This window comes from Kistimonas ophiarachnellae (assembly GCF_057552235.1).
Window position 1 is genome coordinate 1 of the sequence record NZ_BAAJPA010000002.1, and the last position, 230,686, is coordinate 230,686.

Annotated in this window: 193 protein-coding genes and 9 tRNA genes (1 of these 202 cut by a window edge); 122 read left to right on the plus strand and 80 right to left on the minus strand. The window is 52.3% G+C overall.

Annotated features, from left to right (window positions below; genetic code table 11):
- The first annotated feature begins 313 nt into the window (after positions 1-313).
- The 10 genes from AC27K1_RS02240 to serS all read left to right on the plus strand — a co-directional run bounded on the left by AC27K1_RS02240 (position 314) and on the right by serS (position 11,935).
- A complete protein-coding gene (locus tag AC27K1_RS02240) occupies positions 314-1,693 on the plus strand; it encodes an LSm family protein (RefSeq protein WP_487147997.1) in 1,380 nt (459 codons plus the stop codon).
- A gap of 3 nt (positions 1,694-1,696) precedes the next feature.
- Positions 1,697-2,665, plus strand: a complete 969-nt coding sequence (locus tag AC27K1_RS02245) for an SET domain-containing protein-lysine N-methyltransferase (protein WP_487147998.1) — start codon at positions 1,697-1,699, stop codon at positions 2,663-2,665.
- A gap of 132 nt (positions 2,666-2,797) precedes the next feature.
- Complete coding sequence (gene trpR / locus AC27K1_RS02250) at positions 2,798-3,070, plus strand: trp operon repressor (protein ID WP_487148000.1); 273 nt, start codon at positions 2,798-2,800, stop codon at positions 3,068-3,070.
- Positions 3,063-4,343, plus strand: coding sequence for an aromatic amino acid transport family protein (locus AC27K1_RS02255; RefSeq protein ID WP_487148002.1), 1,281 nt, complete (start codon positions 3,063-3,065; stop codon positions 4,341-4,343). The genes trpR and AC27K1_RS02255 overlap by 8 nt, the downstream gene beginning before the upstream one ends.
- A 158-nt stretch (positions 4,344-4,501) precedes the next feature.
- Positions 4,502-5,563, plus strand: a complete 1,062-nt coding sequence (locus AC27K1_RS02260; protein WP_487148003.1) for an ADP-ribosylglycohydrolase family protein — start codon at positions 4,502-4,504, stop codon at positions 5,561-5,563.
- 106 nt (positions 5,564-5,669) lie between these two features.
- Positions 5,670-7,988: a DNA translocase FtsK gene (locus AC27K1_RS02265; RefSeq protein ID WP_487148005.1), complete on the plus strand. Its 2,319-nt coding sequence runs from the start codon at positions 5,670-5,672 to the stop codon at positions 7,986-7,988.
- Between the two features lie 111 nt (positions 7,989-8,099).
- Positions 8,100-8,804 carry an outer membrane lipoprotein periplasmic chaperone LolA gene (lolA, locus tag AC27K1_RS02270; protein WP_487148006.1) on the plus strand — a complete coding sequence of 235 codons (705 nt, stop codon included), beginning with the start codon at positions 8,100-8,102 and terminating at the stop codon, positions 8,802-8,804.
- 20 nt (positions 8,805-8,824) lie between these two features.
- Complete coding sequence (locus AC27K1_RS02275) at positions 8,825-10,162, plus strand: replication-associated recombination protein A (RefSeq protein ID WP_487148008.1); 1,338 nt, start codon at positions 8,825-8,827, stop codon at positions 10,160-10,162.
- A 78-nt stretch (positions 10,163-10,240) separates the two neighbouring features.
- Positions 10,241-10,633 carry a fluoride efflux transporter CrcB gene (crcB, locus tag AC27K1_RS02280; protein ID WP_487148009.1) on the plus strand — a complete coding sequence of 131 codons (393 nt, stop codon included), beginning with the start codon at positions 10,241-10,243 and terminating at the stop codon, positions 10,631-10,633.
- Positions 10,634-10,657: 24 nt separating this feature from the next.
- Entirely contained in the window at positions 10,658-11,935 is a 1,278-nt protein-coding gene (serS, locus tag AC27K1_RS02285; RefSeq protein ID WP_487148011.1) for a serine--tRNA ligase, read from the plus strand.
- Positions 11,936-12,222: 287 nt separating this feature from the next.
- On the opposite strand, the gene AC27K1_RS02290 is transcribed toward serS, so the two are convergent.
- Positions 12,223-14,196: a hypothetical protein gene (locus tag AC27K1_RS02290; protein WP_487148013.1), complete on the minus strand. Its 1,974-nt coding sequence runs from the start codon at positions 14,194-14,196 to the stop codon at positions 12,223-12,225.
- Positions 14,197-14,529: 333 nt separating this feature from the next.
- Positions 14,530-16,041, minus strand: a complete 1,512-nt coding sequence (gene glpK, locus AC27K1_RS02295) for a glycerol kinase GlpK (RefSeq protein ID WP_487148016.1) — start codon at positions 16,039-16,041, stop codon at positions 14,530-14,532.
- Between the two features lie 267 nt (positions 16,042-16,308).
- Between glpK and cysG the strand changes: the two genes are divergently transcribed.
- On the plus strand, positions 16,309-17,703 hold the full coding sequence (gene cysG / locus AC27K1_RS02300) for a siroheme synthase CysG (protein ID WP_487148018.1): 1,395 nt from the start codon (positions 16,309-16,311) through the stop codon (positions 17,701-17,703).
- A 40-nt stretch (positions 17,704-17,743) separates the two neighbouring features.
- Here cysG and AC27K1_RS02305 read toward each other — a convergent pair whose 3' ends face one another.
- Both AC27K1_RS02305 and AC27K1_RS02310 read right to left on the minus strand, forming a co-directional pair.
- Positions 17,744-18,391 carry a deoxynucleoside kinase gene (locus AC27K1_RS02305; RefSeq protein ID WP_487148019.1) on the minus strand — a complete coding sequence of 216 codons (648 nt, stop codon included), beginning with the start codon at positions 18,389-18,391 and terminating at the stop codon, positions 17,744-17,746.
- 2 nt (positions 18,392-18,393) lie between these two features.
- Entirely contained in the window at positions 18,394-18,936 is a 543-nt protein-coding gene (locus AC27K1_RS02310; RefSeq protein ID WP_487148021.1) for a thymidine kinase, read from the minus strand.
- A gap of 360 nt (positions 18,937-19,296) precedes the next feature.
- On the opposite strand from AC27K1_RS02310, the gene htpG reads away from it, so the two are divergent.
- Positions 19,297-21,204 (plus strand): molecular chaperone HtpG, encoded by a 1,908-nt coding sequence (htpG, locus tag AC27K1_RS02315; protein WP_487148023.1) that lies wholly within the window; start codon positions 19,297-19,299, stop codon positions 21,202-21,204.
- Between the two features lie 337 nt (positions 21,205-21,541).
- Positions 21,542-23,164: a M4 family metallopeptidase gene (locus tag AC27K1_RS02320; RefSeq protein WP_487148025.1), complete on the plus strand. Its 1,623-nt coding sequence runs from the start codon at positions 21,542-21,544 to the stop codon at positions 23,162-23,164.
- Positions 23,165-23,210: 46 nt separating this feature from the next.
- On the opposite strand, the gene fabB is transcribed toward AC27K1_RS02320, so the two are convergent.
- Together fabB and fabA are read right to left on the minus strand one after the other, a co-directional pair.
- Positions 23,211-24,428 (minus strand): beta-ketoacyl-ACP synthase I, encoded by a 1,218-nt coding sequence (gene fabB / locus AC27K1_RS02325; RefSeq protein ID WP_487148027.1) that lies wholly within the window; start codon positions 24,426-24,428, stop codon positions 23,211-23,213.
- 18 nt (positions 24,429-24,446) lie between these two features.
- Entirely contained in the window at positions 24,447-24,962 is a 516-nt protein-coding gene (gene fabA, locus AC27K1_RS02330) for a 3-hydroxyacyl-[acyl-carrier-protein] dehydratase FabA (protein ID WP_487148029.1), read from the minus strand.
- Between the two features lie 904 nt (positions 24,963-25,866).
- Between fabA and AC27K1_RS02335 the strand changes: the two genes are divergently transcribed.
- From AC27K1_RS02335 to AC27K1_RS02390, 12 genes are all read left to right on the plus strand, one after another.
- Entirely contained in the window at positions 25,867-26,904 is a 1,038-nt protein-coding gene (locus AC27K1_RS02335; RefSeq protein WP_487148031.1) for an NAD(P)H-dependent glycerol-3-phosphate dehydrogenase, read from the plus strand.
- A 56-nt stretch (positions 26,905-26,960) separates the two neighbouring features.
- Positions 26,961-27,272 carry a DUF4389 domain-containing protein gene (locus tag AC27K1_RS02340; protein ID WP_487148033.1) on the plus strand — a complete coding sequence of 104 codons (312 nt, stop codon included), beginning with the start codon at positions 26,961-26,963 and terminating at the stop codon, positions 27,270-27,272.
- Positions 27,238-27,726, plus strand: coding sequence for a SixA phosphatase family protein (locus tag AC27K1_RS02345; RefSeq protein ID WP_487148035.1), 489 nt, complete (start codon positions 27,238-27,240; stop codon positions 27,724-27,726). Before AC27K1_RS02340 ends, AC27K1_RS02345 begins: the two co-directional genes overlap by 35 nt.
- Before the next feature lie 275 nt (positions 27,727-28,001).
- Positions 28,002-29,243, plus strand: coding sequence for an MFS transporter (locus AC27K1_RS02350; protein ID WP_487148037.1), 1,242 nt, complete (start codon positions 28,002-28,004; stop codon positions 29,241-29,243).
- Positions 29,240-30,463: an MFS transporter gene (locus tag AC27K1_RS02355; protein WP_487148038.1), complete on the plus strand. Its 1,224-nt coding sequence runs from the start codon at positions 29,240-29,242 to the stop codon at positions 30,461-30,463. The genes AC27K1_RS02350 and AC27K1_RS02355 overlap by 4 nt, the downstream gene beginning before the upstream one ends.
- 457 nt (positions 30,464-30,920) lie before the next feature.
- Positions 30,921-31,346 carry a hotdog fold thioesterase gene (locus tag AC27K1_RS02360; RefSeq protein ID WP_487148039.1) on the plus strand — a complete coding sequence of 142 codons (426 nt, stop codon included), beginning with the start codon at positions 30,921-30,923 and terminating at the stop codon, positions 31,344-31,346.
- A 32-nt stretch (positions 31,347-31,378) separates the two neighbouring features.
- On the plus strand, positions 31,379-32,050 hold the full coding sequence (locus tag AC27K1_RS02365; RefSeq protein WP_487148041.1) for an N-acetylmuramoyl-L-alanine amidase: 672 nt from the start codon (positions 31,379-31,381) through the stop codon (positions 32,048-32,050).
- 128 nt (positions 32,051-32,178) lie between these two features.
- Positions 32,179-33,216, plus strand: coding sequence for a hypothetical protein (locus AC27K1_RS02370; RefSeq protein WP_487148042.1), 1,038 nt, complete (start codon positions 32,179-32,181; stop codon positions 33,214-33,216).
- A gap of 58 nt (positions 33,217-33,274) precedes the next feature.
- The gene (locus tag AC27K1_RS02375; protein ID WP_487148044.1) at positions 33,275-34,291 is read left to right on the plus strand and encodes a putative solute-binding protein; all 1,017 of its coding nucleotides are present in this window, start codon (positions 33,275-33,277) and stop codon (positions 34,289-34,291) included.
- Between the two features lie 55 nt (positions 34,292-34,346).
- Positions 34,347-36,404 carry a TRAP transporter large permease subunit gene (locus tag AC27K1_RS02380; protein WP_487148045.1) on the plus strand — a complete coding sequence of 686 codons (2,058 nt, stop codon included), beginning with the start codon at positions 34,347-34,349 and terminating at the stop codon, positions 36,402-36,404.
- Between the two features lie 115 nt (positions 36,405-36,519).
- Entirely contained in the window at positions 36,520-37,302 is a 783-nt protein-coding gene (locus AC27K1_RS02385) for an alpha/beta fold hydrolase (RefSeq protein ID WP_487148046.1), read from the plus strand.
- Positions 37,303-37,316: 14 nt separating this feature from the next.
- Entirely contained in the window at positions 37,317-38,159 is an 843-nt protein-coding gene (locus tag AC27K1_RS02390; RefSeq protein WP_487148047.1) for an alpha/beta fold hydrolase, read from the plus strand.
- 54 nt (positions 38,160-38,213) lie between these two features.
- Here the strand turns inward: AC27K1_RS02390 and AC27K1_RS02395 are convergent, their stop codons facing one another.
- Positions 38,214-38,717: a glutathione peroxidase gene (locus AC27K1_RS02395; protein WP_487148048.1), complete on the minus strand. Its 504-nt coding sequence runs from the start codon at positions 38,715-38,717 to the stop codon at positions 38,214-38,216.
- A gap of 98 nt (positions 38,718-38,815) precedes the next feature.
- A complete protein-coding gene (locus AC27K1_RS02400) occupies positions 38,816-39,106 on the minus strand; it encodes a DUF6482 family protein (RefSeq protein WP_487148049.1) in 291 nt (96 codons plus the stop codon).
- A 257-nt stretch (positions 39,107-39,363) separates the two neighbouring features.
- Between AC27K1_RS02400 and AC27K1_RS02405 the strand changes: the two genes are divergently transcribed.
- The 3 genes from AC27K1_RS02405 (at position 39,364) to AC27K1_RS02415 (ending at position 41,988) form a co-directional block, all read left to right on the plus strand.
- Positions 39,364-39,939, plus strand: coding sequence for a protein disulfide oxidoreductase (locus AC27K1_RS02405; protein ID WP_487148050.1), 576 nt, complete (start codon positions 39,364-39,366; stop codon positions 39,937-39,939).
- A gap of 87 nt (positions 39,940-40,026) precedes the next feature.
- The gene (locus AC27K1_RS02410) at positions 40,027-40,935 is read left to right on the plus strand and encodes a DUF4892 domain-containing protein (protein ID WP_487148051.1); all 909 of its coding nucleotides are present in this window, start codon (positions 40,027-40,029) and stop codon (positions 40,933-40,935) included.
- An 81-nt stretch (positions 40,936-41,016) separates the two neighbouring features.
- Positions 41,017-41,988, plus strand: a complete 972-nt coding sequence (locus AC27K1_RS02415; RefSeq protein ID WP_487148052.1) for a patatin-like phospholipase family protein — start codon at positions 41,017-41,019, stop codon at positions 41,986-41,988.
- 27 nt (positions 41,989-42,015) lie between these two features.
- On the opposite strand, the gene AC27K1_RS02420 is transcribed toward AC27K1_RS02415, so the two are convergent.
- Entirely contained in the window at positions 42,016-42,585 is a 570-nt protein-coding gene (locus AC27K1_RS02420; RefSeq protein ID WP_487148053.1) for a Smr/MutS family protein, read from the minus strand.
- A 146-nt stretch (positions 42,586-42,731) separates the two neighbouring features.
- On the opposite strand from AC27K1_RS02420, the gene prmB reads away from it, so the two are divergent.
- Positions 42,732-43,676: a 50S ribosomal protein L3 N(5)-glutamine methyltransferase gene (gene prmB / locus AC27K1_RS02425; RefSeq protein WP_487148054.1), complete on the plus strand. Its 945-nt coding sequence runs from the start codon at positions 42,732-42,734 to the stop codon at positions 43,674-43,676.
- A gap of 83 nt (positions 43,677-43,759) precedes the next feature.
- Positions 43,760-44,857 carry a chorismate synthase gene (gene aroC / locus AC27K1_RS02430; RefSeq protein ID WP_487148055.1) on the plus strand — a complete coding sequence of 366 codons (1,098 nt, stop codon included), beginning with the start codon at positions 43,760-43,762 and terminating at the stop codon, positions 44,855-44,857.
- A gap of 11 nt (positions 44,858-44,868) precedes the next feature.
- On the opposite strand, the gene AC27K1_RS02435 is transcribed toward aroC, so the two are convergent.
- Both AC27K1_RS02435 and AC27K1_RS02440 read right to left on the minus strand, forming a co-directional pair.
- On the minus strand, positions 44,869-47,094 hold the full coding sequence (locus AC27K1_RS02435; RefSeq protein WP_487148057.1) for a tRNA(Met) cytidine acetyltransferase TmcA: 2,226 nt from the start codon (positions 47,092-47,094) through the stop codon (positions 44,869-44,871).
- 54 nt (positions 47,095-47,148) lie between these two features.
- Positions 47,149-48,591 (minus strand): TrkH family potassium uptake protein, encoded by a 1,443-nt coding sequence (locus tag AC27K1_RS02440; RefSeq protein WP_487148059.1) that lies wholly within the window; start codon positions 48,589-48,591, stop codon positions 47,149-47,151.
- A gap of 224 nt (positions 48,592-48,815) precedes the next feature.
- Between AC27K1_RS02440 and trhA the strand changes: the two genes are divergently transcribed.
- Entirely contained in the window at positions 48,816-49,481 is a 666-nt protein-coding gene (trhA, locus tag AC27K1_RS02445) for a PAQR family membrane homeostasis protein TrhA (protein WP_487148060.1), read from the plus strand.
- Between the two features lie 99 nt (positions 49,482-49,580).
- Positions 49,581-50,165: a lysophospholipid acyltransferase family protein gene (locus AC27K1_RS02450; RefSeq protein WP_487148061.1), complete on the plus strand. Its 585-nt coding sequence runs from the start codon at positions 49,581-49,583 to the stop codon at positions 50,163-50,165.
- 34 nt (positions 50,166-50,199) lie between these two features.
- Here the strand turns inward: AC27K1_RS02450 and AC27K1_RS02455 are convergent, their stop codons facing one another.
- A complete protein-coding gene (locus tag AC27K1_RS02455; RefSeq protein WP_487148063.1) occupies positions 50,200-51,075 on the minus strand; it encodes a LysR family transcriptional regulator in 876 nt (291 codons plus the stop codon).
- Positions 51,076-51,306: 231 nt separating this feature from the next.
- Here AC27K1_RS02455 and leuC point away from each other — a divergent pair, with 231 nt between their 5' ends.
- The 18 genes from leuC to AC27K1_RS02545 all read left to right on the plus strand — a co-directional run bounded on the left by leuC (position 51,307) and on the right by AC27K1_RS02545 (position 72,304).
- Positions 51,307-52,740 carry a 3-isopropylmalate dehydratase large subunit gene (gene leuC, locus AC27K1_RS02460; RefSeq protein ID WP_487148064.1) on the plus strand — a complete coding sequence of 478 codons (1,434 nt, stop codon included), beginning with the start codon at positions 51,307-51,309 and terminating at the stop codon, positions 52,738-52,740.
- Entirely contained in the window at positions 52,737-53,387 is a 651-nt protein-coding gene (leuD, locus tag AC27K1_RS02465; protein WP_487148065.1) for a 3-isopropylmalate dehydratase small subunit, read from the plus strand. Before leuC ends, leuD begins: the two co-directional genes overlap by 4 nt.
- Positions 53,388-53,429: 42 nt before the next feature.
- The gene (gene leuB, locus AC27K1_RS02470) at positions 53,430-54,500 is read left to right on the plus strand and encodes a 3-isopropylmalate dehydrogenase (RefSeq protein ID WP_487148066.1); all 1,071 of its coding nucleotides are present in this window, start codon (positions 53,430-53,432) and stop codon (positions 54,498-54,500) included.
- A 27-nt stretch (positions 54,501-54,527) separates the two neighbouring features.
- Complete coding sequence (gene asd, locus AC27K1_RS02475) at positions 54,528-55,637, plus strand: aspartate-semialdehyde dehydrogenase (protein ID WP_487148067.1); 1,110 nt, start codon at positions 54,528-54,530, stop codon at positions 55,635-55,637.
- A gap of 128 nt (positions 55,638-55,765) precedes the next feature.
- Entirely contained in the window at positions 55,766-56,791 is a 1,026-nt protein-coding gene (locus AC27K1_RS02480; RefSeq protein ID WP_487148069.1) for an aspartate-semialdehyde dehydrogenase, read from the plus strand.
- 143 nt (positions 56,792-56,934) lie between these two features.
- Complete coding sequence (locus tag AC27K1_RS02485) at positions 56,935-60,108, plus strand: motility hub landmark protein FimV (protein WP_487148071.1); 3,174 nt, start codon at positions 56,935-56,937, stop codon at positions 60,106-60,108.
- Between the two features lie 134 nt (positions 60,109-60,242).
- A complete protein-coding gene (gene truA / locus AC27K1_RS02490; RefSeq protein ID WP_487148486.1) occupies positions 60,243-61,055 on the plus strand; it encodes a tRNA pseudouridine(38-40) synthase TruA in 813 nt (270 codons plus the stop codon).
- Positions 61,056-61,077: 22 nt separating this feature from the next.
- The gene (locus tag AC27K1_RS02495) at positions 61,078-61,749 is read left to right on the plus strand and encodes a phosphoribosylanthranilate isomerase (RefSeq protein WP_487148072.1); all 672 of its coding nucleotides are present in this window, start codon (positions 61,078-61,080) and stop codon (positions 61,747-61,749) included.
- Entirely contained in the window at positions 61,733-62,950 is a 1,218-nt protein-coding gene (gene trpB, locus AC27K1_RS02500; RefSeq protein WP_487148074.1) for a tryptophan synthase subunit beta, read from the plus strand. Before AC27K1_RS02495 ends, trpB begins: the two co-directional genes overlap by 17 nt.
- A 15-nt stretch (positions 62,951-62,965) precedes the next feature.
- A complete protein-coding gene (trpA, locus tag AC27K1_RS02505) occupies positions 62,966-63,769 on the plus strand; it encodes a tryptophan synthase subunit alpha (RefSeq protein WP_487148075.1) in 804 nt (267 codons plus the stop codon).
- An 81-nt stretch (positions 63,770-63,850) separates the two neighbouring features.
- Complete coding sequence (accD, locus tag AC27K1_RS02510) at positions 63,851-64,777, plus strand: acetyl-CoA carboxylase, carboxyltransferase subunit beta (RefSeq protein WP_487148077.1); 927 nt, start codon at positions 63,851-63,853, stop codon at positions 64,775-64,777.
- Positions 64,778-64,875: 98 nt separating this feature from the next.
- Positions 64,876-66,159: a bifunctional tetrahydrofolate synthase/dihydrofolate synthase gene (folC, locus tag AC27K1_RS02515; RefSeq protein ID WP_487148079.1), complete on the plus strand. Its 1,284-nt coding sequence runs from the start codon at positions 64,876-64,878 to the stop codon at positions 66,157-66,159.
- 71 nt (positions 66,160-66,230) lie between these two features.
- Entirely contained in the window at positions 66,231-66,755 is a 525-nt protein-coding gene (locus AC27K1_RS02520) for an SPOR domain-containing protein (protein ID WP_487148080.1), read from the plus strand.
- Between the two features lie 183 nt (positions 66,756-66,938).
- Complete coding sequence (locus AC27K1_RS02525) at positions 66,939-67,436, plus strand: CvpA family protein (protein WP_487148082.1); 498 nt, start codon at positions 66,939-66,941, stop codon at positions 67,434-67,436.
- A 59-nt stretch (positions 67,437-67,495) separates the two neighbouring features.
- On the plus strand, positions 67,496-69,010 hold the full coding sequence (gene purF, locus AC27K1_RS02530) for an amidophosphoribosyltransferase (RefSeq protein WP_487148084.1): 1,515 nt from the start codon (positions 67,496-67,498) through the stop codon (positions 69,008-69,010).
- 95 nt (positions 69,011-69,105) lie between these two features.
- Entirely contained in the window at positions 69,106-70,323 is a 1,218-nt protein-coding gene (locus AC27K1_RS02535; RefSeq protein ID WP_487148086.1) for an O-succinylhomoserine sulfhydrylase, read from the plus strand.
- A gap of 113 nt (positions 70,324-70,436) precedes the next feature.
- Complete coding sequence (locus tag AC27K1_RS02540) at positions 70,437-71,342, plus strand: AAA family ATPase (RefSeq protein WP_487148088.1); 906 nt, start codon at positions 70,437-70,439, stop codon at positions 71,340-71,342.
- Positions 71,342-72,304 (plus strand): DUF58 domain-containing protein, encoded by a 963-nt coding sequence (locus AC27K1_RS02545; protein ID WP_487148090.1) that lies wholly within the window; start codon positions 71,342-71,344, stop codon positions 72,302-72,304. The genes AC27K1_RS02540 and AC27K1_RS02545 overlap by 1 nt, the downstream gene beginning before the upstream one ends.
- On the opposite strand, the gene AC27K1_RS02550 is transcribed toward AC27K1_RS02545, so the two are convergent.
- Complete coding sequence (locus tag AC27K1_RS02550; protein ID WP_487148092.1) at positions 72,294-72,680, minus strand: hypothetical protein; 387 nt, start codon at positions 72,678-72,680, stop codon at positions 72,294-72,296. The two genes, AC27K1_RS02545 and AC27K1_RS02550, sit on opposite strands and share 11 nt — an antisense overlap.
- Before the next feature lie 160 nt (positions 72,681-72,840).
- Between AC27K1_RS02550 and AC27K1_RS02555 the strand changes: the two genes are divergently transcribed.
- The 15 genes from AC27K1_RS02555 to AC27K1_RS02625 all read left to right on the plus strand — a co-directional run bounded on the left by AC27K1_RS02555 (position 72,841) and on the right by AC27K1_RS02625 (position 86,684).
- Positions 72,841-74,883, plus strand: coding sequence for a transglutaminase TgpA family protein (locus tag AC27K1_RS02555; RefSeq protein ID WP_487148094.1), 2,043 nt, complete (start codon positions 72,841-72,843; stop codon positions 74,881-74,883).
- Between the two features lie 229 nt (positions 74,884-75,112).
- Complete coding sequence (locus AC27K1_RS02560) at positions 75,113-75,313, plus strand: Flp family type IVb pilin (protein ID WP_487148095.1); 201 nt, start codon at positions 75,113-75,115, stop codon at positions 75,311-75,313.
- A 3-nt stretch (positions 75,314-75,316) separates the two neighbouring features.
- Positions 75,317-75,739: a prepilin peptidase gene (locus AC27K1_RS02565; RefSeq protein WP_487148097.1), complete on the plus strand. Its 423-nt coding sequence runs from the start codon at positions 75,317-75,319 to the stop codon at positions 75,737-75,739.
- A gap of 73 nt (positions 75,740-75,812) precedes the next feature.
- On the plus strand, positions 75,813-76,580 hold the full coding sequence (gene cpaB / locus AC27K1_RS02570; protein ID WP_487148099.1) for a Flp pilus assembly protein CpaB: 768 nt from the start codon (positions 75,813-75,815) through the stop codon (positions 76,578-76,580).
- Positions 76,581-76,686: 106 nt separating this feature from the next.
- The gene (locus AC27K1_RS02575) at positions 76,687-78,045 is read left to right on the plus strand and encodes a type II and III secretion system protein family protein (protein WP_487148101.1); all 1,359 of its coding nucleotides are present in this window, start codon (positions 76,687-76,689) and stop codon (positions 78,043-78,045) included.
- Between the two features lie 5 nt (positions 78,046-78,050).
- A complete protein-coding gene (locus tag AC27K1_RS02580; protein WP_487148102.1) occupies positions 78,051-78,572 on the plus strand; it encodes a hypothetical protein in 522 nt (173 codons plus the stop codon).
- A 13-nt stretch (positions 78,573-78,585) separates the two neighbouring features.
- Positions 78,586-79,824 carry a CpaE/TadZ family protein gene (locus AC27K1_RS02585; RefSeq protein ID WP_487148103.1) on the plus strand — a complete coding sequence of 413 codons (1,239 nt, stop codon included), beginning with the start codon at positions 78,586-78,588 and terminating at the stop codon, positions 79,822-79,824.
- A gap of 4 nt (positions 79,825-79,828) precedes the next feature.
- Positions 79,829-81,112, plus strand: a complete 1,284-nt coding sequence (locus AC27K1_RS02590; protein ID WP_487148105.1) for a TadA family conjugal transfer-associated ATPase — start codon at positions 79,829-79,831, stop codon at positions 81,110-81,112.
- Positions 81,109-82,023, plus strand: a complete 915-nt coding sequence (locus AC27K1_RS02595; protein WP_487148106.1) for a type II secretion system F family protein — start codon at positions 81,109-81,111, stop codon at positions 82,021-82,023. The genes AC27K1_RS02590 and AC27K1_RS02595 overlap by 4 nt, the downstream gene beginning before the upstream one ends.
- Positions 82,023-82,880, plus strand: a complete 858-nt coding sequence (locus AC27K1_RS02600) for a type II secretion system F family protein (protein WP_487148108.1) — start codon at positions 82,023-82,025, stop codon at positions 82,878-82,880. The genes AC27K1_RS02595 and AC27K1_RS02600 overlap by 1 nt, the downstream gene beginning before the upstream one ends.
- Entirely contained in the window at positions 82,873-83,637 is a 765-nt protein-coding gene (locus AC27K1_RS02605) for a hypothetical protein (RefSeq protein ID WP_487148109.1), read from the plus strand. The genes AC27K1_RS02600 and AC27K1_RS02605 overlap by 8 nt, the downstream gene beginning before the upstream one ends.
- Complete coding sequence (locus tag AC27K1_RS02610; RefSeq protein ID WP_487148110.1) at positions 83,627-84,112, plus strand: TadE/TadG family type IV pilus assembly protein; 486 nt, start codon at positions 83,627-83,629, stop codon at positions 84,110-84,112. Before AC27K1_RS02605 ends, AC27K1_RS02610 begins: the two co-directional genes overlap by 11 nt.
- Positions 84,087-84,668: a tight adherence pilus pseudopilin TadF gene (gene tadF / locus AC27K1_RS02615; protein WP_487148111.1), complete on the plus strand. Its 582-nt coding sequence runs from the start codon at positions 84,087-84,089 to the stop codon at positions 84,666-84,668. The genes AC27K1_RS02610 and tadF overlap by 26 nt, the downstream gene beginning before the upstream one ends.
- Before the next feature lies 1 nt (position 84,669).
- Positions 84,670-85,995 (plus strand): TadE/TadG family type IV pilus assembly protein, encoded by a 1,326-nt coding sequence (locus AC27K1_RS02620; RefSeq protein WP_487148112.1) that lies wholly within the window; start codon positions 84,670-84,672, stop codon positions 85,993-85,995.
- A 23-nt stretch (positions 85,996-86,018) separates the two neighbouring features.
- Positions 86,019-86,684: an OmpA family protein gene (locus tag AC27K1_RS02625; RefSeq protein ID WP_487148114.1), complete on the plus strand. Its 666-nt coding sequence runs from the start codon at positions 86,019-86,021 to the stop codon at positions 86,682-86,684.
- 51 nt (positions 86,685-86,735) lie between these two features.
- On the opposite strand, the gene AC27K1_RS02630 is transcribed toward AC27K1_RS02625, so the two are convergent.
- The 4 genes from AC27K1_RS02630 to AC27K1_RS02645 form a co-directional block, all read right to left on the minus strand.
- On the minus strand, positions 86,736-87,224 hold the full coding sequence (locus AC27K1_RS02630) for a DUF4442 domain-containing protein (protein WP_487148116.1): 489 nt from the start codon (positions 87,222-87,224) through the stop codon (positions 86,736-86,738).
- Positions 87,225-87,300: 76 nt separating this feature from the next.
- Entirely contained in the window at positions 87,301-89,892 is a 2,592-nt protein-coding gene (gene acnB / locus AC27K1_RS02635) for a bifunctional aconitate hydratase 2/2-methylisocitrate dehydratase (RefSeq protein WP_487148117.1), read from the minus strand.
- Positions 89,893-90,221: 329 nt separating this feature from the next.
- Entirely contained in the window at positions 90,222-91,091 is an 870-nt protein-coding gene (locus AC27K1_RS02640) for a universal stress protein (RefSeq protein WP_487148118.1), read from the minus strand.
- A gap of 145 nt (positions 91,092-91,236) precedes the next feature.
- On the minus strand, positions 91,237-91,677 hold the full coding sequence (locus AC27K1_RS02645; RefSeq protein WP_487148119.1) for a hypothetical protein: 441 nt from the start codon (positions 91,675-91,677) through the stop codon (positions 91,237-91,239).
- Positions 91,678-91,957: 280 nt separating this feature from the next.
- Here AC27K1_RS02645 and AC27K1_RS02650 point away from each other — a divergent pair, with 280 nt between their 5' ends.
- Positions 91,958-92,602, plus strand: a complete 645-nt coding sequence (locus tag AC27K1_RS02650) for a MiaE family protein (protein ID WP_487148120.1) — start codon at positions 91,958-91,960, stop codon at positions 92,600-92,602.
- Positions 92,603-92,628: 26 nt separating this feature from the next.
- Here AC27K1_RS02650 and AC27K1_RS02655 read toward each other — a convergent pair whose 3' ends face one another.
- Positions 92,629-93,402 (minus strand): UDP-2,3-diacylglucosamine diphosphatase, encoded by a 774-nt coding sequence (locus tag AC27K1_RS02655; RefSeq protein ID WP_487148121.1) that lies wholly within the window; start codon positions 93,400-93,402, stop codon positions 92,629-92,631.
- A complete protein-coding gene (locus tag AC27K1_RS02660; RefSeq protein WP_487148123.1) occupies positions 93,353-93,862 on the minus strand; it encodes a peptidylprolyl isomerase in 510 nt (169 codons plus the stop codon). Before AC27K1_RS02660 ends, AC27K1_RS02655 begins: the two co-directional genes overlap by 50 nt.
- A gap of 326 nt (positions 93,863-94,188) precedes the next feature.
- On the opposite strand from AC27K1_RS02660, the gene AC27K1_RS02665 reads away from it, so the two are divergent.
- The 3 genes from AC27K1_RS02665 to cysS all read left to right on the plus strand — a co-directional run bounded on the left by AC27K1_RS02665 (position 94,189) and on the right by cysS (position 97,541).
- The gene (locus AC27K1_RS02665; RefSeq protein ID WP_345194610.1) at positions 94,189-94,332 is read left to right on the plus strand and encodes an entericidin A/B family lipoprotein; all 144 of its coding nucleotides are present in this window, start codon (positions 94,189-94,191) and stop codon (positions 94,330-94,332) included.
- A gap of 78 nt (positions 94,333-94,410) precedes the next feature.
- Positions 94,411-96,078, plus strand: a complete 1,668-nt coding sequence (locus AC27K1_RS02670) for a glutamine--tRNA ligase/YqeY domain fusion protein (protein ID WP_487148125.1) — start codon at positions 94,411-94,413, stop codon at positions 96,076-96,078.
- Between the two features lie 80 nt (positions 96,079-96,158).
- Complete coding sequence (gene cysS, locus AC27K1_RS02675) at positions 96,159-97,541, plus strand: cysteine--tRNA ligase (RefSeq protein ID WP_487148126.1); 1,383 nt, start codon at positions 96,159-96,161, stop codon at positions 97,539-97,541.
- A 105-nt stretch (positions 97,542-97,646) separates the two neighbouring features.
- On the opposite strand, the gene AC27K1_RS02680 is transcribed toward cysS, so the two are convergent.
- Positions 97,647-98,759 (minus strand): hypothetical protein, encoded by a 1,113-nt coding sequence (locus AC27K1_RS02680; RefSeq protein ID WP_487148127.1) that lies wholly within the window; start codon positions 98,757-98,759, stop codon positions 97,647-97,649.
- A gap of 707 nt (positions 98,760-99,466) precedes the next feature.
- Here AC27K1_RS02680 and yiaY point away from each other — a divergent pair.
- Entirely contained in the window at positions 99,467-100,618 is a 1,152-nt protein-coding gene (gene yiaY, locus AC27K1_RS02685) for an L-threonine dehydrogenase (RefSeq protein WP_487148128.1), read from the plus strand.
- Positions 100,619-100,672: 54 nt separating this feature from the next.
- Here the strand turns inward: yiaY and folD are convergent, their stop codons facing one another.
- Positions 100,673-101,533: a bifunctional methylenetetrahydrofolate dehydrogenase/methenyltetrahydrofolate cyclohydrolase FolD gene (gene folD, locus AC27K1_RS02690; protein WP_487148129.1), complete on the minus strand. Its 861-nt coding sequence runs from the start codon at positions 101,531-101,533 to the stop codon at positions 100,673-100,675.
- Between the two features lie 373 nt (positions 101,534-101,906).
- Between folD and AC27K1_RS02695 the strand changes: the two genes are divergently transcribed.
- The 11 genes from AC27K1_RS02695 to AC27K1_RS02745 all read left to right on the plus strand — a co-directional run bounded on the left by AC27K1_RS02695 (position 101,907) and on the right by AC27K1_RS02745 (position 111,843).
- Positions 101,907-101,983, plus strand: a tRNA-Pro gene (locus AC27K1_RS02695).
- Positions 101,984-102,011: 28 nt separating this feature from the next.
- Positions 102,012-102,088: transfer RNA gene (locus AC27K1_RS02700), tRNA-Arg, on the plus strand.
- A 165-nt stretch (positions 102,089-102,253) separates the two neighbouring features.
- Positions 102,254-102,329, plus strand: a tRNA-His gene (locus tag AC27K1_RS02705).
- Positions 102,330-102,365: 36 nt separating this feature from the next.
- A tRNA-His gene (locus AC27K1_RS02710) sits at positions 102,366-102,441 on the plus strand.
- Positions 102,442-102,479: 38 nt separating this feature from the next.
- Positions 102,480-102,564, plus strand: a tRNA-Leu gene (locus tag AC27K1_RS02715).
- Positions 102,565-102,817: 253 nt separating this feature from the next.
- Entirely contained in the window at positions 102,818-104,149 is a 1,332-nt protein-coding gene (gene tig / locus AC27K1_RS02720; protein WP_487148130.1) for a trigger factor, read from the plus strand.
- Positions 104,150-104,237: 88 nt separating this feature from the next.
- Positions 104,238-104,876: an ATP-dependent Clp endopeptidase proteolytic subunit ClpP gene (gene clpP, locus AC27K1_RS02725; protein ID WP_211828315.1), complete on the plus strand. Its 639-nt coding sequence runs from the start codon at positions 104,238-104,240 to the stop codon at positions 104,874-104,876.
- A 141-nt stretch (positions 104,877-105,017) separates the two neighbouring features.
- A complete protein-coding gene (gene clpX, locus AC27K1_RS02730) occupies positions 105,018-106,307 on the plus strand; it encodes an ATP-dependent Clp protease ATP-binding subunit ClpX (RefSeq protein ID WP_487148131.1) in 1,290 nt (429 codons plus the stop codon).
- A 304-nt stretch (positions 106,308-106,611) separates the two neighbouring features.
- Entirely contained in the window at positions 106,612-109,038 is a 2,427-nt protein-coding gene (gene lon / locus AC27K1_RS02735; protein ID WP_487148133.1) for an endopeptidase La, read from the plus strand.
- A 321-nt stretch (positions 109,039-109,359) separates the two neighbouring features.
- Positions 109,360-109,665: an HU family DNA-binding protein gene (locus AC27K1_RS02740; protein ID WP_487148488.1), complete on the plus strand. Its 306-nt coding sequence runs from the start codon at positions 109,360-109,362 to the stop codon at positions 109,663-109,665.
- Positions 109,666-109,935: 270 nt separating this feature from the next.
- Entirely contained in the window at positions 109,936-111,843 is a 1,908-nt protein-coding gene (locus tag AC27K1_RS02745; RefSeq protein ID WP_487148134.1) for a SurA N-terminal domain-containing protein, read from the plus strand.
- Positions 111,844-111,906: 63 nt separating this feature from the next.
- Here AC27K1_RS02745 and fabI read toward each other — a convergent pair whose 3' ends face one another.
- From fabI to gloB, 8 genes are all read right to left on the minus strand, one after another.
- Positions 111,907-112,701, minus strand: coding sequence for an enoyl-ACP reductase FabI (gene fabI / locus AC27K1_RS02750; protein WP_487148136.1), 795 nt, complete (start codon positions 112,699-112,701; stop codon positions 111,907-111,909).
- Between the two features lie 71 nt (positions 112,702-112,772).
- Positions 112,773-114,362, minus strand: coding sequence for an ABC transporter ATP-binding protein (locus AC27K1_RS02755; protein WP_487148138.1), 1,590 nt, complete (start codon positions 114,360-114,362; stop codon positions 112,773-112,775).
- A complete protein-coding gene (locus tag AC27K1_RS02760; RefSeq protein ID WP_487148140.1) occupies positions 114,359-115,375 on the minus strand; it encodes an ABC transporter permease in 1,017 nt (338 codons plus the stop codon). The genes AC27K1_RS02755 and AC27K1_RS02760 overlap by 4 nt, the downstream gene beginning before the upstream one ends.
- Positions 115,375-116,466 carry a microcin C ABC transporter permease YejB gene (locus AC27K1_RS02765; protein WP_487148489.1) on the minus strand — a complete coding sequence of 364 codons (1,092 nt, stop codon included), beginning with the start codon at positions 116,464-116,466 and terminating at the stop codon, positions 115,375-115,377. Before AC27K1_RS02765 ends, AC27K1_RS02760 begins: the two co-directional genes overlap by 1 nt.
- A gap of 88 nt (positions 116,467-116,554) precedes the next feature.
- Complete coding sequence (locus AC27K1_RS02770) at positions 116,555-118,312, minus strand: extracellular solute-binding protein (protein ID WP_487148142.1); 1,758 nt, start codon at positions 118,310-118,312, stop codon at positions 116,555-116,557.
- A 55-nt stretch (positions 118,313-118,367) separates the two neighbouring features.
- The gene (locus AC27K1_RS02775; protein ID WP_487148143.1) at positions 118,368-120,233 is read right to left on the minus strand and encodes an extracellular solute-binding protein; all 1,866 of its coding nucleotides are present in this window, start codon (positions 120,231-120,233) and stop codon (positions 118,368-118,370) included.
- 73 nt (positions 120,234-120,306) lie between these two features.
- Positions 120,307-121,914, minus strand: coding sequence for a lytic transglycosylase (locus tag AC27K1_RS02780; RefSeq protein ID WP_487148144.1), 1,608 nt, complete (start codon positions 121,912-121,914; stop codon positions 120,307-120,309).
- Between the two features lie 101 nt (positions 121,915-122,015).
- Entirely contained in the window at positions 122,016-122,795 is a 780-nt protein-coding gene (gene gloB / locus AC27K1_RS02785; protein ID WP_487148146.1) for a hydroxyacylglutathione hydrolase, read from the minus strand.
- Between the two features lie 81 nt (positions 122,796-122,876).
- Here gloB and AC27K1_RS02790 point away from each other — a divergent pair, with 81 nt between their 5' ends.
- From AC27K1_RS02790 to dnaQ, 3 genes are read left to right on the plus strand one after another with little or no spacing between them, the layout of a single operon-like run.
- A complete protein-coding gene (locus tag AC27K1_RS02790) occupies positions 122,877-123,656 on the plus strand; it encodes a class I SAM-dependent methyltransferase (RefSeq protein WP_487148148.1) in 780 nt (259 codons plus the stop codon).
- A gap of 20 nt (positions 123,657-123,676) precedes the next feature.
- On the plus strand, positions 123,677-124,144 hold the full coding sequence (rnhA, locus tag AC27K1_RS02795) for a ribonuclease HI (protein WP_487148149.1): 468 nt from the start codon (positions 123,677-123,679) through the stop codon (positions 124,142-124,144).
- Positions 124,144-124,860, plus strand: coding sequence for a DNA polymerase III subunit epsilon (gene dnaQ, locus AC27K1_RS02800; protein ID WP_487148491.1), 717 nt, complete (start codon positions 124,144-124,146; stop codon positions 124,858-124,860). The genes rnhA and dnaQ overlap by 1 nt, the downstream gene beginning before the upstream one ends.
- Before the next feature lie 235 nt (positions 124,861-125,095).
- Here the strand turns inward: dnaQ and nhaB are convergent, their stop codons facing one another.
- Positions 125,096-126,559 carry a sodium/proton antiporter NhaB gene (gene nhaB, locus AC27K1_RS02805; protein WP_487148150.1) on the minus strand — a complete coding sequence of 488 codons (1,464 nt, stop codon included), beginning with the start codon at positions 126,557-126,559 and terminating at the stop codon, positions 125,096-125,098.
- Positions 126,560-126,772: 213 nt separating this feature from the next.
- On the opposite strand from nhaB, the gene AC27K1_RS02810 reads away from it, so the two are divergent.
- From AC27K1_RS02810 to nudC, 3 genes are read left to right on the plus strand one after another with little or no spacing between them, the layout of a single operon-like run.
- Positions 126,773-127,585 carry a crotonase/enoyl-CoA hydratase family protein gene (locus AC27K1_RS02810; protein WP_487148151.1) on the plus strand — a complete coding sequence of 271 codons (813 nt, stop codon included), beginning with the start codon at positions 126,773-126,775 and terminating at the stop codon, positions 127,583-127,585.
- 26 nt (positions 127,586-127,611) lie between these two features.
- The gene (locus AC27K1_RS02815; protein WP_487148152.1) at positions 127,612-129,300 is read left to right on the plus strand and encodes a FimL-related protein; all 1,689 of its coding nucleotides are present in this window, start codon (positions 127,612-127,614) and stop codon (positions 129,298-129,300) included.
- Positions 129,272-130,141, plus strand: coding sequence for an NAD(+) diphosphatase (gene nudC / locus AC27K1_RS02820; RefSeq protein WP_487148154.1), 870 nt, complete (start codon positions 129,272-129,274; stop codon positions 130,139-130,141). The genes AC27K1_RS02815 and nudC overlap by 29 nt, the downstream gene beginning before the upstream one ends.
- Positions 130,142-130,214: 73 nt before the next feature.
- Here the strand turns inward: nudC and AC27K1_RS02825 are convergent, their stop codons facing one another.
- The gene (locus tag AC27K1_RS02825; RefSeq protein ID WP_487148155.1) at positions 130,215-130,991 is read right to left on the minus strand and encodes a TSUP family transporter; all 777 of its coding nucleotides are present in this window, start codon (positions 130,989-130,991) and stop codon (positions 130,215-130,217) included.
- 150 nt (positions 130,992-131,141) lie between these two features.
- On the opposite strand from AC27K1_RS02825, the gene AC27K1_RS02830 reads away from it, so the two are divergent.
- Entirely contained in the window at positions 131,142-131,798 is a 657-nt protein-coding gene (locus AC27K1_RS02830; RefSeq protein ID WP_487148157.1) for a hypothetical protein, read from the plus strand.
- A gap of 84 nt (positions 131,799-131,882) precedes the next feature.
- On the opposite strand, the gene AC27K1_RS02835 is transcribed toward AC27K1_RS02830, so the two are convergent.
- Positions 131,883-132,197 (minus strand): SCP2 sterol-binding domain-containing protein, encoded by a 315-nt coding sequence (locus AC27K1_RS02835; protein ID WP_395178456.1) that lies wholly within the window; start codon positions 132,195-132,197, stop codon positions 131,883-131,885.
- Positions 132,198-132,458: 261 nt separating this feature from the next.
- Here AC27K1_RS02835 and sohB point away from each other — a divergent pair, with 261 nt between their 5' ends.
- Positions 132,459-133,493, plus strand: coding sequence for a protease SohB (gene sohB, locus AC27K1_RS02840; RefSeq protein WP_487148159.1), 1,035 nt, complete (start codon positions 132,459-132,461; stop codon positions 133,491-133,493).
- Between the two features lie 27 nt (positions 133,494-133,520).
- Complete coding sequence (locus tag AC27K1_RS02845; RefSeq protein WP_487148160.1) at positions 133,521-134,522, plus strand: YhdH/YhfP family quinone oxidoreductase; 1,002 nt, start codon at positions 133,521-133,523, stop codon at positions 134,520-134,522.
- 58 nt (positions 134,523-134,580) lie between these two features.
- Here AC27K1_RS02845 and AC27K1_RS02850 read toward each other — a convergent pair whose 3' ends face one another.
- From AC27K1_RS02850 to AC27K1_RS02875, 6 genes are all read right to left on the minus strand, one after another.
- The gene (locus tag AC27K1_RS02850) at positions 134,581-135,750 is read right to left on the minus strand and encodes a cation:proton antiporter domain-containing protein (RefSeq protein WP_487148161.1); all 1,170 of its coding nucleotides are present in this window, start codon (positions 135,748-135,750) and stop codon (positions 134,581-134,583) included.
- 207 nt (positions 135,751-135,957) lie between these two features.
- The gene (locus AC27K1_RS02855) at positions 135,958-136,446 is read right to left on the minus strand and encodes a DUF934 domain-containing protein (RefSeq protein WP_487148163.1); all 489 of its coding nucleotides are present in this window, start codon (positions 136,444-136,446) and stop codon (positions 135,958-135,960) included.
- Entirely contained in the window at positions 136,427-138,088 is a 1,662-nt protein-coding gene (locus AC27K1_RS02860) for a nitrite/sulfite reductase (protein ID WP_487148164.1), read from the minus strand. Before AC27K1_RS02860 ends, AC27K1_RS02855 begins: the two co-directional genes overlap by 20 nt.
- A gap of 332 nt (positions 138,089-138,420) precedes the next feature.
- Positions 138,421-138,618 (minus strand): DUF2970 domain-containing protein, encoded by a 198-nt coding sequence (locus tag AC27K1_RS02865; protein ID WP_487148165.1) that lies wholly within the window; start codon positions 138,616-138,618, stop codon positions 138,421-138,423.
- 65 nt (positions 138,619-138,683) lie between these two features.
- The gene (locus AC27K1_RS02870; protein WP_487148167.1) at positions 138,684-139,862 is read right to left on the minus strand and encodes a hypothetical protein; all 1,179 of its coding nucleotides are present in this window, start codon (positions 139,860-139,862) and stop codon (positions 138,684-138,686) included.
- A gap of 188 nt (positions 139,863-140,050) precedes the next feature.
- On the minus strand, positions 140,051-142,033 hold the full coding sequence (locus AC27K1_RS02875; RefSeq protein ID WP_487148168.1) for a cation:proton antiporter domain-containing protein: 1,983 nt from the start codon (positions 142,031-142,033) through the stop codon (positions 140,051-140,053).
- 222 nt (positions 142,034-142,255) lie between these two features.
- On the opposite strand from AC27K1_RS02875, the gene AC27K1_RS02880 reads away from it, so the two are divergent.
- On the plus strand, positions 142,256-142,510 hold the full coding sequence (locus tag AC27K1_RS02880) for a glutaredoxin family protein (protein ID WP_487148169.1): 255 nt from the start codon (positions 142,256-142,258) through the stop codon (positions 142,508-142,510).
- 52 nt (positions 142,511-142,562) lie between these two features.
- Here AC27K1_RS02880 and AC27K1_RS02885 read toward each other — a convergent pair whose 3' ends face one another.
- From AC27K1_RS02885 to nagB, 3 genes are read right to left on the minus strand one after another with little or no spacing between them, the layout of a single operon-like run.
- Positions 142,563-143,774, minus strand: coding sequence for an ROK family protein (locus AC27K1_RS02885; protein WP_487148171.1), 1,212 nt, complete (start codon positions 143,772-143,774; stop codon positions 142,563-142,565).
- Positions 143,771-144,955 carry an N-acetylglucosamine-6-phosphate deacetylase gene (nagA, locus tag AC27K1_RS02890; protein ID WP_487148172.1) on the minus strand — a complete coding sequence of 395 codons (1,185 nt, stop codon included), beginning with the start codon at positions 144,953-144,955 and terminating at the stop codon, positions 143,771-143,773. The genes AC27K1_RS02885 and nagA overlap by 4 nt, the downstream gene beginning before the upstream one ends.
- Position 144,956: 1 nt before the next feature.
- Complete coding sequence (gene nagB / locus AC27K1_RS02895) at positions 144,957-145,757, minus strand: glucosamine-6-phosphate deaminase (RefSeq protein WP_487148173.1); 801 nt, start codon at positions 145,755-145,757, stop codon at positions 144,957-144,959.
- Positions 145,758-146,134: 377 nt separating this feature from the next.
- Here nagB and AC27K1_RS02900 point away from each other — a divergent pair, with 377 nt between their 5' ends.
- Both AC27K1_RS02900 and AC27K1_RS02905 read left to right on the plus strand, forming a co-directional pair.
- Positions 146,135-146,290: a hypothetical protein gene (locus tag AC27K1_RS02900; protein WP_487148174.1), complete on the plus strand. Its 156-nt coding sequence runs from the start codon at positions 146,135-146,137 to the stop codon at positions 146,288-146,290.
- A gap of 237 nt (positions 146,291-146,527) precedes the next feature.
- Positions 146,528-147,403 carry a cation diffusion facilitator family transporter gene (locus AC27K1_RS02905; RefSeq protein WP_487148175.1) on the plus strand — a complete coding sequence of 292 codons (876 nt, stop codon included), beginning with the start codon at positions 146,528-146,530 and terminating at the stop codon, positions 147,401-147,403.
- Between the two features lie 66 nt (positions 147,404-147,469).
- On the opposite strand, the gene AC27K1_RS02910 is transcribed toward AC27K1_RS02905, so the two are convergent.
- The gene (locus tag AC27K1_RS02910) at positions 147,470-150,577 is read right to left on the minus strand and encodes a MexW/MexI family multidrug efflux RND transporter permease subunit (protein ID WP_487148176.1); all 3,108 of its coding nucleotides are present in this window, start codon (positions 150,575-150,577) and stop codon (positions 147,470-147,472) included.
- Between the two features lie 11 nt (positions 150,578-150,588).
- The gene (locus AC27K1_RS02915) at positions 150,589-151,683 is read right to left on the minus strand and encodes an efflux RND transporter periplasmic adaptor subunit (protein WP_487148178.1); all 1,095 of its coding nucleotides are present in this window, start codon (positions 151,681-151,683) and stop codon (positions 150,589-150,591) included.
- Between the two features lie 191 nt (positions 151,684-151,874).
- Between AC27K1_RS02915 and AC27K1_RS02920 the strand changes: the two genes are divergently transcribed.
- From AC27K1_RS02920 to AC27K1_RS02935, 4 genes are all read left to right on the plus strand, one after another.
- Positions 151,875-152,678 carry an MOSC domain-containing protein gene (locus AC27K1_RS02920; RefSeq protein ID WP_487148179.1) on the plus strand — a complete coding sequence of 268 codons (804 nt, stop codon included), beginning with the start codon at positions 151,875-151,877 and terminating at the stop codon, positions 152,676-152,678.
- Positions 152,679-152,842: 164 nt separating this feature from the next.
- Positions 152,843-154,300: an aminoacyl-histidine dipeptidase gene (locus tag AC27K1_RS02925; RefSeq protein ID WP_487148180.1), complete on the plus strand. Its 1,458-nt coding sequence runs from the start codon at positions 152,843-152,845 to the stop codon at positions 154,298-154,300.
- A 72-nt stretch (positions 154,301-154,372) separates the two neighbouring features.
- Entirely contained in the window at positions 154,373-155,743 is a 1,371-nt protein-coding gene (locus tag AC27K1_RS02930; RefSeq protein WP_487148181.1) for an L-serine ammonia-lyase, read from the plus strand.
- Between the two features lie 189 nt (positions 155,744-155,932).
- On the plus strand, positions 155,933-156,328 hold the full coding sequence (locus AC27K1_RS02935) for a hypothetical protein (RefSeq protein ID WP_487148183.1): 396 nt from the start codon (positions 155,933-155,935) through the stop codon (positions 156,326-156,328).
- A gap of 228 nt (positions 156,329-156,556) precedes the next feature.
- Here the strand turns inward: AC27K1_RS02935 and AC27K1_RS02940 are convergent, their stop codons facing one another.
- Positions 156,557-156,877 (minus strand): DUF2288 domain-containing protein, encoded by a 321-nt coding sequence (locus tag AC27K1_RS02940; RefSeq protein WP_487148184.1) that lies wholly within the window; start codon positions 156,875-156,877, stop codon positions 156,557-156,559.
- Between the two features lie 238 nt (positions 156,878-157,115).
- Positions 157,116-158,825: a ricin-type beta-trefoil lectin domain protein gene (locus AC27K1_RS02945; RefSeq protein ID WP_487148185.1), complete on the minus strand. Its 1,710-nt coding sequence runs from the start codon at positions 158,823-158,825 to the stop codon at positions 157,116-157,118.
- A gap of 172 nt (positions 158,826-158,997) precedes the next feature.
- Between AC27K1_RS02945 and AC27K1_RS02950 the strand changes: the two genes are divergently transcribed.
- Together AC27K1_RS02950 and AC27K1_RS02955 are read left to right on the plus strand one after the other, a co-directional pair.
- Positions 158,998-159,573 carry a YfbR-like 5'-deoxynucleotidase gene (locus tag AC27K1_RS02950; protein WP_487148187.1) on the plus strand — a complete coding sequence of 192 codons (576 nt, stop codon included), beginning with the start codon at positions 158,998-159,000 and terminating at the stop codon, positions 159,571-159,573.
- Between the two features lie 72 nt (positions 159,574-159,645).
- A complete protein-coding gene (locus AC27K1_RS02955) occupies positions 159,646-161,388 on the plus strand; it encodes an SLC13 family permease (RefSeq protein ID WP_487148188.1) in 1,743 nt (580 codons plus the stop codon).
- A gap of 654 nt (positions 161,389-162,042) precedes the next feature.
- Here the strand turns inward: AC27K1_RS02955 and AC27K1_RS02960 are convergent.
- On the minus strand, positions 162,043-162,975 hold the full coding sequence (locus tag AC27K1_RS02960) for a YiiX/YebB-like N1pC/P60 family cysteine hydrolase (RefSeq protein WP_487148190.1): 933 nt from the start codon (positions 162,973-162,975) through the stop codon (positions 162,043-162,045).
- Between the two features lie 150 nt (positions 162,976-163,125).
- On the opposite strand from AC27K1_RS02960, the gene AC27K1_RS02965 reads away from it, so the two are divergent.
- Positions 163,126-163,707, plus strand: coding sequence for a DUF1285 domain-containing protein (locus AC27K1_RS02965; RefSeq protein ID WP_487148191.1), 582 nt, complete (start codon positions 163,126-163,128; stop codon positions 163,705-163,707).
- A gap of 50 nt (positions 163,708-163,757) precedes the next feature.
- Here the strand turns inward: AC27K1_RS02965 and AC27K1_RS02970 are convergent, their stop codons facing one another.
- Positions 163,758-165,413 carry an electron transfer flavoprotein-ubiquinone oxidoreductase gene (locus AC27K1_RS02970; protein WP_487148193.1) on the minus strand — a complete coding sequence of 552 codons (1,656 nt, stop codon included), beginning with the start codon at positions 165,411-165,413 and terminating at the stop codon, positions 163,758-163,760.
- Between the two features lie 453 nt (positions 165,414-165,866).
- Here AC27K1_RS02970 and AC27K1_RS02975 point away from each other — a divergent pair, with 453 nt between their 5' ends.
- The 9 genes from AC27K1_RS02975 to AC27K1_RS03015 all read left to right on the plus strand — a co-directional run bounded on the left by AC27K1_RS02975 (position 165,867) and on the right by AC27K1_RS03015 (position 171,473).
- Positions 165,867-166,616, plus strand: coding sequence for an electron transfer flavoprotein subunit beta/FixA family protein (locus tag AC27K1_RS02975; protein WP_487148195.1), 750 nt, complete (start codon positions 165,867-165,869; stop codon positions 166,614-166,616).
- Positions 166,616-167,542, plus strand: coding sequence for an electron transfer flavoprotein subunit alpha/FixB family protein (locus AC27K1_RS02980; protein WP_487148196.1), 927 nt, complete (start codon positions 166,616-166,618; stop codon positions 167,540-167,542). Before AC27K1_RS02975 ends, AC27K1_RS02980 begins: the two co-directional genes overlap by 1 nt.
- 185 nt (positions 167,543-167,727) lie before the next feature.
- Positions 167,728-168,378 (plus strand): UvrY/SirA/GacA family response regulator transcription factor, encoded by a 651-nt coding sequence (uvrY, locus tag AC27K1_RS02985; RefSeq protein ID WP_487148198.1) that lies wholly within the window; start codon positions 167,728-167,730, stop codon positions 168,376-168,378.
- A 68-nt stretch (positions 168,379-168,446) separates the two neighbouring features.
- Positions 168,447-170,282, plus strand: coding sequence for an excinuclease ABC subunit UvrC (gene uvrC, locus AC27K1_RS02990; protein ID WP_487148200.1), 1,836 nt, complete (start codon positions 168,447-168,449; stop codon positions 170,280-170,282).
- A 117-nt stretch (positions 170,283-170,399) separates the two neighbouring features.
- A complete protein-coding gene (gene pgsA, locus AC27K1_RS02995) occupies positions 170,400-170,960 on the plus strand; it encodes a CDP-diacylglycerol--glycerol-3-phosphate 3-phosphatidyltransferase (RefSeq protein WP_487148202.1) in 561 nt (186 codons plus the stop codon).
- A gap of 71 nt (positions 170,961-171,031) precedes the next feature.
- Positions 171,032-171,107 (plus strand) — tRNA-Gly (locus AC27K1_RS03000).
- A 23-nt stretch (positions 171,108-171,130) separates the two neighbouring features.
- Positions 171,131-171,204, plus strand: a tRNA-Cys gene (locus AC27K1_RS03005).
- Between the two features lie 83 nt (positions 171,205-171,287).
- Positions 171,288-171,374, plus strand: a tRNA-Leu gene (locus tag AC27K1_RS03010).
- 25 nt (positions 171,375-171,399) lie between these two features.
- Positions 171,400-171,473, plus strand: a tRNA-Cys gene (locus AC27K1_RS03015).
- 120 nt (positions 171,474-171,593) lie between these two features.
- Here AC27K1_RS03015 and aceA (AC27K1_RS03020) read toward each other — a convergent pair.
- Positions 171,594-172,910: an isocitrate lyase gene (gene aceA, locus AC27K1_RS03020; RefSeq protein WP_395178492.1), complete on the minus strand. Its 1,317-nt coding sequence runs from the start codon at positions 172,908-172,910 to the stop codon at positions 171,594-171,596.
- 153 nt (positions 172,911-173,063) lie between these two features.
- Between aceA (AC27K1_RS03020) and AC27K1_RS03025 the strand changes: the two genes are divergently transcribed.
- A complete protein-coding gene (locus AC27K1_RS03025) occupies positions 173,064-173,999 on the plus strand; it encodes a LysR family transcriptional regulator (RefSeq protein WP_487148204.1) in 936 nt (311 codons plus the stop codon).
- Positions 174,000-174,056: 57 nt separating this feature from the next.
- Here the strand turns inward: AC27K1_RS03025 and aceA (AC27K1_RS03030) are convergent, their stop codons facing one another.
- The gene (gene aceA / locus AC27K1_RS03030; protein WP_487148205.1) at positions 174,057-175,373 is read right to left on the minus strand and encodes an isocitrate lyase; all 1,317 of its coding nucleotides are present in this window, start codon (positions 175,371-175,373) and stop codon (positions 174,057-174,059) included.
- Between the two features lie 407 nt (positions 175,374-175,780).
- Here aceA (AC27K1_RS03030) and AC27K1_RS03035 point away from each other — a divergent pair, with 407 nt between their 5' ends.
- Together AC27K1_RS03035 and AC27K1_RS03040 are read left to right on the plus strand one after the other, a co-directional pair.
- Positions 175,781-177,961, plus strand: coding sequence for a malate synthase G (locus AC27K1_RS03035; RefSeq protein ID WP_487148207.1), 2,181 nt, complete (start codon positions 175,781-175,783; stop codon positions 177,959-177,961).
- A gap of 19 nt (positions 177,962-177,980) precedes the next feature.
- Positions 177,981-179,294, plus strand: a complete 1,314-nt coding sequence (locus AC27K1_RS03040) for a type IV pilus assembly protein FimV (RefSeq protein ID WP_487148208.1) — start codon at positions 177,981-177,983, stop codon at positions 179,292-179,294.
- 78 nt (positions 179,295-179,372) lie between these two features.
- Here the strand turns inward: AC27K1_RS03040 and AC27K1_RS03045 are convergent, their stop codons facing one another.
- From AC27K1_RS03045 to mnmA, 4 genes are all read right to left on the minus strand, one after another.
- Positions 179,373-180,530, minus strand: a complete 1,158-nt coding sequence (locus tag AC27K1_RS03045) for a JmjC domain-containing protein (RefSeq protein WP_487148210.1) — start codon at positions 180,528-180,530, stop codon at positions 179,373-179,375.
- A 61-nt stretch (positions 180,531-180,591) separates the two neighbouring features.
- Positions 180,592-181,956, minus strand: coding sequence for an adenylosuccinate lyase (gene purB, locus AC27K1_RS03050; RefSeq protein WP_487148212.1), 1,365 nt, complete (start codon positions 181,954-181,956; stop codon positions 180,592-180,594).
- A 147-nt stretch (positions 181,957-182,103) separates the two neighbouring features.
- A complete protein-coding gene (gene hflD, locus AC27K1_RS03055) occupies positions 182,104-182,730 on the minus strand; it encodes a high frequency lysogenization protein HflD (RefSeq protein ID WP_487148213.1) in 627 nt (208 codons plus the stop codon).
- 21 nt (positions 182,731-182,751) lie between these two features.
- Positions 182,752-183,870: a tRNA 2-thiouridine(34) synthase MnmA gene (mnmA, locus tag AC27K1_RS03060; protein WP_487148215.1), complete on the minus strand. Its 1,119-nt coding sequence runs from the start codon at positions 183,868-183,870 to the stop codon at positions 182,752-182,754.
- Between the two features lie 337 nt (positions 183,871-184,207).
- Here mnmA and icd point away from each other — a divergent pair, with 337 nt between their 5' ends.
- The gene (gene icd / locus AC27K1_RS03065; RefSeq protein ID WP_487148216.1) at positions 184,208-185,464 is read left to right on the plus strand and encodes an NADP-dependent isocitrate dehydrogenase; all 1,257 of its coding nucleotides are present in this window, start codon (positions 184,208-184,210) and stop codon (positions 185,462-185,464) included.
- Between the two features lie 69 nt (positions 185,465-185,533).
- Here icd and AC27K1_RS03070 read toward each other — a convergent pair whose 3' ends face one another.
- Positions 185,534-185,818 (minus strand): cold-shock protein, encoded by a 285-nt coding sequence (locus AC27K1_RS03070; protein WP_395178502.1) that lies wholly within the window; start codon positions 185,816-185,818, stop codon positions 185,534-185,536.
- 197 nt (positions 185,819-186,015) lie between these two features.
- Here AC27K1_RS03070 and clpS point away from each other — a divergent pair, with 197 nt between their 5' ends.
- Both clpS and clpA read left to right on the plus strand, forming a co-directional pair.
- Positions 186,016-186,372, plus strand: a complete 357-nt coding sequence (gene clpS, locus AC27K1_RS03075; protein WP_395183527.1) for an ATP-dependent Clp protease adapter ClpS — start codon at positions 186,016-186,018, stop codon at positions 186,370-186,372.
- Between the two features lie 23 nt (positions 186,373-186,395).
- Positions 186,396-188,654, plus strand: coding sequence for an ATP-dependent Clp protease ATP-binding subunit ClpA (clpA, locus tag AC27K1_RS03080; protein ID WP_487148217.1), 2,259 nt, complete (start codon positions 186,396-186,398; stop codon positions 188,652-188,654).
- A gap of 52 nt (positions 188,655-188,706) precedes the next feature.
- On the opposite strand, the gene infA is transcribed toward clpA, so the two are convergent.
- The 11 genes from infA to xthA all read right to left on the minus strand — a co-directional run bounded on the left by infA (position 188,707) and on the right by xthA (position 200,608).
- Positions 188,707-188,925, minus strand: a complete 219-nt coding sequence (infA, locus tag AC27K1_RS03085; RefSeq protein WP_211828490.1) for a translation initiation factor IF-1 — start codon at positions 188,923-188,925, stop codon at positions 188,707-188,709.
- Positions 188,926-189,020: 95 nt separating this feature from the next.
- Positions 189,021-189,761 (minus strand): arginyltransferase, encoded by a 741-nt coding sequence (locus AC27K1_RS03090; protein ID WP_487148219.1) that lies wholly within the window; start codon positions 189,759-189,761, stop codon positions 189,021-189,023.
- Entirely contained in the window at positions 189,722-190,414 is a 693-nt protein-coding gene (aat, locus tag AC27K1_RS03095) for a leucyl/phenylalanyl-tRNA--protein transferase (protein ID WP_487148220.1), read from the minus strand. The genes AC27K1_RS03090 and aat overlap by 40 nt, the downstream gene beginning before the upstream one ends.
- Positions 190,415-190,740: 326 nt before the next feature.
- Positions 190,741-192,684: an acetoacetate--CoA ligase gene (locus AC27K1_RS03100; RefSeq protein ID WP_487148222.1), complete on the minus strand. Its 1,944-nt coding sequence runs from the start codon at positions 192,682-192,684 to the stop codon at positions 190,741-190,743.
- A 35-nt stretch (positions 192,685-192,719) separates the two neighbouring features.
- Positions 192,720-193,625, minus strand: a complete 906-nt coding sequence (locus AC27K1_RS03105) for a hydroxymethylglutaryl-CoA lyase (protein WP_487148223.1) — start codon at positions 193,623-193,625, stop codon at positions 192,720-192,722.
- Positions 193,622-195,610 (minus strand): acetyl/propionyl/methylcrotonyl-CoA carboxylase subunit alpha, encoded by a 1,989-nt coding sequence (locus AC27K1_RS03110; RefSeq protein WP_487148225.1) that lies wholly within the window; start codon positions 195,608-195,610, stop codon positions 193,622-193,624. Before AC27K1_RS03110 ends, AC27K1_RS03105 begins: the two co-directional genes overlap by 4 nt.
- Entirely contained in the window at positions 195,607-196,404 is a 798-nt protein-coding gene (locus tag AC27K1_RS03115) for an enoyl-CoA hydratase-related protein (RefSeq protein WP_487148226.1), read from the minus strand. The genes AC27K1_RS03110 and AC27K1_RS03115 overlap by 4 nt, the downstream gene beginning before the upstream one ends.
- Before the next feature lie 12 nt (positions 196,405-196,416).
- A complete protein-coding gene (locus tag AC27K1_RS03120; RefSeq protein ID WP_487148227.1) occupies positions 196,417-198,024 on the minus strand; it encodes a carboxyl transferase domain-containing protein in 1,608 nt (535 codons plus the stop codon).
- A gap of 12 nt (positions 198,025-198,036) precedes the next feature.
- The gene (locus AC27K1_RS03125; RefSeq protein WP_487148228.1) at positions 198,037-199,206 is read right to left on the minus strand and encodes an isovaleryl-CoA dehydrogenase; all 1,170 of its coding nucleotides are present in this window, start codon (positions 199,204-199,206) and stop codon (positions 198,037-198,039) included.
- A 43-nt stretch (positions 199,207-199,249) separates the two neighbouring features.
- Positions 199,250-199,651: a MerR family transcriptional regulator gene (locus tag AC27K1_RS03130; RefSeq protein WP_487148230.1), complete on the minus strand. Its 402-nt coding sequence runs from the start codon at positions 199,649-199,651 to the stop codon at positions 199,250-199,252.
- A gap of 141 nt (positions 199,652-199,792) precedes the next feature.
- The gene (xthA, locus tag AC27K1_RS03135; protein ID WP_487148232.1) at positions 199,793-200,608 is read right to left on the minus strand and encodes an exodeoxyribonuclease III; all 816 of its coding nucleotides are present in this window, start codon (positions 200,606-200,608) and stop codon (positions 199,793-199,795) included.
- 173 nt (positions 200,609-200,781) lie between these two features.
- On the opposite strand from xthA, the gene AC27K1_RS03140 reads away from it, so the two are divergent.
- Together AC27K1_RS03140 and AC27K1_RS03145 are read left to right on the plus strand one after the other, a co-directional pair.
- Complete coding sequence (locus AC27K1_RS03140) at positions 200,782-201,426, plus strand: GNAT family N-acetyltransferase (protein ID WP_487148234.1); 645 nt, start codon at positions 200,782-200,784, stop codon at positions 201,424-201,426.
- A 336-nt stretch (positions 201,427-201,762) separates the two neighbouring features.
- Positions 201,763-202,092 carry a MarR family winged helix-turn-helix transcriptional regulator gene (locus AC27K1_RS03145; RefSeq protein ID WP_395178520.1) on the plus strand — a complete coding sequence of 110 codons (330 nt, stop codon included), beginning with the start codon at positions 201,763-201,765 and terminating at the stop codon, positions 202,090-202,092.
- A 37-nt stretch (positions 202,093-202,129) separates the two neighbouring features.
- Here the strand turns inward: AC27K1_RS03145 and AC27K1_RS03150 are convergent, their stop codons facing one another.
- Positions 202,130-203,206: a DNA-binding protein gene (locus AC27K1_RS03150; RefSeq protein WP_487148235.1), complete on the minus strand. Its 1,077-nt coding sequence runs from the start codon at positions 203,204-203,206 to the stop codon at positions 202,130-202,132.
- A 321-nt stretch (positions 203,207-203,527) separates the two neighbouring features.
- On the opposite strand from AC27K1_RS03150, the gene AC27K1_RS03155 reads away from it, so the two are divergent.
- Complete coding sequence (locus AC27K1_RS03155; RefSeq protein ID WP_487148236.1) at positions 203,528-204,469, plus strand: LysR family transcriptional regulator; 942 nt, start codon at positions 203,528-203,530, stop codon at positions 204,467-204,469.
- 58 nt (positions 204,470-204,527) lie between these two features.
- Here AC27K1_RS03155 and acuI read toward each other — a convergent pair whose 3' ends face one another.
- The 3 genes from acuI to ppsA all read right to left on the minus strand — a co-directional run bounded on the left by acuI (position 204,528) and on the right by ppsA (position 209,129).
- Entirely contained in the window at positions 204,528-205,508 is a 981-nt protein-coding gene (gene acuI, locus AC27K1_RS03160; protein ID WP_487148237.1) for an acrylyl-CoA reductase (NADPH), read from the minus strand.
- A 536-nt stretch (positions 205,509-206,044) separates the two neighbouring features.
- On the minus strand, positions 206,045-206,533 hold the full coding sequence (gene rraA / locus AC27K1_RS03165; RefSeq protein ID WP_487148238.1) for a ribonuclease E activity regulator RraA: 489 nt from the start codon (positions 206,531-206,533) through the stop codon (positions 206,045-206,047).
- A gap of 223 nt (positions 206,534-206,756) precedes the next feature.
- Complete coding sequence (gene ppsA, locus AC27K1_RS03170) at positions 206,757-209,129, minus strand: phosphoenolpyruvate synthase (RefSeq protein ID WP_487148240.1); 2,373 nt, start codon at positions 209,127-209,129, stop codon at positions 206,757-206,759.
- A 304-nt stretch (positions 209,130-209,433) separates the two neighbouring features.
- On the opposite strand from ppsA, the gene ppsR reads away from it, so the two are divergent.
- On the plus strand, positions 209,434-210,252 hold the full coding sequence (ppsR, locus tag AC27K1_RS03175; protein ID WP_487148241.1) for a posphoenolpyruvate synthetase regulatory kinase/phosphorylase PpsR: 819 nt from the start codon (positions 209,434-209,436) through the stop codon (positions 210,250-210,252).
- A gap of 61 nt (positions 210,253-210,313) precedes the next feature.
- Here the strand turns inward: ppsR and prpD are convergent, their stop codons facing one another.
- The 10 genes from prpD to AC27K1_RS03225 all read right to left on the minus strand — a co-directional run bounded on the left by prpD (position 210,314) and on the right by AC27K1_RS03225 (position 222,725).
- On the minus strand, positions 210,314-211,762 hold the full coding sequence (gene prpD / locus AC27K1_RS03180; protein ID WP_487148242.1) for a 2-methylcitrate dehydratase: 1,449 nt from the start codon (positions 211,760-211,762) through the stop codon (positions 210,314-210,316).
- Between the two features lie 52 nt (positions 211,763-211,814).
- The gene (prpC, locus tag AC27K1_RS03185) at positions 211,815-212,939 is read right to left on the minus strand and encodes a bifunctional 2-methylcitrate synthase/citrate synthase (RefSeq protein WP_487148243.1); all 1,125 of its coding nucleotides are present in this window, start codon (positions 212,937-212,939) and stop codon (positions 211,815-211,817) included.
- A 71-nt stretch (positions 212,940-213,010) separates the two neighbouring features.
- The gene (gene prpB, locus AC27K1_RS03190) at positions 213,011-213,898 is read right to left on the minus strand and encodes a methylisocitrate lyase (protein WP_487148245.1); all 888 of its coding nucleotides are present in this window, start codon (positions 213,896-213,898) and stop codon (positions 213,011-213,013) included.
- Between the two features lie 66 nt (positions 213,899-213,964).
- On the minus strand, positions 213,965-214,645 hold the full coding sequence (locus AC27K1_RS03195; protein ID WP_487148246.1) for a GntR family transcriptional regulator: 681 nt from the start codon (positions 214,643-214,645) through the stop codon (positions 213,965-213,967).
- A 1,132-nt stretch (positions 214,646-215,777) separates the two neighbouring features.
- Positions 215,778-217,004 carry a MalM family protein gene (locus AC27K1_RS03200; RefSeq protein WP_487148247.1) on the minus strand — a complete coding sequence of 409 codons (1,227 nt, stop codon included), beginning with the start codon at positions 217,002-217,004 and terminating at the stop codon, positions 215,778-215,780.
- 61 nt (positions 217,005-217,065) lie between these two features.
- Positions 217,066-218,685, minus strand: coding sequence for an outer membrane protein transport protein (locus tag AC27K1_RS03205; RefSeq protein ID WP_487148248.1), 1,620 nt, complete (start codon positions 218,683-218,685; stop codon positions 217,066-217,068).
- 91 nt (positions 218,686-218,776) lie between these two features.
- Positions 218,777-219,865, minus strand: coding sequence for a transporter (locus AC27K1_RS03210; RefSeq protein WP_487148250.1), 1,089 nt, complete (start codon positions 219,863-219,865; stop codon positions 218,777-218,779).
- Positions 219,866-219,981: 116 nt separating this feature from the next.
- On the minus strand, positions 219,982-220,785 hold the full coding sequence (locus AC27K1_RS03215; RefSeq protein WP_487148252.1) for a C39 family peptidase: 804 nt from the start codon (positions 220,783-220,785) through the stop codon (positions 219,982-219,984).
- A 107-nt stretch (positions 220,786-220,892) separates the two neighbouring features.
- Positions 220,893-222,428: a DUF6160 family protein gene (locus tag AC27K1_RS03220; protein ID WP_487148253.1), complete on the minus strand. Its 1,536-nt coding sequence runs from the start codon at positions 222,426-222,428 to the stop codon at positions 220,893-220,895.
- 171 nt (positions 222,429-222,599) lie between these two features.
- Complete coding sequence (locus AC27K1_RS03225) at positions 222,600-222,725, minus strand: hypothetical protein (protein WP_487148254.1); 126 nt, start codon at positions 222,723-222,725, stop codon at positions 222,600-222,602.
- A 444-nt stretch (positions 222,726-223,169) separates the two neighbouring features.
- On the opposite strand from AC27K1_RS03225, the gene AC27K1_RS03230 reads away from it, so the two are divergent.
- The 3 genes from AC27K1_RS03230 to pabB all read left to right on the plus strand — a co-directional run bounded on the left by AC27K1_RS03230 (position 223,170) and on the right by pabB (position 230,545).
- Positions 223,170-225,497, plus strand: coding sequence for a ricin-type beta-trefoil lectin domain protein (locus AC27K1_RS03230; RefSeq protein WP_487148255.1), 2,328 nt, complete (start codon positions 223,170-223,172; stop codon positions 225,495-225,497).
- Between the two features lie 266 nt (positions 225,498-225,763).
- Positions 225,764-228,460, plus strand: coding sequence for an ankyrin repeat domain-containing protein (locus AC27K1_RS03235; RefSeq protein WP_487148256.1), 2,697 nt, complete (start codon positions 225,764-225,766; stop codon positions 228,458-228,460).
- Positions 228,461-229,156: 696 nt separating this feature from the next.
- Positions 229,157-230,545: an aminodeoxychorismate synthase component I gene (gene pabB / locus AC27K1_RS03240; RefSeq protein WP_487148257.1), complete on the plus strand. Its 1,389-nt coding sequence runs from the start codon at positions 229,157-229,159 to the stop codon at positions 230,543-230,545.
- 21 nt (positions 230,546-230,566) lie between these two features.
- Here pabB and thrH read toward each other — a convergent pair whose 3' ends face one another.
- Positions 230,567-230,686, minus strand: the 3' end of a protein-coding gene (gene thrH / locus AC27K1_RS03245; RefSeq protein WP_487148259.1) for a bifunctional phosphoserine phosphatase/homoserine phosphotransferase ThrH. It continues 501 nt past the right edge of the window; only the last 120 of its 621 coding nucleotides appear in the window; the start codon falls outside the window, past its right edge — the gene reads right to left on this strand; it ends in the stop codon at positions 230,567-230,569.

Below are 230,686 nucleotides of genomic sequence, written 5' to 3' on the forward strand. Positions count from 1 at the left end.
ACTTCTATTTACCTTGATTCGCTCAAGGCTGCGAAAACCCTGATCAGGCAACTGGTCAGGGTTTTTCGTTTGTGTGGCGGAAATTTTTTATTGAATATTCCGGAACCGGGGGGGGTTAGAATAAAGGTCAAAAAACTGACGATGCTGTTTATATGCCTATAGTCGTTGTATTTTAAGCTTTCTAGATTGGTAAAAAAGGCAGTTATTATAAGTTTATCTCTAACGGGTGGGGCATAATGAACAATAATCTACTTATTAGTCATATTTGTCACTTGTGAATTATGACATTTATACAGGATGTTAAGGTGTCTGCATGATAGTTTCACTTCTCAAGAAGCTTGTTTCCCTCTCTCTGGTGCTCTTAGTGGGCTGGTTGGGATTTAAATATTATTCAGAGAAAAAGATTAAGGAGAAACTTGAGGAAGCGGCTTATATGGCCTCTTCGGAAGCTCGGATTCGATTTGATGAAGTGACCGTTGATGTCAGGGGCGCAATAGTCATTTCTGAGCTTGAGATTGCCCCCAGAAGCTATATGGAAGATAAGTTTTATGCAAAAAAAGCATCACTTGTTTTTCCAAATACCTTTGAAATGATGAAACTCATGTATGACATTAAGATGGAGAATGAATGGGAAATGCCTGGCTCATTGACACTTCGGTTTGATGGTATCAATGATCCGTTAATTAGTGAGTACGGCCTTTATGCTCAGTCTGTAAAACAGATGAATGCTATCATCAGGCAGCGCTTGGAAGGCGTAGCTGAACCGATATGCGGCGAACACTATGTGATTGGTCCAGCGGCAATCAAGGAGATGGGATATGATGCGCTCTTTTCAAGTATGTTCGTTGCATATGATTATAATCGTCTTGATCAAAAACTCAGTTTGAAAATCGGTGGTGGTGTTCCTGATTCGTATACCGCAACTGCCACTGTCAATTTTGAAAATCTGCGATCTTTGGGGGTACAGGATCTGATGTCCATGCCAACCATTGGCAGTGTTGAACTGGTCTATCGTGATGAGGGTTTAACGGAAAAAACCAATCGATACTGTGCGAACAAAGAAGGGATAACGGTCGATCAATACCATAAGCGCTTTGCTGCACTACCTGATGATTACTATGCAGTAACGTTAGGTCTGATCCCCAATAGGGCAATGAAGGCAGCTTATTTCGACTTTATGAAAAATCCTGACAATATCACCCTGACATCGTACCCGTCGCCAACGTTCAACCCAATGGCTTTGGGTATGTACGAAATGCAGTACTGGGGAGAGTTGTTGGGTTTGTCTCTCAGTATTAATGATAAAAGTGTTACACCATTTGAATTGAATCTCCCTAAAGATAATTATTTACTTTCTCATCAGGTCAAAACCGAAGAACCTGAGACCGTTAAAAATAGCTTTGAACAGAAAGTTGTCGCAGAGCCTGAACTTCAAGCTCCCTCCACAAAAGCTGCTAAACCAGAGCCTCAGACAAAAAAGAAGATTGGTAACAGCCGTGTGATACCACTTGATCAGCTCTCTGACTATATCGGGCACTATGTGAAGGTTTCTGTCGAAAAATCCAGACACTTCCGTGGCCTTTTGGAGTCTGTTGAGTCAGGTGCATTGACGTTGCAGCTACGGCACGGCAGCGGTACTTTTTCCATGCCAATTGAAATGCGCCGTGTTGAATCAGTGGAGCGATTACGTTAGTGCTTGAGCATTATCATTGACCATTTTTTCAGGGTGTTAATTTTGTCGGCAAAAATTCCATCTGGGCATTCTGCAGGTTATCACCAGCCAAGCGGCAATCGTAACCAGCAGATGCACAGTGATGAAACTGACAGACCCTATCTGCTTTCAGACACTCCAGAGGACTGGGTAAGAAAGCGTACCTTGCAGAGTATTATGATCTCGCCATTGCCCATGCCGGTAGAGAACTTATCATTACAGCAGCCCGCTGAGTCTGATCCAGATACCCAAAAAAGAAACGCTAAGAATAGAAAAGCACTTGTATTATCCGAATATTGGGATAACAGGGCACCGTTGTGTTTACTCGGTACAGATGCAAGTCACCTACAAGCGGAATTTAGTGAAAGAAATGCAGACGTGCAGGTTATTTGGCCACCGGCTGTTGAGCAGAAACTGCGAGTTGACTCTGATACTCATGGTTTACTGGATCGAGAGGTCTGGAAAGAACGTATTACGTATTGGTTATCTCTCGACGCAGAACAGCGTAAAAATGTTATAGAGGCACGACTGCAACATACCACGATAGAGAGCCATGACCCGCGAGCAAGGCTGCATGGTCAGTCTGGCGTGATCGCGGCATCAGATATCCCTGCTTATAGCATCATAGCGCCCTATGTAGGCCTGTATTGTGCGGGTAATGATGTCGCTGAAGAAAAAGCGCGGTATGGCGCTAATGTAGGTCGATACGCTGTAGATTGTTCACTCGGGGGTGTGCAAATTGATCTGTGTGGATATGGCCATGGTAATGTCACTGTTTGTATTAATGCCAACACCACTTACTCAGAAAATGATCCTGTCTTCAAAGATAATGCCTGCTTTGTGCTGGTAACTTATCAGGGGTGGCCCTATGTGTTTGTCGTCACTCTTGAGGCTGTTCAGCTAGGTCAGGAACTGTTGATTGATTATGGCCGCTACTACTGGAAGGGTTATTGACCCGATTACCTGCCGATTTCATATAAATAAATAACCTATAAATTAATACGTATATATATCTATGTTATCAATAGCGTGTACTGCTGTACTGTTACAGCGTTACATAGTGAATGATGGGTAGTTGGTACTTCCGTGTTTATTGATCTGATTCAAAACGCGACAAACCGGGAAGCGATTGAGCGCTTGTTCAAGCTGATGCTGACCAGGGATGAGCATCATGCCATCAATGGCCGGGTCGCCATTGCAAAGGCACTGATTGATGGTGACGAGAGTCAGCGGGAAATCGCGACGCGTTTGGGGGTGAGTATCGCCACCGTCACGCGGGGTTCCAACAATCTCAAATCCATGAGTGACGACGAACGTGACTTTCTAATACAGGCTATACAGGCAGTACATAATGAATGATGTTGCAGTTTCTGCGGGAGATATCGGGAGTACGTCCCGATCCAGCCTGAGTAAAGTCCTTGGGGGAGCCTTGCTTGTTGCCGGCACAGGCATTGGCGCCGGTATGTTTTCATTGCCTGTTGTCAGCAGTGGCATGTGGTTTAGCGTGTCGATTGCTGTCCTCGTGCTGGCCTGGTTCTGTTGTTACAGCTCTGCACTGTACCTTCTTGAAGTGAATCTTCATTATAAGGACGGTGCCAGCTTTGATACGCTGGCCGGAAAAACCATTGGTAATACTGGTCGACTGATCAATGGTGCCTCTGTTGCCTTCGTCTGCTATATCCTGACCTACGCCTACATATCCGGTGGCAGCTCCATTATTTCGCATTCCATGGAGTCACTGGCGGGCATTGCGGTGGAGTCGCACCTGGCCAGCCTGATATTTGCGGTGGGTCTGTCGATTTTTGTCATTATTGGTCCCAAGGCTGTTGATCGTATTACGACCGTGATGGTTGCCGGTATGGTGATCACATTCCTCAGCTTCACAGGTGGCCTTGTTGGCAGCGCGCAGCAGGAAACCCTCTTTCCGGCGTTACCAGTGAGTGAGAGTCTGCCTTTCGTTTTGATGGCGCTTCCGTTCATGATGGTCAGCTTTGGATTCCATAATTGTGTCCCCAGCCTCGTGAAGTATATGGGTGGCAAGGAATCCCGTCCTTTGCGCAATGCGCTTCTTGTGGGTTCCCTGCTGGCGCTGGTGATCTATATTCTGTGGCAGGTGAGTATCATGGGTAACCTGTCCCGTGATGCATTCGGTGGCGTGCTGGCCAGTGGCGGTAATATCGGCGCATTGATCCGCGCGCTGGAAGATTCTGGCATCAGTGTCCATCTGTCTGGTGCTTTGCAGGTGTTCTCCCAGCTGGCTGTTGCGACCTCTTTTGTCGGTGTGTCGCTGGGGCTGTTCGATTACCTGGCAGACCTGTTCGGGTTTTCTGATGATATGTCCGGTCGTCTGAAAACTGCAGCCCTGACGTTCATTCCTCCCACCTTGCTCGGTGTGTTTATTCCTGACGGCTTCATTACCGCGATCGGTTTTGCCGGCCTGGGTGCGACGTTCTTCTGTGTGATTGGTCCGGTGCTGATGGTTCGCCAGACCCGTCGCCAGGGATTGTCCGGTTCTTCTTTCCGTGTTTCGGGAGGGAATGCCCGTCTTTGGCTGGTGCTGACTTTCGGTATTGCAGTGATGCTGCTGGAAGTATTGAATATGTTGAAACTCCTGCCTGTTTTCAACGGTTAATCAAACCTTTCTTGCGGCGGCAGTTAACTAAAAGGTTAACTGCCGATTGACAATCTTTCCCATACCCTCCTGCTAGACTGACCAGAATCCAATGTGTTCTCACCCGGCATCTGGTTGTGTGATATATCCTTATTTCCCATGTCTACAGGAAAAAACTCATGGCTGGCAATGTACAGGCCGGCACAGTCCTGACTCGAGAAGAGCGTATTGAAGGCGCGCTGCTGGGGCTGTTTGTCGGTGATGCCCTTGGACTCGGTTATCACTGGTACTATGACGTTAACCTACTGGAACACGATGTTGGCGCATGGGTGACGGACTACCTGGATCCGGTGGTAAAGAGCGAGCATGGTTGTCGCCATATCAGTCGGTACCGTTTGGATCAGGGGCTGAGAGCGGGTAATTACTCTCAAACAGGGCAGATAATATTCCTGTTGCTTGAATCGGTTGTTGAGCAGAGATGTCTTCATATATCGGCGTTTGGTCGTCGTTTGGGCGAACTCATGAGCGAACTCAATGGTGAGTCGTTGTCTGGTCGATACAGTGAGGACATCGTCAGAGACATATGGCAAAAACGTCAGCAGGGGGTTGCCTGGAATGCCGCTGATCTGCCAACCGGTGCGGATACCTCACTTGGTGCGCAGCTTTGTGTTATTTTGGCTGTGCTATGTGATGATCCATGCTCATTGGCTGAAGTTGCTGATCAATTGCTGCAGATATTTTATCGGGATCGCTATCTTCGTGCCTGTCAGCTGGTGTATGCGCTTACCGTTCAGGCTTTGATTCAAGGGACCACGCTGACGGCACTGGATAAAACGATGACCGGCATGTCGGGTAATCAAGATGTTATGAACCGGGTTGGATCATACGGCTCGCTACAACAGCCGGGTTTGGGACAGATCGCTGAACGACCGGAAATGGTCAGTGTAGAACCCGCGAAATATATTAGTCTCGTATTTGGGCTGGATTGTCAGGTGACCCATCTTTTACCCGCAGCTTACTACCTTCTTTACCGTTATCCGGACAGTTTCGAAATGGCCATACTGTCCGCCAGTAACGGTGGGGGAGAGAATGTTGCCAGGGCCGCTCTGACGGGGGCGTTGGCGGGTGCTCTCCATGGTGTGAGTGCTATCCCCGAGCGTTTTTTGCATAAACTGGAAAATGGTGCTGCTATTCGTTCGTATGCGCAGGCGCTTGCCCGGTTGCCAGCGACGAAGGTGTGAGGTAATCGTTAGTGCTTCGGGAATCAGGTAATGACCACCGTAGATTCCTCACGGAAAAGACTTACAATAGAGAATGTTACGTTAGCGTCAGATTTTCAGGTCAAGAGTGAAACAGCAGAAAAAACAGGACACTGAGAGCAGGCAGCCCGGGCCGTTTGCTCTGAGACTCAGGGAAGGGGTCATGCTGACCCTGTTGGTTGCCGCCGCGTATCTTTGCATGGCGCTGGTGACGTATGATGCCGGCGATCCCGGCTGGACGCATATTGGCCATTCGCAGATGGTGGTGAACAGTGCGGGCAGGGCGGGTGCCTGGTTTGCGGATGTGCTGTTTTCCCTGTTTGGTCATATGGCGTTTCTCTTTCCGCTGCTGTTGGCCTGGAAAGCCTGGACCGTGTTTCGTGATCGTTACGAAACCCGCGCCTGGAACTGGCCGCTCTTTACCCTTCGTTTTGCCGGGCTGCTGTTGGTCCTGACCAGCGCCTGTGCGCTGGCGGCTTTGCACTATCTGCAGGCTGGCGCCGGATTGCCTGCATCGAGTGGCGGCATTCTGGGCAAGCTGGTGCTGGATGTTGCACTGCCTGCACTGAACCGTTTTGGCACATCTCTTATTTTTCTCTCGCTGTTCCTTTTTGGTTTGACGCTGTTAACGGACTTGTCCTGGTTCCGGCTCATGGACCTGGTGGGTAAGTGGACGCTGGATGGCTTTTCCTTGCTACGGAATGGTCTAAAAGCCTTGGCGGGTAGCATGGAAGCTCGCCGGGAAAAGCGGACCGTTGAAAAAATACGCCAGGAACGTGAGTCCGTTATTCAGAAAGAAAAAGCCAGGCAGGCTGAGCGGACACCTCCAGCGATTGCGCCACCGCCGAAGAAGCCTGAACCCAGTACACGGGCAGTGAAGGAAAAACAGCAGGTCTTGTTTGACGATACGGTTGTTGAAGGTAGCCTGCCTGCCGTCAGTCTTCTGGATGCGCCGGATCATTCCCGTAAAAAAGGATATTCCGAAGAATCCCTGCAGGGGATGTCTCGTCTACTTGAGCTTAAGTTAAAAGACTTCGGCGTTGATGCGGAAGTGGTCGCTGTACATCCGGGCCCGGTCATTACCCGTTTTGAGATTCAGCCGGCTGCTGGTGTTAAGGTCAGCAAGATCACCAATATTGCGAAAGATATTGCCCGCTCTCTGGCCGTGATCAGCGTGCGGGTGGTTGAAGTCATTCCAGGCAAATCGGTCGTAGGGATTGAGATTCCTAATGAAGACCGCGAAATCGTTTATTTCAGTGAACTGATTGCGTCAAAAGTCTTTGATGAATCAGAGTCGCCGCTCACCCTGGCGCTGGGGCACGATATTGGCGGTCATCCGATGGTGGCGAACCTTGCCAAGATGCCGCACCTGCTGGTTGCCGGTACAACGGGGTCCGGTAAGTCAGTGGGCGTGAATGCGATGATCCTGAGTATGCTCTACAAGGCATCGCCGGAAGAAGTTCGCCTCATCATGGTTGACCCGAAAATGCTTGAACTGTCGGTCTATGACGGCATTCCGCATCTTCTGGCGCCTGTTGTCACTGATATGAAAGAAGCGGCCAATGCCCTGCGCTGGTGTGTCGCTGAGATGGAGCGGCGTTACAAACTGATGGCCGCTATGGGTGTGAGAAACCTGGCAGGTTTCAATCGCAAGCTGGAAGAGGCTGAAAAGGCCGGTGAACCGTTGCGAGATCCTTTCTATCAATCCGTTTCCGCTGATGACCTTGCGCCAGAACTGGAAAAATTGCCTTTCATTGTCGTCGTGATTGATGAATTTGCTGACATGATGATGATTGTTGGCAAGAAAGTTGAAGAATTGATTGCCCGAATCGCCCAGAAAGCGCGGGCGGCAGGCATTCATTTGATCCTGGCGACACAGCGTCCTTCGGTGGATGTCATTACGGGTCTGATCAAAGCGAATGTTCCGACCCGGATCAGTTTCCAGGTATCGTCCAAGATCGATTCACGGACCATTCTGGATCAGGGGGGCGGTGAACAGTTGCTGGGGCATGGTGATATGTTATATCTGCCGCCTGGTACCAGCCTTCCTGTAAGGGTCCATGGTGCTTTCGTCAGTGATGATGAGGTGCACCGGGTCGTGGCTGACTGGAAGAAACGTCAGGAACCCAATTACATTGAGGATGTTCTTGGTGGTGCCGGGGATGCTGATGGCGAAGCGGGAGCTTTTGGTGTCAGCAGTGATGAAGAGCAGGATCCCCTGTACGATGAGGCAGTCGCCTTTGTGACTGAGACGCGACGTGCATCTATCTCGTCGGTTCAGCGCAAGCTTAAAATTGGTTATAACCGCGCAGCCCGGATGATCGAAAGCATGGAAGCCGCCGGTGTGGTCTCTGCCATGGGCAGTAACGGTAACCGGGAAGTGATCGCTCCGCCACCACCACGGTAGTAACATAATGCTGTTGGCCTGAAGGTGAAAGGGTGGTTGATCAAAACTGCCATCCTTCAGGGAAAGCTTGTGTTACCCTTAAGCGCAGTTTTCAGAGCAGAATCCTATTGCATGTTTCAGAGCGATAAATTCTCCATCCGTCGCCTGGGTGGATTGGTCTTGTCTATTACGCTGCTGACATCACCAGCTTATGGTGAGAGTGTGCCAGGCAACAAAACGAATGCTGTCGAGGTGTCAGCCCGGGAGCAGCAGGCGGCGAGTCAGCTGGCAAAGTTGCTCAATCCGCTTCATTACATCCAGGCCGGTTTTGCCCAGCATACGCTGGAAGCCAGCGGTAAGCGCATTCAGGAATCGGAAGGTGTGATGACTGTACAGCGGCCGAATCTTTTCCGCTGGGAGGTCAAGAAACCCTTTCCCCAGGTTGTAGTGTCCAATGGCCATAAGGTTTGGCTGTATGATATGGATCTTGAGCAAGTCACGATTCAGACGCTCGATGCCCGGACCAACACCACGCCGGCATTGATCCTGAGTGGTGAAACGTCGGATCTGACGCGCAATTTCCGTGTCACTGAATCGGTTTCTGATGGTGTGGCTTTGTTTACGTTGACACCGAAAGGGCAGGATGCGCTGTTTGAAAACCTGCAGTTATCGTTCCAGGGCAAGACGCTCCGGGAAATGATGCTGACCGATGCGCTGGGCGCCAGAACCCGTATTGAGTTCAGCAATCTGTCCAGCAGCAGCAAGCGAAAGCTGGCAGAGAAAGATTTTGAATTGTATATCCCGCCCGGCGTGGATGTGATTGACGATGAGAGCTGATAAGGACACCGCAACAACCCATGAGCCGCTCTCTGTTTGATACCCTGGAAAAACCCTATGAACCGCTGGCTGCCCGGATGCGGCCACGGACCCTGGATGATTACCTCGGGCAATCCCATATACTTGCAAAAGGGAAACCATTGCGGGAAGCGCTGGAGCAGGGGCGTCCCCATTCCATGGTACTTTGGGGGCCTCCGGGCGTTGGTAAGACCACACTGGCCAGGCTTGTGGCCAATGTCTGCGATGCGCATTTTGAAACCCTGTCTGCGGTGTTGTCAGGGGTTAAGGATATTCGGGCCGCGGTAGAACGGGCGCGGATGGCCCGCGAGCAGAATGGACGCCGCAGTATTCTTTTCGTCGATGAGGTTCACCGTTTCAACAAAAGTCAGCAGGATGCGTTTCTGCCGCATATTGAAGATGGCACGATTATTTTCATTGGTGCGACGACGGAAAATCCCAGCTTTGAGCTGAATAACGCCTTGTTGTCCCGGGCCCGTGTTTATGTACTCAAGCCTTTGGAACAAGAGGCGTTGGCCAGTGTGCTGGAACATGCCCTCAGCGATAAGGAACATGGCTTGGGTGAAAACCCGCCGATACTTACCGATGAGGCAAAAACCATGTTGTTTCGTGCCGCCGATGGCGATGCACGACGATTGCTGAATCTACTGGAGATTGCGGTTGACCTGGCGTCGGATCAGGCGATCACGCCAGAGATTTTACAGGGCGTGCTGGCAGACAGCAGCCGTCGCTTTGATAAGGGCGGTGATGCCTTTTACGACCAGATATCCGCCTTTCACAAGTCGGTCAGGGGGTCCAGTCCGGATGCGGCGCTCTACTGGTTTGCCCGAATGGTGGATGGTGGCGCCGATCCCCTGTATGTCGTGCGACGGCTGGTGGCGATTGCCAGTGAGGATATCGGCAACGCGGACCCCCGGGCCCTGGAGATGGCGCTCAATGCCTGGCAGGCTTTTGAACGGCTGGGAAGTCCGGAAGGGTTGCTTGCGGTTGCCCATGCGACGGTATATTGTGCCTGCGCGCCGAAGAGCAATGCCGTCTATCGGGCGATGAAGGCTGCGTTTGATGATGTCAGGAATAACCCTTCCCATGAGGTGCCGCTGCATATTCGTAATGCGCCGACCCAACTGATGAAATCCCTGGGACATCATGAAGGCTATCGCTATGCCCATGATGAGCCCAATGCCTACGCCGCCGGTGAGTGTTATTTCCCGGATGCTATGGAGCCTCGGCGCTATTACGACCCTTCGGATCGCGGGCTGGAAATCAAAATTCGTCAGAAACTGGAATGGCTGCATTCCCTGGATGCGGCGTCTGCGAATCCCCGGCGACCTTCATCCTGACGGTTAATGTCAGACGGTTGCCTGGAACACCTTGAACAGGTGCTTTCCTGTTTTAAATGAAAATCGGAATATTGTCTTATGTTTCTCTGGTTTGAATGGATTGCCATTGCCCTGGGCGGCGCGCTTGGCGCGGTCTCCAGGGCATTGATCTACCTGGGTTTTGCTGAGCTGGGTCAAGCAAAGCTGTTCCCGGTGCCCACGCTGGTTGCCAATATTATTGGATCTTTTATCATTGGCGTGACTTACTACGCACTGGTTGAACTGGCATCATTACCGCCGCTCTGGCGGCAGTTCATCATGGTCGGTTTCCTGGGTGCATTAACCACTTTTTCGACGTTTTCGCTGGATGCGTTTCGCCTGATACAGGACGGCGACCCGGTAGGTGCCATCGCCTACATGCTGACCAGTGTGGCAGGTTGCCTGCTGGCAACCTGGGCCGGTTACGCGCTGGCCGGTAAGGTCTTTGCTTAATACAGACAAGGTAACAGAGCTCTCATGCTAGATCCCAAATACGTTCGCGCCAATCCTGAGGAAGTCGCGGCCCTGCTGCGCAAGAAGCACTACGAACTGGATGTGGAACGGATCATGTCCCTGGATGCCGAGCGGAAGTCCATCCAGCTGCGTACCGAACAACTGCAGAGCGAGCGCAAGTCCGGTTCCAAACAGTTCGGCATGTTGAAGGCAAAAGGCGAGGATGTCACTGAGCTCAAGTCCCGTCTGGATAGCATTAACGAGGAACTGAAAACCTCCGAGCAGACGCTGAAGGACCTTCAGGCAGAGCTGGACGGCATTTTCCTGACCGTGCCCAACCTGCCGCACGAGTCAGTACCGGAAGGCAAGGACGAAGAAGACAACCTCGAAGTCCGCAAATGGGGTGAGCCCAAGCAGTTAGATTTTGAGCCGAAGGATCACGTTGAGCTGGGCCAGGCTTATGGTCTGGATTTCGAAACCGGCGCTAAGCTTTCCGGAGCCCGTTTCACCCTGATGCGTGGCCAGATCGCACGCCTGCACCGCGCACTGGCGCAGTTCATGCTGGATGTGCAGACCAGTGAACACGGCTATGAGGAGTGCTACACCCCTTACCTGGTACACGATCATGTACTGCGTGGTACCGGACAGCTGCCCAAGTTTGAGGAAGACCTGTTCAAGACCTCCTGCGAGGGGGAAGAAAAGCCATACTATCTGATTCCGACATCAGAAGTACCGCTGACCAACATCGTGCGGGATTCCATTCTTGAATCCGCTGAACTGCCGTTGCGCCTGACGGCCCACACGCCCTGTTTCCGCAGTGAAGCGGGCAGTTATGGCAAAGACACCAAGGGTATGATCCGTCAGCACCAGTTCGACAAAGTCGAGATGGTACAGATTGTTCATCCGGAGAAGTCTTTTGACGCGCTGGAAGAAATGACCGGTCATGCGGAAGCGATTTTGCAGAAGCTCGGCCTGGCTTACCGTGTCGTTGCGTTGTGTGGGGGCGACCTGGGCTTTGGCGCGACCAAGACCTATGACCTGGAAGTCTGGTTGCCCGGCCAGCAGAAGTACCGTGAGATTTCTTCTGTTTCCAACTGTCTGGATTTCCAGGCGCGCCGGATGCAGGCCCGCTTCCGTAATGCCGAAGGCAAGCCTGAGCTGGTGCATACCCTGAATGGTTCCGGTGTAGCTGTTGGCCGTGCCATGGTGGCTGTCATTGAGAACTACCAGGATGCAGAAGGTCGAATCCACGTGCCGGAAGCGCTGAAACCCTATATGGGCGGCATTGAGATTATTCAGTGATCGCTTTGCTGTTTTAAAAAACCCGGCGAAAGCCGGGTTTTTTCATGGAGCCGGATGGGTAATACCCATCGTACTTTCTAACGACGTCAAATATCCCGGCTCCCCAGTAATACTGAGCAAATCCCAGGATTTTGAAAGAACGATTGGTATTATGTATCCGTCGGTTACCCATCAGTGCTCTGTGATTACTGCTGTCCCTTAGCTGTCTTGTCCTGTGTTCCCGGCACTGACAGGCACTCAGGCCCTCAATGGCTGATCGCTGCGGCTGTGGGAATGCGATGAGCGGTCTACCCGTCAATCTCATTGACAGATACGTCAGCAGATGCGTCGATCGCAGGCAGGGGAGCTGCCGCCAATGGCTCTTCTCGTCGGTCAGTTGCGCAAATCAGACCCATGGCGCCGGTTTTTGATTCGCCGCTATCAACCTCGTCATCGGTCATTGATTCAGGGTTGATTTCATAGAACAAACAGGATCGATTATCCCAACTTGTCAGGATGTGGGTGCGGTCAGGAGTGCATATGACAGTACAAAGATTTGCCATTGGAACAGGATCCATGTTGACCTTTTTTTCTTTAAAATTATGCAGGTTCAATATGCGTATATTGTTGTGACTGAAGAAGATCAACAGACTGCTATCGGCAGTGAATACAGGGTTGCCTTGATGGCTAAGGCCGGGTCTCACTAACCGGGTGTTGGCAAATACCCGGATTTCTTCAGGCACTTTCTCCAGCAGAGAGTTCCATTGCATTGAATCGCATTCTCCAAAGAGTTGTATCTTTCTTTTGACAGAACAATAAAAAAAACGACAGTCAGGGCTGAATTCCGGATCTTTGAATGCCGCTCTTTCTGCAAGATTTTCGATATTATGTTTGATGGACGTTTTCCAGGCTTTATTTTCATATTTCCAGATTAATAAATCATTACCGTCGGATGTTACGATGAGTCGCCCGTTATAATTAGAGTACCGATATTTTGAGTCGATTTTGTGGGTTTTGAATGAAGTGTCAACGCTATCACAGGCTGTCATCTGAGTGAGTTTTTGTTGTTGTAGAGTGAGTCTCTGTTGCACTGTGTGGCCAGAGTCTAGCTTAAAAAGCAGGGTATAGCTTGGATGCGTTAAAGTTGTATTTATTAAATAGCCTGATGTAGATGTTGTGTTCCATAAGGGGCGTGAAGGTAAGGTTATGGGTTTGTTTATGTTTTCGAGTATTTTTTTATGTATTGTTTTTAGATCATATAAAGAAAAATTGTAGTCGCAGTAAGCAAAGCCTTCTATGGATGCTCGGATAGCCCTGATAACAAGTATGTGTTGGTTGTTGTTAATGAATTTGAAGTTCATAATTTTGTTGGTTTTTATTTTCTCGACATTATCCAGATTTAGAGTGGCTATTATTTCCCATTTGTTTTCTTTTTCATGCCTGTAGCTGGAAAAGAAATGGATGTTGTGGTAGCTGGTTGAAACTGCAAGAAGATCGCATCCTTTGCTGGTAGATAGATTCTCAACATCAGTTTCAATAAAATTCGTGCTAACTATAATCCAATCGTTGTTTTTTTCTTGTTCAAGGATGGTTACCTGGTTATTTCCGATAATTGCGAAAAAAAGACTGCTGTCATCGCTGAAATGGGCATGATGTATAGGTTTATGTGAATCGATTTTACTGTATACGTCTTGCCTTTTATATGTGGTGATATTGAATATCGACGCATAGTTTTTAAATGTATTTATGAATACATGATTGCCATCAGGACTAAATAGATAGGAATTGTTTCTGGTAATTAAATCATCGGTGTTCGCTCTATGTTTTTCTTTCAGGATAATTTTTTCAGGTAGAGTTAATGCGTCAAGGGCGGCGAAATGCAAAATTTCATGGAAGTAGGGTTTGCTTCTTAAAGTGTCGAGTTCATTTGTCTGACTCTTTCCATAAAGCTTATGTTGCGGCTTTAAATATTGATCGTATCGTTTGGTGGAAAATAAATGTTCTCCTGCTAACCTGAAGCCTCTATAAAATGCCGTGGCTATAGATTGATTGTTATCTATGATTTTCATTGTTCTTTTGCATATTCTGCGATAGCACACCAGTTCTTTCCAGGGTATATATTTCAGCAAACAAGTCCAATCGTAATCGGTAAGGCTCATGATGTGCGTGTTGTTATATGCTACCTTCATTTCTTCTGATCGCTTGTCGCTCTCTCCGGAATGGTCAGTTGTCGCTGTTGAAATGTATTTTAATGAATTTAAAAATGCTGGATTTTCATGCATATCGTTCCCCCGTCATGTTGGTTAGGTTTAATAATTCTGGTAAATTTTCTGGTATCACTCTTAATTGGTATATTGTAATTATGCGTGATTATGGATTTCGGAATTGATACCACAAAAATATCGCGAGATAATTCTTGGCAGAAGAACAGAGCAGGGTATGTTTAATAACTATGCCTGCATTGATAATGACTTGTTTGCCCTTATACCCATGACAACGCAACACACAAAATGTTCTCAATGGCGGCATTGAACAGGCATAATTTGTTAGTATGCCTGAATCAAGGGTATAGGATGCCTGGGTGGAGGAACACAGGCCTCCACCCAGGCCTCAATTTACGGATTTTGTTCGTTGCAGAACCAGGCTAGCGAGCGCTGCAGGGCTTTCTGCCAGCCTCTGTAGCGTTGTTCAACCTGGTCGGAAGGCATGCTGGCGGAAAAGGTCGAGGTATCACTGGCTTTTTGTTTGAATGCGTCGACGCTGTCCCAGAAACCAACAGCAAGACCCGCCAGACAGGCGGCGCCGGCTGCGGTTGTTTCGGTGATACCGGAGCGTACCACGTCCACACCCAGCATATCGGCCTGGAACTGCATCAGGAACTCATTGGCAGAGGCGCCGCCATCAACACGCAATTGGTGTAGTTCAATGCCGGCGTCCTGTTGCATGGCATCCAGTACATCGCGTGACTGGTAGGCAATGGCTTCCAGGGTGGCCCGGATAATGTGGTTTCGGTTGGCGCCGCGGGTCAGGCCGACAATGGTTCCACGGGCATGGGCATCCCAGAAGGGCGCACCAAGTCCGGTAAATGCCGGTACCATGTAGACGCCGTTGGTATCCTCAACCTTGCTGGCGAAATACTCGGAGTCAGCAGAATCCCGCACCAGGCCCATCTCATCCCGTAGCCACTGGATAGAGGCGCCGCCCATGAAGACGCTGCCTTCCAGGGCATAATTCACCTTGCCGTTCAGGCCGTAGGCGATGGTCGTCAGCAGTCCGTGGCTGGAAGGGACCGGTGTTTCACCGGTATTCATCAGCATGAAACATCCCGTGCCGTAGGTGTTCTTGGCCATGCCTTTCTCATGGCATTGCTGGCCAAACAGTGCTGCCTGCTGGTCTCCGGCAATACCGGCGATCGGAACGCTGATATTGTTGCGAAGCGTGGTTTTGCCATAGATCTCGCTGCAGCTTTTGACCTCTGGAAGCATGCTGCGTGGAATTTGCAGTGCTTCCAGCAGCGTATCATCCCACTCCAGTGTCTTGATATTGAACAGCATGGTTCGGGAGGCGTTGGTGTAATCGGTGACATGGGTGCGGCCGTTGGTCAGTTTCCAGACCAGCCAGGTGTCCACGGTGCCAAACAGCAGGTCACCTTTTTCGGCCTTTTCCCGTGCGCCATCCACATTGTCCAGAATCCAGCGAATTTTGGTGCCGGAAAAGTAAGGGTCGAGCACCAGTCCGGTATTATCACGGACATAGTCTTCCATACCCTGTTTTTTCAGGGACTCACAGATCTCGGCGGTTCGCCGGCATTGCCAGACAATAGCATTGTAAACCGGCTTGCCTGTGTGACGATCCCAAACAACCGTTGTTTCACGCTGGTTGGTGATGCCGATGGCAGCGACCTCTTCAACACCAATACCGACCTTGTCGAGGACTTCTGTCAGTGTGGCATTCTGGGTCGCCCAGATTTCCATGGGATCATGCTCGACCCAGCCGGCCCGGGGATAAATCTGCGTGAATTCCCGTTGTGAAATGCCGACAATCTGTGCGTCATGATCAAAGATGATACTGCGGGAGCTGGTGGTGCCTTGATCCAGCGCGACAATATAGCGACTCTCTTGGGTCATTACTGGTCCTTGTCGATACCTGCGTGCCGTGGGGAACGGCAGTTCTCTTTGTGGCGTTTGCCGCTCTTTTTTTAAACCTTTTCAGGCGCACCGAGGTTACCATATTTGATGATTTCAGGGGTATGGTTTCGGTAAAAAGCCTTTTCCGTATAAGGATATTTCAGGGTTTTATAAGCGTTTTGTCGTTTAGTCGGTGTAAAATGCCATCGCAAAGGACAGGAACAGACAGGGAACCGGTCGTTTCGAGAATAACATGGGGGTGCGACAGTGGATTATCTGCCGCTGTATCTGGATGTCAGGGATACCTTATGCCTGGTGGTTGGTGGTGATGCTGTAGCGCTTCGCAAGATTCGGTTACTGCTTTCAGCGGGGGCGCGTATTCGTCTGGTGGCGCCGGATATTCTTGAAGAGCTGGCCGGTATGCTGGATCACCAGCGACATGAAATCATTCAACGTCCTTTTCTGGATGAAGACCTGAGTGGTGTTCGGCTGATCATTGCAGCAACAGACAGCGATGAGGTGAATGGAACCGTTGCTGAGGCAGCCAAGGCCCGCGGTTTGACCGTGAATGTGGTGGATGGGGCAGAGCAGGGCAATGCCATTATGCCGGCCATCATAGACCGTTCTCCCCTGATTGTATCCGTATCCAGTGCTGGTAAGGCGCCAGTGCTGGCAAGGTTGTTACGTACCCGCCTGGAGAGTTTGCTGCCTGATGGTTACGGGCGATTAGCGGAGTTGGCCGGCAGTTTCCGGGCGCAGGTCAAAGCCCGATTTTCCAGCCTGAATGATCGCCGCTATTTCTGGGAGAAAGTGCTGGCAGGTCCTGCTGCAGAGCAGGCGTTGGCTGGCAATATGGAACAGGCCCGGAAAATGATCGGTCAGGCGCTGGACGCGCAGGAAGAGCATCAGGTCGGCGAAGTGTATCTTGTCGGTGGCGGACCGGGCGATCCTGATTTGCTGACATTCCGTTCCCTCCGGCTGATGCAACAGGCGGATGTCGTGCTGCATGACCGTCTGGTCTCAGAAGATGTACTGGCCCTGTGTCGTCGTGATGCTGATTATATTTACGTGGGTAAACGGCGGGACCAGCACTCGTTACCCCAGGGCGATATCAATGCGTTGCTCGTGAAGCTTGCCAAAGAGGGCAAGCGTGTTTTGCGTCTCAAAGGCGGTGACCCGTTTATCTTTGGCCGTGGCGGGGAAGAAATCGACACCCTTGCCGAAGAAGGTATTCCTTTCCAGGTGGTTCCGGGTATCACGGCGGCCTCCGGATGTGCCAGTTATGCCGGTATTCCCCTGACACACCGTGACTATGCGCAGTCTGTGCGCTTTGTAACCGGCCACCTTAAAGACGGTGGTTATGACCTGAACTGGTCTGAGATGGTGCGCAAGGACCAGACGTTGGTCTTTTATATGGGATTGATGGGGCTTCCCAGAATCTGTCAGGAATTGGTTGACCATGGGCGTAGTCCGGAAACGCCGGTTGCGTTGATACAGCAGGGTACGACACGGGATCAACGTGTCTACACCGGTACTCTGGACTCAATCGTCAGTGATATTGCTGAGATAAAAATCAAGCCGCCCACACTGATTATTGTGGGTGAAGTGGTTCAGTTGCATGAACGATTGAAATGGTTTGGTTTGGAGGAAGAGAACGCTTAACAAGAAAAAGGGCCTCTAAGAGGCCCTTTTGAGTATGCGTTCAGGCAGCCAATGACTGGTTGTCTTCGATGGTCGAAAATATCATTTTAGCCAGCTCATGTTCGCAACCGAACGCATTCCAGTTGACGGTCAGCATGGGGGTCTGCATTTCCCGGCAGATCTGGGGCAGGCAGGCTTCGTGGAAACGATGCAGGTCTTCCAGGTAAGCCAGCGGTGTGCCTGATTCTGCTGAACGGGCACGTTCCAGCAGACGGTCGTGGGCAACAGCCGGATCTGTCTGGAGGTATACAACAGCGCTGATTCGTGGATAGTGCTCCAGTCGGCGCTTGATATCGTAGTAATAATCCATGTACATGGCGTCAGGCTGTTCCATGGACAGGAAATTGGCCTGGGAAAAAATCAGGTCTGAGTAGAGCGAGCGCTCGATCAGGTAATTCTTGTCGCGATCCAATCCTTCAACCAGTGTCGCACGACGTTCGGTGATGTACTTCTGGAAACGAATACGACGGTTGGCATCGTGGGGATGCTTGGTGAAATCTTCCAGCAGTTCGGTGAAGCGTGGGTCGTCAACCGGTTCCTTCAGCGCTTCCCAGCCCATGGCCTCGGCGAGACGCGGCAACAGCGTCGATTTACCGGCGGCGATGTTAGCTTCTACAGCAACAAAATGGTTGGTCTGGCAATCGGTCATGGTTAACAGGCTTCCAGGAAACAGTGGGTGCAAACGGGAAAGTATTCTTCATCGTGGCCGACGATGATGGTTCGGCCATTACTTTCACCGGTAAACTGGGTGAACTGGGCGGGTTTGCCGCAGTGACAGTTGGCAAACAGGGGCTCCAGCTTCTGCGAAAACTTCGTGATGGTTTCCGACGCTTCAAAAATATTGCCCAGGTAATCCGTCATCAGGCCGTAGAAGCGCACCTGCAGTGCAGTGTTCAGGCTGAGACGGATTAACTGCCTGACGGTTTCGGCAGGCAGGAATTGGGCTTCATCGACCAGCAGAACCTCGGTGCCCGACGCATTCATTATTGACAGCAATTGATCCGTAGACGCAAACACCTTGCACTGCAGTTCGCTGCCATTGCGGCTTTTCACATAGCCATCCGGTGACCGGGTATCAATGGACGGTCGGACGACAGTAACTTTGTAGTGCTCAGACAGCGCGTAAAAGTCACCGATCAGTCGTGCAGTCTTGCCGGACTTCATGGGGCCGTAAATAAAGGAAATGGGTGTCATCGTGTCTCTGCTTGTCCTCCGGCGGTACGCGATTGCACCAGTTGCTGGGCATGTAATGCTGTCATCCTGACAGGGGTCGATTGAAGACCGTGTCACCGCAACGGGGCGGTTTCTATGCCAAAGCGGCGCATCTTAGGGGCCATGGCCGTCAGCGACAATAAGTATTTTGAACGGTTGAAATGGTCAATGACGATGGTGTTATTCCCCGAAGCCGATGTGCAGCGGTTCGACAATACTAGGGATCATCGATGACGCTGAAATTAATTTGCTGGAAATCTGCCCTTGAAATTGGTCGGGATGCCCTTATCTAGGGTTTCAGTATTCGTTTGTCATGCTGAATTCAAGAGGATAAAGCACCCTATGACCGTTGAAGCCAGTAAGGAGACCCTGGGGTTCCAGACCGAAGTCAAGCAGCTGCTGCACTTGATGATTCACTCCCTGTACTCCCACCCGGAAGTCTTTCTGCGTGAACTGATTTCCAATGCCAGCGATGCGGCTGACAAATTGCGCTTTGCCGCGCTGCATGACAGCAGCCTGCTGGAGTCTGATCCCAACCTGGATATTCGGGTCAGCTTTGACCAGGAGACCAAAACCGTCACCATCACTGATAATGGTGTTGGCATGAATCGCCAGGAAGTGATTGATAACCTGGGGACCATTGCCAAGTCCGGTACCGGTGATTTCCTGAAGCAGATGACAGGCGACCAGAAAAAAGACGCCCAGCTGATTGGTCAGTTTGGTGTCGGTTTCTACTCGGCCTTCATTGTGGCGGACAAAGTCACGGTTGAAACCCGTAAGGCGGGTGAGAAGGAGGGGGTTCGCTGGATTTCTGAAGGTACCGGTGAATTCTCGGTTGAGTCGATTGAGCGCCAGCAGCGTGGCACCACCATTACCCTGCATCTCAAGCCTGAGCAGCAGGAATTTGCCGATGGCTGGCGTCTGCGTTCCATCATTCGCAAGTATTCTGACCATATTTCCCTGCCGGTCTTGATGCTCAAGGATCAGCCTGAACCCGAAGAAGGTGAAGAGAAGGCGGCGGTTGAGCCCGAATGGGAAACGGTTAATACCGCAAAAGCGCTTTGGTGCCGGAGTCGCAGTGATATCAGCGATGAAGAGTACAAGGAGTTCTACAAGCACATCAGCCACGATTTTGGCGATCCGCTGAAGTGGAGCCATAACAGGGTTGAGGGCAAGCTGGAGTACACCAGTCTTCTGTATGTACCATCCAAAGCGCCTTTTGACCTGTATAACCGTGACATGCAGCAGGGCCTGAAGCTCTATGTGCAGCGCGTGTTCATCATGGATGAAGCCGAGCAGTTCCTGCCCATGTACCTGCGCTTCATCAAGGGTGTGGTGGATTCCAATGACCTGTCCCTGAACGTTTCCCGTGAAATCCTGCAGAAAGACCCGCAGGTGGAGAGCATGAAGACCGCCCTGACCAAGCGGGTTCTGGATATGCTGTCCAAGCTGGCGAAAAGTGACGCAGACACCTACCAGGCATTCTGGAATGAATTTGGCCAGGTGCTGAAGGAAGGTCCGGCGGAAGACTTTGCCAACCGTGAGAAGGTCGCGTCCCTGCTGCGCTTTGCGTCAACTCAGACAGGTACATCTGCGCAGACGGTTTCTCTGGCCGATTACATGGGCCGCATGAAAGAAGGCCAGGAAAAGATCTACTTCATTACAGCGGAAAGCCACAATGCGGCGGCCAACAGCCCCCACCTGGAAGTTTTCCGCAAGAAGGGGATTGAAGTCCTGCTCCTGACTGATCGTGTGGATGAGTGGCTGATGTCCCATATGCACGAATTTGAAGGCAAGCCGTTCGTCGATGTTGGCCGCGGTGACCTGGATCTGGGCAGCCTGGATGACGAAGAGGACAAGAAGGCCAAGGAAGACGCGGCCAAAACCCATGAAGATCTGATTGGACGTATCAAAACTGCACTGGGTGACAGTGTCGAAGAGGTGAGAGTCACTAACCGTCTGACGGATTCACCTGCCTGCCTGGTGGTTGGCCAGTTTGATATGGGGGCCCAGATGAAGAGCATTCTCCAGGCGGCAGGCCAGGATGTGCCCGAAAGTAAGCCAATCATGGAGATCAATACGGATCATGCGCTGATCACCAGGCTGGATAAGGAGCCTGATGAAGACCGGTTTGGCGATCTGGTCCATATTATCTTTGACCAGGCCAGCCTGGCTGCAGGCGGTAAGCTGGATGCCCCGGCAGCCTATGTCAAACGCCTGAACAAGCTGCTGGTGGATATGGCGGGCTGATCGTATTCTCCTCGGTTTATAAAATGATGCCGGACAGCGAATGCTCTCCGGCATTTTTTATGTGCATTTCAGGCATTGCTGCCTGGTAAACGTTTGGTGCCAGGCCGCTGCCGGTCGTGTTGGTTTTCCGCTCGCTCGGACAGGACAATCCTTGTCCTGCCTCACTACCGCGGCATCCATGCCGCTGCTGCAAACCAACACGACCGGCAGCTAAACAGAATCCGGGCGCCTTAAGTTATTTTGGGTTCAGGTCTATAGTGAAATTGGAATGCCTGTAAAAGTAAAAGAGTGAATCTGCCCAGCATGCAAGGATGATGGGGACTTCAGGGACGATACTATGGCTAATAAGCCTCTTCTGAACCGCTTTATGTTGCTATTCGCTATGTGTATGGCTGTGCATGCCAATGCTGCGATAGACGATTTGCGACTTGAACTGTTTGATCACCGTGTATTGAAAGGTTTTACGGTGATTGATGACCGTAATGACAGCGATGAAAACATTGAGTCGCTGGATCACTCTCTGGTCAGGATCCACCAGTTTACCGATAAACAACACCGCTATGCCCGTTACCAGCAATACTACAAGGGGTTTCTGGTATTGGGGCGTAACGTGATTGCTCATTTTGGGATGGATGAAAGCGAGGATCTGAGCAAGGCCAATTTTTCCGGCAAACTGGCCAGAGGTTTACGTCTTCAGATAGACGATCTGTTGCACACAGATGACCTCCGTAAGGAGATCCTGGACTTTGCGAAAGAGGATTTTACAGAAAGAACAGGCATTGCAGGTAATGTATATCAGAGCGATAGTCAGCCGGTAATATGGATCGATCGTAATCGAACACCTCATTTTGTTTACCAGGTCAGTTTTCGTGTCCGGCCAGAGAACGGCCCAGAACAGTGGCCTCATTATTTAATTGATGCGGTGGATTCGAGCGTTTATCAGTATTGGGACAATGTTCGGTCCCTCTATAGGGATAAAGGGCCGGGAGGGAATGGTAAAACCGGTCAGTATATGTTTGGTGAGGGGGGGCTGCCTTTCTTGTCTGTGACGCAAAGTAATGACATCTGTCTGTTGGCGAATACCCGTCTTGTGGTTGTATCGCTGAATAATCGCTCCTATTGGGTAAATGATGATTTTTCCATGCCCTTAAATTATGAGTGTGACAATAACCGGGGCGATCAATCGAACGGCGCTTTTTCACCAGCCAATGATGCCTATGTCTTTGGCAACATGGTTATTGCCATGTATGAACGTTGGTACGGGCAGCCTGTGCTGGCGGGTGGTGAATCAATATTGGTGGCTGTCCATGTGGGTGTTGATTATGAAAATGCCGCCTGGAATGGGGTGAGTGTTCTTCTTGGTGATGGCGGGAAGCGATTTTATCCATTTGCATCACTGGGTATTTTGGCGCATGAGATCAGTCATGCCTTCACACAGCAGCACTCGGGATTGATAGGGGCAGGTGAAGCAGGCGCTTTAAATGAAGCGTTCTCGGATATGGCTGCCGTCACGGCTGAATATTATTTAAGATCTCACGATGCCAAGGCTCATGAGCGTCTTTATGGACAGAAGCAATTGTCTTGGCAGTTTGGCGATCGAATCAGTAAAAGTAAACGCCCCATAAGATCAGTTAGTCAGCCTGAACTTTATGGGGCGGCCGGGTGTTATCTACGCGTCGATGGATGTTATCTGAGTTTTGACGATGTGGATGAACGTGATGTTGACCACTTGGGTAGCGGCGTCTTTAGCAAGGCTTTTTATGAATTGGCCCGTCGCCTTGATGGCGATGTGCGGAAGGTGTTTGGTTTGATGCTGAGAGCTAATATGCTCCACTGGACACCAGATTCCGGCTTTGCCGATGCTGCCTGTGGCGTGAAGCTGGTGGCCAGTCAGGAGGGGGTTCCAGAAGAGACCGTTAGCGCTGCTTTTGAAACGGTCGGAGTAACGCCTGCCTGTTAATCGCCTGATAAAAAAGGGCAACCCACTGGTTGCCCTTGTCCAATGATTAGCCTGAGTATTTTTCAAATGCCAGACAGGCATTTGTACCACCAAAACCAAAGCTGTTTGACAGAACCCGGTTCAGATCCCGTTTGACAGACTCACCTTTGATAATAGGAACGCCCGCGGCGCCTTCGTCCAGCGCTGTGATGTTGGCAGAAGCACAGACAAAGCCTTCCTGCATCATCAGCAGACTGTAGATGGCTTCCTGTACGCCTGCAGCACCAAGAGAATGACCTGAAAGTGATTTGGTGGAGCTGATTTCAGGGATGGCATCACCAAATACTGCCTTGATGGCGTTGATTTCGGTAATGTCACCGGCTTGTGTGCTGGTGCCATGCGTATTGATATAGTCGATGGGGCCCTTAACGGTAGACAGGGTCTGCTTCATGCAGCGTATGGCGCCGTCACCGGAAGGGGCTACCATGTCATAACCATCGGAAGTTGCGCCGTAGCCGACAATTTCTGCATAGATTTTCGCTCCACGGGCTTTGGCATGCTCCAGTTCTTCAAGCACGACCATGCCGCCGCCGCCGGCGATAACGAAACCGTCACGGGTGGCATCGTACGGACGTGATGCTGTCTCGGGGTTATCGTTATATTTGCTGGAAAGGGCGCCCATGGCGTCAAACATCGCGCTTTGCGACCAGTGTTCTTCTTCTCCACCGCCGGCAAAGATGATGTTTTGTTTGCCCAGCTGGATCTGCTCAAGGGCGTTGCCGATGCAGTGAGCGCTGGTGGCACAGGCGGACGTAATGGAGTAATTGATACCCTTGATTTTGAAGGGCGTTGCCAGGCAGGCCGAAACAGTACTGCCCATGGTTCGCGGAACACGATAGGGTCCCACACGCTTGATACCCCGGCTACGCAGGGTATCAGTACTCTCAATGATATTGTTGGAGGATGCACCACCGGAGCCGGCAATCAGCCCCGTCATTTCATTGGATACATCACTTTCTTCCAGGCCAGAGTCTTCAATAGCCTGTTGCATCGCAATATAGGCATACGCCGCGGCGTTACCCATAAATCGGAGGAATTTTCGGTCAATCAGGGATTCCAGGTCGATCTCGACGGAGCCGGAGACATGGCTGCGGAAGCCCATTTCTTGGTAGCTTTCATTCAGGCGAATGCCGGAGCGACCGTTCCTGAGGGATTCGGTCACGGCATCAGCAGAGTTGCCGAGGCAGGAGGTGATGCCAAGGCCAGTAATTACGACTCGTCTCATGAATTAACCCGGGTTATGTCAAAAATTATCGGTTGAGGTAAACAGGCCGACACGCAGGTCTTTGGCAACATAGATTTCCTTGCCATCGACGCTAACGGTACCGTCAGCGATACCCATGATCAGTTTACGGGTGATAACCCGTTTCAGATGTATGTTATAGGTTACAGTCTTATGCCGTGGCAGTATCTGGCCGGAAAATTTGACTTCACCGCAACCCAGTGCGCGTCCCCGGCCAGGGTTGCCCAGCCAGCCCAGATAGAAACCCACAAGCTGCCACATGGCGTCAAGCCCAAGGCAGCCGGGCATGACCGGATCACCCGGGAAGTGGCATTCGAAAAACCAGAGGTCCGGGGTAATATCAAGCTCGGCAATGATCTCGCCTTTGCCGAACTCGCCACCTTCTTCACTGATGCGAACAATACGGTCCATCATAAGCATATTGGGCGCTGGAAGCTGGGCGTTGCCGGGGCCAAACAGGTCGCCTCTGGAACAGGCCAACAATTCATCACGGCTGAAACAGTCTTTTTTCATCATGGAGGTCCGGTCAGGCCAAATCATTTCCCTATCCGGCATCAAGCGCCGGACTCAGCTGTAGGCAGTCACTGCAGAGAATTACTGTAGGTGTGCGCCTTGCACAGGGAGTCTAAACTTGCAGGTGACGGTGCTTCCCTGGCGTGCTGAATAGTGTGTCACTGTGGCACTATAACACTGGAGTATCGCTGCATTAATCACAATCGCCGATTTGTAACAAAAAACAAAACGACTGTACACAGATCGTAACGCATCATCAGAGATTAATTTGCTACGCAACTGCGTATAAAAGGTACTGTGATCGCTTTGCCATGAAGCTTTGCTGGGCGCTGATATTATACTTGTAAAGAATAAAAATGGTTTGTTTGTTGAGAACTGTTCTGGCGGGAGGTGGGCATTTGCAGGTCTGGCTCTTGGCTTTCACTGATCTCTTCTGTGACAGCTATATATGTATTGCTCCGTGCTTTAAATTTTGATCTTGGGAGGCGTATTTGGCATCTGCGCAATTATCATTGGTGTGTGTTTTTGTGTTGGCTCAGCCGCTTTACTTTTACAATTCCTGAAATGCTGCAGACTTTGTCGTTTATGCGACTTGAAAGGAATATTCCGTAAAAGTCATACAATAATCAGCATGTAAGCGTGTTCTAAGGTGCCATCCTCTCTATGAACATTCTGAATGCTCTGCTGGGCACAAATAGATAACTGATTTTGCCTGGGCTATGTGATGTAATTTGCGTGTGACATTGATTCAAGGCTGACTTGGCTGCGCCGTAGCTTGATACAATATTCTTTCAATCATTTTTAGCGTCCTTACAGATGTATTTATGAAAAGATAGGGTAATTGCTCGCGCTTTACCTTTACCATCAAGTATCATCTGTGAATTGGATATAACAGCTGTAACAGTGCATGACAGAACAGAATAGATCGATCAAAAAACATCGGATTGCCGTGATTGGTGGTGGTAGCTTCGGTACCGCTCTTGCCGATATAAGCGCGACCAAAGGTAACCATGTCCGACTTTGGATGCGTTCTGCTGAACAGGCGGAAGCGATGAATACGCATCACGTCAATGAACGCTATCTCCCCGGTTTTCCCATTAACGAGCATGTCCATGCGACATCTGACCTGGCCTTTGCCCTGGAAGACAGCGAACTGGTCTTTGTGGCGGTACCCAGCAAGGCGTTTCGTGAAGTTGTCCGGAACATGAAGGGGCTTGTGGATGGCAAGTTGCTGGTTTCCACCACTAAAGGGGTTGAAGCTGATACCTTTGACCTGATGAGCGATATCTTGCATGAGGAGTTGCCGGAGGCCAATATTGGTGTGCTGAGTGGCCCCAACCTTGCCAGGGAAATCATGGCCAAGTGCATCACAGCGACAGTCATCGCTTGTGAGGATGAGTCGCTGTGTCAGATGGTTCAGGATGTCCTTCACTGCGATTATTTCAGGGTCTACTCAAACCATGATCGATACGGCGTGGAACTTGGTGGAGCTCTGAAAAATATCTATGCGATTGTGGCGGGCCTTGCCGAAGCGCTGGGTATGGGAGAAAACACCAAGAGCCTGCTGATTACTCGAGCCCTGGCCGAGATGGGCCGTTTTGCTGTCACCATGGGGGCGAATCCGCTCACGTTTCTGGGGTTGGCCGGTGTGGGTGACCTGATTGTGACCTGTACCTCCAATCTCAGTCGAAACTTCAGGGTTGGGTATGCCCTGGGTCAAGGGAAATCGCTGGAGATCGCTGAAAAAGAGCTGGGTCAGGTCGCTGAAGGTATCAATACCTTGCGTCTTGTGAAAGAAAAGGCCGATGAAATGGGGGTTTACATGCCCATTGCTACCGGGCTTTATGAAATTATCTTTAATCAACATGATATTGCCGAAATCGCGCGAACCATGATGTTGCGTGAGCAGAAAACCGATGTTGAGTTTATTCTGAAAGAGTCCTGATCGACTCTCTCAGGTATTGCTTCATTAGGGTCGACAGAAGAGGAAGAGGTGGAACTATGGATGAAAAACTGAAAAAAAACCTGATGTCCGAATCGCTCTGGCTGAGGATCCTCTATATGGTGATCTTTTACCTGGTCAGCCAGATAGCCATTATGCTGGTGGCAGTACTGGCGGTTGCCCAGGCACTGTTTGGGCTGGTGACCGGTAAGCCGAACCTGAATCTGCAGGAGTTCAGTATGGGATTGAATCGTTATCTCTATCAGATTCTCTGTTTCCTGACCTTTAACAGTGATAAGAAACCCTACCCGTTCAGTGATTGGCCCAAGGTTGATCATGCTGAAGCTGTCGAGCAGTATCGGAACGAGTGATGTTATGAGGCTCTATATCATGCGTCATGGTGAGGCGGTTCCTTTTGCAGAAGCAGACAGGAACCGTTCTCTCTCTGAACATGGCCAGTGGCAGGTGTCAGAAGTTGCCCGACAGATGTCAGGCCTGCCATTAACCGGCATTCTTGCAAGCCCTTATTTACGCGCCCGGCAGACGGCAGAACTTATGCAGGCCGGTCTGCTCGCCGAGCTGCCTGTATCCGGTTGTGAAGAGCTGGCGCCAGATACTCCTGTTCGATCGGTGTTAAGTGCGCTGCCGGACAGTGGGCAGTGGCTGCTGGTATCTCATATGCCCCTGGTCAGCCGCCTTACCGGATTATTGATGGATGATGCCCCGGAACGGGGTATCATTTTCTCAACGGCCATGGTTGTTGGTCTGGATATTCCCGTTGCGGCTCCGGGACTGGCCACGGAAGCCATACGCTACCTTCCTTGACTCACTGATTTTCAGGCTTCCAGTGGGGGCCTGCGTCTTTCTCTATGAGAGTCTCTGTTTTTTGATGCTGGGGACGGAACCATAGCTTCTCTTTGATGTCTGATAGGAAAGCAAGGGCAGGGATTGCTCACTATACTCTCGCGTCTGACCCCTTGACGAAAACTGTTGCGAAATCGTTGATGCCGGAATGTCTTTGATGATTCACCCGGCCAATGTTCGCGGCAGTTTTTTTTACCGTTGATAAATGTCCGGGGGATTTCTGGAGGGGCGTTGGCATGTCAGAGCGGATTGTGGCATCCAGTTCTATGAGGGGGCACCTGGTAAGTCTGGTGGCGGCTTTGTTTTGTTGTTACCAGGTTTATATGCAGGCGTCGCCGGGAAGCATGGTTGGGGAATTAATGTCTGGTCTGGGTATAGATCTGACCGGGGTTGGACTCCTCGCGAGTTCTTTGGGGTATGCCTATCTGTTGATGCAGTTTCCTGCGGGTAAACTGCTCGACTGCTATGGATGCAGGAAATTATTGCCATTGGCTATAGCCATAATTGCCTGTGGATCCCTTTTGATAGCCTGGGCCGATACCTTCTGGATGGTTGCTTTAGGCAGGGTTTTTATGGGGTGTGGCAGCGCCTTTGCCATTGTAGGTTCTTTTTTGCTGGCATCGGAATGGTATGCACCGTGCTGGTTTCCGCTATTCGTCGGATTCTTTGAAATGGCGGGAGTGACCGGCGGCATCAGTGCAGCGACAATAATGCCAATGTTGATCGATCACCTGGGGTGGCGTATGGGAATGGTGATTAATGCGCTGACCGGATTGGTGCTTGCCATTACTGCGTTCCTGATCATTCGTGATGGGCAGTCTGCTCAGCAGGTTGGTATGGATGATTCTGGTCGTCATGATTCGGATACTTCATTGTTTAGAACTGTGCTGTTAAATGCACTCTATGGTTTATGCATGTTCAGCATGATCAATGTATTCGCCATGTTATGGGGCTTACCATTCCTTGAAACACTGTACCCAAATAATCATTATGAGGCAGGTCTGGGGCTTGCCAGTATGTATTTATTTGTTGCGTTTGGAACGCTTTTTTCCGGATGGCTGGCAGGTGCGCTAAATCAATGCCGTGTCTTAATGGTAGCCGGCGCTATTGTGGCATTGATTAATTTTGTCATCATACTGTATGTGCCATTATCGTTGTTTTTAATGATGGTCTTGCTGTCCCTGTTTGGATTTGGTACTGGTTTCTATGGTTTGGCTTTTCTTCAGTCTAAGCGTATAGCGCCGGGTAAAAAGCTCGGACAGATTATGGCTGTCATCAATGGCAGTATGCTGATCGGCGGTATTGTACTCCAGCCATGTGTTGGCTGGTTACTGGATCGTCAATTGATGCCTGGTCAAACGCTGGCTGCTGAATATTTTAAGCTGGCTTTCAGTCCCTTGGTTGCACTGTTGATTGTTGCATTGTTTGTCGCCTGTTTGTCAGGCGATCCATGGTTTGTAAGGGGGCGCGGTATATGATGAATTTGGCAGGGACGCCATATGGGAACGTAAAGATACAGTCATTTTTTGCTTACTGCGTATGCGGTCTGTTTGTTGCATTGCAGTTTATGGTGCAGGGTTCTGTCAGTCTGATGGTACCGGAGTTGATACAGGCTTTTAATATTGATATTGCCGGTATCGGTTTATTGTCATCCTGTTTTTTTTATCCTTATGTTTTCATGCAAATTCCGATGGGACGTTTTATCAGCCGTTATGGCGTTAAACGGGTTTTATTTTATTCGGCTTGCCTGCTATCAATAGGGTGTGTCGTCTTTTTAACGGCAACCGGATTTTATCAGGCAATGTTCGCACGGATGTTAATGGGTTTGGCCAGTGCTGCGGGGGTTGTTTCTACGCTTGAGGTGATCTCCTTGCTATTTGCTGTCCGATGGTTTGGGTTGTTGGCAGGTATCATGGATGTTGTCAGCATGATGGGAGCCGTTGCCGGAGAGTGGTTTATCCCTCGAGCGATGGAAGATATTGGTTGGGATGGTTTTATATTAATAATCGCTATAGTGTCATTCTTGTTGGCATTGTTTGCACGTGTTCTTTTGCCTTGTCGAGCACAACTGAAAGAGCAAGATAACGCTCAAGAACAATCTGTTATCTTTGAGGTTTTAAAAAATAAGCATATTTGGAAGGTATCCATCTATGGTGGGCTGGTATTTGCGCTTGTTAATTGCTTCGCGGCGATGTGGGCTGTGCCTTATTTTTCGTTAGTATTTGATAGTTCAGTTGCTGTTGCGGATATCGTTAGTTTTGTGTTTATAGGAACAGCGATTGGAGCACCTTTTATTGGTCTTCTCGGAGGTTGTCGTCATCAGGCAAGACGAATAATGCTATTGTGTGGCGTTGTTTGTATTGTCCTGTTATGGGTTGTTATTTATTGTCCTGTCTCTGAGCAAATGTTAAGTGTCAGCTTGTTGTTGGTGGGGATTGCGTGTGGCGTTTATGTTATTCCTTATGTGCAAGTCAAAAAGTGGTGTGATGTGCGTCATGTTTCTGTTGCGTTAGGTATGGTTAATATGGTTGAAGTTTTGATTGGTACGGTTTTATTTCAACCGCTAATCGGTTTCCTTTTAAATGTTTCTGGCGGAAAGGTGTCAGTTTTTTCGTATCATTTTGCCTTTAGTGTGTTGTTGATTGGTCTTGTGTTTTCAGTCGTTATTGTTTTTTTTGATGGAAAAGACAGGTTTTAAAAATGATTATGGTCGTGATTGTGATGAATTGTTATTGATTTTTTGATGGTTTTTGTGTGATTTAAAGGGGCGCTGTTTGGTTGTATGGAAATATAATAACTTTAAATAATGTGAAGTTGTTTTTGTGGGTTTTGCCTGATGAATATGGAAAGCATTGATAAATACCTGTTGGCAGGTTCGGAGGGTATGGCTCGGTGTATTATCGTCAAATTGCTCCACCATTTTGTCCGATTAGCTAGATAGCTTCTATTGCTCTTTATCAGGTATTTCTTTGTTGGGTGCCAAAACTCCGATATCTGAATGCTCTATCAAAAATCGAAAATCCAATGCATAAAGTCATGCTAATTCTGGCTAGCTTCCCACTGATATCGATAGCTGTTGTCAAAGGGGATCGATACATGCGATTCTCGTTGAAATCTAATTGTTGTCGTATAGTTTCAGTGCTGAGAGTATCAAGATGCCTATTTGGAAAAAGCAGTTTACCCTGGAAGGTCTGAACAGAGGGATAGAAAATACACTGTGTCAGCATCTTGGAATGGTCGTGACAGAGGTGGGTGACAACTATGTCTTAGGTACCATGCCTGTCGATTCCCGTACCAAACAGCCAATGGGGTTGTTGCATGGGGGAGCCTCCGTGGCATTAGCTGAAACATTAGGGAGTTTGGCTGCAAACCTGGCCGTTGATCATGAGAGCTATTGTGTTGGCCTGGATATCAATGCGAACCATATACGTAGTGTTAAGTCAGGATTGGTATTTGCGAAAGCTGCAGCAACGCATATCGGAAGGTCTACACAGGTGTGGGAAATCACTCTTGAAGATGAAGAGGGGCGTCTGGTCTGTATATCTCGTTTGACGATGGCCGTTAAAAGCCTTGCGGCTTAGGTTGATCTATTTTGTTTGAGGCTGGATCTTTAATGACATTACCTTTATGCCAGGTTGATTGTCCAAACCAGGATCAGAAGACCATACCGGTAGAGTTCCTGGTGCTTCATTACACGGCAACAGATTTGTCGAATACCTTGCGCATCTTTCAGGATGCACGACAAGGTGTGTCTGCCCATCTGGTTATAGATGTTGATGGTATGGTCTACTCCCTGGTTGATTGCCTGAAGGGGAAAGCTTGTCGAGCCTGGCATGCCGGGCAGAGCCGTTATGATGATGGCGTAAAGAAATGGACCGGCTTTAATGATTTTTCTATTGGTATTGAGCTGGTGAACTTTAACGGGAATCTTTTTCCCTTTACCGACGCCCAGTATCAATCGCTTGCAGCTGTCGTTTTGGTGCTGAAGCAGCATTATCCTGCATTGTTAAATCCTGACCGGGTTCTGGGGCATGAGCAGATAGCCGGTTATCGAGGCAAAGTTGATCCTGGTTCCTGCTTTGACTGGGCTCGATTTTGGCAGATGTGTTATCCCGATGTGCAAGCGCCGGATCATCAACCCGTTTGTCCCGGTGATCTGCAAAAAGCCGCAAGTGACATGATACCATTCAGCCCCGATGATTTGGATGAGAAGGCGCAGTACTGGATGCGTATCAGTGCCCTGATAGAAACCGCTGTCAAGTTGGTCAATAGCAACAAGGGCTGACTGACAAAAACACGCCTGCAACTTGGCTGGCTTGACGGTCAGCCTGGTGTCAAAAGTCATTTACAGGTACTGACGTACTTGTCATAGTCTGCGGTCAATAACAAGAATAATGGTCCATGGAGTCCTGGATGCCGCGTACTTCTTCAAGGCTTAAAGATTCTCGCTTCTTTTTGACAAAACTCTCGTTGCTGTTCTCCCTGGTTTTTATGGGTGGTTGCAGCAGCATGGTGTTTAATGTCGCCACTGAATATACCCAGACCTACGCAGAAGACATTGCAATGCCGTATGTCATGACCACCAGCGATCCTGCCATGGGGTGTGCCATGGGGGATGCGATGACACCGGCATTGATGTCTATGAGCACTTTTCGTCGAGGCGCCAGCAAGCTGGGGGTGATGTCGTATATGTCATCCGCGTTATGCGCGGAGAGCCAGGCGCGGGAGCAGGAGCTTCGCTATCAACGGGCTTTGCTGCGGGGGGATACCATCGAAGCCCAGGATGCCAGGATCATGGTCAAGCGTGGCTGGGCGGTAGCCGCTGATCGACAGTACCAGGCGTGGCACCATCTGAGTCAATATTATGGTGAACCGGGTACGGGTTGTCCTGATCTGGAGTCTACCCAGGATGAACTGGTCTGGCTGCTCGGGTTGATTGGTGGATTACAGGCGGTTAACAGTGATATTCGGTCAACAGAAGGGCGTATTCCTCGCAGTATTGCCGCCCGCGTTGAGCGCAGCGCCCAGTGCCTGGATAGCCAGAAATGGTGGGGTGTACCCAAGGCCATTCGTGCGACCTTATGGGTAATGATTCCCGGTGTTGTTCCGGAAGGGGAAGATCCATGGCGTCGTCTGCAGGAAGCCAGCGCTACCGGTGTTAACAATGGCGTCAGGCTGGCAAATATATTCCATGCCATGGCTGCTGTCAGTGCGGGTGATGAAGGTTTGGTTCGCCAGCTGATCCGTGACCATGCGCAGGCTGAGAAAGGTCGTTTGCCTGATCCGGATTACCAGTTGATTGATGCCATGGCTCATGAGCAGATGCTGGGCATTTCCGATGCCTTATGGACTGCCGCAACCGGTAAGAGAACACCGACCGGTGCGTTTGGTCGCTTCTGGGATGATAAGCAGGATGCAATCGAAACCATTGATATCAATGATTTGCTCTAAGTCTGTTTGATCTGTCGTACAGCTGATAAAAAGAAGAACAATATAAAGGATGGTTTTCATGTCCCATCGTATTCGTCGGCCACTGTTATCACTGTTTGCCGCCTGCCTGTTGACGGGTTCCGTTTCCGTTCAGGCCGCTTTGAGCAAGAATACCTTCTGTATTTTTGACCCTGTCGGAAATAATGGCGATGTGTTGGCCCTTATGAAGGACTACAAGACAGAAGCCTTGTCCTGGGGGGTTGATCTTGACTTGAAGACCTTCATGGATGAAAGCGTCATTGTCGATGAGTTGAAGGCGGGTCAATGTGATGCCGCTGCCTTTACCGGTCTCAAGACGCGAGCCTTCAATCGCTTTACATCAACGGTGGAGGCAGTGGGTGCCTTGCCGGATTACACAACCCTGAGAACCACCCTTCAGACGCTAATGAGTCCGAAGGCAGCCAAACTTATGCGCAATGGCCCCTATGAAGTGGCAGGAATTATGCCTGCCGGTGCCATCTATGCGTTTGTCAAAGACCGGGAGTGGGACAGTCTCAACAAAATCCAGGGCAAGAAGATTATTGTCATGGAAGGTGACGATGTCTCCCAACAGCTGGTGCGACAGGTGGGTGGAACGCCGGTCAGTGGTAATACAACGAATTTTGCCGGTAAGTTCAATAACGGCAGCGTGGATGTCACCTTTGCGCCAGCTGTCGCCTACGAACCGCTGGAAATGTACAAGGGGCTGGAGCCGGGTGGTGGTGTCGTTGATCACATTTTTATCCAGCTGACCTTCCAGATGGTGATTCGTCATGATCGCTTTCCAGAAGAGTTTGGCCAGAAATCCCGGCAGATGGCACTGGCCAATTTTGACCGTGCGTTCGCGTTTATTGGGAAAGCGACAGATAAAATTGATGATAAATACTGGGTAGAACCCAATCCCGCAGAAGTGGACGACTATCGGCAAATTATGCGTGAGGCAAGAATCGCACTCCGTGATCAATCGATTTACGACGCCAGGATGCTGAAGCTGATGCGCAAGGTTCGTTGTAAATATGACCCGGTACAGGCTGAGTGTGCAGAAAAGCTTGAATGATCAGCGGGTGCCTGATCAAACGACATTACCATAATAATAACAAGACGAGACCTCGATGTACGAAAGCGTTAGCCGTAACCGCACGTTGTCAGACTGGCTCTCCTCGCTGCCCATCGCGCTGGTTCTTCTGTTGGTCATTGTGCTGGAAAGCAGCAGTATGCTGCATTCCCGTCTCCTTTCCATTGGCAGCACCCTCTGGCCTGATTATCACGAACTGAGAATCCCTGCACCGGCACCGGTTTGTCAGAAGGATCTCGATATAGAGCGTGAGCTGGCCATATTGATGGCGAACCAGCAGGCGGATGTGGATGATGAGCTGGCGCTGTTTGATGAGGAGGCGCCAGATCCTGCTGTGCTCAGGGCTTCGCTGGAACGATCCCGGGAGGAATGCCGGCGTCGCCATGCAGACTATGACGTCCGCCAGGGGCAGGTAACCGATGAGCTCCAGTATTATGCGGCCTTTGAAGAGGGTATTGCGGCGATCGGTGATATTGCTCTGAATGCCTCCCGCTACATTCTGATGACGTTGTTGCTGGTGTCTGCTGCTTCGGCAACCCTGCTGCGTGATCATATTGCCCTGCGGGGCATTCGTACCCTGAGGGATCTGCAGATCTCCAGCCTGGCGCAGCTGGCCGGGAATGCCTTGTTGCTGGTTTCAGCGATTGCTTATCGATCGATGCAGGAAGCCTCAGGCATTGTCCCTGACCTGCAGCAGCACTGGATACAGTGGGGTTGGATTGCCGGCTTCAGTGTCTTGACCCTGGTCAGCCTGCTGCAATATTTACGGCGCCCTGAAGGTCTGGAGCCGGGCGGTACGATTGGTCATGCCCTGTTATGTATTCCCCTGTATAGCTGGATGGCGCTGATTTCCGGTATTTTCTTTATCCTGGTCGGACACTTGCCCGCGATGACGATCTACCTGGGCAAGATGCTGGATTTATCCGGCTTGTTTATCAATGTCGGGCTCTACGTCTGGATTGGTATGCTGCTCAAGCAGACGCGGATGGCCAGCCTTGTGTTTGACCTGTTTCGCCCCTGGCGTTTGCCGCCTGAAATGCTGGCGTTCCTGGCAATAATGGTGTCTGCCTTGCCAACCGCTTACACCGGGGCAAGCGGCATCTATGTGATTGCGGTAGGCGCCGTGATTTACCAGGAATTACGGCGGGCAGGCGCGCAGCGTCAACTCGCGCTGGCGACAACGGCCATGTCCGGCAGTATGGGGGTTATTCTCAACCCCTGTCTGCTGATTGTAATTATTGCCGCACTTAACAATGAAGTGACAACACAGGAATTATACGGCTGGGGTTTGTGGTTGTTCCTGTTGTCCGCATCGTTATTTTTAGTGGTTTCGATGGTATCCCGTCGTGCAACACTGACGGTTTCTCCCGTCGCAGACGCCTGGCCGGAGACGCTCAAGACATTAAAAAAACTGGTGCCGTATGTGCTGGTGATTACGGCCATGGTCCTCTGGTACCGCTGGGGACTGAATACGGCACTGGATGAGTTCAGTGCCCCGGTGATCTTGCCGGCAGTGATGTTGGCTGTAGTGATTCTTGATCAATGGTTGCGTCGTCGGGAAACCGCTGAGAAGTCTGGCAATATCGTCAAGGATACGGAGCTTGCCGTTCGTCACGCGACCGGTGAAGCGTCGGCACATATCGGGGCACTGTTGATGCTGATGGCATTATCCATCTGCCTGGGCGGCGTCTTTGACCGGGGAGATGCCATTTCCATGTTGCCAGAGGATCTTTCTTCCGTCTGGCTGACCATGGCGTTGCTGGTGGTGATATTGGTATTGATCGGCATGATCATGGACCCCTATGGTGCTGTGATCCTGGTAACCATTACGTTGACCGATTTTGCCTTTAGTAATGGCATTCAGCCGCTGCACTTCTGGATGGTGACACTGATTGCCTTTGAACTGGGCTATCTCAGTCCGCCCGTTGCACTGAATCATTTGCTGACCCGGCAGGTGGTTGGCGATGACGAAGTGGATCGCGGTGCCGTGTCTGGATCGTTCTGGCGGCGCTATGAACGGTTTGCTTTACCACTGTTGGTGATGGCGATCACATTGTTGCTGACCGCCTTTGTTCCGCTGATGTTTTACGCCTGACAAGGTGGCATGGTTCTGATTGTCAGCCATCAGAACCATTCCGCTCTTTACGGCAGCGTCATGCTCTCTTATTCTTAATCAAACGCTTGTTTGAAATAAATAATAGAGCGCCACGATGTTGCCAATTCACTTTGCCCATGCCAATGGCTTTCCTGCGCCAGTTTACAGAAAATTTTTTTCTGCCCTTGAACGGCAGGGGTTTTCTGTCAGTTGGCTGGAGAAGCATGGTCATGATCCTTCGTTTCCTGTCACTGACTGCTGGCCTCACCTGGTCGATGAGTTGGTGGCTGAAGTTCGTCGTCAGCATACCAGGCCAGTGCTTGCGGTCGGGCACTCGTTGGGTGGCGTGCTGAGTCTGTTTGCTTCATGGCAGGCACCGGAACTCTTCCGGGGAGTCATTATGTTGGATGCGCCGTTGTTAACGCCCCTGGAAGGTAGCCTGGTGCGCCTGATCAAGCGTTTGGGGGCCATCGACAGGATTACGCCGGCAGGACGAACCCTCGGGCGCCGAAGTGCCTGGCGAAGCCGACAGGAAGCCATGGATTATTTCCGGAAAAAACCCTTGTTTCAGCATTTTGATCCAGAGTGCCTGGCGGATTATGTGGATCATGGGATGGTTCATGGGCCGGATGGCGTGCGCCTGGGTTTTGATCCTGATATTGAGATCAGCATTTATCGCAATATCCCTGACCGTTGGCCGCGTGCAGTCAAGCCCTTTCCGGTGCCTACGGTAGTGGTTTACGGTGATCGCAGCGATGTGGTGATGCCGCATATGATTATGGCGATGCGCCTTCGCCGTCAGGTGCGTGTTCAGAAAGTGCCCGGTGGCCATATGTTCCCCCTCGAACAACCTGAGCAGACGGCACACAAGATAGCTCGTTTAGCAGAAACCATGTAAATGGATCCATCATCGTGAAAGAATTCAAAATAACAACGCCGGATATGACCTTTGCAGCCTGCCAGTGGGGGCCTGATGATGCGCCAGCCGTTTTGGCCCTGCATGGATGGCTCGATAACGCGGCAACGTTCAACCGTATGGCCCCACAGCTAGAGGGGTTCAGGATTATTGCGATTGATCAGGCGGGGCACGGCTTTACCGATCATCGCAGTCCTGATGCCAGTTATGCGATATGGGATTATGTCACTGACCTGGTTGACGTCGCGGATGCACTTTCGCTTGATCGCTTTTCCTTGCTGGGGCATTCGATGGGAGCGATTGTCAGTGTGCTGACTGCCGGCGCGTTCCCTGAGCGTGTCGAGCGACTGATGCTGATAGACGGTATCTGGCCCATGCCGACAGAGGTTGACCAGGCGCCGGTTCAGCTGGCCAGGGCAATCAAAAACCGTATCCGGCTACGTAGTCGCAATAAATCGGTGTTTGCGTCGAAAGATGAGGCAGTGGCTGCACGCCTGAGAGGTTTTGGCGCGATCAGCGAAACGGCAGCACGCATTCTGGTCGAACGTGGTGTCGAGCCCTGTGATGGCGGCTGGACCTGGCGTACAGATGCCCGTTTGACCTTGCCTTCCGCCATGCGGCTGACACATGCCCATGCACGTGCTTTCACGAACCGTCTGACAATGCCAGCGTTATTGATAGCCGCCGAAGGCGGTATAGTCCTTGAAGGCGTGAAGTCGCATCAGAGTGAACTGGATCACATCATAATCAAGACATTGCCTGGTGGGCACCATCTTCATCTGGAAGATCAGGCGGAGGAGGTGGCTCAGTTGCTTGGTGGATTTATGTCAGAATCATGAGCCTTCAGAGGAGCCGCCATTGAGGACGGCTCCGGTACCGATGATCTGGGTGACTCAGACCGTTGATGTATCCTTGATCTTCTTGAGGGCAAGACGGATGTCCAGGTCCAGCTCATCAGGCGCTGTGGTCGGGCTGTAGCGAATGACTTTGGACTGGTCCGGATAAATCAGGAATTTGGTGAAATTCCATTTGATAGCTTCAGAGCCTAATACGCCCGGTGCTGCACTCTTGAGCTCTTTGAACAATGGATGAGCATTGTCTCCATTGACATCGACCTTTGAGAACATGGGAAAGCTGACGCCATAGTTCTTTTCGCAGAAACTGGCAATTTCATCGCTGTTACCTGGTTCCTGATGACCAAACTGGTTGCAGGGGAAGCCGAGAATAACCAGACCCTGGTCATGGTACTTCTGATAGAGGGCTTCCAGCCCTTGATACTGTGGCGTGAAGCCGCATTTGCTGGCAGTGTTGACGACCAGTACAACATGGTTGTTAAACGCTGACAGGGCTTGAGGTTTCCCATTCAGCAAGGGCATTTCGTGACGTAATAGATCCATGAGGACACCCGTTTTTTGTGTTTCTGGTGGGGTATTGTACGCATATTTACGCATCCATGAGGATGTGTATGAGTGTTTTTTCAGAACGCTGACATAGCTCAGCGAACCTGTAATGATGAATAGGTTTCTTCTGCGGTCTGGTTTCCGACCATTTCATCATAGGCACTGTGCTGTATGAGGTTGACCGGTTGATTAATATTGCCCAGGTAGTCTGAAGCTTCACTGATACTATGGAAAATTATGGGCAGTGACGGGTCTTTGTCTGTCAGAAAATACCGGTTTTCCCCTTTGGTAACCTGGCAGAGATAAATATCCCCCTCGCTGGCAACCAGGTTGATTTCGGTGCTTGGCTCTTCGCGTATGAGCTTCTTTAACGCTTTGAGTTTCATACCAATTTTCTCCCTTGCCAAGGTGCAGTTTGCTTTTATCTGAATGTTTACATTTTTATATTAAAATATTAGACAAAAAATATAATATGTACAAATAAATGGTAATTTTAATTGTACTGCTGTTTTTCTGGCAGGTTGCCATTTGTCGAAGAGCGTGAAAATAGCATCACGCGATATTCAAGCTAATAATTAAGCTAATGGCGGTATCTTGAAACAGGGTGGTTTTCTCAATTCCACGTAAACGACAGGGAGTGTCGATGTTTGCCTTTATCGATGGCCGCAAGATTCTGGAGCCAATTGTGTTTGGTGTGCTCATGGTCGTATTGGTGCTGACGGTTCAGGGTTATTTTGCCCAGCGCAGCATGCCCAGGGATCAGGCACCGGCTGTTTCGGGGCGCTTGATTGATGGTGAGTTTGTTAATTTGGAGTCACTCAGTCAGGGAAAGCCTGTGTTGCTTTATTTCTGGGCAAGCTGGTGCATGGAGTGTCGTGCCATTAACAGTGCTGTTGAGAAGGTGGCGAAGGATTACCCTGTGCTTTCCGTTACCATGAGCTCGGGGAGCAGGGAATGGCTTAAGCAGTATATGAAAGCAAGAGAACTCAGTTTTCCCGTGCTGAATGATGTCACGGGTGCTGTCAGCCGGGATTGGGGCGTTACAACAGCGCCTTCGTTTGTGGTGGTGATGGATGGCAACGTACGATTCATTACCACCGGTTATACGAGCAGCGCCGGCTTACGGGCCAGGCTTTGGCTGGCAGGGACTTTCCTTCCATTTGCAGAGCAGGTCATGGCATGGTTTGAAGGTCTGAACGACAGTGAATCGTTAAATTGATGTAGGACGACGGTTCTGGCAGGCTGATTGTTCAGGCAAGTGGTAAACTGCAATTTTCATCCATCCTGTACCGGGTAGTTGACGACAATGCAAAGGATCTTGTTTTTTCTCTGTCTGCTTCCTTTCTGGAGCAGCGTTTCTTCTGCCAATCTTTCAGCTTCTGACAATTTGCCGGGTATTGACCGTTACCCCAATGCGGCGGTCGTTCGCCATGGCGAAGGGGATAGAGTCAATTACCCGCTGGTTGCGAGTAGCATCAAAAAAGTGAATGGGGTGGTACGTGCTGATGAGGAGCAGCGGCTCGATGGCAGTTGGCGTCGGGTGATTTACCAGATGCCGGATGGTCATAGCAGCGAAGCGGGGTTTCGTTTTTTCTCTGACCGTCTTGGGCAACTGGGCGTTCAAACGCTTTACAGCTGTGATGGGCGGCATTGTGGCCCCAGCAATCTTTGGGCGAATAAAGTGTTTGAGGAAGCCAATCTGTATGGACTGGACAAAGATCAATTTTACTTGCTGGGTGTGCGCAAGGTTGATGGTCATGCCGAGTACTATGTGTTGTACACGGTTCGGCGTGGCAACCGGCGGGTCTATGCCATGCTGGATCAATTGGTTGTCGAAGGAAGCCAGGGCCAGTTACTCGCTTCCGCTGAAAAGTCGCCGTTGCAATCAAAAGATTTTACCGGGGACTCTTTTTGGGATGTGGGCGTCGATCCTGTTTCTGGCATGATTTCACAGCAGGATATCGACAGGATTCTGGCGCAAATACAACAAAAGGGTTTAACACAACTCCTGCTCGCCGGTTCGGTTCCAGCGCTCAGTGATCTTACGCTTGAGCAGCAACTCGAACGATCCAGACAGTATGCCCAGTCGGTAAAAATGCGTTTGATTGATGCAAATGTGGACGAAGAGCGGCTGTTTGTTATTGGCACCGGGCCGCTGCTGCAGGAAAAATCAGGTAATGCGTTGTCCTTTGTCCGGGTAATGGTTGTGAAATAGCTTCTCCAGTCTTATATGGCCTGCCATTGATGTCCTTTATGTGTCTGACTTCACCTAGGCTTATAAAGGGCAAGGAGAAGAATGATGGCCAAAACGGTATCACTGGTGCTTGGAAGTGGCGGCGCAAGAGGCTATGCCCATATCGGGGTCATTGATGAGCTGCTGGCCAGGGGATATGAGATTGCCGCGATTGCAGGATGCTCGATGGGGGCGCTGGTCGGTGGCCTGTATGCTGCCGGAAGACTGGAGGCCTATCGGGAATGGGTCATGGAGCTGAAATACCTGGATGTCATCCGGCTGCTTGATCTTTCTTTCCGTTCCCCCGGTGTCTTCAGGGGCGGTCGTGTGCTTGATGCCATGAGCAGCATGGTGGGTGATTGCCGGATTGAAGACCTGTCTATTCCCTATACCGCAGTTGCCACGGATTTGAATGCCCGTAAGGAAATCTGGTTTCAGGATGGCGACCTCCTGCAGGCCATCAGGGCCTCCATTGCCATTCCCAGCCTGTTTACACCCGTTGAATATAATGGTCGCCTGCTGGTCGATGGTGGTGTGTTGAATCCTATCCCCATTGCACCGACTGTGTCAGCGCATACGGATTTGATCATTGCCGTGGATCTGAATGCTGATGTTGCACCGCTGCAGGTAGCCTGCGATCCTGCGCCGGCAACCAAGGAACAAAGGGTTCTGGATCGGTGGTTCAGGAAATTGAAAAAAAGCGATTCAGTCGATGATCAGGACGAATCAATGCAGCAGACGGTTGAATTGGCAACCGGCAAAACCGGGATGCTGGATATCGTCAACCAGTCCCTGGAAATCATGCAGGAAGTTTTAACCCGTCATCAGATGGCAGCCTATTCTGCAGACATCCTGATTCCGGTGTCGGCCCGGCAATGTCGTTTCTATGAGTTTCACCGGGCTGAAGATCTGATCCAGGTGGGGCGTTTGCAGGCAGCGGCATTGCTTGACCAGCATCCACAATTTGCTGTTTCTCCTGATGAGGAAAGCAATGAAACGACTGATCTGGATGAGAATGCCGATTTGCCGGAATAAAGCCTGCAGTGCGGTTCTATCCATCGATTACCGTCGGGTTTTCAGCAACACATACACGGCGCCACGGCCACCATCCCTCGGCAGGCAGGAACAAAATGCCTGAACTGCACTGATTTGTTTTAGCCACTGGTTCACATAACTCTTCATCGTGTCCTGTTGTCCAAAGCTGCGATGTGATTTTCCGTGTATCACGCGGACGCAGCAATAGTGCTTGTCCTGACAGAAGCTTAAAAAGCGTGTCAGCAGGTTTCGGGCTTCTTCTATGGTGCAGCCATGCAGGTCAAGGTTGTAGTCAACGGGCAGGTGCCCCTGCTTTAACTGTTTGAAGCGACTATGCTGTAGGCCAGCTTTCAGGTATTCAATGGGTTGTTCCGGCTCAATGGGCTCAATGTGGGTGTCGGAAAGCCCATCCGTTGGCGGTGTATTATCCGTTACGGCAGAGCGTCGGCGCAGCGCCTTGGTGGACGCCGGCAGGGTGTCCGTCTTGTGGGTAATCTTGGCCTGATGTTGGATCATGGGTTTAACCCCGCCCATTTCCTTTTGAAACAGTCGGGTTTCGTCATCATTGCAGGCAGTGTGATTGGCGTCGTCGCCCATTGCTGGTTCCATTGGCTTTTGGGAGTGACACAGTTCAGGCTATCACGTCGTTTGATACGACTCAGGCTAAATAGTTCAGAAACCGCCTCTTTCCCGCGTAGAGTGGGATATAATCGCGCATTCTAAACTGAACCGTTGTAGGAGTCATGGTGTCAGATTTACTCAATGATACGTCCGGCCTGCTAACCATTCGCGATTGGTTGCGGTGGACGTACAGCCGTTTCAATGAAGATCCGTCGCTGTTTTACGGTCATGGCGCGGATAACAGCTGGGATGAATCACGGCACCTGGTGTTGCAGGCGTTGAATCTGCCCTGGGATTATGATCCCGCGTATTTTGACAGCCGCCTGACGGATGGTGAACGTCAGCAGCTCACGACACTGGTTCAGCGTCGTATCAGGGAACGTATTCCGACTGCCTACCTGCTCAACCAGGCCTGGTTCTTCGGTATGCCGTTTTACGTGGATGAACGGGTGCTGGTACCCCGTTCGCCGATCGCAGAGTTGATAGAAAAGGGTTTTGAGCCCTGGCTTGGCGAGCAGCCGGTCAACCGGGTGCTGGATCTCTGTTGTGGATCCGGCTGTATTGGTATTGCCTGTTCCCAGGCGTTTCCGGATGCCCAGGTGGATCTTGTCGATATCTCCGGGGATGCACTGGAGGTCGCCCATATCAATATTGACCGTTTCGAGTTGTGGGATCGTGTCAGAACCATTCAGTCCGATATGTTCCTCTCCCTGAAAACCATGGAAGATCGCCCCCGCTACCAGTTGATTGTCAGTAACCCACCCTATGTGGATGCTGAGGATATGGCGGATCTGCCTGATGAATATCTGCATGAACCGGCGCTGGGTTTGGAGGCAGGTAACGATGGTCTGGACTTTGCCCGGACCATTCTGGCGAATGCCGCCGATTTCCTGGATGACAATGGCCTGCTGGTGGTGGAAGTGGGTAATAGTGAGTGGGCCCTGCAGGATGCCTACCCGGACGTACCTTTTACCTGGGTTGAGTTTGAGCACGGTGGGCACGGTGTCTTCCTGCTCACTGCAGAGGAATGCCGTCGTTATCGCGATCGATTCGGCGACAGTGACTGAAAACCCGGTATAATGCCGGTATCAACAAGAACCGGGGGTGATGGCGTATATCATCACCCTGCAATAAACGGCAGTGGAGTATCATGGCAGGTAATACCATCGGAAAACTGTTTACCGTGACCACGTTTGGTGAAAGCCATGGTCCCGGTCTCGGGTGTATTGTTGACGGTTGCCCTCCGGGTATTCCGCTGGATGAAGAGGTGCTGCAGCAGGATCTTGATCGCAGGAAACCCGGTACTTCCCGTTATACCACTCAGCGACGTGAACCTGATGCTGTTCGCATTCTGTCTGGCGTCTTTGATGGCGTAACCACAGGAGCCCCCATCGGGTTGCTGATTGAAAATACCGATCAACGCTCCAAAGACTATTCCGAAATTAAGGATCGTTTTCGTCCTGCCCATGCGGATTATGGTTACTGGCACAAGTATGGCATTCGCGATTATCGCGGAGGCGGGCGCTCGTCAGCACGGGAAACCGCGATGCGTGTGGCGGCTGGTGCCATTGCCCGGCAATGTCTGGCGGCGCAGGGGATTACCGTTCGTGGGTATCTCTCCCAGATGGGGCCAATCAAGGCTGAAGCCTTTGACTGGGATGAAGTGGACCGCAACCCTTTTTTCTGTCCGGATGCCGCCAAGGCTGCCGAGATGGCAGACTACATCAATGCCCTGAGAAAAGAAGGGAATTCCATCGGCGCCCGTATAACGGTCACAGCGACTGGGCTTATGCCGGGGCTGGGTGAACCGGTTTTTGATCGTCTTGATGCCGATCTTGCCCATGCATTGATGAGTATCAATGCCGTCAAGGGCGTTGAAATTGGCGCAGGTTTTCACTGCGTAGAACAAAAGGGCACGGATCATCGTGACGAGATGACACCAGAGGGTTTTCTGTCAAACAATGCCGGGGGCATTCTGGGTGGTATTTCTACAGGGCAGGATGTTGTCGCGCATATTGCACTGAAGCCGACATCCAGCCTGTTGGTGCCGGGGCGGAGTATTGATGTGGATGGCAATCCCGTTGAGGTGGTGACCAAAGGTCGGCACGACCCTTGTGTCGGGGTTCGTGCAACTCCGATAGCTGAGGCCATGATGGCCATTGTGCTGACGGATCACCTGCTCAGGCATCGTGCCCAGAATGCTGATGTGACCGTATCAACCCCCGTGATTGCCGGGAGCGTGTCCTAAGTTTTATCTTCTCAGGAACGATCCAGCAGCGGTTGCAGCGCCTGTCGAATGGTGGCGGGACATTTTGACAGGTGCAGCTGAAGCAGTTCGGCAATGGCTAGTCGAAGTTGGGCAACCGCCATTTTTTCTCCCGACAGCTGGCATTTCCTGGCCGCATCCTGCCAGCTGTATTTCTGAAGCACCTTGTAAATCAGGATATTGATTGTGTCGGGAGTGATAGTTGCCTGCTGTTCCCGCAGCGTGGTCAGTAGCAGGGTTTGAATGGCCTGGATACAGGTGTCATAGGTGCGATTGCCGTAGGCAAAAGAAGCGCAGTCCAGCCAGTCCTGGTCCGATAAGGGCTGTTTTTCTTCATGTGGCAGTGTTGTGGTCGTCCTGAATAGTTCAGCAACCAGTGAGGGCTCAATATTACGGAGTGATTCACTCAGTAATAGCGGCAGCTGTTGAAAAAAACGTTGTCTGCCAAGTGCATAAACATCGGAGGCGGCCTCGGATAAGGGCAGCATAACGAGTGCAGAGTGTTCACCACTGGCCGTATCCCTTGTTGAACCCAGTCGAAGCGGCTCAAGTCCGGACTGTCTCCAGAAGCTCAATAGGTCGGGGGTTGCGCCAAAACTGCTGGCAATGAAATCACATTGGTTCTGTTGGCAGTCGGCTATGACGGCATTGATTAGCTGTTTTCCCAAGCCTTTTCGACGTAGGGCAGGATGAACAGCGATTCGCATGATTCTTTCACCCGTCAATCCGGTGGCTTCAGCAATACCAACGTGGTTAGCAAGGGATTGGGGAATCATGTGGCCGCGCAGGCGGCGCTGTCCCAGCCAGATAGCTTGAGAGAGTGTCTTATTGAGCCCGCCTTCTCTGACGCTCAGTACTGTTCCGGCGATATGCGGCCCGTGGTAGAGGACGTAGATGGATAAATCGGGATTATCCATCAGCATCAGTAAATCCCGGGGAGACGTCTGGTAATGTGCCGTAACAAGCAGGCCAAATAGCTCCCTCAACAGGGATTCATCACTGGCGATTTGGGCTTGCGTCAGTTGTCTGATGCGATAGTTGTTACTGTTGCCTTCCAGTATCTGGACGTCTTTCGCGGGTGATGCATCCAGAAGTAATAGTTGGAAGGTAAGGGCTTCAGCCGGGTCGTTCTGTGCCCACCGAATGGGTGTATCGAGCGACAGATGACGCCATTTGGGTGTTACCTGGTCCAGGGTTTCCCTGAACCGAATGGCAAATCCCCGTCCACTGCCTTCATAACCGTGAATGGTTGATGAAAAAACAATACGGGCATGTTGTTTCAATAATCTGCCCAGCAAAGGGGCAGGGATAGCGGCAGCTTCATCCACCATCACCAGTGCAGCGTCCTGAGGATTCAGGGCAAGATCATCCGGCGCCATGAACTGAAGGTGAGTACCGTTGTATCGAATGCAATGCTGTTTGATTTCAGCATCAGGGAGTAGTCTGGCGGTTTGTTCGAACAGGGCTTTCACCGCATCGGGCTGGGGTGCGGTTACCAGTAATGGCCCTGTACCCTGTTTCAGCAATTCTGCAGCGGCAATACCCAGGGAGGCTGACTTACCTCTGCCACGGTCAGCGGTGAGCACCAGAGGGCGACGTCGATGCCCCGTGGCAACCCGGACGATCGCTTCGACAGCTTTTCTCTGGTCATCTGTCCGGCAGGTTGTTTCCTCAGAGAGTGGCGTTTCATGTATCGGGGCTGCCTTGAAATCAGGCAGTGGTGGGAGTGGCTGGCCTTCTTCAATCGTGATCGCATGACTGGACATTCGGATGAATCGAGCCATCCGGGCAATAAAATGCCCTTTTATCGCTGCAGGTGAATAGCCGTGGCTAAGAATCGCCTTGTACTCAGGATCGTTATGGGTATGCCACTCCTTCAGAGGGGGGCAGAGCAAAATCAGCAATCCGCCAGCTCGAATAATACCGGACGCAGCACCCAAGGCATTGGGATTAAAACCCGTATGCGCGTCAATAATGGCAGCGTCCGCCTCTGTGCCCAGTAGCTGCCGGGTCTGGCCAGGCTTTAAGGATGGGATTGGGTCGGGGGGAGTGATATTACTGATCCAGATCGGTTGATCGAAACTGGCGATTGCCATCATGGCATGCTCAATACACCAGGCGTGGCTGCCGGATAACACCAGCGCCCGCCGTTGTCTGCACTGGCGAGCCTGGTGTGTCCGATCCCTGATCAGAGTGTTAAAGCTGTCCGCTGCCGCCACAAAAAATGTCCTGAATCGCTTGGAAGTAAACGAAAAATTGTATCGCCAAGGCCATCAGTTGCGCCAGAACGATGGCAGGAACATAACCAGAACGGTTATGACTTCCAGGCGTCCCATCAGCATGCCAATGCACAGTAGCCACTTTGCCATGGCTGGCAAGGTGGCGAAATTGCCAGCAGGGCCAATAATGTCACCAAAACCGGGGCCTACGTTGGCAATGGCAGTCACGGCACCACTCAGGCTGGTGACAAAATCCAGTCCCAGCAGGCTGAGGCCCATGGTCAGCAGTGCAACCAGCAATCCAAAGAAGGAGCTGAATGCTACCAGGGAGCGAAGGATATCGTTGGTAATCTCAATCCCGTTGTAGGACTGGACCAGGAAAGCCCGCGGGTGATTGAGTTGTTTCAGCTGGATATGGAGCAGTTTAAACCCGATCTGGAAACGGAATATCTTGATGCCGCCCGCCGTTGAGCCAGAACACCCACCTACGAAGGTCAGGAAAAAGAACAGGCTGATAGCAAAACCGCCCCAGAGGCTGTAATCAGTCAGCGCATACCCTGTCGTCGTAATAACAGAGGTGGTGTTGAAGGCGACAAGGGTCAGCGATTCAAACCAGTCGTAGCTGGAATTGAGCCAGAGCCAGACACTGAACAGCAGCCAGATCATGACCAGGAAACCGATAAACGCCTGTACCTGGCTGTCATGAATGAGTGATGCCCGGTCGCCACGCAGGAATTTCACGAACAATACAAAGGGCAGACTTCCCAAAATCATGAAGAGTGTCGCATTCCAGTGGATCCAGGGGTTGCTGAAATGTCCCATGGAGGCGTCGCTGGTGGAGTAGCCGCCGGTGGATACGGTGGTCATGGCATGATTGGCGGCATCGAAAAGGTTCATGCCGGCCAGCATATAGCCAATCATGCACAGGATGGTGATCATGCTGTACACCATCACAATCCGCTTGGCGATTGAACCGGAGCGAGGCAGGGCTTTCTCCGACCAGTCCGAGGATTCACTCTGGAACAGGCGCATGCCACCGACTTTCAGAAACGGCAGAATGGCAACCGCCATTACAATAAAGCCGATTCCGCCGAGCCACTGCAGAATCGAGCGCCATAACAGTATGCCGCCATTGACCGTGGCCAGGTGGGTCATGACCGTGGAACCTGTGGTGGTTATGCCGGACATGGTTTCAAAGAACGCATCCGTGTAGGACATGTCTTCAACCAGGACAAACGGCAGGGCGGCAAACGCGCTGACCAGAATCCAGCTCACGTTGGTCAGCAGGAAGATCTGTCGGGAAACCAGGCTGAAATGCCGGGATCGCATCAGGAGGGCCAGCAGGCCGCCGCTCAGGAAGGTATAGATGGCAGACTCGAAGAACGCGCCAGCGCCGATGTCACCCATTGACAGGGAGATAAGGGCCGGGATCAGCATCAGAATGCCCAGTACCATCAGAAAAAGCCCTGCGACGTACAGGACTGGTTTGATGTTCATGGTGCTTATGGCCAGGTCCGTGGAATTTGATTCGCGGATTGTAGCCAGTGGTGTCGCCATGTAATTAAGGGTTTATACCGAGTTTTCTTCAGGTTGCAGGTCGCAGTTTCGAAAGAAAAGGATAGGCTATTGGCAGGAATCAGCCGTTTAATTCAGTAAATAATACTGAGTTCGATACACAGTCGTGTTATAAAGCGCTGTCCCGAAACTCAGCGGAGGAAAGCATGTCGGGTTGTCAGTCCGTCCGAAACCCCTACTCAGTGGCGGAGGAGGTTGCCAATAGCCTGTCCCACGGGCTGGGCATGGTGTTTGGTATTGTTGCCCTGGTGCTGCTGGTGAATGAAGCCGTTGCCCTGGATGATGCGGTCCGGGTCACCAGCTTCAGCATTTATGGTGGCAGCATGATTCTGCTGTTTCTGGCCTCGACGCTCTACCATGCGATTCCGGCGCCGGGCGCAAAACGATGGCTTAAGTTGTTTGACCATTGCGCTATCTACCTGCTGATTGCCGGCACCTATACACCCTTTATGTTGGTGACGCTGGAGGGAACCTTCGGCATGGTGTTGATGATCGTTGTCTGGAGTCTTGCCGCGTTCGGATTGGCGTTCAAGCTGATCTTTGGTCACCGTTACCGGAAGTTGTCGCTGCTGACCTACCTGGGAATGGGATGGCTGTCCCTGATTGCGATTGGGGAGCTGGTGGAACGTCTGCCCGCTGGAGGCGTCTGGCTCCTGGCCAGCGGCGGGCTGGTGTATAGCCTGGGGGTGATATTCTACGTCTGGAAACGGGTGCCGTTTAATCATGCCATCTGGCACCTGTTTGTACTGGGCGGTTGCGTGTGCCATTTTCTGGCCATTTATGGCTATGTCTTGCCGGTATCGTCGGTTTAATTAGGCAAGGCTTGAAAATCCCGCCCCCTGTTTGCAGGAACGCAAGGGGGCAAACCATTGACCAAGGCGTGCTTCAGAAGCCGCCGTTTACAGGGAATCATGATGCGTCATACTGTTTTTGACACGCCGGTCGTCAACTGGGTGTTTCGCCAGGTGTCGAAAATCGGCCTGAAACTGACGGGCTGGAAAATGGAAGGGCAGTTGCCAGATGCGCCCAAATACGTGGTGATTGCAGCGCCGCATACCAGTAACTGGGATTTTCCCCTGACCATTGCCATGGCGTTTGTCTTCCGGATCAAGGTGTTCTGGATGGGGAAAGACTCCCTGTTTCGCGGACCGATGGGGCCCATCATGAAATGGCTCGGCGGTATCCCCGTTGACCGCAGCCGTTCCACCAACCTGGTGCAGGCGACCATCGATGCGTTCAACCGTAACAAGGAACTGATTATCGCGATTCCCCCGGAAGGAACCCGGGCCAAGGTGCGGAAGTGGAAGACCGGTTTCTACCATATCGCCCATGGTGCAAAGGTGCCGATTGCGTCCGGTTTTCTCGACTTCAAACGTAAGGTGGGCGGCTTTGGACCGACGTTCATGCCGACCGGCGACGTCGAAGCGGATATGGCGACCATTAAAGCGTTCTATGCCAACATTACCGGCAAGCATCCCTGTGCATTTGAGCAGTAAGTATTGATCGATTTATCAGCCCTGTGATTTCCCATCAGGGCTGTTCCAACTCTTCCAGCAGCGCCAGCATGGCGCGCCCTGCGTTCGACAGGGTTCTCTCACTGTGATGAATAACGCCCAGGGTTCGGGACAGATCGGCCCCTTCTACCGGCAGGCGGACAATGGTGTCATCCAGCATGGTTTCAGGCAGCACACTCCACGCTAATCCGATAGATACCATCATTTTTATGGTTTCCAGGTAATTGGTTGACATGGAAATGTCCAGCGTCAAGCCTGCCTGATCGAACAGATCTTTCACAATATGATGGGTAAAAGTGCGGTTGTCAGGAAAAATGGACTGAAAGTGACTGAGGTCTTTCAGGTTAATCGTAGGCTTTTCGGTTAACGGGTGTTCTGGTGCAACAACAAAGGCCAGCGAATCCGGCCAGAGCGGGCGTGCTATGACGGGAGGCTGGTTGTCCGGTGACAGCGTAATGATGCCCAGTTCTATCTCACCCTGGCCCAGGGCGGTATAAGCCTGTTCTGAATCAATAAAACGAATATCAAGCCGGACATCCGGATAACGTTTGCTGTAAGTTTTCAATACCGCTGGGAGCCGGTGCAGGCCAATATGGTGACTGGTGGCCATGGTCAGGCTGCCTGATACCTTGTCGGAGAGGTTGCCCAGGGCCTTGCGGGTATCATCAATGGCATTCAGGATGGCGCGGGCACGTGACAGCAGCGTTTGGCCGGCTTCGGTTAGGGTAATCTGTCGACTGATCCGGTCAAACAGTTTACAGTCGAGCTGCGCTTCCAGGGTGGCAATTCGCTTACTAACAGCGGGTTGTGTGAGGTGTAGCGCCTGGGCAGCAGCGGAAAAGGAACCGCTTTCGGCAACCGCAAGAAACGCTCTGAGGTTCTGGCTGTCCACGGAGATAATCCTATTCCTGATGGTTATCCAAAATATTAAAAATATGAATTTGTTTTATGTGAGACGATACCATACATTGCCAGCATAAGGCATTCAGATGTGTGGCGGGATGGCAAAGGCAATACCAATCACCTGCGTTGATCTTGGCTATTTCGCATCTTGAAGGGCAGTAGAACAACAATACACCTGCTTGTTGGTTTGGCAGGGTAGGCATGTGAAGGAGACTGAAACGTGTCCGGAAAAACGCTCTATGACAAGCTTTGGGACAGTCACCTGGTTCGAACCCGGGATGATGGCTCCGCGCTGATTTATATCGATCGTCAATTATTGCATGAAGTGACTTCGCCGCAGGCCTTCGAAGGGCTACGGCTGGCTGGTCGTAAACCCTGGCGGGTGGATGCCAATGTGGCGACCCCTGATCACAATGTGCCGACGACCCGTTCAGAGCGGGAGGCTGGTATTGATGGCATTGTGGACCCGGTTTCCCGTATCCAGGTCGCCACGCTGGATGATAACTGCGATGAATTCGGCATCCTGGAATTCCAGATGCAGGATCGCCGGCAGGGGATTGTGCATGTGGTCGGGCCTGAACAGGGCCTGACGTTGCCCGGCATGACCCTTGTGTGTGGTGATTCCCACACCGCAACCCATGGTGCTTTTGCCGCGTTGGCACATGGTATTGGTACTTCTGAAGTTGAACATGTACTCGCGACCCAGTGTCTGGTCACCAAGAAAATGAAAAACATGCTGGTTCGCGTGGATGGCGAACTGGGGCCGGGCGTGACCGCCAAAGATGTGATTCTGGCCATTATCGGTGAGATTGGCACGGCGGGCGGTACGGGCTACGCGATCGAATTTGCCGGTTCTGCCATTGAAAGCCTGTCGATGGAAGGGCGGATGACTATCTGCAATATGGCCATTGAAGCCGGCGCCCGTGTTGGCCTGGTTGCCGTTGATGACACTACCCTCGAATACGTTCAAAAGCGCCCCTATGCGCCAGAGGGTGAGCAATGGGAAGCAGCTGTTGCATGGTGGCAGACACTCGTATCTGATCCTGATGCGGAATTTGATCATGTGGTCGTCCTGCACGGCGAAGCGATTGAGCCGCAGGTTTCCTGGGGGACTTCGCCTGAAATGGTGGCGCCTGTCAGTGGCCTCGTGCCGGATCCTGATAAAGAGAAAGATGACTCGCGGGCAGAGAGTATTCGCCGTGCACTGGCTTACATGGGGCTTCAGGCTGGTATGAATATCTCGGATATTCGTCCTGATCGCGTCTTCATTGGTTCCTGTACCAATTCCCGGATTGAAGATCTGCGTGAAGCGGCTCGTGTTGTTGAAGGGCGCAAGGTGGCGTCATCAGTGAAGCAGGCGTTGGTTGTTCCTGGTTCTGGTCTGGTGAAAGAGCAGGCAGAGCAGGAAGGGCTGGACAAAATTTTCATTGAAGCCGGTATGGAATGGCGAGAACCGGGATGCTCCATGTGTTTGGCTATGAATGCTGACAAATTAGGTTCAGGTGAACACTGTGCGTCTACGTCCAACCGTAACTTTGAAGGGCGTCAGGGCTTTGGGGGGCGAACCCATCTGGTGAGCCCGGCCATGGCGGCTGCGGCAGCAGTTACAGGGCATTTTGTTGATGTCAGGGAATTGATGGAGCGTACATCATGAAAGCATTCACTGTGCATACCGGTATCGTGGCGCCGCTGGATCGTGCCAATGTTGATACGGACATGATCATTCCCAAGCAGTTCCTGAAATCCATCCGACGCTCTGGGTTCGGAAAAAACCTGTTTGATGAGCTGCGTTATCTTGATGAAGGTCAGCCGGATCAGGATTGCAGTGGTCGTCCACTGAATCCGGACTTTGTACTCAATCAACCCCGTTATCAAGATGCTTCGATTCTGTTAAGTCGCCATAACTTCGGCTGTGGTTCATCCCGTGAACATGCGCCCTGGGCATTGGATGATTATGGTTTTCGTTGTGTGATCGCGCCGAGTTTTGCGGATATTTTCTATAACAACTGCTTCAAGAATGGCTTGTTACCTATTGTTTTACTTGAAGATGTTGTTGATGAGTTGTTTCGGGAAACCGCTGGTCAAGATGGCTATTCGCTGACAATCGATCTTGAGCGCGAGGTAATCGTGCGCCCAGGTGGTCGTGAGATTGAGTTCGGCATTGATGCCTTTCGAAAGGATTGCCTGTTGAAAGGGCTGGATGAGATTGGTTTGACTTTGGAGCAGTCCGATCAAATCCGACAGTTTGAGCAGCGTCATCAGGCACGTTTCCCCTGGCTGTTTAACACCGTTGCCCGTTAATCGTTGTACGACAGTGATTACGTTTCAGGAGTTGATAGAAAAATGAAAAAGTTGCTGGTGTTGCCTGGCGATGGCATTGGTCCGGAAATCGTTACCGAAGCGCTGAAGGTCTTGGACAAGGTCAAAGATAAATTCGGTCTTGCCGTTTCCGTTGACGAGGCGTTGCTGGGTGGCGCGGCCATTGATGCCACCGGAAACCCGCTCCCGGCGGAAACCCTCGACAAGGCGATGTCCGCCGATGCATTGCTGATGGGGGCTGTGGGTGGCCCGAAGTGGGATCACCTGGAAACGTCGAAGCGTCCTGAAAAAGGGTTGCTGGGCTTGCGCTCAAGTCTGAATTTGTTTGCTAACTTGCGTCCTGCCATTCTCTATCCGCAGTTGGCGTCAGCTTCTACATTGAAACCGGAAGTGGTCAGTGGTCTGGATATCCTGATTGTCCGCGAGTTGACCGGTGGTATCTATTTTGGGGAACCCCGGGGCATTCGTACGCTCGAAAATGGTGAGCGCCAGGGCTACAACACCTACGTTTACAGTGAATCTGAAATCCGCCGGATTGGCCGGGTCGCCTTTGATGCGGCACGCAAGCGCGGTGGCCGGGTGTGTTCCGTCGATAAGTCTAACGTGCTGGAGGTCACCGTACTCTGGCGCGAAATCATGGAAGAGATCGGAAAGGAATACCCGGATGTTGAACTGGAACACATGTATGTCGACAACGCCGCCATGCAGCTGGTGCGTGCGCCAAGGCAATTTGATGTCATGGTAACCGGCAATATGTTTGGCGATATTTTGTCCGACTGCGCTGCCATGCTGACCGGCTCTATCGGCATGCTGCCTTCGGCGTCACTCGATGCTGATAATAAGGGGTTGTATGAGCCCGTACACGGTTCCGCGCCGGATATCGCAGGGCAGGGCGTTGCCAATCCGCTGGCCACCATTCTGTCGCTGGCGATGCTGTTGCGTTACTCCTTTGCTGAGGCAGCGGCTGCCGATGCCATTGAGCAGGCAGTCAGCAAGGTACTGGATAATGGCTTGCGTACAGCAGATATCTGGTCGGATGGATTGCAAAAGGTTTCTACCCAGGCGATGGGTGATGCAGTAGCGGCAGCCATATAAACAACAGAGGTGCGGGGAGTTTATTGCATGATCAAGCTTGGTCTGGTGGGTTGGCGGGGTATGGTAGGGTCCGTACTCATGCAGCGGATGCTCGAAGAAAACGACTTTGATCGGGTAGAGCCCACCTTCTTTACCACGTCCCAGAAAGGGCAGCCGGGGCCGGATATCGGTCGCGAGGTGCCCGCGCTGGCGGATGCCCGGGATCTGCAGGCGCTGGCGCAGATGGATGTCATCATCTCCTGTCAGGGCGGTGATTATACCGGTGATGTGTATCCGGGGCTCAGGGCATCCGGATGGACGGGATACTGGATAGACGCTGCGTCCAAGCTACGAATGGATGATGACAGCATTATTGTGCTGGATCCGGTGAATGATAGCGTGATCAAACAGGGGCTCGCTCAGGGCGTCAAAACCTTTGTGGGCGGCAATTGCACGGTCAGTCTGATGCTGATGGCGCTGGGCGGTCTTTTCCGCGAAGGACTGGTGGAATGGGCAAGTGCCATGACCTACCAGGCCGCCAGTGGTGCCGGTGCGCGGAATATGCGGGAGCTGATCAGCCAGATGGGCGTGATCAGGGACACCGTGGAGGCGGAGCTGCAGGATCCCGCAGTTGCTATTTTGGATATTGATCGGAAAGTCACGGACGTCATTCGCTCAGATGATTTTCCCGTTTCCGAATTTGGTGTGCCGCTGGCGGGGTGCCTGATTCCCTATATTGACCGGGAGCTTGAAAATGGCCAGAGCCGGGAAGAATGGAAAGCGCAGGCGGAAACCAACAAGATTCTGGGGCTGGATCAGTCGATTCCGTTGGACGGTATTTGTGTGCGTGTCGGCGCCATGCGTTGTCATTCCCAGGCGCTGACATTGAAGTTGAAGCGCGACATTCCAATGGCCGACATTGAGGCCATGATCGCCCAGGCAAATGACTGGGTTGAGCTGGTGCCTAATCATCGTGAAGACAGCATGCAGCGTCTTTCCCCTGCGGTGGTGAGTGGTTCATTGACCGTACCGGTAGGTCGTCTGCGTAAGATGAATATGGGGCCGGAATATCTGTCCGCGTTTACGGTTGGGGATCAGTTGCTTTGGGGCGCGGCTGAACCACTTCGCCGAATGCTGAGAATTCTGCTGGAATCGTGAGATCACATCGCCTGATGTAACAAGGAGGTTACGTCGAAGCGGGTCTTTATGAGTCTGTGGCTGGATTTATTGACCTGAAAAAGGGTATATAGGTGGCTGATTTCGTTGTAAATGCTGGATGAGAATTGATGAGTTCAACCTATGATATTGCTGTAGTCGGTGCCACCGGTGCTGTGGGTGAGGCAATGTTGTCGATTCTGGAGGAGCGCGAGTTCCCGGTCGGCAAGCTATATCCCCTGGCCAGTGAGCGCTCCGCAGGTGGCAGCGTGATCTTTCGCAATCGCGCCCATCGGGTTGAAAATCTTGTGGACTTTGATTTTTCCCAGGTGAAAATAGCGCTGTTTTCTGCCGGTGGTGAGGTGTCGGCTGAATATGCGCCCAAGGTCGCTGCGGCAGGCTGCGTTGTAATCGATAACACCTCGCATTTCCGTTACCAGGAGGATATTCCCCTGATTGTGCCGGAAGTGAATCCCGAGGCGATCAGTGCCTACCGTAATCACAATATTATCGCCAATCCCAATTGTTCAACCATCCAGATGCTGGTGGCGCTCAAGCCGTTGCATGATGCAGCCTCTATTCGTCGGATCACCGTGTCTACTTACCAGGCCGTCAGCGGTGCAGGAATGAAAGGTGTAAAGGAGCTGGCGGACCAGACCGCCCGTTTGCTTAACGCAAAACCCGTTGAAGCCGATGTTTTTAGCAAGCAGATCGCGTTTAATGTGATTCCACATATCGATCGGTTTGACGAGAATGGCTACACCCGGGAAGAGATGAAAATGGTGTGGGAAACCCGGAAGATTTTGGGGGATGATTCGATTCAGGTGAACCCTACCTGTGTGCGGGTGCCGGTTTTCTATGGGCATTCTGAATCGGTGAGTATCGAGACGGAAAAACAGTTAACGGCTACGGATGCACGAGAATTGCTCGAAAACGCACCCGGTGTCACGATCCTGGATGAGCAGGAGGAGGGCGGTTATCCGACGCCGGTGGGTGATTGCTCCGGTCAGGATGAGGTCTTTGTCGGACGAATCCGCGAAGATATTTCCTGCGAGCGGGGGCTGAATCTGTGGATTGTGTCAGATAATGTACGAAAAGGGGCAGCACTCAATAGCATTCAGCTCGCAGAGCTATTGATAAAATCCTTCGCAGAATGATAACTTATTGAGAATAAAAGAGAAGCCTCGGCCTGACCGGGGCATAATGATCAGAATCATGTGGCTTTGCAGGTTTTACCGGTCTCAACCGTGATACCGGATTGCCAGGTCGAGCGACAATAATAATCAAGGGAAAGGGGATCATGCTACGCAAGCTGATAGTGGCCATGGCTGCCACTGGAGCGATTTCTGCGGGTCCTGCACTCGGGCTCGGGCTGGGGGAGATTACGATCAATTCGTATCTGAATCAGCCGCTTGATGCTGAAATAGAACTGGTTCAGGTCAGGGAACTATCCAGTAACGAGATCCTGCCGAACCTGGCGACGCGGGATGACTTCAAGCGTGCCGGGGTAGAAAGGCCATTTTTCTTATCCGATCTCAACTTTGAAACAATCGTTCATGATGATGGCAGGACGACAGTTCGTGTCACCAGTAAGAAGCCTGTCGTTGAACCTTTCCTGAATTTCCTGGTTGAAGTGCATTGGCCCAGTGGACGACTGTTGCGGGAATATACGCTCTTGCTGGATCCGCCCTCATTCAGTGCCCGTGTCGTTGAAGAAGCTGCGCGCAAGCCGATGTATCAGGGGGGTAGCGTCAATCGTTACCAGCGTATTCCTGATGCCGTTGCCCCCGTCCGTGCAACGCCTGACTCATCCCGATCCCCTTCCAAGGCGCCGACAGGCTCTCATAAGGTTAAAAAAGACGAAACACTCTGGGATATTGCATTGCGCAACCGGCCTGATCGCTCAGTGTCGCCCCAGCAGATGATGTTGGCAATTCAGGCAGAGAATCCGGATGCATTCATTAATGGCAATATCAATATGCTCAAGCAGGGCAGTGTCCTGCGGATTCCTGATCGCGTCATGCTGCGGGAGATCAGTGAGACAGGTGCTATTGCTGGTGTTGCGAAACAGAATTCCACCTGGAAAGGCAGTGTCAGGCAGCTGGACGCCACCCGTCGTGAGACGGCGGATGACGAACCCAGAAAACGTCAGGACGATGGCCGGTTAACGGTTGTCTCTTCGGGGAGTGGCGGGAGTGGTAACGGGGCTGATCAGGGCGGTGGTAGCGGTGACTCCGGTCGTGTAAGAGCCCTGGAAAATGAATTGGCCTTAAGCTCCGAGCGGATAGATCTGTTAACCCGTGAGAATGCAGAACTCAGGGATAAGCTGGATGCGCTCACCAATCAGCTGGCTACTCTGGAAAGACTGATAGCGCTTAAAAATGATGAGCTGACAGCGATACAGGGTATGGGGCAGCAGGATACGGGGGAAACCTTTACTCCTCCGGAACCACCTCAGGATATTGTCCAGTCCACTCCGCCTGCGACCTTGCCGCCTGCAAATGGCGAGATTGATTATAACTATCAGGATGACGCTGAGTCTGGTGGCAACCAGCAGCAGGTGGCTGATGGCGGGAAGAGCCAGGGCCAAACGAATACCGCTGACAGCAAACCTTCTGAAAAGCCTGACAATCTGGCGAATGCTACCAAACCCAAGCCTGAAAAATCCTTTGTTGATGAGTTCCTTGATAGCCCGCTCTACATGGGGCTTGCCGGGGGAGGTATCTTATTCATCGTTGCCGGTCTGATGTTTGTCGCACGGCGACGAGCCCAGGCCGAAGATGTGTTCCAGGATTCCCTTAATGATCAGGATGCATTTTCTCCGGCAGGTAATGAGCAGATTGATCTCGGCACCGGTTTACATTCAGCTGCTGCACCCACGAAAATGGCCGGTGGTGCAGGCATTCAACCCTTGGAGTTGGATGCTGATCTGGAAATTGACCAGGAATTGCTGGATCAACAGGTGGCATCGACAGCTGCAGGTAGCGCAATTGCGGAAGCCGCTGTGTATGCCGATTATGGGCGTTTCGAGCAGGCTGCAGAAATACTCTCCAAAGCGGTTGAGGCTGAGCCAGGGAATACCGGTTATCGCCTGAAGCTGATGGAAGTCCAGGCAGGTATGGACGATCTGGACGGTTTCAGGGAGCAACTGGGCGCGTTAGGTGATGTCGATGAGGCTACGCAGGCGCAAATTGAGACACTGAAGTCGCAGTTTGCCAATGCAACGCTGGCAGATTTTGAACCTCAAGACGTGTTGAATGAGCTGGAAGCGTTAACCGATGAACTGACCAGTACCGATATTGACCTGGATACCAGTCTGGATTCAGTGGTGGAGGAAGCGTCATCAGATCTCGCTTCTGAGGATACGCTGGATCTGGCGTTGGAGGATGATCTCGGCATTGATGAGAGTATCGATACTGTCGATGTTGAGGTATCACTCGATACTGACAAGATTGAAGATGACGATCTGTCTATCGATGGGGTGGATGACCTGGCGCTTGATCTTGGTCTTGATGATGCTGGCAGTGAAGCCGCTTCTGACGATGGGTCGGACGACATTGCCGATCTTGATAACATCAGCCTGAGCCTGGATGATGACGATGAGGTCATCGATGCCGGTGAGTTGACAGACGATTTGTCGCTGGGTGATACGGGCGGCAATGAAGCGCCGGAAGATTCTGGCGCTGATGATCTCGATGATATTGCTCTGGACCTTGAACTGGATGATTCAGCCGTCTCCGAATCACCGGTGTCGGAAGACTCGTCCGATGTAGAATCCCTTGATGATCTATCCCTCGATTTGGATGCGGAGGAGTTTCAGGTCGAAGCGCCTGTAGAAGAAGCGCCAGCCGCTGTTGTTGAAGACGATATTGTTGAGCTTGATGATCTGGAGTTCAATGACGAGCTTGAAGCGGTAGAGTCCCCGTCGACTCTGGATGAGCAGCCCGAAGAGGATGCTCTGGATCTCGGTGATCTTGACCTTGAACTGGATGACGATCTGGGGGCAAGCCTGGAAGGGTCGGCCAGTGATGACAGTGTGCCATCTGATGAGATCGAACTGGATGAGTCTGAGTTTGATCTGGATGCTGAAATGGCTTCTCTGGATACGGACCTGTCTGACCTCTCTGAGGGTTTGGGTGAGGCTGATCTTGATGGTGCCTTGCAGCCAGAGGCCGTGGAGAGCAACGACGAATCGGATCTTGAGGCCCTGGATCTTGATTCCCTGGATCTTTCCGACGATTTGTCAGCGATGAGCGATGCTGGCGAAGTCAGTGCGAGTGAGGAAACGACGGAGCTGGATGAAGAACTCGAGTTCCTGGAAGAGACGGACGAAACGGCCACCAAGCTGGATCTGGCCAGGGCCTATATCGAGATGGGCGATCAGGATGGCGCCCGGGATATTCTCGAGGAGGTCGCCCGTGAAGGTGATGATGCCCAGAAGCAGGAGGCTGATAGCCTGCTGAAAAAGCTCTGATTCCCTATTCAGGCACTCTGCTGTAGCGAAAAAGGCTGGTATGATTACCGGCCTTTTTTGTGCGGGCGATTTGCAGGGCAAGCTGCCTGAGTCTGGCGCCCATATAACCATTGATGAGATCAGTTTTGGACGTAATGAGTGACGGCCAGCGTTATGCGGCCTGTGTGGAGTATGATGGTGCCGGGTATCACGGTTGGCAATCCCTGAAATCAGGACTTCCGACGGTGCAGCAGCATGTTGAAGCAGCGTTGGGTTTTGTTGCAAACCATCCTGTATCGGTGGTGTGTGCAGGAAGAACCGATGCCGGCGTCCATGGTTGCCGACAGATTATCCATTTTGACTCACCCGCTGACCGTACCGAACGCAGCTGGGTTTTCGGTGCGAATACCCATTTGCCGGACAGCATTGCCCTGCGCTGGGTACGGCCGGTCAGCACTGATTTTCATGCCCGTTTTTCAGCGCTGGCCAGACGCTATCGTTACGTGATATACAATACCCCCGTCAGGCCGGCGATATTACCCAGGGGCGTGACCTGGAATTACCGTCCTCTGGATGAGCAGCGGATGGCTGAGGCGGCCCATTACCTGGTCGGTGAACATGATTTTACGTCCTATCGCGCTGTTCAGTGTCAGGCCAAAAATCCGGTGCGGGAAATTACCAGCCTAAATGTTAAACGTTTTGGCGACCTGTTGGTGATTGATATTCAGGCCAATGCGTTTCTTCACCATATGGTGCGCAATATTGCCGGCGTTTTGATGGCAATCGGTTGTGGTAAGCGAGAGCCGGTCTGGGCGAGAGACGTACTGGAGGCCAGGGACAGAAGAATAGGCGGAGTCACCGCACCCCCCTATGGTCTTTATTTTGTTAATGTCATTTATCCGGTGGAATTTGACCTGCCAGAAGATCCCTTGGGGCCTGGTTTTATCGCACCATTGTTAAACCTGTAAAAAGAATTGCTCAGGGTTCCGCATGTTATTTGACGCAGACACTTTCCAGGCATGTTCTACGCAAAATGGGCGTTCCCGCGTCAAGATATGTGGTTTGCGCAGTCCTGAGATGGCCAATGTGGCGGTGGAAGCCGGTGCAGATGCCATTGGGCTTATGTTCTATGCTCCCAGTCCTCGCGCCGTAACCCCTGAGGTGGCAAGCCGAATTGCGGCTGAAGTGAAAGGGAAAGTCTCCATTGTCGGGGTGTTTGTTAACCCGACGGCGGCCTGGCTGGACGAAGTGCTGGCTCGCGTTCCGCTCGATGCTATTCAGTTTCATGGCGATGAAAACGATGAGTTCTGCCGGCAGTGGGGATTGCCCTATATCAAGGCGCTTCGCCTGCGCCACGGAGAGGATTATGCTGCGGTGAGTGATGCCTGGCCCGGTGCCAGTGCCTTCCTGGTCGACAGCTACAATCCTGATGCATTCGGTGGAACCGGCGAATTGTGTGACTGGGATTTGATCCCTGAAGGGCTGAACTGCCCGGTCATGCTGGCCGGTGGATTGCGGCCTGACAATATCGGTGAGGCCATCACCCGGGTGAAACCCTGGTGTGTGGATGTGAGCAGTGGTGTTGAGTGTGAAAAAGGCGTTAAGGATGCAGCCCTTATCAGGGCATTCATGAGAGAGGTAGATAATGTCTCTGGAGACTGAGAAAACCCGTTACAGCATGCCGGATCAGCGGGGGTATTTTGGCCCATTTGGTGGGCGCTTTTCCCCTGAAACCCTGATTCCTGCCGTACAGGAACTGGAAGAAGCCTTTGAAACCTGTATCAAGGATCCCGCGTTCCTGGAAGAAATGGACAAGGATTTCGCCCATTATGTCGGGCGTCCTTCACCCCTTTATCATGCTGAACGATGGTCGGGTCTTCTGGGTGGCGCGCAGATCTATCTCAAGCGTGAGGACCTTAACCATACCGGTGCTCACAAGATCAATCATGCCATTGGTCAGGCGCTGCTGGCGCGACGGATGGGCAAGACCCGGATTATCGCCGAAACCGGTGCCGGTCAGCACGGTGTTGCGACGGCCACAGTGGCAGCCCGGCTGGGGCTGGAATGCGTGGTTTACATGGGCGCTGAAGATGTGCGGCGGCAGGCGCTCAATGTCTATCGCATGAAACTGCTCGGGGCGGAGGTTGTACCGGTAGAGGCGGGCGCCAAGACCCTGAAAGATGCGATCAACGAAGCCATGCGTGACTGGGTCACCAACATCGATAATACGTTCTATCTGCTGGGCACAGTGGTTGGTCCTCATCCTTATCCTAAAATGGTGCGCACTTTCCAGAGCATTATTGGACGTGAAGCCAGGGAACAATGTTTGGATATGACAGGCAGGTTGCCTGATGCACTGGTGGCCTGCGTAGGTGGTGGTTCCAACGCCATGGGGCTTTTCCATCCCTTTATTGATGACACTGACATCAAAATCTACGGCGTGGAAGCCGGAGGTGAAGGCATTGAATCCGGTCGTCATGCGGCCCGTCTAAGCGCCGGACGTCGCGGTGTTCTTCACGGTAATCGGACCTACATCATGTCAGATGATGCTGGTCAGATTATTGAAAGCCATTCGGTTTCCGCAGGGCTGGATTATCCCGGTGTGGGGCCTGAACACGCCTGGTTGAAGGAATCTGCCCGGGCTGAATATGTTCACGTCAATGATGATGAGGCTTTGTCGGCATTCCGTGACCTGACCCGGTTTGAAGGCATTATGCCTGCCCTGGAAAGCAGCCATGCATTAGCCTGGGTGAAAAAACTGGCGCCAGCGATGTCGCCGGAACAGAGCATTATCGTGAACCTGTCCGGACGTGGGGACAAGGATATCCATACCGTTGCTGAAATTGACGGCATCGAGCTGTAAGAAGGGGCAGTGATTATGAGTCGTATCAAGGCATGCTTTGCCCGTCTTGAGGGTGAGGGGCGCAAGGCGTTGATCCCCTACATTACCGCAGGTGATCCGCAAAAAGACTATACAGTCAATCTGATGCTTGAAATGGCGGCGGCAGGTGCTGACGTCATTGAGCTGGGGGTGCCGTTTTCTGACCCCGGGGCTGATGGTCCGGTCATCCAGGCTGCCCATGAGCGTGGTGTGTCACAGGGTGTTACACTTGCTGACGTTCTGGCAATGGTTTCCGAATTTCGTAAAACCGATAATGAGACACCGGTTGCATTGATGACATACCTTAACCCGGTCGAGATCATGGGTTATGAGCCGTTTGCCCAGGCTGCAGCCGAGGCGGGTGTTGATGGCTTGCTGGTGGTGGACAGTCCGCCGGAACATTCCGCAGAGCTGTTGAAAGAGCTGGGTCGGCATGAGCTGGATGCGATTTATCTGCTCGCACCAACAACGCCTGACGAGCGTATCCGTCATATTTGTGAGGCGGCCAGCGGGTATGTCTACTATGTCTCTTTAAAAGGGGTAACCGGTGCTGCAACGTTGGATGTGGACGGTGTCCGTGAACGTGTCGCACACATCAAGACAATGACGGAACTCCCCGTGTGTGTGGGTTTCGGTATTCATAATGGTGATACGGCTGCGGCCATCAGCCAGGTGGCTGACGGTGTGATAGTCGGCACCGCGCTGGTTAAAACACTCACTGCACAAGCAACGCCGGCGCTGGGCGGCAAGGCTGTAAAACAGCAGCTGGCGGAAATGCGCAGCAGAATGGATGCCTGCTAACCTGTTTTCCCTGAACGACCGGCATCGAGGCGGATGCCGGTCAACCAGCGAAGGACAGGCACGGGCTTACAGGAAAGGTCTATGAGCAACTGGCTAGACAAGTTGATTCCATCTCTCTCCCGTATGGATGCAAAAAAGACGGGAAAAAGTAATGTGCCTGAAGGGTTGTGGAAGAAGTGCGTCAAATGTGATGCCATTCTTTATCGTCCCGAGCTGGAACGCAACCAGGATGTATGCCCGAAGTGTGACCACCATATGCGCATATCTGCGCGGGTACGTCTGGAGCGTTTTCTGGATGATTCCGAGGATCGTCTGGAAATGTTCGCCGAGCTGGAGCCGGAAGACCGGCTGAAGTTCCGTGACAGTAAGAAATACAAGGATCGTCTGGTCCAGGCGCAGAAGGCGACCGGTGAGAAAGACGCGGCTATCTGCTTCCGGGGCACGGTCAATGAGCTTCCAGTGGTTGCTGTAGCGTTTGAGTTTGCCTTTATGGGCGGCTCCATGGGCGCGGTTGTAGGAGAGAAGTTCGTCAGGGCAGGGGAATACTGCCTGGCGCACAATATCCCGCTGGTCTGCTTTTCTGCCAGTGGCGGCGCCCGGATGCAGGAAGCGTTGTTCTCTCTGATGCAGATGGCCAGAACCAGTGCTGTGCTGGAACGTATGAAGCAGGCGGGTATCCCGTTTATTTCTGTGTTGACTGATCCCGTTTATGGTGGTGTTTCTGCCAGTCTTGCCATGCTGGGGGATATTAACCTGGCGGAACCCAAGGCGCTGGTGGGATTTGCCGGCCCTCGGGTAATTGAGCAGACAGTGCGCGAGAAGCTGCCGGAAGGCTTTCAGCGCAGTGAATTCCTGTTGGAGCATGGCGCGATTGATAAAATCGTTCACCGTCATGATATGAAGCCAACGATTGCCCGGATGTTATCGCGTATGATGCGCCATCAATCGGGAGAAGTGGCTGTTTCAGCAGCACCAGATCCTGAACAGGATGCCGCTTTCGATAGCTGATTAATTGGCCTGTGGCATCTTGTGCCACAGGCTTTTTCCTCCCGAACGCTTGTTTCCTGCCTCTCTTTCATCCGATTTTTTTGTGCTGGGAATGCCTTATGTCATTTGATTCACTTGCTGACTGGTTGTCATGGTTGGAAGCGCAACGGCCTGAGCATGATATGGTGCTGGGGCTGGATCGCATTGGTGAAGTGGCCAGACGGTTGTTGCCAGAAAAACTGGCGCCCACGGTGATTACCGTGGCGGGTACCAATGGCAAGGGCAGTACGGTTGCCTTGCTGGACGCCATGTTGAGCGAAGGTGGTTTGACGGTTGGGGCCTACACGTCGCCTCATCTGTTGCGTTTCAATGAAAGAGTCCGAATCAAGGGGGGAATGGTTTCCGACCAGCAGCTTTGCGAGGCCTTTGAGCAGGTCAATGCTGCGCGGGGTGAGACATTCCTGACCTATTTCGAATTCGCCACACTGGCTGCCCTGGTTATTTTCAGCAAAAGCGACTTGGATGTCCTTTTGTTAGAAGTCGGTCTTGGTGGCAGGCTGGATGCCGTCAATATCATTGAACCCGATGTTGCCATTGTTACCACCGTCGCATTGGATCATCAGCAATGGCTGGGCAACGATATAGAGACGATTGCCTCAGAGAAAGCGGGTATTTACCGGTGTGAGAAACCGGCGTTGTTCGGTGATTTTCCAGTCCCTGAAAGCCTGCTGTCAGTGATTGAAAAAATTGGGGCTCAACCTTTCCTGCGGGAAAACGATTTTGCCATTGAGCGAAGCAATAAAGGATTAATCTTCCGAGGCACGGGTTCTGCGGGTGAAAAGGTGACTTTGTCCGGCCTGGTTGAACCTGAGCTGCCGCTGACCAGTGTGGCTTGTGCCCTTGAAGCTATTCAGCTGTTGCCGTATGCAATATCTGTCTCTGCGATTAATGCGGGGTTGACCAAAGTCTCCGTTTCCGGACGCATGCAGAAACTTCAGGTTCGCCGTCAGGATGGCCGGGAAGTGACTGTCATTCTGGATGTTGCTCATAACCCCCAGGCCGCACAGTACCTCGCCGGGCGTCTGAAGACGCTGATGTCGGAACAGCGTCTTACGGCCGTACTGGCCATGCTGGACGACAAGGATTTTGGCAGTGTCGTGAACGGATTTGATGACATTTTCAACGAATGGCATGTTGCAGCTGTCAGTTATGGGCCGAGGGCGCTACCGGCAGAAACACTGGCGGATCACCTGATCAATCGTGGGCAGCGGGTTCAATGTCATGACTGTGTGGCCGATGCCTTAGATGCGGCGCTTGAAGTCGATGATGACACCAATACGGTTGTGGTATTCGGTTCGTTCCATACGGTTTCTGAAAGTCTTCAGCACCTGCAGAATCGATAACGTCAAGCGCAGTATGAATGACAGACTCCAATTTTGTGCAATAAACCGGTTACAATGGCCGGGTTTGCTCAATGAGACTGGCGGCAACCATGGAACTGGCTAAGAAACAACGTATCACCGGCGCAGCGGTGCTGATCGCAGCAGGTCTGCTGCTTTACCCGCTGCTGTTTGATGATGCCGTATTCCGGGATGACGAAGCTGCCCAGATACCGCCGCCTTTACCTGTGCCGGAAGTCCCGGCTTATGTCTCCGAGATTGACAGGCCGTTACCCGCTTTGCCTGAAGAGCCCGTGGATGATGAAGAGCTGGCAGCGAAGGACAATGCTGTACCTGAACTGGATGTTGACCACATCCCCGTCAGCTGGACATTGCAGCTGGCCGCGTTTGTGCAAAAGGAAAACGCGGTCGCATTGAGAGACCGGCTCCGCAAGGATGGTTACCGGGCCTATTTGCGCACGGTGACTTTGTCTGACGGGAAATCCGTGGTGCGTGTCTATGTCGGCCCTGAACTGGTTCGCAACAAGGCGGAAACCCTGCTGACTGAACTTGATAAAGGGTATGAACTGGAAGGCCTGGTTGTCAGGTATCGCCCCTGATAATGCTATAAGGGCTTATCGCGGGACGGGTCTCTATATTCACTCTTGTCTCTTTGTTAGAATCCCTTGCCATGCAGTACAGGGTAAATCTTCCACCCTGTAGTGTAATTCACACTCTTTCAGCAATGGTTGCCAGCGGGCCTGGCGGCCTGAGCGGTGTTATTGCCCGACAGGATCTTTGTTATGGCGTTTACCTGGGTTGACTGGGTTATTGTAGGGATTGCGGTCATTTCCAGCCTGATCAGCCTTCGTCGGGGTTTTTTCAGGGAAGTGTTGTCACTGCTGACCTGGATTGCAGCGGTGATCATTGCCTGGCTATTCAGTGGTTCCCTGTCGCTTTTATTTACGAATTATATTGAAACGCCTTCACTGCGCGTCATCGCTGCTGCCGCCATTCTCTTCATTTTGACCCTCATTACCGGCGGTATTATCAATACCCTGATTGGCAAGCTGGTGGAATTTTCCGGCCTGACCGGGACTGACCGCTCCCTGGGTATGGTGTTTGGCGCATTGCGCGGTGGCTTGCTGGTGGTTGTCCTGGTGGGAATGGCTTCCTACCTGCCGGTCCAGCAGGATTCGTGGTGGCGTGACTCGGTACTGGTTCCCCATTTTGAACTGGTGGCTGAATGGTCGAAATCAATGGTATTTGATTGGATGGCGCCGGCGGTCAACAAGCGTTGATCACTGGCGTCCTGCATACGGTTTGTTAGTCATTGTTTGCAAGTGATGAGGAAATCTGAATGTGCGGTATTGTCGGAATCTCGGCCTCCAGCCATGTCAACCAGGCGCTGTTTGATGCGCTGACGGTGCTTCAGCACCGGGGGCAGGATGCTGCCGGCATCGTGACCTGTCATGAAGGGCGGTTTTTCATGCGCAAGGATAACGGGCTGGTCAAGGATGTCTTTCGAACCCGGCATATGAAACTGCTGGAGGGCGACATTGGCATCGGCCATGTGCGTTACCCGACAGCCGGTTCGTCCAGCTCGGCCGAAGCCCAGCCGTTTTATGTCAACTCTCCCTATGGTATTGCGCTGGCCCATAACGGCAACCTCACCAATGCCGATGCCATCAAGGAACATCTCTTCCGCACTGAACTCCGCCATATCAACACCAGCTCCGACTCCGAAATCCTCCTGAATGTCTTTGCCCATGAACTTCAGCAGCAGGGCAAGCTGTCACCGACGCCGGATGACATCTTCACCACGGTAGAGCGGGTGTATGGGCGTTGTGAAGGGGGGTATTCCGTTGTCGCCGTGATGAATGGTTACGGTATGGTCGGTTTCCGTGATCCCAACGGTATTCGTCCGCTGGTATTTGGTGTGCGGGATACAGCCGATGGCAAGGAGTACATGATTGCCTCGGAATCCGTGGCGTTGGATGTTCTGGGCTTCAAGCTGGTGCGTGATGTTCGTCCTGGTGAAGCGGTCTATATCGACCATAATCGCCAGTTGCATACCCGTCAGTGTGCCTCAGAGGCCAGCTGCACGCCGTGTATTTTCGAGTACGTCTATTTCGCGCGCCCGGATTCGATTCTGGATAAAGTGTCTGTCTATAAATCCCGTATTCGCATGGGACAGAAACTGGCGGACAAAATTCTGGAAGAACGTCCCGATCACGACATTGATGTGGTCATGCCCATCCCTGATACGAGCCGAACCGCAGCCTTGGAGCTGGCTACGCGTTTAGGTGTCAGCTATCGCGAAGGTTTCGTCAAAAATCGCTATATTGGGCGAACCTTCATCATGCCGGGCCAGACTCAGCGCAAGAAATCCGTACGCCAGAAGCTCAATGCCATTGACTTGGAATTCAAGGGCAAGAATGTCCTGCTGGTCGACGACTCCATTGTGCGGGGCACCACCTGTAAGCAGATTATCGAGATGGCCCGCGATGCGGGTGCGAAGAAAGTCTATTTCTGCTCAGCGGCGCCGGCAGTGCGTTTTCCCAATGTCTACGGGATCGACATGCCGACTGCCAGCGAACTGATTGCCCATGGCCAGAGTGATGGCGAGGTTTGCCAGCAGATTGGCGCTGACTGGTTGATTTACCAGGAGCTCAATGATCTGATTGAGGCGGTTCGGGCAGGTAACCCGGATCTGACCGCATTTGACTGCTCGGTCTTTGATGGTAAATACCTCACGGGTCACATTGATGAAGTGTATTTGAATCAGCTGGCCATGCATCGCAGTGACAGCGCCAAGCTGGAGCGCGAGGCGCGGGAGAATGCGGTCATCGATATGCATAACGAATCCGCCTGACGCATAAGGTTTGCCGAACAGGAGGAGGCCGGGCGTTCTGCCCGGCCGGAGGGGCGGCAAACGATCTCTATCCGACACGCAGTATCAGGATCATTATGAACGATAAAAACGATAGCGTATTGGTCGGCAATGAACTGGCAGACGCCGATTTTGAAACACTGGCGGTTCGTGCGGGCATCACCCGTTCTGCTGAGCGTGAGCACAGTGAAGCGCTGTTTCTCAGCTCCAGTTTTACCTATGAGTCTGCAGCCCAGGCCCGGGCAGTCTTTGCTGGCGATGAACCGGGTAATGTCTATTCCCGTTATACCAATCCCACGGTTCGCATGTTCGAAGAGCGGATGGCCGCTTTGGAAGGTGGTGAGCGTGCCTGCGCCACGGCATCAGGCATGGCCGCCATTCTGGGCGTTTGCATGGCGGTACTGAAGGCGGGTGATCACGTGGTGTGTTCGCGCAGTGTTTTTGGTACCACCGTCACTCTGTTTGCCAAGTACATGGATCGTTTTGGTGTCAGCACAACCTTTGTGGACCTGGTTGATCTAGGCCAGTGGCAGGAGGCTATTCGTCCGGAGACCCGACTGCTGTTCCTGGAAACCCCCTCCAATCCGCTGGGTGAAGTGGCTGATCTCGAAGCCATTAGCGGAATGGCCCGTGAGCAGGGGGCTTTGTTGGCGGTAGACAATTGTTTTTGCACGCCAGCTTTACAGCGCCCCTTATCGCTGGGAGCTGATATCGTGATCCATTCAGCGACCAAATACATTGATGGGCAGGGGCGTTGCCTGGGCGGTGTTGTTGTCGGTGCGGCGAGTGTGGTGGATGAAGTGAATATCTGGCAACGGGCCGCGGGCGCCACGCTGAGCCCTTTCAATGCCTGGGTTTTCCTGAAGGGCCTCGAAACACTAAAACTGCGTATGGATGCACATTGCCGTAACGCAGGACTACTCGCGGAATGGCTGCAGTCCCAGGATGGCGTGAAGAAAGTCCACTATTGCGGATTACCAGAGCACCCCGGACATACACTGGCGCAAAAACAACAGTCGGGTTTTGGTGGTGTTCTGGCATTTGAAGTGGAGGGTGGTCGAGAAGCGGCCTGGCAAGTCATTGATAGTGTCCAAATCATCTCCAGAACCGCTAATCTGGGCGATGCAAAGACGACGATAACCCACCCGGCAACCACAACCCATTGTCGCCTGAGTGAGGAAGACAAGAGCCGTGCCGGTATCAGTGAGAACCTGATTCGCGTTGCCGTAGGTCTGGAGGCGGTTGAAGATCTCATGAAAGACCTCTCCCGCGGGTTAGGGCGTTTGAGGGGCTGAAGCTCCGGGAACTGCCACTGAGTATCATGGATTTGGATGCTCAGTAGCCTGTAGTCTGCCGTTTTGGCGCTACGCTTAGAAACAATGACCATAATAAAGTGCAATTGGACTGTATGAGCATTATTCATGAGACTATTGAAGAGTTGGGGCGGGTTGTTGTCGGCAAAGAGCAGCAGGTCAGGCTGGCATTGTGCACGCTTCTGAGTCGTGGCCACCTGTTGATTGAAGATCTGCCGGGGATGGGTAAGACAACCCTCTCACACGCCCTGGCTCAGGTGCTGGGGCTAGGCTATCAACGCATTCAGTTTACCAGTGATCTTCTCCCTGCCGATATTTTGGGCGTTTCTGTTTTTGACCAGGGTAGCTCTGCGTTTGTTTTTCACCCGGGGCCCGTTTTTTCCAGCGTGATTCTTGCCGACGAAATCAATCGGGCAACGCCGAAAACACAAAGCGCGCTGCTCGAAGCCATGGAAGAGGGGCAGGTGACGGTAGAGGGTGAAACACGTTCACTGCCCCGGCCTTTCTTTGTCATCGCAACCCAAAATCCTGCTTCCCAGCGTGGAACGTTTCCTTTGCCTGAATCCCAGCTGGACCGTTTCCTGATGCGCATCACGCTCGGTTATCCCAGTGCCAAATCTGAGCGGGCATTGTTCCAGGGACAATCCGGCCGGGTACATCTGCATACCCTCAGGCAGATCATGACGGCGGAAGCCCTGATTGATCTGCAGGCACAAGCCGACAGTATCCATGTCAGTGAGCCACTGCTTGATTACCTCCAGAAACTGGTGGCCGGCACGCGGGACGGCAATCGCTTTGTCTGTGGTCTGTCACCCCGGGGCGCGTTGGGTCTGCTGTCGGCGGCCAGGGCCTGGGCGCTGATGGAAGGGCGGGATTATGTGATACCGGAAGATCTGCAGGTGGTCTTCCAGCCCGTCTGTAGTCACAGGGTCATCGCCAGGAAAAATACCTCTGGTACCAATGCGTTACTGTCAGAAGTTGATGTGTCGGGTCAACCGTGATGATCAGGGCCGCCTGGCAAAAACGATTTGATCGCTGGTTGACCCGGCGCATTCCGCCTGCCAACCATGTCACACTGAATCAGAAGTGTATCTTTATCGTGCCATCGAGAGTGGGTTACTGTTTTCTCCTGGTGGCATTCCTGGTGTTTCTCGCGGCGATCAATTATCAGAACAGCCTGTCTTATGGGGTGAGCTTTTTCATGGTCGGGCTGTTCCTTGTCACCATGCTGCATACCTGGAAGAACCTGGCGGGTCTGACGGTATCTGGGCATGGCGCTGAGTCCGTGCATGTCGGCCAGGATGCCGGGTTTGTGATCGCTGTCCAGGCGGCACAAGGGCGTTCGCCGCATGGTATTCAGCTGGGATGGCAGGGGCTGCTGACCACGGCAGACCCCGGCCAGGAACGTGATGAAGTGAGAGTCTGGCATCCGACCAGCCAACGAGGTTGGCTAAGGCCTGACAGGCTGAGGGTGTCTACCGAATTCCCGCTGGGCCTTTTTCATGCGTGGAGCTGGGTGGATCTGCAACTGGAAACGCTGGTTTACCCTGCACCGGATCAGTCTGATCTCGATAGTGATTCGCTGGCTCTGGCAGGTCAGGGGGAAGGCGCCGTGCGGCCTGATGGTAATGAGGACTTTGCCGGCCTGCGCGAAACCGTACCGACCGACCCGTTAGCGCATGTCAGCTGGAAATCCTTTTCGCGCACCGGTGAGCTGCTGACCAAGCAGTTTCATGATTATGCCGACGAACGTTTCTGGCTCGATTTCCGCACGATATCCGGGTATGAGACTGAAGAAAAACTCTCAAGGCTCTGCGGTCTGGTCTTGCACTATGCGGATCAACAGGCGCAATTTGGCCTTTGGTTACCGGATCGTGTGATTGAGCCCGCCCGGGGGGAAGCGCATGCGCAAGATTGTCTTACCGCCCTGGCGCTTTTCGGGAAGGATGATGCTAATCCGTAAATGCGGCAATGGCTTGCTGCAGGTGACGCTGGGTTGGGGTTGGTTGTGCGGTATGAAGTGTAAACAGGCAGCGTAAATCACCGGTGGCTTTTAATTGCCCCCTGAAGAAGGCTTTGAATCCGGCGGCTGTATCGTTTTCGATAAAGATGCGGCGTGCTACATCAAGCGGCAGAGTAATGTGGGCAGTGGCGTCAGATTGGTATCTGGCAACAAACAAACCGTTTTTCATGGCCAGGGGAAGCGTCTGACCTTCCGGTGTGACAACGGTGATATTCAGGCTGATGGCGCGTATGGCTGTGGGAATTTTCAGGCTGCCAGCGTCTGCAATGGTTTGCTCTACCTGCGACCACCAGGATGTTGATAAAAACTGTGACAACGCGATGTCCTTCATAGAGCGAATGACTGACGGGATAGAGAAAAAGTAGTGCACAAAATGGGATACTGTTGTGGTTTAACGTTGTGATCCCATCAGGCACTGAACAAAGCGGTTGTAGGCCAAGAATAAGAGAACAGGCTTTGGAAATGGGTAAAACAGGATGTCCCAACGGATAGCACGATCTTCAACGATTTGGCTGGTGACAACGCTATTGCTGGTCAGCGCGCCCTTGTTTCCCGTGCTGCCTTTTGCGGTTATCGGTACGGTGATTTTTTGTGTTTTCTGGCGTTACCGTCAGCTTCAGGGGCAATGTGGTGAGGCTTCTGCATGGCTGAAGGTGCTGCTGGTCGTCTTCTGTTCCGTCAGTATCTATATCGAATTTAAAACCCTGGTGGGACTGGCTGCCGGTGCCTCTGTGCTGGTGGCGGCCTGTGCCATGAAACTGCTCGAGTTAAAAGCGGTGCGTGATACCTGGATTATCATGCTGCTGAGCTTTTTCATTGTGGTCACCGGCTTGCTCTTTTCCCAGAGCCTGCTCATGGCGGGTTATTTGCTTGTTGTCCTGGTGGTGGTCGTATCCGCAATGGCTGCGTTGCATTACCGCAGTGACAGGAAGGCGCTGGGTTTTGTCTTTCGGCGGGGCGCCATGCTGTCGGCACAGGCATTGCCCATGATGCTGATTCTCTTCCTGGTGGTTCCCCGTATTCCCCCGTTGTGGTCTGTACCGATGCCTGAGCGGGATGCGACCACGGGGATCAGCGATTCCATGAGTCCGGGGGATATTGCACGGTTGAGCCAGTCAGACAAGCTGGCGTTCCGCGCTACCTTTGATGGCAAGGTGCCGCCGCCCGAAGAACGTTACTGGCGTGGCATTGTGATGAGCCATTTCGACGGTCGAACCTGGTCTCAGGAAGATCATGACAAATTGTCGGTAAGGCAGGATATCACGGAGGATGGGCTGGTTCGATGGTATCCGGCACCCTCCTGGTACACGGTCGATGAGGATGCTGATCCGGCATACCGTTACGACATTATCCTGGAACCTACAGGCCAGTCCTGGCTGTTTTCCCTGGGGCCTGCCTGGGAACCGATAGAAGATGCCGGGGTGACCCGCGATTATCGGTTAATCCCCCGTAATCCGGTTGATTTCAGAATGGCCTATCAGCTCGAATCCCAAACGAGGCAAGCCGATGAGCGGGATTTACCAACATGGATGGCCGAACTCAACCTGCGGTTGCCTTATGAGGGTGATCGGGAAGCGCGCGCCTACGGTGAAAAGCTGTCACAGCAATTGGATGGCGATCCGGTCAGGATCAGCAATGCCTTGCTTGAGCAGTTTCGAACCCAGCCGTTTTATTACACGCTAAGGCCTCCGTTGCTGGGCGCGAACACGATTGACGAATTTCTCTTTGCCACGCGGCAGGGCTTTTGCAGCCATTATGCCGGCGCCTTTGTGTTTGTGATGCGGGCGGCTGGCATTCCTGCCCGGGTGGTTGCCGGTTACCAGGGCGGTGAATACAAGCCGGAAGACCGGATGATCCAGGTGCGCCAGTTTGACGCCCATGCCTGGGCGGAAATCTGGGTGCCGGGACAGGGATGGGTGCGGATTGATCCTACCGCGGCGGTCTCACCGGAACGTGTCCGTGACGGGCTGGAAGAGGCGGTCGCCGGGGAAGGCAGTTTCCTGATTGACAGTCCTTTTTCACCGGTTCGGTTCCGGCATGTTGATTTTCTGAACAGCCTGCGTCTGTCCTGGGAAAACCTGGATTACCGCTGGCAGCGGTATGTACTCGGCTATGACCAAGACCGCCAGGCCGAACTGCTGCGGCGCTGGTTTGGCGGCACGGATCTGTACATGACGATGGCGATATTGCTGGCGGTGGGCACGGCGCTGTTTCTGCTGGTGGCAAGCGTGGTGCTGCTCCGTCCGGGCCGGGTGAAGCTGACGCCCGCTGACCGGCTTTACCGGCGTTTCTGCCGGAAAATGGCCCGACAGGGTCTGTCGCGACAGCCTGGGGAAGGGCCAGTCAGTTATGGTCGTCGGATTGCCCGGGCGCGCCCGGCGCAGGCGGACGGCGTTGAGCGGTTTATCAGGCAGTATTGTGAATTGGTTTATGGAAAATCGGCTGTCAATCACGGAAGTCAGGCGTTCAAACTGTTAAAAAATGATATGAAGCAATGTTTGAAACGGGCTTACAAATAGCTTGCAGAACAATTACGTTATGCAGAAATTAAAGAAGTTCCCCTTTTTTTAAGTCACTGGTACATTTGCGCCAAATTTCCCCCATACTATCTGGCGGTCCGCAAGCGGTCTGTTGATGGTGTTTTTTAACGCCGGGGTATGGAAAAGCGTTGATAACAGCCTGTGCTGCGTTGCGACAGACGGGTTCCTGCCTTCATGGCAATTCTGCATGGTGTGAGACTTTTTATTTATGTTGACCAAGATGTACGCTAATTGTGCAGCGTTTTTGTATGCCCTGAAAAATGATCAGCGTGGGGTGACGGCGATTGAGTATGCATTGATTGCTGCAGCCGTAGCTGGGGTTGTTGCAGTTGCATTTGGCGGTGCAGGTGGCATAGGAGAGAAATTGGATGCTATTTTCGATTCTTTGATTAGTAGTCTGACACTATAGTAAATGCTTTGGGCTTTTTTGCTGTATTTGACTTTTACAATCGCCTATAACGACATAACCAGAAGATGCATCAGAAATGACAGCCTATTGATGATTTTGGTTTTGTCCTTGGTTTGTACAGGGTTTTCAGCGTTTGCTTTGTTGCCGATGTTAATCGCTACGATGATGGGGTTTGCTCTGTTTGCCGTCGGTATTTTCGCCGGCGGTGATATCAAACTGATGCTCGCCTTCCTGCCAGGGATTGCGTTGGAGTGGTGGTTAGTTGTGTTTCTGCTGACTGCCATTATCGGCTGTGTGATGGCTCTGGGTTATCTCGGCTACGGACTCTGGACCAAAAGGCTGGCTGAGGTGCGGGAACGGGGGCTACCTTATGGCGTCCCCATTGCCCTTGCCGGGACATTCGGTGTCTGGCTGACGTCCCTGTGATGGTGTGAAGGTCAATCTTTCCGGCAGATGCCGTCCGGCCTCTGCGGTGTGTTATCCAATTCAGTAGGTAAGTATGCTTCGACGTATATTGCTCGTTGGCGCCTTCGTGTTCTGCGCCATGGGAATCTTCGGCTTGCTGAATGACGATGGCCAGCCGGAGCCGGTTCCCGTTACAGCAGTGCCAGAGAAAGAACAGGTGCAGGTCTGGCGCGCCCGTCGCCACCTGGCGCTCGGTGAGCTGGTTGTCCGGGAGGACCTTGTGCCGGACGTGATGACCCACGACGACCATCACGCGCAGGGCGTGGCGAAGCCAACCCTGACACTTAAGCCCGGTGCCGTAGCCTGCGAGGCTATCAGCGCGGGCGCGCTGGTGACGGATCTCCTGCTGGTGAAACCCGGTGAGCCGGATTACATCGATCACCTGATGACGCCGGGCATGATTCCCTATCCCCTGACCATGAATGACGGCGGCAACTACCAGACCGTACTGACCCCCGGAGACCGGGTTGACGTGGTGATGATCGCTTCCCTGGAGCAGAACCTGGCCAACAACAGCCAGTTGTCCGGTTACCGGGGCTTCAGTGTCGGGCCGCTGTTGTCAGGACGCCGTGTGCTGGCGGTCGAGAGTGCCTCCGTGCTCAAGGGGGCAACCAAGAACAGCACCGTGATCCTTGAACTCAGTCGACAGGATGTGTCCCGGATCATGGTGGCGCGGCGGGTCGGTCAGCTGGATCTTTACAAGTCTACCGGCGCCCCACTGCCGACTGTTCGTACCGGTGATGTCCTGCCCGGTTACCTGTCTGTCACGGAGTTGCGGGGCAACGAGCGCCAGGTCAACTGAGTTCGCTTTTTTTACTTACTGCCGGATTGCCAACCTTTCCTGTCACGGTCTTTGGGCCGGGTCGTTCCCGGGCTGGCTGTCCCGATTTAACCGTCAGATATACCGTATGAAATCGAGAACGCGAGTCGCCCTCTGGGGGCTTGTCATGCTGTGGTCCGCGTCGTCTGCCGCTGACGGGGAAATCCCGCTGGCGCTGGATGAGGCGACGACCCTGTCTTTTTCCGCGCCGGTGGACACCGTGTTTATCGCCAACCCGGCACTGGCGGATTACCAGGTGGTCAAGGGCAACCGGCTGATCGTGTTCGGCAAGCAGGCCGGCAGTACCTCGCTGGTGGTGCTCGGTACCGATGGCGCTCCTCTTGATAGCAAAACACTGGTGGTCAGCCGCAGCCTGGCCGGTATCCGTGAACAGGTGGCCGCCCTCTATCCCGACAGCGATATAACCCTGGCCCCGCTGGGCGAGCAGGTGGTGCTGTCCGGCGAAGTGGCTTCCGAGTCGGTTCGTCAGGGGATCTATACGCTGGTGGGCGAATGGCTGGGCAAGGGCTACGAGGAAGAAAAGGTGTCCGTCCCGATGGAGGGGCAGGCACAGGCGCCCGGTTTCATGGCGCGGCGCACCTACCGTGGACTGATTGACAATCTCACGGTGGCAGTGGTGCGGCAGGTGAATGTCAAGCTGACCATTGCTGAAGTGTCCCAGTCATTCCTGCGTCAGCTCGGTGTTAAATGGGGGTCGGATATCGGGCTGGATGGCGAGATTGATTTTCTCGGTAACGGCCAGTTTACAGAACTGCTTGGTGACCAGCTCAATTCAATCGACATCCGCAACTACATCAGCGCCGCCGATGACGACACCCTGGGCCAGATACTGGCCGAACCCAACCTGTCAGTGATTTCCGGTGAGTCCGCCAGCTTCCTGGCAGGGGGCGAGATGCCCATTGTCACCCGGATTGATGATACCGACCAGCTGACGTTCAAGGAATACGGCGTACGCCTGGAGCTGGCGGCCAAAGTGGAGCAGGATAACCGCATCAAGTTGACCCTGCAGCCTGAAGTCAGCGCCATCGACTTCCAGTTCGCCGCAGGCGACACCCCGGCATTCAAAACCCGCCGGGCACGCACCACAGTCCAGTTGGGTGATGGCGAGAGTTTCATCCTGGGCGGCCTGCTCAACAGCGAGGACCGTGAAGCGCTGTCAAAGATTCCGATGGTGGGCGACCTTCCGGTGATTGGCGCCCTGTTCCGCCATACCCGCAACGAGCGGGTAAAAAGCGAGCTGATTATTGTGGCCACGGTAAATCTGGTGAAACCGGTGCCGGCAGAAATGATTCAATTACCGCGGATGACCGTGGCCCCGACGTTGATGCGCTATTTCAACCTGCCTGAAGGCCGTCCCGGTGAGCCGGAGCCTGCGGCCTACCGGGAAACGCGGAAAATTCTGGCGCGGGGCGGATTCCGGGAGTGAAAACCATGCTGATACCACAGGCTCGTCGGGGCCTTTTGATCACGGCTTTGGCGTCGTGCACCCTGCTGATGACCGGCTGCTACAACCGTTTCCAGTCCTATGACGAGACCGACGTGCTGGTCACGCCGCTGACTATTCAGGCAGAAGGGCTTAAACCGTCGCAACTCGACGCTTTCCTTGAAGCTAACCGCACGCCACTGCTGATCGAGCCGGTCACAGTAACGTGGTCTGGGGCTGAAAACCATGCGCTGGCAGAACGGTTCGCGGACAGGCTGCGTTCCCTGGGCGCGGATTCGGTCAATCTCTCCGTCCATGAGGCGCGGGGTGGGGTGGCAGGTATTACTGTCCGTTATGTCACTCACCGGGTGAGGACAAACCCCTGCCAGCCTTATAACAACGTCACCCTGCTAGACATGAACCGTCCACCCCGGCAACTGGATTGTTTCGTGTCCGGCAACCGCTGGCAGTCGCTGGTGCATCCGGAACGGGCTTACGCCCCGTCAGCGGCCGTGACCGGCCAGCCATAACAGGGAGATCGCCATGTTTGACCTGGCCAGGAAAATTATTGCCACAGAAGGTTTCGGGCTCGACGGCGGGCCGGCCAGCTGCGGCCTGTTCTATCGCAACGAAGAAACCCGCGATTTGATGGAAGAAGCTATGCGGTTCCACGGGATGGGGGCGCTGCGATCCTGTGAATATGACGGTGAGCTACTCAGTGACACCATTGACGGCATCCGTTATCCCCTGTTGTTCATTGAGGTGGGCGAGGCCCTGGAGCAGCAGGTCTATCGCTGGCGTTACCTGCTCAGCCACGAGACCCGGGTGGTGCTGATCGGCCTGGAGGACAGTATCTCCGCCCTGCGGGAGGTGGAACGGCTGGGCTTTTACTACCTGTTCTGGCCGGCGGATAACGACCTTATCGGCGCGATCCTGGCCGAGATCCGCGAGGACCAGCGGCTGAACCGTGGCCCGCACCAGATCCGTTCGGCCATGCGCATCGGGGTGGTGGGGCTCAAGGGCGGTTGCGGCTGCACCCTGGTGGCCACCGAGCTGGCCTATGTCATGGCCGCCAAGACCGACAAGCAGGTCATCCTGGTGGATCACAATTACCATAACAGCGGCATGTCCGTGATGCTGGGGCGGCAGTCGCTGGAGCGGCAGCGGCTCAGCGACGCGGGGCTGCGGCACAACACCCTGTCCCAGGCGCTGGACCAGGTGGGTGCCCAGAGCCAGCTGTACCGGATTGACAAGCTGATCAGCTACCTCGGCGTGGAAGCGGAGCGGGGCGAGGGCGAAGAGCTGCGGGAATACAACAACCAGCTGCTGGGCTCGCTGTCGCGGGACGCGAATTTCATCATCGAGGATTATTCCGCCTCGGTGAATTTCTCGCCGGACCCCGAATGGCTCTGCCACCTGATGGATTGCGTGGTGATCGTGGTGGAATCCAGCCTGGCGTCACTGTTGCAGACCCGGCAGTTCCTGGAAAAGCTGCAGCGCCGGAACGACACCCTGGACCACCCGACCCGGATCATCCTGGTATTGAACCACGCCCGCCCGGGCAGTCCCCTGGACCGGCGCACAGTAGAGCAGTACCTGAACCATCACGTGGCCGCTGAACTGCCCTGGATGAAAGGGGCCGAGGAGCGCATCACCCGGAACCGGCGTTTTCACAACAGTGTCACCCCGCTGGCGAAGCCGTTCCGGACCCTGGGGCGGGAAATCCTTGGCAAGCCGAACGATGAGCAGCCCCTGGTGGAACGATTGAAGGCCCTGTGGTAACCGGATGAAACCTGCCAACCGACTTTATATCACCCTGCGCGAAAAAATCTTTTCCGCGCTGGACCCGGAGGCTGTCAACAGTCTCACCATCGAGCAGTTGCGCCTGCAGCTCAAGACCGCCATCGACGTCATGGTCGAACGGGAACGGCTCCAGGCGCCGACGCTGCTGCGCAACGAGTTTGTCAGTCGGCTGGTGGACGAGATCAAGGGACTCGGCCCCCTGCAGCCGCTGATTGACGACGAAGCGGTGTCCGACATCATGGTGAACGGGCCGCACTGCGTCTACGTGGAGCGCGGCGGCAAGCTGACCAAGACCGATGTCAACTTCATTGACGAAGAGCAGCTGCTGGGTATCGCCAAGCGTATTGCCGCGCAGGTCGGGCGACGGGTGGATGAATCCCAGCCCATGTGTGACGCCCGTCTGCCCGACGGCAGCCGGGTCAACATCGCGATCCCGCCGGTGACCCTGGACGGCACCGCGATCTCGATCCGGAAATTCGGCCGTGACAATATCGGTCTGGAGCAGCTGGTGGGGTTCGGCGCCATGTCCCCGGCCATGGGAACCCTGCTGATGATCGCGTCTTCCTGCCGTCTGAATATCCTGATTTCCGGCGGCACCGGCTCGGGCAAGACCACGTTGCTGAACGCCATGTCGCAGCATATTTCGCCCTCGGAGCGGATCATCACCATTGAGGACGCCGCCGAGCTGCGGCTGCAGCAGCCCCACGTGGTGCGGATGGAAACCCGGATCGCGGGGATCGAGAATACCGGTGCCATCAGCCAGCGGGAGCTGGTGATCAACTCCCTGCGGATGCGCCCGGACCGGATCATTATCGGTGAGTGCCGGGGCCAGGAGGCGTTCGAGATGCTGCAGGCCATGAACACCGGCCACGACGGCTCCATGACCACCCTGCACGCCAACACCCCCCGGGACGCCATCGGCCGACTGGAAAGCATGCTGATGATGGCGGCGCCAAACCTGCCGCTGGAGGCTATTCGCCGGAACATCGCCAGCGCCGTGGACATTATCATTCAGGTCTCCCGTCTCCATGACGGCAGCCGGAAGGTGATGGCGATCAGCGAAATCATGGGTATCGAGGGTCAGAACGTGGTGCTGGAAGAGGTGTTCCGGTTTGAACCCACCTATGACCGGCGCCAGTCCGACGGCCGCATTACCGGCGACTTCATCACCTCCGGCCTGATCAGCCGTTCCCGGCTCAAGCAGAAAGCCCGCTTCTTTGGCATGGAAGCCCTCCTGGAAGGGGCGTTCCAGGGGCCGTACCGATGAACAGTATGCTGCTGATCGGCATTGGCCTGATGCTGATGGTGCTGGTATTGCCCCGTCGTCGCAGTCCGGTGGCTTTCCTGGAAGCAGCGAAAGCGGCAGGGGGACAGGACGGCCAGGCTGCCCGCCAGGCCCTGAAACTGCGTCACCTGCTGGAGCAGACCTTCTGGCAGCGCCTGAAAACCGAGCTGGAAAACCTGAAGGCCCAGGCCGGTAGTCTCTTGCCGGTAAAACTGCTGGGCCTGCTGGGGGTGTCCCTGGCGCTGACCCTGGTGCTGACCCGGGTGTTGCCGAAATGGCCCATTGTCCTGTTGTTCTCGCTGGTGCTGCTGACGCTGATGGCGGTGGTGGTGCGGGTATTGCACATCCTTGAGCAGCGCCTGTTCGCGACCTCGTTTCCCGACGCGCTGAACCTGCTCAGCAGCGCCATCAGTTCCGGCGAAAGTCTGATGCACGCCATCATCTTTGTCGGCGATGCATTGGAAGGGAGTGTCGGACGGGAATTCAAGCGGATGGGCCAGCGTCTCAGCCTGGGCCAGAGTCCCGACGAGGTGCTCAGGAAAGCCTGCCAGCGTTTTCCGTATCCGCCGTTTTACTTTTTCGCCATTGCCCTGCGGGCCAACGTTAACCGGGGCGGACAGCTCAAGGAAGTGATCGGCCGACTGAACCGGGTCATGTTCAACAGCCGGTCGCTGGACAAAAAGAAAAACGCCATGACTGCCGAGGCCCGGGCCTCGGCCAAGATCGTCGCGGCCATCCCGCTCTGTTTCCTGGTGATGATGAAATTTATGGCGCCTGACAATTTTGATTTTGTCATGCATAACGAGGCCGGTCGCCCCATTCTTTACTACGTCCTGCTGAGCGAGGCCCTGGGGCTGGGCATCATCTGGTCGCTGATGAGGAGTATCCGCTGATGACGCCGGATGTTCGTATGCTGTTATCCCTGGCGGTCGCCAGCCTGGTGGCGCACCAGCTCAGCCGCTATTTCGCCCGCCAGACCATGCGCCAGTCACTGGGGCTTTCCTACACCTATACCGGCTGGCGCACGTTGTTCCAGCAGCTGGAACGGCGGTTGTCGTTCCGGCGGCAGGATGTTATCGACAACTTCATCCGCGCCGGTATTTACCGGAGCGAGCTGGCGATCTGGTATATGCCCGCCAAGCTGGTGCTGGGGGGCGCCCTGGTCACGGCCACGTGGCTTTCCGGTGAGTGGTTCGGCCTGGCGGAAACACGACAGCGGTTAGTGGTCACCCTGGTGGTTCTGGTTCTGGTCATCATTGGCCCCGATATGCTGCTGGCGGCGCGCCAGCGCCGGCGGATCCGGCAGGTGGCCAGCAAGCTGCCCTACGTGATTGACCTGATGGCGGTCTGTGTCCAGACCGGTATGACCATCGAGGCGGCGATCGCCTACCTGGGCCAGGAACTGGAAAGCTTTGACCGGGACCTGGCCTGGATCATGCGCCAGACCGATGTCCGCTCACGGGTGGTCGGGTTGCCGACGGCCCTGGGGGAGCTGATGGAACAGTTTCCCGGCAACGAGATGCGCAGCTTTGTCTACACCCTCAGCCAGAGCCTGCAATATGGCAGCTCCATCTACGAGGTGTTGACCAGCCTGTCGGCCAATATCCGGGAAATCCAGGTGCTGGAGCTGGAAGAAAAAGTGGGCAAGTTGTCGGCAAAAATGTCCCTGCCGCTGATCCTGTTCATCATGTTCCCGGTCGTGATATTAATCACCGCGCCCAGCGTCATGAGGATGATGAGCAATGGTTGAGAGACGAGGAATTTTCCGGTCGCTACTGGTAGCGGCCGCCTTGGTATTGCAGGGCTGCGCCGCCACCGGAGGCGTGGAATCTCCTGCGAAAAATAAGGCAGACGCCGCCAGCGAGACCCTGTTGCAGGCGGTGGGTAACCATGCCGGCCTGGTGGCGCTATATCGGGGGCGGCTTGCCAACGCTGTTGATCCGGCAGAGCAGGATGACAACCGGCTGAAACTGGCCCGGGCCTACCTGGCCTCAGGGGACGCGGAATCGGCGCTGTTTTACTGTGAACCGGTCATCACGGCAGGGCGTGACCGGGGCGATTGCCTGCTGGTGAAATCACGCGCCCTGCTGGCGACCGGCAACCACCGTGACGCGCTGGCGACGGCGGAGCAGGCCCGGTCGCTGCGCGGTGATGAGGCCGTCATCCTTAACCAGCTGGGGCTGGTGCAGGCTGACGCCGGTCGTTATGACCAGGCCCGTGCGTACTTTGAACAGGCCCGAATCCTGATGCTGGATGATGTCACGGCCCGGAACAACCTGGCCATGCTGGATATCCTGGAGCAACGCTGGGACCAGGCGGCGGACCGGCTGATGCCCCTGTTCCACAGCGGCCAGGCTGATGACACGGTAACGGCCAACCTGCTGCTGGCGCTGGCCCGCAGCGGTCGGGCGCAGGCGTTCACCGCGGTCTGCGGGCGGGGGCGCGAGGCCTGCCAGGCCTACTACGTCGCCCTCTCAGCCACGGGGCGAAAGCGTGATGATGCGTAATCCCATGCGTCGACAGGGCGGTGTGGTTTCTATTGAGGTGGCCCTGGGGTTGCTGGCTTTCCTGGGGGTTATTTTTTACTGGATTGAGGTCAGTTACCTGGGTTTTGTCAGCTCTGTGGTCGATTACGCCGTGGTGGAGGCGAGCAGGGTGTCGCGGAATGATGGCGGACAGCAGGGTGAAGACTATTACACCGATCGGTTCACAGCGGTGCTTGAGACGTCAGATTCACTCTGGGCGCATTTCCTGGATGCCAAACAATTCAGAATGGAAACCCACTATTACAAGGAAGTGGCTGATCTTGCGCAAGGTACGCAGGCTACCAGCGCCCGGCTTGCGCCCCTGGCCGTTTACCGGTTGTCGTACCCGTACCAGCCGTTGTTTTTTTCGGCTTTTTTGCCATCGGACAAGACCCTGTCGATTACCCGTGAAGTGATTGCGGTGCAGGAATATGAACGGTCAAAGTTTGAATATTAAGTGTGGCAGGCAGTCAGGCGTGTTCATGGTGGAGTTTGCCCTGATCGCGCCGGTGATCGCCCTGGTGCTCGTATTCCTCACCGATATGGTGGGCAAGCAGACGCTCCAGGGACGGTTGCGGGTGCTGGCTTACTCGGCGGTAAACATCATTAAAGAGCGTGTGCAGTTGTACGACGAAACCACGGCTGACAGCGTTATTGAAAGTGAGAAGGTAGAGCCTGGAGAGGCAACCATGGTTTACAACATCGTCAAGCAATCCATGCGGCGCACCATGGTCGGTTTCGACGAGAATCGCATGGGGTATTTTCTGGAACAGCAGAAATTCAATGCGGAAAACAACAAGCCATACGGCACGACCGCGCTGAAAGGCGGCATAGACTGCCTGCCGGATAAACGACTGGGAGAAATGAAAGGTTTGCATATCCAGACCAGCTGGCGTCGTCCTGCCAGCCTGTACCAGGTCACGCTCTGTTACCGGGACAACAACAGTCTTGGTGACCTGGTGGGTCCCGGTTATTCCCTGGTCAAGGCCAACGCCATCATGCTGGGCCGTTAGGATGAGTGGCACATTGATGAAAACCCCGTTTCCCCGGCGACAACAGGGCGCCGCGGCCATCATGTTCGCGATTATGCTGCCTGTGCTGCTGGGTTTTATTACCCTCACCCTTGAGGGCGGTCGCTATCTCGGTCTCAAGGGCCGTTTCCGGGATGCCGCCGAGGTGGCATCCCTGGCGATCAGCGCCCGTGGCAGCGAAAACCACGACGAAAACCAGAAGCTCGCAGAAACCTATATCGGTGCGATGATGCCTGACGTTGACAATATCCGCGTCTCTGTCGCCCGTACGGAGTGCGGCGCCAATGTTGACTGTGGCGGAACCGATGATAGCCGTCGTTTTTACCAGTACCAGATCCATCTGACGTCAACCCTCAACAGCTGGTTCCCGGACTGGGGCGTTGACGGCCTGGGATTCCCCGACACAATAGATATGGGGATGGACGCCGTGTCACGGAAATACTATGGCTCCGGCATTGACGTGGTTTTTGTGGCGGATTTTTCAGGTTCCATGAATGAAAAATGGAACCACTGGGATAAAGAGACAAAAATCACCCGCCTGAAAAAAATTGTCTCTGATGTTGCCGTTAAGGTGGAGGAGTATTCCGATACGCTGCAGGAGAAGAACACGATGGCACTGGTGCCATTCAATTTCCATACCCGTCAATTTGTTCAGGCCAGGGATGATGATGACGACGATGAGGATGAGGACAACGAGAGTGGGCGCTGCCAGATCAGGCAGGTGACCATCACGGATGGAAAGATGGAAGATTCCGTGCAAGACGTGATTGATGCGATGTTTACACCCAAAAATTGCGACAATTACGATAACAAGAATGACAGCAATTTTTATACGGTGTTGCCGGTTAATAATGCCGAAGCACTCACAACAAAGATTGGCGGCATGAAGGCCAACGGCGGGACGGCTTCTTATGAAGGCATTATGCGGGCGGCGCAAATTGCCTTGAATGGTAAAAACCCATTTCGGCTGATAGTGGTCCTTTCCGACGGTGAGGATTTTGAGTATCGGAAAACGGTGCATGGCAAATTGCTGGAAGGGTGGAGATATAAAAATTCCTATTGCGACAAGATTCGCACAAAGCTGGACAGCCAGCGTGTCTCGGGAAGGCCCGTACAGTCGAGAATTGTCGTGATCGGTATTGATTATGACGCCAGGAAAGATCCCAACCTGCAAAATTGCGCCGGTCCCGGTAATGTCTTTACCGCCAAAAACATGGACGACGTTTATGACCTGCTGTTGAACCTGGTTAGCAACAGCGAGGAAGTGGGACACCTGTATTTTGATGACGCAATGGGTGGCGGTCAGTAAGACCCCGGTAACGGGAAACGGAAGTGAGAGAATTGATAGAAGCAAATCGTAACATGACCGCCCTGGCGTCCGCAGTCCTGCTGTGGGCTGGCGTGACGTCAACCGCAGTGGCCAGTGCGCCGGTGGCAGCGGTTCGCTGCCTGTCGGGCGGTGAACCCTATACTCAGCAGGTCAGTGTTGGCTCAAGCCATCTCGTGCGTCTGCACAGTAATGGCAAAATGCAGGAAACAGCGTCTGTCTACAGCAGTGACCCGCAGGCGCTGTCGGAATGGCAGGCCGACGGAGACCGTGCGGATTGCGTGCCGCTGCCGGAAGGTGCGTCAGCGCACAATGGCATAGCCTGGCCCGACGGGGCGCAGGCGACCCGTGTGCATTTCACGTTTGACCAGAGCGGCCTTTCTGATACTGCACGGGCAAAGCTGGCTCAAATTGCCCCGACGCTGCGTGACAGTCATCAGCTGTTTCTGCTGGAAGGACATACCGACAGCGAGGGCGGGGCGGCCTATAACCTGCAGCTGGGCCAGCGCCGGGCCAGCAACGTGGCCGGTTTCCTGATTGATGAAGGGGTGTTGCCAGAGCAGCTGGTGGTGCGCTCGCTGGGTGGGACGGCGCCGGTCGGGGACAACCGGGAACCGGCAGGGCGGGCTGAAAACCGGCGGGTCGATATCATCGTCCGCACCGCGCGCTGACCGCGACGCCTTGGCGCTGCCGGAACCATCGCCAGCGCCAGCGGCTAGGGATTATCGACGTTTCGGCGTCCAGGCCCAGATCATTTCCGCCCTGATCGGTTCAACCCCTTTTTCATCCGTGATCGTCACCGCGACGGTGACTTCCCCTTTCTCCGTGGTTTGAATCTGCTGAACCTGTTCATCGGTGAGCGTGGCGACCGCATGCAGGTCGCCGGTGGCCCGTTTGACGTAGTCGATATGCATGCTCTTGATCACCGGCACCCGGTCATCCGGCACATTCATGCCAACGATATAGCCCGTCGCGGATTCCGCCAGCAGGGCCATGGCGCAGGCATGGACACTGCCTATGTGGTTCTGCACCCGCCTGCGGTTTTTGATAGTCAGGCGGCTTTCCCGGTGGCTGAGATGATGAATATCTACCCTGGCTGTCCCGGCAAACTTGATGGCGGTGCCAAACACTTTCGTCAATAACCAGGATTGCATGAAAGGCGGGGCTTTCTGCGTCTTGGCGACAATACGGCTGAGTCGATTACCTGCCATGGTCATTCCTGTTTCTTATTGGGTTTTGGGCGAAAAAAAACGGGATCAGAAGCTCTGATCCCGTTTCCGGCTTAGGTTAACCGGCTTTGGCGATAATGTTATCCGCCGCTTCCTGGTAGCTCTGGATCTGGTCAAAGTTCAGGTAGCGATAGATATCACCCGCCATGGCGTTGATGTTTTTGGCATACGCCATGTATTCCTCAGCGGATGGAATTTTGCCGAGAATCGCACCAACCGCCGCCAGTTCCGCTGAGCACAGGTAGACGTTGGCGCCGTCACCCAGACGGTTCGGGAAGTTACGGGTTGAGGTGGAGAGCACTGTCGCGCCGGGTTCCACGCGGGCCTGGTTACCCATGCACAGTGAACAGCCGGGAATCTCGGTCCTGACGCCTGCTTTGTCGTAGATGTCGTAATAACCTTCCTGTTCCAGCTGGCTCTTGTCCATTTTGGTTGGCGGTGACATCCAGAACCGGGTCTGCAGCGGGTCGCTGTTTTGTTCCAGCAGCTTACCGGCCGCGCGGAAGTGACCGATATTGGTCATGCAGGAACCGAGGAACACCTCGTCGATCTTGTCACCGGCAACATCGGAGAGCGTGCGGGCGTCATCGGGATCGTTCGGGGCGCAGAGGATGGGCTCCTTGATTTCCGCGAGGTCGATATCAATGACGGCGGCATATTCGGCGTCAGCATCCGCACGCATCAGCTGCGGATTGGCCAGCCACTCTTCCATCTTCTTCGCGCGACGTTCCAGGGTACGTGCGTCACCGTAACCTTCACTGATCATCCAGCGCAGCATGGTGATGTTGGACTTCAGGTACTCGCCGACGGATTCTTCCGAGAGCGTAATAGTACAGCCGGCTGCAGAACGCTCGGCAGAGGCATCGGACAGCTCGAACGCCTGTTCCGCGGTCAGGGTTTCCAGACCTTCAATCTCAAGGATGCGGCCGGAGAAGATGTTCTTCTTGCCTTTCTTCTCGACGGTCAGCAGACCTTGCTTAATGCCATACAGTGGAATGGCGTGAACCAGGTCGCGCAGGGTAATGCCAGGTTGCATTTCGCCCTTGAAGCGAACCAGTACGGACTCTGGCATATCCAGCGGCATCACGCCGGTGGCTGCTGCGAAGGCGACCAGGCCGGAACCAGCCGGGAAGGAAATACCCAGCGGGAAACGGGTATGGGAGTCGCCGCCGGTGCCGACCGTGTCAGGCATCAGCATCCGGTTCAGCCAGCTGTGGATGATGCCGTCGCCAGGACGCAGTGCCACACCGCCACGGTTCATGATGAAGTCGGGCAGGGTGTGCTGCATTTCAATGTCAACCGGCTTCGGGTAAGCAGCGGTATGACAGAAGGACTGCATGACCAGGTCAGACGAGAAGCCCAGGCAGGCCAGGTCTTTCAGTTCGTCGCGGGTCATGGGGCCGGTGGTGTCCTGGGAGCCGACAGTGGCCATCTTCGGTTCGCAGTACTGGCCAGGGCGTACGCCTTCGACGCCGCAGGCTTTGCCGACCATCTTCTGTGCCAGCGTGTAACCTTTACTGCTGGCTTGTGCGTCAGCAGGGCGGCGGAAAACGTCGGAAGGTTCCAGGCCCAGTGCTTCACGGGCCTTGTCGGTCAGCCCGCGGCCAATGATCAGGTTGATACGGCCGCCAGCCTGAACCTCATCCAGAATAACGTCTGACTTGAAGCCGAATTCAGAGAGCACATCGCCGGATTCAGACAGAATCTTGCCATCGTAAGGACGGATTTCGATGACATCGCCCATGTTGAGCTGGTCAACCGGGGCTTCAAATACCAGCGCGCCGGCATCTTCCATGGTGTTGAAGAAGATTGGCGCCACTTTGCTGCCGATACAGATGCCGCCAGAGCGCTTGTTGGGAACGCCCGGGATATCTTCACCGAAGAACCAGAGCACAGAGTTGGTGGCGGACTTACGGGAAGAACCGGTACCCACAACATCACCCACGAAAGCGACAGGCAGGCCCTGGGCCTTGATCGCGTCAACCTGGCTCATGGGGCCGGTGACGCCGGGCTCTTCCGGGGTCAGGCCATCACGGGGCATCTTGTAGGCGGCACGGGCGTGCAGTGGGATGTCAGGACGTGACCAGGCGTCAGGGGCAGGGGACAGGTCGTCAGTGTTGGTTTCGCCGGTAACTTTGAAGACGGCAACCTTGATGCTGTCCTGCACTTTGCTGCGCTGGGTAAACCACTCCGCGTCAGCCCAGGATTGCAGGACCGCTTTGGCATTGTCGTTACCGGCCGTGGCTTTTTCCTCCACGTCGTGGAAGGCGTCAAAGACCAGCAGGGTCTTTTTCAGTTGTTCAGCGGCCAGCGCGCCCAGGGCGGCATCATCCAGCAGGCCGACCAGTGTTTCGATGTTGTAGCCGCCCAGCATCATACCCAGCAGCTGGACCGCCTTCTCTTTGGTCAGCAGGGGCGATTCGGACTCACCTTTAGCCACGGCGGACAGAAAACCGGCTTTCACATAAGCGGCTTCATCAACACCGGGGGGAATACGGTTTTCAAGCAGATCCAGCAGGAAGTCTTCTTCCCCGGCCGGCGGATTTTTCAGCAGCTCTACCAGACCGGTGACCTGCTCGGCACTCAGAGGTTTGGGTGGTACACCTTCTGCAGCACGTTCTGCGACGTGGGCGCGATATGCTTCTAACACGTTTGATTTCCTCATCACTTCACCTGCCACGGTAGTGCGGGCGGGCTTGTCATACGGGGTTCGGGCTGGACACTTTCAGGGCTTGCCGGCTTTTATGGCGGAACGTACCGGAAAGGCACTGATACGTCAGGGAATCCCGTGGCAAAACCAGCCTATGGCAGGGCCATCGTCTGGGTTTATAGAATTTTTCTGGCCCGAAAAGTATACTCGAAGGCCCCGGGCAAGTTAAGGAAATACCGAAATAGCCGGTATTTTGTTAGTGAATAGTGCCTTGGTCGGGGCATAAAAAAAGCCGGTTTGGTGACCGGCTTTTTATCCTGTTGTCTGTTTTAGAAGCGGTAGAGTGTTTGTTCCAGTGGCTCCATGATGTCACGGGGTTTCAAGGTCAGGACGTCACACTCGATGGCGCCCAGCAGTAATTCGGCCGTATTTCCCATCAGTGCGCCCTTGATGCCCGTCCGGGCGACAGTACCCATGACCACAAGGTCAGCATCAATCCGCTTGGCGATGGCAGGGATCAGGGTTTCCGCCGGACCTTCTTCGACATGGATGTCTTCTGCAGGGATTTCATAACGATCGGCAAAGGGTTTGCAGCCGGCCTGGTAGCTGAAACGCATACCTTCCTGCGTCTGTTTGTCCGGGTCCGCAGAAGACAGCATGGGTGCAGGGTGGGCGGAGGCGATATGGCATTCGGCATCGGCAACACCGGCGATAGCTGCCGCATATTCCAGAATCACTTCATTCAGCACCTGGTGCTCGCTGTCATTGGGGTTGGCATCAATGGCGGCGAGAATCTTACCGTCTGTCCAGGGATCCGTATGCTTGACCATTAACACGGGTACCCGGCATTTGCGCAACAGGGACCAGTCTTCAGGGGTGCTGATGACCTTGGCAACGTTGTCAGCCCGCTTAGCCTGTTTGACGACGAGGTCGCAGCCTTCCGCCTGCCGGACATGGATGATGGTTTCCACGGCATTGTTATGCCACTGCTCGTGGGGTATGACCTCCAGTCCTTCATCCTGCAGCGGCTTGATCAGGGTTTCCAGCACCTTAAGGGAGGCTTCACTGGCACGAGGGTTCGGTGCCAGGGCATGAATGGTAGCGCCGGTGGCCTTTGCCAGTAACCGGGCTCTGGCCAGTGCAAGATGTTTGTCCTGTCTGGTGTCTACGATCACCAGCATCTTCTTGAGAGCACGCATGCCCGTATACCTCCCTATCCAATGTCATTTGACCAAGGTTTGATCAGATCATAGCCGAGGTAAAATACGCCGCGATTGATCTATGTCAATGCTGGTCTCTAATTTCAAACGCTCGTTCAAATCGTGGCGTGCGTGCCTACTCTGCTTAATTTCTGTAGAAGCGGATTGCGCTGAGAGGACAGAGGCCGTAAACCCGTGATTTATGGGTTTCCTGTGGGTTGTTGGTTGCCACTATGCGTTTGCTCATGTGGAAGTTCAGTTGCTCGGGGGTATCGCTGCAAACGGCATAGTGGACGGTTAGCTTAACCCAATCGTGTTCATGGCTAGGGTGTGGCTTCGCATCGTTGTCAAAAAAGAGGTAGTTCAGATCAGCGACATTCATAAAGTTATGCCCGAAGGTGATCAGGTAATTTATATTGGGGTCATTGTAATCGGGAGGAACTCGCCAGAAGGTTTGCCAGTCGACCGATGCAATAAACCGATTGGGCTTCCATTGTTCCTCTGAAGAGTCGCTTGTGTCTCCTGTATTGGTGTCGTCATCGCATTCACAAAACTGATAATTGAGAAGCGCGTACCGGTTGAGCATTGAGTAATAATATTTCCAGATCGTTATAGTGGTGAACTGACAACAGCTGAGAACCGTGCCGAGAAGTGTTATCGGATGTATATAGAAAGCCGTGTGCGGACAGGAAAAGGCAAAGAAGCAGGGTGGGTATGATTCAGCGGCATGATTGATTGCCTCCCGATGAATAAGTTGAAGTAATATCGTTATTCCGTTGAAGGGTAGACCTTTTTTATTCAGTACTTGGCTTTGTTAAAGGTGTTTTTATAATGCTTCGAACTTGACTGATGGGGGGGAGAAAAAAATGGGGGCATTGCCAGGGCTGGATGAGTTCTTACTGTGCGAAACACCGGATGCCTGGATTCAATCGGCATTGGAAAACCAGGATATCCTCCTGATTGATCATGCCAATTGTGAGAAAAAGGCCGCAGCAACCGCGCTCAATTTGATGTTCCGTTATGTCGAACATAGCGATCTTCAGAACAAGATGTCCCGGCTGGCCAGGGAAGAACTCCGCCATTTTGAGCAGGTGTTTGCCATCATGCAGCATCGCGGCGTTGAATATCGGTATGTCTCGGCTTCCCGTTATGCAACGACTTTACGGGAGCATGTCAGAAAGCAGGAGCCGCTGCGTTTGATTGATACGTTGATTGTTGGCGCATTTATCGAGGCGCGATCCTGTGAGCGGTTCAGCAAGCTGGCGCCTTATCTGGATGATGAGCTGGCCAGGTTTTATCGCTCTCTGCTTAAGTCTGAGGCGCGTCATTTTCAGGATTACCTGGTGTTGGGCATGAATGTGTCAGATGGCTCAATCACATCGCGCGTTGCGGATTTTGCCGAGATTGAATGTGAAGCGATTTTACGGGCAGACACAGAGTTTCGTTTCCATAGCGGCGTACCCGTGAAAGCGATTGAAGTTGCTGACGCCGAGGCTATTGAGGCGGTGTAGTCTCGTTCTTCTGATCCCGATCTGTTTCAGAGGTTCGGGATCGGAAAGTGCGCCAGGTTGAAATGGCCTTTGTTGAACTCCAGGTACCAGCCATCTTTGTCCCAATCTCCCAGAACAATGCGTTGGGCAGGGGCGCCGTCCAGTTGTAGTGCATGTGTTGCAGGGCGGTGAGTGTGGCCGTGCACCAGCGTTAGCGTTTGATGTGCCTGCATGATGTCCGAAACGGCTTCAGGCGTCACATCCATAATGGTCAGGGGTTTTGCTGAACCAGCATCACGACTTTTGGTGCGCAGCTTTTCAGCGATACGTTTCCGCGTTTTTAATGGCAGGTGGTTAAATAGCCATTGAATCAATGGGTTGCGAACGATTCTTCGAAACCGGAGGTAGCCAGTATCCAGTGTGCAGAGGCTGTCGCCATGCATCAGTAAAATCGGCGTTTCGTCCAAAGTGACCAGCGTGGGATCATCCAGCCAGGTGGCACCGGTTTTGCGGCAGAAAGACTTTCCAACCAGAAAATCCCGGTTGCCGGGCATGAAGAAGACATTCCGGCCTGTTGCTGTGTAGCGGAGCAGGGCTTCGGCAATCTCAAGATGAAAACTGTCCATGGCGTCATCGCCAATCCAGTATTCAAAGAAATCACCCAGGATGTAGAGTGATTCTGCCTCAAGCGCCTTGCCTTGCAGGAAACCATGGAATGCCCGGGCGACATCGGGTCGCTCGGGCATCAGGTGAAGGTCTGAGATAAAGAGACTAGGCAACGACCGCAGGCTCCACCACTTCGGCGGATTCAATGATGACATCTTCCACGGGCACGTCCTGGTGGAAGCCTGCATTGCCGGTCTGGACGGATTTGATCTTCTCGACCACATCCATGCCATCAACCACTTTGCCGAATACGGCGTAACCCCAGCCCTGGGCGTCTTTGCTGGTGTGGTTGAGGAAGTCGTTGTCGGCAACGTTGATGAAGAACTGTGCGGTGGCGGAGTGGGGATCCATGGTGCGGGCCATGGCGATGCTGCCGGTGTTGTTCTTCAAACCGTTGTCGGCTTCGTTCTCAATGGGGTTGGTTGTGTCTTTTTCCTTCATCTCGGGCTCAAAGCCGCCGCCCTGGATCATGAAACCGTTGATAACACGGTGGAAAATGGTGTTGTTGTAGTGGCCCTTTTTCACATACTCCAGAAAGTTTGCGACAGTCTTGGGCGCCTTCTCGGCATCCAGCTCCAGTTTGATGTCACCGAAATTGGTGTGAAGAATTACCATATACGTGCCTTAGATGCTGTTACTACTGGCAGACCACTGTTTCTGTCCCGGGATGACCTGGACTGAATCGCGGCCCGAAGGGTTGCTGCTGTCCGTTGAGGGTGCAGATTGGCCATATGATAGCTTCAGTTTTCGCCAAGACCAATGCCTTGTTGGTATTGCTGTCGGTATTGTCCGAGAAAATAACGCGGGTTTGCCCGTGATTCCGGCGAAGGCGGGGGATTTAACTGTTATAGTGATAGTGGTAATCTCTGCGTCTGATTGACAATTGGCATTTCCCACCCTGCTGATTTCCGGCAGAGGCGCATTCCCGCTAAGGATTTACTATGACACGCAGGATACCGGGTCTGGTTACCACTGCATTGCTGGCAGTTATGATTCTGGTGACTGGCGGCTGTAATACCATGGAAGGCCTTGGCAAGGATATTCAGGCCCTGGGCAACAAGATTGAACAGAGTGCCGGGCAGTAAGCGTACCCGACGCTGATTTCGCGTTTCTTCATATTACTGTCTATCAACCGTTTATTTTCTGAGTTTCACCGGCATACGATGAGTACCACAGACAAACCCAGCCATTTTCTTGAGCAGATCATTGATAAAGATCTGGCCGACGGCAAGTTCGCTTCCATCTGCACCCGTTTCCCTCCGGAGCCCAACGGCTTTCTGCATGTGGGACACGCCAAGTCCATCTGTCTGAACTTCGGACTGGCTGAAAAATACCAGGGGCAATGTAACCTGCGCTTTGACGATACCAATCCGGAAAAGGAAGAACAGGTATACGTCGATGCGATCAAGGAAGACGTACGCTGGCTGGGCTTCCAGTGGGCGGGCGAGGTGCGTTATGCCTCCGATTACTTTGATACATTCTACGAGTGGGCGCTGCACCTGATCCGTGAAGGCAAGGCTTACGTCTGTGACCTGTCACCGGAAGAAGCCAGTGAATACCGGGGGTGGGCCACCAAGCCGGGTAAGGATAGCCCTTACCGTACGCGCAGTGCTGAAGAGAACCTGGATCTTTTTGAGCGCATGCGCGCCGGCGAATTTGATGAAGGCGCCAAGGTGCTGCGGGCCAGGATTGATATGGCCAGCTCGAACATGAACCTGCGTGACCCGATCCTGTACCGGATTCGCAAGCAGTCCCATCACCAGACCGGTGACAAGTGGTGCATCTACCCGAGCTATGACTTTGCCCATGGCCAGGAAGACGCCATTGAGGGGATTACCCATTCCATCTGCACGCTGGAATTCCAGGATCACCGGCCTCTGTACGACTGGTTCATTGACAACCTGCCGGTTCCCCATAAGCCGCGCCAGTATGAATTTGCGCGTCTCAACCTGAACTACACCGTGACCAGCAAGCGGAAGCTGAAGAAGCTGGTGGATGAAGCCGTTGTATCAGGTTGGGATGATCCACGGATGCCGACCATCTCTGGTATGCGCCGCCGGGGCTATACACCGTCCGCGATTCGTAAATTCTGCGACATGATCGGTGTGACCCGTTCTGACGGTATTGTGGATGTAGCCATGCTCGAGCATGCGATCCGTGATGACCTGAACGAGAATGCGGCCCGGGCCATGGCTGTACTGGATCCGCTGAAAGTCGTCATTACCAATCTGCCTGAAGGCGAGGTTCAGGAAATGACTGCGGCGGCACACCCTAACCGTCCTGAGATGGGTGAGCGAGTTCTGCCATTTACCCGCGAGATCTACATCGACCGGTCAGATTTCACCGAAGACACCACCCTGTCCCGTAAGAAATTCAAGCGTCTGGTGCTGGGTGAGTGGGTGCGTCTGCGCAGTGCCTATGTCATCCGGGCTGACGAAGTGGTCAAGGATGATGACGGCAAGATCGTTGAAGTCCGTGCAACGCTGGTGCCGGGAACTGTCGGGGAGAATCCGCCGGAGGATATTCGTCCCCGTGGTGTGATTCACTGGGTTTCGGCGACGCACGGACGTCAGGCGGAACTGCGTATTTATGACCGCCTGTTTACCCATGAAGCGCCGGATCGTGGTGAAGAAGATTTCATGAAGCATGTAAATCCTGAATCGCTGGCGGTGATGCAGGCCTGGATTGAGCCGGGGCTTGCTGATGCAAAGCCGGAACAGGGCTTCCAGTTTGAGCGGGAAGGGTACTTCGTGGCGGATCGTTTGGACCACACGGCTGAAAATCCCGTTTTCAACCTGACCATCGGTCTCAAGGATACCCAGGGTAAATAATGAAGCCCTGTGCCGGCTTTCCCGTAGCGGAAAAGCCGGCAATCACGTTTGGGTAAAAAGACAGTAAACAGGACGACACCGTGCTTCAGATTTATAACACCCTGACCCGAAAGAAAGAGCCCTTTACCCCGCTGGATGGAAACAATGTCCGGATGTATGTCTGCGGCATGACGGTTTATGACTTTTGCCATATTGGTCACGCACGGACTGTGACGGCGTTTGACGTGGTGGCCCGCTACCTGCGTGCCCGTGGTTATAACCTGACCTATGTGCGCAATATCACCGATGTCGATGACAAGATCATTCGCCGGGCCCTGGAAAATGGTGAGTCAATTGATGTGCTGACTGACCGGATGATTGCCGCCATGCGTGAGGATTTCCGTAAGCTGGGCAACCTGGATCCGGATGAAGAGCCCCGTGCGACCGCCCATATTGATGGCATGATCACCATGATCGAAGGCCTGATTGAAAAGGGCTTTGCCTATGCGCCGGGCAATGGCGACGTCTATTACCGCGTGCGTAAGTTTGAGGGCTACGGCAGTCTGTCCGGCAAGGTGCTGGAGGAGCTGGAAGTCGGCGCCCGTATTGAGGTGGATGAGCAGAAAGAAGATCCGCTGGATTTTGTACTCTGGAAAGGCGCCAAGCCCGAAGAACCGTCCTGGGAATCCCCCTGGGGTAAGGGACGTCCCGGCTGGCATATCGAATGCTCGGTGATGGGTAAATGCTGCCTGGGCGAAACCTTTGATATTCACGGCGGTGGCTCCGACCTCAAGTTTCCTCACCATGAAAACGAGATTGCCCAGAGTGAAGCGGCCAACGGCGTTAAATTCGTGAATACCTGGATGCACTCCGGCGCCATTCGCGTAGATAATGTGAAGATGTCCAAGAGCCTTGGCAACTTCTTCACCATCCGTGAGGTGCTGGAAAAGTACAACCAGGAACTGGTGCGCTATTTCCTGATCTCCAGTCAGTATCGCAGCCCGATGAACTATTCCGAAGACAGTCTGAAGGAAGCGGGTATTCGTCTTGAGCGACTTTATACTGCGCTGAAGGATCTGGACCTTTCCGGTGTTGAAGTGCCAGAGAATCATCCGTTCGAGCAGCGTTTCTTTGCCGCAATGGATGACGATTTCAATACGCCTGAAGCGCTGGCTGTACTGTTTGAGTTGGTGCGTGAGCTCAACCGGGTTCGCAGTGAAGAGGCCAGCAAGGCCCTGCCTCTGGCAGCGTTGCTGCGCAAGCTGGGCGGTATTCTTGGGATTCTTCAGGGAGAGCCGGAAGCGTTCCTGAAATCCGGTGCTGATGTTGATGAGGCTTGGATTCATTCCATGATCGATCAGCGTGTTGCTGCCAAGAAAAACCGTGATTTCGCCGAGGCTGACCGGATTCGCGACGAACTCGCGTCGAAAGGCGTGATCCTGGAAGATAGTCGCGAAGGCACGACGTGGCGAATTGAGCGATAATTCAGAAAAGCCCCGTTTTGCGGGGCTTCACAATGTATTATTGCACCGGCGGCAACGATTGTGAGCCCGGGTACGGGCGGGTGCTTGTTGCCAGAGTTGGCAATATCAGACGCTGGTTGAGCGTTGCCGTTGTAGTGTTGGTGGTTGATGTATTCGAATGCCCTGGCTTGAATGTTGGATTATATAGGGGGTAGACAGTTTTGGTAACAATGGCAGTTGAGCAGTTTGAGTTTGTAGCCTCTGTTTCAGACGTCTGATTTTTTTTCTTTGCTTGTTGGCGGCTACTCCCGCACAGGCTCCTCCTGCGATAAGTATTGCGGCCAGTAAACCCGTTCCGATGGCCAGACCGCCTATGGTTTGCTCTTGCTTCTGCACTTGTTCCTGCGTTTGTAGCTGCGTTTGTAGCTGCTGTTGTTCCTGCTGTTGTCTGCATTGTTCCTGCTGTTGTTCCTGCTGTTGTCTGCATTGTTCCTGTTGTTGCTTCAGCTTCAGATCCAGATCCTGTAATTGTCTATTCAGATTTTCGTTGGTATTTTCGCAATCATTATTTGCCTGGTTTAAGGCGAAGCAGACGTTTTTTTCAACGTCTTTATTTTTGCTGACTTCATTTTTGCAATACTGTTGTGCTTCAGTTTTTTTTGATTGGTCGAGGTTGTTAAGTACGTTAGTGAAATTTGCAATGATTCCCCCAATGCAGGCTCCGAGTTGGAAATGTAAATTATTGATTTGCTTATTATTTTGATTAATCTTGTTATCGCATCTTGTTTGAAAATCATCGAAAAGATCTTGAACTACCTGGCTGTTTTGGCAATTAATTATAATCGATTCGGAAATTTGGGATCGTTCGCTTTGTTGCATCAGTGGTGCGCCGGGTGAGTAATAGGTTGGATTCGCGGTAGTACCCAAAGCTGTTTGATGCAAGGGTTGGTTGGTCGCCGCGGCCGTGCGTGATGAGATTGCAAGCAGTCCAAGAGAAAGCGCTTTCAACCGCCTGAATTTATTGGGTGGATTGCCTTTGGCTGGTGCATGATTTTTTTTTTCTGAATCTGAATCCTGTGTTTCGTTTTTTTTCGTGGTCGTGAATTTAATGGTGACGCCTTTTCTGGATGTTATCGTTTTTGTGACATTGCCTGTCAGCTTTTTATGGGTTGCCGTGTCGGGTTTCCTGGCTCTTGCTTGTTTGACGTTTTTTCCATTTTTTTTGTTCTTTTCTTTCATTGGGGCTGTTTTTTTACTGCCTGATCTTATTGGTTGTGTGGGGGGTGATTTTCTGATCATGGTGAAGCCTCTTACATAAATGTTGTAGATACTGGATTAAAAAAAAATCCGAAACATCTGGTTAAAGGGGGCGTATTGATGATTGCAAAGTGTGATCAATGCTTCGGAATAATCAAATAGATTCTTTCTGGCATTATTGGTTCCCGTTTTTCTATGCAATGAATAATTTGGTTGCTGTTAACGGTAACGCAGCTGTTAAGGGCTAAGCTGCCTTTTTCGGTTTCCTGAGCCATGACTTAAAGAAGTCCCATATATGAAATTTATCTGTGTTCATGTGCGGAAACGGTTCCCTGGGATGTGACTCTACGTTTGAATAATCAAAAAATTGCATAATTAAGTACAAACAACCGTTGAGCGGAGCGTAGTCGGCATCATGCATCATGCATCATGCATTGGAGCGCCTTTTCGAGATCAGGCATCACTTTTAAAGTGTTGTTTAGCGGTTGTGTTACTCCGGTATTGCGTTTGCAGTGGCTGGTTTGTTTGCAAGGGTCAATACGGGAGCAATCTCATGTTTTTTCATTGCGCCAAGTCAATATTGTGCCAGATGCTCGGTGTTAACGTGGTTTTAGACGGTTTTTTGTCTTGTCGTTGCTCCGGGTGGGGCAGGACAAGCTGAATTAAACGATTGCCTGGGAGTGAATTGCATGAGTGCATACAAGTTCTTTATGCCGGCCATTAACCATATGGGTGAAGGATGTCTGGCTGAAGCGATCAACGATATTGTTGGATTTGGCCTTAAGAAAGCCCTGGTTGTAACGGACAAAGTGCTGAACGATATTGGCCTGGTCGGCGATGTGGTTGAGCAGCTGGGTGAAAAAGGGGTTGCCAGCGTTATTTATGATGGCACTCAGCCTAACCCGACTTGTGAAAACGTACGTGATGGTCTTGCACTGCTGCAGGAAAATGACTGTGATTTCGTGATTTCTCTCGGTGGTGGCTCTCCACACGATTGCGCCAAAGGTATTGCGCTGGTTGCAACCAATGGTGGTGAAATCAAGGATTACGAAGGCGTCGATGTTTCCGGCAAGCCTCAGTTGCCGCTGGTCGCAATTAACACGACTGCAGGTACGGCCTCAGAAATTACCCGTTTCTGCATCATCACTGACGTGAAGCGTCACGTGAAAATGGCGATTGTTGACAAGAACACCACGCCGATCATGTCCGTCAATGATCCGGCGCTGATGAAGGGTATGCCGGCTTCCCTGACTGCAGCGACAGGTATGGATGCCCTGACCCATGCGGTAGAAGCCTATGTATCTACAATCGCTACGCCTGTGACTGACTGCTGTGCGCTGAAAGCTATCAAACTGATTGCTTCTTACCTGCGTCGTGCGGTCGACAATGGCGAAGACATGGAAGCCCGTGACCAGATGGCTTACGCGCAGTTGCTGGCCGGTATGGCATTCAACAATGCCAGCCTGGGCTACGTTCACGCCATGGCGCACCAGCTGGGTGGTTTCTACGATCTGCCTCACGGTGTGTGCAACGCTGTCCTGCTGCCTCACGTCCAGCAGTACAATGCGCAGGTTAGCCCCGGTCGTCTGGCTGATGTGGCGCGTGCCATGGGTAAGGATGTTGAAGGTATGGAAGCGCCTCAGGCTGCTGAAAAAGCGCTGGAAGCGATCCGTGAACTGTCAGCGTCTGTCGGTATCCCTGCAGGTCTGCGTGAGCTGAATGTGAAAGAGGAAGATCTGGATCTGCTCGCAGAGAATGCGCTGAAGGATGCCTGTGGTCTGACCAATCCCAAGCAGGCGACTCACGAAGAGATCGTGGCTATCTATCGCAATGCGATGTAATCGATAGTCGTAAAAAAGGCCGGGCTTCATGTCCGGCCTTTTTGTTTGTGTGCCTTATGCGTCCGGATGGAGGTGCTCGGCAGCGTAGAGCGTATTTTCCAGCAGGGTTGCGACAGTCATGGGGCCGACACCGCCAGGTACCGGTGTGATCCAGGAAGCGCGCTCAGCGGCAGCTTCAAATTCAACGTCGCCAACCAGTTTTCCGCTTTCCAGGCGGTTAATGCCCACGTCAATCACGATGCTGCCGGGTTTGATCCATTCGCCTTTGACCAGTCCTGGTTTCCCGACACCCACAACAACGATATCAGCGCTGGCGACTTCTGATGCCAGGTTTTCGGTGAAACGGTGGGCGGTCGTAGTGGTGCTGCCTGCGAGGAGCAGCTCAAGCATCATGGGGCGGCCAACGATATTAGAGGCGCCTACAATCGTGGATTTCTTACCGCGCAGACATTCGCCGGTGCTTTCCAGTAGTGTCATGACACCCTTGGGGGTGCAGGGGCGTAGCATCGGGTTACGCTGGCAGAGGCGTCCAATATTGTAGGGGTGAAAACCGTCAACATCTTTGTCGGGGCGGATGCGCTCGATCACGTGCGTGCTGTTGATGTGGGCGGGAAGGGGAAGCTGAACCAGGATGCCGTCGATTTCCGGGTCGTTGTTCAGGTTATCAATCAGGGTGAGTAACTGCTCTTCGGTAGTGGCGGTAGGGAGGTCGTAGGAGCGAGAGAGGAAGCCGACTTTTTCGCAGTCCCGCCGTTTCTTGCCGACATAAACGCGAGAGGCGGGATCTTCGCCCAGGAGTATCACCGCCAGACCCGGGGTGCGGAGACCATGTTCCTGTCTTGTTTTTACAGCAGCAGCTATGCGGTCCGTGATCCCGTCAGCAATGCGTTTGCCATCAATGATCTTTGCTTGCATGAGATGTGACTTGTTTTTTCTGTTTCAGGAAGGCGGGGAGTATGACAGATTTTCGGCGGTAAATCGTGGCATGGGTCAACGCATGACGGGGCACACTTTTCCTTTGCCTGGAATTTTTTCGACTACGGTTGAACTCGCTGCAATGCTTCAAGTTGGCCAGTGAGCATGGGGTGTAATCCGATTTTGTCGCTTCCCTCCAAAATGTTCTTTAATAAAGGAAAGCGTGCGGGTGGCATTTTCGTTAACAGCATTTTGTAAGTCCTCGTTTCCTAACGGAAAAAGGTAGTCGATGAGGCGTTGACGAACTGCAGGGCTGCGGGTAATATTCGCCCCGTCGTTGAGCAGCACTCATGCCGCTTCGCAGCGTCTGATTCGGGGTATAGCGCAGTCTGGTAGCGCGCCTGCTTTGGGAGCAGGATGTCGGGAGTTCGAATCTCTCTACCCCGACCAGTTACAACCTGTGATATAAAGGGTATATGCGCCCGTAGCTCAGTTGGATAGAGCAACGGCCTTCTAAGCCGTGGGTCGCAGGTTCGAATCCTGCCGGGCGCGCCATGCAGTGTTTCTGATCGGTTTTCTTTGCCAGTCTTTGAAAAGCGTTTTGTTGGTTCGATGATGTGTTGTCTGGTTTGCGAGTAGGGCTTGCATCCTGCTTAAAAATCAGTACGATGCGCTTCGCAGCTGACCGGTGAGTTTCTTTCTGGCGGTATGAATTTAGTGGTGGGCGTAGCTCAGTTGGTAGAGCTCAGGATTGTGACTCCTGCGGTCGTGGGTTCGACTCCCATCGTCCACCCCACTTAATTCGTTGTTGTAGTGTATTGATGTTGTGCTGGTGGGCGTAGCTCAGTTGGTAGAGCTCAGGATTGTGACTCCTGCGGTCGTGGGTTCGACTCCCATCGTCCACCCCAGTTTTAAAAAATATCCTGCCAGGTTGGCGGGATTTTGTGCGGAAGTGGTGGAATTGGTAGACACGCTGGATTTAGGTTCCAGTGCCGCAAGGCGTGAGAGTTCGAGTCTCTCCTTCCGCACCATGCATTGTTAAAAATGGGGATAAGCTTGCCTTATCCCCATTTTTCGTATGTGGCGAAAAGGTCATCTTGGAATCGTGCTGATATCCAAGTGTCTTTTGGTTGCAAATAATAAGCGCATAAAAGACTGTCTTCCGGGGATTGATGTTGTAACAGGGGATGTGCATCGGCTATTCAGTGATGCATGAGAATTTGATACCCTGTTACACTTTTCAGTGACCGAATGTTGCTACAGCTGGTTTTATGAGGAATACCCATGCAAGTCTCACTTGAAACGACTTCCGGCCTTGAGCGTCGCCTGACTATCGTTGTTCCGGCGGCTGATGTGGATGCCAAGGTTGAGGAGCGTCTTAAGGAAATGAGCCGCCGTGTCCGTCTGGATGGTTTCCGTCCGGGCAAGGTACCGTTCAAGGTGGTTAAGAAGCGTTACGGAAAGGGCGCTTATCAGGAAGTACTGGGTGAGGTTATGCAGACCTCCTACATGGAAGCGATTTCCAGCGAGGAGCTCCAGCCTGCCGGTTCCCCCAGTGTAGAGCCTAAGGTCATGGAAGAAGGCAAGGACTTCGAGTTCATTGCCACCTTTGAAGTGTACCCGGAAATCGCTCTGGAAGACTTCGCCCAGATCAAGGTCGAAAAGCCTGTGAGCACTGTTCAGGATGCTGATGTTGACACTATGCTCAGCACTCTGCGTGAACAGAGCCGTACCTGGGAAGTGGTTGAGCGTGCTGCCGAGAGCGGTGACCAGGTAGAGATTGACTACGTTGGTACCTTGGACGGTGAAGCGTTTGAAGGCGGCAGCGCAGAAAACCAGAAGCTGGTTCTGGGCTCCGGTCAGATGATTCCTGGTTTTGAAGATGGTCTGGTTGGTGCTTCTGCTGGCGAAGAAAAAGTGCTGGAGCTGACCTTCCCTGAAGACTATCACTCAGAAGAACTGAAGGGTAAGCAGACAGCTTTCACTGTAAAGGTTAAATCTGTCAGCCAGCCTGTACTGCCTGAAATGAACGATGAGTTCTTCGCCAAGTATGGTGTTAAAGAAGGCGGCGAAGAAGCGTTCCGTGAAGAAATTCGCAAGAACATGGAGCGTGAACTTCGTCAGGCGGTTAAAACCAAGATCAAGAACCAGGTTATGGACGGACTGCTGTCTGTTCACAATCTGGATGTGCCTCATGCACTGGCTGCGCAGGAAATTGATCGCCTGCGTCATCAGGCTGTTGCCCAGTTTGGTGGTGCTAACAGCGGTATTGATCCGAAAAACCTGCCGGCTGAATTGTTCAAAGATGAAGCTGACAAGCGCGTCAAGCTGGGTCTGTTGGTCGGCGAGATCGTTAAGGTTAAAGAGATCAAGGTCGATGATAACCGTGTGCGCAGCATGATCGAAGACATTGCTTCTGCCTATCAGCAGCCTCAGCAGGTGATTGACTGGTACTACAGCAATGAACAGCAACTGAGCCAGGTGCAGTATGTTGTACTGGAAGAACAGGTGGTGGATACTATTCTCGATGCTGCACAGGTTTCTGAGGCCGAGTGCAGTTATGAAGAGGCCATCAAGCCTGCTCAACATGCCGCTGAAGAAGAGGCTGAAGCTTAAGGTCTTAGCCTGCTGATCTTTCTTCTCAGCAAGATCGGAGCACTGTCGGAGACAGTGCTCCCACACCGACAAGGAGCCATTCCAGGATATGTCCAGATTCACTGATTACAGCGCTCCCCAGATTTCGGCAGCCGGTGGGCTGGTGCCCATTGTGGTTGAACAGTCTGCCAGGGGTGAGCGTTCCTACGATATCTATTCCCGCCTGTTAAAAGAGCGGGTTATTTTTATGGTGGGCCAGGTTGAAGATTACATGGCTAACCTGATTGTCGCCCAGATGCTGTTTCTGGAGTCAGAAAACCCGGATAAGGATATTCATCTTTATATCAACTCTCCCGGCGGTTCTGTCACGGCAGGTATGGCAATCTATGACACCATGCAGTTTATCAAGCCGGATGTCTGCACCTATTGTGTCGGGCAGGCAGCCAGCATGGGTGCCTTGCTGCTGGCTTCCGGTGCTGCGGGTAAGCGTTACTGTCTGCCACACTCCAGGGTGATGATTCATCAGCCTCTGGGTGGGTTCCAGGGTCAGGCGTCCGATATTGAAATTCACGCCAAAGAGATCCTGACCATCAAGGACAAACTGAACAAGGTTCTGTCACATCATACCGGCCAGCCCATGGAAGTGGTTGAAAGAGATACTGACCGTGACAACTTTATGGATGCCCTTCAGGCCAAGGAGTACGGCTTGATTGATGAGGTGATGGATAAGCGCCAGGTTTCCGAGTAGAGCCTGGGCTGACCTATGGCATTTCGGGTGGTCAGCAGCACGGACAAGGCGATTACCTTTTCTCTGTCTGACCCCTTGAAATGTGACGGTAAAACCAGCATCTTGTTGTAAAAGGGTTATCCCAGAAAACAGGGTATTTGAATGACCGACCAGAGCAACGGCAAGGGTGATGATAGCGGCAAGCTGCTTTACTGCTCCTTCTGCGGCAAAAGCCAGCATGAAGTGCGGAAGCTGATTGCGGGCCCATCGGTCTTTATTTGCGACGAATGTGTTGATCTCTGTAACGATATTATCCGTGAAGAGGTTCAGGAAGCGGCGCCTGAGGGCAACAGTGACAAGCTTCCGGCTCCCAGGGAGATCAAGGATATTCTGGATGAGTATGTTATCGGCCAGCAGCGCGCCAAGAAGGTGCTGTCTGTTGCTGTCTATAACCACTACAAGCGACTCCAGGCAGGCGAAAGCCGCAACAAGGATGATGTAGAGCTCGGAAAGAGTAACATCCTTCTGGTGGGGCCAACGGGTTCCGGTAAAACATTGCTTGCTGAAACGCTGGCGCGCCTGCTGAACGTACCGTTCACGATTGCTGACGCAACGACGCTAACTGAAGCGGGTTATGTGGGTGAGGATGTCGAAAATATCATCCAGAAGTTGCTTCAGAAATGCGATTATGATGTAGAAAAGGCCCAGATGGGTATTGTCTATATCGATGAAATCGACAAGATTTCCCGTAAGGCGGATAACCCGTCCATCACCCGGGATGTATCCGGTGAAGGGGTGCAACAGGCACTTCTTAAGCTGATTGAAGGTACAGTGGCATCTGTGCCGCCTCAAGGTGGACGCAAGCATCCCCAGCAAGAATTTTTGCAGGTTGATACCTCGAACATTCTCTTCATATGTGGTGGTGCATTCGCTGGGCTGGAAAAGGTTATTCGTGATCGTACCGAGAAAGGCGGTATCGGCTTTTCTGCAGATGTCAAAAGCAAAGATGTCAAGAAGAGTCTTGGTGAGACATTCAAGGATGTTGAGCCAGAAGATCTGGTCAAATATGGTCTGATCCCTGAGTTTGTCGGTCGACTGCCGGTTGCAGCCACGCTTGAAGAGTTGGATGAAGAGGCGTTGGTCAGAATTTTGACCGAGCCCAAGAATGCTCTGACCAAGCAGTACGCACGTCTTCTGGAAATGGAAGGTGTGGACATCGATTTTCGTGACGAAGCACTGCGCGAAGTGGCTCGACAGGCGATGGAGCGAAAGACGGGTGCTCGTGGTTTGCGCTCCATTCTTGAAAATGTGTTGCTTGAGATTATGTATGACGTGCCTTCGGATAAGACCATTTCCAAGGTGGTCATTGATGGCAATGTCATTCGGGGTGAAACCGCACCTATTCTGATTTACGAAAATACGGAAACGCCAAAAGCGTTGCCAGAAGAGTAAAGTAATCTTTCGGGGTGGCAGTAAAGCTATTGCTGCCCCGTATTTCTTGCCGCTACCTGTATCTTCTCATTTTGTTGCCTATCGCCTCTGGCCTGCGACCTCCCTTTTCATATATTTTTCAGTCATTACATTCAGTAATGACAAATGGGTCAGCATTTTTTGATGCAGGTCATTTTGTCCTTGTATTTTGATTCGTAAGCCCTCATCTTAGTGACTGTAAGGCGGTTTGAAGTCGCATATCACGCTGAACAGTTTTGTCAGCGTATTTTCTGACCGTCAGGAGTATCAGAAGAGAGGGCTGCGTATGGAAAATCAGGATCTCACCCGCTGCCATGAGACGGTGGAGTTACCGCTTTTGCCACTCCGGGATGTCGTCGTCTATCCCCATATGGTTATTCCGTTGTTTGTCGGCAGAGACAAATCAATTAAAGCCCTTGAGAAGGCCATGGCAGGCGATCGGCGCGTGTTGCTTGTGGCCCAGAAAAATGCTCAGGATGATGATCCCGGGCATGATGAAATTTACGAGGTTGGCACGTTATCAACTATCTTGCAGATGTTGAAACTGCCAGATGGCACGGTAAAGGTTCTGGTTGAAGGCGCTTCAAGAGCCAGGATTACTGAGTTCAGGGATTGTGGTGACTACTACACAGCCCTTGCTGATGTACTGGAGGCAATGCCTGTCGAGGCACGCCGTTCTGAAGTGCTGACACAGACGCTCTACAGTAAGTTCGAACAGTATGTACAGCTCAGTAAGAAAGTAGGAACCGAAGTCCTGAACTCGCTTTCTGAAGTCGATGATCCTGAAAGATTGGCTGATACCGTTTCTGCCCATATGGTCCTCAAGATAGAAGACAAACAAAAGATTCTTGAAGTCGACGATATCTTCGAACGTCTGGAGTACCTTATCGCCCTTATAGAGACAGAGATTGATCTGCTTCAGGTAGAGAAGCGGGTGAGAGGGCGTGTCAAGAAACAGATGGAAAGAAGCCAGCGGGAGTATTATCTGAATGAGCAGATGAAGGCCATTCAGAAAGAGCTGGGTAGCATTGAGGATGGTGTTGATGAATTTGACAGCCTCAAGGAGAAAGTAGAGGCTGCCGGCATGACGGCTGAAGCACTCGACAAAACCATGTCTGAGTTGAAGAAGCTGAAGCAAATGTCGCCGATGTCAGCAGAAGCCACGGTGGTTCGTGGGTATATCGACTGGATGCTGAGCATTCCCTGGAAAAAACGCAGCAAAGTTCGGCACGACCTCAAGAAAGCAGAAGAAATCCTCAACGAAGATCATTACGGTCTGGAAGAGGTCAAAGACCGTATTCTTGAATATCTGGCTGTTCAGCAGCGCGTACGTAAAATCAAGGGGCCCGTTTTGTGTCTGGTTGGGCCGCCTGGCGTGGGTAAAACTTCGCTGGGTGAATCCATTGCCAGGGCGACAAACCGCAAGTTTGTTCGCATGGCACTGGGTGGTGTCCGCGATGAAGCGGAAATCCGGGGCCACAGAAGAACCTATATCGGTTCCATGCCCGGTAAGCTAGTACAGAAAATGGCCAAGTCGGGTGTAAGGAATCCGCTCTTCCTTCTGGATGAGATTGACAAGATGGGCTCTGATATGCGGGGGGATCCGGCCTCTGCGTTATTGGAAGTCCTCGATCCTGAACAAAACAACAGCTTCAATGATCATTATCTTGAGGTCGATTACGATCTCTCCGATGTCATGTTTGTCTGTACGTCGAACTCCATGAATATTCCGGCGCCGTTGCTGGATCGAATGGAAGTGATAAGAATCCCGGGTTATACCGAACAGGAGAAAATTAACATCTCTGAACGGTACCTCCTGCCTAAGCAGCTCAAGAATGCAGGGTTGAAGAAAGGCGAAACCCAGTTTGATGAAGACACCATTCGTGACCTCGTTCGCTATTACACGCGTGAGGCCGGTGTCAGGGGGCTTGAGCGGGAAATTGCCAAGATTTGTCGGAAGCTGGTTAAAGAGCAGGCGCTTGGTGTGCAGGATGTTCCCGGCCAGGTTGTACCGGATGACCTGGACCATTATTCAGGTGTACAGAAATTCACTTATGGTCGAGCAGAAGAAAAGGACCAGATTGGACAGGTCACAGGGTTGGCCTGGACCCAGGTTGGTGGAGAATTGCTGACCATTGAAACTGTAGCGATCAGTGGTAAAGGACAGGTGATTAAAACCGGCTCACTGGGTGATGTCATGCAGGAGTCGATCCAGGCTGCTATGACCGTTGTGAGAAGTCGTGCGCCTGTTCTGGGTATTAAGCCTGATTTCCATGAAACACACGATGTCCATATCCATGTTCCGGAAGGTGCGACACCTAAAGATGGCCCCAGTGCCGGTATTGCCATGTGTACTGCTCTGGCGTCGGTCTTCACTGGTATCCCGGTGAGAGCGGATGTTGCCATGACCGGTGAGATAACACTGCGAGGCCAGGTTCTGGCGATAGGTGGTTTGAAAGAGAAACTGTTGGCTGCTCACCGTGGCGGTATTAAAACCGTGATCATCCCGGCAGAGAACAAAAAGGACTTGAAAGAGATTCCGGATAATATCAAGCAGGATCTTGAAATCTGTCCAGTCAAATGGATCGATGAAGTGCTGGAGCTGGCCCTTAAGTTTATGCCGGAGCCTCAGTCAAAAGATCAGGATGTAACGGTTGACGATGCAAACGGAAAGGCGGATGCCGCCCGTGGTGACCTTGTCAGTACTCATTGATTCTATGGCGTGAAAAGCGGCGGACTGAATGTCCGCCGCTCGTGTTTTTGAGAGATTATTTTACGATTTCCTGCACGGCTTGCCAGAAAATAGTCTATTTATACTGATTGTTTCTCTCTGAAACCCTTGCAGGGCGGGGCTTTCTTGACAGTGACTGAAGCGTATTGGTATAAAACTTTGCAGTTTTTGCAAGGCGAAAGGTATGGCAGTTCCTTCCGGTATGCCCATTCAGTCATCACCCCTTTCTGGTTAGTGTGTGACAGAAATAGCCGGAAAAACTGGTGAAGCATGTACCACGATGGCTGAGTCCTTGCATAGTCCATCGAAACACCACGTCACAAGAAGGGGAATGAAGTGAACAAGTCTGAACTGATCGAGACAATTGCTGAATCTGCGGATATTCCTAAGGCGGCAGCTGGCCGTGCACTGGACGCAGTTGTTGAATCGATTACCGGTGCGCTCAAGAGCGGTGACCAGGTGGCTCTGGTTGGCTTTGGTACGTTTGGGGTCAAGGAACGTGCAGCACGCACCGGTCGTAATCCTCAAACGGGCCAGCCGATCCAGATCGCTGCCGCCAAGATCCCCAGCTTCAAGGCTGGCAAAGCGCTGAAGGACGCGGTTAACTAAGCGTTTTTACCTCACCCTGACACGAGAAGAGTATTCATCTTGAGAGACTGTTGGCGTTTTTTATGTAAAGTGCTGAGTGTGCAGGGCTGAGATAAAAAAGGCGTATCCATGGATACGCCTTTTTATTATCATTCACTACTTTTGATCCTATGACGTGCACAGTAGACCTTGGCCGGCGGAGCCTTTGGTGAAAAGCAGGTATCTACCGGGTGACTATCAGGTTGTTGCATTCATACAGAATTCGATTCACAGGACGTTGTTGAGGTTTCTATGCTGCAAAACATGAGGGATAAGGCCCAGGGCTGGATCGCCAAGGCGATTATTGCCTTTATTGCCTTTACCTTTGCTATCTTCGGTCTGGAGTCACTGGCTCCCAACCCTAATAACCCTGAAGTCGCCGAAGTGAATGGCCAGGAGATTACCCAGCAGCAACTGATGCAGGCGGTTGATCAGCAGCGTCGGTTATTGATGCAGCAGCTGGGTGGTAATTTCGACCCCTCCATGTTCAATGAGCAGATGCTGCAACAGGCTGCACTGGAAGGCTTGATCCAGAAAGAGGTGGTCCGCCAGTACGCCGACCGGGTAGGGATGTCTATCTCCGCTCAGAGTGTGGATCAACTGATTCGCTCTACGCCTGAATTCCAGGTGGATGGCCAATATGATGCCAACCGTTACCAGCAGCTGGTGCGCTCCCTGGGAATGACGCCGCAGCAGTTCCAGCAATACCTCCGGGAAGAGCTTTTGGCGTCACATATTCGGGCCAGTATTGCGGGCTCCGAATTTGCCACGCCTTATGAAGTCCAGCAACTGACGGATATCCAGCAGCAAACCCGGGATATCGCCTGGCTAACACTGGATATGGCGGCTGCGAGAGACGCCGTGAAGGTTGATGAAGAGACTGTCGAGTCTTATTACCAGGATCACCAGGCTGAATTCATGACACCTGAGCAGGTGAGCCTGGAATATGTCATCCTGGATCGTGACCAGTTAGCTGATCAGATTGAGATCGATGATGCGGATATCAAGGCCAGCTATGAAGCTCGCGTTTCTGAGTTGAAGGAAAAGGCAAATAATACAGTAACAGCTTCCATGATCCTGCTTGAGCCCAGCGATACCCGCGATGAGAATGCGACGTTGGCGCTGGCTGATGATCTCAAGCAGCGTATGAGCAAGGGTGAAGATTTTGCATCGCTGGCCCGTGAGTACTCTGAAGAGCCAGATTCAGCCGCAAAAGGTGGTGATCTGGGCGCTGTTGAGACTGGTTTCCTGGGAGCGGCTTTCGACGAGGCGCTCGCAGCACTTGCCAAAGGGGAAGTTTCCCAGCCTGTCCTGACCGATTTTGGCGTAGTCTTGATTAAACGCACTGCGGGTACAGACGCGAATATTCCTGCACTGGCCGATATGCGTGATGAACTTGTCCGTGATCTTAAAGAGCGTGCTGTAGATCCGTTGTTTGTCGAGCAATCCCAGAAGTTGGCAGATATCAGTTTTGAGGCAGCGGATCTCCAGCAGCCGGCTGAAGAATTAGGGCTTGAAGTCCAGACCACTGCGCTGTTCGATCGCCGTGGTGGCAAGGGTATTGCCGAAAATCGTGCGGTTGTGGATGCGGCTTTCAGTGATGATGTTCTGAACCTGGAGGCTAACAGTGAACCTTTGGATATTGCGCCTGGAAAAGTCGCGGTTATTCGCATCAAGGAACACAAGCAGCCCGAAGTGAAACCCTTGTCTGAAGTGCGTGATGCCATTGTTGCAGAGGTTCGAAATGAACGAGCTGACCAGCAGATGAACGAAAAGGCGGATATGATTCTTGCCGCCCTGGACTCAGGGCGCTCCAGTGCCGAAGTGGCCAAAGAGTATGCCACCGAGTGGCAGGAGAAAGCGTTCGCCGGGCGTGCAGAAGAAGGTCTACCCCAACAACTGCTTCTGGATGCGTTTAAATTACCGCACCCGCAAGGTGACGTTCCCAGCTATGGTAAAACCACGCTGCCGAACGGGGATGTGGTTGTCGTCGCTGTGAGCAAGGTGGAGCAGGGAACTGAGGCTGTTGCATCAGAGCAGGTGCAGAATATTAGTAATATTCTGTCTATGCGGATGGGAGAAGCCCTGTTTGGTGAGTATCAGCAGGATCTGAAAAATACTGCGGATATCAAGCGGTTTGCCCAGGATACAGAAAGCTAAAGTTTGATGTTAAGAAAAAGGCCGGATAATCCGGCCTTTTTTGTACCCTCAGGAAACTAAGGTTTACTCTGGCAGTTGTCCCATTGCGGTAATGTTGAAGCCGCCATCGACATAGGTGATTTCACCGGTCATGCCACTGGCGAGGTCAGAGCAAAGGAACGCCGCCACATTGCCGACTTCGAGCTGTGTTACGTTACGACGCAGCGGTGCCCGTTCTTCATTATGGGCCAACATCTTACGGAAGCTGTTAATACCGCTGGCTGCCAGGGTGCGGATGGGGCCGGCAGAGATGGCATTTACCCGGGTGCCTTCCTCGCCTAGGCTGGTTGCCAGGTAGCGAACACTGGCTTCCAGGCTGGCTTTGGCCAGACCCATTACGTTGTAGTTGGGCATGGTGCGCTCGGCGCCAAGGTATGACAGCGTCAGCAGTGCACCATTTCGTCCGGCCATCATCTGACGACCCGCTTTGGCCAGGGCGATGAAGCTGTAGGTGCTGATGTCGTGAGCAATGCGGAAGCCGTCTCGAGTGGTGACTTCGGCAAAGTTGCCGCTGAGCTGGTCACCTGGCGCAAAACCTACGGCGTGGATAATGATATCCAGGCCGTCCCACTGCTTGGCCAGCTCAGTAAATACCGCTTCGATTTGTTCATCGCTGGCAACATCACAGGGAAAGCACAAATCAGCGGATGATCCCCACTGCTCAGCGAACTTTTCTACCCGTCCTTTCAGTTTTTCATTCTGATAGGTGAAGGCCAGCTCTGCGCCTTCCCGGTGCATGGCTTCTGCGATACCGCTGGCAATCGACAATTTACTGGCAACGCCTACGATCAGTGCGCGTTTTCCCTTGAGAAAAGCCATCTGGAATTCCTTTATATTGACAAATTTCGCCAGTATAGAGAAACCACGGGCCGGTTTCGATAACGACACTTTTATTTTATGTAATTATCTGTCAATGAAGCCTGCAGTAACTGGCGTGTGTAAGGTTGAGAGGGATGCTGAAAGACGCTTTCCGTTGTGCCAGATTCGATAATCTCTCCGTTTTCCATGACCATGATGCGATGGCTGATGGCCCTGATGATCGCAAGATCATGGCTGATTACCAGATAGCTGAGTTGATGTTTCTTTTGTAACGTCCTGAGCAGATTGATAATTTGGCACTGAACTGTGCGATCCAGGGCTGAAGTAGGCTCGTCAAGTATCAGTACGTCAGGCTTAAGCACCAGCGCCCGGGCGATGGCAATTCGCTGGCGTTGTCCGCCGGAGAATTCATGGGGATAGCGGCCCAGGATTGTCTCAGGTAACTGGACGTCCTGAAGGACGCTGATAACCTGTTGCCTGATGTTTTCAGGGCTGCCGGTACAGTGGACATGAAGTCCTTCCCCAATAATTTCTTCCACTGTGAGCCGGGGGCTCAGGCTGCCAAATGGATCCTGAAACACCATTTGTAGATGGCGACGAAAAGGCTTGAATGCTTTACGCCCCAGCTGATCAACCTTTTGCTGACGCAGTTGAAGGTTGCCATCGAATGGCAGCAACTTCATAAGCGCGCAGGCCAGGGTGGTTTTCCCGGAACCACTTTCACCGACAAGTCCCAGGGTTTCACCCGCTTTTAACTGTAGTGATACATTGCGTACGGCAAAATGCCAGGACTGCACCCTGCCCAGCAGCCCTTTTTTTTCAGGAAAGCGAACGGTTATCTCTGAGGCATTGAGTATTTCAGGGGAGCAAGCCAATGGGGTTGGTGCAGGCCCCTGCGGTATGGAATGAACCAGTCTTCTGGTCAGCGACTGTTGTGGATCATGCAATACCGAATCAACGGCGCCCGACTCAATAATCTGCCCGTCGTCCATAATCGCTACCCGTGAGGCGTGATGTTTGACCAGGTTCAGGTCATGGCTGATCAAGAGAATCGACAGGCCATATTCATCCCGTAAACTGTCCAGTAGCGTCAGAATCTGTTGCTGGACGGTGACGTCCAATGCTGTCGTCGGTTCATCAGCGATCAGCAGGTCCGGTCGGTTGGCCAGTGCCATGGCTATCATAATGCGCTGGCGTTGGCCGCCTGATAACGCATGGGGTAGTGCGTTGTATTTCTGCTCAGTTTGACTGATGCCAACCCTTTCCAGTAACCCAAGGGTTTCAGTTTTCGCTTTTCGGCCACTCATGCCCTGATGACGTATCAGTGTTTCACTGATCTGCCTGCCAGCGGTATGGAGTGGGTTCAGTGAACTCAGGGGTTCCTGGAAGATCATACTGAGTCGATTACCGCGAAGTTTTGACATGCCCGGGTTGTCCAGTGCCAGCAGATCCTGTCCATTGAATCTTATATGTCCGGACGCTTGTGTCTGATGAGGCAGCAATCCCATGATACTGAGTGCCGTCAGGGTTTTACCTGAACCTGATTCACCGACCAGTGCAAGGGTTTCTCCTTGATCAATGGCCAACGAAACGGATTTCACCAGTGTTTTTGGGCTATGTGCTAGCTGTACGGACAAATTTTGTATGTCCAGCAGACTCATGCTGTGACTCCTGAATCCATGGCATCTCTTGCGGCTTCACCGATAAAGACCAGTAATGTCAGCAGAAAAGAGAGGATCAGAAAGGCGGTAATACCCAGCCACGGGGCTTGGAGGTTATTTTTCCCCTGGGCAATCAGTTCGCCGAGGGAAGGTGAACCCGCTGGCAGGCCAAATCCCAAAAAGTCGAGGGAGGTCAGGGTGCTGATGGCGCCGGTCAGGATAAACGGTATAAAGGTCAGGGTCGCGACCATGGCGTTGGGCAGAATATGTCGGAACATCAGCCGTGTATCGCTGACGCCCAGTGCTCGCGCCGCCCTGACATAATCCAGGTTTCTACCCCGGAGGAATTCTGCCCTGACGACATCCACTAGTGCAGTCCATGAAAACAGCAGCATGGTGCCCAGCAGCCACCAGAAACCCGGTTCCACCAGGCTGGACAGGATGATCAGCAGATAGAGCATGGGAAGGCCTGTCCATATTTCCAGAAAACGTTGCCCAAGCAGGTCGATGCGTCCGCCATAGAAGCCCTGGAGGGCGCCTGCGATGACGCCAATCACGGTACTGAGCAGGGTCAGTATCACGCTGAATAGAATCGATATTCTCAGGCCATAAATGACCCTGGCCAGAACATCACGCCCCTGGTCATCCGTACCCAGCCAGTTCTCGGCCGACGGTGGTGCCGGTGCTGGCAGGTCATAATTGATGGTGTCGTGGTAGTAGCGGATCGGGGGCCAAAGCATCCAGCCCTTTTGATGGATATTGTCCTGGATAAACTGTTCCCGAAAATCTACACGGATGGGGAGATCGCCTCCAAAGGTTGTTTCCGGGTAATCAAAAATAACGGGGATATAGAAATGGTTTTCATAGTTCACGAGCAGTGGTTTGTCGTTGGCAATGAACTCTGCTATCAACACCAGCACAAATAATGTCAGGAACAGGCAAAAAGCGGTGTACCCGCGGCGATTTGCCTTGAACTGCTGCCACATTCTCTGGTTATAAGGGCGCAGGCGCATCAGTAATCCCTCGCGTCGAAATCAATGCGTGGGTCGACCAGCGCATAAGCGAGGTCGCCCAGCAGTCTGGCGACAAGTCCCAGTAGCGTAAAGATATAAAGGGTGCCAAACACCACGGGGTAGTCCCGGCTGATGGCGGATTCAAATCCCAGCAAGCCCAATCCGTCCAGGGAAAAAATCACTTCAATAAGCAGACTGTTGGTAAAGAGAATGCTGATCAGTGCGGCAGGAAAACCAGCGATAACGATCAACATGGCATTGCGGAATATGTGTCCGTAGAGTACCTGTCGTTCACTGAGTCCCTTGGCACGGGCCGTCATGACATACTGCCTGGCAATCTGGTCAAGGAAGGCGTTTTTGGTCAGAAAAGTGAGGGTGGCAAAGCTTCCCAGCACCATCGCAGTCAGGGGGAGTGCAAGATGCCAGAAATAATCGGCGACTTTTCCGCTCAGGGATAGTGTATCGAAATCATCGGAAATCAGTCCCCGGAGCGGGAAGAACTGCCAATAGCTGCCACCGGCGAACAGGATGATCAGTAATAATGCGAGCAAAAAGCCGGGTATGGCATAGCAGATGGTTACCAGCGTACTGCTCCAGACGTCAAAATGGCTACCATGCCGAACCGCTTTATGGATACCCAGGGGGATGGACAGGCCATAAACAAGAAGGGTGCTCCATAGTCCGAGAGAAAGAGAAACCGGCAGTTTCTCAGCAATCAGTGCGGTAACGGAGATATCACGATAAAAACTGTCACCAAAATCCAGTGTCAGATAGTGGTACATCATCAGGAAAAAGCGTTCTGCCGGGGGCTTGTCAAAACCGTATTGCGCCTCTATCTCCCGAACAAGGTCAGGGTCTAGCCCCCGTGAACCGCGATATTCACTGGTCTGGTCCATCAATGGCTGCTGAATTTCGCTGCCAGCATCGCCGCCAATGCGGGCGGTGATGTCGGTATCCAGCCCTTCCAGTTTGGCGATCATCTGCTCGACAGGACCGCCAGGCGCCGCCTGGATAATCACAAAGTTGATCAGCATGATGCCAAACAGTGTGGGAATAAACAGCAGGAGTCGTCGGGCGATATAGGCGCGCATCGGGTTAACCATTCTGGCTGGCGATCAGTGTTGGGCTTCGATGCATTTATTTTCGGGCATCATGCCACTTGGCTGTTTGGAATGACTATTAGTCTAGCGTTTGATGCTCAGGTGTGCGTTGCCACCAGGTATTCAGGTCAATGCCATAGCCGGGCAGGCGAGAGGGGTGTCTGACCCTGGATTGATAGGCAATATGCCAGTCAGGCATATAAAACAGCGGCACGACCTGGTACTGCCACAGCACGGCGCGATCCATGGCATTCAGGCGGCTTTTCAATTCAGCGCGACTGCTGGCTTCGGGGATGCTGGCACAAAGGGCGTCCACGGAAGGGTTGCTGAGAGCGCCCAGGTTCAGGCTTCCTGGTATATCCACGACATTGCTGTGCCAGAAATTGCATTGCTCGGTGCCAGGCGATGGCGTATGCCGGAAGGTATGGACAATCAAATCGTAGTCATATTGCCGGATGCGGTTCAGGTAGAGCGCACTGTCCAGGGTTCTGATGTTCAGTTGGATGCCGGCTTCCGCCAGACGTTTGCGCTGTCCCTGGAATAAACGTTCTAATTCCGGCTGATGAAGAAGTAATTCCAGCTTGATAGGCTGACCGGTTTTGTTCCTCAGCTGGTTTTTATCGAAAGAATAACCTGCTGTCCGCAATAGATGGTGTGCCTGTTGCAGTCGTTGTCGGCTGGTCAGCGAGGCGGGTGCGGGGTGCCAGGGGATTGTATACAGTGCGGTGGGTAAAATGTTGTTATAGGGAGCCAGCAGTGCTTTTTCTTCTGCCCCGGGCAGTTGTGGCATGGACAGGTCTGTACCGGCAAACAGGCTCAGAGCCCGGTTAAACTCGTCCTGTAGCAGGTGATTGATCATCCAGTCCGGTTCCAGCAGCCAGGTTATGGCCTCGCGAAGACTGCGATCTTTGAGTAACGGTTTGCGGGCATTGAATACCAGCGAGAGTGTCTGGGGATTCAGGTTGCGATGTTTTTCACGAATAATCTTTCCGCTTTGAAGGGCTTTCTGATTGTATCCCTCTAGCCAGTGTCGTGGGTTGTCTTCGATACGGACATCAATGCTGCCATTATTGAAGGCTTCCAGTGCGACGGTCTGGTCACGGTAGTAATCAACGCGAATTCGGTCGAAGTTATACCGCCCGCGATTAAAGGGGTGGTCATTGGCCCAGTAGTCCCTGACTCGTTCATAGACGACATAGCGCCCGGGCTGGAAATCGGCGATCCGGTATGGACCACTGCCTATCGGTGGCTGCAGGTCGCTGTGGGAGAAATCGCGCTGGCGCCACCAGTGGGAGGCGAGTATCGGCATTTGCCCGAGGATAAAGGGGAGCTCCCTGTTCTTACTGGTTTTAAAGGTGAAAAGCACCCGGTTGGATGCTGTGGCTGTCACCGAGTCAACGTCGGCATAAAACTGTCGCCAGAAGGGTGAGCCCTTCTCTAGAAGGGTATTGAAGCTGAAGACAACGTCTGTTGCGGTGATAGGTTTTCCATCTTGAAAGCGCGCGTCAGGATGAATTTGAAAGGCAACCCAGCGGTTATCATCTGGCCGTTCAATGTGGCTGACGATCACACCGTACTTGCTGAGGGGTTCGTCGACAGTCCGGCTGAGCAGGGTGTCATGAAGGAAGAGGCTTCCATACGCATCCTTGCCCTTGAGAATGTAGGGGTTAAAACTGTCGAATGTACCTGTCGCATGGAGGTGCAGGGTGCCACCCTTGGGGGCTTCAGGATTAACGTAATCAAGGTTCGCATAGCCGGCAGGGTATTTCACATTGCCATGGAGCGCGATGCCATGGCTTATCAACGTCTCTGCTGAAAGCGATGGTATGAATAGCATCGTTAAGCAACAGATGACAAGGTATGACCCTTTTAGCAGCGTTTCTCGATGCATATTAATCCCGCTCGTGTGCCGTTTGCTGAGGGCGGGCTGTCTGTTCCCACCAGTTGGCAAAACTGAATCCATATAATGGCGCGGTCGCCGGATAACGAAGCCTGGACTGATGAGCAATTCGCAGAATAGGGCTATGCCACCCGGGAATGACGTAGTGCCGCCACAGAATCACCCGGTCAATAGCCCGGGCATATTGGCTGAGAGATTCAATCCCCTGGGCAGACTGTAAACCGCTGAGTAAATGATCAATCACGGGATCCTGGATGCCGGCAAAGTTCATACTGCCGGGTTGATTCGCTGTTGAGGAATGGAAAAAATCCATAGCCTCTGGACCTGGCAGCATACGTTGTGGAATGGGGAAGTGAATCATGTCGAAGTCAAAATCCTTCAAGCGCTGGCGGTACTGGCTGCCATCCAGGGTTCTGACGGTTGCCTGTATACCAATAGCGGAAAGATGTTTGACGAAATGCTGTGTAATGCGTTCCAGACCTTGCGAAGGATGGATGATCTCAAACTTCAGCGGGATCCCTTTATCATTGATCATGCGATGATTCTGATAATGCCAGCCTGCTTGTTCTAATAGTTTTAGTGCCTGATGTTTTGCCTGGTGCTGGTTTGTTATCTCGCTGTTAATCGGCGGAGGCTCCGAGAATAATCTGGTGGGGAGTTGATGGCGAAAGGGGGCAAGCAGCTTTTGTTCGTGGGTATCCGGTCTGTCCCATTTCTGGTTTTGAAGGAATGGGAACATGCTCTGGTTCAGTTGATAGCGCTGATAAAACAACACCCGGTTAATCAGGTTGAAATCAAACAACAGGCTCACGGCCGCTCGGGTGGACTCATAGTTGAAAGGCCGACGACGAGTATTGAAAAAGAATGCCCTGAGTCCCCCGGGGCTAAACAGAGGGAGTTCCAGCTTTTTTACGGTGCCGTTATGGATGGCGGGATAGTCATAAGCGTTTTGCCAGTTTTTGGAAACCATTTCGAAATAAACATCAAAGGCGCCGGATTTGAAATGCTCAAAAGCGACATTGATATCGCGATAGAAGTCTATGATTATTCGATCAAAATTATACTTTCCCCGGTTGATCGGAAGATCTCGCCCCCAATAGTCAGCAATACGCTCGAACACCAGTTGTTTACCGGGAATAATGTGCGTGATGCGGTAAGGGCCTGAGTTGAGGTGAGGGATTAACGGATCTTCTGTTTGCAGCGGATTGTCCAGGCCGTTCTTGGTGAGGGCTGCTTTTGAGAAAACGGGCAGCTCGGCCAGCGTGTAAAGTTGTGTGCAGTGATTCGCTGCCTGAAATTCAAACCGGATTTCATCGTTGTTGGTCACTTCAGCGTGCTTAATGTTTTGATAAGCCAGTTTAAAGCGCGGGTGCCCCCACTGTTGTAATGCTTGAAGTGAAAACAGAACATCCCCGGGTGTAACGGGGCTGCCATCATGGAACTTTGCTTCCGGTCTGATCCGGAATGCTACCCAGGCACAGTCGCTGGGGTAGCGGATGGATTCTGCGAGCAAACCATAGGCAGCCTGTTTTTCATCAGCAGAGAGTTGGAAGGCGTGGCTGCCGGTCATCAGCGTTTCATTGAGTTCACTGACCCCCAGTAACGAGAAACCGGGTAATGCGGATGGCGTATTGCCTTTGAAAATATAAGGGTTGAGTGAGTCGAAGGTGCCATAGGCCTGCAGTCGCAGGGTGCCGCCTTTTGGGGCGTCGGGATTGACCGTTTCCAGATGCGTAAAGTCTGGCGGATATTTCAGCGGTTCGTGAAGAGACAGCCCATGCGAGTGGACGATATCTGCCTGCACGCCCCCGATTCCCACGGTCAGGATGGCGAAAAAGAGGATAAAAGCGGGTCGCACTGGCTGGAATGTCCCCTGCTATATGGACGTTTATCCAACTATAGCAGGGGTGATGAAGCAGACTGTTTCAGTGTCAGTTAGTACTGGTCACATCCACATAGAGGGTTAACTGCTGGCCAGGCTTAAGGTATTTGCCCGGCAGAGTGTTCCATTGTTTGATCTGATTCACCCTGACGTTGAAGCGCCCGGCAATCAAAGAAAGGTTATCGCCGTTTCGGACCTGGTAGTTGACCTTACGGATAATGCCGGAGTTCCCTTTGCCGGGTTCCGTCCAGATAACCAGTTTCTGACCTGCACGCAACGTGTCGGTGGGAGCCATGCTGTTCCATTTGGCCAGGGCCCGGACATTGACGTCATACTCTTTGGCGATCAACCAGAAGCTGTCGCCCTGTTTCACCTGATATTGCATTTTCTGTCGACCGCTGACAGAGCGGCTCTGTCGGGCCAGTTTCCGTTGCTCTGCACTGAGTGCGTAAGCTTCGCTGTCCTCCGAAGGTACCGGGATCAGCAGTGCTTTACCTGCAACGATGGTATTGCTTTTCAGATTGTTGACTTCCTTGATCAGGTCAACGGACGTCTGGTAGCGCTTGGAGATCGTCAGCAGACTGTCGCCGGAACGAATGGTGTAACGCTGCCATTGCAGGCGACGTTCTGCAGGCAGGCTGGCCAGTACCTGGCGGAAATGATCAGCCTTATCGACGGGCACCAGCAGGTGGTGCGGGCCATCGGGATCGGTCGCCCAGCGGTTGAACGCCGGGTTCAGGCGATACAGTTCATCAATGTCAATCTTCGCCAGCGTGGCGGCGCGGGCCAGATCAATCTGTTGTCCGGTTTCAACAACATCAAAGTAAGGTTTGTTCGCAACACTGTTCACTGTGATGTTATGGGTATCTGAATCGCGGATAATTTTTGAGATTGCGATCAGGCGGGGGACATATGCGGTGGTTTCCCGGGGCAGGTTCAGTGACCAGAAATCGGTCGGTTTGCCTTTTTTGCGATTTTTCCGAATGGCGGAAGCTACGGTGCCTCGACCTGCGTTGTAAGCGGCCAGCGCGAGTTCCCAATCGTTAAACTCTTCGTGAAGTTCCTGGAGATAATCCAGTGCAGCATCCGTTGACGCCAGGATGTCACGGCGTCCGTCATACCACCAGTTTTGCTTCAAACCATAATGGCGTCCGGTTGAAGGAATGAACTGCCAGAGGCCCGCAGCCCGGCCGTGGGAGTAAGCAAAGGGATCGTAGGCGCTTTCCACGACCGGCAGCAACGCCATTTCCATGGGCATATTGCGTTCCTGTACCTCTCCAACGATGTGATAGAGATAAGGGGAGGCTCGATTGATGACACGGTCAAAGTAGCCTTGGTGACGACGGAAGTAGTGCAGTTCTGCACGGATTCTTGGGTCATCCTGGTCAAGGTTCAGGGCAAGACCGGGGATAATACGATCCCAGAGGTTGGTAATCACCACTGGTTTTGGGGCTGCAGGTGTTTCCGCTTGCCCGGTTTGGTCACCGGCAGCTTGTACTGAACTTGTGCCAGCAGAAGACTGAGCAGATTCAGGTGCCTGTTGTAGTGGGGAGGTTTGACATCCTGCCAGCAGACTGAGAGCCAGAACCGCGCCCGCTACCGGGCTGATCCGGCTTAAGGCGCGTGAGGGGGATTTCGTTCGATTCGCTTCTTGCATTGGGTACCGTGATTGTTGTTGTGCGTCAATAGGGGCGCTGGGATTGGTCGACGCGCACCAGAGAATGACTGTAGTTTCTCATAACAGTATATCCCTGGTAATCAGAAACTGTCTTTCCAGCGACGTATTGCTGCAAAAGTGTCCGTATCGTTTGTCATGGGTCGGCCTGAAAACTGCTCCGCAGCGGCTTTGACGGTTGCCTGATCGGCACGAAGGAAAGGGTTGGTCGCCCGTTCTGTGGCCATATCTGATGGCACTGAGGGTTCACCTTGTTGTCGCAGTGCTTCTGTTGCTCTCAGGCGTTGCTGGAGTTCTGCGTTGCCAGCTTCAACCGCTTGAGCAAAACGAAGATTCGCCAGTGTGTATTCATGGGCGCAGTAAACCAGGGTGGCGTCTGGTAGTGCTGACAGCTTGGTCAGTGACGCCAGCATTTGTTCGGCAGTACCTTCAAAGAGCCGCCCACAGCCGCCGGCAAAGAGTGTGTCGCCGCAAAACAGAATCGGTGCCTGCTGTTCAGGTTCGCCGTAATACGCAATATGGCCGGCTGTATGCCCCGGCGTTTCGATAACCCGGAATATACAGCTATGGAGCAACAGCGTATCGTTCTCATGCAGGGGATGGGTCAGGCCCGGTATGTTTTCACTGGCCGGACCGTAAACGGGGACATCGTGGTGCTTGAGCAGCGTCCGTATGCCACCGGTGTGGTCACCATGATGATGGGTGATCAGTATTCCCGCCAGTTCCAGATTGTTGTCGCGGCAGGCTTTGAGTACGATGTCACCATCACCTGGATCAACGACATGGCAGAGGTTGCTGTCTGGATCAGTCAGCAGCCAAATATAATTGTCATTGAAGGCCGGCAGGCCGGTTACGTTGATCATGGGCGTCTGGTGTACTCTGAAACCGGGATTACTGGCATCCTATCGGTTTGCCGGTTGACTTCCAATAGTAACGGATACCGAATGTTCGGACATAGTTCGTCAAAAAAGACCGGAACATTTGCCGACCAGCTGCCTCTGGCGAGGGAATGGCTGGCCACGGGAAGGGGAAGCTACCTCCTGGCATCTGAAGAACGCATGCTGCAGGCCATGTTGCCGCGTATTTTTGGCCATCATGCAGCGATGCTGGGTATCTGCCCTGACAGTAAACTGCTTGACTACAGTCAGGTCGTACACGGGACGATGCTGACACCGCTGGTTGAAGCACCTTCCGAGTCAGTGATTCGATTTGACGTGAACGAGTGGCCGATACAGCCAAGGAGCATGGACCTGGTGCTGTTACACCATGCCCTGGAGTTTTCAGAAAAGCCTCACCGGGTGCTTCGTGAAGCCTGTCGAACTATTGTGCCGGGCGGCAAGCTGGTGGTTGTGGGATTTAATCCCTTCAGTCTTTGGGGGATATACCGCCTGTTCGGTATGGGTGCTAACAGCATTATGCGACGTGCGCGTTATTTCCATCATCGGCGTATCGAAGACTGGCTGACACTGCTGAATTTCAGTCGCTGCCATCTGCACTATGGCGGTCATCTTTATCCATTTTGCTCCCATCTCAAGCCCAGCCATCAGTCCTGGCTGCAGAGCCATGCGGGTCTCAGGAAGCTGCCAACCGGCGGATTTTATATGCTGGTGGCCACAAAGGACCGGGCGGGCATGACCCGCTATCATTCACGCTGGCAGGCGTCGCGAAAGCGCCTGCTGGGGGCGTCTTATGCCCGAAATACCGCATCCCGGGATGCAACGTAACACGAGGGAGTTTACCAAGAGTGTCTGACGCTTCAGATAATCGTTCAGCAAAGGTGGTTGAAATATTCACTGATGGCGCCTGTAGCGGCAATCCCGGTCCGGGCGGCTGGGGCGTTTTGTTGCGCTATGGTGACACAGAAAAGACGCTTTACGGTGGTGAAACCCAAACCACCAATAATCGTATGGAACTCATGGCTGCCATTGAGGGGTTAGCTGCCTTGAAGCGCCCCTGTCAGGTTCGGCTGACCACGGATTCCCAATATGTCCGGAAGGGGATCACGGAGTGGATGAAGGGTTGGAAACGTAACAATTGGCGTACTGCCTCCAAGCAGCCCGTCAAGAATGTGGATTTATGGCAGCGTCTGGACAGTGAGGCCGCCCGTCACCAGGTGGAGTGGTGCTGGATCAAGGGGCACAGTGGCCACAGAGAAAATGAGATTGCCGATGAGCTGGCACGTCGCGGCATTCCGAAAGCAGGAGATAAATGATGTCAAGACTGGTCGTGCTTGATACGGAAACCACCGGTCTGGAACCTTCGCAGGGACACCGGATCATCGAAATTGGCTGTGTGGAAGTCGTTGGCCGAAAGTTAACCGGTAACCATTACCACGTCTACATCAATCCCGACCGGGAAGTGGATGCGGGTGCGATGGAGGTACACGGTATCACCAACGAATTCCTGGCCGACAAACCCCGTTTTCATCAGATTGCCGAGGAATTCCTGGCCTTTGTAAAAGGTGCAGAGCTGGTTATCCATAATGCCCCGTTCGATGTGGGCTTTATCAACCATGAATTCGGGATGCTCAAGCCGTCGCCGGGGCAGATCGAAACCTATTGCAAGATCACCGACAGCCTGGTGTATGCCCGCAAGAAACACCCGGGGCAGAAAAACAGCCTGGATGCGTTGTGCAAGCGGTATGGCGTAGATAACTCTTCCCGAACGCTGCACGGCGCTCTGCTGGATGCTGAAATTCTGGCTGATGTTTACCTTTACATGACGGGCGGCCAAACCAGCCTGTCGCTTGGCGCCCTGTCGGATTCGGAAGAAGAAGGGGATGATTCGACAATCCGGCGTCTGGCGATGGATCGCCCCTCTTTGCCTGTCGTCATGGCAACCGACGACGAACTCCGTCTTCATGAGGAAAAACTGGCTGAAATCAGCAAAAACAGCGGTGGAAACTGTCTCTGGCAAACAGTCCAGTAATACAACGGTTGGCACCTGGGTCGCACTGATATTTCAATCAAGCCCTTGGTGATCATGACCCTTGGGCAAAAAAGTATGGATATCTGGCTAAAGGATTAGCCAATCGTTAAAGCCCGAAAAACTTCTCCTCTTGTGACGCTCTCTGAATGAAAAACCATGCTTGAGCGGTTCATTAATGTAGGCATATGAGGTTAATTGGCAGTGGCAAGTGGAAAATTGCCACTGCCGGGTTTGCTTATGGCGTCAGTAGCCAGGTTGTGCAGGCAAGGCCTGAAATGGTGAGAACAATCGTATAGGGCAAAGCCATCCATACCATGCGGCTGTAAGACAAGCCAATCAGCGGTGCAAGCGGAGATGTCAGCAGAAACAGGAAGGCAGCCTGCCCATTGGGTGTGGCAACGCTTGGCAGATTGGTACCGGCATTGATCGCAATGGCCAGTTTCTCAAACATCTCTCGTGTCAGCAGGCCATTATCAAAGGCGGCGCGGGTTTCCTCAATGTAAATGGTTGCGACAAAAACGTTGTCGCTGATGGACGACAAAATGCCATTGGCGGCAAACATCATACTGGTCTGTAGTTCTTCAGGCAGGCTGTGAACCCAGGCAATCAGTGGACTGAACAGGTGTTGTTCGTGCAGCATCGCCACTATCCCGAAAAAAACCACCAAAAGAGCAGTGAAGGGCATGCCGTCTCGAAATGCCTCGGCCAGCTGTTCCTCCCGGTTATTGCCGTTGAGTGAGGTGGTTAAGACAATGATCATCAAACCGATGAGGCCAATTTCTGCCACGTGCAATGCCAGCGCGATAATCAATAGAACGGCCGACAGTGCCTGTATGGACAGGGTGAGTTTATCGGTGTCACGGCTTCCGGTCAGTTCTTCCAGGGAGACACTGTGAAGACAGGTTCTTACGGAAGTGGGCATTTTTATGCCGTAACCGAATCGGGCATAGCGCTCCAGAAAAAGGCAGGTGGCCAGCCCCAATACAAAAACGGGCAGGGAGACCGGTGCAATCTTGACCAGGAACGTGATGAAATCCCAGTCCATCTTTTCGCCTATCAGCAGATTCTGGGGCTCCCCGATCAGTGTGAAAACGCCGCCTAATGCTGTGCCGACCGCACTATGCATCATCAACCCGCATAAAAACGCCCGGAACTGTTGGAAATCGGAATCGCTGATGTTGTCTATCTGTTTGGCGCGATTGATCAGGCCATGAAAGCCGGTTGCAACAGTAATCACCACGGCGGTAACCGTCAGTGCATCAAGAAAGGCGGATAGAACGGCGGCAGAGGTTGTGAACGCGAGTGCCAGCATAGCCTGGCTGCGAGTGCCTGTCAGGATTTTGCTGAAAACCACCATCAACAGGTCTCGCAGGAAATGGATTGCCGTGACCATGAAAATCAGCAATAGCAACACCGGCAAATTGTTCAGAACCTCACGGTAGAGATTGTCGGGTGTGGCCAGACCAAGTACCAGTGCCTCAATCAACAACAAACCGCCGGGTTGCAGGGGGAAGGCCTCCAGGGCCATGGCCAGGGTGAAGATGAATTCGCCCAGTATCAGCCAGGCACACATCTGTCCGCCAGCGATAAGGTGAACGAAGGGGTTGATCACAAGGAAAAGGACGAGGGTTTTTTTATACCAGACGGGACTATCACCAAGAAAACGATGCCCAAGGCCGGGCCATACTGCAGCAGTCATAAGTATGGTTTTTCCGTGATATCAGTGGAATAGGAGTGCTTGAGCTTGGCACGTCCTTTTGATTGTTCAATATGGGAATGCCTGTTTTTGACGGATAGCCGGAAAGTGTGAGGCCATTAACTGAATACCCGCGCCACCCTGTTACGGTAGGGAAAGCCTTGATATAGTGGGCGCGTTCTTCCCACCCGACCCAGAAAAAACGGGAGATGCAGGATGTCCGATTATAAAACCTTCGAGGTGGAACAGATTGATAAGGTGGCCCATGTCAGGCTGAACCGGCCAGACAAGGCGAACGCCATGAGTGAAGATGTCTGGCGGGAAATTAATGCGATTTTTGCCTGGGCAGACACTGAGCCCTCTGTCCGTGCCGTCGTCTTCAGCGCGAATGGCAAGCATTTCTGTTCAGGGATTGATCTTGCCATGATGGCGGGCCTGGGAGCCTCGCTGGGCAAGGAGGTCGGACGTAATGCGCGCCTGTTGCGTCAAAAAATCATTGAACTTCAAAATGCATTGAGTGCGATTGAACGCTGCAGCAAACCGGTGCTGGCGGCCATACAGGGGTGCTGTTATGGCGGTGGTATTGATCTGGTCGCAGCTTGCGATATGCGCTACTGCACGGAAGATGCCCGCTTCTGTATCAAGGAAGTGGATATTGGTATGGCGGCGGATGTCGGAACCTTGCAACGTCTTCCCTATGTCATCGGTGATGGCCTGATGCGTGAACTGGCTTATACCGGCCGGGTCATGGACAGCGATGAAGCCCGCAGGGCGGGACTTGTGAATGCAGTGTATTCCGATCATGGCAGCCTGGTGGATGCAGTGCTGGAGAAAGCCCAACTGATCGCGGCCAAATCGCCCATTGCTGTGCAGGGCACCAAGGAAATGCTGATTTACACCCGTGATCACTCGGTTGAGGAAGGGTTGAATTACGTGGCCTCCTGGAATGCCGCCATGCTGCAATCCGATGATCTCAAAAAGGCCATCATGGCGCAGATGACCAAACAATCCCCTGTCTTTGATGATTGAGGCATACGGCGACAAGGAGTAAGGCCATGGCGGGAGTCAACGCACTGCATCCGTTGCGTGACGAACTGGATGCTACATTTCGGCACGCGGTTCAATCGCTTGAGCATTTCGCTGAATCCGCTGACCAGGGCGCATCGTTACAGGCGTGTATTGATGACCTTCAACAGATCGGCGGTATTCTGACACTGATTGAACTCAATGGTGCAGAGCTCCTGGTGACAGAACTGACGGAGCTTGCGTTGACGCTGACACCTGGCAGCATCACCGTAACTGATGAACGCCTGGATAGCCTGGGGCGCGGACTGTTTATCCTGGAGCGCTACCTGGATTACGTCGTGACCCGGCGCGATGAGCTGCCGGAACTGCTACTGCCAGAAATCAACCGGGTCAGGAAAGCTCGCGGAGAAGCCGCATTACCGGAAAGCTGGTTTTTTTCTGTTCGGCTCGATGTAAAGCCTGAAAACGCTGAATCGCTTGTAAAACCGCTTGAATGCAGCGCTTCACCCCTGCGCCGTTTGAGGCAGATGTATCAGGTAGGGCTGGTGGGCATGCTGTCTCAGGATAAGCCGTATGCAGGCGTCAAGCTGATGCAGCGCAGTATGTTGCATCTTCACCGGTTATCGCAGGAAGAAGCCGTTTCTGAACTATTTCTGGTCGCAGCCGCCTGCCTCGAAGCCATCGCTGATGTTGAGATGGCGCTGACGCCGAATCGCAGGATTCTCTTTTCCCGCCTCGATCAGCAGATACGGCGGCTGCAGCTGCATGCCGGTCAGCATGTCCTTGATATTCCGCGGTTACATCAGAAGGAGTTACTGTATTTGCTGGCGCTGGCAGATAGCCGTGGTGACCTGGCTTTGGGGGTGCGTAAGCGTTACAGGCTGACTGCGCTTCCGTTCAATGACGCCTCGCTGAATAATGCGCGTCAGGTTATGTCCGGGCCGGATAATGGCGTGTTTCAGTCACTGTCTGAGGCATTGGGCGAGGAACTGGCGTCGGTCAAGGATACCCTGGACCTGCTCGAACGCGGCGCGGGGCAGGATCCGGACTTTGGTGATTTGCAGCACAATATCGCCCGCCTGAGTAAAACCCTGTCGATGACGGGGTTGCATTCAGCGGCCAATACACTGCAACGGCAACAGCCGCTGGTTCGGAAGTGGCATGAAATCGGGACTGTTGGCGCTTCAGGGGAGTTGGAGTCTGTTGCTGAGGCGGTATTGTATGTCGAAACCATGGTCAGTGCGTTGAATTCCAGTGTTGGCAGGCTACCCATTGAGCCAGTGGATTCAGGGCGGAACCTTTCTGATCAGCATGTCACCGAAAGACACCTTCAGGAAGCCAGTACCGTCGTACAGTCTGAAGCTGTTGCAGGTATTACGCTCGCCAAGCGTTCAGTGACAGCCTATCTTGAGTCAGATTACGACAAGATCCATCTGGAGAGTTTGCCGCGTTCGCTGACCGCGATTGCCGGTGGGCTCTATTTCCTGGGTGAGGATCGTTGTTCGGGCATTCTTCAGTATTGTTCGCAGTTTATTCGGGAGCATATTATGGAACAGGAATCCATCCCGTCAGATCGGGTCATGGAAGTGTTTGCGGATGTGCTTTCCAGTCTGGAGTTTTACCTGGAATCCCTTGATATCCCGGCGGCAACGTCGGTAGATGCACTGAAGCTGGCAGAAAACGGTCTTGATGAACTGGGGTGTCACGTTGCAGCCTGAATTAGCCTCCCGTAATAGTCTGGAATGTCTGGATCGGCGCAAGCTGAATTTACATCATAGCCTGCCTTCTTATGCCATTGTGTTTGCTGGAAGAGCGTTATTACTCAATGAGCAAGGCTCAATGTACTGGCCATGTGATGCTGACGGTTTACCCCATCGCTTTTCAGATGAAACCGTTGAGCAGCATTTTGTTTTGGGGCGTGATTCTCAAGCGGTTTATCATGCATTAGAGCTGGCTGATGCGTCACCTGAAATTGTCCGTGAAAACCTTCGCAGTGCAATGGGTCAGGTGGCTGAGACGGATAATGAGCCATTAGCAATGGCGGCATCATTATTAAACTGGGGGCGAAAGACACAATTCTGTTCAACCTGCGGAGGGGGGCTGAAAGCCATTCCGCAGGAGCGTTACAAGGCTTGTGCGGGGTGTCAGTCACATGTTTATCCGCCGGTTTCTCCCTGCGTTATCGTGCTCATCAGCAAAGGGGATGAGGTGTTGCTCGCGCGCTCCCCGCGTCATAAACCGGGCATGTTTACACTGTTGGCTGGATTTGTAGAACCAGGGGAAACCGTTGAGCAGGCACTGAAGCGGGAGGTCTATGAAGAGTCTGGCGTCAAGGTGAAGAATCTCCGTTATATCAGCAGCCAGCCCTGGCCTTTTGCCCATAACCTGATGCTTGGGTATCACGCTGAGTACGAAGCGGGTGACCTGGTGCTGGACAGGGATGAATTAGAGGATGGTGGCTGGTTTCATATTGATCAGTTGCCTGAGTTGCCTCCTGTATTCACGCTTTCCAGGCAGCTGATTGAACGTCATATTGCCAGCAAAAAGGGTATTGAGTAGCAACGGCGGAATGGAGAGACTGGCTCTCCGCTCACGGTTTGATTGTCTGTTAACTGGGCAATAACAAGATGGGTTAGAACCAGTGTTTGATGACCAGATGGATTGAGATCGCTATCACCACAAGAATAAAAACAGGTTTGATAAAGCGGCTGCCCAATCGAACGGCGGAATGAGCGCCCAGCAGGGAGCCTGCCATCAATGAGATGCCTAACCCGATGCCCAGCATCCAGTTGACGTGGCCCAGCAAGGCAAAGGTCAGCAGAGAAATAATGTTGCTGATGAAGTTCATTGCCCGTGCGGCACCGGAGGCCAGTAGCAGGTTCAAACCATGGAAGCTCATATTGCTGACGGCCCAGAAAGAGCCGGTGCCCGGCCCGGCAAATCCGTCGTAGAAGCCAATAAACAGCCCCTGCAATGACTGTATGATACGGTTGGGTTGAACATGGGGTTTTTCGACCGCATCCTCTTTTTTGTCGGATTTATGCAGTAGCATGTAAACGCCGTTGGCAAAAACGGCTAGCGGCAGCAACCGGTTGAGCCAGTCCGTAGAGACAAGATCCACGCTGAAGGTGCCGATGGCTGCGCCGATGGCTGTGGCACATGCTGCCAGGATCCAGAATCGGGGGCGGAAAATACCTTTTCTGTAAAAGGTGAGAGAGGCCATAAAACTGCCAAAACTGGCGGATAATTTATTGGTGCCCAGGCTGATATGGGGAGGGATGCCGGCAGATAGCAGTGCCGGGATCATGAGGAGTCCTCCACCGCCGGCGATGGCATCCACAAAACCGGCAAGAAAAGCGACCATGGATAAGACGGCGAAGAGTCCCGGGTCCATTGAAAGTTCTAGCATGGTGATCTCAGGGTAGATTAAGTGCCTAAACAGGATGCCAATATTTTGCCGAAGCCCCTGTCATTGTGGTGGACAATCCGGTGATTGACAGGTAGCACCTGATAAGGTGGGCTGAAATTTCAGAAAACGTGAACGGGGATAGACAATACCATGGTCATTGCCGTGATGACATTGATCGTAGTCTTATTGGCGCTGGTTCTGCTCGGGCTGGCAGGGCGTCTGTTGATTGATATGCGATGGCTGAAAGGGTGGCTGAAAGGGTCCCTGGGGTTGTTACTGTTGTCAGCCAGTGCCGGAATCCTGATGGTTGGCTGGGATCTGTGGCATTACCACACATTACAGAATGAGACGGTTGTTGCCACTGTCAGCTTTACCGAAACGGCGCCACAGCAATACGAGATGACGTTGACTGGCGGAAAATCCACGAAGTTGACGGTGCCTGTCCATGGCGATCTGTGGCGGGCAGAGTTTACTGTGGTCAGTGTGGCATCGGGCATGGCTGATGGGCTGCCGGTTAAGCCGATTTACCGGTTGCAGGCTATTCAGAGCCGATACTTAACGCTTGAGCAGGAACAGGAACAGGGGAGTCAGCGAATATCGCTTCATCAACCTTACCGGGGCATCGACAGCTGGCCAGTCCTGTTCTGGTTCCAGGATCGGATCAGCGCATTACAGGTACAGGAAAAACTGACAACCTATATGCCGATGGTTGATGGTGTCATTTTTAATGTGTTGCTTTCTGCGGATGGTGTCAGGGTTGAACCTGTAAATGACGCCGCCAGGGTTATGACTGAAAAGCTTAAATAGGCTGGAGGAAAGATCTTTCCGGGAAGGCTCTGTTAGTGACAACAAGGTAACCTGGCTTCAGGTTACCTTGTTGAACGGTGATGCTTAGTTAGGGAACAGTTCGCTCAGCTTGGTTGCCAGCATCATGTCGCCTTCTGCACGCAGTTTGCCCATCATGAAGGCCTGCATGCCGTCCACTTCACCGGTCATGATACCGATCATGGTTTCGGTATCCATGATCAGGGTGACGTTAGGATCGTCGTTGGCACCTTCGACAATCTCAAGACCACCGTCCTTGATCAGCAGGTGATAGGTGTCGCCATCTTCAATGTCAAACTGGAATACGAGGTCAAGACCGGCCGCGGCATCGGAATTGAACTTGTCTTTCATCTGCTCGAATACTTCAGTGATAGTGGCCATTGTCATGTCCCTTATTGCTTTGTGCTGTGGTGCGTAAAAAAGAGTAACCCAACATAATAGGCTGCGATGAGGTTATTGGTATTCACCGAGGGTGTCAATAAAAAATCATACACTTGTTTGAATCCTGTATAGGTGAATAACACGGCGGGTTGGTGGTGTTTGCAGTATGGCATGTCAAAAGCATTTCGATAGCGCGGGGCTATGGTTTATCCTATTGGCACTTTATCGGTGTGATCACTTTATTGACTCAGGAGAGATGCATTGGAGTTTCTTGCAGAACTTGGATTGTTTCTGGCCAAGGCGGTCATTCTGGTAGGCAGTATTCTGTTGATTATCAGTGCAGTTGCGTCCCTGGGACAGAAAGGACGAAAAGAGGGAAAAGGGCACCTGGATATTCGTCATCTCAATGATGATATCAAGGACATGAAAACCGCCCTCGAAGAGGCTGTTCTTGATAAGCAGGTGTTAAAACAACAGCATAAGTTACTGAAAAAAGAGGAAAAGGCGCGCAAGAAGCAGGCGGTTGAAACGCCTGGAAAGCGGTTGTATGTACTGGATTTCCATGGCGACATCCGTGCCTCTGCCGTTACACACTTTCGTCAGGAAATTACCGCTGTGCTGAGTCTTGCCCGCCAGGAAGATGAAGTGCTGGTCAGGCTGGAAAGTACGGGCGGGATGGTGCATGCCTATGGATTGGCTTCCTCTCAGCTGCAGCGCATCAAGCAGCAGGGGATTCCTCTCACGATTGCGGTTGATAAAGTAGCTGCCAGCGGGGGCTACATGATGGCCTGTCTGGCGGACCGCCTGTTGGCGGCTCCTTTTGCTGTGCTGGGTTCTATTGGTGTTATGGCTCAGCTGCCAAATATCCATAGGCTGCTGAAAAAGCACAACGTTGATGTTGAGCTGCATACGGCCGGTGAATTCAAACGTACTCTCACTGTGATGGGAGAGAACACGGAAAAGGGACGCTCCAAATTTATTCAGGATCTGGAGGATACTCATGTGCTGTTCAAGGAATATGTCGTTGAGCAGCGGCCGGTTGTCAATATAGAAGAAGCCGCCACCGGTGAGATCTGGTACGGCAAACGGGCGCTGGACCGACAGCTGGTCGATGAGCTGAAGACCAGTGATGAATATATCTGCGATGCGGTTAATGCAGGCACCCAGGTTTACCAGGTCACCTGGAGCCAGAAAAAATCCCTGCCGGAAAAGTTGGGCTTCAGTGCGCAGCAGGCCCTGGAACAAACCGCGCTTTCCTGGTGGGATCGTCTGACTGCCAGCCGTTTTTTTTCATAGCGCCGAATTTTTGTAGGTAGATGTGCAATGACAACATTCAAGGCCCTGTGGGTTGACAAGAAAGCGAATGAAAGCGTCTATTCCCTGTCGCTTATTGATCGCGATGTTGATGCCTTGCCCGGAGGGGATGTGCTGGTTCAGGTGCAGTATTCTTCCCTGAACTTCAAGGATGCCCTGTCGGCGAAAGGGAACAAGGCGGTGACCCGCCAGTATCCCCATACACCGGGTATTGATGCGGCAGGTATTGTCGAGCAGTCCCGCGACAGTCGTTTCCAGCCGGGTGACCGGGTCATTGTTACGGGTTATGACCTTGGTATGAATACGCCCGGAGGCTTTGGCGGTTATATCCGGGTGCCGGGTAACTGGGTGATTCCCTGTCCGGAGCCATTGTCTCTTCGTGACAGTATGGTCTTCGGTACGGCAGGCCTGACGGCGGCCCTGTGCGTTGAAAAGTTGTTACAGATGGGGCTGGCGCCTGACCAGGGAGACGTCTTCGTCAGCGGTGCGACCGGTGGTGTTGGCAGTTTGAGTGTGGCCATCCTGGCCAGGCTGGGTTTCTCTGTTGCGGCCAGCACCGGTAAGCTGGAGCGGGCTGATTATCTCACCGAGCTCGGTGCCAGCAAGGTGATTGACCGGGAAACGATTGCGGATGGATCAGAGCGTCCGCTGCTGTCGGAATCATGGGCTGGCGCCATTGATACCGTGGGCGGTGATATTCTGTTCAATATCATCAAGTCGTTGAAATACGGTGGCAGTGTCGCCTGCTGCGGATTGGTGTCTTCGCCCAGTTTCCAGGCTACCGTGTTTCCCTTTATCCTCCGTGGCGTGAATCTTCTGGGCGTGGACTCTGTCGAGCTTCCCCGCGAGAAAAAAGAGGCCATCTGGCACTTGCTGGCGGGACAATGGCAGCCCGATAACCTGGAGAAAATGACCACTGAAGTGTGCCTGGCAGAGCTGCCGGAATACATAGAGAGCATTTTCAAGGGTAAGCAGGTTGGCCGGGTCGTGGTTAATTTGCAGGACATCTAAGCGATCGATGAAAAAGAAAAGGCCGGTTTTCCCGGCCTTTTTTATTGTGGTACGGGTCTTAATCCCGGCGCAGTTTGTCGGAGATGGCAATCGGGGATTCGTAAGTAAAGACAACGATATAAGACGAGATCAGCAGGGTAAGGATCGCGGTTGCCTGGATGGTGTGCGAGGCAATGCTGTCAATAATGGCATGGCTTGAGGCGACGCTGGCAATCAGAATGGAAAATTCACTGTTCTGGCCCAGTCGGGCGCCCACTTCCCAGGCCGTACTGCGCTTTTCGCTGACTTTCCGCAGAAAATAGCGGAAGACGGGCGGTTTCATCAGCAGGCAAATGGCTGAAAGTGCCAGCATTGGCATAAAGACATCATCCAGCAGGGAAAGGTCAAAGCTGGCGCCGGTTGAGAAGAAAAAGAGAATCAGGAAGAAATCACGCAGTGGCTTCAGGTTGATGGCGATATATTGGGAAATCGGGCTGGTGGCCATGCTGATGCCGGCAATGAATGCGCCTATTTCAGCGGACAGGCCAATGGCCTGGGCCAGTTCCGCCATGCCCAGGCACCAGCCGATCGTCAGCAAAAAAAGGTATTCATGGTAGCGGTCAAAACGTGCCATCAATGGCAGGATGATGAATTTAACGCTGAGAAAGCTCCCAATCACCAGCAGTGGCAATATTCCCAAAGGTATGAACAGGGTGGCGTAACCCTCACTGATATTGTCGCCATTTTGAAGCAGCAACAGCAGCAGTATGGCCAGTAAGTCCTGCAACAGCAGCAGGCTTATCAATAACTCTCCTGTGTGTTTATGGTGCAGCACTGTTGTAGGCAGCAGCTTGATGCCGATGATGGTGCTGGAAAAGGTCATGGTGGCGCCAATAATCAGGCTTTCCAGCTGGGAAAAACCAAATGCCAGGGCGCAGGTGTAGCCTGCCGCTGCAAAGACCAGTGAGGTCATCACGCCGACAATGGCGGTTTTGCGCAGCATATGAATGAGGTGTGTCGGCTGCATATCCAGTCCGAGCAGGAAAAGCAGGAAAATGATGCCGGCGTGGGAAATATCGTTGAGCAGTTTGGTGTCAGAGATCATCTCCACACCGTAAGGGCCGAGAATGGCGCCCAGCAAAATGTAACCGACAATCAGGGGTTGACGGGTATAAAGAATGACCGTGGACAGTGCGGCCGCACCCGTAAAGATGAGAAAAAATGAAAAGACCAGAGAACCCGAATCCATGTCCATGTCTGCGTTCTTTTTGTCGAGAGTATAAACGCCCGGTGCCTGTCCGGTACAGGCTGTAGCGCTGACTCCGAGCTGATCTCCTGAGGTCCCGTATAGCTATTTAATCGGTGTTTTTGCCAAGATATAAAGCGAAATACTGAAAAAAGTTTGAATTTTCATAGAGATACCCGGGGCGCATATGAATACGTACCGGGTATCGGCTTATCGGATGACAGGCGTTTGGGTATCGGCCGCATGCTGATAGGCGACGCTGAAATCACTCAGGCTTTCAATAGCGTTTTCCTGAGTTTCCGTATTGACCAGAGAGAAACTGTCGAATCCGCAGCGGGAAAGGAAGTAGAGTTGGTCCCGGTGAATGTCTCCAATCGCCCTGAGTTCCCCCTCGAAACGGTAGCGCTCACGCAACAGGCGTGCGAGGGAGTAACCGCGTCCATCGGTAAAGGCGGGGAAATTTATGGCAATCACCTGTGCCTGATCGATGTTGCCTGCAATGTCTTCGGGCGCTTCATGACTATCCAGCCATAAGCCTGCAGGGGGATTTTTCAACGATCCACTTTCTGTCCATTGATTCCAGAGGGGCAGTGGTACGATAGAGTGCCTGTTGATTGAGTCAGCGTTGTACGCTTCTGCTTTGACAAGCACATAACTATCATCAGTAACGCGCTGATTTTTAATGATCTTTCCTGGCATATGCCCGCTCCTTGAATGGTTCCAGGCCAATACGGCGACTGGTAGCAATGAAGGTTTCGCCTGCTATACGCTTTTCGACATAGACCTGCAGCAGGCGTTCCAGGATATCCGGAACATCGTCGCGGCTGAATGAGGGGCCAATGATCCTGCCAAGCGAGGCATCGTTGCCTGAGGCGCCGCCAATCTGTATCTGGTAATACTCTTCCCCTTTCTTGTCGACGCCGAGAATGCCGATATTGCCGATATGATGGTGCCCGCAGGCGTTCATGCAGCCGGAAATATTGAGGTCCAGGTCGCCTAAGTCGTAGAGATAATCCAAGTCGTCGAAACGGCGCTGAATCGCTTCCGCGACAGGCAGTGACTTGGCATTGGCCAGGGCGCAGTAATCACCTCCGGGGCAGCAGATAACATCCGTGAGCAATCCAAGGTTTGGCGTGGCGAAGCCAGCGGCTTTTAATGCCTGCCAGAGCGAATAGAGTGTCTCTTTTCGGACATCCGGCAGAATCAGGTTTTGCTCATGGCTGATGCGGAGTTCACCGAGGCTATAGGCTTCTGACAGATTTGCCGCCGTGCGCAGTTGCTCAGTGCTGATATCACCGGGGGCATAAGCGGTGCTTTTGAGTGATAAGGTGACAGCAGCGTAGCCGGGTTGTTTATGGCCTGACACGTTACGTGAAACCCAGTTATCAAAAGCCTTGTCTGCAGATCGTTGCTGTTGGAAGTTTTCAGAGTCTGCGGGAAGGGCTTCGTAAGCAGGGTCAACAAAGTAACGGGACACCTGCTCCACCGACTTTTCGGACAGGGTGCCGGGACCATTCTTCAGGTGCTCCCACTCGCTCTCTACCTTCTGGCGAAAAGCGTCAATGCCCAATGCCTTGACCAGGATCTTGATGCGAGCCTTATACTTGTTGTCCCGTCGGCCAAACCGGTTGTAGGTACGCAGTATGGCATCGAGATAGGTCAACAAATGCCGCCATGGCAAGAAGGCGGTGATTTCAGTGCCCAGCATGGGGGTTCTGCCCAGTCCGCCGCCTACCAGTACACGAAAGCCCAGTTCTCCTTCGGTATTCGTAACCAGTTCCAGTCCGATATCGTGAGCCTTAATGGCGGCGCGATCTTCTTTGGCGCCGTTAACGGCAATTTTGAATTTACGCGGCAGGAACGCGAATTCAGGATGAAAGGTCGACCATTGGCGAATGATCTCGCACCAGGGGCGGGGATCGGCGATTTCATCCTCGGCGATTCCTGCAAACTGGTCCGTGGTTGTGTTTCTTATGCAGTTACCGCTGGTCTGGATGGCGTGCATATCCACATCAGCCAGTTCAGAGAGAATAGCCGGTACCTGTTCCAGCGCGGGCCAGTTCAGCTGAATGTTCTGACGGGTGGTCAGGTGGGCATAACCCTTGTCATAGGTCTCAGTGATATCCGCAATGGTTCGAAGTTGCGAGGCGCTGATGATCCCATAAGGTACGGTAATCCTGAGCATGGGGGCATGCCGCTGGACATAGAGGCCATTTTGCAGCCGCAGTGGTAAAAACTGTTCTTCACTGAGCTCTCCGTCAAGATAGCGCTGAGTCTGGCTCGCAAACTGCTGAACCCGTTCCCTAACCAGTGTTTTGTCATGCTGATCGTATTGATACATGTGATATCTTTTTTCTGGCCAGGCATCCTGTCTGGCAATGTTGTTATCAGGGCGAAGAATTTTGAGGAAAATACCAATGCTCTTATATATTTAAAAGTAATATTTGGTCATAAATATCTTGTTAAAAGTAATAAGAAGGGTGTTAGCTTGTTGAAACCCCTGACATTCGCTAGTCTGGTCTGGTTACATTTTTTGAAACAAAGCGAGGGGAAGGTCATGTCTCACGAAACCGAACAAACAGATAGCAAGACTGATGCGTGGGCAGCCGTTGCATTGATCATGATCGTAGTGGTTGCTGCAGTCTATTGGGTCAGTGGTCAGTAAGAGCAGTTTTAACCGAGGACGGTATTAACGATACTGATCAGTACAACAATAAAAACCACAGTGAACAGTATCCCGGCAATAATGAAGTGGCCGGGTTTCCCTTCAGTGAAATCCCTTTCACGATTTCGGTTGCTTTGAACGCCAAATGCTGCAGCCAACACGCTCTGCAAAATCCGAAGTATCCGTAGTCCTTTTTTATGCGTCATGTTTTTCTTTGTGATTTAAAGGGTTTTTGAAAGGGCAATGTTCTTTATCGCCGTTCCATGCGTGTTTACTCATCAGCAAATTGCTCCTCCAGTATGGTGTAAGAGGTTGGACCAGGCCAGTAGCCATGGAGTTCAACATGTCGTTGCCCGGTTAGCCAGTGACCCAGTGGGTTGTCCCAGTGAATGGTGTAGTGGTCACTGTTGATCATGCCGATGAATTTCAGCTCGAGCCGCAGGTGGGCGGCATCCAGTGGAATATTGCCAAATGTTCGGGTCAGTCCGCCACTGAGCTGTGTATGCTCGTGAACCTCTCCATCAGTGGTGTTGTAATGGAGATCGGCGTTCACGATATAGCTGCCATGGTGGTTGTTAAGAATGATCTGGAAGGCATTGATCATCCCTATCCATGTAGGAATGATGGTTGCGCCGTCGACAGAGGCGAAGCTGAACGCGATGGGTACCAGTGTACTTGTCACCGAGTTGGCGTTGCCAGGCCAGGTATGGGTTGAGATGGCGCCGGTGGATTCCGTTTTCAGGAAAGAGGCTTCTACCGAACCACTCCCGAGCATACTCTCTATATTGCTGGCTTTTCCCGTAATACTCCACGTTGCGTTGTCAGACAGTGAGCCGGCATTCATACCGCTTTTCGCCCAGATGACGCCGGTGACCATGCCAAACCCTTGTGAAATGCCATAATCCGAATCATACATGTTGACCTTGGCGGCTTCCGACTGGAGCCATGTCATGTTGTCTTTCATGACATTGACCGGGGTATCCACACGCTCATGGGAGGAAACAGCCCACTGGGTGGCTATGGAGCCGCTTTTTTTGAATGTCCACTGAATCGTAGTACCGATTTCCGGTGATGATGAGTCGTCCCGTGAGGGAAGTTTGTCGCCCAGGTTTACATTGAATTGAGACGTCGTGACATACTCTGTTGAAAGCTTCATGACTTCCGACATGGGTGTTTTACTGGTGGTAATGTTGGGCACCATGCCAATTCGTTCGAATTCACCCGTATTGGTGTTGATATAACCAATGGCTCCTGCCGTAATGGAAGTATCAAGATTCCAGTTGCCCCAGTGATCCGGCTGGTCGGTCCGAAGCAGGTCGGTAAAGGTGCGGGTCCATAAGCCGCGGTCGGGCATGGAACCCGCCAGGTTGATGCGTTGAGTCGTATCGGCTCCACTGGTTGACAGGAGGAAAAAGCTGGTCAGTAAGATCGGTATTTTTGCGGGGAACATGGTCTAGCTCCTGGCTCGTCACCGGTCAGTCGTGAAAATCAGGGATAGGAAGCGTTCGGTAGATAGGCTTAATCACCGACAGGAAGGGGCATGCAACAAACGCTCAGCCAGTATAGAACAGTCTGATGGATGTCGTTCTGGAAAACGGATGAACCAGGCTGGCCTGGTTCATCCGGTGTGGGTGGATATTACTGGCCGCTTAACAAAACCGCTTCGGCGTGTTCAATCTGCTCAGGGGTTCCGTTGATCAGTACGACGTCTTCAGGGCATAGTGTCGGATCGTTGCACAAGGGAACGGATGTTTCCTCACGGGTTAGCTTTTGTACATGGACACCGGTTTTCTCCAGAGGAATCTCTGAGATCCGCTTGCCCACAGCATAGGCCTTTTCAGGCAGGGTCACGGCATGCAGGAACTGCTGAGGGTTGCCATCCAGGTCATGGAGCGCTTCGCTGGTGCCAAAGAAAGAGCCATGCAAAATGTTGTAATGCTGGCGTCTTACTGCGTCAATCCGCTGGGCGACCGCCAGTTTGTTATGGCCCAGAAGGTGCAGCACATGGCTGATAATCAGCAGGCTGGACTCAAGGACTTCCGGGAAAACTTCGGTGGCGCCATCCCGTTTCAGGGTGTCCATCATCGCATCATCGCGGGTACGCACCAGTATCGGAATGTCAGGATTCACGCTGCGGATTTTTTTTAAGGCCGCATGGGCGTTACGGGAGTTGTTGATGCAGATGGCAACCAGCCTGGCACGCTTGAGTCCGGCCGCTTCAAGCAGTTCAAGCCGCTGGCAGTCGCCATAGAAAACCGGCATGCTGGCCCGTGTGGCTTCCCGGACATGGACCGGATCGTCATCCAGTACCGCGAAAGGCAGGCCCTCTTTATCCAGGAAACGGCTGATGGCCTGGCCGACACGTCCGTAGCCACAGATCAAAATATGGTTTTCCATATTTTCTGTTTCCTGCCGGATGCGGTCGGCAGACGAGGTCATGGTGGGGCGCTTCCTGCTTTCGCCGGTCAGGCGCTCGGCGATGGTTTCGCTGTAGCGAATCAGTAGTGGTGTCACAGCCATGGAAACGATGGTGACAGAGAGGATCAGCGAACTGGTGCTGGTAGGCAGGAACTGGTTATTGGCTGCCAGCGCCACCAGTGCAAAGCAGAATTCGCCACCCTGGGCCAGTGACAGACCGGTGCGAATAGCAGCCTTGCGGTCTGGAAAAACAAAATAACTCAGCTGACTGATCAACAGGGCTTTGAACAGTATCAATCCGGCGCTGGCCAGAAGGATAAGGTGCCACTGGGTCAGGAATTGATCCAGGTCCAGCATCAGGCCTATCGAGACAAAGAACAGACCAAGCAAAATGTCACGGAACGGGCGGATGTCTGCCTCTACCTGGTGGCGGTAATGGCTTTCGCCCAGCATCATGCCGGCAACAAATCCGCCCAGTGCCATGGATAGAGACAGTAAATGCGTCAGCCAGGCTGCCAGCAATGCGACGACGATAGCCGTCAGAACGAACAGCTCTTCAGAGCGCGCACGGGCAATTTCATGGAATATCCGTGGCATCAGCCAGCGGCCGATCATCAGCATAAAGACGACAAACAGCCCCCCCTTGACCAGGCTGACCAGCAGCGACATTGCCAGGCCGGATTCGCCAAAGCCGCCGACGGCAGGCACCAGTATGAGAAAGAAGACCGCCGCAATATCCTGGAAGATGAGTGTGCCAATAGCCAGCTGGCCATGGTCAGACCGGATCTCGTTGCGGCGTGAGAGTTCTTTGGAAACAATCGCCGTGGATGACAGGGACAATCCGGCAGCCATCACCAGCGCCCCGGCATGGGAAAAGCCCAGCAGGAGCCCGCAAAAGCCAATCAGCACGGTGCTGATCAGTACCTGAAGGCCGCCCAGGCCAAACACGACTTTGCGCATGGCCATCATCTTGGCCAGTGAGAACTCCAGTCCCAGGGAAAACAGGAGAAATACCACGCCCATTTCTGCCAGCAGGCTGATATCAAAACTGCCGTCGATGACGCCTGTGGCGGTCGGGCCAAGGATCAGGCCGACCACCAGGTAGGCTAAAGTGTCGGAGATGCGCAGGCGGTGGAAGACAGCGATACAAACCACTGAGAGGGAGAAAATAATAAGAAGCTGGTTGAAAAAGCTGAAATCCATGCAATCCCCTGTTACGACAGTTAGTTATTTCGTTGTCATCCCTGGCCTGCAGACGCTGTTGCAGCCAGTTGATTTATCACGTTATTTTACGCGTGCTGGTGGTTTGGTGACAGACAGGAATGTTATTACTACTCACTATATCTGTAAGATTTACTGACATACTTCATTCATAAAGAGCATAGTCCAGTGTCAGGGGCGCTGACTGGCCAAATGGGGGTTATCATGATTACGCTGTTCCTCTATACAACAGAGTGCTGCCACCTGTGCGAGCAGGCTCTGGAAATGTTGCTGAACCTGAAACCCGCAGAACAATTTGCCCTGGAGTTGATTGATATTGCCGAATCCGATGCGCTGATTGAGCAATATGGTGAGCGGATTCCCGTTATACAGACGGCGCACGATGGTCGAGAGCTGGGCTGGCCGTTTGATGCGCAGCAGGCCCTTAACCTGCTCGAAGGCGCTGAACAGGTTAGTTGACCTGCGTTCAAAGCGAATCTTCAAACTGGTGGCTCGGGCTCATCTCTACGTGTTATTCAAGTAACTGGCTCAACAGACTGCCATCGCGCAGAGCCCGTTTTACCAGGGCGGTTCCCCCTAACCAGCGTTGCTGGTAAATCGTCGAAACTTCGAGGGCAGGGGGGCGAGAAACTCCCTGGACCGTGCCTGTTTCCAGGGAATGTTGAATGACGGGGGCTATGAGCGGAAAAGCCGCTGCAATTTCGCCGGATAGGATGATTTTTTCGGGGCGTAACAGGTTAACGCTCATGGCGATGACGTTGCCAAGGTGTTTTGCGGCATCTTTAAGGATATTCACCGCCAGTGGGTGCTGGTTTTGGGCCGCAACACAGATGTCACTGATAGATTGGTGTTCTATTGGTCCACAATCTGCCGATGCACGATGGTCCTGCGCCAGTTGGTTATAGCGGTGCTCAATGGCAGGGTTACAGACCATCGTTTCCAGACAGCCATAATTACCGCAGTAGCAGCGTTGCCCCAACGGATCAACCTGGATGTGACCGATCTCACCGGCTGCGCCCAGGCTACCTTCAAAGAGTTCCCCGTGAATCATCATGCCTGCACGCACGCCGTTATGAATGCTGATGAACAGACTGTTATTACTGTCTTGTGTTGCGCCGAAATAGTGTTCCGCAAGACACATGGCAGCGGTGTCATTACCGATATAGCAGGGGATTTCCAGGGCCTGTTGTACCTGTTTCGCCAGATTCAGCTGACGGACAGTAATATTGGGCATGAAATGAACTATACCGGCCTTGCTGTCTATCAGGCCGGGAAGAGTGATGCCAATGCCTGTGAGCGATGTTATCTCGCGAGCATTGCTGCGAATAAAGTCTCGCATGGCCTGGATCAGGGCTTTGCAGAACCCTGCTTCTGATTCGGTGGATGCATCCACCGTATGCTTCCTGATTAATTGTCCGGACAGGTCACAGAGTCCGAGATGAAACTGGTTGCGGCCGGCTCTCACTGCCAGTAATTGCCTGGCTTGTGTGTTGATGGCCAGCGAAACGGCGCGACGACCACCGGTGGACGCCTGTGATGCGACTTCCCGGATCAGCTGGTGGTCCATCAGCAGGCGTGATATGCGTGTCAATGTGCCTGGTGCCATCAGGCACTCACGGGCAAGCTGTATCCGGGACAGGGGGCCGGACTGGTCGATGGTTCTGTAGACAGTGGCAATAGGGTGTAATCTGAGCTCCTGGCCCGTGGATTCCGTTTGTTTCATGACGTGCTGTGTGTCTCGTTGCGCCATTCCCGTAGTTTGCCGTCTGCAACCGTTGCTGTGACGGTGAAATTCTGGTCCAGGATAACAAGGTTTGCCTGCATGCCGGGTTTGATCTGGCCAATGTGTTGATCCATGTCGATGCTGCGTGCGGGGGTGGCTGTCGCCATGGTGATGACGTCTGTCAGCGGGATTCCGATCTGGTCAATACAGTGTTTGACTGCCCGGTCCATGGTCAGTGCGGAGCCGCCGATAGTGCCTTCCGCACTCAGGCACTTGCCCTCGCGATAATAGACGGTCTGGCCGCCAAACTGGAATTGCTCGATCTGGGCGCCTGCGGCCGGCGTGGCGTCAGTGACAAGGCAGAGTCTTTCGCTGCCGAGCAGACGCCATGCCAGGCGAATGTTCTGCCAGTCAACATGAATGCCGTCAGCAATGATCCCTGCCCGAATGCCAGGATCATCCAGGATGGCGCCGACAGGGCCGGGTTCGCGGTTGGCAAGAGGAGGCATGGCGTTAAACAGATGTGTGGCAAAACGGGCGCCAGCCTTGATTGCGGCTGCAACCTCCGTGCTGGTGGCTGCAGTGTGTCCAATAGACACCATGATGCCTGCTTCCGTTAACTGCTCAATGGTGCCAGCCGGGCAGACTTCGGGGGCAAGGGTCACCATGCGGATTGTGCTGCTGTTGTCACAGATCAGCCGCAGGAGGACAGGGTCAGGCTGTCGCACATGATGAATGTCGTGAATGCCTTTTCGCTTGGGGTTTAGCCAGGGGCCTTCAATATGAAGACCCGGTACCCGCTGGGGATGGCATTTCTGGTAGTCGGCAGTGACTGCTATGGCGGTCTCAATATCACTATCGTCGCAGGTGATCAGTGTCGGCAGAAAACTGGTGCAGCCATGTCGGAGGTTGGTCTGGTGCATTCCATCCAGTGTTTCTGTATTGATCGCACTGTTGAAAAGAACCCCGCCGCATCCATTGAGCTGGAGATCGATAAATCCCGGGCAGAGCCATTGGCCGCCAAGCGAGTGTACGGCGATATCTGAAGGTACCAGGTCGTCAGGAATGATGGCCTCAATACGACCCTCTGAAATGATGACCGATTGATTTTCAAGGATTGCCCCGGCCGAAACGATATTTCCGTGTGTCAGCGCAAAAGTCTCTGATTGACAGGTGTCCATCTCAAAATCCCTGGATATGTTCTGCTTCAATGCCTTCAAAATACCGGAGCGTCCTGACCGTAAGATCCAGCGTGGCGGCCTCATCGCAGACCAGTAGCGTTTTGGCATGCAGTTGCAATGCTGAGATCGTCCACATGTGGTTAATTGCATCTTCCACCGCGGCCTTGACGGCGCGGGCCTTGCCTGAACCTGTAGCAAGAATGATAACTTCGTCGGCATCCATGATGGTTCCCACGCCGACGGTCAGCGCGAGCCTGGGTACCTGGTTGATATCACCATCGAAAAAACGGGCATTGGCCTGGCGGGTATCCAGTGTCAGTGTCTTGATTCGGGTACGCGAGCCCAGGGAAGACCCGGGCTCATTAAACGCGATATGGCCATCATGGCCAACGCCGCCAAAGAAGAGGTGAATGCCGCCAACCGCTGCGATGCAATCTTCATAGCGCTCGCATTCGGCTTCCAGATCCCTGGCGTTGCCGTTCAGAAAGTGGATGTTGTCAGCAGGTATATCGATATGTCGAAACAGGTTGTCATCCATAAAGGTGCGATAGCTCTGGGCGTGTCCGGTCGTCAGGCCGACATATTCATCCATGTTGAACGTGATGACATGCCGGAAGCTGAGTGCTTCCTCGCGGTGAAGGCGCACCAGTTCCCTGTAAGTCATCAATGGGGTGCTGCCGGTTGGCAGCCCCAGAACGAAAGGACGGTCTGGGCCGGGATTAAATGCCTGAATGCGGTCTGCAATATGGCGTGCAGTCCAGCGTCCTGCAGTATGAGCATCTCGCAGAGGGATAAGACGCATGATTGTCTCCCGGCTAGTCACTTCGGATGGCGCTTAAGGCAAGAGCAGACACCGAACCAGAGGTTAAAGATCAATTTTTAGATAATTTACATAATAAAATAATAGGCGGTTAATGGGTCAAATTCTTTTCGTTCAAGCTTGTTTTTTTGATTCGGACATAAGATTTATCGCTATATATTTCACAATATAAAAAATGCAGGTGCGATGATGCCGTAAACGCTGCTGGCTGACCGGTTTGCACGCAAGATCGTCGGCTGCAGCGCGCGCCTGAAAGTGTTTCAGTCAATAACAATGACAGCGCAGCGAAACTGCTAGAAGCGTGTTTTGCCGCTTTGGGCGGTCGTGAGAATATTACCAGTCCTGTACAGCTGGCCACGATGCGAGTTCGGGTTGAACGATTTAACCCTGAACGTCTGGACCGGGATAAATTGAAAGTCTCAGGGTTGCTGGGGCAGATGCTTATTAGCGAAACCGTTATTCATTTGCTGGCAGGCGATCAGGCTGCAGCGCTGGCGAAAGGTTTGCAGTTCTGACATCTTGCATGACAGGTCAAAACAGGAAGGGAAGAGGCAATCTTTCCTTCTTTGTTTGATAGGTAGCCTTTAAGATGTTTCCTAACGGCATGATATCAAAGTGTTTTTCCAAGCTTAGCAATATAGTTTTAAATAACATTTTGGTTTAACTGTACTAACACTTTTGATCTGGTTTCCCTGCAACAAAGCCGTTACTGTAATGTAAGGATTGTTGAGGGCAAACTGAAAAAACGATTTATGGTTAATTCAAACGCGCAGCGTCATGCACGGCTGCTCAGGCTGGCATCCACCGCGTCGGTTGTCACCGCAGTCATATTGATTGTGGCCAAGCTGTTTGCCTGGTGGGTCAGCGGCTCGGTGAGCATGATGGCCACGGTCATTGATTCAACGCTGGACGCCTTTGCCTCGCTGGTCAACATGGTTGCCGTCTATATCGCGCTGAAACCGGCCGATGAAGACCATCACTTTGGTCATGGCAAGGCGGAACAGCTGGCGGCATTGGCTCAGTCTGCGTTCATTGCGGGTTCTGCCATTTTTCTGATTCTCCATGCGATCAATGACCTGACCAATGACGTGGAGATCGACAATGAGCAGATCGCCATAATGGTCATGGCCTTCTCGATCGTCTGTACTCTAGTGTTATTGCTGATTCAGAACTATGTCATTCGTCAGACTAAGTCCATCGCGATCAAGGCTGACGAAATGCACTATCGAATGGACTTGATTACCAATCTGAGCGTTATTCTGGCCCTGGCTTTGGCGGCTGCCGGTTATAGGGAGGCGGATGCGATTTTCGGTATTCTCATTGCCCTGTATATGCTTAACAGTGTCCGCAAGGTGGGCTGGGAAGCCATCCAGATGTTGATGGATAGAGCATTGCCGGAAGAAGAGCTGGAACGCATCGAAAAGACCATTCTCAGCATTGACGGGGTTCAGGGCGTTCACAACCTGAGAACCCGTATATCAGGTGCTGTACCCATTATTCAGTTTCATCTGGATGTAAAGGGGGATCAGAGCGTTAGAAAGGCGCATGATATAGGTGGCAACGTCAAGCGGGCTATCCTTGAGTGGATGCCGGATGCAGATGTTACGTTTCACCTGGATCCAGACTGAGTCATTGATCTTTCAGTCAAAAGGCTACCGGTTTTATAAACCGGTAGCCTTTTTTTTATTGAGAGGTTAAACGGTTTGTGTGGCGGGTTTCGTTTTATGCACGGTTTTTCTGGCCAGCAGGGTATAGATTACCGGCACCACAAACAGTGTGAACAACGTACCGATCATCATGCCGCTGGCGATAACGAGACCGATATTGAAACGGCTCACGGCGCCGGCGCCGGAAGCCAGCAGCAACGGTACAATCCCGAGCACGGTAGCCCCGGTCGTCATCAGTACCGGACGGAGCCGGAGTGCTGCGGCTTCTTCCACGGCTTTGCGGATATCCAGCCCTTGTTCCCGGCGCAGCTGGTTGGCAAATTCGACGATCAGAATGCCATGTTTGGTAATCAGCCCTATCAATGTGACCAGGCCTATCTGGGTATAGATGTTCATGGTGACACTGATACCTAAGCCATGCTCAAACATATTGCCCAGCACCAATGGGATCAGGGCGCCACAAATGGACATGGGCACCGTGACCATGACAACCAGCGGATCCCTGAAACTTTCAAACTGGGCAGCCAGCACCAGGAAAATGACCAGAAGGGAGATAGCGAACGTCACCAGCAAGGCTTGCCCCTCTGTAATGTACTGGCGAGAGCTGCCCTCATAATCAATACCAAAGCCCTCCGGATTGATCTCGGCAGCTTTTTCCTGCAGGAATGCAAGTGCTTCGCCAAGGCTGACCCCGGGTGTCAGCATGCCCTGAAGTTTGGTCGAATTGAGCTGCTGGAACTGGGTCAGCCGGTTGGGCTGTGTTTCAGCGCTGACGGTGACGATGGCGGATAATGGCACCATATCGCCAGACTCTGATCGAACGTAGTAACGTTCCAGCCACTCAGGGGTAAGCCGGAATTCCCGTGGCGCCTGGGGGATCACCTTATAACTGCGTCCTTCGATGCTGAACCGGTTCAAATTGCCGTTACCCAGCATGGTCGACAGCGTAGTGCCGATATCCCGCATGCTGATGCCCAGGCTGGCCGCCTTGTTTCGATCGACCATCAACTGGGTTTCAGGCCGGTTAAAACGGAGTTCATTGCTGATAAACATGAACAGTCCGGATTCCCGGGCGGCTTTTGTCAGTGCTTCGGAAATCTGGTAAAGGGTTTCGTAGTCACTGGTGGTATTTACCACGAGTTGTACCGGCAAGCCGCCACCCGCGCCGGGCAGGGAGGGCATGTTGAAGGAGAAGACTTCCAGACCGGCAACCTGGCTGAGATGGTTGTTCTGCAAGTCCTTTTGAATGGCGAACTGGCTGCGATGGCGTTCATGCCAGGGTTTCAGCAGCATACCGCTGAACGACATGTTAGGGCCGCCATCACCGTTCACCAGGAACGAACTCTCATATTCCGGAAACTGCCGGTAAATGGCTTCATAGGTATCGGTGTAACGGTTCAGGTAATCAATGTTCGCGTACTGGGGGGATTTGGACATGACAAAGATAATGCCCATATCCTCGTTAGGCGCCAGTTCGCTGCGGGTTTCCATAAACATCACGGGAATGGCGCAGAAAACCACTGCGGCAAAAAGCAGGGTGGGACCCCGGTAAGCGAGTCCCCGGCGTATGACCGCCTGGTAGGTGTTTTTCAGTTGCTCAAAACGATGATCCAGCCACTGGACGAACCGACTGTCATTGCCGGCCGGTTGTAATAACCGGGAACACATCATCGGAGACAGTGTCAACGCGATAATGCCGGAGATGACGACGGCGCCTGCCAACGTAAAGGCAAATTCCCGGAACAAACTCCCGGTCAGGCCGGTCATGAATCCGATCGGGGCATAAACTGCTGCCAGGGTAATGGTCATGGAAATGACCGGCAGGGCAATTTCACGGGCGCCTGCCAGCGCAGCCTCAAACGGGGGCTTGCCGTCCTCAATATGGCGATGGATGTTCTCCACGACCACAATGGCATCATCCACTACCAGTCCGATGGCCAATACCATGGCCAGGAGTGTCAGCAGGTTGATGGAATAACCCATCAGATGCATCAGGAACAATACGCCAACCATGGAAAGTGGAATGGCGACGACAGGGATCACAACAATCCGCAGGGATCCCAGGAACAGGAAAACCACCAGGATGACAATCAACGTCGCTTCCAGCAGGGTTTTTACGACTTCATCGATGGATGACTGGATGAATTCTGTGGCGTCATACACGATATCGGCATTGAGCACATCGGGGAGTTGGGCCTTGATGCCGGGTAGAATCTGCCTGACCCGATCAATGACATCCAGGGGGTTGGCGGATGGCGTGGCGGAAATGCCGATGTAAACCGACTGAATCCCGTTGAAGGCCACATAACTGTCGAAATTCTCTGCACTGAGCTCAATGTCGGCAACATCCTGCAACCGGACCAGGGTATCGTCATCGTTTCTGACAATGATGCGACGGAAGGCCGCTTCGCTGCTCAGGTCTGTGCGGGCGTTGACACTGGTAACGGTCAGATAACTTTTGGTTTCACCCGCGGCAGATTGAAAGTTATTGTCAAGAATCGCCTGGTTGATATCCGCTGCCGTAACGCCCAGGGCGGCCATGCGCACCGGATCGAGCCAGACGCGCATGGCAAAGGTCTTCTGGCCCAGTATCTCCGCGCTCCCGACACCTTCCAGGGTTGCTAGCCTGGGTTGTACAACCCGGGTCAGGTAATCCGTCACCTGCTCGTTGCTCATCGCATCGCTGTAAAAACTCAGGTAGAGCAGGGCGGAACCCTTGTTGTCACCTTTTGTGATGACAGGGTCTTCTGCTTCAGACGGCAGCTGGTTTCTGACCTCGTTGACCTTGGCCATGATTTCCGTCAGTGCCCGGTCGGCACTGTATCCCAGTTGCAGGTAGGCGGTGACTGTTGAGGTGTTCTGGCTGCTGCTGGAGGTCAGGTAATCAATGCCCTCCGCTCCGGCCATGGCCTGCTGGACAGGTGTTGTCACAAAGCCCTGCATCAGCTTGGCGCTGGCGCCGGGATAGACTGTCGTGACGGTGATCACGGCGTCTTCCATGGCGGGATATTCGCGCACGGGGAGCTTCTGGAAGGCCTGCAATCCCAGGAGAAGAATCAGCAGGCTGACCACGGTGGCAAGGACGGGGCGCTGGATGAAAATATCGGTAAATGCTTTGCGGGTTGTCACAGACATACGGCTTGCCCTCAGAGTTGCACATTGTTGTTAATGACAACGCGGGTGCCGTTATCCAGCTTCAGCTGGCCGGATGTGACGACCTGTTCAGTACCGTCAAGGCCTTCCGTAATGGCGACACGGCCTTGCTGGCGTTCGCCGGTACGCACAAAGGTTCGTTTGACGGTCAGTGTTTCCGTTTCATCCTCATTGTCCTGACGATGGATGGCATAGACGGAATCACCATAGAGGGTATAGGTAACGGCCGTTTCAGGGACGGTGATGACGGGGACCTGTTCGGCAAGAATAATGTCGATATCGGCAAACATTCCGGGTAACAGCTGGGTATCACTGTTATCAACGATGCCGCGGACATCAATGTAACGGGTATCACTGTCCACCTTGGCATTGATGGCATCAATGGTGCCGGTAAACCACTGGTCACCGTGGGCCGGGACCTTGAATCGGATGCCCTGGCCTTTGAACAGGTCAGGAACGGCCTGCTCCGGCAGGCTGAAGTCGATGTAAAGGCGGGATAGATCCTGCAGGGTGGCGATTTTGTCGCCTTCGCTCAGGTAATCCCCCGGCTCGGCCCGGCGAATGCCGATAGTGCCGCTGAAGGGCGCCGTGATTCGTTTTTTGCGTAGCTGGGCTTCAGTCTGGGCGACGGCAGCCCGGGCTTCGTCCAGTGTGGCGGCGCTCTGGTCAAACTGGGTCTGGGAGATGGCGCGTTTCTCGATCAGGGCGCGATCGCGGTCGTAGGTCAGTTGGGCCAGCTTCAGGCGGGCCCTGTAACTCTTCAGGTTGGCCTGTTCCGTCTGGTCATCCAGTTGCAAGAGTGGTTGTCCTGCAGAAATCGTTTCACCGGATTGAAACGTGACCTCCCGAACAATGCCTTTGACTTCGTTTTTGAGCTCGACTCCCTGTATTGCCGTGAGACTGCCGATGGTCGCCAGGCGGGGCTGCCAGGTTTCCTGCCGGACAGTTTCGGCGGATATGGTGACTGGAGGTGGCGTGAAGGAGGCGAAAATTTGCGCTGTCATGTGCTTTTCAAGCAGCTTGTAGCCACCCAGTGAGCCAAACAGAAGGGTCAGCACTACACCGGTGAGCAGCCATCGCTTAAGCATTCTGAGTCCCCTGAATCCCTGTTTTTATTGATGGTGTTTTTGTTTTTTTGCAGACGCCGCGGCATGATGGCGGCTCTGAGTGCGGCTAACTATACCGCAGGCTGTTTTGTCGGGGAAACGTTACGTTGACTTGATGGTCAGGAAAGGCGGCGCCGGTTTAAATCCAAGTGGATCAGTAAGTGAGCAAATGCATGATTACAGTCTCAGAACTGGCGGTGTACCCCGTCAAGTCCTGCCGACAGCGCGTTGTGACAGAGCGGATGATAGACGCCTTTGGGTTCAGTGGCGATCGCCGCTGGATGGTGGTCGACCGTGATGGAAAATTTATCACCCAGCGACAGTTTCCACGGCTGGTTCTGGTGACGGTTGAGGAGCAGGGAGCGGGTATCCTGCTCTCTGCTGAAGGTATGGCGTCGCTTGCTGTTCCGTTTCCACGTGAGAGTGAAGCGGCTCCCTTGAAAGTGCAGGTATGGAAGGACACCTGCCAGGCGCTGTGGGCCGGTAAGGAAGCCGATGACTGGTTCAGCCGATATCTCGGGGTTGAATGTCGACTGGCCTGGATGCCGGATAACTTCCTTCGCCAAGTGGACAGGGACTATGCCGAAGTAGGCGACCAGGTTTCTTTTGCTGACGGCTTTCCTTTCCTGTTGATTTCAGAGGCGTCGCTGGATGATTTGAATTCGCGACTTGAAACGCCTGTACCAATGCACCGCTTTAGACCCAATATTGTTATCCGGGGATGTGATCCCTACGAAGAAGACCGGTGGGACAGGATACGCATTGGCGACATTGCGTTCAGTGTGGCCAAACCCTGTAGCCGCTGTGTTATGACAACAGTTGATAGTCAGACGGGTGTGAAAACCGGCGAGCCGTTAAGGACACTGGCGTCATACCGGCGGCAGGATAAAGGCATTATGTTTGGTCAGAACCTCATCCATCACGGGCAAGGGCGGATGGAGCAAGGCATGCCGGTCGATATTATAAAATATAAATAATATACAATCATATATCTTGCTTTAACAGATCAATCACATCCTGAAACATTGGGGTTTACTGACATCAATCATTGCGAATACGGGAAGATACCTACGCCATTCATCGCGTCGGATTGATATAACAGTCCAAGGCCATAATCGTAGTCATAAAACAGGAATGGATTGTGTCTGATATCAAACACTTAGAACCCACCAGAATCTGGGAACATTTTAGCGATCTGTGCCAGATTCCACGTCCATCCGGTCAGGAAGAACAAGTACGGGACCACATTGTTTCATTTGCTGAGCGTCTGGGTCTCGAGAGTTATGTAGATGAAGTCGGCAACCTGATTATCAGGAAACCCGCTACCGCGGGTATGGAAAACCGTGCCGGTGTCATCCTCCAGGGCCACCTGGATATGGTGCCTCAGAAGAATGCTGATACTGATCATGACTTCAGCCGTGATCCCATCAAGGCCTATGTGGATGGTGAATGGGTGACTGCCGCCGGCACCACGCTGGGTGCAGACAATGGCATGGGTATCGCCGCCACTCTGGCAGTTCTGCAGGCCACTGATATCGCTCATGGTCCGATCGAAGCACTGTTCACCATTGATGAAGAGCGCTCCATGGTCGGTGCAGAAGCCCTCAAGCCAGATGTGCTGAAGGGTAAAATCCTGATTAACCTTGATACTGAAGAAGAGGGCGAGGTTTACGTGGGTTGTGCCGGCGGCGTTGATGTTCTGGCCGATGCCACTTACACCGAAGAAACTGCGGGTGCGGATCAGCAGTGGCGCAAACTCACCATCAAGGGTTTGAAAGGCGGTCATTCCGGCTGTGATATCCATTTGCAGCGTGGCAATGCCAGCAAACTGATGATCCGTATGCTCAAGCAGATGCAAACGCTGGGCGTACGCATTGCCACCTTTGAAGGCGGTAATCTCAGTAATGCCATTCCTCGTGAATGTTTTGCTACGGTTGCCATCCCATCAGCGCATGTCGCCGCATTCGATGCGTTGTTTGACAAAGTTGCAGCAATCTTTGGCAATGAACTGCAGGCGGTAGAGCCTGACCTCGTCATGCTGGCTGAAGAAGCCGACGCCCAGGTTCACATCATGGCTGAAAAAGATCAGGCTACCTGGCTTGATGCCCTGGATGCCTGCCCACACGGTGTTGACCGGATGAGCGACAGTGTGCCTGGCGTGGTTGAGACCTCTAACAACCTAGCCATTGTGACCATCTCGGAAGGCAAGATCCATGCGACCTGTTTTGCACGCAGCCTGATTGACAGCGCTACTGAGAGCATGGGGCATCGCCTATGCGGACTGTTTAAGCTCGCGGGTGCCGAAGCGCGTATGGTGGGCATGTTCCCGGGGTGGCAGCCTGATGTTTCCTCTGCCATGCTGGTAACCATGAAACAGACCCATGAGACGCTGTTCGGTAAAGCACCGGAAGTGAAGGTTATCCATGCTGGACTGGAGTGCGGCATTCTGGGCGCGACCTATCCTTCATGGGATATGGTATCCATTGGCCCAACCATCGTGTTCCCTCACTCGCCTGATGAGAAGGTTCACATTGAGAGTGTGGGTCGTTTCTGGCAGTGGTTACAGGCAGCACTGGCTGCTGTGCCGGAAGCTGCCTGATATCGCTGACGTTTGAAGCTGCCGCCAGGGAAGGTGGCCAACAATCATAAAACCCGGTATGCAGGACACCCTATGACCCTCAGTGTGTTTGATTTATTCAAGATCGGTATAGGGCCTTCCAGTTCCCATACCGTTGGCCCTATGAAGGCTGCCTGCCAATTTGTTCGAACGGTTCCACTGCAGGATGTTGCGAGAATTCGGGTTGAACTTTACGGCGCGTTGGCATTAACAGGTGTGGGACATGCCACCGATCAGGCTGTGGTGCTGGGTCTTCTCGGTGAAATGCCGGAAACCATTGATCCTGACACCGCCCCCGAACGTTATCTTGCTATTTGTAAGAACAATCGCTTGACACTGCCCGCTCAAGATCCGATCCCATTCAAGAAAGACACCGATATCATTTTTAACAATACCCCCCTTCCAGAACACCCGAATGGCTTACGTCTGCTGGCATTTAACAAACAGGGAATCACTGTCGCGCAGCAGACCTGGTTTTCAGTAGGCGGCGGTTTTATCGTCTCAGCTGACGAAATCCAAGTGGCAGATAATGTGCAGCCACTGGGTGTCAAGAGTGTTCCGTATCCCTTTGAATCGGCTGAAGAACTTTTAACACTGTGCCGCAATCATAACCTGACTGTCGCGCAATTGATCATGACTAATGAAACGGTTCTGAGTGGAGACACAGGCCGCGTTAAACAAGGCTTGCGGAAGCTCTGGCAGGTTATGGACGACTGCATTGAGCGGGGCTGTCGTTCAGATGGGCTTCTACCTGGCGGGTTGGATGTAAGACGCCGTGCTTCGGGGTTATACCAGGAATTGATGAGTGCGACCCCGGATGTCACTGATCCCTTGCTGGCGATTGACTGGGTCAATCTGTTTGCCCTTGCGGTTAATGAAGAAAACGCTGCCGGAGGTCGGGTGGTTACAGCCCCGACGAATGGCGCAGCCGGTGTTATTCCCGCTGTTATTGCCTATTACATGCGCTTCATTGATGGGGCGGATGAGCAGGGACTGTTTGATTTCATGTTGACTGCTGCGGCCATTGGTATGCTCTACAAAAAAAATGCCTCTATTTCTGCCGCTGAAGTCGGTTGTCAGGGGGAAATTGGCGTTGCCTGCTCAATGGCCGCTGCCGGCTTGACTGCAGTACTTGGTGGCAGCGTAGAGCAGATTGAGAATGCCGCAGAAATTGGTATGGAACATAACCTGGGAATGACCTGTGATCCCATCGCAGGCCTGGTACAGATTCCCTGTATCGAGCGAAACACCATGGGGGCTGTCAAAGCCATCAATGCCGCCCGGCTGGCGTTGCGAGGAGACGGTTCTCATCGTGTAACACTCGATGAAGTCATAGAAACCATGCACCAGACCGGCAAGGACATGCAGAGCAAGTATAAGGAAACCGCGTTAGGGGGCCTGGCTGCTAACGTCATTCTCTGTTGAGTTTCGATAAATCCATATAAAATATGTTCAAATAAACTACTTGCCATGCGATGAAAAAGTGTATAATGCCGCGCTCTGACAGTTTCCCTGTATTCAGTTTCTTCCAAACTGACTTACAAACGTCATATTGAATCAATAGATAGACAGTCAAAAACACTGCCTGATCGTCACGAGGTTGAGGTATTTTCAATGGAAACATCCACCGCAGGAGGAAATCCTATCATTTCAGAAGAACAAGCGCTCGTCGAGCAACGTAGACTGGAAGCGTTACTGGAAATTACCACCTCTCATAATAAGGAAGTACAAGGCCTGAAATCCCAGCTGGAAGCTGCTGAAAAGAAAGTCATGAAATTTTCAGTGCAGGCCAAGAATCTGGATGGTGAAATCAAAAACCTGCGTGCCCAGAACCCTGATCGCATGAAAAAGCAGGTGAAGCGTCTTCAGGAACAAAACCGTGTCCTGACCGCTGAAAACAACACGCTCAAAAGCAAGCAGAAGCAGCTTCAACAGCAGGTGCAGAGCCTGACGCTGGAACTGGAAAAGGCGCAAGCCGAGCAGAAGCAAGAAGAAGCTGCTGCCAGCTGATCGTATCCTACCCGTTAACTGCAGGGACAGAGGGTTATTCAAGTCTATACAAGGTGTAACTTCCGGTGTATTCCTGATACTGAATATCTTATCCGAGAGAGTGGTTTAGCCGCTTTCTTGTGACAGGCATTTCATACTGTTTATTGAATTGTCAGAGTTCTGTCTTCCTGTTGCGTGAGCGCTGGCGGTTTATCCATTGGATATGACCGCCAGCGTTTTCACTATCTGTTACTTGATACTCTCATTTGTGGGTTGCACCAGTACCCAGGGGGCAATCACCACTGCCCACACAAGCCTATCCTGCTCAAACCAGGTGCGGGCTTCTTCATCGCTGACACTGTCCAGCATGCCATTGCTCATCCAGTACTCAATCTTTGACTTTTCATCCTGATGCATTGCCACGGCAGCATCGACAAGATCCAGCCCTTGATGGACATGCAGCGTTTTCCCGCTGGCGAAAAAACGTTGCAGATCATGCCAGCCGATTTTAGCTGTTTCCTGATTAATCAATGCTTTAGGGTCAATATCAGAAGGGGTTTCTTCGTACATGCTGACTCCGCGATGAAGACTGTTGACGGTAAATGTTACCGAATTATTTCGCGTAACAGCAGTACTGAACAGACTGAATCGTATAGCATCCCTATCCATACGATTCAGTCTGGCCTGACACCAGGTCAGCAATGACCTTGGTACCTGGATTTTGTACCTATGTTTCACTCCTAATGGTCTAGCCCTTTCTGGCTGATTTAGAGTATGTCTTTTGGGACCACACTCAAGCAGACACGCCTTATTGCTGCCAATGCCATTGCTGGTTATCGCCACCATGGTAATCCCAGATACCAACACCGCCTCCGTTGGACGTGCGGTAGGCATCAATCACCTTTTTGTGGTTTTTAACGCTGCGGATAAATGTGCCATCCTTGATCCAGCGCTGGTTGTCGCCTCCATGGCAATCCCAGACGATCAGGCGGGTACCATTCAGAACGCCCATGCCGTCAAGGCAGCGATTCGGGTTTTCCCGGTTCCTGATACTGCCTTCTGCGGTGAACTGCCAGTACTGGCTGTCGGTGCCGTCACAGGCTTCCAGGGTAGTATGGGCCAGATTGATCACGCTGTTTCCGTCCAGGCAGAGGTTGTTCATGGTGATCGCACGGTAGCCATCGCTTTCAACGGGATCTTTGGCCGGAAGAGGGAACGTAAAGTCGCCTTCCACCGGGAAGTGGTCGGAAAGATCCCAGTCGCCCCAGAGGCTCGCATCAATACTTCGCGGGGTGAGCAGTGCATTGGTGCTGGTCACCGGCTGGAGATGACGGTTGCTGTACAGCACATAATCCAGATACTCCCGGTACTCTGAAGCCCATTTGTTTACGTGGCCGTCATAGCTGTAGGGGTAGGCGCCTGTTGCCCGGGGTTCGGAGGCATCAAGAATAGCCAGCATCTGATTGTATTCGCCAGGAAAATTGAGTTTGTCTACGTTGAGATCGCCGGCTATAAGAACGGGCTCTGTCGCAGGGATCGCCTGCCCGTCAATAAAGTGCCGGAGTTGCTGAAGGTGTTCAGCCCTGACAGCAATATCCTCTGCACCGGTATAGGCATGGGTATGGGTGCCAAAGACGTGATAGCTATTACCCATTTTGTTGACCTTTGCATAGACAGCGCCTTTGGCTGCCAGGCAACCATCATTGATGCAGCGGTCGTATACCGTCTGGTCTTCTTCCTCAATCGGCCAGCGACTGGCGATAAAGATACCGCCGTCTTCCATTTTTCCGGTTTCATCAACGATGCGGGTGAAATAAGGGTACTCTTCATCCAGTCGGTTAATGAAATTTTGGCGCAGGGTATTATCAAATAACTCCTGGAAAACAATCACGTCATAACCGCTGACGACATCCAGCATGGCGTCCAGGCGCTCAGCGGATTTCCTGGCAATCAGACCCGGCAAGAGAATCCAGGTGTTGTAGGAGAGAACTTTGAGTTTATCGCTGCTTTGGACTGTGGGTTGCTGACGCTCATTATGGATTACATAGTAAAGGTCATCCCCTGATGTGCGGGCTTTCTGGGAACGGAAGGCCAGGGTACTTTGTATGCCATCAAACGATACGGCCTGCTGATGTATCTCCCGGTCATAAAACCATGGTAAATCTCCGGTTTCACTGGCAGCGCTCAGCCACATCTTGCTGAAGCTCAGGGTGCCTGTCAGCTTCTGCTGGAGGGTCACCTGGTTTTGGGTGCCGGAAACCAGGGTGTCCAGAAAATACGTCTTGCCGTTTTTGATGCCTTTATCCCGGTTCATTCGCAGTACCCGCCGGGTAGCCAGTGGCGGTACTTCATCGGCGAGCTGTTCATAATGTTCACCGGCGACCAGCGTAGTATCGCCCCGCACATGGGTTTCTATCTGCAGGGTTTCATAGGTATTGTTGGTGAGGTAAACATAACTTTCTGCAATGGCTGTACTGCTAAAGCAGAACAGCAGAAAGATCTGAAATAGTCTTGTCATAAGGTGTGGCCTATTAAAATTCATTATTCTTTTGGCTGGCTCAGAATAGTGACAAGCGGCAAACGATACAAGACTTATACTGGACATAGGAATAGGCAGTCTGTTGATTTAACGGCAATTGAGAACAAGTGAACATTTATTAATCTGATTTCAACTTGCTTCCGGGGGATTTATGAATATATACGATATTGCACGAAGCGCTGATGTGACTCGCTGGCATTCCGTTCCCTGTCACCGTTATCCCTCGATTGCCGAGCATTCTTTCCTGGTCACAATGTACGCCTGTTCGCTCACTGATGTGGTTTATCCCGATATTTCGCCTGAAGAAAAGCTGGCGCTGGTCCAGTTCTGCCTGTGGCATGATATGCCGGAGACATTGACCGGTGATTTGGCAACACCGCTTAAGCGTCGACTTGAAGCTTCCTTCCCCAAGGGCGACAGCCCCATCGAAAAAATAGAAGAATCCCTCTGCCCTGAATACAAGCGGTTTAAGCATCATCTGCCTGACCGTTTAAAGCGAATTGCCAAACTGGCGGATATCATGGAGGCGATGAAATTCATTCGCAGTGAAGGAAAGGGCGGCGTCAGCCAGCATATTTTTCAGGAGCGCCAGAAAACCTTCAGCCAGCTAGTCAAAGATTCCATGGCACAATACCCAGAGCTGAATTGGCAGGCGGCCGATGGCTTGCTGAATGAGTTGTTAAACGGTAACCCCACCATGATTGATTTTGTTGATGCCTTTCAATAAATCACCTGAATTGTGACTCGCTGCTAAAGTAATCTAAATAAGCAATGTGAAACCATGGACGGTTGACGGTTAATGGAAACCTATTCCCAGCTTATGCCATGGATTAATGGCTCAGTCCTGGTGCTCGTACTGGCAGCATTAATCAGCAACCTGTGGCGTGCGGGTCAGATTTTTGCGATGGCGTTGCTTTATTTTCTGTTTACCGGCCAGTTGGGCGTAGAAGATGCATTGACCAATTTTGTGAACCCTGTACTGATGACGCTGGTTTTGTTATTACTGGTTTCCATTGTTCTTGAAAAAAACCGTTTTATTGAGATGGCCACTCGTCACGCACTGGATTGCGGTTACCGTACGGCGTTACTGCGTCTGTGTACCATGACGGCGTTTTTATCCTCCATGCTAAACAATACCGCCATTGTTGCTGCATTCATGGGTAAGGTGGCAGGCCAAAAGCAGCATGCGGCTTCAAAGCTGCTGATTCCTCTTTCTTATAGCGCTATTGCCGGCGGAATGCTGACGTTGATTGGTACATCGACCAATCTCATTATTAATAGTTTTGTGGTTAGCGCAGGTCTTGAACCGCTTGAATTTGGTGATTTCTTCAAGATTGGTGCACCGGTTGTGATGGCGGTACTCTTCGTGCTGATCGCAACCGGCCAGTACATTTTGCCGGATAGTACCCAATCCAGTGAATCGTATAACAAGTTCCTGATGGAAGCGCGGGTTGAAGAAGGCTCTCCGCTGGTTGGTAAAAGTATCAAGGAAAATGGTTTTCGGGATCTGGAAAGTATCTTCCTCGTCGAAATCTGGCGCGAAGGCCGATTGATTACTCCTGTTCGTCCCAATCGTCGTATACGTGCCAACGATATTCTGATCTTTAATGGTGATCCGAATTTTATTGCCGAACTGGATCGATTTTCCGGTCTGGCCTTGCTTACCGAAGAAGAGAGAATCCCGGTCGGTAATTTGACCGAGGTGGTCATTGCCTCAGGTTCTGACCTGGCGCGCAAGTTTGTCCGTAACCTGGGACTTCGCATACGCTATGATGCTGCCGTTGTAGCCCTGAGCCGGGGAAATCAGGAATTAACCGGAAAATTGTCCAATGTCCGCCTTCAGGTAGGAGACCGGTTGTTGTTGGCCACGGGCGAGGATTTCAGGGCGCTTAGTGAAGAAACAACAGATTTTCATGTTCTACGAGAGCATGTAGCCAGTGGCAGTCTGGATACGCGTAGCAGCGTGATCAGTATTTCGCTGTTTCTGTTTGCCCTGGCGGGTTCCATTATGGGCTTGTTTCCCTTGCTGGAAGGGCTGATCGGTGTATTTATTGTCTATCTTCTGGCTGATTACACGCGTCTGGAAGAACTGCGAAATCGCATCCCGTTTGAACTGATTACTGTTATTGGTTCTGCCCTGGGTATTGCCCAGGTCTTTACTAATGACGGCACCGTCCATGCCATCGCACAAAATGCCGCGATTTATTTGCAGGGCTTTCAGCCTTGGGTAGTGATGACTGGGCTGTTTATTTTAACCATGGTATTGACTGAGGTCGTCACCAATAATGTTGCGGCAGCCTTGTCATTTCCTCTTGCCTTGGGGCTGGCCCAGGTATTAGGGATCGATCCCGGTGCCTTTATTATGACCATTGCCTTTGCTGCCAGCTGCAGCTTTCTCACGCCAGTTGGTTATCAAACCAACCTTATGATTTACAGCGCGGGTAACTATCAATTAACCGATTATCTGCGTGCCGGCTTCCCGGTCATGTTGGTTTATGCCTGCGTTTCTATTTCAATGATTTCATGGTTTTATCTTTTCTAGATATTCCGTCATACAACATCTTGATTAACTGGCTAATATTTATAGCGATTCCTGATTACCTCCATTCATCAGCCACTGCAGAAGCAAATGCTTTGAAAGCCTTGGCATGCTGGCGATAAGAGCAGCTGATTCCATTTTCAGGTGTCAGCGCGAAGATACTTATGCGCCATCTATCCCGCGTGGTAAATGGAAGTCTCGCAAAAGAACTGAACAATGGTGCTAATCAGGTAGCGATTTATGCATGACTTTTTACACGTGCTTGCGATACGTATTCGTTATATGAAGGTCAAGTATGGTCAAGGTTTCAGGAGGTTATATAGCATCATATGCGAAAAAAACTTGTCTTAATGAATGTGGCTGATATCGATAATTGACGGATAAATCGAGAAAAGGTTAGCTTTTTCGGAGGCAAAAAAAACCCGCGTACTGGGGGAAGTATCGCGGGCTAAGACCATTAGGAGTGAAACATAGGTACACAATCCAAGTACCAAGGTCATTGCTGACCTAGCTGACAAGGTTGTAGGGGGACATCAACCTCATCAGCACTGTAAGTATTAACGATATTTTGACATCTTCCAGCCAAGAATTAGACAAAAAACGCATAAAAATGAAATAAATGATTATTAAGGTAAATTATTTGACGGTCGTGAAACCCTAGGTTGCGGTGTCGTCGGGCTTTTCTTTGGGAGGCGTTTGCCGGGGGCCTGATGCAGGTGCGTCGGCTGACAACTTGTCTTTAAAACGTTTGAGATCGCGAATTTGACCCGCCGTCATGTAGAGGTCTGCTTCCTGGCCTTCCAGCGTACTGTCACCATTCCAAGGTAACAGTCGGCAGTCAGACGAGTGTTGGCTGAAGTCCAGGAAGGGGTATTTGATGATGGTGAAATAGGGGGAGTAATCGAAATCCCGAGGCGTACAGAGCTTGGGATTGCGTTGAAACAGCTGCACGCCTTTGTCGCCATTCCGCTTCACCAGGGGCAGGATGGGAAAATGAATAAAACTGAAGGCTTCAGCAATCATGGTTGAACAAACGGTTTTGGTCGCCTGTCCAGGCATGTGGCTGAACAGTGAGGATCTCCAGCGACCGGGAATAAAGCTGTAAGGCAGCAGAAAACGCAATAAATCAAGGATTTGGCGAATGTCGTATTCCTGCCCCAGGCGGCTAACCGCATAATGCAGCACCTGCTGGCCATCGCGATAGCTCATCCCGTTAGGTCGACAGATGCGAACGTGTTCACCTTCATATACCTGCAACGCTCGAATCACCGTGCCAAGCCCCAGCTCACTCTCGATCAGTAATTGATCGTCACTGTCACCGTGATAGCTTTTACTGACGTAGTCTCTCAGTCTCTTATCTTCAATATCATGCAGTTTGCCGATATAGAGGGCGGCATGGGACCAGTTGCTTTGCGTGATTTGCTTGATGACGCCTGCCACGCGGGATCGTCCTTCAATGAGCAGGACGTCCGCAGGTTTCAGTTCGTAGCGAATACGGTCGAAATCACACAGCGTGGCGCCCCGCGCCGGTGAGGTGGGTTGGGCCAGCCATTTTTCTAGCCAGTGAACGATAACACTGAAAGGATTCATTATTGTCTTTCTGCTACTGCCTGATCGAATTATTGGATCCCTTTACTGGTGAGATTAGCACTCCGCTGGATTCAGCCGTGGCGAACCTTATACTTAGTGGACAAGGGTTCCCTATGTGTCAGAACTATGGCGGTATTGCCTGGAGGTCGTGTGACAGATCAGCATCAAACCCGGGATTCTCTGCTAAGTAACCTGGATAAAATAAGAACAGAAGCCGGGCTGCCGCCAGTGCATACCTGGAACCCGCCATTCTGTGGCGATATGGATATGGTCATACGCCGTGATGGCAGTTGGCATTATATGGGTAGTCCGATCGGGCGGGCTTCAATGGTACGGCTGTTTTCAACCATTATGCGGCATGATGATGACGACTGTTATTACCTGGTAACACCGGTCGAGAAAGTCAGGATACAGGTGGAAGATGCGCCGTTTGTTGCCATTGCCGTCGATGCGGAAGGGGAGGGGCAGGATCAGGTGCTGACGTTCACGACTAATGTGGGTGACTCCGTACGGTTGGATAGTGAGCATCCGTTTCGAGTCGATCTTGATCCAGCGTCCGCTGAACCTTCTCCTTATATCCTGGTTCGAGATAGGCTCGAAGCCTTGGTGCATCGGAATATTTTTTACCAGCTCGTTGAAATGGCTGATATTCAGCCAATGGAAGGTAACGATTGGTATGGCATCTGGAGTGGCAGGAATTTCTACAAAATCGCACCAGTTCCATCGCCTTGAAAGGGTAAGAAAAGAGCAAGAAAAAGGGGCGAAACATTCGCCCCATTATTTTACATGTTGGGATAGTTGGGGCCGCCTGTGCCTTCCGGTGCTACCCAGTTGATATTCTGTGCAGGATCCTTGATGTCACAGGTCTTGCAGTGCACACAGTTCTGGGCGTTGATAACGAACCGTTTCTCACCAGACACTTCATCTGCCACGACTTCATAAACCCCGGCAGGGCAGTAACGCTGGGCCGGCTCATCGAATTTCGGCAAGTTGTCGCGTATAGGAAGATCGGCATCCGTCAAGCGCAGATGGCAAGGTTGATCTTCCTCGTGGTTGGTGTTGGAGAGGAAAACGGAACTTAGCTTGTCAAAGCTCAGCTTGCCATCCGGCTTGGGATAGTTCAATTTCGGACAGTCGGCCGCCGGCTTAAGCTGGGCATAATCCGCAGACTTGTCGTGCAGGGTGTAAGGCAATTTACCGTTGAAGATATTGATATCCACCCACGACAAACCACCACCAAGCAAAGCGCCATGCTTGTGCACCAGCGGGCCAAAGTTACGCTGGGCGTGAAGTTCTTCATAAACCCAGGAGCTTTCAAAAGCCTGGGTAAAGGCGCCCAGTTCACTGCCGCCTTCATCACCTGACTTGAGCGTTTCGAAAACAGTTTCCGCTGCGATCATGCCGCTCTTCATGGCAGTATGAGAGCCCTTGATCTTGGCGTAATTCAGGGTGCCGGCATCACAGCCCACCAGCAGGCCGCCGGGAAAAGTCATTTTCGGTAGTGATTGCAGCCCCCCTTTGGCAATTGCGCGTGCACCATAGGAAACACGTTTTCCGCCTTCCAGGAATTGCTTCACAACCGGGCTGTGCTTGTAACGCTGGAATTCATCAAACGGGCTGAGATGAGGATTGCTGTAGTTAAGGTCGGTAATCAGGCCTACAACCACCTGGTTGTTTTCCAGGTGATAGAGGAATCCCCCCCCCATGGAGCCGCTTTCACTTAACGGCCAGCCTGCGGTATGAACGACAAGTCCCTGTTGGTGTTTGTCAGCAGGAATGTCCCACAACTCTTTGATACCAATACCATAATGCTGCGGATCCTTGCCTTCATCCAGCTTGAACTGGCTGATCAGCTGCTTGCCTAAATGACCACGGCAACCTTCGGCAAAGATAGTATACTTGGCACGCAGCTCCATGCCCGGCATATAGCCTTCTTTCTGTTCACCGGTGGCGGAAACCCCCATGTCACCAGTGATGATGCCTTTAACAACACCGTCTTCAACAATGATTTCCTGGGCGGCAAATCCCGGGAAGATTTCTGCGCCTAGTCCTTCTGCCTGCTCCCCCAGCCAGCGGCAGACATTCCCCAAACTGATGATGTAGTTGCCTTCATTATGCATGGTCTTATGCGTCAGGAAGGCGGGGATTTTTTTAGCGTTGTCCTGATCTTTCAGGTAGTAGATATCATCACCCTTGACCGGGGTGTTGAGTGGCGCACCACGCTCTTTCCAGTCCGGGAACAATTCATTCATGGCCCGGGGTTCGAAGACCGCACCCGACAATATATGCGCGCCAACTTCTGAACCTTTCTCAACCACACAGACGGTCAGTTCCTGTTCCGACGCCTGGGCCAGCTGCATCAGGCGGCAGGCTGCGGACAAACCGGACGGACCGGCCCCGATGATGACGACATCGAACTCCATGGATTCGCGTTCCATGACACTCTCCTGCTGCTACGGCTAACCGGACACGGGGTTGGCATCCCCCTGGACCGGCAAACTCACGGCTTTTGGTAAAAATGCGTCTTCGTTGCCTCAAACGCTTGTTTGAATTTTTGTTCGCATTATACTTGGCTTCGCGCAAATGAACAGTGGTCTACCGTAATCATCCTGCGGATAGTCACTACCACGGGTAATGCCCGGGTGATGCCATTATTGTTGATAGTCAGGGTTACTGCCTGTCTTTAAGGGTAGAGTGCAACGACTCACCGGCTTTCCTTGACCCGGTTGCGGCCAGCGGTCAAGATAGCCCGGCACGAGATACGGGATGCTCACATAACAAACCTTATATAACGACCGATGCATCGCCTCCTGGACGCCAACAGTCTGGACAGTTTCAGAGTTGTACAGTCTGCTGGATAAAAAACTGAACGGACAATGTACGAGGAGCTCATGAAGGTTCTTGTAGCGGTAAAAAGAGTCATAGACTACAACGTCAAGGTACGCGTGAAGCCAGATCACAGTGATGTGGATCTGACCAACGTGAAAATGGCCATCAACCCGTTCTGTGAAATCGCGGTTGAAGAAGCGGTTCGCCTGAAAGAGAAGGGCGTGGCTTCCGAGATTGTCGTTGTTTCCATGGGACCCAAAGAGTGTCAGGAGCAGATCCGCACAGCGCTGGCGCTGGGTGCTGATCGCGGCATTCAAGTGCAAACCGAAGAAAAACTGGATTCTCTGTCTGTCGCCAAGCTGCTCAAGGCGATTGTCGATGAAGAAAAGCCCGACCTGATCGTGCTTGGTAAGCAGTCCATCGACAGCGACAACAACCAGACGGGGCAAATGCTGGCTGCACTGGCTGGCCTGCCACAGGGGACTTTCGCGTCTGAAGTTAAAGTTGAAGACGGCAAGGCTGTGGTCACCCGTGAAATCGACGGTGGTCTGCAGACGGTTGCACTGAACCTGCCGGCCGTTGTCACCACCGACCTGCGTCTGAACGAACCCCGTTACGCTTCACTACCCAACATCATGAAAGCCAAGCGTAAGCCGTTGGATGTCAAAACCCCGGCAGAACTAGGCGTTGAGGTGGCTTCCACCATCACCACACTGAAAGTTGAGCCGCCCGCCGAGCGTCAGGCCGGTATCAAGGTCGGCAGCGTGGATGAGCTGGTCGAGAAACTGAAGAACGAGGCAAAGGTGATCTGATGAGTATTCTGGTCGTAGCTGAACACAATAACAGCGCCCTGAACGCTGCTACTAATAACGTCGTGACGGCTGCCAGGGCCATCGGTGATGATATCCACGTCCTGGTCGCCGGCAGCAACTGTGGTGGCGCCGCGGAAGGTGCCGCTCAGATTGAAGGGGTTGCCAAGGTTCTGGTAGCAGACAATGCTGCCTATGAGCACCAGCTGGCTGAAAACACCAGCCTGCTGATCGCAGAACTGGGCAAAAACTATTCCCACGTACTGGCCGCTGCCACTACTACTGGCAAGAACACCATGCCGCGTGTGGCTGCACTGCTGGATGTTGATCAGATTTCTGACATCGTGGCTGTCGAAAGTGCTGACACGTTCAAGCGTCCGATCTATGCCGGTAATGCTATTGCAACCGTGCAGTCCAGCGCACCGATCAAGGTCATCACTGTGCGTGGTACCGGATTCGATGCCGCAGCAAATGGTGGCAGTGCTTCCATTGAAGCGCTGGCTTCTGCGCATGATGCAGGTAACTCTGCCTTTGTTGGTGAAGAACTGGCCAAGTCTGATCGTCCGGAACTGACGGCTGCGGATATCGTGGTATCCGGTGGTCGTGGTATGGGTAACGGTGAGAATTTTGAAATTCTCTACAGCCTCGCAGATAAACTGGGAGCTGCGGTCGGAGCCTCCCGTGCAGCAGTTGACGCCGGTTTTGTACCTAATGATATGCAGGTCGGTCAGACCGGCAAGATCGTTGCGCCGCAGCTGTATGTTGCCGTTGGTATTTCTGGTGCCATCCAGCATCTGGCCGGTATGAAGGACTCCAAAGTCATTGTTGCCATCAACAAGGACGAGGAAGCGCCCATCTTCCAGGTGGCAGACTACGGCCTGGTCGCAGACCTGTTTGATGCCGTGCCGGAACTGGCCGGCAAGCTCTAAGGCAACCCAAAAGGCCCACGAAAGTGGGCCTTGTTTTATCCGCTCTATCTGCTCTGGATTCGACAATCAGGGCTGTTGCATGACAGCCTGTGTTTGTTAGTATGGTTTTACGCTGCAATGGCTGGGATGCCAACTGCAATAATAACGACAAGAGCAGGAAGCGGGTGTCTATCGGGGGTACGCGAGTGGTTTCAATTCTTGTAGCAGACGACCATGATCTGGTTCGGACAGGGATTGTAAGGATGCTATCCGATGTTGATGATTTTGATGTCATCGGTGAGGTATCGACGGGCGAGGAGGCCATTGCATTCTGCCGTCAGCATACACCTGATGTGATCTTGATGGATGTCCGCATGCCAGGCATTGGCGGTCTGGAAGCGACCCGAAAGCTGCAGCATTGCAGCCCTGCCTCGAAAATCATTGCTGTTACCGTTTATTCTGATGATCCTTATCCCAGTCGCTTACTGGAAGCGGGCGCTTCTGGCTACCTGACGAAAGGGGCGGGACTGGATGAGATGGTCACAGCCATTCGGGCAGTTGTGTCGGGAAATCGTTATATCAGCCCTGAAATTGCCCAGCAGATGGCGCTGAAACCCTTCAGTAAGAAGTCTGACAATCCCTTTGAACAACTCTCCCAGCGCGAACTTCAGATTGCGACCATGATTGTCCAGTGCCAGAAGGTACAGGATATTTCTGACAAGCTCTGTCTCAGCCCGAAAACCGTCAACAGTTATCGCTACCGGATTTTTGACAAGCTTGAGATCAACAGCGATGTGGAATTGACGCATCTGGCCATCCGGCATGCACTGGTTGATACACAGACAATGGCAATATAACCGGTTGGCGAGTGCAGTGTGGCAGCGTTCACGTTACCATTCGGTAGAATTGACCGGATGTGCCTGTTATGCCGACAGATAGTAACGCCTTTGATCATCAGACTTATCTAAAAAATGCGCCGGAACAACCGGGCATCTACAAAATGCTGGATGGTAATGCCGACGTGCTTTATGTCGGCAAGGCCAAAAATCTGAAAAAACGGTTATCCAGTTATTTCCGCAAGCAGGGGTTGGCGGTCAAGACACAGGCGATGGTCGCCAGAATTCAGGCCATTGAAACAGTGGTGACCAATACCGAATCAGAGGCTCTAATTCTTGAGCAGAACCTGATCAAAACCCTGAAGCCGCCGTATAACATTCTTCTTCGGGATGATAAATCCTACCCATTTATCTACCTGTCCAATAAAGACTGTTTTCCCCGTCTTGCTCTGCACCGTGGCAGAAAAAACCAGAAAGGCCGTTTCTTTGGACCTTATCCCAGCGCCGGTGCGGCCCGCGAAACACTGGGTATTCTCCAGAAAATCTTCAAAGTCAGGCAATGCGAAGACAGCTTTTTCAGGAACCGGACCCGGCCTTGTCTGCAATACCAGATTAATCGCTGTAAGGCGCCTTGTGTCGATTTGGTGGATGAGCAGGAATATGGCCGGGATGTCCAGGATTCCGTTCGATTCCTGGAAGGAAAAAGCCAGGAAATCATCTTCGACCTGATTGGCAAAATGGATGAAGCGGCAGAATCGCTGGAGTTTGAGCAGGCAGCAGTCTTTCGCGATCAGGTTAATTTTCTGCGCCAGACCCAGGAAGGACAGGCTATCAGTGCCCAGCGAGGCGATGCTGATGTGCTGGGTATCGCCTGGGAGCCGGCGGGATGCTGTGTCATTGTGATTTTTGTACGTCAGGGCAGGGTGCTTGGCACCCGGCAGTTTCATCCGGATTTTAAGTTGGAGACAACCCGTGAAGCGGCTCTGCTCAGTTTCCTGGCGAATTTCTATATCCGGAATGCGGATGCCCGGGACTTTCCTGCCGAGATCGTGATCCCCTGCGCCGTGGATGATCAGGAGTTGCTGGAAACGACATTACGGGAGGTGGCTGGAAAGGCCATATCCCTGCGGTATCAAGTCCGTAGTGACAGGAAGCGCTGGCTGGAGTTAGCAGATAAAAATGCAGTACAGGCCCTGGCGGTATGGCTGGCAGATCGAAAGAACATATATCAGCGATTCCTGATGCTACAGCAGGCGCTGCAAATGCCCGCCGTGCCTGAACGCATCGAATGCTTTGATATCAGCCATACCATGGGTGAAGGGACAGTGGCCTCTTGCGTGGTCTTTGATCAGCAGGGCGCCGTCAAATCGGATTATCGGCGCTTTAATATTCGTGACATAACTCCCGGCGATGATTATGCAGCAATAGGGCAGGCCGTAGAGCGACGTTATGCCCGATTACTCACCGGGGAGGGAAAAATGCCTGATCTGATCCTGATTGACGGCGGTGCTGGCCAGTTGGGCAAGGCCATGGAATCTCTGGAAAATCTGCAGTTGACCAGTATTACGGTCGTAGGTGTTGGAAAAGGGGAGACCCGTAAACCCGGCATGGAAACGCTGCTGGACGGTGTCACGGGCAAAGAATACGTGCTGGAACCCACCAGCCCGGCATTACACCTGGTTCAGCAGGTCAGGGATGAAGCGCACCGTTTCGCCATTACCGGTCACCGTCAGCGTCGTGAAGGTAGACGTAAAAAGTCGACGTTGGAGGATATCCCAGGCGTGGGCGCCAAAAGACGCTCGGCATTGCTGAAATATTTTGGCGGCTTGCAGGCGATTCAGCAGGCGACAGTGGCAGAGTTAAGCAAGGTCAATGGCATTAGCAAGGCGCTGGCGCAGGAAATCCATGATCACCTGCACCGCTAAAAGAATCGTGTACTGCGTATGATTATTTATCCAATCAACGCCCGGTAACTGTTACACTGGCGCCCAAAATCGGGAGTGCCTCCCTGTAGTGGATGATTTTCAGGCTCATTTCAGACGATGAATATACCGAATATTTTGACATTGATCCGTTTGCTACTGATTCCGGTCATCGTGGTGGTCATATATCTCCCGTATAACTGGACGCATCTGGCCAGCGCCAGCATTTTCATGGTTGCATCGATAACTGACTGGTTTGACGGTTACCTGGCGCGAAGACTGAACCAGACGACCCCGTTTGGGGCGTTCCTTGATCCCGTGGCGGACAAGCTGATGGTTGCCGTGGCGCTGGCCACCCTGATTGAGAAGTTCGACAGTCCGCTGCTGACCATCCCGGCGCTGATTATCATCGGGCGGGAGATCATGATTTCCGCCTTGCGGGAATGGATGGCGGAGATTGGCAAGCGCACCAGTGTCGCCGTCAGTTTCATCGGCAAACTGAAAACTGCGATGCAGATGCTCGCCATCACCCTGTTGCTCTGGGCGCCGGGTTTTTCCGACAGCCTGGTGGGGGCGTCCGGCATGGTTTTGCTCTATGTTGCGGCGATTCTCACGTTATGGTCTATGGTTGTATACCTGAAAGCCGCCTGGCCGGAACTGGATCCTTTTGGTCCTAAATAATCTGTTATTTATCAAATGGTTGACAGATTGTAATAAGTCCATACAATAGCCCTCGTCTTCTGCAGGGCAGCGCGGGAATAGCTCAGTTGGTAGAGCACAACCTTGCCAAGGTTGGGGTCGCGAGTTCGAGTCTCGTTTCCCGCTCCACGCTTTATGCAGAAAACCTTCAAGGCGGGTTGGTAGAGCGGTTATACAGTGGACTGCAACTCCATCCAGGCCGGTTCGACTCCGGTGCCCGCCTCCATTTTTCATCAAAGTCTTTGATGAAGCACGGTAAGACGATTTATGATGTGGTGTCCGGAAAGTGATTTCCGGTGATGAATTTACGCCCGGATGGTGAAATTGGTAGACACAAGGGATTTAAAATCCCTCGACCGTTAGGTCGTGCCGGTTCGATTCCGGCTCCGGGCACCATATTGACAGTATCTGAAAGTTTTAAGGCGGGTTGGTAGAGCGGTTATACAGTGGACTGCAACTCCATCTAGGCCGGTTCAACTCCGGTGCCCGCCTCCAATAGAAAGGGAGCCAGATGGCTCCCTTTTTTTTATTTCTGTTTTTTAAGTTAACCATTTGCAAAAAAAGAACGCCGGTAATTGCCGGCGTTCTTTTTTCACTTTTGGCGAGTGTTCAGTATTAGAACTGCTCTTCTTCGGTAGAACCGGTCAGCGCTGTTACGGAAGACTGGCCACCCTGGATAACAGTGGTCATATCATCGAAGTAACCCGTACCGACTTCCTGCTGGTGAGCAACGAAGGTGTACCCCTTCTCGGCAGCAGCGAACTCAGGCTCCTGAACCATTTCAACGTAGTGCTTCATGCCTTCGCCCTGGGCATAGTTGTGCGCCAGTTCGAACATGTTGTACCACATGTTATGGATACCCGCGAGGGTGATGAACTGGTACTTGTAGCCCATGTCAGACAGTTCCTGCTGGAACTTGGCGATGGTGGCGTCGTCCAGGTTCTTCTTCCAGTTGAAGCTCGGCGAGCAGTTGTAGGCCAGCAGCTGGTCCGGGTACTCGGCGCGGATAGCTTCGGCGAACTTGCGGGCTTCGTCCAGATCCGGTGTGGCAGTTTCACACCAGAGCAGGTCAGCATAAGGCGCATAGGCCAGACCACGTGCGATGGCCTGATCAATGCCGGCTTTAACGCGGAAGAAACCTTCCGGGGTGCGCTCACCGGTCAGGAAGGGCGCATCGTACTCGTCGCAGTCGGAGGTGATCAGGTCCGCAGCGTTGGCGTCGGTACGGGCCAGTACGATGGTCGGTACGTCGGCAACGTCAGCCGCCAGACGGGCAGCGATCAGTTTCTGAACCGCTTCCTGGGTCGGAACCAGTACCTTGCCACCCATGTGGCCACACTTCTTGACGGAAGCCAGCTGGTCTTCGAAGTGAACACCGGCGGCACCGGCTTCGATCATGTGCTTCATCAGCTCGTAAGCGTTCAGAACGCCACCGAAACCGGCTTCGGCGTCAGCAACGATAGGCGCGAACATGTTGGTGTAGTTGTCATCACCCGGGTTAACACCGTTCTTCCACTGAATCTGGTCAGCACGGCGGAAGCTGTTGTTGATGCGCTTGATGACGGCAGGAACAGAGTCCACCGGATACAGGGACTGGTCAGGGTACATGCTGCTGGCAGAGTTGTTATCTGCAGCAACCTGCCAGCCAGACAGGTAAATGGCTTCAATACCAGCCTTAACCTGTTGAACCGCCTGACCGCCAGTCAGGGCGCCAAGGCAGTTCACATAACCTTTCCTGGCCTGGCCACCGTAAACCAGATCCCAGAGCTTCTCAGCACCCTGGCGGGCGATGGTGTTCTCGATCTTGACGGAACCGCGCAGGCGGACAACATCTTCCGCGGTATAGGTACGCTTGACGTTTTTCCAGCGGGGATTCTCGGCCCAGTCCTTCTCAATGCGGGCGATTTCTTCCTGGCGGTTATAGGCAGTCATGCGTTACTCCTGTAGTGATTGATATTGGTGAGCTACATGAACGTGACGAATTCTATGGAGTGTGAGAAAATTTCGGAAATTTATAGTTATTATCTTCGACATAAAAATGATGAATAACAGGCAGGGATGCGCTGACCAGAAGTCGCCATAAGCATGAATGTATCGAGAATTGATCTGAATTTGCTGGTTTACCTGGATGCCTTGTTGAGGGAGAGAAACGTCACCCGTGCAGCAGACCAGTTAGGCATTACCCAGCCTGCCATGAGTAATGGCCTGCGGCGGTTGCGGGATCTGTTTGAAGATCCACTCCTTGTCAGAACCAGTGATGGTATGACACCCACGGAGCGCGCCCGTCAGTTACAGCCTATCGTGCGCAATGTTCTGGCTGAGATTGAGCAAGCCGTTCAGCCTCGTAAACCCTTTGAGAGTGCCACCAGCCGACGGGTTTTCCGGATTATGGCCAGTGATTATGCGGAATCCACGCTGATTCCTCAGGTCCTGCGTCAGCTACGTCTTGAAGCGCCGGATGTCACCCTGGATGTATTGACGCCCAGCGATGTCAGCTTTCAGGATGTTGAACGGGGCAGGGTGGATATGGCCATCAACCGCTTTGACGATATGCCCCAGTCTTTCCATCAGGCGATTATCTGGGAAGATGACTTTTCCTGCCTGATCAGTCGCAGCAATCCTATTCTGGATGAGTTTATTCTGGAGAATTACCTTGCCGCCCGGCATGTCTGGGTCAGCAAAACCGGTATGGGAGTTGGTGTAGGCGTGAACCCGGAAGATGTTCAGCGGCTGGGCTGGGTCGATGAGGCTCTGGATAGACTGGGAAAGAAGCGAACGATTTCAGTGTTTACCCGACATTATCAGGTGGCTATGCAGCTGGTGCGCAATAACGACCTTATTGCGACCCTGCCTACCCGGGCTGCCCGGCTTCAGACTGGCGGTGGTGACCTTGTGGCTCTGGCGCCGCCGTTCGATATCCCATCCTTTGAGCTGAAAATGGCGTGGAGTCCTTTGCTGCAGCAGGACTCCGGGCATCAGTGGCTAAGAAGACTGATAATTTCGTTAGCCCAGAAAATGTAAAAACAAAGAAGCCAGCAATATGCTGGCTTCTCTATCTATTGGTTTAAGCTAATTGGCTTAGAACTGCTCTTCTTCGGTAGAACCAGTCAGCGCTGTGACAGAAGACTTACCACCCTGAATAACTGTGGTCATGTCATCGAAGTAACCCGTACCGACTTCCTGCTGGTGCGCTACGAAAGTGTAACCCTTCTCGGCAGCAGCAAACTCAGGCTCCTGAACCATTTCAACGTAGTGCTTCATGCCTTCGCCCTGAGCATAGTTGTGCGCCAGTTCGAACATGTTGTACCACATGTTATGGATGCCCGCGAGGGTGATGAACTGGTACTTGTAGCCCATGTCAGACAGCTCCTGCTGGAACTTGGCGATAGTGGCATCGTCCAGATTTTTCTTCCAGTTGAAGCTTGGTGAGCAGTTGTAGGCCAGCAGCTGGTCCGGGTACTCGGCGCGAATAGCTTCGGCGAACTTGCGGGCTTCTTCCAGATCCGGTGTGGCAGTTTCACACCAGAGCAGGTCAGCATAAGGCGCGTAAGCCAGGCCACGGGCAATGGCCTGATCGATACCTGCTTTAACGCGGAAGAAACCTTCCGGGGTGCGCTCACCGGTCAGGAAGGGCGCATCGTACTCGTCGCAGTCGGAGGTGATCAGGTCCGCAGCGTTGGCGTCGGTACGGGCCAGTACGATGGTCGGTACGTCGGCAACGTCAGCCGCCAGACGGGCAGCGATCAGTTTCTGAACCGCTTCCTGGGTCGGAACCAGTACCTTGCCACCCATGTGGCCACACTTCTTGACGGAAGCCAGCTGGTCTTCGAAGTGAACACCGGCGGCACCGGCTTCGATCATGTGCTTCATCAGCTCGTAAGCGTTCAGAACGCCACCGAAACCGGCTTCGGCGTCAGCAACGATAGGCGCGAACATGTTGGTGTAGTTGTCATCACCCGGGTTAACACCGTTCTTCCACTGAATCTGGTCAGCACGGCGGAAGCTGTTGTTGATGCGCTTGATGACGGCAGGAACAGAGTCCACCGGATACAGGGACTGGTCAGGGTACATGCTGCTGGCAGAGTTGTTATCTGCAGCAACCTGCCAGCCAGACAGGTAAATGGCTTCAATACCAGCCTTAACCTGTTGAACCGCCTGACCGCCAGTCAGGGCGCCAAGGCAGTTCACATAACCTTTCCTGGCCTGGCCACCGTAAACCAGATCCCAGAGCTTCTCAGCACCCTGGCGGGCGATGGTGTTCTCGATCTTGACGGAACCGCGCAGGCGGACAACATCTTCCGCAGTGTAGGTACGCTTGACGTTTTTCCAGCGGGGATTCTCGGCCCAGTCCTTCTCGATGCGGGCGATTTCTTCTTGGCGATTATAAATGGTCATGTTTCGCTCCTGACTTCTGGAATGAGCGTCTGGCGCTTGCAAACAGGTTGGTTGATACCCCTCAATACCGTGCCAACCTTAAGGCACCAGCCGCATGCCGGAGGCATTGTAAGTGGAACTACGGATAGGGGGCAATTTTTATTTTTTATACCGAATATGCCCTGTATGAATTGCTGCCGGCATGACATAAGCAACAGTTAGTCAGTAGAACATGATGGTCAGGTGTCCGATTTTATTCATCCGGGAAATAGCGGTCATAAAGACGATAAATTAGCGGAATCCTAGTGGCATCTTCTAGAATTTTCCGGCATTTTCACACTCCTATACCCTGAAACCTGCTGTTCGCCGGGGGAGGCTTGGGGTTGGCAGGACAGGATTGTTCACCAGGGCTGAGAGGCATAATAACGATGACAGAACGCATACAAGCAGGTGGTCTCCAGGTTGCCAAGGTTTTACATGACCTGGTTGCCAACGAGATAGCGCCGGGAACAGGGGTGGATTCCGATCGCTTCTGGGCCGAACTGGAAAACATTGTCACTGAGCTGGCGCCGGTCAACAAAGCCTTGCTGGAGCGCCGTGATGACCTGCAGGCGCAAATCGATGCGTGGCATCAGCAGCGTCGCGGTCAGGCACACAATGCGGTTGAATACCGTGCTTTCCTTGAACAGATTGGTTATCTGTTGCCTGAAGCGGACGATTTCTCAATCACCACCGAGAATGTTGATCCCGAAATCGCGAAACTGGCAGGTCCCCAGTTGGTTGTCCCTGTCATGAATGCCCGCTACGCGCTGAATGCCGCCAATGCCCGGTGGGGTAGCCTGTATGATGCACTCTATGGCACGGATGTCATTTCTGAGCAGGACGGTGCCGAGAAAGGGAAGGGATACAACCCAGGGCGTGGCGCCAAGGTTATTGCCTATGCCCGACGTTTTCTCGATGAGGCCGCACCGCTTGCCAAAGGTTCGCATGCAGATGTATGCGGTTATGGCATCAAGGAAGGTCAGCTGGCGGTTAAACTGAAAGACGGTTCTGAAGCTGCGCTTCAGCGTCCGGAGCAGTTTGCTGGCTACAAGGGTGAACTGGTTAACCCAACCGCAATTCTCATACAAAACAATGGGTTGCATCTGGAAATTCAGATTGATCCTGGCCATGTGATTGGTAAGGACGATTCAGCTAACGTCAAGGACGTACTGCTGGAATCGGCACTGACCACCATCATGGACTGTGAAGATTCTGTTGCAGCAGTTGATGCTGAAGACAAAGCTGTTGTCTATGGCAACTGGCTGGGACTAATGAAAGGCACGCTGGGCATTGAGTTCCAGAAAGGGGATCGCACTGTCACCCGCAGCCTGAATCCCGATCGCGAGTATCTGACACCTGACGAAAATACGCTGTCGTTGCCTGGTCGCAGCCTGATGTTTGTCCGAAACGTAGGTCATTTGATGACCAATGAAGCGGTTCTGGACAAAGAGGGTAATGAGATCCCCGAGGGCATTCTTGATGGCATGGTAACGTCCTTGATTGCCATTCATGATCTCAAGGGCAATGGCCCGTACAGCAATTCACGAACGGGTAGCGTTTACATCGTTAAGCCCAAGATGCACGGCCCTGAAGAAGTAGCATTTACCGACACACTCTTCGGGCGGATTGAACAAGCACTGGACTTGCCCGTGAACACGCTCAAAGTCGGCATTATGGATGAAGAGCGCCGTACCACGGTGAATCTCAAGGCCTGTATCGCCGCCGCCAAAGAGCGTGTCGTGTTCATCAATACCGGATTCCTTGACCGGACAGGGGATGAAATCCATACCTCTATGGATGCGGGACCGGTGGTCCGCAAAGGCCCTATGAAAAATGAAGCCTGGATCAAGGCGTATGAGGACTGGAATGTCGATACTGGTCTTGCCACCGGCCTGAAAGGGCGGGCGCAGATCGGTAAGGGAATGTGGCCAATTCCTGACCAGATGGAGCAGATGATGTCGGTCAAGATTGGTCATCCCAAGGCGGGAGCGAATACTGCATGGGTGCCGTCGCCGACAGCCGCTACCCTGCATGCCATCCATTATCATCAGGTCAATGTGGCAGATGTGCAGATCGAACTGGCTAATCGCCAGCGCGCGAGTCTGGATGACATCCTGACACTGCCTTTGCTTGATGATCCTGCCGCACTGACAGCAGAAGATATTCAGCAGGAACTGGACAATAACGCCCAGGGTATTCTGGGTTATGTTGTCCGCTGGGTTGACCATGGCGTCGGCTGTTCCAAGGTGCCGGATATCAATGATGTAGGCCTGATGGAAGATCGCGCCACGCTGCGTATTTCCAGCCAGCACATCGCCAACTGGTTACGTCATGGTGTTTGCACGCAAGAACAAGTGATGGAAACCATGCAGCGCATGGCTGCCGTGGTTGACCGTCAGAATGCTGAAGATCCTGAGTATCGCAATATGGCGCCAAACTTTGACGGGAGTGTGGCTTTCCAGGCAGCCTGCGACCTGGTGTTCAAGGGAACAGAGCAGCCTAATGGTTACACAGAACCGGTTCTCCATGCACGTCGTCGGGAAGCCAAGGCCAAGTTTGGTTGTTAACAGGGTCGCCACGTAACGCATGTTAAAAAACGCACCATCCGGTGCGTTTTTTAATGACAAATTTTCACGGTTCTGTCTTGCTATTCTGAATAGTATGAAAGTGTTTAGGCAGAAACCGAATAACAACATTATTCAAGCTTCGGGGTTAAGCGTTTATTCGTTTTTCCTTGCGGTATGCCTGTTGCTAGCGCCTTCCGTTCGTGCCATTGAATTTTCCGCTATTCAATTATTCTCCGGATTTAATGAACCCCTTCATGCCGAGATTGAAGTTTCCGGCCTTGTTGATCCTGATGCGCCAGTTGTCGTGGATGTCGCTTCTCCCCTGGAACATCAAAATTATGACGTTCCATTGCAGTACTTTAATGCGGCAATCAAGACCTCCTGGCGTCAGGAACCTGATGGACGTCGAATCATTTGTTTAACCAGTAATCTGCCTGTTTCACTTGAAAACCTGGATTTTCTTTTGATGGTAATCCCAGCTGATGAAACGCTTTTGATGCGCATCCAAATCCCCATCAAGCAAAACAATAACGGTGAGCAGACTTCTCAGTCTCAACTACTGGTTCAAAATTACAATAATAAAAATGCCGATAACCTGCCTTTAACCCGGTTTAATGACCCCTTGCCTCTGCGTAAGAAGGCAAAAGTCAGGAATAAACAAACGATTGTTGCAGACAATCGATTGAACCGGCTCAAACGTACCTCCGAGCTGGCCAGAGCCAATAGACAGGCGGACGCCAATGCCAGGGTGTTAGCCTTTAACTCTGTTGCTGATGAAATTTCATATACCCCGAATTTTTCACAACAAGCGATTGCTGCTGTTATGCATGAGGATAGAGAGACAGATAAAAAAGCAGTGTCTATTAAGCCAGCACTGGCCTTTGTTCCGGCCGCAGACAATAAAGCCATCGAGAAAACAGAAAAGAACAATGATAAAAACGAAAGTATAAATCTCGATGTCGGGGATAGATTGGTCGATAAAGTCAATCAGCTTTTCACTATGCAATCTGTCCAATCCGATACCCCTGTCTCATTGCTGGACAGATTATTGCTTTCAACAGTATTTCCTGAGATGAATGCTCAAAAAGCAACCAAACAAAGGAATTCAAAAACTGCTGTGTTTAAGGAGTCTTTGAACGCTGGCGGTAAGAAGGTAATTGGCAGGAGAGTTGACTCAACGACAATAACGCCTTTTTTAAGCAGCTCTCTTGTCCTGAGTCCTGTTGGGTTTTACAGCTTGTTTCAGGTGCTTTTCAGGCAGAAATTCTGGATAAAATCACGGCTGAAAAATGCTCCCGGAAATATTGAATATTCTATAAATACAACAGGTTAGAGTTTTTACCTGAAGCCGTTAAGCAATATGATTCTGATTTGCCCGAAAGTAAAGATCGTACGCATCATCTCGCCCTGTTTACAATGATTCAATACCGCTCACAACGCCATTTTCAACCAGATCAGCCAGCAGCGCTGTCCAGGATTGTCGCTCACTCTCAGACAAGTTTTCCACCAGATTTGCTGAGATGTAGCGATTATCACAAACCTCTATGACGACTGATTTGAGCGACAAGGGCAACGTGTAGTCTTGACCGTTTGCAAAAAAATACACGGCATCGTTATTTTCAGACAGATACCAGGCTAGCCGTGCGTCATCAGCCACCCATAAGTCTGTCGTTAGAGGCTCGGGGTCGATCATGACATTTTCTGGGTATTTGGGCTCAGTCATTAGCCGACCAAACCAGCGTGCCACCCGTTCTGGATTGTTGGCATATTGTCGCAATATCGCCTGGACACGGGCTATGGTTTCAGCGGAAATCTCTGCCGGATGGGATGGCACCTTGAGATCCGGGTCAGCGTAACGCAGGAAATCGGATAAATGGTCATTGAGCCAAAGTCCATAATCACTGACCACCTCACCATGGGAAGGCGCGCGAAAACCGACAGACACAGTCACACAATCATTGGAGGTTGCCGTACCCCAGTGGGCGACACCGGGCGGGAGATACAGCATGTCACCCGGTTCCATGTAGAAATCTTGATCGGTTACGAATTCAGCAAGAATTTTCAAATCCGGATGAGAGAGCAGGGGGCTGGTATCATCGCATAACTGGCCGATTTGCCAGTGGCGGGTGCCTGATGCCTGAATCAGGAAAACATCATAATTATCAAAATGCGGACCGACACCACCGCCCTCAGTAGCGTAGCTGATCATGATATCGTCAAGCCGCCAGTCCGGAATAAAACGGAACTCATTCAGCAGCTCTCGAACCTCGGGTACCCAGTGATCTACAGCCTGAACGAGCAGCGTCCAGTTGTCAGGGGGGAGATCCGCAAAATTCTGCTCATTAAACGGACCGCGCTTCAATACCCATTCCTGGTCACCCAATTGTCGCAGCAAGAGGCGTGATTCAACGGATTCCTCGCAGGCCAACCCCGCCAGCTCATCAGGTGAAATGGGAAGATCCCAATCAGGCAAGGCCTGTCTGATCAGCAAGGGTTGTTTTTGCCAGTATTGGCCAAGAAACTCACTGGCGGAAAGATCACCAAGTATTGGGAAGCGGGGAAGGTTCATGAGCAAACCTGTTACAGAATAAAATAAAACGCCGGCATTTAGCCGGCGCTTAGACGCTCACTTAAACCGCTTTTGCCTGATCGGCGGCATTACCGGTATACGCTGACGGCGTCAGTGCCAGCAGTTGCGCCTTGGCATCTGCCGGAATTTCCAGCTGATTGATAAAGGTCTGCATACCTTCACGGGTAATGGCTTTACCCCGGGTAAACGCCTTCAGCTTTTCATAAGGCTCGGCAATCCCATAGCGACGCATTACGGTCTGAACAGGTTCGGCAAGCACTTCCCAGGCATTATCCAGATCCTGAGCCAGACGTTCCCGATTGACTTCCAGCTTGCTGATACCCTTCAGGGTTGCCTCATAAGCGATCAGGCTATGACCGATACCGACACCCAGATTGCGAAGCACGGTGGAATCAGTCAGATCTCGCTGCCAGCGAGAAACGGGCAGCTTGGTCGCCAGATGGCTCATAATGGCGTTAGCCAGTCCAAGGTTGCCTTCCGAATTTTCAAAATCGATCGGGTTCACCTTGTGCGGCATGGTGGAAGAGCCCACTTCACCGGCAATGGTTTTCTGGCGGAAGTAGCCCAGCGAGATATAACCCCAGATATCTCGATCAAAATCAATCAGGATGGTGTTGAAGCGCGCCAGTGCATCAAACAGCTCGGCAATGTAGTCATGGGGTTCGATCTGGATGGTGTAGGGGTTCCAGCTCAGACCCAGTGAGGTAATGAACTCAGACGCCAATGCCGGCCAATCGATCTCGGGGTAGGTGGCGTAATGGGCATTGTAGTTACCAACGGCGCCATTGATTTTGCCCAGCAGCTCAACCGCACGAATCTGCTTCAGCTGACGCTCCAGACGATAAACGACGTTAGCCATTTCCTTGCCCAGCGTAGTGGGGGAGGCTGTTTGACCATGGGTGCGAGAGAGCATGGGGACATCGTGGAAGTCATGCGCCAGGGAGCGGATTGCATCACACAGCTGAGTCAGGGGCTGAAGAATCGCGTCTCGACCCGCCTGAAGCATCAGACCGTGGGAGAGGTTATTGATGTCTTCCGAGGTGCAAGCAAAATGCACGAACTCAAGCGCTTTGGTCAGTTCGGCATTCTGGGTCATCTTCTCTTTCAGGAAGTATTCGACCGCCTTAACATCGTGGTTGGTCGTACGTTCAAACGTCTTGACTTTCTGAGCGTCGGCTTCAGAGAAATCGTCAACAATGGCATTCAGCAGCTGATTGGCTTCAGCGCTGAAAGGCGGTAACTCAGCAATAGCGGGCTGCTGACTGAGATGCTGGAGCCAGCGTACCTCAACCATGACCCGAAAGCGGATCAGGCCATATTCACTGAAAATCTCACGCAGCGGACTGGTCTTGCTGCCATAGCGGCCATCAACCGGCGAAATCGCTGTCAGTGCAGACAATTCCATCAAAACCCCCTTGGTTTGAAGCAGTTAACCGATCGTTATCGGGCAACATCTGCCGGATAGGATCTGGGAACGGGCTGAAAAATTGCGCGGCATTCTACCTGAAAAATGCCGCGGTATCAGGTTTTGTTGCGTTGGTGGCCTACCAGGTCAGTGGCCTTTGAGCAACTGGTCAATCGCGGCAAGCATTTTATTGCGACCAAATACCAGGTGCCAGCGGCGCCCGCCGACCTGTCGCCACAGGATGGCAGAGCGCATTCCGGCCAGCAGGGCAGCCCGGATCTTGTCGGCACAAGCCTGGTTCTGCAGGTGCCGAATATCGCCCATAACCTGGATTCGGGTTTTGAATGTGCTGATCGTATCGAGATAAATGCTCGCAAGACTGGCCAGCACATTCTCGTGGGTAGGGGAGAAGTGGCGAGCCTGATCACTGGCGCGATCAATACGCTCGGCGATGGTGTGCATCATCCCCGGATTCCCACGTAATTTCCGCTCCAGATGAATCAGTGTCAGGGAATAGCGAATCGCATCGGCTTTCACTGCATCATGATTGCGTTGCAACACATCCCTGAGGGCTCTGAGGCCAGCTGTGACATTCCCGGCACTGCCACCATAGACATCCTTGACGCTATCAGGATTGGTGACAAAGATGCTGTTGATGCAGACAGCCAGCTCATGTTCAGGCGCCTGGGCCGTTTTGGCGATTTTTTCTACCAGCGTGGCGGCCTGGAACAGGCCGGCCAGCGCCAGGGTACGATCAATATCTTGTTGATTCACAGCTCCATTGGCCCCCTAACATCAACCCGAAATCATGGTTTTATGGGCAAAGCGTTGCTCGATAATGCCACCGCCAAGACAGACGTCCTGATCATAGAAAACAATAGACTGGCCAGGGGTTACCGCACGCTGAGGTTCGTCGAAGAGGACATGATAGCCGCCATCCGGCTTTCGTTGAAGTGTGCAGGCCTGGTCTGCTTGACGATAGCGGACCTTGGCCCGAAGTTTGTCAGGCACCAGGGCAGGATCGTCATTAATCCAGTACACCGTGTCAACGGACAGGGCTTCGGAGAATAGACCGGGATTGTCGTTGCCCTGACCGACTACCAGGACATTGCGGCTCAGGTCTTTTTCAATGACATACCATGGCGCATCATCGGCATTCTTAAGTCCGCCAATGCCCAGTCCTTGCCGTTGGCCGATGGTGTGGTACATCAGGCCACTATGGCGACCGATCACTTTGCCGTCTTCTGATTCAATATCGCCGGGCTGGGCAGGAATGTACTGCTTCAGAAAGTCGCGGAAACGACGTTCGCCGATAAAGCAGATCCCTGTACTGTCCTTTTTGTTGAATGTCGCCAGCTGGTGCTGTTCGGCAATAGCCCGAACCTCATGCTTTTCCAGCTCTCCAACCGGGAAAAGGCTGCGTGACAGTTCCTGCTCGCCGACCGCATGCAGGAAATAGCTCTGATCCTTGTTGTTATCCAAACCTTTCAACAGCAGGGTATGCCCGTCACGGTCAGCACGGCGCACATAATGACCGGTTGCTATGGCGTCAGCACCCAGCTCAAGCGCGTAATCAAGAAAAGCCCTGAACTTGATTTCCCGGTTGCAGAGAATGTCAGGGTTAGGGGTGCGCCCGGCACGGTATTCAGACAGGAAATGCTCAAAGACATTATCCCAGTATTCAGCGGCAAAATTGGCCTTGTGAAGATGGATGCCAAGCCGGTCGCAGACAGCCTGGGCATCGGCCAGATCCTGGCGGGCCGTGCAGTATTCCGTGTCATCATCTTCTTCCCAGTTCTTCATGAACAGGCCTTCGACCTGGTAGCCCTGCTGCATGAGAAGGAGCGCTGAAACTGAGGAATCGACACCGCCGGACATACCAACGATCACACGGGTGTGCGCGTTATCGGTCATAAGAATGAAACTAATTAGGGGTTAGACAGGGCGTCAATTGTAATGATGCAGCACCGGACGTCCAGCGCCAAAGCTCATGCGGCCAGAATGTAGCTATAATTTAGGCGTATAGCGAAGCTCTAGCGTGGTTTGTACGCATTTCTGTAACAAAACTACATTTATTCTTGGCCTGCTTTGGTATATCTTATTGCGCCAAACAGCCATGAGCGATAAATGTCGAGCGGGGCAGTAACCGATCAGAGCCATCGCCAGCAGTAAATGTAGCAAAACTACAAGAACAGGTAAGCTGCCGGTTATCGCCAGCGGCATAAAAAAGGTCCAGATTACGGAGTAGATAATGGGATATCAGAAGATCAAAGTTCCGAAAGATGGTGACAAAATCACTGTAAATGCCGATCTCTCCCTCAATGTTCCCAATCATCCGGTTATCCCCTACATCGAAGGCGACGGTATCGGTATAGATGTATCGCCTGCCATGTTGAAGGTGGTTGATGCCGCTGTTGAAAAGGCCTATGGCTCAAGTCGCTCCATTGTCTGGATGGAAGTGTTTGCCGGTGAAAAAGCCGTGGAAGTCTATGGCGATGATGTCTGGCTGCCGGAAGAAACCCTTGAAGCCATGCGCGAGTACAGTGTTGGTATCAAGGGGCCGCTGACTACACCAGTGGGGGGCGGCATTCGCTCCTTGAACGTTGCACTGCGTCAAGAGCTGGATCTGTATGCCTGTATCCGTCCTGTTCGCTGGTTTAAAGGGGTTCCAAGCCCGGTGACTGCGCCAGAGAAAACTGACATGGTTATCTTCCGTGAAAACTCGGAAGATATTTATGCCGGTATTGAGTGGCAGGCTGACAGCCCGGAAGCGAAGAAGATCATCCGTTTCCTCAAGGAAGAAATGGGTGTTGAGAAAATCCGTTTTGACCAGGGTTGTGGTATTGGTATCAAGCCTGTTTCCAAAGAGGGAACACAACGTCTGGTTCGCAAGGCCATCCAGTTTGCCATCGATAACGACAAGCCATCTGTGACCCTGGTTCACAAAGGCAACATCATGAAGTACACCGAAGGCGCGTTTAAAGAGTGGGGCTATGAACTGGCTCGGGAACGCTTTGGTGCTGAGTTGCTGGATGGTGGCCCTTGGCACAAACTGGTCAACCCGAAAACCGGCAATGAAATTATCATTAAAGATGTCATTGCTGATGCCTTCCTTCAGCAGATTCTGATGCGCCCTGATGAATACAGTGTTATCGCCACTCTGAACCTGAATGGTGACTACATCTCAGATGCACTGGCTGCAGAAGTTGGCGGGATTGGTATTGCGCCTGGTGCCAACATCGGCGGAAGTGTTGCGATTTTTGAAGCCACCCACGGCACAGCCCCCAAGTATGCTGGCCAGGATAAAGTCAATCCCGGTTCACTGATCCTTTCTGCAGAAATGATGGTTCGTCATCTGGGCTGGTTCGAAGCAGCAGATCTGATTCTGAAAGGGGTTGAGGGTGCCATTGAAGCCAAAACCGTGACGTATGACTTTGAGCGATTGATGCCTGATGCAACACTGCTGAAGTGCTCTGAATTTGCGGACGCGATTATCAAAAACATGTGAGACAGCGCTCTATATAAAAAACCCGCCATTAAGGCGGGTTTTTTTGTTGCAGTGCATTTTATTTTTTATTCATTGTTCAGTAACGGGAACGCCGGTCGCAATGGCTTCTTCAGCATTACTGCTATCGGATTCATTGTCTAATTGATCTTGCGGTATGGTGATATTGACGGCATGTAATCCTTTAGGGCCCTGGATGATATCGTAGGTGACAACTTGGCCAGCTTTCAGGGTTTTATAACCATCCATATTGATGGAAGAGTAGTGAACGAAGAGGTCTTCCCCATTACTGCCTTCACCCAGGATAAACCCGTACCCTTTTGCATTATTAAACCACTTTACTGTACCTGTCGGCATCCTTCAGTCCCTCTGTTCACTGCTTGTTATTTCTTTTGAGTGGGTGTTTTTGTTCGTTATTAGTTGTATAAAACCGCGTCCATGGGTTAAAACAAGTGTTAGACATGCTATCAATGCTGTCAAGTATTCGTCAGCCAGCATGGTACTATATCCGTTGAGGAATCACTTTTACTGGCATTATGTTGACAACGCATTTCATGAGTAGCATTGAACGAATTCTACTATCCTTAGAGGAAGAAAATCATCAGTATGATGATGAGGGTAGTGTTGCCGTAGCCCCGGTGAAGCCGAAGCTTGCACCCCCGCCGATGTACAAGGTCATACTGGTCAATGATGACTACACCCCAATGGACTTCGTGATCGAAGTTCTGGAAACCTTCTTTAACTTGTCCAGGGAAAAGGCGACACAAGTTATGCTGACAGTACATACTCAGGGACAGGCAGTCTGCGGCGTCTACACAAAAGATATTGCCGAAACCAAGGCCGAGCAGGTCAATCGTTTTTCACGGGAGCATCAGCACCCTCTGCTTTGCAAAATCGAAAAAAACAGTTGAACTAGCGTTGGTCGGGTACGAATATGCTCAACAAAGATCTAGAACAGACACTGAACAGCGCATTCAAGGAAGCCAGAACCAAGCGTCATGAGTTCATGACGGTGGAACATCTGCTTCTGGCGCTTATTGACAACAAGTCAGCGAATGATGTCCTGGAAGCGTGCGGCGCGAACCTGGAAAAGCTTCGCAACGACCTTTCCCATTTCGTTGATTCAACCACGCCCTTGATCCCCGGCAATGACGAGGAGCGTGAGACTCAGCCCACCCTTGGTTTCCAGCGCGTTTTGCAGCGAGCCGTCTTTCATGTCCAGAGTTCTGGCAAGAAGGAAGTGACTGGCGCCAATGTCCTGGTAGCGATTTTCAGCGAGCAGGAAAGCCAGGCCGTTTATTTCCTGAAGCAGCAGGAAATCGTCCGCATTGATGTGGTGAACTACATTGCCCATGGCATTTCCAAGGTCCCAGGCCATCAGAGTCAGGAAATGGACGGGCATGAACTGCAGGAAGATACATCATCCAGTGATGATGCAGCCGGTAGCAAACCACTTGAGGCCTACACAACCAATCTCAATGAGCTGGCAATGAAAGGCAAGATTGATCCTCTTGTCGGTCGGGACAGCGAGCTAGAGCGGGTTGGGCAGATTCTGAGTCGCCGTCGTAAAAACAATCCGCTGCTAGTCGGTGAGGCTGGCGTTGGTAAAACAGCCATTGCTGAAGGATTGGCGAAAAAGATTGTTGATGGCGAAGTGCCGGATATTCTGGCAGATTCAACTGTTTACTCCCTTGATATGGGCGCTTTGCTGGCAGGTACCAAATACCGCGGCGATTTTGAAAAGCGTTTCAAGCATTTATTGTCTGAATTGAAGAAAACAGAAGACGCCGTTCTCTTCATTGATGAAATTCATACGATCATTGGTGCCGGTGCGGCATCCGGTGGTGTGATGGATGCTTCAAACCTGCTCAAACCACTACTGACCAGTGGCGATTTACGCTGCATCGGATCTACTACTTTTCAGGAATTCCGTGGCATTTTTGAAAAGGACAGAGCCCTGGCTCGTCGTTTCCAGAAAGTGGATATTGAAGAGCCGGATGTCGATGACACTTACACCATCCTTTTGGGTCTCAAGAAGAAATTCGAAGAGCACCATAAGATCAAATACAAAAATGAAGCGCTCAGGGCTGCGGCCGAATTGGCGGATCGCTACATCAATGACAGGCATATGCCTGATAAAGCCATTGATGTCATTGATGAAGCAGGTGCTTATCAACGCTTGCAGAAGGAAAGCAAGCGCAAGAAGACTATCGGTGTTGACGAGATTGAATCCATTGTCGCCAAAATGGCACGGATTCCGCCGAAGTCAGTATCGTCTTCCGATAAGGAGTTGCTTGAAAAGCTGCCTAGAAACATGCGGCTCACTATCTTTGGTCAGGATGAGTCCATTGATGCGCTGACAACCAATATCCGGTTATCTCGTGCAGGTCTTAAAGCACCTGAAAAGCCGGTGGGTTGTTTCCTGTTTGCCGGTCCAACCGGCGTGGGTAAGACAGAAGTCTGCCGTCAGCTTGCCAAATCGCTGGGTATTGAGCTGGTGCGATTTGATATGTCCGAGTATATGGAGGCTCACACCGTCTCCCGTCTGATTGGCGCACCTCCCGGTTATGTTGGATTTGATCAGGGCGGTCTGTTGACCGAAGCGATTAATAAAACGCCACATTGCGTTTTATTGCTGGATGAAATCGAAAAAGGTCATCCTGATGTCTTCAACCTGCTTTTGCAGGTCATGGACCATGGCACCCTGACAGATAACAATGGTCGTAAGGCGGATTTCCGTAATGTGATTCTTATCATGACGACCAATGCCGGCGCTGAAAGCATGAGCAGGAGTTCCATTGGTTTCACAACTCAGGATCACTCCATTGATGGTGGGGAAGCGATCAAGAAAACGTTCACGCCTGAGTTCAGAAACCGTCTCGATTCTGTGATTCAGTTCCAGCCATTGAGTCCGGAAGTGATCAGCCATGTCGTTGATAAGCAGCTGACAGAACTGCAATCGCAGCTGGATGATAAGAAAGTCCAGCTTGATGTGAATGATGACGTCCGCAAGTGGCTGGCCGAAAAAGGGTATGACCGCCTGATGGGCGCTCGCCCAATGGCCCGTCTGATTCAGGATAAACTGAAGAAACCCATGGCAGAAGCCATTTTGTTTGGTGAACTGGTGAAGGGTGGAACAATGAAGATCAGCTTGAAGGATGATGAGCTGGTTTTCGAATCAGAGCCATCCTGACGCGTTTCATTTTCTCAGGGAGGGAATACCCTCCCTGCGAAAAGACTCTATATCAACGCGCGCGGTACACAATACGACCCTTGGTGAGATCGTAAGGGGTGAGTTCTACACGAACCTTGTCACCGGTCAGAATACGGATGTAGTTCTTGCGCATTTTTCCGGAAATATGAGCAGTAATCACGTGGCCGTTTTCCAGCTCTACACGGAACATAGTGTTAGGAAGGGTATCGACAATGACCCCTTCCATTTCAAACGAGTCTTCTTTTGCCATTCGGCGTCTTCCTCAGTGAATGAAAAATCAGATATCAGATCTTAAATTGGCGTGCATTCTGCCTTAAAACCCATCGCGAATCAAAGCCAACGGTGTCATGGTCGCTGCCAAACACCGTTAATATAACGCTCTTGTGGGGTATAGGATGACTTGTATGCCATTTTAGGGCAGTTTTGTATCCAGTAGCCCAGATACAGGTAGTCAAGTTGTAACACACGGCTTTCTTCAATCTGCCATAAAATACAAAAAGTACCAAGACTTCGGGCTGCCTGATCAGGGTCAAAAAACGTATAAATAGCAGAAAGTCCATTGGGAAGATGATCAACAGCTGCAACAGCGATCAGGCGGTCGTTTTTTCGGTATTCATAAAACTGTGTGAACCCATCATTCGGACAGAGAAAATCGATAAACTGTTTAGGTGAGGGAGGAAACATATCACCATCATCGTGCCGATCCCGGATGTAACGGCGATAAAGGCGATAGCGCTCGCGTGTAAATCCAGGTGCTGAACGGTGTACAGTCAGATCCTGATTCTTGTTCCAAATGCGACGCTGTCCCTTACTTTTCTGAAACGCCGTTACCAGCACCCTGGTCGGTATACAGGCATGACACATTTCACAATAAGGCTGGTAATAATGGTCACCACTACGCCTGAAACCATTATCAGCCAATAACCCGGAAAGATTCTGATCAACAGAAACGGCCGGATCAAGGAACAAGGTGGTTGCCTTCTGATCCGGCAGGTAGCTGCAATCATGGGCAGGGGTGGCAAAAAAGCGTAAGGTTTGTTCTTGACTCATGATCGTTCTGGTTGCAATGCATCCGTGGTCAGCCATTCAGCATCTGCTCTGACTAACGGCTTGATTCTTTCAATAAAGGAAATTCGAGGTATCAGTTGTGCTCCAAGACTTTCCAAATGCGGAGTGTGAACCTGGCAATCAACGAGATCAAACCGTGCGCTTTGCATGAGTGAAATCAGAGCCAGCTTGGATGTATTAGGTTCCCGACTGAACATGGACTCTCCAAAAAAAACCCGCCCCATGGCAACACCATAGAGCCCACCGACCAGTTTTCCTTCTAACCAGGCTTCAACGGAACAGGCGTAACCGGCTTTGTGCAGATTTATATAAGCTGCCTGCATATCATCTGTAATCCATGTCCCTTCGTGTGCATGACGACTCTCTGCGCAAGTCTTTATTACCTCGGGAAAGGCTCTGTTTGCAGTAATCTGGTATCTCTGCTGACGCATCAGTTTTCGCATGCTTTTTGAGATATGAAGGGTTTCCGGCGTCAGAATCATGCGCGGGTCGGGTGACCACCAGAGAATCGCCTGGCCTTCACTGAACCAGGGAAAAATACCGTGCTGATAAGCACGGATGAGGGTGTTTACACAAAGGTTGCCACCCGCGCACAACAAACCGTCGGGCTCCGTTAATGCGTGTTCGACAGGGGGAAATTCAGGATTCAGGTTATCCAGCCACGGGATCATGTACGGCGCGCTCTGAGACCAGTTTCACTATACGATAACCCGTTTTACCAAGGCTGCGTCAAGTCTGTCAGTGTTCGGTCATTTGCCATTACACCCGTTGTACGTACCGAAGTGCCCGGGCAGAACCCGGGTCCCGCAACCTTGTTGAATACACCGGCCAGCTGAACGACACAGTCATGGTAGATTGGAATTCAAGAATCGATGTTGATCGACAAAGTGGCGAGCAGACGGTGACAGATTTTCTGACAGAACGTCAGTTAATCTGATCACCGTGACACCATAAGAAAGAAGGAGCTCGAAAGCATTCCTTCTTTCTTATCAGTAAGTTAAAGAATATTTTTAAAGTGTTCCAGGGATTCCGGGTTAATCAGTGCATCGGTATTCTTGACGGTTTCTCCATGAATTGTCGCTTTGACTGCCAGTTCACTGAGTTTGCCGCTAACCGTTCGAGGCAAGTCTGCTACCTGAAGGATTTTGTAGGGCACATGACGTGGCGTTGTATTGGTGCGTATAGTCATTTTGATACGTTTTGCCAGCGGTTCATCCAGCGCCAGGCTATCTGCCAGTCGGACAAACAGAATGACTTTTTCATCACCCTCTTCAAGGTGACCAACGGCGAGGCTTTCCTGCACCTCTGCTATTTTTTCAACCTGTCGGTATATTTCAGCCGTCCCGATTCGCACGCCACCGGGATTTAGCACGGCATCAGAACGACCAAAAATCATAACCCCATCTTCAGCCGTGAGCTCACCGTAGTCACCGTGTGCCCATAGGCCGGGATGTGCTTCAAAATAGGCTCTGTAGTATTTGCTACCCTCAGGATCATTCCAGAAACTGACGGGCATGGAAGGGAAACTCTTTCTGCAGACCAGCTCGCCTTTTTGCTCTCTCAGCACGTCACCCTGGCTGCTGACGAACTGTACATCCATACCCAGGCCGCGACACTGAAGCTGTCCTCGATAAACCGGTCGGATAGGACACCCCAGGGCGAAACAGGACACAATGTCTGTACCACCGGATATAGAAGCCAGGTTAATGTCTGATGAAATAGCGTCGTACACAAAATCAAAGCTCTCATGAAGCAGGGGAGAGCCTGTTGAAAGGAGTCGTTTCAGCGCTGAAAGGTTATGCTGCTCAACCGGTCGGTATCCTGATTTTTCAAGTGCAGAGATATACCGTGCACTGGTCCCAAAAACTGACACCTGCTCCTGCTCGATAATCCGCCAAAGAGCATCAGGACCCGGATGAAATGGAGAGCCATCATAGAGAACAACTGTTGCGTCAGTTATCAGGGCGCTGACTTGCCAGTTCCACATCATCCAGCCACAGGTGGTGAAGTAAAACAGGGTGTCGTTACTCCCTACATCCGTGTGCAGGCATAATTCCTTTGCATGCTGAAGCAAGGTGCCGCCATGGCCGTGCACAATACATTTGGGTACACCTGTTGTGCCAGATGAAAACAGGATATAGAGGGGGTGGTTAAAATCTACCGGTACGATATGGAGGCAGTCTTCTTCGTTATCAATAAAGTCATCGTACGGCGTAAAGCCTGCCTTGCTGATTGCCTCAGCATTTCCATTCAGAAAAGGTACAACAACGATTTCCTGCACAGAGGGAATCGCTGACTGGAGTGCTTTGACACGTTCCAGCACATCAATGGTTTTCGCGTTATAGAAATAGCCATCAGTAGCGATCAGTAATTTAGGGCTAATTTGGCCAAAACGATCAAGTACCCCATTAAAGCCAAAGTCTGGCGAACAGGACGACCAGATAGCGCCAATACTGGCTGTCGCCAGCATCATAACAACTGTTTCGATGCCATTCGGTAGCAGACCTGCGACCCGGTCCCCCTTTTCAATACCCGCATCACGCAGTGCCCTGGCAGCCCGGGCTGTCTGTAGATAGAGCTCTGCGTGGCTGATGGCGCGTCGTTCGCCGTCTTCACGACAAAAAACCAATGCCGATTTTTCATCGCGACTATTCAGCAGGTGTTCGGCATAATTCAATGTTGCGCCTGAAAACCAGCGGGTTTGGGGCAGCTCTTCAGCACCGGTATAGACCTGCTGTGCTGGCTGGTAAAAATGGATGTTTTGGTATTCTGCAAGGAATGCCCAAAATTCAGGGCTGTGTGAAACACTCCAGTGATAAAGATCGTCATAGCTTTTGTGGTCGGTATCAAACCGTTCATTCACTGCGCTCATGAATCGCCACATTGCACAGGCGCGAATCTGTTCTTCAGAAGGTGACCAGATAGGGGTATTCGTTGTCATTATCATCTATTCCTGTGTCTGGTATGGCGGGGACATCAGGGTTTTGCAGGCTGAAGGGCCGCTGCCACCTTGGAATGATTAGGCTGTCCCAAATGGCTGCACACGTAGTGATTGGCATTTAGCAGGGCGGTCATGTCGACACCCGTCTCAATCCCCAGACCATTGAGCATGTAAAGCACATCCTCTGTCGCCACATTGCCGGAGGCACCACGGGCATAGGGACACCCGCCCAAACCAGCAATGGCACTGTCTATAACGGTCACGCCTTCCTGTAACACTGCATAGAGATTGGCCAGTGCCTGTCCATAGGTATCATGAAAATGTGCCGCCAGAGCAGAGAGTGGTACGTGCTCTTTGACGGTTTTAATTAACTGCCGGGCTTTTTCCGGTGTGCCAACACCAATCGTATCGCCCAGTGAAAGCTCGTAGCAGCCAAGATCCATGAGGGATTTGCTAACACTGGCAACACGACTGGCCGCTATCTCGCCTTCATAGGGACACCCAAGGGTACAGGACACATAGCCACGAACCCGAAGATTGTGCTGTTTGGCCAGTGGCATCAACGCCGCGATGCGCTCGAGGCTTTCTTCCACGGAGCAGTTGATATTTTTATGGGTAAAAGCATCCGAGGCAGCCGTAAATACCGCAATATCCTTTACCCCGGAATCTATGGCGTCTTCAAGTCCTTTTACGTTTGGGACCAGGGCAAAATACCGTATTGCCTGACGGTCTGACAGCCCCTTAAACACCTGGTCAGTGTCAGCCATCTGGGGAATTCGTGCAGGGGACACAAAACTGCCGGCTTCAATCTGTCTCAGACCGGACTGGCTGAGTAGCTCGATAAAAGCAATGCGTTCAGCGGGCGTCAGGGTGTGGGGCTGATTTTGCAGTCCATCCCTCGGGCCAACCTCAACGATTGTGACTTTTTCGGGCAGATTCATGAAGCAGGATCCTCGGTCATGGCCAGCAGGGGAACGCCTTCTTCAACAAGATCACCCTGGTTATAGAATACATCAGCAATGGTTCCTGCGCTGGGAGCACGGATGGTATGTTCCATTTTCATGGCTTCCATCACCAGCAGCGGTGCATCTGCCTGAACCTGATCCCCGGGCCTGACCTGAACCGAGACAATGGTGCCGTTCATGGGAGCGTTAAAACCAGAGCTGGATTCTTCCTGCACATCGTAGTCCGGTGCAGACAATGTCAGCGTCAAAGCGTTTGATATGACCGTGAAGGTATTACTGGCACTGTTTGTCACAATAGAAAAGAAACCGTGTTTTTTGTCTGCCAGTAAAACGCCTCCTGTTGTATAGCTGGGAGCCTCGACAGACATATCATGGTCATTTACCCGGCAATGGTAATTCCGTCCATCTGGCAGGATTTCGATATCAAACAGATTGCCACAATTGGAAAAACGATAACGACTGACCGCAGGTTGGTTCATCCGCCAGCCTTTACCCTCGATCCAGGGATCTGTAACTGTTTGGTGCTCTATTTTGTTTAAACACCAAAGTGCGGCAACGGCAACAGACAGCGTTAGATCATCCGGGCTTTCATCGAGTAACGATGCTTTATGCTGATCAATCAGGCCGGTACTGAAATTGACCGAGCAAAATTGCGGGTTGTCCAATACCCGGAGCAGAAAATCACGGTTAGTGGAAACGCCGGCAATTCGGGTGTCCTGAAGGGCAGTGCGCATGGCTGCAATGGCCCGGTTTCGGGTTTCTCCCCAAACCACCACTTTCGCCAGCATCGGGTCGTAATAGGGCGATACCTGGTCGCCAGTACGGATGCCAGTTTCTACCCGTAACCGATCCGTTTCCTGCGGGAAGGCAAGGTAGCTAATGTCACCGGTAGCAGGCATGAATTCCTGCTGCACCTGTTCCGCATAAAGGCGGGTTTCAATCGCGTGGCCGTTTACGTTGACCTGCTTCTGCGACAGAGGTAATGCCTGCTCATCGGCAACACGCAGCTGCCATTCTACCAGGTCCTGTCCGGTAATCATTTCTGTCACCGGATGTTCAACCTGCAAGCGGGTATTCATTTCCATGAAATAAAATTGGCCATCACTGTCGAGCAGAAACTCAACCGTGCCTGCGCCGGTGTATCCGATCGCCTGTCCGGCAGCCACGGCTGCTGTGCCCATGGCAATCCGGGTTTCGTCGGTTAAACCGGGGGCGGGTGCTTCTTCAACGACTTTCTGATGGCGCCGTTGTACCGAACAGTCTCGATCAGCCAGGTAGATGCCTGAACCCTGATTATCAAAGAATATTTGCACTTCCACATGGCGAGGGGCGGGCAGGTACTTTTCCAGCAAGAGGGTATCGTCTGCAAAGGATTTCAGGGCTTCCCGTCGCGCACCGGTTAGCGCCTCAGCAAAAGCCTCTCCATTCTCCACCACGCGCATGCCTTTTCCCCCGCCGCCGGCTGAGGCTTTGAGCATGACCGGAAAACCGATGGTTCTTGCGGCATCAAGCAGAATGTCATCCTGTTGATCCTGTCCATGAAACCCTGGCAACAGGGGAACGCCGGCTTTTTCCATCAGCCGTTTGGCTTCACTCTTGGAGCCCATGGCGTCGATAGCGCTTGGCGGCGGGCCAATCCATTTTAATCCGGCATCAATAACAGCCTGCGCGAACCCTGAGTTTTCCGATAAAAAACCATAACCGGGGTGTATGGCGTCAGCACCGGATTGTTTGGCTGCCGCCAAAATGGCCGGTATGTTCAGGTAACTTTCTGCTGCCGGCGCCGGACCAACACAATACGCTTCATCCGCGCTGTCGACATGGAGGCAATGTTCATCCGGCTCAGAATAAATCGCTACTGTACCCAATCCCAGCTGTGTGGCCGTTTTGAATATACGACAGGCAATTTCGCCGCGGTTGGCAACCAAGAGTTTGGTAATGCTTTGAATGCCGTGACTCATGGCTGCTCCTTGATCCAGACAGGACGACGTTTTTCAAGAAACGCACTGAGGCCTTCCTGACCTTCATCAGACGTTCTTATCCGGGCAATGCGCTCACTGGTATCTGCAATCAATGCATCATCCAGAGGTTGACTGGATACTGCCTGTATCAACGATTTACAGGCAGTCATCGCAGAAGGACCATTGTTCAAAAGGCGTGTGATTAAATCATCAGCCACAGCGGCAAGGTCTTCTTCAATGCTGTGAACCAGCCCTATTTGACAGGCTTGCGTTGCATCAATCATTTCGGCCGTCAACATATAGCGACGGGCCGAACGCTCACCAATGGCCCGAATCACATAGGGGCTGATAACCGCTGGGATCAAGCCGATTTTGACTTCACTTAAGCAGAAACTGGCATCGGGTGTACAAAACGCCATGTCACTGGCTGCAATGATCCCCAGTGCCCCGCCATAGGCAGGTCCGTTTACCAGACTAATGACAGGGCAGGGAAAGGTATCAATACGACGCATCAGGCCGGCAAGGGTATTGGCATCTGACAGGTTGTCTTCAAGGGAAAGTGTCGCCGTGCGTTTCATCCAACCGAGGTCGGCACCGGCCGAGAAACTGGCGCCATTGGCATCAATGACCAGCACACGAACCAGGCCATCGGCAAGCCACTGATCCAGCTGGTGATTGATGGCGTTAATCATATCGTCGTTGAAGGCGTTATGCTTTTCGGGACGATTCAATGTCAGGCGGGCAACACCACGCTCGTCCAGGGTATGCAGAATGCTCTTTTCGGTCTCACTCATGACTTCCCCCCCTCACATCCGGAACAGGCCAAAACGGGTGGGTTCAACCGGGGCGTTCCTTGACGCACTGATCGACAACCCCAGCACCTGCCGGGTATCCGCCGGATCAATAACGCCGTCATCCCAGAGGCGGGCGCTGGCATAGTAGGGGCAACCCTGGCGATCATAATCGGCCATGACAGAATCCCGATAAGCCAGTTCATCCTGTTCTGCCCATGTCTGCCCCTGTTTTTCCAGGGACGCCCGGCGAACCATCGACAGCACACCGGCCGCCTGCTCGCCACCCATGACCGATATCCGGGCATTAGGCCAGCTCCAGAGGAAGCGGGGATCATAGGCACGACCGCACATACCATAATTACCGGCACCGAAGCTGCCGCCAATCAATACGGTGAACTTGGGAACTGCGGCACAGGCGACAGCTGTCACCAGTTTGGCACCATGCTTGGCAATACCACCTGCCTCATACCGTGAGCCAACCATAAAACCCGTGATATTTTGCAGGAAGACTAAAGGAATATTGCGCTGACAACAGAGTTCAATGAAGTGGGCTCCTTTTTGGGCAGATTCTGAAAAGAGAATCCCGTTATTGGCGAGAATACCGACTGTATGCCCCCATATCCGGGCAAAGCCGCAAACCAGTGTTTTGCCAAACAGGGCTTTGAATTCATCAAATTCAGAGCCGTCCACGATACGGGCGATGACTTCCCGTACATCGTAGGGCGTCTTCAAATTTTCCGGTACGACACCGTAAATTTCATCCTGCGCATAACGGGGAGGGACAATTTCGCTGTCCGTTACCGTCTGACGGGGAGGGCGGTTCAGTCGGGAGACACACTGACGAGCCAGGTGAAGGGCATGATGGTCATCATTGGCATAATGATCAACGACGCCCGACGTTCGCGCATGGACGTCAGCACCACCAAGCTCTTCAGCGCTGATGGTTTCACCGGTTGCCGCCTTCACCAAAGGCGGACCCGCCAGAAAGATCGTTCCCTGCTCTTTAACGATAATGCTTTCATCCGACATGGCCGGAACATATGCGCCGCCCGCGGTGCAGGACCCCATGACAACGGCTATCTGGGCGATCCCTTTGGCGGACATGCGGGCCTGGTTGAAAAAAATACGGCCAAAATGCTCGCGATCCGGAAAGACTTCATCCTGCCGGGGGAGGTTGGCGCCACCGGAATCCACCAGATAAATACAGGGCAGGTGATTCTGTTCGGCAATTGTCTGCGCTCTAAGATGCTTCTTAACGGTTAATGGGTAATAGCTGCCCCCTTTGACCGTCGCATCATTGCCGACAATCATGCATTCCTGGCCACACACACGGCCAATCCCGGCGACTGCACCGGCAGCTGACACCAGTTCATCATAAACATCCAACGCGGCAAACTGGCCTATTTCAAGAAAAGCAGAACCTGGATCCAGCAGGGCATCAATTCGCTCCCGAACCAGCAATTTACCGCGTTGGGTATGGCGTAATCGTGCTTTTTCCCCACCGCCTTGGCAGATAGCACCGGCCTTTTCCCTGAGATCTGAGACCAGGTCTGCCATCGCCCGATAGTTGGACAGGTAGACTTCTGATCCCGTATTAACCTGACTTTTGATAACCCCCATGACCGACAGCCCTCAAGCACTTTCACGGAAGAGTTCACGACCAATCAGCATGCGTCGTATTTCAGAGGTACCCGCACCGATCTCGTAAAGTTTCGCGTCGCGCAGATAGCGGCCAACAGGGTATTCATTGATATACCCATTTCCGCCTAGAATCTGGATCGCTTCAAGCGCCATCTGGGTGGCTTTTTCCGCACAATAAAGAATGACGCCGGCGGCATCCTTGCGAGTCGCTTCCCCGCGGTCACAAGCCTGCGCCACTGCATAGAGATAGGCACGGCAGGCACTCAGACCGGTATACATATCAGCCAGCTTGCCCTGAATAAGCTGAAATTCACCGATGGGCTGATCAAATTGTTTGCGGTCATGGACATACGGGATAACAGCATCAAGACAAGCCTGCATAATACCGACAGGACCACCACTCAGTACGACCCGCTCGTAATCCAGTCCGCTCATCAGCACCCGGACACCACCATTTTCTACGCCAAGAATGTTTTCGATCGGCACTTCACAGTCTTCAAAAACCAGTTCACAGGTGTTCGAACCGCGCATACCCAATTTGTCGAGTTTTTGAGCCTGGGAAAAGCCTTTGAAATCACGCTCAATAATGAATGCGGTAATACCCTTGGCATCCTTTTCCGGTGCGGTCTTGGCGTAGACAACATAGGTATTGGCATCCGGACCATTGGTGATCCACATTTTATTGCCATTGAGGATAAATCGGTCACCGCGTTTTTCGGCACGCAGTCGCATGCTAACCACATCAGAACCGGCACAGGGTTCACTCATGGCCAGTGCGCCAACGTGTTCACCGGAGATCAGATAGGGAAGGTATTTGTTTTTTTGTTCGTCGGTACCATTGAGTTTGATCTGGTTCACACACAAATTGGAGTGAGCGCCATAACTTAAGCCGACAGAGGCAGAAGCACGGCTGATCTCCTCCATGGCAATGACATGGGCGAGATAGCCCATATTGCTGCCACCCCATTGCTCAGGCACCGTGATGCCGAGTAACCCTATGTCACCGAACTTTTTCCAGAGATGGGCAGGGAAGAGGTTGTCTCGATCTACATCGGCAGCAATAGGCTGGATCTCCCTGGCTGCAAACTGCTGCACCTGTTCGCGCAGCATCTCCGTCGTTTCATCAAGACCAAAGTTCAAACTGCTAACCGGGGTATACATGTCGCCTCCTGGTTGGGATTTTGACCGTGCTTGACGGTTATTTTTATTGTTCAGATGCTTTGGCTGTATCGACAGAGCCTGTTAAGGCTTGTCGACAACGCTGTTCCGCTTCATCCAGCTCGTGTTGCATGATCTGAATATCATGAAGTTGTTGCTCGAGTGCAGCGCGATGTTCCGCAATCTTGTTCAGCATGACGAGTAGCTGCTTCTCATTGCCGGTATGCGGATCATAAAGTTCAAACAGCTCTTTGGATTCATCCAGACTGAAGCCGAGTCGCTTACCTCTCAGAATGAGCTTAAGCCGAACCCTGTCACCATGAGAATAAACACGGTTATGACCCTGGCGATCAGGAGCGAGAAGACCATGCTCCTCATAGAATCGTATCGCCCGGGTGGTGATATCAAATTCTTTTGCCAGTTCTGAAATGGTGTAGGTTTGGTTCATACCGAATGAAGAAAGCGATGACTATATTGTTATATTGTCAGTTAACATAGCTTACCTTTACGTTAACGTAAAGTTGAGGTGAGTATGAATGAAAGCAGATACGTCAGAAGCAGATAGAAGGGCTTCTGACGTGTAGAAACATTAAAGAGTGAATTCTGCCCAGACAGGGGCGTGATCTGATGGTTTTTCCATAGCGCGAATATCGTAATCGATACCTGCTGCTGAGAGTGACTGTATCAATGGGTTTGTAGCCAGAATTCCGTCAATTCTCAGACCCCGTTTAGGTTCACGCTCAAATCCTTTGGAGCGATAGTCGAACCAACTGAACTGGTCATCAATAGCAGGGTGGCAAACACGAAAAGTATCTTTTACTCCCCATGCCAGCAAGGATTGAAACCATTCGCGCTCTTCAGGCAAAAAACTGCATTTCCCGGTTCTGAGCCATCGCTTGGCGTTGTCCGGACCAATCCCAATATCTTTGTCTTCTGGCGAGATATTGAAGTCGCCCATAATAAGGATTGGATGACTGGGTTCATAAGATTGTTTCAGTAATGTCTGCAGATCATGATAAAAACGACGTTTATTGGGGAATTTGACCGGATGTTCGCGGCTTTCACCCTGCGGAAAATAACCATTAATAATAGAGAGCTTACTGCCGTCGCCTGTTGTGATATCAGCAACAATCAGTCGTTTTTGCGCATCGGATTTGTCAGAAGGGAAGCCTTTCAGGACTGAAACAGCTGGCATTTTGGTCAGTATGGCCACACCGTAGTGTGTTTTCTGGCCATGAAAAACCGCGTGATACCCAAGCGCCTCAATATCAGCCACGGGAAACTCTTCATCAGTCACCTTGGTTTCCTGGATACAAATGACCTCTGGCTGATGCTTGTCGATAATAGCCTGAAGCTGGTGTAGTCGCGTTCTGATACTGTTGGCGTTAAATGAAACGACTTTCATCTCCCTTACCCCGAGTCGACCTGTGAAATAGGGCAACTATACTGGATCGCTGGTTGCTATTCATTGTCTGTGGGTGGTCGTTGCGGTGATGACCATGCTATCTTGGAGTTGACGCCACCAGGACGGCGCCAGAAATAAAAAAAACAAGACTGGCTAAGCAGGAGCAGCTTTCAATGAGTGATTTCAATGGTGCAGAGGCAGAAGTCTCTGACGAAACCCGTACACTTTATCTGGATGGCAGTTTCAGTCGCCAGATCCGTTCATTACTGTATCACACATATCAGGATGACCCCGTTTATCAAACATTGTTTGAAGCAGGGCGCACAGGCTATAACCAGCGCATCAGGGCCTGTACCCGGGAACTGGCTTCCGGGTATTTTTCTGAGAATTTCCCGGTGGTGGGTGTCGTTAAAAATGATCGTCTGATCGCCACAGCCTTTGTCGCCAAATCTGCAGCAAACGCAGAATTTGCTGACCGGTTCTTTTGGCGCTGCAAAATGATTTTGACGGTCGGCTATGCAGGAACCGAAAAATACCTGGCCTTCTTGAAAAGCATTCAGCAATTAATGCCCGATTCACCTCACTATTATCTACCACTGATCGGCGTGCATCCCGATTTTCAGCATCAAGGGCATGGAAGGCAGTTACTGGATGCCGTTCATAACCTTTGCGATCTGGATCAGCAGTCCAAAGGGGTGGGACTGAACACATCCAACCCGGAGATGCTGCCATTTTTTGAATCCATGGGTTATCTCAAAACGGGCGAATTCAGTGTCGGTGGTGGTATTTCGGAGACAGTATTGTTCAGGGATAAATAATCCATATTTAACATAATATAGATTATGCGCAATTAAACCATTTACATTCTGAATAAGAATTATTGGCGACCTTTAACATTGACAGGTCGTTTCGTCTGCTATTGCAGCATCTTTTAACACTATGAAACATAAATGAATATATTTTCAGAATTTTATAGCGTTCAATTTGCAAAAAATGCAGATGTCTGCCTACTATTTATTCAAAAGATGTGTGTTGTGATGCCGCCCAGATACTGAGGGAATCATTGCAGCAACGCTTTTCTTTACCTGTCTAAACGACAAAGTGAATGTACTACACTGATGCGGTAACGGATAACCAAGAGGATAAAACGAACCATGACCCTTAATGGCCTGATCAAATTGACCTCATTACTCCAGGAGCCACCTCTGACCATTATCCAGTGGCAGATACTCTTGGTTGTTGCAGAAAACCCGGGTGAAACCATCACTGACCTGGTCAATGACGGCAAGCTGGACTGCGGAACCCCCAGCGATATTGCTGTAAGTGTTAAGCGTCTGGGTGAAGGTCGCCATGATCGTCCAGGACTCGGTCTGCTTAAAAAACAGCAGCATGAGGACGACGGTCGCTATTTCCGGCTTTCCCTGAGCCCAAAAGGCAAAAAGCTGGTTGAGAAGCTGAAGCAAAAACTGCGTACCATCAAGTAAACCGGCCATGCAGTACCGGTTTACTTGATGGACAGAATCATGCTTTCTGCTTTGCAACGTTTCGAGTCGAGGCCGTGGTGGCTTCCTTGAGTCCATCGGTATAGGCCTGCAGCTTTATGACTTCTTTTTCTAATTCAATGTTTGATTTTTGAAGCTGCTCGTAGGCATTAAGCTTTTTATTGATTATTTGAAGCGACCGCTCTAACTCGTGATTTTTTTCTGCGAACGTATTTAGCTCAGCAGCATTGCCCTGAAGTTTCTTAATTGATGCGACCAGGTCATCAGGCTTGCCCAGCATAAGGAAAATCGTCTCTGAGACAGTCGCCTTTTGCTCTAGTCCCTTTATTTGCTCATAGAGTTTTGCATTCTCTTCATGAACCTTATCGAGCGTTGTATCCAGACGGTTAACATCTTGCCGTGTTTCAGCCAGCTCACGCTCAACCTTGACGCTTTTTTCTTTTTCGCGTTCAAGTTGCTTGTTAAGGCGTTCTTTTTCACGGCGCTCACTATCAACGACGGACAGCCAGTGATTAAGCAGCTTTTGGCTTGCTTCATCAAGACGCTTTTCCTGCTCCTGAAGCGCCCTCTCCTTGCTGTCTTCGCTCGCTTGCAGTTTGCTTTCTAACGTTTCGAGTTGTTTTTCTGAAAAGCCTAATTGAGACTCAAGCTCTTTGACGCGTGAAAGCTGCTCACTATTAGTCTTCTCCAGCAGCTCTTTTTCCTGGCTTAAGGTCAGGTTTCGTTGCTCAAAGGTTTTTACCTGATCAGCTAAGGTTTGTATCTCTTGCTGTAGCTGACTGATGGTTTCAGTGAAGGCCTGACGCTGATCCTCCATCCCCTCTTCCAACTCCAGCAGCTGTGATGACTGTCTGAACTTATCCCGTGCAAGTTCTCGTTTTAGTGCCCGCATCAGCTCTGACGACAATTCAACACCTTCACTATCGCCGAGCACTTCCAATTCCTGCCATTCACGATAGAGCGGCAACACTGTCTGCTTCCCCATATTGACGGCAGCTGCCAGTTTCTGGGCTGTAATCTTTTCACCGGTTTCTTTCATTGCGTCTAGCGCACTAAACACCTTGGTCCGACGCAATCCGCTTTTATCTTGAGTCATTTCCGCACCTATAATACCAGTATTACAATACTGGTATTATAGGTATTATTTATATTCTCACAACACTAATTAAGTACCGGTAATATTAATTACCGGTACTTAATTGGTTTTTATTTCAATGTTTAAAGCGGCTGGGATAAGGGAGTAGAAGGAACATGCTCTAGACGGTGATTTGTGCTGATTGCTGCCAGATGAGCGGAAAAACACCGGTATGAGTTTGAGAAAAATTGCACTCCAGGTTATTCCCTGTAAATATCGACGAACGTAACGCCACATACGTTTGAGACGTTACGCCCTGCCCTACACTGCGAGTAACGATAGTTGGAACTTGAAGAGATTTACCGGCGCGATTTGAATTTACTGGTTGCGTTGAAAGTACTGCTCGAAGAAAACAGCGTGAGCCATGCAGCAATAAGGCTGAACCTGAGCCAATCCGCCATGAGCCGAATCCTGGGGCGTTTACGGGAACTGCTTGACGACCCATTATTCACGCGTAACGGTCAAAAACTGATCCCAACAGAACGCGCTCTTCAGTTACAGCAATCCCTGCACGATCCTCTGGAAGCCTTAAGGAAAGTTCTTTCACCCGAGAGCTTTAGGCCAGAACTATGCGAACAGCAATTCGTCATCGCCACAACCGACTATGCGATGCAGACCATTCTGCCTTTCGCTTTACCTCGGATATATAGTGAAGCGCCGGGGGTCTCGCTCGAATTTGTGCCATTACAGCACGACCAGCTGCCAACCCAGTTAACAACGGGGGGATGTGACATGGCGCTATGTCGTCCAACCGGTCCGGTTGCACCGCTGCATCAGGAAATACTGGGACTCGTTAGTGTTTTCTGCCTGCTTTCGCAACAACACCCCCAGGCAAATACGACCTTGACATTGGAAGCGTATCTCTCATGCCCCCATGCAATGATTGCTGTCAGTGACGGTGTTAAATCGCTGATTGATGAGGCCTTGAGAGGCTACCCTGATCGCCGGATGGTGCTTCGTGCTTATCATCTGGAAGCAGCCCTGGCAATTATCAATACAATGCCACTGATTATCACTGTACCTGCGGATCTAGCTTATCTTGCTGCCGACAGGCATAAGCTGGTCATCAAACCCCTGCCATTCGATTTCAAGCCCTTTGACTATTCCATGATATGGCATCCACGCTGCGAACATTCCGCAGCACAAATCTGGTTGCGACGCTTAGTGAAGGAAGAATGTGGACGCTTAATCACGAAGCGAATACACGAGATGGGATTTATCTAAAAGCAAAATGACAAAAAAAGGCCAGCAATGCCGGCCTTAAAATTATTTTATGAATGATTTATAGCTTGATCACTACACGACCGGTAACTTTGCCCTGGGTAATTGATTCCGCATAAGCAGGGACATCCTTAAGCTCAATTTCTTTACATGCCTGCTGATAGTAGCTTTCGGGCAGTAGTTCACTCAAACGGGCCCAGGCTTCCTGACGCTTACTGGTTGGACACATCACTGAATCTATACCCAGCAATTTCACACCACGCAAAATGAACGGCATAACAGTTGTCGGTAAATCAAATCCACCTGCAAGACCGCATGCGCTGACTGCACCACCATACTGAACCTGAGCCAGTAATTTGGCGAGGACATTGCTACCTACAGTATCAACAGCCCCTGCCCACAATTGATTTTCCAATGGGCGCGCAGGTTCTTCAAACGCGGATCGATCAATAATGCGGGAAGCACCCAGTCGGGTTAAAAGGCTTCGGTTTTCTTCAGAACGCCCTGACATAGCAACAACCTGATAACCTAACCTGGCAAGCAATGTCACGGCTACTGAGCCAACGCCTCCACTGGCACCCGTGACAAGAATGTCACCCTGATCCGGTGTGATACCTGCTTCAATTAATGCATCCACACACAGCATCGCGGTTAAGCCGGCAGTACCTATCATCATGGCTTTTTTTGCATCAAGACCATCAGGCAGCGCAACCAGCCAGTCGGCATTCACGCGCGCTTTTTCTGCCATGCCACCCCAGTGATTTTCTCCAACGCCCCAGCCAGTCAGCACCACTGAATCACCCTCTTTGTATCGGGCATCTGAGGATTCAGCAACTCGACCAGCAAAATCAATCCCCGGCACCATTGGGAATTGACGAATAATTTTACCTTTACCCGTAACCGCCAGACCGTCCTTGTAGTTGAGAGAGGAGTAATCGACCTCAACCAGCACATTCCCTTCCGGTAATTGTGCTTCATCAATTTCCGCCACTGAAGCTAGGGTTGCCCGATCAACCTGGTTTAGAACTAAAGCCTTAAACATTACCGTCAATACCAATGCTGTTTCATATCAATGGCAAAATTTTATTGAGATAGGCGTCATGATTAAAATGAAAGTTAATCATAAAATATATGATTATTATGCATAAATAGACAGTCCACATATTGGCCCGCCTCATTGTGAGAGTAAAAATTTTGCCTTTTTCTAAGCAGACCAGCAAATACAAAACTCAAAATAACCACCTGTATTTACCGACTATTGAACCAATAAGCAGTGCTAAAAACATCTTCGCCGCAGGTCAGAATTACCTCTTATCCATACATGCCAATATTTATCAATGAATTTCTACCTGGCCAACACCGCCTTCTACATGAAGCCCTAAAACGGCCGGTAAGCAACTCGACACTGGTACTTTTTGACCTGATGCAATATCAACAGATAAAAAACTACTGCAAAAGCGTTTCCATTTCATGGAACACGAAATCTTTAAACATCATTCAGGTTGCGCTCAACCTCAGAATACCCTTAAGCAAAAACAATAAGGTCAGATAACATTGCATTATCCGACCCAATCTATTCTATGAAGGCATAGTTAAAGGAGATGGGGAAACAATGACACCATTATTATCCGCATACACATAATCACCCGGCTTAAAGGTCACCCCTTTAAAGGTAACCGGTACATTAACTTCACCAATACCCTTTTTATCTGTTTTCATCGGATGCGAGCCCAGCGCCTGTACACCGAGAGGAAGCTGCGCAATTACATCAACATCGCGAATACAGCCATACATAATGATGCCTGCCCAGTCATTTTGGGCCGCCTTTTCTGCCAGCATATCACCCAGGCAGGCGCGACGCATGGAACCACCGGCATCAACCACCATGACCTTCCCTTGACCGTTTTCTTCAACCAGCTCTTTCACACGGGAATTATCTTCAAAGCATTTAACCGTGATGATTTCGCCACCAAACGAAAGTACGCCGCCATAATTGCGAAAGCCCGGTTCTACAACCTGGACCAGGTCAGGGTAAGCATCACACAGATCGGGTGTTACATATTGCATTGTTATTATCCTCAACGTCTGGTGGGGTGATTATTACATGGCGACCAAATTTCGCAATTCAATACTCGATGTTAGACAAGATAAGATCCAAGCTTCAGAGAGATACCCTTGGAGATGCTCTTACCGAGTAGAAATTCTTGCCTCTTTAGAGCACCAAACAAAAAGGGGTGAAGCATTTTGCCTCACCCCTTTTTATCACACTGATTAGTTAGTGCGATTTGCCTTAGTCGATCTTCTGATCTGCCAGGTAAAACCAGGTATCCAACACGGAATCCGGATTCAGGGAAACTGTTTCAATCCCCTCTTCCATAAGCCATTTGGCCAGATCCGGATGATCAGAAGGACCCTGACCACAGATACCGATGTATTTACCGGCCTTGCGGCACGCCTGAATCGCCATTGAAAGCATCGCCTTCACCGCTGCATTCCGCTCATCGAACAGGTGCGCGATGATACCGGAATCCCGATCCAGACCCAGGGTCAGCTGGGTCATATCGTTGGAACCGATAGAGAATCCATCGAAATACTCGAGGAATTCACTGGCAAGAATCGCGTTGGAAGGCAGCTCGCACATCATAATGACACGCAGGCCATTCTCGCCACGACGCAGGCCGTTTTCTGCCAGCAGATCAATAACCTGCTTGGCTTCACCAACGGTACGAACAAACGGGATCATCAGTTCGACATTAGTCAGACCCATTTCGTCACGCACCTTCTTCATGGCGCGGCATTCCAGCTCGAAACAATCGCGGAAGCTGTCAGACACGTAACGGGAAGCGCCGCGGAAGCCCAGCATCGGGTTCTCTTCTTCCGGTTCGTACAGACGACCACCGATCAGGTTCGCATACTCGTTGGATTTGAAGTCAGACATCCGGACGATGACTTTCTTCGGATAGAAGGCTGCCGCAATAGAGGCCACACCTTCCACCAGTTTCTCAACGTAGAAATCGACGGGGCTGCCATAACCGGAGATGCGCTTGTCAACGCTGCTGCGGATATCTGCAGGCAGGTTGTCATAGTTGAACAGCGCTTTCGGGTGAACACCGATCATCCGGTTAATGATAAATTCCAGACGCGCCAGACCTACGCCAGCGTTTGGCAGCGCGGCAAAGTCAAAGGCACGGTCCGGGTTACCGACGTTCATCATAATCTTGAACGGCAGATCCGGCATGCTGTCGACACTGTTGGTACGAATATCGAAGTCCAGCTTGCCTTCGTAGATCAGACCAGTATCACCTTCCGCGCAGGAAACGGTGACGTCCTGACCTTCCTGGAGCTTTTCAGTGGCATCGCCGCAGCCGACAACCGCAGGAATACCGAGCTCACGGGCAATGATCGCCGCGTGGCAGGTTCTGCCACCACGGTTGGTCACGATCGCTGAAGCGCGCTTCATGATCGGTTCCCAATCCGGGTCAGTCATATCAGTGACCAGTACATCGCCGGGCTGAACCTTGTCCATTTCGGCCAGGTTATGGATGACCTTGACCACACCGCTGCCGATTTTCTGACCGATACTGCGGCCTTCCACCAGAACCGTACCTTTTTCTTTCAGCAGGTAACGCTCCATGGTGTTGCCTTCGCTCCGGCTCTTAACCGTTTCCGGACGGGCCTGAACGATGTACAGCTGACCGTCATCACCATCTTTCGCCCATTCAATATCCATGGGGCGCTCGTAGTGCTTTTCGATGATCAGAGCCTGGCGAGCCAGGGCCTGTACTTCGTCATCGGTAATGGAGAACCGTTCGCGATCCGCTACGTCTACATCAATGGTTTTTACCGAACGGCCAGCGCTGTGGTTATCGGTATACATCATCTTGATTGCCTTGCTGCCCAGGTTGCGGCGCAGAATGGCGTGCCGACCCGCTTCAAGGGTGGTCTTGTGAACGTAGAATTCGTCAGGGTTAACGGCACCCTGCACAACGGTTTCACCCAGACCATAAGAGGAGGTAATGAATACCGCGTCACGGAAACCGGATTCGGTATCCAGGGTGAACATAACGCCAGAAGCCGCAGTTTCACTGCGCACCATGCGCTGGATACCGGCAGACAGCGCCACTTCACGGTGATCAAAGCCCTGGTGCACCCGGTAGGCGATCGCACGGTCATTGAACAGTGAAGCGAAGACTTCTTTTACGGCGTGGATGACATTGTCATAACCGCGAATATTGAGGAAGGTTTCCTGCTGGCCTGCAAAGGAGGCATCGGGCAGGTCTTCGGCGGTAGCAGAGGAACGAACCGCAACAGAGAGGTTCTCATTACCGTTCTGCAGGCTGGTGAAAGCAGTGCGGATGGCATCTTCCAGCGCAGGCTGGAACGGCTCATCCATGACCCACTGGCGGATATTGGCGCCAGCCTCGGCCAGTGCGCGGACATCGTCCACATCCAGGGTGTCGAGCAGCGAGTGAATGCGTTCATTCAGGCCGCTCTTTTCCAGAAACTCCCGGTACGCCTTTGCGGTGGTAGCAAACCCTCCGGGAACAGACACCCCGGCGCCCGCCAGGTTGCTGATCATCTCCCCCAGAGAGGCGTTCTTGCCGCCCACACGTTCAACGTCACCTGCTCCCAGGTGCTCAAAGGCAATTACATACTCTTCCAAGGTATCACCCCCTGATTTGGAACTTTATCCGGGTTCCCGGCAAAAAAGTCAGTGGCTCGAACAAGGTCGCACAAGTATAAACGCAAAATGCGAAGGTTCGGAGCCCTTTGTCAGCAACGTCAGATGGCCGTACTATACGACCAGCAGACACTGGTTGTGAATCCCGTCACCAAGGATTGGGGACTTTTACCTATCTGAAAGCGCGTCTTTTTAACATGAACAAACAGCCAGTGCCTATGATTTTTGTCAGTTTTTCTGGCAGTTGGGCACATTTGAAGCCACTTCCGTGGTCTGGAACACAGGAATGAAACGCAAAGTCTATTTTATCTCGGACGGTACCGGCATTACCGCGGAATCTTTTGGCAAGAGTCTGTTGGCGCAGTTTGACCATATCGACTTCGATAACCTCACCCTGCCCTACGTGGATACCCCGGAAAAAGCCCAGGCGGTTGTCGCCGACATTAATCGGCAGGCAGAAAACAGCGCGCACAAGCCACTGCTGTTCAGCACCATTATTGATGAGCAGATCAGCGAAATCATGAAAGGCGCCAACGCTTATACGACGGATATTTTTCAGGCGTTCATGCCCGGCCTGGAGCAGGAACTGCGCCAGCACGCCATGCACAAGATTGGCCAGAAGCGCGCCATCACCGCCAACACCCAATACAACCAGCGGATTGATGCTGTCCATTTTGCCCTGGACAACGACGACGGTGCGAAAACCCGCTATTACGATAAGGCAGACATCTTAATTATTGGTGTATCCCGATGCGGCAAGACCCCCACCTGCCTGTACATGGGCCTGCAGTTCGGTATTCGCGCAGCAAACTACCCGATCACTGAAGATGATCTGGATATGATGCGCCTGCCCGCCATCCTCAAAGAGCACAAAAACAAACTGTTTGGCCTTACCATTGATGCCGAACATCTTGCTGCCATTCGTAACGAACGCCGACCCAACAGCCGTTATTCTTCAAGCCGTCAGTGCGAAATGGAAGTGAATGAAGTGGAGTTGATGTTCCAGCGGGAAAATATCCCCTATATCAACACGACCCGTTACTCTGTGGAAGAGATCGCCACGCGCATTATTGCCCAGACCGGCATTGAGCGTCGGTTGAAATAAGTCCGCAACTTGTAAAGATAAAAAAACGCCCAGATTTCGGCTGGGCGTTTTCTATTGCGATTTAAATCACAAACAAATCCATGAACGCATTAACTGGTGTCGCTTCCAACTTCGCCTGATCCTTGCACAGGTCAAAGATTGCGTCACAACGACCAGCCGGGAAACGGGTCGCCAGGTTAGCCTTGAACTTGGCTTCCAGCAGCGGGATACCCTCTTCACGACGGCGGCGGTGACCGATGGGATACTCAACCGCCACTTTCTCTGTGCTCGAACCATCCTTGAAAAACACCTGGATCGCGTTCGCAATAGAGCGCTTCTCCGGCTCGTGGTACTCACGGGAATAACGCTCATCTTCCAGGATGACCATCTTCTCACGGAGTTCATCAATTTCAGGATGCGCCGCATGGAAATCGTCTTCATAGTGCTCAGCCACCAGGTTACCAAACAGCAGCGGCACAGCAGTCATATACTGGAGACAATGATCGCGGTCAGCGGCATTGGCCAGCGGGCCAACCTTGGAGATGATCCGGATTGCGGATTCATGGGTGGTAATTTCAACCCGCTCAATCTCATCAATACGTCCCTTCACCTGATCATGCAGACGAACAGCGGCTTCAGCGGCAGTCTGGGAATGGAACTCGGCCGGGAATGAAATCTTGAAGAGCACATGCTCCATGACATAACTGCCATAAGGGCGCTGGAACTTGAATTCCTGTCCTTTGAACAGCACATCATAAAAGCCCCACTTGGGCGCACTCAGTACACCGGGAATACCCATCTCGCCACGCATGGCGATATCCGCCAGGCGTACGGCTCTTGAGGTTGCATCACCGGCCGCCCAGGACTTACGGGAACCGGCATTCGGCGCATGGCGGTAGGTACGCAGAGACTGTCCATCCACCCAGGCATGGGACAGCGCTGCCAGCAACTGATCACGGTTTGCACCCTTGAGTTTTGCAACAACAGCCGTTGAGGCCACCTTCACCAGCACCACGTGATCCAGACCAACCCGGTTATAACTGTTTTCCAGCGCCAGGCAGCCCTGAATCTCATGGGCCATGATCATGGCTTCCAGCACATCGCGCATGGTCAGGGGTGCCTGACCATTGGCCATCCGGCTCTGGGACAGGTAATCGGCCGTCCCCAGGATGCCACCGAGGTTATCAGAAGGATGGCCCCACTCTGCCGCCAGCCAGGTATCGTTGTAATCCAGCCAGCGGATAATGCAGCCAATATCCCAGGCGGCTTTTACCGGATCCAGACGGAATGATGTGCCCGGAACACGTGAACCGTGAGGAACCACTGTTCCTTCAACGATGGGGCCAAGATGCTTGGTACACTCAGGAAAGCGTAGCGCCAGCAGACCACAGCCCAGGGTATCCATCAGGCAGTTACGGGCGGTATCCAGCGCCTCTTCGGACTCAATCTTGTAATTAAGAACATAATCAGCGATATCCTGCAGTACCTGGTCGTAATCAGGACGCTCATTTACATCAACGTTTGCACTCATTGTTTTCTCTGACTTCTGGTTGTAAGACGTTATTAATGCAGCATTACGGTTATTAGCGTTCTTCTACGCCAACCCAGGCGCGTGGCTCCGGGCCGGTATACTCAGCCGATGGCCGGATAATCCGGTTGTTAGCGCGTTGCTCCATCACATGAGAAGCCCAGCCGGTCAGCCGTGAACAGACAAAGATCGGCGTAAACAGCTTGGTTGGAATACCCATGAAGTGATAAGCCGAGGCATGGAAGAAGTCCGCATTCGGAAACAGCTTCTTTTCATCCCACATGACCTGCTCAATGATTTCCGATACCGGATACAGCACGGTATCACCCACTTCATCGCCCAGAACCTTTGACCACTCCTTGATGATGCCGTTTCGTGGATCAGAGGTTTGGTAGATCGCATGCCCGAAGCCCATGATCTTGTCCTTGCGTTCCAGCATGCCAAGAATGGCTTCCTTGGCGTCTTCCGGCGACTGGAAGCGCTCGATCATCTCCATGGCCGCTTCGTTGGCGCCGCCATGCAACGGTCCACGAAGCGAACCGATTGCCGCCGTGATACAGGAATGCATATCCGACAGCGTGGACGCACAGACCCTTGCCGTAAACGTCGATGCATTGAACTCATGTTCTGCATAAAGAATCAGGGACGCATCCATACAGCGACGATGATTTTCCGCCGCCTTTTTACCGTGCAGCAGATGCAGGAAATGCCCGGCAATGGAGTCATCATCCGTTTCTGTTTCAATACGGACGCCATCATGGCTGAACCGGTACCAGTAAAGGAGAATGGAGGGAAATGCGGCCAGCAGACGATCCGTGACATCCTGCTGCTGGCTGAAATCGGTTTCGGTTTCGAGGTTACCCAGCATGGAGCATCCGGTCCGCATGACATCCATGGGATGCGCATCCGCAGGAATCAATTCCAGGCACTGCTTCAGCGGTTCAGGCAGCCCACGTAAACCCTGCAGCTTCCTTTTGTAATTTGCGAGTTCTTCACTGTTCGGCAACTCACCGTGAAACAACAACCAGGCGATTTCCTCGAACGTGCCGTATTTCGCCAGCTCATGGATGTCGTAACCCCGGTAAGTGAGGCCGGTGCCGCTTTTGCCCACGGTACAGAGTGCCGTCTGTCCTGCCGTCTGGCCGCGGAGGCCGGCGCCGGTCAGTTTTTTCTCAGCCATACGTGCTCCCTCTGGTTCTTGTGTGTAAGAGACGTCGTTAAGAATTGTTGCTAACGCGTTGTTCTGCCAGTTTATTCTTCGCCCTTTTCGGCAAACAGACGGTCGATGGTCTGCTCATAGGCGTGGTAATCCAGGAAATCGTACAGGTCCATCCGGGTTTGCATGGTGTCGACCACCCGGGTCTGATCACCCTCTTTCAGCAGGTGCTGATAGACGTTCAGTGCCGCCTGGTTCATGGCGCGGAATGCACTTAACGGATAAAGCACCATGGCAATACCGGCATCCCCCAGTTCCTGGCAATTGAATAATGGTGTTTGCCCAAACTCAGTAATGTTAGCCAGAACCGGCACCTTCACAGCCTCAACAAAACGACGGTAATCGTCCAGTGTCTGCATGGCTTCCGGAAAGATCATATCGGCCCCCGCATCGACACAGAGACAGGCACGCTCGATGGCGGCATCCATGCCTTCGACGGCCAGCGCATCGGTACGGGCCATAATGACAAAGCTTTCATCGGTACGGGCATCCACCGCCGCCTTGACCCGGTCGACCATTTCTTCCTTGCTGACAATGGCTTTGTTCGGACGATGACCACAGCGCTTCTGGGCCACCTGGTCTTCGATATGAACAGCTGCCGCGCCTGCCCGGGTCATTTCCCTGATGGTCCGGGCAATATTGAACGCGCCGCCCCACCCCGTGTCGATATCGACCAGCAGTGGCAGACTGCTGGCCGCCGTGATCCGACGCACGTCTTCCAGCACATCATTCATGGACGTCATGCCCAGGTCCGGCAAACCGTAGGAAGCGTTGGCGACGCCGCCACCAGAGAGATAAATCGCCTGATGCCCTGTTTTTTCAGCCATCATGGCGCAATAGGCATTGATGGTGCCCACCACCTGCAGTGGGCTGTTTGCTTCAACGGCCTTGCGAAACTTCTGGCCGGGGGTCAGTTCGGTCATACGCGGTATCCTGTTGTTCGTGCAGTCGTTGTCATCGCTACTGTTTTAGTACAGCCTGCCCCGCTGTCACGGTGGCGCAGCCTCGAATCCTGGTTGAATGCGTTCTTCCAGCCGGTTACGGGAGACACGGATATGCCGGCGCATCAGCAATTCCGCCAATTCGCCATCCCGATCCGCCAGGGCATCAATAATCTGCTGGTGTTCTGTCAATGCTCTCAGGGGACGGTTCTGTTGCGTGCTGAACCGGTAGCGATACATGCGAATCAGGTGGTAAAGCTCACCGCAGAGCAACTCGACGAGCTTGCGATTGCCCGAGGCGCTGATAATCCGGTAATGAAAATCCAGGTCGCCTTCCTGCTGGAAATAGGCAACGCCGTCCTTGAGTTCGGACTGTTCGCGATGCTGATCCAGCAAACGACGCATATCGTCAACCTGGGCCCGGGTCATATTGGCTGCCGCCAGGCGACAGGCCAGCCCTTCCATGACTTCACGGATATGGTAGATATCAAGGAGTTCTTCGGTAGAAAGAGAGACTACACGGGTGCCGCTGTGGGGTTCACGAATCACCAGCTTGCAGCCTTCAAGACGACGGATGGCCTCACGCAGGGGGCCACGGCTGATACCGTACTGTTCCGCCAGCCCGGATTCACTGAGCTTGCTGCCTCCCGGAATATCACCACGCACAATGGCACGCTGGATGAGCGTGAACACACGGTCGGACAATGTGCGGGGTTCAGGGGCATTCATGGAATGGTCATTATTGTTGACAATTATTTTATCCGGCGGAGCTTATATACGTATATACCGAACGTCAAGCGCTACATTGTCAACAATGTACGCGTTAGCAGCCGCACTAACTGGCCCGATTGCTGTCTCATACAGGTGCAGTTTATTTATGGGAAACCCGGCAATAGCAATGGAGAGAACAGATTCACCATCAGGCTCTACCGGTGAACCCATGTGGGCAACCTGGACTAAAGAGCAATTCATCCCTGCAAAGCCACAACCGCTGAAGCCTGAAACCTCTGCTGACAATTTACCGGGCTTTTCCCGCCATACAGCAACAACCTTGTTGCCAGAAAGAGGGTGGCCAGTGATATGTCAGCCGCCATCCTTGCTGAAAGCACCGGAGGCAGGTGGAGGGGAAGAATTGAGAGAACCTCCAGGAAACCAGAGGCCTGAAACAGTAGGACAATTACCGTTACCCCCGACAGGTACCGTTAGGTTCGGCACCCCGAAAGGGCTGGCGACGGGTCAAGCCGCCTTGGTAGAACCAGTTTCAGAAGGAGCAGGCACATCGAAAGAGCCGTCGAAGAAACAGCCCGGAACCCGTGTCACCCATGCAGATTGTGATCAATGCCCAAGCACTTTTCCATCGGTAGAGAAATTGTGGAGCCATCAATCGCATTTTCATCAGGGCAAACAATACCTCTGTGAAGTGTGTGGAAAATGCTTTAAACAAGGCCACCTGCTACGAGACCACGCCAATACACATACCGGAAACAAACCTTACTCGTGCCAGGATTGCGACAAATGCTTTGCCAGTTCAGCGGGTCTGACAAGACACAAACGCACTCACAGGCAAGACCGGCTTTACACTTGTAGATACTGTGGAAAGGGTTTTAAAAGTAAACCCGGCCTTAATGTACACGAGAACCTTCACACAAAAGAGAAGCGCTACCAATGTGGAAAGTGCAAGCAACTCTTCTCCGATTCATCCAGCCTGGCAAGGCACAGGCACCTTCATTCAGACCAGAAAAATCATATTTGCACACTATGTAAAAAAGCGTTCTCCCGAAAAGACCATTTAAAGGGTCACCTGAAAACTCACGCAAAAACCTAACCCGGGAAATGAAACAGGTTCCCGGTCAAAGCCAGCTTACTTGAGAAATGTCACCTCAAAGGAGCCGGTGGAGGCATGCTGCCGAACCACCATACCCTCTTCAGCCACGACCGGCGCCATATCCAGCGGCCGGGCGAAAGGTTTGTTATCGAGGGTTTGCTGTTGCAGGGCCTCTTCCGTGGTCATGACCACCACATAGCGCTCACCTAACAGGGGTTTTATCGCAACAATGCCTTCAATGTAGGCATAGCTGTGCCAGGTTTCGGGATTCAAGCGGTAGATCGCGTCGGTGACAAGCCGGGTCGGTCGCCGGGCGGCATCCAGAAATAGCAGGCTGGGATACATCACGTCCTGGTTGGAAAAACTCCGCACACGAATGGCTGAACTGGGCTTGTCAGCCGGGATCACATAACCACTGTAGTAACTCATGCCTGTCGGAAAATCGAACAGCGGCGTAAAGCGATTAAATTCATCATATTTCGCCTGGTCGACACCGGGGTTTTCAAAATCTCGCACATCCATCTGGATGCAGCAGCCGTCGCTAAAGGCTTTTGCCAGCTCGGCATCACGCGCCCGTTGCGGTTTTCGTCGCTGTTCACGGTCTGCATCCAGAACCCCTGCCAGTTCAGGGCTCAGGGCAACATGCCGGGTTTTGGGTGCAGGCAGCGCTTTCAGCAATAACTCATTGCCATCGGTAAAATCATGGTTGCGACTGCCAATCCCCGGCAGCCTGGGACGCTTGAAAGCCTGTGCCCGCTGCCCAGTGGTAATTGCGGTGTTCTGGATACGCCCTTGTGCATCGGTCCAGGTGTAATACGGCTGGCCATTTTCGCTGCGGACAAAACCGCGCCCTTCCAACACATCCGCATCCACATAACTACTGGCGCGCTCGCCGGAGCCAAGTACATATTGATCACGGGGTTTGATATCGGATTGATCTGAATAGAAGCTGCTTTGAACCGTACCGTCAGCATCTACCCAGGTGAAATAACGACGTTTTTTTTCGGATGTCGGCGAAAAATTCTGGTAGGCAATAGAACCGGGGTTATCGTAGGGGTCTATATAACTGGACAGGCTGATACGGTGGCGAACCTCGTCCTGCTGCTCCTTGAATTTTTCATCCAGAAACAGGTTTCGCACCTTACCGGTCTCATCGATATAAGTGAAATAGCGTTCCGCGCTTTTAGCCGGTAATACCACAAGCCCCGCCATCACACTCAAAACAAGCAAACTGCCGGAACAGCACCGGGTTGTTATTCTCATACTGCCGCCCTCCCGGAGGTTATCATCCCTGCCTGGCGCCCGGCTTTCAAGCCCATTGGCGTCAGAAACGGGTCCGGTAAGAAAGAGAGAAGATATAGGCGTTAACGCTGGTCTCAAGATCCATCCCCGCGTAGGGGTTGTAGACCAGGTCGGTAAGGCCGTCACAGTTGACGTTACAGCTGGTGCCCGCCGGAATTTCCTGTTTCGACCAGAAGTACTGGAAACCGACATCCACCACGGATTCCTTGTCCCACTGGTAACCAAACCCCAGCCCGATGATATGGGCATCACCCAAAGGCGCCATGATATCGGCCTTGTCCGCGGGAATGGACGACGGCCGGTTCTCATACCCCCAGCGCAGGCTCAGGCGGCTGCTGACATCGTATTCAAACCCGATCGCCCAGCTCCACTTGCTCTCGTAGCCCCGCGGCATGACGATCTTGTTGGGCTGGGCATTGGCCGGCGCCAGGATGCTGGCGAACTGCATGGCCATCACCTGCCGGTCAAACTCGATCACAAAGTTGTCCCAGACATCGTAGTCGGTCCACTTCAGGTCGAAGTTCATGGTCAGTTTCGGGGTCAGGTCGATGCTCACCCCGCCGGACAGGTGCTGGGGATAGGTGAGCTTCATGGAGGCAATGCCCTCCTCCTTCTGCTTGGCACTGATCGGCCCGACCAGCGCCGCCCCGAAGATCGAGGGGTTGTAGTAACCGGCAAAGCCTTTCATGAACTCGAAGAAATCCTCGGAATACTCAAAGGAATAGTTACCCTTGAGATTCATCTTCGCATCACTCTGATAAACCAAACCAAAGCGCAGCCAGTCGTAGGGTTTCCAGCGCAGGCCGAGGTTGTAGGTCGGCGACAGGGTTTCAGTCATTTCCAGGGACATATCTGCCATATTGGCAAAAGGGTTTGCGTTCCCCTGGCAGATATCCAGGAAAATAGCGGTCAGAATATCAATGCCCGGTGTCTCACAGAACAGGGTCTGGATGGCCGGGTTCGCGTTGAGGGCCAGCAGGTCGTTGGGACTCCGGAATTTCTGCTCCATCGCCAGTGCCTGGTGGGAAAAACCGATGGACAGGCCTACGTCCAGCTGGTCGTTGATTTTGTAACCGATGGACGGTGAAAGATAAGTAATTCGCTGCAGCGCCACCCGCTGTCCCTGGAACGCGGCAGGATCACCGTCTTCCCGTGCAAAGCCGAGTGCCATCGGTGCATAGAGATTGTTGGCGAAGGTGAACTTGGAGCCCGGCGGATTGAACGACACGCCGTTCAGCGGCGCCACTAGGGCAGGCATGGTCTGCAGGCCGATGCCGGGGATGTACATGGCCGGTGTCGCGGTCTGGCTCTGGTCATAGACGACGGGATCATCGTCCGCATCAAAGCCGAAGAAATCATAATTATCGCCGGGCTCGAACTCGGCGCGGATATCCATGTAGGCGGCGATCACCTTGGTTTCGATCTGCCGCCCTTTCAGGTCAACCAATCCGGCGGGGTTGTAATGGACATTGTCCATGCCGACAAAATCCGCGGTCACCGCGTTGGCCATGGCCATGGCCTTGGGATTGCCGATGGTCAGGTTCTGGGCCATCTGGGCCTTTACCTGCACGGACATCGCCAGCGGCAGTAACAGTGACGCCAGCCACCCGGGCCTGAAATAACCTGAAAGCGTTCTGATCATACTGCGTTTTCTTCTTTTTGTTATTCGATCAGCTGTTGGCCGGCCTATGCCTGTGCTTGCTGACAGGCGTCAACGCGGCAACCCCTACTCTCTACTCTGCCTTGAGACCTTCCAGATCCAGCGGCAGCGAGAAGCCCAGCAGGATATCCGGGGAATCCTCGGTCAGGCCAAAACCGGCGTTGATGTTCACGATATAGGTCGGCGACATCCGCAGCCCCAGCGACATATTGATAATGCCCGAGGTGCTGGACGGAGAATCCACGCTCCGGCCGTCCTTGAAGGTGAACACGCTCTCCCGGCTGTAGGACATCTGGTAAGACGCGCTCATGGACACGTCGTAGGACAGCGAATAGGCAAAGCCCATGTTCATGGAGTAACTGTCGCCCGGGTTCACCGATGACAGGGTCAGGCTGTCCTGGTTGGGGTTGAGGTTCCGGTTGGTGGGATCGCCCTGGTACTGGTTCAGGCCGGTTTCCTTGAAATTCATGTTGTAACCCACCGAGCCGAACAGCACCACCGGGTCGAGCACGTGGGACAGGCTGGCGCCGAAGCCCAGTGAGAAATAACCGCTGCCGGTGGAGAGATCCTTGTCCGGGTTGATCTCGTAGGGGCTCTCGCCGGTTTTCAGGTTGAAGGAACTGTTCAGGGTCAGCGAAGGCCTGCCGGGACGCACCTCGAACGGCTGCCAGCGCAGGCTCAGGCCGACATCGCCAATGCCGTAAACGGTTTTCTCTTTGCTGATATAGCTGCCGGATGACACCGATTTGTTCTCGGAATACTTGGCAACCAGGGGAATCCGCACCGAGAAGGTCAGGTTATCCCAGATACCGTAATCAAAGCTGAAGGTGTTGGTGAACGTATGGTCGGTGGTGTTGCGGACGAAATTGGTGACCACCTCGGTGTTATTGGTGCCGGTGGCGTTGGCAAAATCGATCCGGGCGTCACGGGTATTGGAATAATTGAAGGAATAGGTCAGGCGGCTGTCGCCGGATTTGAGCAGCGAATAACTTTTCTCCGCCGCCTGGAACACCTCTTCGAGCTGCTTGCTCTGGTCGGCGTCACCGTCCTGTTTGGCCAGGGCGCTGCGGGCGTCTGATGAATTGGCGGCGGCAGCGTACCCGGTCCAGGCCAGGCCGCCAAGGGCAATTCCCATGGTTAACGCAGAAATGCGAAACTTCATCCTGATACGCTCTTGTTATTGTTATTTTTTATTGTTCTTTTACGCCGCTGATACGCCCAGGCGATCAACGGCTGTGATCCAGTTCACGGCATCATACCGGATTTTTCCAGCCGGTGTTATTGCCTTTTGTAGGTCATCCCGCCGACACTTCCGCCAACCTCGGGGTCGTTCAGGCGGTTTTCCACCTGGCGGATGCCGGCGGCGTCCTGCGCCCGGTTGATCATCGGGTTGTTGAACTGCGGGAATTCCTGGAACGCCAGGTAGTTGATGGTGCTTTCATCCACGACCCGCATATCTTCATTGCGCAATTCCAGGTTCGGCAGCGGCGCGTGACCGTTCGGGAACACGATAAACAGTACATTGCGGTCCCAGACTTCCTTGAACCGCTCAATGGTAAAGCTGATATTCCCCACCGCCGGGTCCGCCACGTAGACATGGCCGTTATACACTTCCCGCACCACCACGAAATGCTTAAAACCGGCGTATTCAATGGGAACGATGGCCGGGTGGTCCAGTTCGGCGAGGTCGTCAATATCGGCGCGGAAGCCGCCGCTCTTGTGGCCGATGGCGCGGGTGAAACGCTTCATGTCCAGCAGGGAGAAACCGCGGCGGGCGACAATCTTGTCCGCCTCGCCGAATTTCAGCAGGCCTTCCATGACCTGCCGTTCGGTCAGGTTCCGGCCCAGGTAGTAATCCAGCAGCGTGGTGAGGGCGGCGGAACCGCAGCTGTAGTCGTAGGTCTGCCGGATGATGTTCTTGTATTTCAGTTTGGCGAGGGGTTCAACGGCGGCCTGGTCAGTGACGGTGACATTGGCGGCCTGCTGTTCAAAATAGACCGCCCCATCCTCTTTGGGCTTGACCTCAAAGGCCGTATTGACGCCGAAAACGGTAAGCAGGCTACCCAGCAGAATCTCTATCATGGCGGTCGGTCTTTTGTTGTTATTGTTTTTGTACTTTAGTGCAGTTTAAGGAAAAAAAGCCGACCGGTAAACCGATCGGCCTTTTGGCTTACACCTTTTTTACGGGCTTAGTGCGCGTAGACAGTAATGCTGTTAGTCGTCATGTTCAGACCACTGATTGCCAGACCGCCAAGGTTGCCGTCGCCTACATTGATAGCGCCGATATTGATATTGGCGTTAGTCATAGGCGCGTCAATAACCAGTCGATCGCTACTGCCGCCATCCAGAACATCAATTGCAACAGTGCTTTGATCTGCAGTGAACGACACATTTGACAAGGTCAAGGAGCCTACGCCGTCGCCAGTCCTGCTGCCGCCATTGCCATAGTATTTGTCAGCTGCTGGATATTGAGCAGTTAAACGCGCACCGGCCGAGTTTGCGTCCAAAGTCGCCTCAGCTGCATTTGCATAATTTCCGCTAAGATTTCCATCCGCTGTATCGCGTGCAGCAACGGCATCATTATATGCAGTTGTGTAGGTTGAGGAGTCGGCCTCATCAACACCGCCAAGAATTTCAGCGTCAATGATTGCTTGCTGATCACTAATCGTTTGATAGAGACCAAGATCTGCCTGAGCGGTTGTCAATGCCGCTTGCGCTGCTGTTGCATCAACATAATCATTCAAACCTTGAGCACTAAGGTGCGCGCCTATTGCATCAGCAGACTTGCCTGCCGTTGCACTGTCCAGAACGCCTGAAACATAAGTGACTTCATCAAGTGACACGTTCATGGTCTGAGTTACGCGAATACCGCTACCGGTGTCAGGCGCATAAACGTACATCTCAGTGCCGGCCATAGTCAGGCCATCCAGCTCAACTGCACCGATAGTCTGGTTAAACTGCTCATAGCTATCATTGGTAGCGCTACCGATCTGGATACCGCCGATGCTGATAGTACCGTCATTGATGCCGGGCATATTAATCTTGACAGCGTCATTGGTTCCGAAGTTGTTCTCAGCACCATCTACAATAGTGATTTCAGTGCCTGTCATGTCCAGCGTGGAGATACTGATGTCGTTAAGTGCGATGGTACCACCATCTAAAGCACCATTTGTAACCGTGCCATCTGGCGCGACATCAACATCTCTAAAGCTCACGCGACCAACGGACTGGTTGACGATTGCGTCAACACCAATACCTTTGCTTCCGTCCAGCGCATAAACATACATCTCAGTGCCGCTCATGGCGACATCTTCAAGATTCAGCTGGCCCAAACTTGCAGCACTGGCGTCACCGGTACGGATGGCGTCCACTTCAACATCCATTTCCATGGCGCTGACACCAATCCTGATAACATCGCCTGCCGCCTTGGTTGCTGCGCCAGGACCTGCAGCCAGGTCAGACTTTTCAAGCATATCGATATCAATAGTCTGATTCAGGGCACCGCCGTTGTTATCAAGGGTGATACCTTCAAGACGGATAGAACCTTCATCGGTATACGTAACAGAACCGACTTCTGCCTGCATTTCCATTTCAATGGTAATACCAGACTGCCCCGTCATTTCAGACATGGCTTCGTCTTCCAGTGCTTTCAGCTCAGCCTGGGCCGTGGCAGCCATGACTGAGGAGATGGCAATTGCCAGGGGCAGTTTCTTAAGGCCTTTCATTATTATTAGTCTCCAGTTGCATGTTCAGGCGTTAGCCTTCCCTAGTACTGCAATGCAGTGCACATTGCATTAACGTCCCGGGAGCGACCCGGGCCGTCTTCCACGTCCATGCCGCGACACCTTGACATGGCCGGACGCACGAAGCCGATTGGATTCCATTGGAACCCGCGGTTACCAGAGCGTCCAGAGGAACACGACCGCCAGGCTGACCGCGAGGCAGGCATTGCCGGCGCAGACCAGGGCATCGTTGTTCCGGGTATCGACGGAGTGTCGGTCTGAGGATGGGTTTCTGAACATTGTGAGGTTTCCGCTTTATTGTTCTTATTATGCTTGCTTTATTGTTCTGTCTGTTTTGCCGGATTGTTCCAAACATGCCGGACAACAGTTTTATTATTCTTCGCTGTCACTCAACCTGTTCAAGGTATGGCGAATTTTATAACTGCTTTGGGACTTAAGTGCAAGCTTTGTAAACAATGCGTCAACGAAAACACCATTCCTGACGTCATAATCAATCTTTGAAGCGGTTATAGCTGCTAAATGAATAGCATCGCCTGCTTCAGCAATACATCGCTGTATGCCAGTGGAACCGGGCATTTATCCTTTCGAGACACCACGGTGTTCACAGTTTTGTGTCAAGGTGCAATGAACAAAAAAAATTCGTCCAGCCCGGGCAGGCAAATTAATGCAAAGCCTACTATCTTCCATACCCGCCATGCATGAAGCTTACGGATTCTGTATTGAATGGGACGCGCCCTGTTTCTCCTATTGTTTACGCTGATTATCCTGGGTGCCAACCTAAACCTTCAGGTCAGCGCTTCGCCCGTCCATGTGCATGAACCACGGACTGCATTTGGCAAACAGCTCATATCACTGGCGAGTAATACCCTTAATGGCTGTCATTCCCCCTGCCCACTGATCTACCTGGATAGCGGTCACCCCATCACGCCGGAGCAGCTTAACGCCATCCACGAACGATTGTGGGCCGGCGATATCGTGGTGATAGACGGTACGCAGGGCGAAACGCAAGCCATACAATCCATCAGCGCATCGCTGGGCGGTGTTGGTTTATATGGGCATGTCGTCATGATCTACAAACCGGGTTATGCGTCCGGTCAATACAAACAATTGCTGTTGACCAAAACAAGAAACCAGGACACCACTGCCGACGAACAAGCAAGGAAACTGGCCCGTGAAACCCTGGCAACGCACAATCACTGGCTTCGGCAATCACGCCACAAGACGACCAGCCTGCGCACGCCCCCAGAAGTATGGCGTCCCGAAAAGTCCATCCACGTTGAATTACGACAGATCAACCTCCCCTGCCTGGTCGGCAACGAGCTGGAAACCGCCCTGTCAGAGCCCGGCCAGTGGACGGGAGGCCTGATTGACGCCTGTGACCATAACGCCAGTCTTTCCCTTCACTACCGTATCGATTTCATTCGTTCTATAGAGACATCAGCGTCTGGCACGGATAACGCAAAATACCTCCGCATCACTGTTGATCCGGCATCCAACGGCGGGGCGGGCTGGCATCTGGTTGACAAACCCGTCCACCGCCATACCTGGTTTCAGAGCTGGACCAACCGGACTACCTGGTTTGGCCCCGTGGCCGACAGCTATGCCATTGAGATCCACGCCCATGATCCGGCCATGCGCCTCTACCATGCCATTCCCCACAACATGCCCAGGCATTCGAAGATAGAGAGCATGACGACTGTCAAGGTAGGCGCCCTGTCCCGGTGGGGGATGCTGTTCCCATGGACTGGCATCCCCGCCGACGACAGGGACGATGCACTCTTCGACGAGGGGAATGAGCAACACGGCAATTCTGAACATGAGGAAGAATCGATGACCGACAGTGACATATCCGCGGATGATATTGTCGTCATGGGTGAGCTGGAGTGGGATGATGAGCTGCCGTGGGATGATGACCTGGCGTGGGATCCGAGCTTTGACGTTCCCGTTCCGGATAGCGCCTTCGCTATTGAACGGCCAGAGGATGAACGGCCAGAGGAAGTGGATGTTCGGTTCCCGCCTTTTCAGTTCCCGTCTGACCGTTTGCCCACCATTCCGGAAGAAGGCAGCAGTTCTTCCGAATCTTCCGAAGACGCCACCACCCCGGTCAAGACCCAGGACTACTCAATGTTCAGACACTGCAAACGGTGTGACCGTCACAGGAACCACGACACCTTGTCTTTCATCCGCAATGTCGCATTGATACCGACGATCGCTTATGCAAGCTCACGGTCAGTGGCTTACCTGAACCATGAATACCCGGTATATAACCGCTCCCAATCAGGCGAGACGGCCGCTGCCCGATGGTTATGGACACGCGAGTTTGAGCAATACAGCCATACCTGGCGTACCCGGAAAACGGGTGAACTGTTCTGCCAGGACTGGTTTTTTGCAGATGACGCCTTTTCGCCCAGCGCCTACGGTCATTTCACACCCGGTTTTTCCGCCACATTCAGGGTGCCAGCGGCAAAAAAGGATGTATCAACCCTGACACTTTCCAGCACCGTAACCCCTGTCGCCCTGGGCGGCCATATCCATTACCGTTTTTTTTTCCAGGATTTCGCTACCTGGGATCAAAAAGGCCTTCCCTCTGTGGTCACCCAGACCCTGAGAATTAACTGGGGGGCAAGTGTTTTTTCCCCTGTGCCTGTCGTTGCGCTGATAACGCTCAGCGAAAACAGCCTCCACGGCCTGTGCCTGAATGTGATTGAAGGAAACCGGGATGACGGTAGTGTTGTTGGCGTGTACCACTGCCGCAACTGGAGTCGTCAGCTATGGCAGTTCGATCATTACCAGCGATTACACTCCCTGGTCGAGGATGACCGCTGCCTGACCGCGGAGGAGAACGGCAGCGTCCGTATCAGGCGATGCGCTCATGGCCCGAACCAGCGATGGCGGTGGCAACTCAACCAGTTAGTGAATCATCAGCATGGTTACCTGCTCGTTGATTCTCACAACAACGCTGTCACAGGCAGGGAGCCACACGATACAACCGCCTGGCGGCTGCGTTATTCCACACAGACACCTGCCGAAGTTCTGCGAATTGAACCGTAATGCCAGTGACAATGCACGAATGTAAACAATACTAACCCTTTCCCAAGGAACTCTTGAGACGGATCATGACCTAAAGTCAGGTCCCTGCTTAATAATGACAACATTCCAATCGTTGTCGTTTCATCAAAAAGGACATGACACGCTTCAAATAGTCAGGGGCAGGAGACAGCCCTAACAAAATAGTGAGATTGCTGCTAACCAGCCGGGACAACATTGTGTCAGCCAGGGCTAAACCATAACCCAATAGACAGATTCTGGAGATTAATATGGCTACACCCATTTCCTCATCTTCCTCTAGTTCATCTTCTGATTCGACAGTACCCGATTCTCAGCAGACATCAGAAACAAGACACACAAAACAAAAAAAGAAGGTGTCAACATCCAAAAAAACGAAAGGCGGCGTGTTTTCATTTATTAGGCGGGTTCGAAGTGCTGAATCCTTGTTTACTCCCAAACCGAAACCAACAGGCCTCTTCAGGTTCGGCTCCAGCAGGTCAATTGCTTCAAGAACATCTCTTGAATCAGCGTCATCAGAAGCGTCAACAATCTCTGGATACCTGCGTAGACAAGAAGATCGATCAAGAACCCAATATAAGGAAAGAAACCCTGACAAAGCACATGATCATGGAACTACGGCAATCAAACAATGCATGGATGCTGATTTGGAAACCACTCGCAAAAATCTCGATCCATTGATCTATACGCCGCCATTAGGCTTGAATTACCTGGCTGACAAAAACTCTAATAAAGAGACACATATTTTTAAGCTATGTAAAGAATTAGCAAGGATGGAATATGATGAAGGAAATATAGATAAATATTGCAATATGATTAATGCATTAGTTGAACAAGGCGCTGATGCGATAACAGCCAACAGGAAAGGCCGCCAACCACTTTATTACCTGTTAGTATCACCCCTCATTCAACCGTCAGAAGCTGTCCGTACACTAGCCATAAAATTGATCAAACATTATATAGAAAAAAACAAATTGGGAGACGATACGAACGACGACGCTGAAAAAACGCTAATTATGCAAGTGATAGGTGAAATTTCCTCCAAATCCAGCAAAGACATCGGCGGGGATAGCTATTTCCCGCTGGAATTATTATTGCGAAATGGGGCAAACCCAAATAAACCCAACAAGCATGGTGTTTCACCAGTTTCTTTCACAATCAGGGAGGCTAGTGCCAGGAAGACTAGTGCCGGAGCCGTCTGTATTTTGTTGAGACATAAGGCTGATTCCAATGCTATGGATCAACAGGAAAATCACTATCCAATCCAGCAAGCTGCTTATGAAAACCAAAAGAATGTCTTGTTGCATCTGTTTGTTTATGGCGCAGACATTAACACGCAAGATGAAGAGACAAAATTGACGCCACTTATGATCGCCTGCCAATTGGGTCATGATGAAACCGCAACATTTCTGCTTTCAAGACAGGCAGATATTCACAGGATAAACAAGAAAGGCGAAAATGCTTTGCAAATGGCGCTGATGAGTGAAAAGAATTACAGAACAACGATAATAAGTCAATTACTGGATAAAGGCGCTTATCTCAATACAGTTTCTGAAAGCGGCGAGACCGTTTTGGATCTCGTACAAAAAAAAACAACTTCTAATGAAATGCGAATATCCGTTACCGCCATGATCAGTACAATGGTCATGGAAGCTATCAATGCTGAGGGAAGTCAACGGATAGAGTATGCTCAACAACGGTCAGCAGCATTATCACCAGAGAAGCGCGAGCATTTTCAAAGTCAATTATTCAAGTCAGTGGAATTACTACAACCGGAAGAAGTTGCTGTCGCGCTATATTATGGAGCTGACCCTTACAGACTAATACCTGCGAAACCAGGGGAGCCTGAGCAAACCTTGCTGTATCGCACTCTCGTGGGAGCAAACAGCATGACGAAAATGCCACTACGGAAAATCAGAGAAAATATCTTGGCAGTTGCAACACTGTTGTTACAATATGGCGCTGATCCAAGCGCAATAACCTCAACACAAACCACGTCTGCTTTAAGGTTTGCATTAAATTCAAATAATCTGGAGGTTATGGCTGTTTTTTTTAGACACTCAATCATTGCCAACTGGAACATAAGATCAAACGATGGCATGAGATGCCCTCTGAGTGTTGCAATACATCTTTATGAAGAAGAGCCCAGAAAAGATATGTCGCTAATTGAAAAACTATTATATCAAGGAGCTGACCCCAACCTGACAATCGGGCCTTATCACACTACGATTCTGATGGAAGCAGCAGAAAAAGGTAATGTACCTGTGGTAAAAGCCTGCTGCCATGCAGTAAGGAGAGAGGACATTGATAGAACAGACCGCAATGGAAATACAGCACTATTGAGAGCCTGCATGGCGTTTATACCGAACGAGAACCCGAATATCACCAGGGCAATTATTGATCATGGCGCTAACGTCAACATTACAAACAAGGATAACGAAAACCCTCTACTTCTATCTATAAAACATAAAAATTCGGGACCTTTAGTCGCTTTACTGGAACGTAGAAATTTTAAATTTATGAAATTCTATTTTGAGGATAGTCGAAAAAAGGAGTCTGCGTATGAGTTACACAATCAAATCAAGCTATCTAAAGACCCGCAGGACAGCGAAATCAACAAACTGCTACAAGAAAAACTAATGCAAAGAACATTGGAACAATTAGAACAAAAAACAAAAATCAAACAAATTTCTGAAAGACTAGAAACTATTTCTGAAGACCCATTAGAATCATCCACTGGTCAGAACCAAGAGTTAATAGGAAAAGTAGATACGCAGGCGTCAGCATCGTACGCAGATCCAAGAACACAACAAAGCATGCCATTACAAAAAACAGTCTCCACAAAAACCCATGAAAAACATGAAAGCCAGGAACAAAAAGAAATAGAGGAAATCTTTGCCAATCTTGCTTCTATGCTGGAAGAATCAGCTAAATCCCTTGACACTTAAATACAGAACCAAGCACACCAGCAAGATATTGAATTTTAGATATTTGAGGCAATCACTGGCAAATCAACCTATACAATTCATATCGAATACTACCGTTAGTATTTTCAGGTTTAGCTAAACACCCAGATTTAAAGCGCTATTGCACTGTTTGTTTTCCTAAATAGTTCCAACTGCTGGTGCCTTTATATACTGGAGGATGTTGAAGGATGCTCAATATTTTTCTGCTCAGTGGAGTTTTATTTTTTTAGCCTTATTAGCAAATCATTAATTTGCGTTCCTGATTACCACCATTGTTCAGCTCTTTTGCGAGACTTCCAGATACCACGCGGGATAGATCGCGCATAAGTATCTTCACGCTGACACCTGAAAATGGAATCAGCTGCTCTTATCGCCAGCATGCCAAGGCTTTCAAAGCACTTGCTTCTACAGTGGCTTATGAATGGTGGTAATCAGTAAGTGTTATGAATCTTATCAGGCAGATTATAGTAATCAACGCGGTGAACGTTTGTGAGAGGCAATTCGATGGATAACATCGACCTGTAATACGTGCTTAACTGATATAAATCCTCTCACAGCATGCGCCGTTTTCCTTGACACCCGTCTGTTATTGGCATGACTGGAAAGTGTCCGTAATGATGCCTTTTTCACGGATACATTCCGTTATAGAATGCCGCCAAACCGCAGTGAAACACGTCAATGAAACACCTTTCCATCACCGAACTACCGCACCTGACGGATTCCGTCCAGTGGTTCGAGCGTCTTCGGCCGCTGGGCAATGCGCTGATGCTCGACAGTGTGGCCCGCTCCAGCGGCGACTACCGTTACCGGTACGACATCCTGACTGCCGCACCGGAAAACCTGTACCGTCATAAGGACGGCGTGACATGGTGCAAATCGTTAACAAACGACACCTGGCAACCATTGGCCACTGCACCTTTTGAGACCCTGCATGAGGCACTCCCCGCTCCTGTCGATAGCCAGCAAATGCCTTTTACTGGAGGACTGGCCGGTTACTGGGGCTATGAGTTGAATGAAAGCCTGGAACCGGGTCGCATCACGTCTCGTCACTCATCACATCCTTCCATGCTGGTGGGACTCTACCTGTGGGCCGTGGTGGTAGATCATCATACCGGCAGGACCTGGCTGGTGGCACATCCGGATATGTCAGAGGAAAAACGCCATCATATTGAACAGCGGCTTCACAAGCCGGCAACGGTATTCTCGTCAGCGTTTCATTTAAATACGCCTTTTACGGCCAGTATGTCTCCTGCTGATTATCAGAATGCGTTCCAGCACATCAAGGATTGGATTGCCGCCGGGGACTGTTACCAGGTCAACCTGACTCAGCGCTTTTCTGCCGACTACGAAGGCGATCCGTGGTCTGCTTACCTGGCGTTGCGCTCTGCCAGCCCAACTCCGTTTGCAGCCTTCCTGGATTTTGAGGAACTCAAGGTACTTAGCCATTCGCCGGAACGACTGCTGCGCTCTGACAATGGGGAGGTTGAAACCCGTCCGATCAAAGGCACCCGCCCACGGGGTCGGGATATCGATGAAGATATAGCGACTGCAGCAGAATTGCTGACCAGTGAAAAGGATCGGGCAGAAAATCTGATGATCGTCGATCTGCTTCGCAATGACCTTGGGCGTAACTGCAAACCGGGATCCATTAAAGTCCCTGTATTGTTCGGCCTGGAAAGTTACGCCAACGTTCATCATCTGGTCAGCACGGTCACCGGCCAGCTGGCGGAAGGTCATGACAACCTGATGTTACTACGGGATGCTTTCCCCGGTGGTTCCATTACTGGCGCACCCAAGATTCGTGCGATGGAGATTATTCGCGAGCTGGAACCGGTTCCCCGCTCCGTTTATTGCGGCGCGATTGGCTATATCAGCAGTCACGGTCGGATGGATACCAATATTGCCATACGCACACTGGTCGCCGATGGCCAGCAGATTCACTGCTGGGGCGGTGGCGGTATCGTGGCAGATTCAGATTGCGAGATGGAATACCAGGAATCCATCACCAAGGTCAGAAACCTGATGAATGTGCTGGAAAGTATGGAAGCTGAACGGGTAGCACTCTAGCACTACCCGTCCATCATCCTGTTATTGCAGAGGAATATCCCGGACACTGGCCTGACAGAACGCCATCTTCAGATCATGGAAGGTGTGGACGGCCGGGAACTGGGGGAATTCCTCAATCACATTATCCGGCGCATGGAACAG

What these genes read in the sequence shown, in the direction of transcription:
- AC27K1_RS02240 (WP_487147997.1), top strand. Translation starts at nt 314, where the DNA reads ATGATAGTTTCACTTCTCAAGAAGCTTGTTTCCCTCTCTCTGGTGCTC.
- AC27K1_RS02255 (WP_487148002.1), top strand. Translation starts at nt 3,063, where the DNA reads ATGAATGATGTTGCAGTTTCTGCGGGAGATATCGGGAGTACGTCCCGA.
- AC27K1_RS02260 (WP_487148003.1), top strand. Translation starts at nt 4,502, where the DNA reads ATGGCTGGCAATGTACAGGCCGGCACAGTCCTGACTCGAGAAGAGCGT.
- lolA (WP_487148006.1), top strand. Translation starts at nt 8,100, where the DNA reads ATGTTTCAGAGCGATAAATTCTCCATCCGTCGCCTGGGTGGATTGGTC.
- AC27K1_RS02275 (WP_487148008.1), top strand. Translation starts at nt 8,825, where the DNA reads ATGAGCCGCTCTCTGTTTGATACCCTGGAAAAACCCTATGAACCGCTG.
- crcB (WP_487148009.1), top strand. Translation starts at nt 10,241, where the DNA reads ATGTTTCTCTGGTTTGAATGGATTGCCATTGCCCTGGGCGGCGCGCTT.
- serS (WP_487148011.1), top strand. Translation starts at nt 10,658, where the DNA reads ATGCTAGATCCCAAATACGTTCGCGCCAATCCTGAGGAAGTCGCGGCC.
- AC27K1_RS02290 (WP_487148013.1), bottom strand. Translation starts at nt 14,196, where the DNA reads ATGCATGAAAATCCAGCATTTTTAAATTCATTAAAATACATTTCAACA.
- glpK (WP_487148016.1), bottom strand. Translation starts at nt 16,041, where the DNA reads ATGACCCAAGAGAGTCGCTATATTGTCGCGCTGGATCAAGGCACCACC.
- AC27K1_RS02305 (WP_487148019.1), bottom strand. Translation starts at nt 18,391, where the DNA reads ATGACCGATTGCCAGACCAACCATTTTGTTGCTGTAGAAGCTAACATC.
- AC27K1_RS02310 (WP_487148021.1), bottom strand. Translation starts at nt 18,936, where the DNA reads ATGACACCCATTTCCTTTATTTACGGCCCCATGAAGTCCGGCAAGACT.
- htpG (WP_487148023.1), top strand. Translation starts at nt 19,297, where the DNA reads ATGACCGTTGAAGCCAGTAAGGAGACCCTGGGGTTCCAGACCGAAGTC.
- AC27K1_RS02320 (WP_487148025.1), top strand. Translation starts at nt 21,542, where the DNA reads ATGGCTAATAAGCCTCTTCTGAACCGCTTTATGTTGCTATTCGCTATG.
- fabB (WP_487148027.1), bottom strand. Translation starts at nt 24,428, where the DNA reads ATGAGACGAGTCGTAATTACTGGCCTTGGCATCACCTCCTGCCTCGGC.
- fabA (WP_487148029.1), bottom strand. Translation starts at nt 24,962, where the DNA reads ATGATGAAAAAAGACTGTTTCAGCCGTGATGAATTGTTGGCCTGTTCC.
- AC27K1_RS02335 (WP_487148031.1), top strand. Translation starts at nt 25,867, where the DNA reads ATGACAGAACAGAATAGATCGATCAAAAAACATCGGATTGCCGTGATT.
- AC27K1_RS02340 (WP_487148033.1), top strand. Translation starts at nt 26,961, where the DNA reads ATGGATGAAAAACTGAAAAAAAACCTGATGTCCGAATCGCTCTGGCTG.
- AC27K1_RS02345 (WP_487148035.1), top strand. Translation starts at nt 27,238, where the DNA reads ATGCTGAAGCTGTCGAGCAGTATCGGAACGAGTGATGTTATGAGGCTC.
- AC27K1_RS02350 (WP_487148037.1), top strand. Translation starts at nt 28,002, where the DNA reads ATGTCAGAGCGGATTGTGGCATCCAGTTCTATGAGGGGGCACCTGGTA.
- AC27K1_RS02355 (WP_487148038.1), top strand. Translation starts at nt 29,240, where the DNA reads ATGATGAATTTGGCAGGGACGCCATATGGGAACGTAAAGATACAGTCA.
- AC27K1_RS02360 (WP_487148039.1), top strand. Translation starts at nt 30,921, where the DNA reads ATGCCTATTTGGAAAAAGCAGTTTACCCTGGAAGGTCTGAACAGAGGG.
- AC27K1_RS02365 (WP_487148041.1), top strand. Translation starts at nt 31,379, where the DNA reads ATGACATTACCTTTATGCCAGGTTGATTGTCCAAACCAGGATCAGAAG.
- AC27K1_RS02370 (WP_487148042.1), top strand. Translation starts at nt 32,179, where the DNA reads ATGCCGCGTACTTCTTCAAGGCTTAAAGATTCTCGCTTCTTTTTGACA.
- AC27K1_RS02375 (WP_487148044.1), top strand. Translation starts at nt 33,275, where the DNA reads ATGTCCCATCGTATTCGTCGGCCACTGTTATCACTGTTTGCCGCCTGC.
- AC27K1_RS02380 (WP_487148045.1), top strand. Translation starts at nt 34,347, where the DNA reads ATGTACGAAAGCGTTAGCCGTAACCGCACGTTGTCAGACTGGCTCTCC.
- AC27K1_RS02385 (WP_487148046.1), top strand. Translation starts at nt 36,520, where the DNA reads ATGTTGCCAATTCACTTTGCCCATGCCAATGGCTTTCCTGCGCCAGTT.
- AC27K1_RS02395 (WP_487148048.1), bottom strand. Translation starts at nt 38,717, where the DNA reads ATGGATCTATTACGTCACGAAATGCCCTTGCTGAATGGGAAACCTCAA.
- AC27K1_RS02400 (WP_487148049.1), bottom strand. Translation starts at nt 39,106, where the DNA reads ATGAAACTCAAAGCGTTAAAGAAGCTCATACGCGAAGAGCCAAGCACC.
- AC27K1_RS02405 (WP_487148050.1), top strand. Translation starts at nt 39,364, where the DNA reads ATGTTTGCCTTTATCGATGGCCGCAAGATTCTGGAGCCAATTGTGTTT.
- AC27K1_RS02410 (WP_487148051.1), top strand. Translation starts at nt 40,027, where the DNA reads ATGCAAAGGATCTTGTTTTTTCTCTGTCTGCTTCCTTTCTGGAGCAGC.
- AC27K1_RS02415 (WP_487148052.1), top strand. Translation starts at nt 41,017, where the DNA reads ATGATGGCCAAAACGGTATCACTGGTGCTTGGAAGTGGCGGCGCAAGA.
- AC27K1_RS02420 (WP_487148053.1), bottom strand. Translation starts at nt 42,585, where the DNA reads ATGGGCGACGACGCCAATCACACTGCCTGCAATGATGACGAAACCCGA.
- prmB (WP_487148054.1), top strand. Translation starts at nt 42,732, where the DNA reads ATGGTGTCAGATTTACTCAATGATACGTCCGGCCTGCTAACCATTCGC.
- aroC (WP_487148055.1), top strand. Translation starts at nt 43,760, where the DNA reads ATGGCAGGTAATACCATCGGAAAACTGTTTACCGTGACCACGTTTGGT.
- AC27K1_RS02440 (WP_487148059.1), bottom strand. Translation starts at nt 48,591, where the DNA reads ATGAACATCAAACCAGTCCTGTACGTCGCAGGGCTTTTTCTGATGGTA.
- trhA (WP_487148060.1), top strand. Translation starts at nt 48,816, where the DNA reads ATGTCGGGTTGTCAGTCCGTCCGAAACCCCTACTCAGTGGCGGAGGAG.
- AC27K1_RS02450 (WP_487148061.1), top strand. Translation starts at nt 49,581, where the DNA reads ATGATGCGTCATACTGTTTTTGACACGCCGGTCGTCAACTGGGTGTTT.
- leuD (WP_487148065.1), top strand. Translation starts at nt 52,737, where the DNA reads ATGAAAGCATTCACTGTGCATACCGGTATCGTGGCGCCGCTGGATCGT.
- leuB (WP_487148066.1), top strand. Translation starts at nt 53,430, where the DNA reads ATGAAAAAGTTGCTGGTGTTGCCTGGCGATGGCATTGGTCCGGAAATC.
- asd (WP_487148067.1), top strand. Translation starts at nt 54,528, where the DNA reads ATGATCAAGCTTGGTCTGGTGGGTTGGCGGGGTATGGTAGGGTCCGTA.
- AC27K1_RS02480 (WP_487148069.1), top strand. Translation starts at nt 55,766, where the DNA reads ATGAGTTCAACCTATGATATTGCTGTAGTCGGTGCCACCGGTGCTGTG.
- AC27K1_RS02485 (WP_487148071.1), top strand. Translation starts at nt 56,935, where the DNA reads ATGCTACGCAAGCTGATAGTGGCCATGGCTGCCACTGGAGCGATTTCT.
- truA (WP_487148486.1), top strand. Translation starts at nt 60,243, where the DNA reads ATGAGTGACGGCCAGCGTTATGCGGCCTGTGTGGAGTATGATGGTGCC.
- AC27K1_RS02495 (WP_487148072.1), top strand. Translation starts at nt 61,078, where the DNA reads ATGTTATTTGACGCAGACACTTTCCAGGCATGTTCTACGCAAAATGGG.
- trpB (WP_487148074.1), top strand. Translation starts at nt 61,733, where the DNA reads ATGTCTCTGGAGACTGAGAAAACCCGTTACAGCATGCCGGATCAGCGG.
- trpA (WP_487148075.1), top strand. Translation starts at nt 62,966, where the DNA reads ATGAGTCGTATCAAGGCATGCTTTGCCCGTCTTGAGGGTGAGGGGCGC.
- accD (WP_487148077.1), top strand. Translation starts at nt 63,851, where the DNA reads ATGAGCAACTGGCTAGACAAGTTGATTCCATCTCTCTCCCGTATGGAT.
- folC (WP_487148079.1), top strand. Translation starts at nt 64,876, where the DNA reads ATGTCATTTGATTCACTTGCTGACTGGTTGTCATGGTTGGAAGCGCAA.
- AC27K1_RS02520 (WP_487148080.1), top strand. Translation starts at nt 66,231, where the DNA reads ATGAGACTGGCGGCAACCATGGAACTGGCTAAGAAACAACGTATCACC.
- AC27K1_RS02525 (WP_487148082.1), top strand. Translation starts at nt 66,939, where the DNA reads ATGGCGTTTACCTGGGTTGACTGGGTTATTGTAGGGATTGCGGTCATT.
- purF (WP_487148084.1), top strand. Translation starts at nt 67,496, where the DNA reads ATGTGCGGTATTGTCGGAATCTCGGCCTCCAGCCATGTCAACCAGGCG.
- AC27K1_RS02535 (WP_487148086.1), top strand. Translation starts at nt 69,106, where the DNA reads ATGAACGATAAAAACGATAGCGTATTGGTCGGCAATGAACTGGCAGAC.
- AC27K1_RS02540 (WP_487148088.1), top strand. Translation starts at nt 70,437, where the DNA reads ATGAGCATTATTCATGAGACTATTGAAGAGTTGGGGCGGGTTGTTGTC.
- AC27K1_RS02545 (WP_487148090.1), top strand. Translation starts at nt 71,342, where the DNA reads ATGATCAGGGCCGCCTGGCAAAAACGATTTGATCGCTGGTTGACCCGG.
- AC27K1_RS02555 (WP_487148094.1), top strand. Translation starts at nt 72,841, where the DNA reads ATGTCCCAACGGATAGCACGATCTTCAACGATTTGGCTGGTGACAACG.
- AC27K1_RS02560 (WP_487148095.1), top strand. Translation starts at nt 75,113, where the DNA reads ATGTTGACCAAGATGTACGCTAATTGTGCAGCGTTTTTGTATGCCCTG.
- AC27K1_RS02565 (WP_487148097.1), top strand. Translation starts at nt 75,317, where the DNA reads ATGCTTTGGGCTTTTTTGCTGTATTTGACTTTTACAATCGCCTATAAC.
- cpaB (WP_487148099.1), top strand. Translation starts at nt 75,813, where the DNA reads ATGCTTCGACGTATATTGCTCGTTGGCGCCTTCGTGTTCTGCGCCATG.
- AC27K1_RS02575 (WP_487148101.1), top strand. Translation starts at nt 76,687, where the DNA reads ATGAAATCGAGAACGCGAGTCGCCCTCTGGGGGCTTGTCATGCTGTGG.
- AC27K1_RS02580 (WP_487148102.1), top strand. Translation starts at nt 78,051, where the DNA reads ATGCTGATACCACAGGCTCGTCGGGGCCTTTTGATCACGGCTTTGGCG.
- AC27K1_RS02585 (WP_487148103.1), top strand. Translation starts at nt 78,586, where the DNA reads ATGTTTGACCTGGCCAGGAAAATTATTGCCACAGAAGGTTTCGGGCTC.
- AC27K1_RS02590 (WP_487148105.1), top strand. Translation starts at nt 79,829, where the DNA reads ATGAAACCTGCCAACCGACTTTATATCACCCTGCGCGAAAAAATCTTT.
- AC27K1_RS02595 (WP_487148106.1), top strand. Translation starts at nt 81,109, where the DNA reads ATGAACAGTATGCTGCTGATCGGCATTGGCCTGATGCTGATGGTGCTG.
- AC27K1_RS02600 (WP_487148108.1), top strand. Translation starts at nt 82,023, where the DNA reads ATGACGCCGGATGTTCGTATGCTGTTATCCCTGGCGGTCGCCAGCCTG.
- AC27K1_RS02605 (WP_487148109.1), top strand. Translation starts at nt 82,873, where the DNA reads ATGGTTGAGAGACGAGGAATTTTCCGGTCGCTACTGGTAGCGGCCGCC.
- AC27K1_RS02610 (WP_487148110.1), top strand. Translation starts at nt 83,627, where the DNA reads ATGATGCGTAATCCCATGCGTCGACAGGGCGGTGTGGTTTCTATTGAG.
- tadF (WP_487148111.1), top strand. Translation starts at nt 84,087, where the DNA reads ATGAACGGTCAAAGTTTGAATATTAAGTGTGGCAGGCAGTCAGGCGTG.
- AC27K1_RS02620 (WP_487148112.1), top strand. Translation starts at nt 84,670, where the DNA reads ATGAGTGGCACATTGATGAAAACCCCGTTTCCCCGGCGACAACAGGGC.
- AC27K1_RS02630 (WP_487148116.1), bottom strand. Translation starts at nt 87,224, where the DNA reads ATGGCAGGTAATCGACTCAGCCGTATTGTCGCCAAGACGCAGAAAGCC.
- AC27K1_RS02640 (WP_487148118.1), bottom strand. Translation starts at nt 91,091, where the DNA reads ATGCGTGCTCTCAAGAAGATGCTGGTGATCGTAGACACCAGACAGGAC.
- AC27K1_RS02645 (WP_487148119.1), bottom strand. Translation starts at nt 91,677, where the DNA reads ATGCTCAACCGGTACGCGCTTCTCAATTATCAGTTTTGTGAATGCGAT.
- AC27K1_RS02650 (WP_487148120.1), top strand. Translation starts at nt 91,958, where the DNA reads ATGGGGGCATTGCCAGGGCTGGATGAGTTCTTACTGTGCGAAACACCG.
- AC27K1_RS02655 (WP_487148121.1), bottom strand. Translation starts at nt 93,402, where the DNA reads ATGTCATCATTGAATCCGCCGAAGTGGTGGAGCCTGCGGTCGTTGCCT.
- AC27K1_RS02660 (WP_487148123.1), bottom strand. Translation starts at nt 93,862, where the DNA reads ATGGTAATTCTTCACACCAATTTCGGTGACATCAAACTGGAGCTGGAT.
- AC27K1_RS02665 (WP_345194610.1), top strand. Translation starts at nt 94,189, where the DNA reads ATGACACGCAGGATACCGGGTCTGGTTACCACTGCATTGCTGGCAGTT.
- AC27K1_RS02670 (WP_487148125.1), top strand. Translation starts at nt 94,411, where the DNA reads ATGAGTACCACAGACAAACCCAGCCATTTTCTTGAGCAGATCATTGAT.
- AC27K1_RS02680 (WP_487148127.1), bottom strand. Translation starts at nt 98,759, where the DNA reads ATGAAAGAAAAGAACAAAAAAAATGGAAAAAACGTCAAACAAGCAAGA.
- yiaY (WP_487148128.1), top strand. Translation starts at nt 99,467, where the DNA reads ATGAGTGCATACAAGTTCTTTATGCCGGCCATTAACCATATGGGTGAA.
- folD (WP_487148129.1), bottom strand. Translation starts at nt 101,533, where the DNA reads ATGCAAGCAAAGATCATTGATGGCAAACGCATTGCTGACGGGATCACG.
- tig (WP_487148130.1), top strand. Translation starts at nt 102,818, where the DNA reads ATGCAAGTCTCACTTGAAACGACTTCCGGCCTTGAGCGTCGCCTGACT.
- clpP (WP_211828315.1), top strand. Translation starts at nt 104,238, where the DNA reads ATGTCCAGATTCACTGATTACAGCGCTCCCCAGATTTCGGCAGCCGGT.
- clpX (WP_487148131.1), top strand. Translation starts at nt 105,018, where the DNA reads ATGACCGACCAGAGCAACGGCAAGGGTGATGATAGCGGCAAGCTGCTT.
- lon (WP_487148133.1), top strand. Translation starts at nt 106,612, where the DNA reads ATGGAAAATCAGGATCTCACCCGCTGCCATGAGACGGTGGAGTTACCG.
- AC27K1_RS02745 (WP_487148134.1), top strand. Translation starts at nt 109,936, where the DNA reads ATGCTGCAAAACATGAGGGATAAGGCCCAGGGCTGGATCGCCAAGGCG.
- fabI (WP_487148136.1), bottom strand. Translation starts at nt 112,701, where the DNA reads ATGGCTTTTCTCAAGGGAAAACGCGCACTGATCGTAGGCGTTGCCAGT.
- AC27K1_RS02755 (WP_487148138.1), bottom strand. Translation starts at nt 114,362, where the DNA reads ATGAGTCTGCTGGACATACAAAATTTGTCCGTACAGCTAGCACATAGC.
- AC27K1_RS02760 (WP_487148140.1), bottom strand. Translation starts at nt 115,375, where the DNA reads ATGCGCCTGCGCCCTTATAACCAGAGAATGTGGCAGCAGTTCAAGGCA.
- AC27K1_RS02765 (WP_487148489.1), bottom strand. Translation starts at nt 116,466, where the DNA reads ATGCGCGCCTATATCGCCCGACGACTCCTGCTGTTTATTCCCACACTG.
- AC27K1_RS02770 (WP_487148142.1), bottom strand. Translation starts at nt 118,312, where the DNA reads ATGCTATTCATACCATCGCTTTCAGCAGAGACGTTGATAAGCCATGGC.
- AC27K1_RS02780 (WP_487148144.1), bottom strand. Translation starts at nt 121,914, where the DNA reads ATGCAAGAAGCGAATCGAACGAAATCCCCCTCACGCGCCTTAAGCCGG.
- gloB (WP_487148146.1), bottom strand. Translation starts at nt 122,795, where the DNA reads ATGATCAACGTAACCGGCCTGCCGGCCTTCAATGACAATTATATTTGG.
- AC27K1_RS02790 (WP_487148148.1), top strand. Translation starts at nt 122,877, where the DNA reads ATGTTCGGACATAGTTCGTCAAAAAAGACCGGAACATTTGCCGACCAG.
- dnaQ (WP_487148491.1), top strand. Translation starts at nt 124,144, where the DNA reads ATGTCAAGACTGGTCGTGCTTGATACGGAAACCACCGGTCTGGAACCT.
- nhaB (WP_487148150.1), bottom strand. Translation starts at nt 126,559, where the DNA reads ATGACTGCTGCAGTATGGCCCGGCCTTGGGCATCGTTTTCTTGGTGAT.
- AC27K1_RS02810 (WP_487148151.1), top strand. Translation starts at nt 126,773, where the DNA reads ATGTCCGATTATAAAACCTTCGAGGTGGAACAGATTGATAAGGTGGCC.
- AC27K1_RS02815 (WP_487148152.1), top strand. Translation starts at nt 127,612, where the DNA reads ATGGCGGGAGTCAACGCACTGCATCCGTTGCGTGACGAACTGGATGCT.
- nudC (WP_487148154.1), top strand. Translation starts at nt 129,272, where the DNA reads ATGAACTGGGGTGTCACGTTGCAGCCTGAATTAGCCTCCCGTAATAGT.
- AC27K1_RS02825 (WP_487148155.1), bottom strand. Translation starts at nt 130,991, where the DNA reads ATGCTAGAACTTTCAATGGACCCGGGACTCTTCGCCGTCTTATCCATG.
- AC27K1_RS02830 (WP_487148157.1), top strand. Translation starts at nt 131,142, where the DNA reads ATGGTCATTGCCGTGATGACATTGATCGTAGTCTTATTGGCGCTGGTT.
- AC27K1_RS02835 (WP_395178456.1), bottom strand. Translation starts at nt 132,197, where the DNA reads ATGGCCACTATCACTGAAGTATTCGAGCAGATGAAAGACAAGTTCAAT.
- AC27K1_RS02845 (WP_487148160.1), top strand. Translation starts at nt 133,521, where the DNA reads ATGACAACATTCAAGGCCCTGTGGGTTGACAAGAAAGCGAATGAAAGC.
- AC27K1_RS02850 (WP_487148161.1), bottom strand. Translation starts at nt 135,750, where the DNA reads ATGGATTCGGGTTCTCTGGTCTTTTCATTTTTTCTCATCTTTACGGGT.
- AC27K1_RS02855 (WP_487148163.1), bottom strand. Translation starts at nt 136,446, where the DNA reads ATGCCAGGAAAGATCATTAAAAATCAGCGCGTTACTGATGATAGTTAT.
- AC27K1_RS02860 (WP_487148164.1), bottom strand. Translation starts at nt 138,088, where the DNA reads ATGTATCAATACGATCAGCATGACAAAACACTGGTTAGGGAACGGGTT.
- AC27K1_RS02865 (WP_487148165.1), bottom strand. Translation starts at nt 138,618, where the DNA reads ATGACGCATAAAAAAGGACTACGGATACTTCGGATTTTGCAGAGCGTG.
- AC27K1_RS02870 (WP_487148167.1), bottom strand. Translation starts at nt 139,862, where the DNA reads ATGTTCCCCGCAAAAATACCGATCTTACTGACCAGCTTTTTCCTCCTG.
- AC27K1_RS02875 (WP_487148168.1), bottom strand. Translation starts at nt 142,033, where the DNA reads ATGGATTTCAGCTTTTTCAACCAGCTTCTTATTATTTTCTCCCTCTCA.
- AC27K1_RS02880 (WP_487148169.1), top strand. Translation starts at nt 142,256, where the DNA reads ATGATTACGCTGTTCCTCTATACAACAGAGTGCTGCCACCTGTGCGAG.
- AC27K1_RS02885 (WP_487148171.1), bottom strand. Translation starts at nt 143,774, where the DNA reads ATGAAACAAACGGAATCCACGGGCCAGGAGCTCAGATTACACCCTATT.
- nagA (WP_487148172.1), bottom strand. Translation starts at nt 144,955, where the DNA reads ATGGACACCTGTCAATCAGAGACTTTTGCGCTGACACACGGAAATATC.
- nagB (WP_487148173.1), bottom strand. Translation starts at nt 145,757, where the DNA reads ATGCGTCTTATCCCTCTGCGAGATGCTCATACTGCAGGACGCTGGACT.
- AC27K1_RS02900 (WP_487148174.1), top strand. Translation starts at nt 146,135, where the DNA reads ATGCGAGTTCGGGTTGAACGATTTAACCCTGAACGTCTGGACCGGGAT.
- AC27K1_RS02905 (WP_487148175.1), top strand. Translation starts at nt 146,528, where the DNA reads ATGGTTAATTCAAACGCGCAGCGTCATGCACGGCTGCTCAGGCTGGCA.
- AC27K1_RS02910 (WP_487148176.1), bottom strand. Translation starts at nt 150,577, where the DNA reads ATGTCTGTGACAACCCGCAAAGCATTTACCGATATTTTCATCCAGCGC.
- AC27K1_RS02915 (WP_487148178.1), bottom strand. Translation starts at nt 151,683, where the DNA reads ATGCTTAAGCGATGGCTGCTCACCGGTGTAGTGCTGACCCTTCTGTTT.
- AC27K1_RS02920 (WP_487148179.1), top strand. Translation starts at nt 151,875, where the DNA reads ATGATTACAGTCTCAGAACTGGCGGTGTACCCCGTCAAGTCCTGCCGA.
- AC27K1_RS02930 (WP_487148181.1), top strand. Translation starts at nt 154,373, where the DNA reads ATGACCCTCAGTGTGTTTGATTTATTCAAGATCGGTATAGGGCCTTCC.
- AC27K1_RS02935 (WP_487148183.1), top strand. Translation starts at nt 155,933, where the DNA reads ATGGAAACATCCACCGCAGGAGGAAATCCTATCATTTCAGAAGAACAA.
- AC27K1_RS02940 (WP_487148184.1), bottom strand. Translation starts at nt 156,877, where the DNA reads ATGTACGAAGAAACCCCTTCTGATATTGACCCTAAAGCATTGATTAAT.
- AC27K1_RS02945 (WP_487148185.1), bottom strand. Translation starts at nt 158,825, where the DNA reads ATGACAAGACTATTTCAGATCTTTCTGCTGTTCTGCTTTAGCAGTACA.
- AC27K1_RS02950 (WP_487148187.1), top strand. Translation starts at nt 158,998, where the DNA reads ATGAATATATACGATATTGCACGAAGCGCTGATGTGACTCGCTGGCAT.
- AC27K1_RS02955 (WP_487148188.1), top strand. Translation starts at nt 159,646, where the DNA reads ATGGAAACCTATTCCCAGCTTATGCCATGGATTAATGGCTCAGTCCTG.
- AC27K1_RS02960 (WP_487148190.1), bottom strand. Translation starts at nt 162,975, where the DNA reads ATGAATCCTTTCAGTGTTATCGTTCACTGGCTAGAAAAATGGCTGGCC.
- AC27K1_RS02970 (WP_487148193.1), bottom strand. Translation starts at nt 165,413, where the DNA reads ATGGAACGCGAATCCATGGAGTTCGATGTCGTCATCATCGGGGCCGGT.
- AC27K1_RS02975 (WP_487148195.1), top strand. Translation starts at nt 165,867, where the DNA reads ATGAAGGTTCTTGTAGCGGTAAAAAGAGTCATAGACTACAACGTCAAG.
- AC27K1_RS02980 (WP_487148196.1), top strand. Translation starts at nt 166,616, where the DNA reads ATGAGTATTCTGGTCGTAGCTGAACACAATAACAGCGCCCTGAACGCT.
- uvrC (WP_487148200.1), top strand. Translation starts at nt 168,447, where the DNA reads ATGCCGACAGATAGTAACGCCTTTGATCATCAGACTTATCTAAAAAAT.
- pgsA (WP_487148202.1), top strand. Translation starts at nt 170,400, where the DNA reads ATGAATATACCGAATATTTTGACATTGATCCGTTTGCTACTGATTCCG.
- aceA (WP_395178492.1), bottom strand. Translation starts at nt 172,910, where the DNA reads ATGACTGCCTATAACCGCCAGGAAGAAATCGCCCGCATTGAGAAGGAC.
- AC27K1_RS03025 (WP_487148204.1), top strand. Translation starts at nt 173,064, where the DNA reads ATGAATGTATCGAGAATTGATCTGAATTTGCTGGTTTACCTGGATGCC.
- aceA (WP_487148205.1), bottom strand. Translation starts at nt 175,373, where the DNA reads ATGACCATTTATAATCGCCAAGAAGAAATCGCCCGCATCGAGAAGGAC.
- AC27K1_RS03035 (WP_487148207.1), top strand. Translation starts at nt 175,781, where the DNA reads ATGACAGAACGCATACAAGCAGGTGGTCTCCAGGTTGCCAAGGTTTTA.
- AC27K1_RS03040 (WP_487148208.1), top strand. Translation starts at nt 177,981, where the DNA reads ATGTTAAAAAACGCACCATCCGGTGCGTTTTTTAATGACAAATTTTCA.
- AC27K1_RS03045 (WP_487148210.1), bottom strand. Translation starts at nt 180,530, where the DNA reads ATGAACCTTCCCCGCTTCCCAATACTTGGTGATCTTTCCGCCAGTGAG.
- purB (WP_487148212.1), bottom strand. Translation starts at nt 181,956, where the DNA reads ATGGAATTGTCTGCACTGACAGCGATTTCGCCGGTTGATGGCCGCTAT.
- mnmA (WP_487148215.1), bottom strand. Translation starts at nt 183,870, where the DNA reads ATGACCGATAACGCGCACACCCGTGTGATCGTTGGTATGTCCGGCGGT.
- icd (WP_487148216.1), top strand. Translation starts at nt 184,208, where the DNA reads ATGGGATATCAGAAGATCAAAGTTCCGAAAGATGGTGACAAAATCACT.
- AC27K1_RS03070 (WP_395178502.1), bottom strand. Translation starts at nt 185,818, where the DNA reads ATGCCGACAGGTACAGTAAAGTGGTTTAATAATGCAAAAGGGTACGGG.
- clpS (WP_395183527.1), top strand. Translation starts at nt 186,016, where the DNA reads ATGAGTAGCATTGAACGAATTCTACTATCCTTAGAGGAAGAAAATCAT.
- clpA (WP_487148217.1), top strand. Translation starts at nt 186,396, where the DNA reads ATGCTCAACAAAGATCTAGAACAGACACTGAACAGCGCATTCAAGGAA.
- infA (WP_211828490.1), bottom strand. Translation starts at nt 188,925, where the DNA reads ATGGCAAAAGAAGACTCGTTTGAAATGGAAGGGGTCATTGTCGATACC.
- AC27K1_RS03090 (WP_487148219.1), bottom strand. Translation starts at nt 189,761, where the DNA reads ATGGCTGACCACGGATGCATTGCAACCAGAACGATCATGAGTCAAGAA.
- aat (WP_487148220.1), bottom strand. Translation starts at nt 190,414, where the DNA reads ATGATCCCGTGGCTGGATAACCTGAATCCTGAATTTCCCCCTGTCGAA.
- AC27K1_RS03100 (WP_487148222.1), bottom strand. Translation starts at nt 192,684, where the DNA reads ATGACAACGAATACCCCTATCTGGTCACCTTCTGAAGAACAGATTCGC.
- AC27K1_RS03105 (WP_487148223.1), bottom strand. Translation starts at nt 193,625, where the DNA reads ATGAATCTGCCCGAAAAAGTCACAATCGTTGAGGTTGGCCCGAGGGAT.
- AC27K1_RS03110 (WP_487148225.1), bottom strand. Translation starts at nt 195,610, where the DNA reads ATGAGTCACGGCATTCAAAGCATTACCAAACTCTTGGTTGCCAACCGC.
- AC27K1_RS03115 (WP_487148226.1), bottom strand. Translation starts at nt 196,404, where the DNA reads ATGAGTGAGACCGAAAAGAGCATTCTGCATACCCTGGACGAGCGTGGT.
- AC27K1_RS03120 (WP_487148227.1), bottom strand. Translation starts at nt 198,024, where the DNA reads ATGGGGGTTATCAAAAGTCAGGTTAATACGGGATCAGAAGTCTACCTG.
- AC27K1_RS03125 (WP_487148228.1), bottom strand. Translation starts at nt 199,206, where the DNA reads ATGTATACCCCGGTTAGCAGTTTGAACTTTGGTCTTGATGAAACGACG.
- AC27K1_RS03130 (WP_487148230.1), bottom strand. Translation starts at nt 199,651, where the DNA reads ATGAACCAAACCTACACCATTTCAGAACTGGCAAAAGAATTTGATATC.
- xthA (WP_487148232.1), bottom strand. Translation starts at nt 200,608, where the DNA reads ATGAAAGTCGTTTCATTTAACGCCAACAGTATCAGAACGCGACTACAC.
- AC27K1_RS03140 (WP_487148234.1), top strand. Translation starts at nt 200,782, where the DNA reads ATGAGTGATTTCAATGGTGCAGAGGCAGAAGTCTCTGACGAAACCCGT.
- AC27K1_RS03145 (WP_395178520.1), top strand. Translation starts at nt 201,763, where the DNA reads ATGACCCTTAATGGCCTGATCAAATTGACCTCATTACTCCAGGAGCCA.
- AC27K1_RS03150 (WP_487148235.1), bottom strand. Translation starts at nt 203,206, where the DNA reads ATGACTCAAGATAAAAGCGGATTGCGTCGGACCAAGGTGTTTAGTGCG.
- acuI (WP_487148237.1), bottom strand. Translation starts at nt 205,508, where the DNA reads ATGTTTAAGGCTTTAGTTCTAAACCAGGTTGATCGGGCAACCCTAGCT.
- rraA (WP_487148238.1), bottom strand. Translation starts at nt 206,533, where the DNA reads ATGCAATATGTAACACCCGATCTGTGTGATGCTTACCCTGACCTGGTC.
- ppsR (WP_487148241.1), top strand. Translation starts at nt 209,434, where the DNA reads ATGAAACGCAAAGTCTATTTTATCTCGGACGGTACCGGCATTACCGCG.
- prpD (WP_487148242.1), bottom strand. Translation starts at nt 211,762, where the DNA reads ATGAGTGCAAACGTTGATGTAAATGAGCGTCCTGATTACGACCAGGTA.
- prpC (WP_487148243.1), bottom strand. Translation starts at nt 212,939, where the DNA reads ATGGCTGAGAAAAAACTGACCGGCGCCGGCCTCCGCGGCCAGACGGCA.
- prpB (WP_487148245.1), bottom strand. Translation starts at nt 213,898, where the DNA reads ATGACCGAACTGACCCCCGGCCAGAAGTTTCGCAAGGCCGTTGAAGCA.
- AC27K1_RS03195 (WP_487148246.1), bottom strand. Translation starts at nt 214,645, where the DNA reads ATGAATGCCCCTGAACCCCGCACATTGTCCGACCGTGTGTTCACGCTC.
- AC27K1_RS03200 (WP_487148247.1), bottom strand. Translation starts at nt 217,004, where the DNA reads ATGAGAATAACAACCCGGTGCTGTTCCGGCAGTTTGCTTGTTTTGAGT.
- AC27K1_RS03205 (WP_487148248.1), bottom strand. Translation starts at nt 218,685, where the DNA reads ATGATCAGAACGCTTTCAGGTTATTTCAGGCCCGGGTGGCTGGCGTCA.
- AC27K1_RS03210 (WP_487148250.1), bottom strand. Translation starts at nt 219,865, where the DNA reads ATGAAGTTTCGCATTTCTGCGTTAACCATGGGAATTGCCCTTGGCGGC.
- AC27K1_RS03215 (WP_487148252.1), bottom strand. Translation starts at nt 220,785, where the DNA reads ATGATAGAGATTCTGCTGGGTAGCCTGCTTACCGTTTTCGGCGTCAAT.
- AC27K1_RS03220 (WP_487148253.1), bottom strand. Translation starts at nt 222,428, where the DNA reads ATGAAAGGCCTTAAGAAACTGCCCCTGGCAATTGCCATCTCCTCAGTC.
- AC27K1_RS03225 (WP_487148254.1), bottom strand. Translation starts at nt 222,725, where the DNA reads ATGTTCAGAAACCCATCCTCAGACCGACACTCCGTCGATACCCGGAAC.
- AC27K1_RS03230 (WP_487148255.1), top strand. Translation starts at nt 223,170, where the DNA reads ATGGGACGCGCCCTGTTTCTCCTATTGTTTACGCTGATTATCCTGGGT.
- AC27K1_RS03235 (WP_487148256.1), top strand. Translation starts at nt 225,764, where the DNA reads ATGGCTACACCCATTTCCTCATCTTCCTCTAGTTCATCTTCTGATTCG.
- pabB (WP_487148257.1), top strand. Translation starts at nt 229,157, where the DNA reads ATGAAACACCTTTCCATCACCGAACTACCGCACCTGACGGATTCCGTC.